Source organism: Rhodococcus sp. NPDC057529, assembly GCF_042802055.1.
Lineage (GTDB): Bacteria > Actinomycetota > Actinomycetes > Mycobacteriales > Mycobacteriaceae > Rhodococcus_F.
On the sequence record NZ_JBHVEY010000005.1, the window covers coordinates 124,473 to 355,158 of the forward strand.

Genomic DNA, 230,686 nt, shown 5'->3' on the forward strand with positions numbered 1-230,686 from the left:
CCAAATCGGGAGGAAGGGGGTGTTTTTTAGGTTGGACGAGAGGATCTTCTTTTTTTTTCTGGCTGGGGTGGCGGGGGGGGGGGTCCCCGGGAGGCGCCGGGGGGGGACTGCGCGGGGGCGTCGCCCGCCCACTAGGGTAAGAACCACATCGACCGATGAACCCCGCGCCGACCGCCCGCCGGTGGTGTCGTAGCGGCGCGGGAGCAGAGCTGCACAACCAGAATCATGCGCAAAGGAGCAGATTGTGACTGTCCGGGTAGGCGTAAACGGTTTCGGCCGTATCGGACGTAACTTCTTCAGGGCGGTGGATGCGCAGAAGGCGCTCGGAACCACCGACATCGAGATTGTGGCGGTCAACGACCTCACGGACAACGCTTCGCTGGCGCATCTCCTGAAGTACGACTCCATCCTGGGTCGTCTCCCGCACGACGTCTCGCTCGAAGGTGAAGACACCATCGTCGTCGGAAGCCAGAAGATCAAGGCGCTCGCCATCAAGGAAGGCCCCGCGGCGCTTCCCTGGGGCGACCTGGGTGTCGACGTCGTCGTCGAGTCCACCGGCATCTTCACCGACGCAGCCAAGGCGAAGGGCCACCTCGAGGCCGGCGCCAAGAAGGTCATCATCTCCGCCCCGGCCAAGGGCGAGGACATCACCATCGTGATGGGCGTCAACGACGACAAGTACGACGGCAGCCAGAACATCATCTCCAACGCCTCGTGCACCACCAACTGCCTCGGCCCCATCGCCAAGGTGCTCGACGACGAGTTCGGCATCGTCAAGGGCCTCATGACGACGGTGCACGCCTACACCCAGGACCAGAACCTGCAGGACGGCCCGCACAGCGACCTGCGTCGCGCCCGTGCCGCCGCACTGAACGTGGTTCCCACCGGAACCGGTGCCGCCAAGGCCATCGGCCTGGTCCTCCCGCAGCTGCTCGGCAAGCTGGACGGCTACGCGCTGCGCGTCCCGATCCCCACGGGTTCGGTCACCGACCTCACCGCGAACCTGCGGAAGTCGGCCAGCGTCGAGGACATCAACGCCGCGATGAAGGCTGCCGCCGAGGGCCCGCTCAAGGGCATCCTGAAGTACACGGACGCCCCCATCGTGTCGTCCGACATCGTCACCGACCCGCACAGCTCGATCTTCGACTCCGGCCTCACCAAGGTCATCGAGGATCAGGCCAAGATCGTGTCCTGGTACGACAACGAGTGGGGTTACTCCAACCGTCTGGCAGACCTCATCGGTCTCGTCGCCAAGTCTCTCTGAGCGAAGGTCCGGTAACAGTGGCAGTTCAGACTCTCGACGATCTACTGAACGCTGGGGTCGAGGGGCGTGCCGTGCTGGTGCGCTCCGACCTCAACGTTCCGCTCGACGGCGACCGGATCACCGATCCCGGGCGCATCCTCGCTTCCGCACCGACGCTGAAGGCGTTGGCGGAGGCGGGCGCCAAGGTCATCGTCACCGCCCATCTGGGTCGCCCCAAGGGTGAGCCCGACCCGCAGTACTCGCTCGCGCCGGTGGCGGTGAAGCTCGCCGAGGTGCTGGGACGCAACGTCCAGCTCGCCGGCGACGTCGTCGGCCAGGACGCGCTGGCCCGCGCGGAGGGGCTCACCGACGGCGACGTCCTCCTGCTGGAGAACATCCGCTTCGACCCGCGGGAGACCAGCAAGGACGAGGCCGAGCGGACGAAGCTCGCCAACGCCCTGGTCGAACTGGTCGGCGACGACGGTGCGTTCGTGTCCGACGGGTTCGGTGTCGTGCACCGCGCGCAGGCGTCGGTGTACGAGGTCGCGAAGTTGCTCCCGCACTACGCGGGCACGCTCGTCGACGCCGAGATCGAGGTGCTCGGCAAGCTCACCCAGGAGCCCGAGCGGCCGTACGCGGTCGTCCTCGGTGGATCCAAGGTGTCGGACAAGCTCGCGGTGATCGAGGCGCTGGCCCCCAAGGTCGACACCCTCGTCATCGGCGGCGGCATGTACTACACGTTCCTCGCGGCGCAGGGCGTCTCGGTCGGAAACTCGCTGTGCGAGGAGTCGATGATCGACACGTGCAAGGCGCTGCTCGAGCAGTACGCCGACGTCATCCACATCCCGCAGGACGTGGTCATCGCCGATTCGTTCTCCGCCGACGCCGAGTCGAAGATCGTCTCCGTGCTCGAGATCCCGGACGGCTGGATGGGACTCGACATCGGACCGCAGTCGGTTCGCCGGTTCGCGGCGATCCTGACCAGCGCGAAGACCGTGTTCTGGAACGGCCCGATGGGTGTGTTCGAGTTCGAGAAGTTCGCCGCGGGCACCAAGGGTGTCGCCGAGGCGATCATCGAGGCCACCGGCAAGGGCGCGTACAGCGTCGTCGGTGGCGGTGATTCCGCCGCGGCGGTGCGCCAGCTCGGTCTGCCCGAGGACGGGTTCTCGCACATCTCCACCGGTGGCGGCGCCTCCCTCGAGTACCTCGAGGGCAAGGAACTCCCCGGCATCGCAGTTCTGGAGGGCTGACCCATGGCACGGAAGCCGCTGATCGCCGGCAACTGGAAGATGAATCTGAACCACCTCGAGGCCATCGCGCTGGTTCAGAAGATCGCCTTCTCGCTCCCGGCGAAGTACTTCGACAAGGTCGACGTGACGGTGATCCCGCCGTTCACCGACATCCGCAGCGTGCAGACCCTCGTCGAGGGCGACAAGCTCCTGCTCACCTACGGTGCGCAGGACGTGTCGGCCCAGGATTCGGGAGCGTACACCGGCGAGATCAGCGGCTCCATGCTGGCCAAGCTGGGCTGCACGTTCGTCGTCGTCGGGCACTCGGAGCGCCGGACCCTGCACGGCGAGGACAACGACACCGTGCTGGCCAAGACCAAGGCCGCGCTGAAGAACGGGCTCACCCCGATCGTCTGCATCGGTGAGGGCCTCGACATCCGCGAGGCCGGCGACCACGTGTCCTACAACGTCGAGCAGCTGCGGGGTTCGCTCGCCGGGCTGTCCGCCGAGGACATCGGCAAGGTCGTCATCGCGTACGAGCCGGTGTGGGCCATCGGCACCGGCCGGGTGGCCAGTGCCGCGGACGCGCAGGAAGTCTGCGCCGCGATCCGCGCCACGCTCGGCGAGCTGGCCTCGCCGGACGTCGCGTCCGGTGTCCGCGTGCTGTACGGCGGCAGCGTCAACGCGAAGAACGTCGGCGAGATCGTCGGACAGACGGATGTGGACGGCGCCCTCGTGGGCGGCGCCTCGCTGAAGGCCGACGAGTTCGCCACCCTGTCGGCGATCGCCGCGGGCGGACCTCTGCCGTAAGGCGCCTTCGGCGCTCGTGCGCCTTTCCGGTAGCGGTGGGTACCGGAAAGGCGCACGAGCGCGGAGCGCCTGTAGGGTGTACGAGGTCGTAGTTGTTCCTACTGGATGGGTGGACGTAGACAGACATGGAACTGTTCCTGGATATCTTGCTGGTGATCACCAGCTTGCTGCTGATTCTGCTGGTGCTGCTGCACCGCGGTAAGGGCGGCGGCCTGTCCAGCCTGTTCGGCGGCGGCGTCCAGTCCAGCCTGTCCGGTTCCACCGTGGTCGAGAAGAACCTCGACCGGCTCACCGTCTTCACCGGTCTGATCTGGTTCATCGCCATCATCGGCATCGGCCTGGAGATCAAGTTCGGCTGATCGGCTTCATCATGCGGACGGGCCGTCACCGGTCGATACTGGATGCATGATCGAAACCCCACGTGAGGCCACTGAACCACTCCGCGAAGACATTCGGCTCCTGGGCGGCATCCTCGGTCAGATAGTGCGCGAACAGGCCGGAGACGCCGTCTTCGACCTCGTCGAGAAGGCCAGGGTCGAATCGTTCCGGGTCCGTCGTTCCGAGATCGACCGCGCCGATCTGGCCGGCATGTTCACCGAGGTGTCCACGAGCGACGCCATTCCCGTCATCCGGGCCTTCAGCCACTTCGCCCTGCTGGCCAACCTCGCTGAGGACAACCACCGCGAACGCCGGCGCGCCGTCCACGTCGCCGCCGGTGAACCCGCCCCCGACAGCACCCTGACCGCCACGTTCGCCAAGCTCGACGCCGCTCACCTGAGCAGCGACGTCGTCGCGGACGCGTTGCGGGGGGCGCTCGTGTCACCGGTCATCACCGCGCATCCCACCGAGACCCGTCGCCGCACGGTGTTCGAGACCCAGACGCGGATCACCGAACTGATGCGGTACCGCGAACGCACCGCCCTGACCGAATCCGAGACGGCCGACGTCGACGTCCGGCTGCGGCGGCAGATCCTCACCCTGTGGCAGACCGCGCTGATCCGGTTGTCGCGGTTGCGGATCCAGGACGAGATCGAGGTCGGGCTGCGGTACTACGACGCGGCACTGTTCGAGGTCGTCCCGAAGATCAACGCCGAACTGCGCAGTGCCCTGCGGTCGCGGTGGCCGGACGCGGACCTGGGCCGGGAACCGATTCTGCGCCCCGGATCGTGGATCGGCGGGGACCGCGACGGCAATCCCTACGTCACCGACGAGGTGGTCCGCCAGGCCACGACCCGGGCCGCGGCCACCGCGATCGAGCACCATCTCGGGCAACTCGAGACGCTCGAGCGGGAACTGTCCATGTCGGCCCGTCTCGTCACCGTCACACCTGCCCTCGACCTCCTGGCCGCGGCGTCCCAGGACGATTCACCGTTCCGGGCCGACGAGCCGTACCGCCGTGCGGTGCGGGGCATCCGGGGGCGTCTCACGGCCACCGCGCACCGCATCCTCGGGGAGGCGCCCGATCACGGGCTCGACCTCGGGCTCGCACCCTACGACACGCCGCGGCAGATGCTCGACGAACTCGACGTCGTCGACGACTCCCTGCGGCGCGGCGGCGACGGCACGATCGCCGACGACGGACTGGCGATCCTGCGGGACTCCGTGGAGGTGTTCGGTTTCCACCTCTCCGGACTCGACATGCGGCAGAACTCGGACGTGCACGAGACCGTCGTCGCCGAACTGCTGGCATGGGCGGGCGTGCACGCCGACTACCCGTCGCTGTCCGAGGACGAGCGGGTGGAGTTGCTGTCGGCGGAGCTGTCCACCCGGCGCCCCCTGACCACGACGAACGCCGAGTTCAGCGAGCTGACGGCGAAGGAACTCGCCATTCTCCAGGCCGGCGCCGACGCCGTGCGGACACTCGGCGCGGGCGCGGTGCCCAACTACATCATCAGCATGTGCACGTCCGTCAGCGACATGCTCGAGGCCGCCGTCCTGCTGAAGGAGGTGGGCATCCTCGATCCCGGGTCGGGGGAGGCGCCGACCTGCCCGGTGGGCATCGTGCCGCTGTTCGAGACGATCGAGGACCTGCAGCAGGGGGCCGCCACTCTCGAGGCCACTCTGGAGGTCCCGATCTACCGGGCCCTGGTGTCGTCGCGTGGCGACGCCCAGGAAGTGATGCTCGGGTACTCCGACTCCAACAAGGACGGCGGCTACCTGGCGGCCAACTGGGCGCTGTACCGTGCCGAGCTGGACCTGGTCGACGCGGCCCGCAAGACGGGAATCCGGTTGCGGCTCTTCCACGGTCGCGGCGGCACCGTGGGCCGCGGCGGCGGACCCAGCTACGAGGCGATCCTCGCGCAGCCGCCCGGAGCGGTGGCCGGATCGCTGCGGATCACCGAACAGGGTGAGGTGATCGCCGCCAAGTACGCGGAACCCCGCCTCGCGCAACGCAATCTCGAAACGCTGCTCGCCGCGACCCTGGAGGCCACCCTGCTCGACGTCGAGGGCCTCGGTGACGACGCCGAACCGGCGTACCGCATCCTCGACGAACTCGCCGCGCTGGCCCGCCGCGCCTACGGCGAATTGGTGCACGAGACACCCGGATTCGTGGAGTACTTCGAGATGTCGACCCCGGTCGCGGAGATCGGGGCGCTCAACATCGGCAGCCGTCCGGCCTCCCGCAAGCAGACCACGTCCATCTCCGACCTGCGGGCCATCCCGTGGGTGTTGTCGTGGAGTCAGTCCCGGGTGATGCTGCCCGGGTGGTACGGCACCGGCGCCGCGTTCGAGGAATGGACGCAGGGCGACCCCGAACGGGTGGCGACGCTGTCCCGTCTCTACGCGACGTGGCCGTTCTTCCGGACCGTGCTGTCGAACCTGGCGATGGTGATGTCGAAGTCCGACATGGGTCTCGCGGCCCGCTACGCGGAACTCGTCCCCGACGAGGAACTGCGGCAACGGGTGTTCGGCAAGATCGCGGAGGAGCACGAGCGGACCATCCGGATGTACAAGGCGATCACCGGGAACGACACACTGTTCGCCGACAATCCCGGTCTGGAGCGGTCGGTGCACAACCGGTTCCCGTACCTCGAGCCGCTCAACCACCTGCAGGTGGAACTGCTGCGCCGCTACCGGGCAGGGGACGACAGCGATCAGACGCGCCGCGGCATCCAGCTCACGATGAACGGGCTGGCGACCGCACTGCGCAACAGCGGGTAGCAGGGCCGGTTCCCGCGCCTCCGCGAGAAAGCGGTGAACTTTCTCGCGGGGCGGGGGAACCGAACCGCCCGTCCCTGCGTCAAAACGGGAAAGAGCACAACGTTTCCGAGACGAAGTGGGGCGACGAATGAGGCGATGCGCGGGTGACCCGGTCTATTGGCGCGGAGGAATCGGGCGGGGGTCGGCGCGGACGGCGAGCCCGCTTCGGGCCGGCCGCATCGTCACAGAGTGCCGGGTCACCCGGACACCGGTCGAACGGGACCCCCGGTCGCCGGCCGGGTTACCGGCGGACGACGACGAGGACCCCGTCGGATGAGAGCCCCGGTTCGGGACGCGTCAGTTCGGCAGCCGGGACGCGGCCGACGTGTCGAGAAGCCACCGGGTGGCCGAGAGTCCGCGGGCCCCGGACGCCGGGATCTCGACGGGCGGTGCGCCCGCGATCGCGGCGGCCACCGCCTCGGCCTTGGCGTCACCGGACACGACGAGCCACACCTCGTCGGCGTGCCGGACTGCGGGCAGGGTCAGCGTGACCCGCACCGGCGGCGGCTTGGGGGAGTCCGTCACCGCGACGACGAACCGGTGCTCCTCGCGGACCGCGTCGGTGTCCGGGAACAGCGAATTGACGTGTCCCTCACCGCCCATGCCGAGCAGGTGGACGTCGAAGACCGGGACCTGCCTGCCGTCGGCGTGCGCCCCGAGCACCTGCGCGTACGCGACGGCGGCCGCCTCCGGGTCGTTCTCGTAGATCCCGTCCGCGACGGGCATGGTGTGCACGCGGTCGGGATCGACGTCGACGTGGTCGAGCAGCGCGGCCCGCGCCTGCACGTCGTTGCGTTCCGGATCGCCGGCGGGCAGGAAACGCTCGTCACCCCAGAAGATGTCGATCGCGCGCCAGTCGATGTCGCCCGGGTTCTCCCGGACCTTCTCGAGCAGCCCGATCCCGGTGCCGCCGCCGGTGAGGACCACCGACGCCGACCCGCGGTCCTTCTGGGCGGCGACGACGGTGGCGACGAACCGCTCCGCGGCCTTCGTCACCAGCGTGGCGGTGTCGGGGTGCACTTCTACGTGGATGTCACTCATACGTCACCTTCGTCAGCCCGGCGAGTGCGGCCTCGTAGGCCTCGTCGGGGTCCAGTCTGCGTAGTTCTTCGGCCAGGCAGTCGCGGGTCTCCCGCCTGCCCAGCGCCACCAGCGCATCCGGTTTGCCGGTCCGCGACAACGTGGCGGTGGTGCCGGTCTGCGGGCGGCTGATGGTCAGCGTGCCACCGTCCGCGAACTCGAGGGTCACGAACAGCGGTCCGACCCTGCGGGTGACGGGCGCATCGAGACGGCCCGCCAGCCAACCGGCGATCATGTCGACGGCGGGCTCGTCCACGAGGCCCGAGACGACCGCCGATTCGATGCGCGAGTGTGGTGGCTGATCGACGGCCGAGGTGATGAGCCCCCGCCAGAACGTGATTCGGCTCCACGCCAGATCCGTGTCACCGGACGTGTAGGAGGCGAGGCGACCCTTGATCTCGGCGGCGGGATCCGCACGGTCCGTCGCGTCGGTGATCCGCCGGATCGCGAGCTTGCCGACCGGGTCCTTCGCGGGGACGGCGGGAGCGGTCTCGGGCCACCACACGACGACCGGGGTGTCGGGGAGCAGGAACGGCACCACCACACTGCTCTCGTGATCGGCGAGTTCGCCGAACAGGCGGAGCACCACCACCTCCGAGGCGCCGGCGTCACCACCGACCCTGATCTGGGCGTCCAGCCGCGGTTCGGCGTCGCGGGAACCGCGCGCGACGACGATGACACGGCAGGGATGTTCCCGGCTCGCCTCGTTGGCGGCGTCGATGATGTCCTCGGAGTTCTCACTGTCCCGGGTGCACACCACCAGGGTGAGGACCCGTCCCAGCGTCACCGCCCCGCCGGTCTTCCGGAGCTCCACCAGTTTCTTGTTGACCTGGCCGGTGGTGGTCGAGGGGATGTCGATGATCATCTACGGCCTTCTCCATTCGCGACCGGTGCGGTGCATCATTTCGTCCGCGGACGGGGGACCCCACGTGCCTGCCTCGTACGGTTCCGGTTTGCCCTCCGCGGCCCAGGCGGCCAGCGCCGGATCGAGAATCTCCCACGACAATTCGACCTCGGCGTTGACGGGGAACAGGGAAGGTTCCCCGAGCAGCATGTCGAGGATGAGGCGTTCGTACGCCTCCGGGGACGACTCCGTGAACGCCTGACCGTAGCTGAAGTCCATGCTGACGTCGCGGACCTCCATGCTCGATCCCGGGACCTTGGACCCGAAGCGCATCGTCACACCCTCGTCCGGCTGCACCCGGATGACGAGCGCGTTCTGCCCGAGTTCCTCGGTCATCGTTCGATCGAACGGCAGGTGCGGCGCGCGCTTGAAGATCACGGCGATCTCGGTGACCCGGCGGCCGAGCCGCTTCCCGGTGCGGAGATAGAACGGCACACCCGCCCAGCGGCGGGTGTCGACCTCGAGGGTGATCGCGGCGAACGTCTCCGTGGTGGAGTCCTGCGAGAAGCCGTCCTCCTCCAGCAGACCGACCACCCGGGTGCCACCCTGCCAGCCGCCCGCGTACTGGCCGCGCGCGGTGGTCTCGTCGAGCGGCTGCGCGAGTGTGGTGGCGGAGAGCACCTTGATCTTCTCCGCCTGCAACTCCGACGGTTCGAAGCTGATCGGCTCCTCCATCGCGGTGAACGCGAGGAGTTGCAGCAGGTGATTCTGGATGACGTCCCGCGCCGCCCCGATGCCGTCGTAATACCCGGCCCTGCCACCGAGACCGATGTCCTCGGCCATGGTGATCTGCACGTGATCCACGTAGTGGGCGTTCCAGATCGGATCGAACAACTGGTTGGCGAAGCGCAGCGCCAGGATGTTCTGAACGGTTTCCTTGCCGAGGTAGTGGTCGATCCGGAAGACGGTGTCCTCGGGGAAGACCTCGTTCACGACCGCGTTGAGCTCACGTGCGCTCGCGAGGTCGTGACCGAACGGCTTCTCGATGACCACCCGGCGCCACTGGTTGTCGTTCGACCGGGCGAGCCCGGCCTCGGACAGCTGCTTGAGGACCACCGGGAACGCGTCCGGCGGAATCGCGAGATAGAACCCGTGATTGCCGCCGGTCCCCCGTTCGCGTTCGAGCGTGGCGAGGGTGCTCGCCAGCTCCTGGAAGGACGCCGGGTCGTCGAAGCTGCCCTGGACGAAACGCAGGCCCTCCGACAGCCGCTCCCACACGTCCTCCCGGAACGGGGTCCGGGAATGGTCGCGCACCGCGTCGTGAACGATCTTGCCGAAATCCTCGTCCGACCAATCCCTTCGGGCGAACCCGACGAGAGCGAACCCGGGCGGCAGAAGACCACGATTGGCCAGATCGTAGATGGCGGGCATCAACTTGCGCCGGGCCAGGTCGCCGGTGACACCGAAGATCACCAGCGCACACGGCCCGGCGATGCGTGGTAGGCGCTTGTCCCTACTGTCGCGAAGTGGATTGACCCATTCGTCTGACGCTGCGGGCTCGCTCACGTATCAGCTCTTCTGCCCTGCTGCGCGCAGCTGCTCCGCCGTGGCCTCCAGGAGTTCGTTCCAGGACACCTCGAATTTGTCGACGCCCTCGTCCTCGAGGACCTTGAACACGTCGGGCAGGTCGATGCCGACGGCGGTGAGCTGGTCGAAGATCTCCTGCGACGCGACGGCGGTGCCGGAGACGGTGTCGCCGGCGACCTCGCCGTGGTCGGCGAACGCGTCGAGAGTCTTTTCCGGCATCGTGTTCACGGTGTTCGGGGCCACCAGGTCGGCGACGTACAGGGTGTCCGGGTAGTCGGGGTTCTTGACGCCCGTCGACGCCCACAGTGCGCGCTGCGGGCGGGCACCGGCCGCGAGCAGACCCTGGAACCGCGGCTGCACCTCGAAGACCTGCTGGTACGCGGCGTACGCGAGGCGGGCGTTCGCGACGCCGGCCTTGCCGCGCAGCGCGAGGGCGTCGGGGGTGCCGATCTTGTCGAGCCGCTTGTCGATTTCGGTGTCGACGCGGGAGACGAAGAACGAGGCGACCGAGTGGATGCGGGAGACGTCGTGGCCGGCGGCCTTCGCGGCCTCGAGACCGTCGAGGTAGGCACCCATGACGAGTTCGTACCGTTCCACCGAGAAGATCAGCGTGACGTTGACGCTGATGCCCTCACCCAGCACCTTGGCGATGGCCGGGATGCCGGCCTCGGTGGCCGGGATCTTGATGAACAGGTTTGGGCGGTCGACGATCTTCCACAGTTCGACGGCCTGCGCGACGGTCTTGTCGGCGTCGTGGGCCAGGCGCGGGTCGACCTCGATGGACACCCGGCCGTCGACGCCGCGGCTGGCCTCGAACTGCGGGGCGAGGACGTCGCAGGCGGCGCGGACGTCGTCGGTGGTCACGGTGCGGATGGTGGCTTCGACGTCGGCGCCGCGTTCGGCGAGTTCGCGGACCTGGGCGTCGTAGACGTGGCCCTTGCTGAGCGCGGCCTGGAAGATCGACGGGTTGGTGGTGACACCGACGATGCTCTTGGTGGCGATGAGCTCGGCGAGGTTGCCGGACTCGATGCGGTCACGGGAGAGGTCGTCGAGCCACACCGAGACGCCGGCTTCGGAGAGCTTGCGGAGGTTGGGGTTCTGAGTCATGGCGTTATCCCTTCACGCGTGCGAGCGAGCGCTGAGCGGCGGCGGTGACGGCCTCGGCGGTGAAGCCGAACTCGCGGAACAGGGTCTTGTAGTCGGCGGAGGCACCGAAGTGCTCGATGGAGATGATTTCGCCTGCGTCACCGACGAAGCGGTACCACGGCATCGAGACGCCGGCCTCGACGGAGACCCGCGCCTTGACCGTCGGGGGGAGCACCCCGTCGCGGTAGGCCTGGTCCTGGGCGTCGAACCACTCGACGCACGGCATGGACACGACCCGGGTGGGGATGCCCTCGGCCTCGAGGGCCTCGCGGGCGGCGACGGCCAGCTGCAGCTCGGAGCCGGTGCCGATGAGCACGACCTCCGGTGCCCCGGTGGACGCGTCGGCGAGGACGTAACCGCCACGGGAAACACCCTCGTAGCTGGTGCCCTCGAGGACCGGCAGATCCTGGCGGGTCAGGGCGAGACCCGCGGGAGCTCGGGTGGCCTCGTCGGCGCCCTTCTCGAGAACGGCGCGCCACGCGTGCGCGGTCTCGTTCGCGTCGCCGGGCCGCACGACGTACAGGCCGGGGATGGCGCGCAGCGCCGCGAGGTGCTCGATCGGCTGGTGCGTGGGACCGTCCTCGCCGAGTCCGATGGAGTCGTGCGTCCACACGTAGGTGACCGCGGTCTTCATGATCGCGGCGAGCCGGACGGCGGGACGCATGTAGTCGCTGAAGACGAGGAACGTGCCGCCGTAGGGGCGGGTCGGCCCGTGCAGGGCGATGCCGTTGAGGATCGAGCCCATCGCGTGCTCGCGGACACCGAAGTGCAGGGTGCGACCGTAGGGCTCCGCATTCCACATGCTGGTGGAAATGGACGTGGGACCGAACGAGTCGGCACCCTTGATGGTGGTGTTGTTGCTCTCCGCGAGGTCGGCGGAGCCGCCCCACAGCTCGGGCAGCACCGGTCCGACCACGTTCAGGACGGCGGCGGACGCCTTCCGGGTGGCGAGACCCTTCGCGTCGGGCTCCCACGTCGGGAGGACGTCGGCCCAGCCGGCGGGCAGGTCGCGTCCGATCAGGCGGTCGAGCAGCTTCTTGCCCTCGGGGGCGCGCTGCGTCCACTCGTCGTATTGGGCCTGCCACTCCTTGTGCGCCTGCGCGCCGCGCTCGACGACCTTGCGGGTGTGCGCGATGACGTCGTCGGCGACCTCGAACGTCTTGTCCGGATCGAAGCCGAGCGCCTTCTTCACGGCGGCGACCTCGTCGGCACCGAGGGCGGCGCCGTGCGCCGCGCCCGTGTTCATCTTGGTCGGGGCGGGGAAGCCGATGATCGTGCGGAGCAGGATCAGGGACGGCTTGTCGGTGACCTCGCGGGCCTTGTTCAGGGCCTCTTCGATGGCGACGACGTTCTCGCCACCCTCGACGATCTGCACGTGCCAGCCGTACGCCTCGTAGCGGGCGGCGGTGTCCTCGGACAGCGCGATGGCGGTGTCGTCCTCGATGGAGATCTTGTTGTCGTCGTAGATCAGCGTCAGGTTGCCGAGCTGCTGCACACCGGCGATGGACGACGCCTCGGACGTGACGCCTTCCTCGATGTCGCCGTCGGAGGCGATCACGTAGATGTGGTGATCGAACGGGCTGTCGCCGAGCGCGGGCTCGGGGTCGAACAGGCCGCGCTCACGGCGGGCGGCCATGGCCATGCCGACGGCGGAAGCCAGTCCCTGGCCCAGCGGACCGGTGGTGATCTCGACGCCGCGGGTGTGGCCGTGCTCGGGGTGGCCGGGGGTCTTCGAGCCCCAGGTGCGCAGCGCTTCCAGGTCGCCCAGTTCGAGCCCGTAGCCGGAGAGGTACAGCTGGATGTAGAGGGTGAGGCTGGAGTGTCCACAGGACAGCACGAACCGGTCGCGGCCGATCCAGTCGGCATCGGTGGGGTCGTGGCGCATGACGCGCTGGAAGAGGGTGTAGGCGAGGGGGGCGAGGCTCATGGCCGTGCCAGGGTGGCCGTTGCCCACCTTCTGCACTGCATCGGCGGCGAGCACCCGGATGGTGTCGACGGCCTTGGTGTCCAGTTCGGTCCAGTCGGCGGGATGAACCGGTTGCGTGAGGACGTGGATGTCGTCTGTGATCGACACGGGCAGAAGTCTCCTGACATGGGTGAACGTGGAGCCTGAGGATGCGTGGGCCTCTTGTGCGACTCCAGCCTAGTGTGCGGTCGTATCCGGGTCGATTCGGTTCGCGCATTACGGCGGTCTACCATCGTTTGTAGTAGACGGCCGGCCGTCGCGAAGGACTTCGGGAGCAGTCGCCGGCATTCGGATGTGGAATACAGCGTGGTGCGAGGAGAAAACGTGCGGACAGGGCATCAGCCGAGCGGACACGGCTTCGGCAGCCCCAGCCCCGCCCCCCGCGCGACCGGCACCGACACGGTGCTGGGTCGCGTCACGGGCAAGGTCCTGGCCTACATCGCGTTGACCAAGCCGCGGGTGATCGAACTGCTGCTGGTCGCGACCATCCCGGCGATGCTGCTGGCCGACCGCGGCAACGTCGACATCCTGCTGATCCTCAGCACGCTGTTCGGCGGCTGGATGGGTGCGGCGAGCGCGAACTCCCTCAACTGCGTCGTCGACGCCGACATCGACAAGGTCATGAAGCGGACCGCGCGCCGGCCGCTGGCCCGCGACGCGGTGCCGACGTCGCACGCGTTCGTGTTCGGCATGACCCTCGGGATCGCGTCGTTCCTGTGGTTGTGGTGGCGGGCCAATCTGCTCGCCGGGTGCCTGGTCGTCCTGACCATCGCGTTCTACGTTCTCGTGTACACGATGGTGCTCAAGCGCCGGACCTGGCAGAACGTCGTCTGGGGCGGTGCCGCGGGCTGCATGCCCGTCATGGTCGGCTGGTCGGCGGTCACCGGATCGCTGAGCTGGCAGCCCATCGTGCTGTTCCTCGTCATCTTCTTCTGGACGCCGCCGCACACCTGGGCGCTCGCGATGCGCTACAAGGAGGACTACAAGGCGGCCGGTGTCCCGATGCTGCCGGTGATCGCCACCGAGGAGCACGTCACCAAGCAGATCCTGCTGTACAGCTGGGCGATGGTGATCACGTCGCTGGTGCTCGTCCCCGCCGCCGGGGTGGTCTACGCCGCCGTCACCCTCGTCGCCGGCGCCTGGTTCCTGCTCATGGCTCACCAGCTGTACCGCAGCGTGCGAGGCGGAGCGGCCGTCAAACCGCTCCGCCTCTTCCTGCAGTCCAACAACTATCTGGCGATCGTCTTCGTCGGGCTCGCCGTCGACTCGGTGCTGGGACTGCAGACCATCGGCAGCCTGCTGAGCTGACCGCGGGCCCGACGATGCGCGTCAGGGCACCAGGACGATCGAGCCCGTCGTGGCCCGCGCCTCTAGATCGCGGTGCGCCTCCTCCGCCCGCTCGAGCGGGTACTCGGCTCCCACCCGGACCGTGAGTGCACCGTCGGCGAGGGCGGAGAACACGTCTCCCGCCCGCCACGTCAGTTCCTCCCGGTTGCGGACGTGGTGCGCGAGCGTCGGCCGGGTGAGGAACAGCGAACCTGCCGGGTTCAGTCGCTGCGGATCGAACGGCGGCACCGGCCCGCTCGCGGCGCCGAACAGCGCGACCGTTCCCCGGATCCGCACCGACGCCAGACTGGCTTCGAACGTGGACGCACCGACACCGTCGTAGGCGGCTGCGACGCCCTCGCCGTCGGTCAGTTCCCGCACCCGGGCCGCGATGTCGTCGTCGTACCGCAGCACCTCGTGCGCGCCGGCGTCCCGGGACAACTGCTCCTTCGCGTCGGAGGACACGGTGGTGATCACCCGGGCGCCCAGCGTCGTCGCCATCTGGGTGAGGATCAGCCCGACGCCGCCCGCCCCGGCGTGGACGAGGACGGTGTCGCCGGGTCGGATCGGGTACGTGGAGTGGGCCAGGTAGTGGGCGGTCATGCCCTGCAGCAGCGCGGACGCGGCCTGCGGGGCGGGCACGGAGCCGGGGACGGCGATCGCGGCCGCCGCGGGGACGGCCACCTTCGCCGCGTAGCTGCCGGGAGCGGCGCACCAGGCCACCCGGTCGCCGGGTGCGAAATCCGACACGTCGCCGCCGACGGCCTCCACCACGCCGGAGCCCTCGTCTCCGGGTATGTACGGCAGCGGCCGCGGGTACAGACCCGTCCGGAAGTACGTGTCGATGTAGTTGATGCCGATGGCGTCGGTGCGAACGAGCAGATCCGTCGCTCCGATCTCGGGTTCAGGAACCTCTACCGGTTCGAGGACGTCGGGACCACCGAGACGGGAAACCTGTATAGCGCGCATGGTTTCAGTTCTACACGGCGCGGCCCGCCGCACGGAGCCTGGCGGACACGGCACGTCTACCGCCCAGTATTCTCGGAGCATGAGTACCGACACCCATGCGGAACAGGCCCCCTCGAGCCCGGCACCCTCGCTGCCGTCCCACACGGTCGACGCGATCGAGAAGTTCGTGGCCGAGCACGGCGGTTCGGCCAGCGCCGTCATCCAGCCCATCGGGCTCGCCGGCGTCCGGATCACCCTCGTCGGAGCCGACGGCATCCTCGGTGACCAGGTGGTCGACGATCTCGCCACCGCGAACGCCGTCGTCGCCTCGCTCGACGACGTCACCGTCTCCGAGTGGGACCGCGCGATCACCAGCATCGTCACGCCCCGCAAGGGCCACTTCCAGAAGATGGCCGGCTGGGTCGCGCGGCAGACCCGCTTCCCGAAGGCCCGCAACGAGCGCTAGACGCTCGCGGTGTCGGGCTGCGTGACGTACTCGCGGGTGCGCCCCGCGGCCCACACCGCCGCGGTGGCCGCGGTGCACAGCCCGGCCCCCGCCACGTGGAACGCCACCAGGGCGGCGGGAACGTCCGTGAAGAACTGGACCAGCCCGATCAGCGCCTGCGCCACCACCAGCGCGAGGAGAACCTGCACCCGGACCTTCACCGCGCGGCCGGCGCCGACGGCGTACAGGCCGAAGCACAGGCCGACCAGCAACGCCAGATAACCCACCAGCAGTTGCGCATGCAGGTGCACGAGCGTGACGATCTCCACCTCGAGGCGCGGAACCACGCGGTCGAGACTCTTGTCTCCCGCGTGCGGGCCCGCACCCGTGACGAGTGTTCCGGCGGCGAGGACGCCGGCCAGCGCGACCGCCGACAGCGCGGTGAGCCAGCGCAGCGGTGCCGGGATCACGTCGATCGCCGGGGCGTCGTCGGGTTCGCAGATCTTCGCGTACATCACGGTCGCCAGCCACACCATCGCCATCGACGCGAGCAGGTGCACCGCGACCGTCCACCACAGCAGTCCGGTGAGCACCGTGACACCGCCGATGACCGCCTGCACGACGGTGCCGAGCGGCATCATCCACGCGTAGACGAGGACCTTCTTGCGGCGGCGCGCGCGCGTGACCGCGAGGACGATCAGGGCCGCGGCCACGACGACGACGAACGTCAGCAGCCGGTTGCCGAATTCGACCGCCTGGTGGACGACGGCGACCTCGCCGTGCCCGACCGGCACGAAGCTGCCGGGGAAGCACTGCGGCCACGTGGGGCAGCCGAGGCCGGAGGCCGTCACCCGGACGACGGCCCCGGTGACGGCGATGCCGCCCTGCGTGAGGATCACCGCGAACGCGATGACACGCTGCACGGTCAGCGACGGAAGGGGGAGACGGTCTACCAGGCTCAGAAACCCGCGATACAGCACGGCATCGATGGTAGAGGGCGGTCAACTACAGCGTGTCGTTGGGCCGGTGGCGGCGCGGCCGACTCCGTGCTACTCGCCGCGAATGCGCAGGATGCCGGTCACCGTCCCCTGCCAGAAGTCGCCGGTGTCGGTGACGAGTCCGGACATCTGCAGGGTGTCGTTGACGGCGGTGCCGGGGAGTGGGCTGGTGTGCTCGACGGAGCCGTCGGACGGATCGATCACCGCGAACGCGAAACCGTCCAGGGGTGTCGTGACGTCGAACCCCTGGCGGATCACGGTGTACAGCAGGCCGTCGCCGGTCGACAGGTGCGGGACCGCGGCGCTGCGCACGTCGTTGCTCCACACCTGGTGGCAGCCGATCGGGTCGATGTCCACCCGCGTCATGCCGCCGGTGAAGGGCGCGTGCGTCGGAACGGCCGGTCCCGCCCCGTCCGGGACGGCGGGATACGGATAGCCGTACGTCCCGGCGACGTACACCGAGTTGCCGATGCCGATCGGCGAGTTCTCGCTGCCGCCCGGGTTGGCGAGCACCGGGAGGGAGCAGATCTCGTCGCCGGAATCGGCGCGGAAGACCCGGAGATTCACCTGCGGGTCGGCGTTGTCGACGATCGCGACGAAATCGCTGCCGGTGGACGGTCCGAAGTAGGTGGGGGTGGAGCCGGTGCCGTGGCTCAGCTGCCCCGGCTTCCGGTCCGGTCCGCGGTCGTACTCGCGGCGCCAATCCAGACGGACCTCACCGTCGCGGAGCGCGAACTGGTACAGGGCGTGCGTGGTCGCGACCGCGGCGCCTGCAGGCGAGGTGGAGATGCTGTTCTGCACCTGTTCGCCCGCGGCCGGCGGCAGGGTGTGCGCGACACCGCCGCGGTCCACGGCTCCGACGACACCGCCGCCCGTCGCGAACCAGACGTTGCCCTGCCAGTCCGGCGTCAGCCCGGTCACGTTGTCGCCCTGCGGAACGGTGCCGGACAGGTCGACGTGCGAGTCGACGGTGATCCGCCACCGGCCTGCGGGGTCCGTCGAATGTCCGAGGCGCAGCAGCTGACGGTTGCCGTCGACGACGACCAGGCGGTTGTCGTTGTCGAGGAACGCGTACACGCCGCCGAGCAGGCTGCCCTTCGCCAGCGCGAACGTGGCGAGCGAGCCGCCGAACGGCGCCGCCGGGGCCGCTGGGTCGATCAGGTGCACGGTGGGAACCTGGCCGGCCACGGACGTGCACAGGGCGACGACGAGCCGGTCGGAACCCTGCAGGAGGGTCGGGCACGCGGATACGAGCGGGTACGCGGACAGCGTGACGGGGCCGGTGCCGGGCCCGGGCAGCGGCGTCACGTCGGTGGACCCGGCGTCGCCGTGCATCGTGGACGTGCCCGCGGGTCCGAGGAACGGATTCGGCGACGCAGGCGGACCCCACTGCGGTGCGGCGCCCGCGGGCAGCGCGCCACCGCAGACGACGGCGAGCAGAACAGCGAGAACGGTGCCTGCGCGGCGGACCGTGAGTCGACGGATCACGTGAATCGGAACGTCCTTGCCGCCAGGGCCCCCGCGGCCGCGCCCCAGACGGCGAGGACCACGACGCTGAGCACGTCGACCGATCCCGACAGTGCGGCGTCCAGGGCGTGCGCGAGCGCACCGGAGGGAATCAGCCGGGCCCCGGTGTGGAGGAGCCAGGGCAGGTCGCCGGTGGCGAACACCACACTGCCGACGCCGACCATCACGAACCACAGAATGTTGGCGAGGGCGAGGACGATGTCGGCGCGGAGGGTGCCGCCGAGCAGTAGGCCCATCGCCGCGAACGTCACGGTGCCCAGCGCGATGATCACGGCGCCGAGGACGAGTCCCCACGCACTCGGACGCCAGCCGAGGGCCAGTCCGATCGCACCGAGCAGCACGGATTGCAGGGCGACGACGATGACCACCGCGGCGCTCTTCCCGGCGATGATTCCCCACGTCGGAAGGGGGGTGGCGCCGAGCCGTTTGAGGGCACCGTACCGGCGGTCGAACCCGACCGCGATCGCCTGCCCGGTGAACGCCGTGGACATCACGGCCACCATCATCACGGCGGGCACCACCTTGTCGACCCGCGACGTTCCGAGGTCGCCGATGGGCAGCAGGCACAGCCCGATCAGCAGCGTGATCGGGATGAACATCGTCAGCAGCAGTTGTTCGCCGTTGCGCAGGAGCAGTTTCAGCTCGAGCGCGGTCTGCGCCCGCAGCATGACCGCAGCGCCGCTCGGGCGGGGATCGGGTGTGAACGTGCCCGGGGCGAAACGGTTCTCCGTCAGACGGTCACTGGTGCTCATCGTCATCCCCTCAGTTCCCGGCCGGTGAGTTCGAGGAAGACATCCTCGAGGCTGCGCTGGTCGACGCGGATGTCGCTGATCAGGGCGTCCAGGTCGGCGCACCACGACGCGACGGAGGCCACCACCGTCGGGTCGATCGGCCCTTCGACGAGGTAGGTGCCCGGTCCGGACTCGGCCACCCGGAAGCCGTCGGGAAGGGTCCGTGCGAGCGGCCCGGTGTCCAGACCGGCGGGCGCGGTGAGCCGCAACTGGCCTTCGGCGCCGCGGCTGGTGACCTCGGCGGGCGTTCCGGCGGCGACGATCGACCCGTGGTCGATGATGACGAGCCGGTCCGCGAGTTCCTCGGCCTCGTCCATGAGGTGCGTCGTCAGCAGCACGCTGACGCCGTCGCGGCGCAGTGCGTCGATCAGTTCCCACACCAGCAGGCGGGCCTGGGCGTCGAGCCCGGCGGTGGGTTCGTCGAGGAAGACCAGCTCGGGGCGGCCGACCAGTGCGCAGGCCAGGGACAGGCGTTGCTGCTGCCCGCCGGACAGCCGGCGGTACGGGGTGCGCCGCGAATCCTCGAGCCCGAGGCTCCGCAGCAACCACTCGGGGTCGAGGGGATCGGCGGAGTAGGCGGCGACCAGGTCGAGCATCTCGCCGGCGCGGGAACCGGGGTACGCGCCGCCGCCCTGCAGCATCACACCGATCCGGGCCCGGACGGCGCCGGCATCCGCGACGGGATCGAGTCCGAGGACGCGGACGGTGCCGCTGTCGGGGCGGACGAAACCCTCACACATTTCGACGGTGGTGGTCTTACCCGCGCCGTTGGGACCGAGCAACGCCACGACCTGTGCCGGTTCGACGGTGAGATCGAGCCCGTCGACGGCCCTCACACCGTCGAAGGTCTTCACCACGCCTTCCAGGCGTACAGCAGGTTGCGCCGATCCGGGCGTTCGCGAGGTCACGGGGAATCAGCGTAAGCCCTGGCCGGGTGTGACCCGGCCGGTGCCCCGGCTTTCCGCGCCGGCGTCGTCCCGGGGCGGATCCTGCGGTTCCTGCACGGCCGGCTGCTGCCCCGGACCGACCCGCCACGGCAGGCGGTTGCGGGTGATCACGATGAGCGTTCCCGCCGTGAAGATGGTGGCGATGGCGGCCTGGACGATGACGAAGGGCTGGTACTCGCCGCCGTTCGGCATGAGGATGACGCTGACGATGGACGAGAAGACGATCGCGGGTACCCGGAACGCGGGTGCGGTGGCCCAGGCGGCGAGCGGCAGCACCGCCCACAGCAGATACCAGGGCTGCACCACGGGGAACAGCAGGACGACCGCGCCGAGGGACAGTCCGAGCGCGCCGACCGCGTGGATGCGGCCGACGAGGGTGGCGACGAGCATCCGGAGTGTGATGAACGCCGCAGCGACGGCGGCGATCGGCCGGGTCAGGCTCAGCACCGCCGTCGTGTGATCGCCGAGGCCCAGCAGAACCCCGGCCAGTCCGGTGCCCAGCCCGAGGAGCGTGGGAATCGACATCCAGCTGCGGACCGCGTTCGCCGTGCCGAGCGTGTGCACCCAGCCGATTCCGAGCCCGCTGGACGTGCTGATGACGAGGGTGACCACCAGGGCCACCCCGCCGAGCAGGGCGGCCGCGGTGAGCACCGCTTTCGGGGTTCCGCCCCATCGCCTGGCCAGCGCCATCCCGACGAATCCCAGCGCGAGCAGGGAGGGGATCTTGATCGTCGACGACAGGGCGATGAGCGCCGCCCCCGACAGCAGCAGGAGAAGGGACTGCCCGCGGATCGGATCCGCCCGTTCGACGGCCCGCAGCGCCAGTTCGATCCCGGCCAGCATGAGGCCGAGCATCAGCGCCTCGTTGTGGATCCCGGCGACCAGGTGGAACAGCAGCAGGGGGTTGGCGGCGCCCAGCCAGAGGGCGCTGACCTCGGCGACGCCGCAGCGACGCGCCAGGCGGGGGAGCGCCCACACGATCATCGCCACACCGGCGAGCGCGAGCAGCCGGTGCAGGAAGATTCCCGCGACGATGTTCTCGCCGGTCAGCCAGCTGATCCCGCGCCCCATCCAGAGGAACAGCGGGCCGTACGGCGCGGGTGTGTCCCGCCAGATCGTCGGCACGGTGCGGGTCAGGACGTGATCGACGCCGAGAGCGCCCGCGGGGCCGATGGCGTAGGGGTCGAGCCCGCGGGCCGCGATCTCGCTCTGCGCGAGGTACGAGTACACGTCCTTGCTGAACATCGGCGGCGCGACGGACAGCGGGATGATCCACAGCAACAGGGTGCGGTCGAGCTGGGACCGGTTGAGGCGGCGCACGGCCCCGGACTGCAGGCTGCCGATCGCGAACCGGCCGAGCAGCAGCCACGCGAGCACGATCATCACGGTGCCGGTCATGGCGAGGGTCAGCGCCACGCTGGGGATCCGGGCGGGAAGTCCGATGATGCGCAGACCCTGGACGGGGTTCTGCAGTACCGGCTGGGCGCCGGCGCCCAGTGCGCCGACGGCCATCAGGACGGCGCCGGTCGCGCCGAACCGGCGGATACCGCGGAGCTGCGCGGTCTCCTGCCCGTTCAGGCCTGCGGTCTCCGGTTCGTCGCCGTGCAGCGCGGCCGCCACCGACGAGCGGGGAGAGGGTCCGTCGATGCCCAGCGCCCGCCGGACGAGCTCGGCCGGATGTCGGAGAGCGGCGCGAGCCGTCAAGGTCGGCTCCGCGCGGGTCGGCTCCGGGTTCTCGGGGGTCTGCGGCACACAGGCAGCGTAGCGGTGCGCCGCACACGGCCGGTTCGGCCAGTATTCCCGCGCACGGGCCGCACATAATCACAGGTGTAAGGCAGGGCACCCTTAGTAGACCTGCGATCGGAATTCCGTCACACTGGTGTTGTGAAAACGGATACGACACCACGTGCAACGAAGGAAAGCGCAGTTCACGCGCCTTCTTCGGCGGCGGCTGTCGCAACCGCGTCACCCGTCGCCGTGGGCCACGAAGGGCACACCCGCGCGGCCGTCGTGAAGCTCCTCCTCGAGGAGGGGCCCATCACCGCGTCGGAAATCGGAACCCGCCTGGGCCTGAGTGCCGCCGGAGTCCGTCGTCATCTCGACGCACTCCTCGAATCCGGCGAGGCGCGCGAGGCGTCCTCCGTCGCCGTGCGTCACCGCGGACGGGGACGGCCCGCCAAATACTTCCAGATCACCGCCAAGGGTCGCGGCAGGCTCGGTCACGCGTACGACGACCTCGCGGGCGCGGCCATGCGCCAACTGCGGGAGGTCGGGGGAGACGCCGCGATCACCGAATTCGCGCGCCGCCGCGTGCAGGCGATCGTCGGCGACGTCACCCCGGCCGCGGATCACAGCGCCGAGGGCCTCGAAACCACCGCCGACGCCATCGCCGACGCATTCACCACCGCCGGATTCGCGGCCTCGACCCGCCCGGTCGGCAACGGCGTGCAGATCTGCCAGCACCACTGCCCGGTCTCGCACGTCGCCGAGGAATTCCCGGAACTGTGCGAAGCCGAGCAGGCCGCGTTCGCCCAACTGCTCGGCACCCATGTCCAGCGGCTCGCGACCATCGCGAACGGCGACTGCGCCTGCACCACCCACGTTCCACTCGTCCCACCGTCCGGTCCCAAATAGCAACGCTATCCCGATAGATCCCCTAGTCAGCAACCTGTTTTCCACCGGCGACCAGCCCTCGCCGGTCTCGTAACAAGACTCCGGAAGGAGCTCGCATGACCGTCACATCAGACCAGGTGACATCCACTGCGTCGGCCAACGCCGAGCCGCTCACGCAGGAAGAGACCATCGCGTCACTCGGGCATTACGGGTACGGCTGGTCCGATTCCGACGAGGCCGGTGCCAGTGCGCAGCGCGGTCTGTCCGAAGACGTCGTGCGCGACATCTCGGCGAAGAAGAGCGAACCGGACTGGATGCTCGACATCCGTCTGCGCGCGCTGAAGACCTTCGACAAGAAGCCGATGCCGAACTGGGGATCGGACCTCGAAGGCATCCACTTCGACAACATCAAATACTTCGTGCGCTCGAGCGAGAAGCAGGCCGAGAGCTGGGAAGACCTGCCCGAGGACATCAAGAACACGTACGACAAGCTGGGCATCCCCGAGGCCGAGAAGCAGCGCCTCGTCGCCGGTGTCGCGGCGCAGTACGAGTCCGAGGTCGTCTACCACTCGATCCGTGAGGACCTCGAGTCGCAGGGCGTCATCTTCCTCGACACCGACACGGGCCTGAAGCAGCACCCCGAACTGTTCCGGGAGTACTTCGGCACGGTCATCCCGGCCGGCGACAACAAGTTCTCCGCGCTGAACACCGCGGTGTGGTCGGGTGGCTCGTTCATCTACGTCCCGCCGGGCGTGCACGTCGACATCCCGCTGCAGGCCTACTTCCGCATCAACACGGAGAACATGGGCCAGTTCGAGCGGACCCTGATCATCGTCGACGAGGGCGCCTCGGTGCACTACGTCGAGGGCTGCACGGCGCCGATCTACAAGTCCGACTCCCTGCACTCCGCGGTGGTCGAGATCATCGTGAAGAAGGGCGGCCACTGCCGCTACACGACCATCCAGAACTGGTCGAACAACGTCTACAACCTGGTCACCAAGCGCACCAAGGTGGAGGCCGGCGGATCCATGGAGTGGATCGACGGCAACATCGGGTCCAAGGTCACCATGAAGTACCCGGCCGTCTGGATGATGGGTGAGCACGCCCGCGGCGAGGTTCTCTCCGTGGCATTCGCCGGTGAGGGCCAGCACCAGGACACCGGCGCGAAGATGCTGCACCTCGCGCCGCACACGTCGTCGACGATCATCAGCAAGTCGGTGGCCCGCGGCGGTGGCCGCGCGTCCTACCGCGGACTCGTCCAGGTCAACAAGGGCGCCCACGGCTCCAAGTCGACGGTCAAGTGTGACGCGCTGCTGGTCGATCAGATCAGCCGCTCGGACACCTACCCCTACGTCGACATCCGGGAGGACGACGTGACCATGGGTCACGAGGCCACCGTGTCGAAGGTGAGCGACGACCAGCTGTTCTACCTGATGAGCCGCGGGCTCACCGAGGACGAGGCCATGGCCACGGTCGTGCGCGGCTTCGTCGAGCCGATCGCCAAGGAACTCCCGATGGAGTACGCCCTGGAACTGAACCGCCTGATCGAACTGCAGATGGAAGGGGCGGTGGGTTAGTGACCACGCCAGAAACTGGTGTCCAGAATCTCGGAGTCACGGGAGCCGTCGCCGGCGAGAATCCGCGGATAGCGCGGACGTCCACCGGCTCGCCGATCGCCAACAAGGGCGAGGTCTTCACGTCGTTCGACGTCAACGCGTTCGAGATCCCGGGTGGTCGCGACGAGGTCTGGCGGTTCACCCCGCTGCGCCGTCTGCGCGGACTGCACGACGGATCGGCCGTGGCGAGCGGCACGGCCACCGTCGACGTCGCCGGCCCGGACGCCGTGACGGTCGAGACCGTCGGACGTGACGACGACCGGCTGGGCAAGGCCGGCGTTCCCGCCGACCGTGTGGCCGCACAGGCGTACTCGGGTTTCGAGACGGCGACCGTCGTGACCGTCGGCCGTGAGGTCGAGGTCGCGGAGACGATCAACATCACGATCACGGGTCCGGGCGAGGGCAAGGTCGCCTTCGGGCACCTGCAGATCCGGCTCGACGCGTTCGCGAAGGCGACCGTCGTCATCGACCAGCGCGGCAGCGGCACGTTCGCCGAGAACGTCGAATTCGTGCTCGGCGACAGCGCCCACCTCACCGTCGTCGCCGTCCAGGACTGGGCGGACGACACCGTGCACGTGGCATCGCATCACGCGCGCCTCGGCCGGGACGCGGTCCTGCGGCACAACGCCGTCAGCCTCGGCGGCGACCTCGTCCGCCTGTCCGCGACCGTCAAGTACGACGGCCCCGGCGGCGACGCCGAACTGCTCGGTCTGTACTTCGCCGACGCGGGACAGCACTTCGAGCAGCGACTGCTGGTGGATCACTCGCAGCCGCACTGCAAGTCCAACGTGGTCTACAAGGGCGCCCTGCAGGGTGATCCGGAGTCGGGGAAGCCCGACGCCCACACCGTGTGGGTCGGCGACGTGCTGATCCGTGCGGCGGCCGAAGGCACCGACACGTTCGAGCTGAACCGCAACCTCGTCCTCACGGACGGTGCCCGCGCGGACTCGGTCCCCAACCTGGAGATCGAGACCGGCGAGATCGTGGGTGCCGGCCACGCCAGCGCCACGGGTCGATTCGACGACGAGCAGTTGTTCTACCTGCGCGCCCGCGGAATCCCCGAGGACGCGGCACGGCGACTCGTCGTGCGCGGGTTCTTCCACGAGATCATCAACAAGATCGCCGTCGCCGAGATCCGCGAGCGTCTCGAGGCTGCCGTCGAGGCCGAACTCGCCGCAGTCGGCGTCTGAGCCGCGCCGCCGGACCATTACTTCCCATTTCTTCGAAGGATCACAATGTCTACCCCTGACGCTTCCACCCCCGAAACCTCGGTCCTGGAAATCAAGGACCTGCACGTCGACGTCGCGAACACCGACGAGAACGCCGAGCCGATCAACATCCTCAAGGGTGTGAACCTGACGGTGCGCTCCGGCGAGACGCACGCCATCATGGGACCGAACGGTTCCGGCAAGTCGACGCTGTCATACGCCATCGCGGGTCACCCCAAGTACCAGATCACCTCGGGGTCCATCACCCTCAACGGTGAGGACGTCCTCGAGATGACCGTCGACGAGCGGGCCCGCGCGGGACTGTTCCTCGCGATGCAGTACCCCGTCGAGGTCCCCGGCGTCTCGATGTCGAACTTCCTGCGCACCGCGGCCACCGCCGTCCGGGGCGAGGCCCCGAAGCTCCGCCACTGGGTGAAGGAGGTCAAGGAGGCGCTGACCGAACTCGACATCGACCCCTCGTTCGGCGAGCGCAGCGTCAACGAAGGTTTCTCCGGCGGTGAGAAGAAGCGCCACGAGATCCTGCAGCTCGGCCTGCTGAAGCCGAAGATCGCGATCCTCGACGAGACCGACTCCGGACTCGACGTCGACGCCCTGCGCGTCGTCTCCGAGGGCGTGAACCGTTACAAGGAGCGCGAGCACGGCGGAATCCTGCTGATCACGCACTACACGCGCATCCTCCGGTACATCAAGCCGGAGTACGTCCACGTGTTCGTCGGCGGTCGCGTCGTCGAGTCGGGCGGGCCGGAACTGGCCGACGAGCTCGAGGCGAACGGCTACGAGCGCTTCACCCAGGCTGCAGCAACGCAAGGAGCATAAACGCAGATGACCACCTCGGTGCGCGTATTCGACGTCACCCGGATCCGGGAGGACTTCCCGATCCTGGCGCGTACGGTCCGCGACGGAAAACCGCTGGTGTACCTCGATTCGGGTGCCACATCGCAGCGCCCGAACCAGGTGCTCGACGCCGAGAGGGAGTTTCTCACCACCTGTAACGCCGCCGTGCACCGAGGCGCTCACCAGCTCGCCGAAGAGGCCACGGACGCGTACGAGAACGCGCGTGCGGCGATCGCCGAGTTCGTCGGCGTCGACAGCGACGAACTCGTGTTCACCAAGAACGCGACGGAGTCCCTCAACCTCGTCACCCACGTCCTCGGCGACGATCGCTTCGAACGGCACCTCGGTCCCGGCGACGAGATCGTCATCACCGAGCTCGAGCATCACGCCAATCTGGTGCCGTGGCAGGAGCTTGCGCGCAGCACCGGTGCCACGTTGCGCTGGTACGGCGTCACCGACGACGGCCGCATCGACGTCGACTCGCTCGAGCTGACCGATGCCGTCAAGGTCGTGTCGTTCACCCACCAGTCCAACGTGACCGGGGCGGTGGCACCGGTCGAGGAACTGGTCCGCCGCGCCCGCGCGGTCGGCGCACTGGTGGTGCTCGACGCCTGCCAGTCCGTCCCGCACATGGCGGTGGACTTCCACGCGCTGGGAGTCGACTTCGCGGCGTTCTCCGGGCACAAGATGCTCGGCCCGTCCGGCGTGGGTGTCCTGTACGGGCGCCGCGAACTCCTGAACGCGATGCCGCCGTTCATCACCGGCGGCTCGATGATCGAGACCGTCACGATGGAACGCACCACGTACGCGCCGCCGCCGCAGCGGTTCGAGGCCGGTGTTCCGATGACATCGCAGGTCGTCGGTCTCGGCGCCGCGGTCCGGTATCTCGACGAGATCGGGATGGACGCGGTCGCCGCGCACGAACACACCCTGGTCGAGGCGGCACTGGCAGCGCTCGGCGCCATCGACGGCGTGCGCATCATCGGACCCACGACTGCCGAGAACCGAGGCGGGGCAGTGTCGTTCGTGGTCGACGGGATCCATGCCCACGATCTCGGCCAGATCCTCGACGACGAGGGCGTCGCCATCCGCGTGGGCCACCACTGCGCCTGGCCCCTGCACCGGCGTTTCGGTGTCGCGGCCACGGCGAGGGCGTCGTTCGCGCTGTACAACACGGTCGACGAGGTCGCCGCTCTTGCGGCGGCGGTGCGGCGTGCCCAGGAGTTCTTCGGGGAGGTTCCTGCATGAGAATGGAACAGATGTACCAGGAAGTGATCCTGGACCACTACAAGCATCCCCACGGCCGCGGCCTTCGTGAACCGTTCGGCGCCGAAGTCCATCACGTCAACCCGACGTGCGGCGACGAGGTGACGCTGCGCGTGCAGCTCGCCGACGACGGCACGGTGGTGGATGTGTCGTACGACGGCCAGGGGTGTTCCATCAGCCAGGCGTCGACGTCGGTGCTCACCGATCAGGTGGTGGGGATGCCCGTCGAGCAGGCGCTGCAGACCGTTGCCGCGTTCAACGAAATGGTCAGCAGCCGCGGTACCGTCGAGGGGGACGAGGACGTCCTCGGGGACGGCATCGCCTTCGTCGGTGTCTCGAAGTACCCGGCCCGCGTGAAGTGCGCGTTGCTGGGATGGATGGCATTCAAGGACGCGGTTGTTCAGATAGTGGACGACCGGGTCGTGGACGAACAGGATTCGGCCGTCCCGACAGTGGACGGCGAACCAGCTCGAATCGGAGGACAGGCATCATGAGCGAGACGCAGACGCCGCAGGCGGACGCCACAGCCGCACCGGAGCAGGCGCCGGCGGACCAGGGCAGCGAATCCGCGCCCGCCGCATCGGGTGCGATCACCGACCCGAAGCGCCTGGAGGAGCTGGAGGAGGCGATGCGTGACGTCGTCGACCCCGAACTCGGCATCAACGTCGTCGACCTCGGCCTGGTGTACGGAATCACCGAGGACGAGGACGCCGTGACCCTCGACATGACCCTCACGTCGGCGGCGTGCCCGCTGACCGATGTCATCGAGGACCAATCCCGCGGCGCACTCGTGCGCAGCGGTCTGTGCAACGAATTGAAGATCAACTGGGTGTGGCTCCCGCCGTGGGGCCCCGACAAGATCACCGAGGACGGCCGCGAGCAGTTGCGGGCCCTCGGCTTCACGGTCTGACCACCCACTGCCGTTGACACGGGGAGGGGCTCGGCGAGAATCATCTCGCCGAGCCCCTCCCCGTCGGTTCAGGCGCGTTTGCGTTCCGAGGTGGACGACTTCGCTGTGGCCTTCTTCGCCGCGGTCTTGGCCGGGGCTTTCTTCGCCGGTTTCTTCTTGGCGGGTGCGGCCTTCTTTCCGGCGGCATCGACGCTGCGCTGCAGTGCGGCCACCAGATCGACCACTTCGGCGTCCTCGCCGCTCTTCTCGACCTCGGCGACGGGAATGACCTTCTTGCCGCCCGACTCGATCATCTCGTCGAGCAGTTCACGCAACTGCACCTGGTAATCGTCGGTGAACTCGGTGGGGTCGAAGTCGTCGGCCATGCTGTCGACGAGGGTCTCGGCCATCGCGAGTTCCTTCGCCTTCGGCTTGTCGACGTCGTCGAGTGAGGGGAACTCGGCCGCGCGGACCTCGTCCGGCCACAGCAGCGTCTGGATCACCAGTACGCCTTCCCGCGAGCGCATCGCGGCCAGTCGGGTGCGCTGGCGCAGCGTGAAGTGGACGAGGGCGGTGCGGTCGCTGTTCTCGAGGGCGGTCGCAAGGAGGACGTAGGCCTTCGGAGAGCTGGAATCCGGTTCGAGGAAGTAACTCTTCTCGAACAGAATGGGGTCGATTTGTTCGGTCGGCACGAACTGAAGAACGGGTATCTCGTGTTTCTCGGCGGCGGGCAACTTGCCGAAATCGTCGTCGGTCAACACCACGCGGACGCCGTCGTCGGAGTCGTAGGCCTTGTCGATATCGGCGTATTGAACGACGTTGCCGCATTCGGAGCACACGCGGTTGTATTTGATCCGGCCGCCGTCCTTGGCATGGACCTGGTGAAATCTGATGTCGTGATCTTCGGTTGCCGAATAGACCTTGACCGGCACGTTCACGAGTCCGAACGCTATCGAGCCCTTCCATATCGACCGCATGCGTTCCATGATGGTCTCCTTTTCGCGTTCGCGCGACAGTTCATCGAACTTCCCGGCGAAGCGTGGAACGGAGAATCACACCTCGGATATCGCCGGAGGAAGCGAGAAACATCCGGCCCATTGCCGACAGCGTTCCGCGCGGATTCGACCGTTCGGACAGATATGCGGCCTGCAGTCGTGGCGGTAGATCGAAGAAATGCTCGAAGAATTCGGGGACCTGTTCCGGCCCCAGATCCAACAGGACGCGCAGACCGACCGATCGCAGGGACGCGACGGTGCGCGCCTTCCACGGCCACAGTCGCCCGTTCGAGCCGTCACGAAGGTCCCGCGCCAGAGCATCTGCGTACTGAAGGGACGCGGCGACGCTGTAGCCGGTGCCGGGGTGCATCAAGCCGTCACGGGCTCCGAAGCGCACCTGGTCCGAGCTGTGAGACCGACCGGCCTGGGGTGGCGGCTCCACAGCGAATCTGACCCGCTCGACGTCCGAATGGGACGGAACGGTGGTGCCGCGCGCGCGGAGACGGTGGTGGAGTCTGGTGGCGAGTTCGGAGATCGCGAGTGGGGGCCGGCCGACGAGGCAGGTCTCCTCGAGCAGGAACCGGTCCCGGGTGAGCGGGACCCCGTAGAGGAAGGACGGCGTGTCCGTCGGTGACGTGCCGTTGTCGCGGCGCCAATCCATGAACACCGCGGCCTCGCCTCCCAGCGCGTGCGCGGCCGTCCCGGGATCCACTACGACCCCGTATGCCGTCTGCTGGGCGAGGTCGGGGCTGTCGCCCGTACCGCGGGCATCGACGACGACGTGAGCGTTCAGCGTCGAGCCGTCGTCCAATCGGACCGAGGTGGGGGACAGAGCCACCGCTCTACCTGCGATGACAGTTCCGCAATGGTCGCCGAGTATTGATTGCAGCCTTGATGTATTCAAAACGCAGTACGTGCGATCGATCACGTGGCGACGGGTCGTCCACGCGGCCGGGCGGTCGGTTCTCGTCGCGACGGCATCCCGCGGGAGCCAGTCGGGGAGTTCGCCTTCCCAGGCGGCGTACGTTGCGGTCCACGATCTGCGGGGGAGCGGATCGACCGATACGACCGCCGAACCGAGGGCAGAAGCCCTATGGGCGAGGGCGCGGCCCGCGGGGCCGAGGCCGACGACCGCGACGTCCCAGATCGGTGGACGGGGAGTGGCTGTCACGCGGCCAGCCTGTCACTTCAGGTCAGCCTTCGTCGACAGAACTGTGTTCCACGATCCGACCCAGACGGAACGCTGGTATTTCTGGAACTGGACGCAACGACGCTCGGCTGGCTCGCGGGGTAGCGGACATTTTCCATGTCGAGTCCCGACCTGCAGGAACTCATCACTGCGCAGCCCCGATAAGGGAGGAGTGGATGGAGGGGAGCGGGCGACGCGGTCGGGCCGGGATCGCACGCGGGGAGGTGGGGTGTGGTTCGTCACTCGGCTCGGGGTGGGGAGTTGCCTGCGGCCGGCGGTCGCCGAACAGATGTGCGCCGCCGCCCGCCGGTTCGAACTCCGCCGGCTCGCGGCGCGATCAGGCAGCTTAAGAGTCGGACTGTGACGGAACACAATGATTTCACGAATATCACTCGCTCGGCTCTGCCTCGCACCAACGGCACTCACCACCGTCCGCACATCCAGACCACACCATCCACGTCTCATTCAGCGAAGAAGACGGGGCGGAGATCGGGCCCGGCGGCGAACGTTAGCGGGATCACGGGCGTGCGTGGTCCGAGTGGGTGGCGGTCGGGTAAAATTGCTGGTTCGTGTGCTCTTTGCGCAGGTTTTCTCATTCAGCGCCTTCGTCATTTTCCTAGGAGTTCTTGTTGATCACCGCTACCGACCTGGAAGTTCGAGCTGGAGTGCGGACGCTGCTGTCCGCTCCCGGGCCGGCTTTGCGGGTACAGCCCGGCGACCGCATCGGGCTGGTCGGCCGTAACGGTGCCGGCAAGACGACCACACTCCGCATCCTCGCGGGGGAGGGGGAACCGTACGCGGGCGCCGTGGTCCGCACCGGCGACCTCGGGTACCTCCCGCAGGACCCGAAGGAAGGCGACCTCGACGTCCTCGCGAAGGACCGCGTGTTGTCCGCGCGCGGTCTCGATTCGCTACTGCGGGACATGGAGAAGCAGCAGATCCTGATGTCGGAGGTCGTCGACGACGCCGAACGCGACAAGGCCGTCCGCAAGTACGGCAACCTCGAGGACCGGTTCTCCGCCCTCGGCGGGTACGAGGCCGAGAGCGAGGCGGCACGCATCTGCAACAGCCTCGGACTGGCCGACCGCATCCTCGGTCAGCAACTGCACACCCTGTCCGGTGGTCAGCGCCGCCGAGTCGAACTGGCGCGGATCCTGTTCGCCGCGTCGGACGGCAGCGGCGGACGGTCGGACACGACCCTGCTTCTCGACGAGCCCACCAACCACCTCGACGCCGACTCGATCACGTGGCTGCGGGGATTTCTGCAGAACCACGAGGGCGGTCTGATCGTGATCAGCCACGACGTCGATCTGCTCAACGACGTCGTGAACCGGGTGTGGTTCCTCGACGCCGTGCGCGGCGAAGCCGACGTGTACAACATGAGCTGGAAGAAGTACCTCGACGCCCGCGCGACCGACGAGCAGCGTCGCCGCCGTGAGCGCGCGAACGCGGAGAAGAAGGCCGGAGCGCTCCGCGCGCAGGCCGCGAAGCTCGGCGCGAAGGCCACCAAGGCCGTGGCGGCGCAGAACATGGCGAAGCGCGCCGACAAGCTGATGTCGGACCTCGACGCGGAACGCGTGTCCGACAAGGTGGCCCGGATCCGGTTCCCCGAGCCGGCCGCGTGCGGCAAGACGCCACTGATGGCGGAGAACCTGACCAAGGTCTACGGGTCGCTCGAGATCTTCACCGGAGTGGACCTCGCGATCGACCGTGGGTCACGCGTCGTCGTGCTCGGTCTCAACGGTGCGGGTAAGACGACGCTGCTGCGCATCCTCGGCGGCGTCGAGACCCCCGACGCCGGAGGACTCGTCCCCGGCCACGGACTGAAGATCGGCTACTTCGCGCAGGAACACGACACCCTCGACGACAACGCGTCGGTGTGGGAGAACATTCGCCACGCGGCGCCGGACACGGGGGAGCAGGAGCTGCGTTCGCTGCTCGGTGCGTTCATGTTCACCGGCCCGCAGCTCGAGCAGCCGGCGGGCACCCTGTCCGGTGGTGAGAAGACCCGCCTCGCGCTCGCGGGGCTCGTGTCGTCGGCGGCGAACGTCCTGCTGCTCGACGAGCCGACGAACAACCTCGACCCCGTTTCCCGCGAACAGGTGCTCGACGCGCTCCGCAGCTACACCGGGGCCGTCGTGCTGGTGACCCACGACCCGGGTGCCGCCGAGGCGCTCGACCCGGAGCGGGTCATCCTCCTGCCCGACGGCACCGAGGACCACTGGTCGCAGGACTACCTGGAACTGATTCAGCTCGCCTGAGCCGGCGCGTAGATATCGCCGTCGCTCCGCTCTACCGTGGAAACCACCGTCGCTCGCCGACTGGAGGAGTTCATGGCTGACATCGGGGTCTTCGCCAAGAGCGCTCGGATCACGGGACCGTCGCGTGCCGATCTGCAGGCGGAGCTGAAACAGCGCTATCAGGCCGGGGCGAGTATTCGTTCCCTCGCCCGGGAAATGGGGCGATCGTACGGGTTCGTCCGCAACATTCTCGCGGAGTCCGAGGTGGAGCTCCGCGGACGAGGCGGAGCTCACCGTCGTAAGACCTGACCGGTGTCGGTGGGGGAGTGCGGTGTCAGTCGCGGCGTCGGACGGATTCCTCGACGAGATCGAGCACGGCCGACAGATTGTCACCGGCGTGCCCGGAGGCGATGCGCGCGACGAGGCCGTCGAGCACCAGGTCCAGGTAGCCGATGAGGACGTCGGTCGGCACGTCGTCGCGGAGGCGGCCCGCCGACTTCTGCCGCGCGAGGCGTGCCATGGTCGCCTCGGTCAGTTCCGCCGACCGTTGCGACCAGCTTCTGCGGAAGTCGGGATCGTTCCGCAGCCGCCGGGCGATTTCGAGTCGGGTTCCCAGCCAGTCGAACTGGTCGGGCTGGGCGAGCATGTCCCGCATCACCTGGACGAGACCCTCGTGGGCGACCACGTCGGCCATCCTGGTCGCGTCCTCGTGGGCGAGCGCCAGGAACAACCCGTCCTTGTCCTTGAAGTGATGGAAGATCGCCCCGCGTGACAGTCCGGTCACTTCCTCGAGCCGGCGGACGGTGGCGCCGTCGTAACCGTATTCGGCAAAGCATCGGCGGGCGCCGTCCAGGATCTGACTGCGCCGGGCCGCGAGATGGTCTTCACTGACCTTGGGCAAAGTGCCTCCTTCGTCGGCCTGTGCACTGTTCTCGGCCCTTCGCGAGAAAGGTGACCTCAAGCACCGAGCGCGCACGACCAGTCATTCGGGACGGTGAGTTCCGCTCGAAGTGGTCGTGCGCGCTCGGTGCCGGTTCGGGCCGGAAACACGCACAGGCGCGGAGCGCCTAGAGCGCCTAGCCCTTGATCATGTTGCGGAGCACGTACTGCAGGATGCCGCCGTTGCGGTAGTAATCCGCTTCACCGGGGGTATCGATGCGTACGACTGCGTCGAACACGACCTTCTCGCCGTTCTCACGCGTCGCCGTGACCTTCATGGTCTTCGGGGTGACGCCCTCGTTGAGCTTCTCGACGCCTTCGATGTCGAAGGTCTCGGTGCCGTCGAGTTTCAGCGACGCAGCCGACTCGCCGGCCGGGAACTGCAGTGGAACGACGCCCATGCCGATGAGGTTGGAGCGGTGGATGCGCTCGAACGACTCGGTGATGACGGCCTTGACGCCGAGGAGGCTGGTGCCCTTGGCGGCCCAGTCGCGCGACGATCCGGAGCCGTACTCCTTGCCGCCCAGGACGACCAGCGGGATGCCGGCCTTCTGGTAGTTCTGCGACGCGTCGTAGATGAAGGCCTGCGGGCCGCCGTCCTGGGTGAAGTCGCGGGTGTAGCCACCGGAGACGTCGTCGAGGAGCTGGTTGCGCAGACGGATGTTCGCGAACGTTCCGCGGATCATCACCTCGTGGTTGCCGCGACGCGAGCCGAGCGAGTTGTAGTCCTTGCGCTCGACGCCGTGGGAATCGAGATACTGCGCGGCGGGGGTGCCGGACTTGATCGGGCCTGCCGGGCTGATGTGGTCGGTGGTGACCGAGTCGCCGAGCAGGGCGAGGACGCGAGCGCCCTTGATGTCCTTGACCGGAGCCGGATCCTTCGGCATGCCGTCGAAGTACGGAGCCTTGCGGACGTAGGTCGAGTTCTCGTCCCACTCGAAGGTGTCACCCTCGGGGGTGGAGAGGTTCTGCCAGCGGCTGTCGCCCGCGAAGATCGTGGCGTAGGACTTGCGGAACATGTCCTGGCTGATCGCCGTCTTGATGGTCTCTTCGATCTCCTGCGTGGACGGCCAGATGTCCTTCAGGTACACGGGGTTGCCCTCGCTGTCGTCGCCGAGCGAGTCGGTTTCGAAGTCGAAGTCCATGGTTCCCGCAAGGCCGTAGGCGATGACGAGCGGCGGGGAGGCCAGGTAGTTCATCTTGACGTCGGGGGAGATGCGTCCCTCGAAGTTGCGGTTGCCCGAGAGCACCGCGGTGACCGACAGGTCGTTGTCGTTGATGGCCTTGGACACTGCCTCGGGCAGCGGGCCGGTGTTGCCGATGCACGTGGTGCATCCGTAGCCGCCGAGGTAGTAGCCGAGCTTCTCGAGGTACGGCCAGAGGCCGGCCTTCTCGTAGTAGTCGGTGACAACCTGTGAACCGGGTGCCATGTTGGTCTTGACCCACGGCTTGGTGGCGAGGCCCTTCTCGACGGCATTCCGCGCGAGCAGCGCCGCGCCGAGCATGACCGACGGGTTGGACGTGTTGGTGCAGGACGTGATGCCGGCGACGACGACGGCGCCGTGATCGAGAACGAACTCGCCTGCGTCGGACTTGACGACAACCGGCTTGCTCGGGCGGCCTTCTGCGCCGTTGGCGGCGGAGAGAACGTCGACTGCTCCGTCATCGGCAAACGACAGAACCGCGGGGTCGGACGCCGGGAAAGATTCCTCGACGGCCTCGTCGAGCTGAGTGTGCTCGGTCGGATAGTTCTCTTCCACGTAGTTGTGGATGTCCTTGCGGAACGCGGTCTTCGACTCCGACAACAGGATTCGGTCCTGCGGACGCTTCGGGCCGGCGATCGAGGGAACAACGGTTCCCAGATCGAGCTCGATGTACTCGGAGAAGACGGGCTCGTTGTCGGGATCGTGCCACAGGCCCTGTTCCTTGGCGTAGGCCTCGACGAGGGCGAGCTGCTCGTCGCTGCGGCCGGTGAGGCGCAGGTAGTCGATCGTCTCGCTGTCGATCGGGAAGATCGCTGCGGTGGAACCGAATTCGGGGCTCATGTTGCCCAGGGTCGCGCGGTTCGCGAGCGGAACCTCGGCAACACCCTTGCCGTAGAACTCGACGAACTTGCCGACCACGCCGTGCTTGCGGAGCATCTCGGTGGCGGTGAGCACGACGTCGGTCGCGGTGACGCCGGGCTTGATCTCCCCGGAGAGCTTGAAGCCGACGACGCGGGGGATGAGCATGGAGACCGGCTGGCCGAGCATGGCTGCCTCGGCTTCGATGCCGCCGACGCCCCAGCCCAGCACGCCCAGGCCGTTGACCATGGTGGTGTGCGAGTCGGTGCCGACGCAGGTGTCGGGGTAGGCCTGGCCGTTGCGTGCCATGACGGTCGGTGCCAGGTATTCGATGTTGACCTGGTGAACGATGCCCATTCCCGGGGGGACGACCTTGAAGTCGTCGAATGCGCCCTGGCCCCAGCGGAGGAACTGGTAACGCTCGCCGTTGCGCTCGTATTCGAGGTCCACGTTGCGCTCGAGTGCATCGGCCTGGCCGAAGATGTCGAGAATGACCGAGTGGTCGATGACCATGTCGGCGGGGGAGAGCGGGTTGACCTTGTTGGGGTCGCCGCCGAGGGTGGTGACAGCCTCACGCATGGTGGCGAGGTCGACGACGCAGGGAACGCCGGTGAAGTCCTGCATGATCACGCGAGCCGGCGTGAACTGGATTTCGATGCTCGGCTGAGCCGAGGGATCCCAGCCTGCAATTGCGCGGATGTGATCCGCGGTGATGTTGGCTCCGTCTTCGGTGCGGAGAAGGTTCTCGGCGAGAACCTTCAGGGAGTAAGGCAACTTCTCGGTGCCGGGGACGGCCGCGAGTCGGAAGATCTCGTAGGAGTTCTCACCGACCTCGAGGGTTCCCTTTGCTCCGAATGAATCAATACTGGTGCTCACGTCAGCTCCACTCGTCTATGTGAGGGTCGCCACCGACGGGGCTGTGTCGACGGCTGCAGGCACTGCGGGCACGACTGATCCGTGTGCGCTGTCGTGCTAGCGATGACGGAATCGGCCCCTACCGCGGTACCTCCGATAGTCTAACAGTACGCTTGTCCTGTGAGAATTCGGGGCGGAAACGGGCCCGTACTCCCGGCGATTCTCCACTACCGCGGCAGGGACGCACCCGCGCGGAACGGAACTTCGGGGACTCCTCACGTAGTGTTCACGCGAGGCTTACGTTCCTACAGCACACCCGGATGAGAGATGCCTGCCCCTATCGCCACCGCACTTCCTGCCCGTGTCACGGTTCCCGTCCATTCGGCCCTCCCGTTGTCGACGGACCTTCCGGAAGACATCGACGTCTCCGACGTGGTCGCGGACGTGTCCGACGACGGAGTGTCGGCACCGTCCGACGAGACCGGTGAACTCGCCGCCGTCGTCGACCGCGCGGCCGAGCACGGCATCAAGCTGAGCATCGTGGTGCTGGACGAGGATCCCGGCCGCGACTCGCAGTTGCGTGACCTCGCGACCGAGGTCGGCGCGGAGGAGGGCGGCACCGTTCTGGTGCTGAGCCCCAGCTGGGTCGGCACGTACAGCGATTCGATCAGCCGGGTGCTGCTCGAGTCGGGGCAGGACCGCACGTACACCGGCGACGCGGTGGTCTCCGCGAATCACTTCGTCGACGAGGTGATCGAGCCGGGGCCGCCGTGGGCCCTGTTCACCGCCGTCATCGTGGCGATCGTCGTCATCGCGTCGGCGGCGACGTTCTTCGCGAAGTCGCGCCGGGTGTCCGGCTCGAAGGACGGCGACGCCGCGAAAAAGGGCAATGGTGCCGCGGGCGCCGGCACGACGTACGAGCGACAGAAGCCCTGACGCCGTCCGAATTCCCGGGATAACTCGGCGGCAATTTCACGATTCGCCCGTGTGCGGCCGCTGCCTGCGTCGATGCGCGTAAATGGCGCCGACGATTCACAGTTCGACATTTCCGCTGGTCAAATTACTCATGTGTTATTTGTGACTAAAGTTTCCATAGAGTCCGGAAGTGTCGTACGGTGCATTTGGCGCTCTTGGGGAAGAAGTGTCGCAGGCTGGTGATTGACGTCCAGAGTGACGGCGTTCCGGCGTATGTCGGTGTCGCCGGAACACGGAAGGTGTGGCTGCCGCAAATTTCTCCCCACGACGAGCACGGCGCGGCCTGCGCGATCGGTGCAGAACCGAGGGAGAGAGTTGTGAAGCGACAAGCACGAGCTGGAGTGGGGCACCGCAGCTTCTCCCGCAGGCGCGCTCGCGCCGTGCGCCTCCTGATCGGACTGGGCATCGTCGGGGCGCTGGTCGGCAGCACACCCGGCCTGGCCGCCGCGGTGCCGCCCCCGCCGCCGAACCCGTCCGACTCCGACATCGCGCAGGCGCAGACCCAGGTGTCGGCGGGTCTCGGGCAGGTCAGCGAACTGATCAACCAGGTCGCCGCCGCGGATCAGCAACTCGCCCAGCTCGACAACGAGGTCGCCATCAAACGCGAGGACGTGAACCGCGCGCTGGTCGATCTGCAGAACGCCCGCAGCGCCGCCGATCTGGCCGCCAGCGTGGTCGGGGCCTCCCAGCAGGCGTTGCGCGACGCCGGAGCGCAGATCGAGCTGGCGCAGAAGGACTTCGACAAGTACGCCCGGTCGAGCTACACGCAGGGCACCAACGTGTCCGCGATCTCGACGTACCTGGGCGCCCAGGGCCCCGGTGACGTCCTCGACCGCGCGCAGGTGCTGAAACTCCTCGCCACCAGCCAGAACGCGGTGCTCGAGGGCCTGCAGCGCGCCCGGACCGCCCAGGCCAACAAGGATTCCGCGGCGCGCGAGGCGAAGCAGCAGGCGGACGTGGCCGCCGACCAGGCCGCGTCGAAGAAGTCGCTGGCCGAGCAGGCGATCGCGATCGCCCGCTCGGCGTTGCAGGACCAGGCGGCGAAGAAGGCGCAGATCGAGAGCAACCGGGCGGCCGCGCAGGCCCAGCTCGACGCCGCCCGCGGGAACGTCGCGGGGCTGCAGGGGCAGCGTGAGGCGTACGCGACGTGGGAGGAGCAGAAGCGCGCCGAGGACGCGCAGAAGGCTGCCATCGCCGCCGCGGCCCGGGAGGCCGCGACGCAGGCCGCCGCGCGGGTCGCCGCCAACGAGGCGGCACGCCAGCGCGCGGCGGAACTCGCCGCGGGGCAGCGGGCGCACACCACGATCGAGGACGATTCGGAGGACGAGGACTCCGCCGCGACCACGCCGAAGTCGACCCCCAAGTCGAAACCGTCGACCAGCGGTGAGGAACTGACGGGCAGTGAGGCGATCGAGACCGTCATCGACCGCGGCCTGTCCCAGATCGGTGTGGAGTACGCGTGGGGCGGCGGCGACGAGGAAGGCCCCACCCTGGGTATCCGCGACGGCGGTGTCGCCGACAGTTACGGCGACTTCAACAAGGTCGGTTTCGACTGCTCCGGTCTGATGATCTACGCGTTCGCCGGGATCGGCATCTCGCTGCCGCATTACACCGGTTATCAGTACACCGCGGGCGAGCAGGTTCCCTCGGAGGAGATGCAGCGCGGCGACATGATCTTCTGGGGTCCCAACGCCAGCCAGCACGTCGCCCTGTACCTCGGGGACGACCAGATGCTGGAGGCGCCGCAGTCGGGAGACGTCGTCAAGATCTCCCCGGTGCGATGGGACGGCATGACCCCTTACGCTGTCCGTATGGTGTCGTGATCCATGATGTCGATGAAGTAGTCCGCAGTGCGGATCGTGCTTGGTTGCGGCGGGGGTTGCTTGCACCTGGAATAGTTGAGCAAGTACGTGAACGGGCGGAACGATCTAGGTGAAAGCGGTGGATTCTTGGTGACCTCACGTGATGATGCGGTATCGGAGGGTGCAGCCCGGAAGGAGTCGCCCGCGAAGGCCGCTCCCGAAGGTGTGAAGAACGGGGGTGCGGCCAACGGATCGGGTCCCCAGAACGCCACCGCACCGACGGCACCCTCACAGGATGCGGGCACGCAGACCGTGCTCACGAAGCCGGTCGCACCCAGTCTCGCCGCCGACGTCCAGACGCTGGAACGCGCGATCTACGAGGTCAAGCGGGTGATCGTCGGGCAGGACCGGCTGGTGGAGCGGATCCTGGTCGGTCTCCTCGCGAAGGGGCACGTGCTGCTCGAGGGTGTGCCGGGTGTGGCGAAGACCCTGGCCGTCGAGACGTTCGCGAAGGTGGTCGGCGGGTCGTTCTCCCGCGTCCAGTTCACCCCGGACCTGGTGCCCACCGACCTGATCGGTACGCGCATCTACCGGCAGGGGCGGGAGGAGTTCGACACCGAACTCGGCCCCGTCGTCGCGAACTTCGTGCTCGCCGACGAGATCAACCGCGCACCGGCGAAGGTGCAGTCGGCGCTGCTCGAGGTGATGGCCGAGCGCCACGTCTCGATCGGCGGCAAGCGGTACCACATGCCCGACCCGTTCCTGGTGATGGCGACGCAGAACCCGATCGAGAACGAGGGTGTGTACCCGCTGCCGGAGGCGCAGCGCGACCGCTTCCTGTTCAAGATCCTCGTCGACTATCCGACGGTGGAGGAGGAACGCGAGATCGTCTACCGGATGGGTGTCGACGCGCCGGAACCGCATCAGGTTCTCGACCCCGAGGAACTGGTCCGCCTGCAGAAGGTCGCGAGCGGTGTGTTCGTGCACCATGCGCTCGTCGACTACGTGGTGCGGGTCATCGCGGCCACCCGCACGCCGGCGGAGTTCGGTCTCCCCGACGTCGACGGCTGGATCGCGTACGGCGCGTCTCCGCGTGCGACGCTGGGCATCATCTCCTCGGCGCGGGCGCTGGCGTTGCTCCGCGGGCGTGACTACGTGGTGCCGCAGGACGTGCTCGAGGTGATCCCGGACGTGCTGCGGCACCGGCTCGTGCTGTCCTACGACGCGCTCGCCGACGAGGTGAGCCCGGACGACGTGATCTCCCGTGTGCTGCAGACGGTGGGTCTGCCGCAGATCGCCGCACAGCCGACGGCGGTCCCGGCCGCTCCCGCCGGTCACAACGGACCTCCCGTCCCGTCCACGTCGGTGCCCGGACCGACGGCGATGAGCCAGCCACGGTGAGTGCGCGTACCGCCGGTGCGCAGAGTGCCGGCCCGCCGCCGTCGTTTCGCTCCGGCGAACTTCGTGATCCCAAACTGTCCGCGGCGTTGCGGACGCTGGAACTGACCGTCCGCCGCCGTCTCGACGGTGTGCTGCACGGCGACCATCTGGGCCTGATCCCGGGGCCGGGCTCGGAGCCGGGTGATGCGCGCGAGTACCAGCCGGGCGACGACGTCCGTCAGATGGACTGGTCGGTGACCGCCCGCACGACGCACCCGCACGTCCGGCAGTCGGTCGCGGACCGGGAGCTGGAGACGTGGCTCGTCGTCGACCTGTCGTCGAGCCTGGACTTCGGTACCGCCGGGTGCGAGAAGCGGGACCTGGTGGTGGCCGCGGCCGCCGCCGTCACGCATCTGACCAGCGGCGGCGGCAACCGGATCGGGGCGATCGTCTCGACCGGCGCCCAGACCACGCGGATCCCGGCCCGCGGTGGCCGGATCCACGCGCAGGCGATGTTGCGTCGGATCGCGACCACCCCGCACGCCCCGGACGGGGTGCGGGGCGATCTGCAGGGGGCGGTGGAGTCGCTGCGCCGACCGCAGCGCCGCCGCGGTCTGGCCGTCGTCATCAGTGACTTCCTGGGTCCGATCGACTGGGAAAGGTCGCTGCGGGCCATCTCGGGGCGCCACGACGTACTCGGTGTCGAGGTGCTCGACCCGCGAGATCTGGAATTACCCGACCTGGGGGATGTAGTGCTGCACGATCCGGAGTCCGGCAGGACCCGCGAGTTCACGACCACACCGCAACTGCGCGCCGACTTCGCGCGCGCCGCGGACGAGCACCGCCTGCAGGTGGAGCAGTCGTTGCGGCGGTGCGGGGCCCCGCTGCTCAGCCTGCGGACCGACCGGGACTGGATCTCGGACGTGGTGCGGTTCGTGTCCGCCCGGAAACACAGCTACGGGACCGCGACGAACCAGAGGTCCCGCCGGTGAGTCTTTCGCAGTTCACCTCACCGTGGTGGTTGCTGTTCCTGCTGGTGGTCGGGGCGTTGGTCGCGGGATACGTGTGGGTGCAGCGGCAGCGGCAGAAGCACACCCTCCGGTTCACGAACTACGCGCTGCTCGAGAAGGTCGCGCCGTCGCGGCCGGGCCGGTCCCGGCACATTCCGGCGCTGCTGATGGTGCTGGCTCTGGTGTTCTTCAGCGTGGCGCTGGCCGGCCCGACGGAGGACAAGCGGGTTCCGCGGAACCGGGCCACCGTGATCCTCGTCATCGACGTGTCGTTGTCGATGAAGGCGACCGACGTGGAACCGACCCGGCTGGCCGCCGCACAGGACGCCGCGAAGTCGTTCGCCGACGGGCTCACCCCCGGCATCAACCTCGGTCTCGTCGCGTTCGCAGGCACCGCGTCGGTGCTGGTGTCGCCGACCACCAACCGGGAGGCCACGAAGGTCGCGATCGACAATCTGCAGTTGAGCGAGCGGACCGCCACCGGCGAGGCGATCTTCACGTCGCTGCAGTCGATCGACACGCTGGCCGCGGTGCTCGGCGGCAGTGACCAGGCGCCGCCGGCCCGCATCGTGCTGCTCTCGGACGGCAAGCAGACGGTTCCCGAGAACCCGGACGATCCGCGCGGCGGGTTCACCGCGGCCCGGCAGGCGAAGGACAAGGACGTTCCCATCTCGACGATCTCGTTCGGCACGAGCTACGGCAAGGTCGAGATCGAGGACGAACGCATCCCGGTTCCGGTCGACGACCCGTCGCTGCGGGAGATCGCGAATCTCTCCGGTGGCAGTTTCTTCACGGCGTCGAGCCTGGAGGAACTGCGGGACGTCTACGACACCCTCGAGGAGCAGATCGGGTTCGAGACCACCCGCGGCGACGCCAGCCGCCCGTGGCTCGTGCTGGGTGTCCTCTCCGCCACGGCGGGGCTGATCCTCGCGCTGGTCCTGCGCCAGCGGCTGCCGTGATCTGCGTTCCACCGCCGCCCCGCGCTTCCACTCCTGCACATCTGAACAGATAGGTTTATCCGCATGTCTACCCCAGAAACTACTGACGCGTCGGTGCGGACGGTGTCCACTCCCCGGTCGGTGCTCGTCACCGGCGGCAACCGTGGGATCGGCCTCGCTGTCGCGCAGCGCCTCGCGGCGGACGGGCACAAGGTCGCGGTCACGCATCGCGGCTCGGGTGCACCCGACGGCCTGTTCGGCGTCCAGTGCGACGTCACCGACACCGAGTCGATCGACCGCGCCTTCAAGGAAGTGGAGGCGCACCAGGGGCCGGTCGAGGTCCTCGTCGCGAATGCCGGCATCACCGACGACACGCTGATCATGCGGATGACCGAGGAGCAGTTCACCTCCGTCGTCGACGCCAACCTGACCGGCGCGTTCCGCGTCGCGAAGCGCGCCACCCGCTCGATGCTGCGGTCGCGGTTCGGCCGGTTCGTGTTCCTCGGTTCGGTCGTCGGGCTCGCCGGCGGTCCCGGCCAGGTCAATTACGCGGCGTCGAAGGCCGGTGTGGTCGGCATCGCGCGGTCACTGACCCGCGAACTCGGCTCCCGGTCGATCACCGCGAACGTGGTGGCCCCGGGATTCATCGACACCGACATGACGGCGGTCCTCGACGACAAGTACAAGGACATGATCACCGGCGCCGTCCCGCTGCAGCGGCAGGGGAAGCCCGAGGAGGTCGCCGCGGTGGTGAGCTTCCTGGCCTCCGACGATTCCGCGTACGTCTCCGGCGCGGTGATCCCCGTCGACGGCGGCCTCGGCATGGGCCACTAGAACACCACACCACTTCCCGGACTTTTCTTCACAGGAGGACACCTCATGGGCGGATTGCTCGAAGGTAAGACCATTCTCGTCACCGGCATCATCACGGACGCGTCCATCGCGTTCCACGTCGCCAAGGTCGCCCAGGAACAGGGCGCCAAGGTGATCATCACCGGATTCGACCGTCTGCGGTTGATCGACCGGATCGCGCAGCGGCTGCCGCAGCCGGTGCCGCCGGCGCTCGAACTCGACGTGCAGAACCCCGAGCACCTCGCGAGCCTCGCCGACCGGATCCGGGAGATCGCGCCGGAGGGTGTCGACGGCGTCGTGCATTCCATCGCGTTCGCGCCGCGGTCCTGCCTGGGCAGCCCGTTCTTCGACGCACCGTGGTCCGACGTCGGGGTGGCGTTCGAGGTGTCGGCGTACTCGTACGCGTCCCTGTCGAAGGCGCTGCTGCCGGTGCTGAACGACAACGCGTCGATCGTCGGCATGGACTTCGACCCGGCGCGGGCGGTGCCGTTCTACAACTGGATGGGTGTCGCCAAGGCCACCCTCGAGTCGGTGAACCGATATGTCGCCAAGGAGGTCGGCGAACGCGGTATCCGCTCCAACCTCGTCGCGGCGGGTCCGATCAAGACCCTCGCCGCCAAGGCCATCGCCGGCACCGCCACCGACGACGCCAAGCAGATGAACGAGCTGAACACGGCGTGGGACGAGCGCGCACCCATCGGCTGGAACGTCGACGACCCGGAGCCGGTCGCGAAGACCGTGTGCACCGTGCTGTCCGACTGGCTGCCCGGCACCACCGCGTCGATCATCTACGTCGACGGCGGCGCCCACGCGATGGCCGGCTAGGGCACTACCCGGGGAGTGCGCCCCGAACGGCAGCACGGAAGATGGGGATCATGATCGCTGTGAATTCGACGGACGGTTCCGGTTCCCGGTTCGACGCCCTTCTTCTGTTGTCGTTCGGGGGTCCGGAGAAGCCCGACGACGTGCGCCCGTTCCTGGAGAACGTCACCCGGGGCCGGGGGGTGCCGCCCGAACGTCTGGACGCGGTCGCCGAGCACTACCTGCATTTCGGGGGTGTGTCGCCGATCAACGCCCTCAACCGCGACATCATCTCCCGTGTCGAATCCGAATTGGCAAGCGCCGGAATCGATCTGCCCGTGTATTTCGGTAACCGGAACTGGCATCCGATGGTCGAGGACACGGTCGCCCGGATGGGTTCGGACGGTGTCCGCTCGGCCCTGGTGTTCCCGACGTCGGCGTGGGGCGGGTACTCGGGGTGCCGGCAGTACCACGAGGACGTCTCCCGGGCGCGGGCCGCGGCCGGCGACGGGGCGCCGCACCTGCTGAAGCTGCGGCAGTACTACGATCACCCGCTGCTGGTCGGGGCGTTCGCCGACGCCGTCCGCGCGGCCGCCGCGCAACTCCCCGCCGAGCACCGGGCGGACGCGCGGCTCGTGTTCACCGCCCACTCGGTGCCCGTCTCCGCGGACGTGAACGCCGGACCGCCCGCGGAGGGCGGTCGCCTCTACAGCCGGCAGGTGGCCGAGGCCGCGAGGCTCACCGCCCGCGCCGCCGGCTTCGACGACTTCGATCTGGTGTGGCAGTCCCGGTCCGGGCCACCCCAGGTGCCGTGGCTCGAACCGGACATCTGCGACCACCTCGACGCCCTCGCCGGCGACGGTGTGCGCGCGGTGATCGTGTGCCCGGTGGGTTTCGTCTCCGATCACCTCGAGGTGGTGTGGGACCTGGACACCGAGGCGCGGGACAAGGCCGCCGAACTCGGCATCGACTTCGTGCGCGCGGCCACACCCGGGACGGATCGGCGGTTCGCGGAACTCGTCGTCGCACTCGTCACCGAGCAGCTGACCGGCGCGTCCGCCGCGCGGCTCGGATCCGAGCCGCTGCTCGGGTCCACCCTGGACGGCGCGTCCTGCGCGGTCGAGTGCTGCAAGGCCGTCGTCAGGCCGTCAGGCCGTCCCGCGCACACGCATTGACGGCGGCGGTGCGCGCCGAGCGCACCGCCGACCGCAGCGGCCGCAGCAGGTCCTCGAGGGTGGCCGCGCCCGACGCGGACACGGTGCGGGCGGGGGCCATCTGCTCGGCGACGGTGAGGATCGCGGCCACCTGATCGGCCGAGTCCAGGATCCGCAGCGCCCGCGGCGCGATCGTCGTCGGATACCGGTGCAGCGCGGACTTCGCCAGCGCATCGGCGATCAGCGCCCGCGGATCGGCGCCGAAACCGGAATCGAGCATGTGCAGGGCCTCGAGCGCGGCCGCGGCGTCGCGCACCGCCTCCCGCATCGTGAACTCGGCCTCACCCAGACCGGTGTGGTGCGCGTCGAGGGGGAGTCGCTCGATCGTCGACACCGTCCACCGCAGCACGTCGGGACCCTCGACGTGCGGGACGAGCCCCGTCCCGGACCGGCCGGGCGGCCCGACGAGGACACCCTCGCCGGTGCCGATCGCGGCGGACGCGAACCCGGTGCCGGCGGGCAGCCCGCGCACATCCCCCGGCCCGGGCAGGACCAGCCGGATCTCGGTCTCGGGTTGCGACACGGAACGGCGCATCGTCTGCAGCAACGCCGTCACCCCGGCGTCCTGCGGGTCGGGCCACGGCAGTCCGGTGCGCCGCGCCGTGTCCTGATCCTCCGCGCAGGCGAGATGCATCGGCGCCCACGCGTGGAGGGCGTCGATGACGTCGTCGGGTGCACTGTTCCCGGCGAGCCAGGAACTGGCCCACACGGTGAGAGTGGCGCTGGGTGAAGTCACGATAAACGAGCATATGTCGGCGTGGCGGCGTGTGTGTAACGGCGCCGCTGGCATAGCGTCAGCGCCCGTGAGCGGAGGCGACAGATACGGCGACATCTTTTCCGGACACCCACGCGCGAGGAAGCCCGTGACACCGACGGTTCCGGCCGAACGGGACCTCGTCGTCGAGGACGCGGGCACCGGGTTCTGCGGGGCGGTGGTGGGGTTCGAACGCACCTACGACGGCGACTTCGTCCGGCTCGAGGACGGGGCGCGGCGCACCCGGTTGTTCGCGATGCGGGAGGCGGCGTTCCTGATCGACGGAAAACCCGTCACCCTGGTGCGCCCCGCGGCGAAGCCCGCCGGTCCGCCGGCCACCCGGTCGGCGTCGGGGTCGACGAAGGTCGAGGGGCTGCGGGCCCGGACCGCGCTGGCCAGCCGGATCTGGGTAGAGGGTGTGCACGACGCCGCCCTGGTGGAACGGGTGTGGGGGCACGACCTGCGCGTCGAAGGGGTCGTCGTCGAGCACCTGGAGGGTCTCGACAACCTCGGGGAGCGGCTCGCCGAATTCCGCCCCGGACCGGGACGACGCGTCGGCGTGCTCGTCGACCACCTCGTCACCGGGTCCAAGGAAACCCAGCTCACCCAGGGGCTCGGGCCGAACGTGCTCGTCACCGGGCACCCGTTCATCGACGTGTGGGAGGCGGTCCGGCCGTCAGCGGTGGGCATCGCGGCCTGGCCGAAGATTCCGCGCGGTGAGGACTGGAAGACCGGGGTGTGCCGCGAGTTGGGCTGGGGGACACCGCGCGACGGGTGGCGCCGGGTGTACTCGGCTGTCGACACGTTCCGCGACCTGGAGGCGCCGCTGATCGGGGCGGTCGAACAGCTGGTCGACTTCGTCACCGTCGGTTCCGGAGATTCTGGTTAGATGGTGTTGTGGCTGCATTGATTTGGCTGGTAGCGGGGGTGCTGCTCGCCGCCGCCGAAGCGTTGACGGGGGACTTCTTCCTCCTCATGCTGGCGGGCGGTGCGCTGGCCACGGCCGGGGTCACCGCGATCACCGACTTCCCGGTCTGGGTCGACGCGGTGATCTTCGGGGTGCTGTCCCTCGCGCTGATCCTCGGGGTGCGCCCGGTGTTGTTGCGCAAGTTCGAGACACCGCCGCCGACCCCGACGGGGATCGAGGCGCTCACCGGCAAGCAGGCCCTGGTGCTCGAGGAGGTCGCCGAGCACGCGGGGCAGATCAAACTCGGCGGGGACGTGTGGACGGCCCGCCCACTCGACAGCACCGAAGTGTATCCACCGGGAACGACCGTGACGGTAATGCAAATTGACGGCGCGACCGCCGTCGTATGGAGGGGACCGTAGATGGCAGCACTCATCGTGTTGATCGTGCTCGTGTTGTTCGTTGCGCTGGTGGTGGCCAAATCGGTGGCGCTGGTCCCGCAGGCGGAGGCCGCGGTGATCGAGCGACTCGGCCGGTACTCGCGGACCGTGTCGGGGCAGCTGACGTTCCTGATCCCGTTCGCGGACCGGATCCGGGCCAAGGTGGATCTGCGCGAACGGGTGGTGTCGTTCCCGCCGCAGCCGGTGATCACCCAGGACAACCTGACGCTGAACATCGACACCGTGGTGTACTTCCAGGTCACCAACCCGCAGGCCGCGGTGTACGAGATCAGCAACTACATCGTCGGTGTGGAGCAGTTGACCACCACCACGCTGCGCAACGTCGTCGGCGGCATGACGCTGGAGGAGACGCTCACCTCGCGTGACTCCATCAACGGGCAGCTGCGCGGGGTGCTGGACGAGGCCACCGGCCGCTGGGGTCTGCGCGTCGCCCGGGTCGAACTCAAGAGCATCGATCCGCCGCCGTCGATCCAGGAGTCGATGGAGAAGCAGATGAAGGCGGACCGCGAGAAGCGGGCCACCATCCTCACCGCCGAGGGGCACCGGGAATCGGCGATCAAGACGGCGGAGGGCGACAAGCAGTCCCGCATCCTCGCCGCGGAGGGCGCGAAGCAGGCGTCGATCCTCACCGCGGAGGGTGAGCGGCAGTCCCGGATCCTGCGGGCGCAGGGCGACCGGGCCGCCAAGTACCTGCAGGCGCAGGGTCAGGCGAAGGCGATCGAAAAGGTGTTCGCCGCAATCAAGTCCGGCAAACCCACCCCCGAGCTTCTCGCGTACCAGTACCTACAGACGTTGCCGCAGATGGCGCAGGGCGACGCGAACAAGGTGTGGCTGGTGCCCAGCGACTTCGGCGACGCCCTCAAGGGGTTCGCGAAGACGCTCGGCGCGCAGGGGCAGGACGGGGTGTTCCGGTACGAGCCCTCCACCACGGACGAGGATCTGCCCAAGCCCGAGGACGATTCGGAGGAGGTCGCCGACTGGTTCGAGACCAAGTCCGATCCGGCCATCGCGCAGGCCGTCCGCGCCGCGGAGGTCGAGGCGCGACAACCCGTCGACGGTCCGCTCACCAAGCCCGGCGGCGCCGACGAGCACGCGCCGCTGTACCCGGGAGGAGCACCCGGGCAGCTGCCGCCGCCCGTTCCCCCGCACGGCGGCTGACCGCCCGCCTACACGGTCGCGGCGAGTTCCTCGGCGAGAGCCGCCACGGTGGACCGGATCTGCTCCTCGGTGTGGCAGGAGGTGACGAAGAACCGCAACCGGGCGAGGTTCTCCGGCACCGCCGGGTAGAGGATCGGGTTGACGTTGATGCCGCGCCGGAGTAGCGCCCCCGACAGCGCGAGGGTGCGGAGTGAATCCCCGACGATGCAGGGGATGACCGGGGTGTCCCGACTGTCGCCGGTGTCGATTCCTGCGTCCGCGGCGAGCTGCAGGAAGAGCCGGGAGTTGCGACGCAACCGGTGGAGGGCGTCGGGTTCGGCACGCATCTGCCGGATCGCCGCGAGGGACGCCGCGGCATTCATGGGGGTCATCCCGACGCTGTAGACGAAGCCGGGCGTCGTGTACTTCAGGAACCGGATCAGTTCGGCGCTGCCCGCGACGTAGCCGCCGCAGCCGGCGAGCGCCTTCGACGTCGTGCCCGACCACAGTTCCACGTCGTCGCGGTCGACGCCGAAGTACTCGCCGATGCCGCCGCCGGTGGCGCCGAGCACCCCGATGCTGTGCGCCTCGTCGATCATCATCATCGCCTGGTGCTTCTTCTTCACCGCGATCATCGCGGGCAGGTCGGGAATGTCACCGTCCTGGCTGTACACGCCCTCGATGAGAACGAGGACCCGCCGGTACCGGGAGCGGATCGCGGTGAGCAGGTCGTCGAGCGCCGCGTGGTCGTTGTGCGGGAACGGGCGCCGGGTGGCGCCGGAGAGTGCGCAGCCCTGCAGGATGCTGTCGTGCGCGAGGCTGTCGTGGACGACCAGGTCACCCTCCCCGAGAAGGTGGCCGATGACCGTGACGTTGGTGGCGTGCCCGCTGACGAGGGCGATGGCGTCCTCGGTTCCCAGCAGCCCGGCCAGTGCGGCCTCGAGTTCGCGGTGGACCGGTTTCTCCCCGGACAGCACGCGGCTGGCCGAGCAGGAGCTGCCGTAGCGGGCGACGGCGTCCTGGACCGCGGACACGACGGCCGGGTGGCCGGACATGCCGAGGTAGTTGTAGCTGGAGAAGTTGAGGACCTCCGCGCCGCCGATCGTCGACGTGTCCCGGGTGACACCGTCGTTGACGAGGAAGTACGGGTTGGTGACGCCGAGCCCCTCGGCGGCGGTCAGCCGGGCGGCGAGCGCCTGCACCTCCGGGAACTCGGCGATGCGGAACTCGGGTGCCACCAACGGTTCCGGGTCCGGGACGGGCGTCGCGGTGCGCGGCGATCCGGGCCGACGGTGTGTCGCCACGTGGTCGATCACCTCGCCGATCGTGCGGCACGGCGTGAACCAGTCCGCTTCGACGGCGAGACCGGGGAAGGCGCGGCGCAATCCGCCGAACAGGTCGGTGATCATGATCGAGTCGAATCCGAGGTCGCCGGTGATCGTCTGCGCCGCCGTCAGCGTGGCCGCGGGGAATCCGCTGACCCGTGCGACCTCCGCGCGCACCCGGGTTGCGGTGTCGCCGCTCGCCGCCGCGGGATCCGGCCCGGTGTCCGGTGCCGCCGCCGGGACCGGCAGGGCCGTCCCGGGAACCGCGGCGGCGGCAGCGAGCACGGCGGCCTGCTCCCGGAAGAGGGCGATCAGTTGGTCCATGGTGCTGTCCTCGGGTTCGGCGGTGACGGTGGGTGGTGCGGGTGCGGCGGGCTGCGCCACGTCTGCGGGTGCGGCGGGCTGCGCCACGTCTGCGGGTGCGTTCTCGGGTGTCCAGAAGCGGGCGGTGGTCGCGAACGGGTAGCCGCGCAGTCGCCGGCGGACCCGGGCTCCCGGCTCGTACAGCGCGTCCCACGCCGGGTCGTGGCCGTCCCGGTACAGGGCGGCGACGGTCGCGGGAAGTTCGTCGCCGGTGGCGGCCGGGCCGGGGCACGGCGCCAGGTGCCGCGCCGGCGAGCCGGGATGGGCGCGGGCGGTCAGCGACAACAGGATTCGTGCGGGACCCACCTCGATCAGGTGGGTCGGATCGCAGGTCAGGGCGGCCGCGGCGGCGTCCGCGAACCGCACGGTCGCCGCGAGGTGGTCGGTCCAGTAGGTCGCGTCCATCGGTTCGTCGACGTCGAGCAGCCGCCCCCGGGTGGTCGAGAAGATCGGGATCTCGGGCGGCCCGTACGTGCAGTCGGCGGCGACCTCCGCGAACGCGTCCCGGATCGGCGCCATCGAGGGGGAGTGGAAGGCGTGCGAGACGGTGAGCCGGCGGACGGAGACTCCGGCGGCGGTGAGCGCGGCACCGATCCGGTCGACGGCGTCTGCCGCCCCCGACAGCACCACGTCCCGCGGCCCGTTCACGGCCGCCAGTGCGGCCGCGGGTTCGCCGGCGAGCAGGCCGGAGACGTCGTCCGGGGTGGCCCGCACCGCCAGCATCGTGCCGCCGGCGGGCAGTTGCTGCATGAGCCGTCCCCGCGCGACGATCAGCCGGCACGCGTCGTCCAGGCCGAACACGCCGGCGTGCGCGGCGGCCGCGTATTCGCCGACGCTGTGCCCGATCAGCCACGCCGGTTCGATGCCCAGTTCACCGAGCGTCCGGGCCAGCGCGTACTCGACCGCGAACAGGGCGGGCTGCGCGAACTCGGTCCGGTGAATGTCCTCGCCGGCGCCGAACAGCACCTCCTGGACCGAGCGGCCCAGGTGCGGCGTCATCCGCTCGTCGACGTCGGACAGCGCCCGCCGGTACGTGCCGTGCTTCTCGTGCAGGGTGCGGGACATTCCCGGGTACTGCGCGCCCTGCCCGGTGAAGAACCAGCCGACGCTGACGGGGCGGGCCGTCCCGGACAGCGACGCGAGCAGGTGTTCGTCGCGGGCCGCCGCGCGCAGCGCCGCGACGGCGTCCTCCCGGTCGTGGGCGGGGAGCGCCAGCCGGTGGCGCCCGGATGCCTTGACGGTGTTCGTACTCCAGCACACCCGGCCCAGCTCGGTGTGGGGGTGGGCGAGCAGATCGTCGGCCAGGGCGGCGGCGGTGCGGGCGAGGCCGTCCGGGTCGTTCGACGACAGGGTGAGCACGCCGCCGCCCGGACTCGCCGCGTGCGAATCGCCGGCGGGCGCCGCGGCCAGCAGCAGGTGGGCGTTGGTGCCGCCCAGCCCGAAACTGCTCACGGCGCCGTGCACGTCGCCGCCGGGCAACGGCATCGGCTCCGACAGGAGCGCAAGACCGTTGTCCGCCAACCGGAGCCGCGGGTTGACGTCCGCCGCGCCGCGGCTGGGCGGCACCACCCGGTGGTGCAGCGCGAGAGCGACCTTGATCAGTCCGGCCACCCCGGCGGCGCCCTCGGTGTGACCGAGATTGCCCTTGATCGACCCGATCGCGCACGGCCGCGGGCGGGGCACCGCGTGGACGTGACCGAGCGCCTTGATCTCGATCATGTCGCCGAGCACCGTCCCGGTGCCGTGCGCTTCGACGAACGCGACCTGTGCGGGCGTGACACCCGCCCGCCGGTACGCCTTCTCGACGACCTGCTGCTGGGCCCAGCGGTTGGGGGCGGTGATCCCGTTGCTGCGGCCGTCGTTGTTGACGGCGCTGCCCTTGATGACGGCGTAGATCGGCAGGCCCTCCGCCCGCGCATCCGCGAGCCGGCGCAACACCAGTACCGCGACCCCCTCGCCGCGGCCGATTCCGTCGGCCGCCCCGCTGAACGGTTTGCACCGGCCGTCCGGCGCGGACAGCCCGGCCTGCGTGTAGAAGACGTTCACCGTAGGGGTCAGGGTGAGATTGACGCCCCCGGCGAGGGCCTGGTCGCAGTCCCCGGACCGCAGCGCTGCGCAGGCCAGGTGGACCGCGACGAGCGACGACGAGCAGGCGGTGTCGATCGCCATGCTCGGGCCCTGCAGGTTCAGCTGGTACGACATCCGGTTGGCGGTCATGAAATAGCCGTTGCCGCTGCCGAGTTGGGCGGTGATGCGCGACAGGTCGCGCATCTGGAGATTCCACTCGTTGGCCATGACGCCGACGTACACGCCGGTGTTCGAACCGGCCTGGGCCCGCGGATCGAGTGCGGCGTCCTCGAACGCCCGCCACGCCGACTGCAGCAGCAGCCGCTGTTGCGGGTCCATCGCCGCGGCCTCGCGGGGTGCGATGCCGAAGAAGTCGTGGTCGAAGGCGTCCGCGTCGGCGACGAATCCGCCGCTGCGGTTGTTGACCGAGCCGGCGCCACCGGCGGCGTCGAACACGGTGTCCGCGTTCCAGCGTCCGGTGGGGACGTCGGTGATGCCGTCGCCGCTCCCCATCAGCAGGCTCCACAAGGCGGCGGCGTCGGGGGCCTGCGGGAAGCGGCAGTCGAGGCCGACGATCGCGACGTCGGTCATGACGCCTTCCGGTGCCGCGGTGCGGTTTCGCCGACGACGAAGACGGCCAGCTCGGCGATCGTCGGATAGTCGAACACCACGGTGGGATCGAGTTCGAGGTCCCAGCGGTCCTCGATCTCGCCGCACAGGCTCACCGCGGACACCGATTCGATTCCCAGTTCGGCGAGCGGAAGGTGCGGGTCGATGTCGTGCACCGGCCGTTCGGTGTGGTCGGCGACCCGGCCGGCGAGCCAGTCGATGACGGGGGCGAGGTCGCGGCGGGTGAACTGCTCGGGGGCGGGCATCGGATTCTCCTGGTCGGTGAGCGGGGGGGTCAGGCGGGCACAGTGGTGGTGGTCCGGAGGCGCTGCACCGCCGGGTCGATCTCCTCGTGCAGGACGGCGTCGACGCGGGACCGGAGGAACGAGGCGCGCATCGAGCTGCGCTGGACCTTTCCGCTGGTGGTGCGGTGCACGCCGCGGCGGTCGACCAGCACCACGCTCGGCGCGGGGACGTCGAAGGCCCGGGCGACGCAGACCCTGATCCGGCGGGCGAGTGCGGGCAGTGTCAGGTCGTCGATCAGTGCGGTCCTGACCTCGTGGATCACCAGCAGCCGCTCGTGCTGCCCGGTGTCGAGCGCGAACACCACCCCGGCGGACCCGGTGAGCGCCGGATGCACGTCCCGCACGGCCTCCTCGACGTCCTGCGGGTACAGGTTGCGGCCGTTGACGATCAGCAGGTCCTTCAGGCGGCCGGTGACGTAGAGGTGCCCGTCGTCGAACACCCCGAGGTCGCCGGTGCGCAGGTACGGTCCGTCGCCGTCGAGGGTGGCGTGGAACTTCTCCGCGGTCTCGCCGGGCCGTCGCCAGTAGCCGGCGGCGACGCTGCCGCCGGAGATCCAGATCTCCCCGACCCGGCCGGGCGGCTGCTCGCGGCCGGTGTGCGGGTCGACGATGCGGATGTCGCACCCGAAGGGCCTGCCGCTGCCGACCAGTCGGGCGCCGCCGGCCTGCGGTGTCAGTTCGTGGCGCTCCAGCGCGGCCGCATCGACGTCGAGATATTTTGGGGCGCAGCCGACCTCGCCGGCGGTGGCGAGCAGGGTCGCCTCGGCCATGCCGTATGCGGTCAGGAAGGCGCCCGCCCGGAAACCGACGGGCCCGAGCCGGTCGATCACGGCGTCGAGGGTGCGGGGCCGGATGGGTTCGGCCCCGTTCAGGGCCACCCGCACCGAGGACAGGTCCAGTCCGGCCAGTTGGTCGTCGGGGATCCGGCGGGCGAGGAGGTCGTACGCGAAGTTCGGGCCGAGGGTCATGTCGGCGCGGTACCGGTCGATCAGCTGCAACCAGCGCACCGGCCGTTTGAGGAAGGCCGTCGGCGACATGAACGCGAGGTTGCCGCCGGCGTAGAGCGGCGACAGCAGCATGCCGATCAGCCCCATGTCGTGGAAGTGCGGGAGCCAGCCGGCGACGGTCACCGTGTCGTCGCCACCGATTGCGTCGGTGATGGCCGCCGCGTTGTGCAGCAGGTTGCCGTGGGTCACCATCACGCCCTTCGGTTCGCTGGTGGAACCGGACGTGTACTGGAGGAAGGCCAGGGTGCCGGTGTCGAGGACGGGCAGCCGCCAGCGGTCGGGGTGACCGAGTGCGGCGGTGTCGGTGGCGGCGACGGAGACCGGGGCGGCGAGCCCGGACTCGCGGATCCAGCTGTCGAGCGGTTCGGCGACCGCGGACGTGGTGAGCACGAGGCGCACGTCGGCGTCCGCGAACATCGTCGCGACCCGCTGCATGCTGCGCCCGTCGTGCGGGACGGGTGCGGGTACGGCGACCACCCCGGCGTAGAGGCATCCGAGAAACGCGCGGAGGAAGTCGATCCCGTCGACGTACAGCAGCATCACCGGGTGCGCGGCCTCGGGCCGCGTCGACAGCCACACCGCCAGCGCGCGGGCGTCCCGGTCCAGTTGGCGGTAGGTCACCGTCTCGGCGACGAGTTCCCGGCCGACCTCGCGGTGGTAGACGTAGGACCGGTCGTCGCCGTACACGGCGACCTGGGTGCGGACGTGTGACACGAAATCGGTAGGCACGGATGCTCTCTCCCTCGGACTGGACGAGTACGACTCTCGTCCGCGCCGAGGCGGAAACCCATCACCCCCAGGGCTGGTTTCGCGCACCCCCGGGGTGAATGTCCCACACCGGGGGAGGTCCCGGGAGGGCCTCTACGTGATGAGGGCGCGTCCCGTTCCGCACACCGCGACCGCCCAGAGCACGCTGGTGAACGTGCCGATGATGAATTGTTCCGACGCGTGCGCCTCCCGCAGTTCGGGGTAGCGGGCCAGTCCCTTGACCGCCAGGACGACGGCGATGCCCTCCGGCCAGGCAGCGAGGATCGAGACGGCGACGGCGGCACGCTCGAGGAGGCCGATGATCCGTCCGCCGCGCAGCGGCCCGGCGTCGGGTCGTGGGTCGGATCCGGCGTCGGGCTGGCGGCGCGCGATGCGGAACGCGGCCAGCACGAGCGGCGCCCCGCCAGTAGTTGCGGCCGCCACGCACAGGACGAGGGTCGCGGCGAGGGCGAATCCGGTGACCGGTGTGGTGGCGGACGCGGCGACCGCCGCGACGGTCAGGGCGAGCACGACCACGATCGGCGCAGCCCACTGCGACATCCAGCGGGGGCCGCGGGGCGCCGCGAGCACCAGGGGTGCGAGCGCGGCGACGGCGAGGGCGATGAGGGCCAGGGTGCTCACGTGTCCGCCTTGCGTAGGAGTCGTTCGGCCAGTCGTCGTCCCGCGGTCTCGACGTGCCAGCCCGCGGTGGAGAGTCGTTGGGAGACGGCCTGCTTGCTGATCCCCAGCGCGCGGGCCGCCTCGGTCTGGGTGGAGCCGCGCCGCATCTGCTCGACGGCCTCACGGCCCTCCTCGGTGCGGCGCGCGACGAGGACCGCGACGAGGGCGAGCGCGGTGTCCGCGTCGGCGGCGCCGTCCGGGTCCGGACCCTCGACGGCCACCCGGCCGGGGGCGCTCTTGGCGCGGTCGACGGCGATCCGCGCGGATTCGAACGCGGGGCCGCGCCCGGCCCGGGTCTCGGTGGGGAGGGGTTCCTCGACGGGTCCGGCGCCGATGCCGATGCTCCAGTGTTCGCGGGCGACGAGGTCGAGGGCGAGGTCGACGACGGTGGCCGGGTCAGCGACGACGGCCTGGACCTCGTCGCCGGCGGTCCGCTGGAACGGGCGGACGAGGTCGCGGTGCGCGAATTCGGCGAGGAGTGGGGCGACACGGTCGATGTCGCGGCGGCTGCCGCGCTGGTCGACCGTCAACACGAACACAGGTCAAGGTTAGAAACTGGAAACTGCGATGTCAAGACTCAAAGCTTGACTTCGAGGTTTCAAGGTTGCGGGATTGACTCGTCTCGGCGGGGTGGTCGACGACCGGGTCCGGCACCGCGTCACCGGACCCGTCCAGCGGCCGCCGGGAATCCACCACCAGCCCGGCAATTCCGACGGCGATACACACCGCGGACAGCACCAGGAGTCCCGGCTTCGTCTCCCCGGTGAGCGCGTCGCCGAGCACGACGATGCCGACGGTCCCCGGCAGCACACCGATCACCGTGGCCAGCACGTAGGGGACCAGCCGGATCGAGGACACGCCGGCGCAGTAGTTCACCACCGAGAACGGAACGAACGCGATCAGCCGCAACGACCCCACCGCGAGCCAGCCGCGCCGGGCGATCCGCTCGTCCACCCGCCGGATCGTCGGGTTGGAGATGCGCTGCCACACCACGTCCCGGCCGACGGCGCGCACCAGGTAGAGGGCGAGCACCGCACTCAGCGTCGACGCCAGCACCGCGATCGCGATGCCCAGCCACGCGCCGAACAGCAATCCGGCACTGAGCGTGAACACCGTGCGGGGGAACGGGAACACCGTCACCACCGCGTGCACGGCGAAGAAGACGAGGGGAAACGCCGGACCGACGGAGTGCGCCCATTCCCGCACCTGCAGCACGGACGGATGCGGGGCCAGCAGCGCCACGACGACCAGCGCGACTACCAGCACTGCGACGCCGATCACCCTGCGGTCCCCGAGGCGTCTCTTCACAGGGCACCAGGCTACCCGGGAGACCGGTCCGGGGCGCCGCGAGCGCCGGTCAGGGCAGCCGGCGGCGCCCGGTCACCGTCGCCTCGACGCAGACCCGCCCGCCCGACGTCCCGGCCACCCGGGTCGTCGCCACCGCGCGGCCGGCCCGGATCACGTCCGCGGTGAACGTCGTGTCGCAGTCCAGGGGAACCGGGCGGAAATAGTTGATCCGCACGGACGCGGTGTCCATGTCCGCGCCCCGACCGGTCAGGGCCGCGCTCGCGGCCAGGTCCGTCGCACAGGCCTGGACGCCGCCGTGCACGAATCCGAGCTTGTTCGCGATCAGCGGGTTCGCCGGCACCACCACCCGCGTACCGGCGTCCTCGACCCGCCCGCCGATCCAATCGAGCGGCGCGACCCCCGGTTGCGGGAACTCGGGGAGGGCGGCGCCGCCCGGCGCCGCCGCCGGCAGGTCCACGAAGTTGCCCCACAGGGTGCCGGTGGCGATCAGGGTGCCCGCCGCATCGTGGACGCGGGCGGTGGAGGTGCCGCCGTCGGCGGTGACCGCGAGGAGCCGGCTCTCCGCCCACAGCGTCGGGCCCCGCCACCGCCGGGGCGTGACGACGTCCATCGACAACTCGGCCGTGACCAGGCCGTCGCGTGTTCCGCGCCGGTCCCACACCGTGAATCCGAGGAGGTCGTCGAGCAGCACGGCGAGGACGCCGCCGTACGAGATGTCGGCGGTCTTCGCGGCGAGCGCCGCGATGTCCATGCTCATACGATTGAGTGGTTCGCCGCGGTCGTCGATGTCCCGGGTCGGCGCACCGAGCCCGAACAGCCGCTGGGTGTTCGTGCGACCGGTCACCGCCGGTTCGTGCGCAATGCTCATGACCTGAGGTTATTCATCGTGTGGTGATCCTCACGATAGGGGGCGCCGAACTGCGGCTAGCATCACAGTCACACAACGTATTGATCGATCGCTCATCAGGGAGAGGAAGCCGACACCGTGTCACTAGCTTCAGAAACCGAGGAAGCTGCGCGGGCGTACGCCGACTGGCAGCAGTCCGTGGCCGGAGTCCTCGCGAAGTCGCGTCGGATCGACGCCGCGGAACTCGGTCCGGAACCCCAGAAGCTCCTCGAGACCGTCACCTACGACGGTGTCACCGTCGCACCGCTCTACAGCCCCCGCGACGAGCGCCCGGAGCAGCCCCTGCCCGGCACCTTCCCCTACGTGCGCGGCGCCGACGCCACCCGCGACGTCAACGCCGGCTGGCTGGTCAGTGCCCGTTTCGGTGACGGCGCGGAGGCCGCGGACGTCAACCGCTCCGTCCTGGACTCCCTGGAGAACGGGGTCAGCGCCCTGTGGCTCGCCGTCGGCGGCGCCGACCTCCCCGTCCGGTCCCTGGAGACGGCCCTCGACGGGGTGCTCCTCGACCTCGCCCCGCTGACCCTCGACGCCGGCACCGACGCACCGCTCGCGGCGCGGGCGCTGTTCGCGCTGCTCGACGCGCGTGCCGCCGCCGGCGACGGGGTCACCGACCGCACCGCGGTCCGTGTCGACCTCGGGGCCGCACCGCTGACGAGTGCGTTCGCCGGTGCCGCCGACGTGGAACTCGGCGACGCGGTGACCCTCGCCACCGAGTCCGCGGCCCGGTCCGAGAGCGTGCGGGCGATCGCGGTGGACGGCACCGCATTTCACGACGCCGGTGCCTCCGACGCCGAGGAACTCGGCGCGTCGATCGCGGCGGGGCTCGAGTACTTGCGGGTGCTCACCGCGAGCGGGCTGACCATCGGGCAGGCGCTCGGGCAGCTCGGCTTCCGGTTCTCGGCCACCGACGACCAGTTCCAGACCATCGCCAAGTTCCGTGCCGCGCGGCTGGTGTGGGCGCGGATCGCCCAGGTGTGCGGCGCCTCCGACTTCGGTGGCGCCCCGCAGCACGCCGTCACGTCCGCCGCCATGATGGCGCAGCGCGACCCGTGGGTGAACATGCTCCGCACCACCCTCGCCGCGTTCGGTGCCGGCGTCGGCGGCGCGGACGCCGTCACGGTGCTGCCGTTCGATTCCGCGCTGCCCGCCGGGGCGCTGGGGGTGTCGAAGACCTTCGCCGCGCGCATCGCCCGCAACACCCAGCTGCTGCTGCTCGAGGAGTCGCACCTCGGCCGGGTGCTCGATCCGGCGGCCGGGTCCTGGTACGTCGAGGACCTCACCCAGCAGGTCGCGGCGAAGGCGTGGGAGTTCTTCCAGCAGATCGAGGCGGCCGGCGGCTACCTCGCCGCACTCGACGCCGGCCTGATCGGTGGACGGATCGCCTCCACTCGCGCGCAACGTGATTCGGACATCGCGCACCGCAAGACCACCGTCACCGGCGTCAACGAGTTCCCGAACCTCGGCGAGGCTCCGCTGCCCGCGGGCGCCGCCGGCACCGGCCGGGTCGCCCGGTACGCCGCCGCGTTCGAGGCGCTGCGGGACCGCTCCGACGCCTACCTGGCGGCCCACGGTGCGCGACCCACCGTGTTCCTGGCCCCGCTCGGACCCGTCGCCGAGCACAACGTGCGGACCACGTTCAGCGCGAACCTGCTGGCGTCGGGCGGCATCGAGGCCCTCAACCCGGGCCCCCTCGCGGTCGGTGACGGCAGCATCGCCGCCGCCGCGCAGGATTCCGGCGCCGGCATCGCCGTGATCTGCGGCACCGACAAGCGGTACGCCGCCGAGGCCACGGCCGCGGTGGAGGAACTGCGCGCCGCCGGAATCGGCACCGTGCTGCTCGCCGGCCCGGAGAAGGTCGTCGCCGACGCGGACGGCGCCGCCCGGCCCGACGGATTCGTCACCGCCCGCATCGACGCAGTCTCGGTCCTGTCCGGCCTGCTCGACACCATCGAGAGCCCGAGCGACTCCTCGGGCGACACAGGGAGCAAGAAGTGACTACTCGCGAGGTCAAGCACGCGATCGGCAGCTTCGCCGAAGTGCCACTGGAGGATCCGCAGTCTCCGCAGCCGTCCGCTCCGACCCCGGAGCAGACCGAGGAGCTGATCGCGTCCGCCGCGGCGGCGAACCACTACAGCCCGGAACAGGTGGTGTGGTCCACCCCCGAGGGCATCGACGTCAAACCGGTCTACACCAAGGCCGACCGGGACGCCGCCGAGGCCGAGGGCTACCCGGTCGGCAGTTTCCCGGGCGCCGCGCCGTTCGTGCGCGGGCCGTACCCCACCATGTACGTGAACCAGCCGTGGACGATCCGCCAGTACGCGGGCTTCTCCACCGCCGCCGAATCCAACGCCTTCTACCGCCGCAACCTCGCGGCCGGGCAGAAGGGTCTGTCGGTGGCGTTCGACCTGGCGACGCACCGCGGCTACGACTCCGACCATCCGCGGGTGCAGGGCGACGTCGGTATGGCCGGGGTGGCGATCGACTCGATCCTGGACATGCGTCAGCTGTTCGACCACATCCCGCTCGACAGTGTCAGCGTGTCGATGACGATGAACGGTGCGGTGCTGCCGATCCTCGCGCTGTACGTCGTGGCCGCCGAGGAGCAGGGTGTCGCCCCGGAGCAGCTGGCCGGAACCATTCAGAACGACATTCTGAAGGAGTTCATGGTCCGCAACACCTACATCTACCCGCCGAAGCCGTCGATGCGGATCATCTCCGACATCTTCGCGTACACCAGCGCGAAGATGCCGAAGTTCAACTCGATCTCCATCTCCGGCTACCACATTCAGGAGGCCGGGGCCACCGCCGACCTGGAGTTGGCGTATACCCTCGCCGACGGTGTCGAATACATCCGCGCCGGCCTCGACGCGGGCATGGAGATCGACAAGTTCGCGCCGCGGCTGTCGTTCTTCTGGGCGATCGGCATGAACTTCTTCATGGAGGTCGCGAAGCTGCGCGCCGGCCGCCTGCTGTGGAGTGAACTGGTCGCGAAGTTCGAACCGAAGTCCGCGAAATCGCTGTCGCTGCGCACCCACTCGCAGACGTCGGGCTGGTCGCTGACCGCGCAGGACGTGTACAACAACGTGGCCCGCACGTGTGTCGAGGCGATGGCGGCGACCCAGGGGCACACCCAGTCGCTGCACACCAACGCACTCGACGAGGCCCTCGCCCTGCCGACGGACTTCTCCGCCCGCATCGCCCGCAACACCCAGCTGCTGCTGCAGCAGGAGTCGGGGACCGTCCGGCCCATCGACCCCTGGGGCGGTTCGCATTACGTCGAGTGGCTCACCCACCAGCTGGCCAACCGGGCGCGCGCACACATCGCCGAGGTCGAAGAGGCCGGCGGCATGGCGCAGGCGATCAGCGAGGGCATCCCGAAGCTGCGCATCGAGGAGGCCGCGGCCCGCACCCAGGCCCGCATCGACTCCGGCCGGCAGCCGCTGATCGGCGTCAACAAGTACGTGCCGGACGAGGCCGACGAGATCGAGGTCCTCAAGGTCGAGAACTCGCGGGTCCGCAAGGAACAGCTCGAGAAGCTGGACCGGCTGCGCGCCGACCGGGACTCGGGAGCCGTCGAGGCGGCGCTCGCGGAACTGAGTCGCGCCGCCGCGGCCACCGAGGGCGGCATGGAGAACAACCTGCTGGCGCTGGCGATCGACGCGGCCCGGGCGAAGGCCACGGTCGGGGAGATCTCCGAGGCGCTGGAGAAGGTGTACGGGCGTCACCAGGCCGAGATCCGCACCATCAGCGGGGTGTACCGGGACGAGGCCGGGAAGGTCGACAACATCAACAAGGCAACCGAACTCGTCGAGAAGTTCGCCGAGGAGGAGGGCCGGCGTCCCCGTGTCCTCATCGCGAAGATGGGGCAGGACGGTCACGACCGCGGCCAGAAGGTGATCGCCACGGCCTTCGCGGACATCGGATTCGACGTGGACGTCGGACCGCTGTTCCAGACCCCGGAAGAGGTCGCCAACCAGGCGGCCGACAACGACGTCCACGTGGTCGGTGTGTCGTCGTTGGCCGCAGGTCACCTCACGCTGGTGCCTGCGCTCCGGGAAGCACTCGCGGCGGTGGGACGTCCCGACATCATGATCGTGGTCGGTGGCGTCATCCCGCCCGGCGACTTCGCCGAACTGTACGAGGCCGGTGCCGCGGCGATCTTCCCGCCGGGGACGGTCATCGCGGACGCCGCCAGCGGTCTGCTCGAGAAGCTGGCCGCGCAGCTCGGCCACGACCTGACGGGCACCCCGGAATAGCATGGGGCGCCCTCCAGTCGACATCGATGCCCTCGCCCAGGCCGTGCGCGCCAATCAGCGCGCCGGCCTGGCGAAGGCCATCACCCTGGTCGAGTCCACCCGCACCGATCACCGGGAGGCGGCGCAGCGGCTGCTGCTCGAATTGCTGCCGGAGTCGGGGAAGGCGCACCGGGTCGGGATCACCGGGGTGCCCGGCGTCGGGAAGTCCACGTTCATCGACGCGCTCGGGATGCACCTGATCGGGCAGGGGCACCGGGTGGCGGTGCTGGCCGTCGACCCGTCGTCGACGCGCACCGGCGGGTCGATCCTGGGTGACAAGACACGGATGGCGCGGCTGACCGTCGAGAAGGACGCCTACATCCGGCCGTCCCCGACGTCGGGGACCCTCGGCGGGGTCGCGAAGGCGACCCGCGAGACGATCGTGCTGCTCGAGGCGGCCGGTTTCGACGTGATCCTCGTCGAGACGGTCGGTGTCGGGCAGTCCGAGGTGACGGTCGCGAACATGGTGGACTGCTTCTGCTTCCTGACCCTGGCCCGCACCGGCGACCAGTTGCAGGGCATCAAGAAGGGGGTCCTCGAACTCGCCGACCTCGTCGCGGTGAACAAGGCGGACGGCAAGCACGAGCGGGAGGCGAAGGGCGCCGCCCGGGAACTCGCCGGGGCGCTGCGTCTGATCTACCCGCACGACGCCGTGTGGACGCCGCCGGTGATCACGATGAGCGGTCTCGAGGGTGTCGGTCTCGAGGACTTCTGGAACACCGTCTGCAAGCACCGGGAGGTGCTGACCGCGGCGGGGCAGTTCGAGGAGAACCGGCGCCGCCAGCAGGTGGACTGGACGTGGACGATGGTCAACGACCAGTTGCTGCGCCGCCTCGCGTCGAACACGAGGGTCAAGGCGATCCGCGGCGACGTCGAACAGCGGGTGCGGGAGGGTTCCCTGACGGCGGCGCTGGCCGCCGCCGAGATCCTCGACGCGTTCGACGGCGCGGACTCCTCAGCCGACTGATTTCGCGAAGCGCCCGACCCGGTCGACGAGATCGTCGAAGAACGCGGCCGGGTCGGTGCTCACCGCGACGTCGACGTTGGGTTCCCGGTTCCAGTGCCCCACCCAGTCGGCGACCGTGGTGCCCCGGGTGAGCCGGCCGTGCAGTTCGACGTCGACGGTCGCCGGCCGGGTCCGTGCGATCGCCGGGTTCAACGCCACCGCCGCCGCGAACGGGTCGTGCATGTGCGCCAGGAACCCCTGGTCGTGGGTGCGGTGGAAGTCCATGTAGAACCGGATGGCGTCGGACAGGTGCCGGATCACCGCGTTGCTCGCGGTCGAACGCACGTGCGGGCCGTCGTCGGGGGAGATGATCTCGGCGGGCGTGCTGCCCGCCGCCTCCGCCAGCCGCCGCACGTGGTCCGGTGTCATCTCGATCGTCTCGGTGACGTCCAGCCCGCACAGGATGGGACGGCTGCCCTCCGGCAGACCGGAGAAGGCGTCGAACACCTCCTTGGCCGCCTCCGGATCCACCGACACGTTCCATTCACTGGTGGGGGTGGTGTTGCCGGGGTGGTTGAACGCCCCGCCCATCACGACCAGGCGCCGCAGCAGCCGGGGCAGTTCCGGTTCCTCGCGGATCGCGAGGGCCAGGTTCGTCAGCGGCCCGGTCACCAGCCCCGTCAGTTCCCCGGGAGCGTCCCGGACCAGGTCCACCCACAGGGTGGTCGCGTCCCGCGCGGACAGCGACCGGCCGGACGGCGGGAGGACGGCGTACCCGATGCCCTGCGGGCCGTGCGTGTCCTCGGTGGTGCGCAGCGGGCAGTACAGCGGCACCCGGGCGCCGAGCGCCACCTCGACGTCCGGTGCCCCGCACAGTTCGAGCCAGTTCAGGTTGTTCGCCGCGACCTGCTCGACGGGCACGTTGCCGGCGGTGCTGGCGATGCCGGCGATCTCGGCCTCCGGGCTGGCCAGCAGGTACAGCAGGGCGAGGGAGTCGTCGATGCCGGTGTCGACGTCGACGATCAGCCGCTGCCTGCTCACACCGTCACCACCGTCGGCCGGTGGTGCACGGGGAACGCGACCGACCGGGCGATGAAGCACTTCGCGTGCGCCCGGGCGTGCAGCGACTCGGCGCGCGCGGCCATCGCCGCATCGGCGACGGTCACCGTGGGATGCAGCACGACCTCGGTGAATTCGCCTGCCCCGTCCGGGTGTTCGGACATCGTGCCCGTCGGGTGGTCCCGGTAGTCGACGACGACCACACCGGCCGCGGCGGCCAGACCCAGATACCAGAGCATGTGGCACTGCGACAGCGACGCGACGAGCAGTTCCTCCGGATTCCAGCGTGCAGCGTCGCCGCGGAACGACGGGTCCGCGCTGCCCGGCAGATCGGGTTTCCCGGCCGCCGCGATCACGTGGTCCCGGTCGTAGGTGTCCGGGCCCGACGTTCCCGCGCCGCGGTTGCCGGTCCAGCTGACCGTCAGCGTGTAGTCGTGTGTGCTCACCAGACCATTCTTCACGGCCCCGCGATGAGTTTCGCCGGCGGGCACGGTCTGCCTTCGTAGAGCACGACACGGCGACCGGAGGAGACGGACATGGCACCAGACACGGCACCGGACTGGGTCGCCGGGGAGCGGCGCGACCTGGCGTCGATGCTGGCGGGACTGACGCCGGAGCAATGGGACGCGGCCTCGCTGTGCGCGGGGTGGCGCACGAGGGAGGTGATCGCGCACATCACCATGCCGTACCGCCTGTCGACGCCGCGGATCCTGCTGAAGATGGTGAAGGCGCGCGGCAACTTCAACCGGATGTCGGACGCGCAAGCCCGCGAGGACGCACGGACCCTGACCGCCGACGCGCTGCTGCACACGCTGGAGGAGAACGTCGCGCACTCGTGGACGCCGCCGGGCGGCGGCTTCGAGGGGGCACTGTCCCACGACGTGATCCACGGTCTCGACGTGTCGGTGGCGCTCGGCCTGGGCAGGAGAGTCCCGGACGACCGCCTCGACCGGGTCCTCGGCGGCGTCGGCCCGAAGCACGTGAAGTACTTCGGCATCGACCTGACGGGAGTGCAGCTGACCGCGGACGATCGCCCCTGGACCTTCGGTGCGGGTGCGCCGCTGCGCGGTTCCGCCCAGGACCTGCTCCTCGTGCTGTGCGGTCGCAAGCTGACGCCGGGACATCTGAGCGGGGAACCGAGCGCACGGTTCACGGCGACGGGATGAGCCCGGGCCAGGCGGGGGCGTCGCCGCCCCAGGGCCGGGCCGGGAACGGGTAGTCGTCGAATTCGGCCAGGGCGGGGCGCGCCGTCACCAGGTCGCCGTGCACGGTGAGGCAGCGGGGTCCGGGCACCGGGGGCGGCGGCGGATCTTCGGATCGGCCGTCCGCGGTCAGCAGCCACGCCGCGGTGCGGGCCAGGGACACGTCGACGGACCGGCCGCGCCCGTCGGTGTACCCGGTCGCGAGGGCGTCGACGATGCCGGCGGCGAGCAGATACCCGGTCGCGTGATCGAGTGCCTGCGCGGGCAGCGCGCCCGGAATGCCGCCGCCGCCCTCGATCGTCGCGATCCCCGACGCCGCCTGGACGATGCTGTCGAATCCCCGCCGGTCCGCCCAGGGACCGGAGCCGCCCCACGCGCACACCCGCCCCCGCACCAGATGCGGTGGGGCGTGGTCGAACAGCCCGTCCAGCGCGCCCGGACGGTAACCGGTGACGACCACGTCCGCCTCGGCGAGCAGGCGGTCCCACACCGCGCGACCGGCCGCGGACCGCACGTCGAGCAGCGCGGACCACTTGCCCTGCCCGGTGTCGCGGTGCTGCACGACGATCTCGGGGAGCGACGGCGGATCGATCCGCAGCACCTCCGCGCCGAGCAGCGCCAGTGTGCGGGTGGCGACGGGACCGGCGATCACCCGGGTCAGGTCCAGAACCTGCACCCCCGCCAACGGTCCCGCGCCGGAAGCCCGGCGGACCCGCTGCCCGGCGGCGTGCACCACGGTGGTCACGAGGTCGCCGGACGCGGCGGAGGCCCCTTGCGGGCTCGCCGCCCACTCCGCGGCCGTCCGCACCCGCACCGCGACGGCCCGCGCGGCGGCGGCCCGGTCCTCGACGCCTGCGGCGGTGAGCCGCCCGATCCGGGCGGCCACCGCGTCCCGGCCGGCGTCGGCGGACAGGTCGAGCGCCGACAGCAGTCTCGCGCGGTGGTGCGGGTAGTTGGCGTGGGTCCGCACCCAACCGTCCGACGCCGGGAAGAACCCCGACAGCTCCGCGAAACCGGGCACCGGGGCGCCCGACACTCGCAGCAGACGGTCGCTCGCGAACGACGCGGCGATCCGCTCGGCGTCGAGCCGCCACCGCCGCGGGTCGCGGCCGTGCGCGCGGTCGAACCGGTCGACGGCGCCGGTGAGGGCGGTCAGCGAACCGGCCGCCACCGCGAACACGGGGAGGCGGGCCGCCAGGTAGTCCCCGGGCACCGGGGGAGTCACGGCCCCACGTCGGCGAGCAACCGGCGGCACCGGTCGTGCAACTCGGCACGCAGCGGGGCGGCGCGGGCGGCGAGCGCCGCCTGCTCCCGGACGTATTCGGCGCGGCCGTGCGGGGTCTCGATCGGGATCGGGGTGTAGCCGTACCCGCTGAGGTCGTACGGGCTGGCCCGCATGTCGAGTTCTCGTGCGGCGAGGGCCAATTCGAAGCAGTCGACGGTCAGGTCCGAGTCGATCATCGGGGCCAGCTTGTAGCAGTACTTGTACAGATCCATCGACGCGTGCAGGCACCCGGGCTGCTCCCGGCCGAGCTGGTCGGCCCGGGTCAGCGGGACGCTGTTCCGCGGCTCGGCGGCCGGGGTGAAGAAGCGGTACGCGTCGTAATGGGTGCAGCGCAGTTGCAGTGACTCCACCACGGAGTCGGTGCCGCCCGGCCCGAGCCGCAGCGGCACGCCGCCGTGCCGCACGTCCTCGGACCGGTACACCATCGCCCACTCGTGCAGGCCGAAGCAGGACAGGTGCGTGGGCCGCCCGGTGGTCGCCTCCATCAGTCGTGCGGTGAACGCGACCGTGTCCGCGCGGCGCCGCAGGAACTCCGGGTCGACGGTGACACCGGCGTCGGTGCGGTGATACCCGCGCAGGTCGGCGTACTCGTCCGCGCCGGCGAGGACGGTGCCCCACCCGGCGTGCCAGCGGAGCAGCTGGTTCGGCCGGTGGCTGTAATAGGTGAACAGGAAGTCGTTCACCGGGTGGCTCTCCCCGCGGTCGCGCCGCTCCAGGTGCGGCCCGATCAGCGCGGACACCCGCGCCCGGTGCCGGTCGCGGCGAGGGATCCATTCCGACGCGTCCAGAACGTTCATCCGATCAGCTCGTTCGCTGTCCCGGATTGACACCGTTGTTGCGGTGGGTGCCGTCGCGGACGGTGCCCACGTATTCCTCGACGAGGTCCTCGAGGGCGACGATGCCGACGATCTGCCCCGACGGGTCCGCCGCCGCCCCCAGGTGGGAGCTGGCGCGGCGCAGACTGGCCAGTGCCTCCGCGAGCGGGGTGGTGGTCGACATCCGCGGCAGCGGGCGGATGTCCGACCGCGGGATCAGGGTGTCGGGTCCGGCCTCCTCGTCGAGGATGTCGTCGAGCACGTCCTTCAGGTGCAGATACCCGACCAGCGACCCGTCCTCGGCGCGCACCGGGTACCGGGAGTAGCCGGTCTCGACGACGGCCTGCTCGATGGCGCCGAGCCGGGTGCCGCCCTCCGTGAGGGGGATGGTCCGCGCCTCGCTCAGCGGGATCATCACCTCGGTGACCGTGCGGTCCGTCGTCTCCAGCGCCTGGGTGAGCCGGCGGTGCTCCTCCGCGTCGATCAGCCCCTCGGACCGGGATTCGCCGATCATCTCGGACAGTTCCACCGCCGACACGGTGACGTCGAGTTCGTCCTTCGGCTCCACCCGCAGCATCCGCAGCGTCAGGTTGGCGCACAAGTTGTAGAACGAGATCAGCGGCCGGGCCAGCTTGATGAACAGCAGGTGCACCGGGACCAGCAGCATCGCCGTCCGCTCCGGGCCCGCCAGGGCGATATTCTTCGGCACCATCTCACCGAGCAGGATGTGCAGCACCACGACCAGCGCCAGCGCGATCGTGAACGCGATCGGATGCAGCAGCCCGGCGGGCAGCCCGACCGCGTGCAGCGGGACCTCGAGCAGATGCGCGATCGCCGGTTCGGCGACCTTGCCGAGAAGGATCGAGCAGATGGTGATGCCGAGCTGCGCGGCGGCCAGCATCAGCGACAGGTTCTCGCCCGCGAGGATCACGGTGCGGGCACGTTTCTTACCCTGCGCCTCGAGGGCCTCGAGCCGGTCGCGGCGGGCCGAGATCAGCGCGAACTCGGCGCCGACGAAGAACGCGTTGCCGGCGAGCAGCACGAACGTGAGCAGCACACCGAAGAGGTCACTCATCGTCGGCCTCCTCGCTGCCGGTGTTCTCGACGGGTTTCGGGGTGAGCAGCACCCGGTCGATGCGCCGGCCGTCCATGTGGGTCACGGTGGCCACCCACCGGCCGCCGGGGTCGTGCGCGCCCTCGGGCAGCGGCAGGTGCACCTCGTCGCCCTCGTCGGGAATCCGCCCGAGTTCGGTGAGCACGAGACCGCCCAGGGTTTCGTATTCCCCCTCGGGTGCGGTGTAGCCGGTGGTCTCGGAGACCTCGTCGACGCGCAGCAGCCCGGAGCAGGACCAGCCGTCGCCGATCCGCTGGACGTCGATCTCCGGTTCGTCGTGCTCGTCGCGGACGTCGCCGACGATTTCCTCGATCAGGTCTTCCATCGTCACCATTCCGGCGGTGCCGCCGTATTCGTCGACGACGAACGCGACCTGCATGCCGTCGGACCGGATCCGTTCCATCAGGGTGTCGCCGTCCAGGCTGGACGGCACCACCGGCACCTTCTGGGCCAGTGTGTGGAGGCGGGTGGTGCGGCGGCGTTGCGCCGTCACCGCGAACGCGTGCTTGATGTGGACGATGCCGACGGCGTCGTCCAGGTCGCCGTCGACGACGGGGAAGCGGGAGAACCCGGTGCGGGCCGCGGTGTCGATCAGGTCGGCCACCGTGTCCGTGGTGGACAGGGTCTCGATCTTCACGCGCGGGGTCATCAGTTCCTCCGCGGTCCGTTCGCCGAAGCGCAGCGAGCGGTTGACCAGCAGCGCCGTGCCCTTGTCGATGGCGCCGCGCTGCGCGGACGTCCGCACGAGGGAACCGAGTTCCTGCGGGGACCGCGCGGACCGCAACTCCTCGGCCGGTTCGATGCCGAGGCGTCGCACCAGCCAGTTCGCGCTGCCGTTGAGCCCGTTGATGGCCCATTTGAAGATCAGCGAGAACGCGGCCTGCATTCCCGCCGTGGCCCGCGCCGTGGGCAGGGGGTGCGCGATGGCGAGGTTCTTCGGCACGAGTTCGCCGAACACCATCGAGAACGACGTCGCGAGAATCAGGGCGATCACCAAAGACGTTGCCGCGGCGGCGGATTCACTGAACCCGATCGCGGACAGCGCCGGGGTGATGAAGCGGGCGAGGACCGGCTCGGACAGGTAGCCGGTGATCAGCGTGGTGATGGTGATGCCGAGCTGGGCCCCCGACAACTGGAACGACAGGGTGCGATGCGCGTGCTGCACCTGCCGGGACCGCCGGTCACCGGTGCGGGCGTGCGCGTCGACGGTGCTGCGTTCGAGGGCGGTGAGGGAGAACTCGGCCGCCACGAACAACGCGGTACCCGCGGTCAGGGCGAGAAAGCCGAGCAGGGCGAGAATGCTGAGCGCGATGTCCATGGATCATCGCCGCCGAGCGGAGGAACGGGGGTCGCCGGGTTTGTCACCCGGCTCGATAGAGGAGCCCTCCGAACCGGCGGAATCGGAGTCCGATTCCACGGAGCAGGAGGGCACGACACTCCCGGAGACGGCGGGTGGGGCGCTTGCTGCGTAGGTGGGTGCCGCGGGCACCGGAGTCCTCTCGTTCGGCCTCGACGGCCCGGACGGGTCCGGCGCCGAGAACTGGTGTGGTTGAGCGACCCATGATACCGGGGGATGTCCGGCTCCGTGGAACAGGACACCCTCCGGCACTTCAGGATGCGGTCGTCACCAGCCGGCAGGCAGCGGGCGGCCCTCGGCGAACCCGGCGGCCGACTGCACACCGAGAACGGCCCGCTCGTGCAGTTCCGCCAGCGTCCGGGCGCCCGCGTACGTGCAGGAGGAGAGCTTCGGGATGGCCTCCAAGCGTGCGGTCGCGGCGCGCACCGCCACCGACACCGCGTTCGACCGGGCCCGGAAAGGGCTGTTCGAGGATGTACGCGTTGCCGGACTGGTCCACGCGCAGGTCGCCGGGCGACTCGTAGGTGCCGGCGAACCACGACCCGATCATCACGTTCGACGCGCCCGCGGCCAGGGCGAGCGCCACGTCGCGGGGGTGACGGACACCTCCGTCCGCCCACACGTGCGCACCCATCGCGCGGGCCTGCGCGGCGCATTCCTCGACGGCGGAGAACTGCGGCCTGCCCACCCCCGTCATCATGCGGGTGGTGCACATCGCGCCCGGCCCGACCCCGACCTTCACGATGTCGGCGCCCGCGTCGATCAGGTCCCGGGTGCCGGCGGCGGACACCACGTTTCCTGCGACCAGCGGCACCCCGAGATCGGCCTTCCTCAGTGCGCCGAGGACGTCGATCATCTTCTGCTGGTGGCCGTGCGCGGTGTCGACGACCAGCAGGTCGGCCCCGGCGTCGACGAGGGCGCGCGCCTTCGCGGCGACGTCACCGTTGACGCCGACGGCCGCGGCCACCCGCAGCTTCCCGTTGCCGTCGACGGCGGGCTGGTAGATGCCGTCCCGGATGGCGCCGGTGCGGGTGAGGACACCGGCGAGGGTGCCGTCCGGGTGCACGATCACGGCGAGCGAGTCGTGCGTGCCGTCGAGGAGTTCGAACACCTCCCGCGGCGACGCCGAGACGGGGGCGGTGACGAAGTCGGTCAACGCCACCGCGCGCAGTCGCGCGAACCGGTCGACGTCCGTGCAGGAGGCCTCGGTGACGACACCGACGGGGCGGTCCTCCTCGACGACGACGACGGCGCCGTGCGCCCGCTTCGGCAGCAACGCCAGCGCGTCGGACACGGCGGCGTCGGGGCCGAGCGTCACCGGAGTGTCGGCGACCAGGTGCCTGCTCTTGACGAAGGACACGGTCTCCGCGACGGCGCGGGCGGGAAGGTCCTGGGGGAGGACCACCAGACCGCCACGGCGGGCGACGGTTTCGGCCATGCGGCGCCCGGACACCGCCGTCATGTTCGCGACGACGATCGGGATGGTGGTGCCCGACCCGTCCGCGGTGGCCAGGTCCACGTCGAATCGCGACGTCACCTCGGTGCGGTTCGGCACCAGGAACACGTCGTCGTACGTCAGGTCATAAGGAGGGCGATGCCCGTCGAGGAACTGCACATGTCAGGACGATACCGGGGAAATTGCGGCGGTGTCGGATGTCTGCTGGGCCTGCGACCTGGACAGTCCGATCGTGGCGACCAGCATCACGGCGACCGAGCAGCCGACCACCACGAGTCCGGGGCCCGCGACGCGCAGGCGTTCGTCGAGGACGGTCATGCCGAGGAACACGGCGGCGAGCGGTTCGGCGATGGTCAGGGCGGGCAGTGACGCGGACAGCGGACCCACCTGGAAGCCGCGTTGCTGCAGATACACCCCCACCAGTCCGGCGGCGACCAGCGCCCACGCCTGCCAGCTGCTCAGCACCGCCCCCAACCCGCGGGGCACGAGTTCAACGACGTACTTGGTGAACGCGACCGCCACCCCGTACAGGATGCCGCCCGCCCCGCCGAGCAGCAGGGCCCGCCACCCGGGGTCGATCTTCGTCATCCCCGCCGCGGCCGCGGCCGCCACCACGGCCAGCAGGATGCCGAGGGGCAGCACCCATTCCCGGAACGGGGCGTCGACGTTCCCCTCGGTGGGGTCGCCGACCACCAGGAAGATCGCGAGCGCGACGGCCAGCGCGACGGCGAGAGCCCACGTGGTGCGGCTCAGCCGGTACCCCGAGAACTTCGCCGACAGCGGCAACGCGAACAGCAGCGCCGTCACCAGCAGCGGCTGCACCACCAGCACCGACCCCAGCGCCAGCGCCACGGCCTGCATCACGTACCCGCCGCCGTCCCCGATGAAGCCGGCCCACCAGCGGGGACTGCGCAGCAGCGTCGTCATCAGTGCGGCGTCCTCGGGGACGGCGGACGCCGCACGCTGCTGCGCCACCGACGCGCACGCGAACAGCAGAGCCGCGATCAGCGCGCACACGATCGACGCGAACGGCAGGGACATGCCTCTCAGTGTGCCCCGCGGTTGCGGTGTCCGTGGGGAGTTGACGCAGGTCCGGGTTTCCGTCCGCGCCGCGCACCCGACCGGGCCGCTCCACCGTCGCCGGGCGTTCCGCGACGGGCGGTGCGGCCCCCGGGATCGTGCGCTTGCCTGCCCTTCTTGGGGGTGTCCTGCGCCGGCGCCCGGGTGTCCGGCGCGGGGACCGCCTTCCCGGTGGGGCGGCGTGCGCCGGTGATCTCGGCGAGCACCCGGTCGCCGGGCCGCACCGGCGTGCCGGTGACGTCGAGACCGGCCTTGCGGGTCAGCTTCTCGACCGCAGCCCGTTCGTCCTCGGTGACGAGGGTGACGACCACGCCGGATTCGCCCGCGCGGGCGGTGCGCCCAGCCCGGTGCAGGTAGTCCTTGGCCTCGGTGGGCGGATCCACGTGCACGACGAGCGTGATGCCGTCCACGTGGATGCCGCGGGCCGCCACGTCGGTGGCCACCAGGACCGGGGTGGTGCCGTCGGCGAACGACGCCAGGGTGCGGGTGCGGTTGTTCTGGGCCTTGCCGCCGTGCAGGGCCCCGGCCGCGACGCCGGCGGCGTGCAGTTCCTGCGCCACCCGGTCCACCCCGAACTTGGTGCGCACGAACATCAACGTCCGCCCGGATCGTGAACCGATATGTGCCACAACGGAATACTTGTCCTGCCGGTCGACGTACAGCAGGTGGTGCCGCATCGTCGGCACCGTCGCCGCGACCGGCGCCGTCGAATGCGTCACCGGGTCGTGCAGGTACCGGCTTACGAGGGTGTCGACCTCGCCGTCGAGGGTCGCCGAGAACAGCAGTCGCTGGCCCCCGGCCGGCGTCTTGTCGAGGATCGCCGTGACCTGCGGCAGGAACCCCAGGTCGGCCATGTGGTCGGCCTCGTCGAGGGCCAGCACCGTCACGTCGTCCAGGGACACCGAGCCCTGCGCCAGATGGTCGGCGAGGCGCCCCGGCGTCGCGATCAGCAGGTCGACGCCCCGCGACAACGTCTCGACCTGCCGTTTGATCGGAACCCCGCCCACGACGTTCGCCACCCGCAACCCCACCGACAGGGCGGGCTCGTCCAGTGCGCGTTCGATCTGCAGCGCCAGTTCGCGGGTGGGCACCAGCACGATGCCGCGCGGGTACCCGCGCCTGCCGGCCGCGCCCGTGAGCCGCACGAGCATCGGCAGCCCGAACGCGAGGGTCTTCCCGGACCCGGTCGGTGCCCGGCCCAGCACGTCCCGGCCGGCGAGGACGTCGGGAATGGTGGCCGCCTGGATCGGGAACGGCGCGGCGATGCCGCCGCGGTCGAGGGCGTGGGTCATCACCGCGGGGAGACCGAGCGCGAGGAACGTCTCACCCACCGGTGCGGGCGAGGCGAACTCGTCGTCGGGCATATCCAGAAGGCTACCGCCCGCGAAGGCGGTGTCCGACGCCGCGGCCGTGACGCACCTGCGGTACGCCACGGCCGGGGACGGTCGATCGGGGAGGGTCAGGCCTGCACTTCGCTGCGGTCACCGCTCCACAGGGTGTGGAACTTGCCCTCGGCGTCGACCCGCTCGTAGGTGTGGGCGCCGAAGAAGTCCCGCTGCCCCTGCGTCAGGGCGGCGGGCAGCCGCTCGGCGCGCAGGGCGTCGTAGTAGGACAGCGACGACGCGAACGCCGGCACCGGGATCCCCAGCAGGGTGGCGGTGGACACCACGCGGCGCCAGCTGTCGATGGCCGTCTCGATGGCGTCCCGGAAATACGGGGCCAGGATCAGGCTCGGCAGCGCCGGGTTCTCGTCGTACGCGTCCTTGATGCGGTTGAGGAACCGGGCGCGGATGATGCAGCCGCCACGCCAGATGGTCGCGAGGTCGGCCGGATGCAGATCCCAGTCGTATTCGGCGCTGCCCGCCGCGATCTGGTCGAATCCCTGCGCGTACGCCACGACCTTCGACGCGTACAGCGCCTGCCGGATGTCCTCGGTGAACTGGGCGGCGTCGGCAGGCTTGTCGGCGAGCTGACCGGACGCGAGACCGACCGCGGCCTTGCGCTGCTCGCGGGACCCGGACAGGGCGCGGGCGAACACGGCCTCGGCGATGCCGGTGACGGGGACACCGAGGTCGAGGGCGGACTTGACGGTCCACCGGCCGGTGCCCTTCTGCTCCGCGGCGTCGACGATCACGTCGACGAGGGCCTTGCCGGTCTTCGCGTCCTTCTGCTTCAGCACCTCGGCGGTGATCTCGACGAGGTAGCTCTCGAGGTCGCCGGAGTTCCATTCGGTGAACACGTCCGCGATCTGGTCCGCGTCGTAGCCGAGGGCGGCGCGGAACAGGTTGTACGCCTCGCCGATCAGCTGCATGTCGGCGTACTCGATGCCGTTGTGCACCATCTTCACGAAGTGCCCGGACCCGTCGGGGCCGATGTGCGTGCAGCAGGGGGTTCCGTCGACCTGCGCGGCGATCGACTCGAGCAGCGGTCCGAGGGCCTCGTAGGACTCCTTCGGCCCGCCCGGCATGATCGACGGACCGTTGAGGGCGCCCTCCTCGCCACCGGAGATGCCGGCGCCGACGAAGTGCAGACCACGGTCCCGGAGGGAGGCCTCACGGCGGATCGTGTCCGTGTACAGGGCGTTGCCGCCGTCGATGATGATGTCACCGGGCTCCATCGCCGAGGCGAGTTCCTCGATGACGGCGTCGGTGGGGTCGCCGGCCTTGACCATGATCAGCACGCGGCGCGGCTTCTGCAGCGCTGCCACGAACTCCTCGATGGTCTCCGTGCGGACGAAGTCGCCCTCGCTGCCGTGCTCCGCGATGAGGGCGTCGGTCTTGGCGATGCTGCGGTTGTGCAGCGCGACCGTGTGACCGTGCCGGGCGAAGTTGCGGGCGATGTTCGAGCCCATGACGGCCAGGCCTGTGACGCCGATCTGCGCGCGGGCACCCTCAGTGTTGTCGATAGTCATGGATACAGCATTCCCTCTCGCTCGGCGGTAGTGAAATCGGCGGCTACGAAAAACTCGACCGGCTAAGCCAAACACACGAAGGCCGGCCGTCGCACATGCGACGGCCGGCCTTCGTGTCACGGCATCGTCCGATCAGCTGCGGCGCTCACGGCGCGGGCCGTCGAAGCCGTCGTACGAGCGACGGTCGGTGCGGCTGCGGAACCCGCCGCCGGTCGACGCGGGACGCCGCTCCGACGTGGCCGCGGGGCGGCGGTCGTCCCGCCGGTCGTCCCGCCGGTCGTCGCGGCGGAACCCGCCTGCGGCGCCGCGGTTGTCGCCGAAGTCGCGGCGCGGTGCGCTGCGGTCGAAGCTGCGCTCGCCGGAACCGCGGTGGCTGTCGCCGCGGTCGCCGTAGTCGCGCCGGGGCGCGCGGTCGCCGTAGTCGCGCCGGGGCGCGCTGTCGCCGAAGTCGCGGCGCGGCGCGCGATCGGAGAACGTCCGGCTGTCGCGGTCACCGCGGTACCCACCGCGGTTGTCGCCGTCACGCTGCGGGCGGTCGCCGCGGTAGCCGCCGGACCGGTTGTCGGTCTGCTCGCGGCGCGGGCCGCGCCCTTCGTAACCCCGTCCCTCGTTGCCGCGGCCTTCGAAGCTACGGCCCTCGAAGTTGCGGCCACCCGACGGGCGGTCACCGTAGCTGCGCTCACCGGAGTCGCGGCGCGGGCCACCCCGGTCGGAGGAGCCGCGACCGTCGAAGCCGCGGTTGCCGCGGTACCCGCCGCCGTCGCGTCCGGCGTATCCGCCTTCGCGGCGCGGTCCGCGGTCACCGAACTTGCGGTCGCCGCGCTCGCCGCGGGAGTAGGTGTCGCGCACCGGTTCTCCGCTGGGCGCCTTGGCTCCGGTGATGCTGGCCAGCTTCTCGGAGCCGGGGGTGACGGGCACGGCGGTGGCGTCGACGCCCGCCATGCCGGTCAGGCGGCGGAACGTGCGCTTCTGGTTGGGGAGCACGATCGCGACGACGGTGCCCTTCTCGCCTGCGCGGGCGGTCCGGCCTGCGCGGTGCAGGTAGTCCTTGTGGTCTGCGGGCGGATCGACGTGCACGACCAGGTCGATGCCGTCGACGTGGATGCCGCGGGCCGCGACGTCGGTGGCGACGAGCACGGGGGTGCGGCCGTTCTTGAAGCGTTCGAGGACCCGGGTGCGCTGGTTCTGTGCCTTGCCGCCGTGCAGGGCCTCCGCGGCGATGCCCACCGCGCGGAGGCGGTCGGTGATGCCCTCGCAGCCGAGCTTGGTGCGGGCGAACATGATCGTGCGGCCTTCGCGGGCACCGATTTCGGCGAGAACGTTGTCCTTCTGTCCGCGGTCGACGAGCAGCACGTAGTGCTCCATCGTGTCGACGCTGGCGCGACCGTCCTCGGTGGAGTGCTGCACGTGATCGGGCAGGAACTGGCGAACCAGCGACTGCACCTCACGGTCGAGGGTGGCGGAGAACAGCAGACGCTGGCCGTCCGCCGGGGTCTCGCCGAGGATGGACCGCACCTCGGGCAGGAAACCCATGTCGGCCATCTGGTCGGCCTCGTCGAGGGCGGTGATCTCGACGGAGTCGAGGATGCAGGTGCCCTGACGGAGGTGGTCGCCGAGGCGGCCGGGGGTGGCGACGAGGATGTCGACGCCGCGGCGCAACTGGTCGACCTGCTTGGTGAACGGGGTGCCGCCGACGGCGGGGCGGACGGTCAGCCCCATCGCCCCGGCGTACGAGTTGAGGGAGTCGACCACCTGGAAGGCGAGCTCCCGGGTGGGCACCAGGACCAGTGCGCGGGGCCGCTTGGCGGCGGGCCGGTCGTCGTGGCGGGCGAGCCGGGCGAGCATCGGCAGGCCGAACGCGAGGGTCTTGCCCGAACCGGTCTGTGCGCGGCCGAGGACGTTGGTGCCGGCCAGCGCGTCGGGGACGGACAGCGCCTGGATCGGCGACGGGACGGTGATGGAGTTGCGGGCGAGGGCCTGCACCAGGGGTGCGGGCAGGCCGATCTCGGCGAACGTCACGGTGGCCGTCTCGGCGTCGGTGGCGTTCTGGTCAGGGGTGTCGGTCTCGGTCTGCTCGAGTGGGGCAGACGTCGTCTGGACAGCGTTGGTCACGCGGGTACCTCTCCGGGCATAGGGCGCGTCGCGGAGCGGGGGCTGTCGTGCAGCACGCACAAAGGGACGAGCCAGGGCACATGTCACCTGGTCAATCCATTCGCGGAAGTGCGGGGAATTGGGCTGTGTGCCGTTTCAGTGTTGATGGGCCGCAGTGGCGACCGCCGACCAGTGTACGCGACGGGGCACCCGGTTATCGAACCCGGCGGACTGTGAGCTGGGCGACTATACGGCGCTGAACAACCGGCTCAGTTCGGTGAGCCAGGGGACGGCGACGGCGATGGTCGGCACCACGAGGATGGCCACGGACGCCGCGTACGCGGCGAGCGCGACCCGGGTGCCCTGTTCGGTGGACGCCAGGCGCTGCACCCGCAGCAGGGTGCTGGGACCGCCGGCGGCCATGGCGCCCTTCGGGGCGATCGACCCCGAGCAGGCCACGAGTGCCCGTGCCAGTGCGGTCGGCCCGGTGGCGCGGACGGCGGAGTCGTCGGCGAGCATCTCCACCAGCAGCTGCACCGATCCCAGCGCGGACTTGCTGCGCACCACGGTGGGGAAGGCGGCGTTGACGGCGGTGAACGCCTCGAGGACGAGGTCGTGCCGGGCCCGCAGGTGGGACCGCTCGTGGGTGAGGATCGCGGTGATCTCCGCGTCGTCGAGGTTGGTGAACGTGCCCTGACTGAGCACCACCCGCTGCCGGAGCCCGGGCAGGCAGTAGGCGATGGGCTCGGTGACGTCGAGGACCCGCAGGTCGGGGGTGCGGGCGAGGGGGGACGAGGAGTCGCAGCGGTCGAGGAGGTCGACGAGCATGCGGTGCCGGGCGCGGCGGCGCCGGGTGCGGACACCGACCTGCACGATCGCGAAGATCAGTTTGGCCCCGACGAGGAGGGTCAGCGCGAACACCACCACGTACAGCAGCCACAAGGGCAGGCCGAGGGCGTCGATCTCGGCGACCGGTGCGGTGGTGGGGCGGCCGTCCGGTCCGGGGACCAGGAGCTGGCTGGCGATCGCGAGTCCCGAACTGAACGCGGACAGGACCGCGGCGAGGGCGATTGCCTGCCACAGCACGAGTGCTGCTCGGGGGGCGTGATGCGGCCATCGGGCTCGACTCAGCAGCGCAGGGACAGGCCCTGCGAGAAGAAGTGCGAGTACTCCGAAGACCAGCGCGGTGGTGGCGTCCATGTCCTACTCATCATGCATGACGAACGTCAGCCGGCGCGAACGGTTCCCGACTGATTGTCTCCGGTGGTGCGTTCCTTGGCCTCGAGCGCGGCGAGGGCCTCGCGGAGCGCGTCGGCCTCGTCGGCGCCGACCTGGCCGACGAAGTGCACGAGTGCGGCGGCGCGGCTACCGGACTTGTCGGCCTGCTGGAGCGCGTCCACCATGAGGCTGGCGACGAGTTCCTCACGCTGATGCACCGGCAGGTACCGGTGGGCGCGGTCGTCGCGTTGCTGGATGACGAGGTGCTTCTTCGCCAACCGCTGGAGCACCGTCATGACGGTGGTATATGCGAGTTCACGGCGTGCCGCCAGTGCCTCGTGCACCTGCCGCACCGTCTGCGGTTCCGAAGTGGACCACAGGTGATCCATCACTGCGCGTTCGAGTTCGCCGAGTCCAGCCATACACCGATTCTACGGATACGACGACGCAGATACGTACTACTGGTAGTAGTAAAACTGCGTCGCGGCGTGTGGTATTGGCCATACTCCGAACGGGTGGATTACGGTCGGGTTGGCTAGCGGCCGACCCGCCGGGCAAGCTTTCGTTCTCGACATCGCGGAGAGTGGGGACCTGGCGGATGAAGACCGACGACAGCGCGGCAACCGCACACGGTACGGCAGCGAGGGTCAGGGGTCGGACGGGGCGGGCCGCGGACAGGGTCCGGGGTGCGGTGCGGGGCGCGCCGGTCAGCATCTCGCTGCTGGCCGCGATCTGGATCCTGGCGATCGCCACGTCCAGCGTGATCGGCGGGCCGTCCCACGACCTGTCCCAGCACGTCGCGATCGGGATCCGGGCGTTCCAGAACGGCTGGGTGTGGACGCTGCTCACCGCAGGACTGTGGGGCGACGACGTCCTGGCGTACCTGTCGACGACCGTCCTCGTCCTGCTGGTGGCCGCACCGCTGGAACGGCGGATGGGGTCGGGACGGTTCACCCTCGCCGCGGTCGCCACCCAGGTGCTCGGCGGGCTGCTGGCGCTGTCGGTGGCCGCGGTCGCGAAGGTTGTCGACGCGAACTGGGGTTTCCGGCTGCACGTGGGCATGGCCGTCGGCCCGAGCACCTGGATCGTCGGCGCCGCGATGGTGGCCAGTTCCAACATGGGCACCCTGTGGCGGCGGCGGATCCGGGTCGGCGTCCTCGTGTTCACGATCACCCTGGCGCTGTTCAGCGGTTCGCTGCAGGACGTGGTCCGGCTGGCCGCCGCCGTGGTGGGGCTGGTGATCGGCCGCTGGATCGTGGGCCGCTCCGCCCGCGGCGAGCGGATCGCGGGCACCCAGCGGGAGGGCCGGGTGCTCGTCGCGATCGTGGTGGCGGCCAGCGCGATCGGCCCGATGATCGCCGCCCTGTCGGCGGAGGCGGTCGGGCCGCTCGCCGTGCTGCGCGACCTGTTCCGCGGCGTGCCCTACACGGCGGGCGAGGTCCGCGACCTGTGCGAGGTGTCGGCGGCGGACCCCGAGTGCCGGCGCGGGCTGCTCGAACTGCGCCTGTCCGGGGTCGGGCCGACCCTGCTGAGTCTGATGCCGTCCCTGTTCCTGCTCACCCTCAGCGACGGCCTCCGGCGGGGCCGTCGTTTCGCGTGGGTGGCGTCGGTGATCGCCCAGATGATCCTGCTGGTGCTGTCGCTGCTGAACTTCGCGGTCCGGTTCGTCGACTCCCTCGACGAGGACTCCCTGTTCTACGGTCTCGCCGACCCGAACCTGTACCGGACGCTGGTGCCGTTCCTGACCCCGCTGGCGATCCTGATCGTGCTGCTCGCGACCCGGCGGTTCTTCGACGTCTCCGCCCCGGCCGGAACGTACCGGCGGCTGGCCGGTGTCCTGGTGGCGCTCGTCGCCGGTCTCGCCGTCCTCTACCTCCTGGGCGGATTGTGGGCGCGGCACGGGTTCGACCCCCGTCCGGGAACGACGACGCTGCTGGCCGACTTCCCGGAGCGGCTGATCCCGCCGGTGTACCTGCAATGGCTCGACCCGCGGCTGCTGCCGGAGAGCATCCCCGCGACGCTGCTCTACGAGTGGACCGGGGTGGTGTTCTGGGTCGCCCTCTGCGCGCTGGTCGCCGCGACGTTCCTGAGCCCCGCCATCGGCTCGGACTCGAAGTCCACCGAACGGGCCCGCGCCCTCCTGAAGTCGGGGAGCGGGAGCCCGCTGTCCTGGATGACGACGTGGCGTGGCAACAACTACTGGTTCTCCGCCGACGGCACCAGCTATGTCGCGTACCGGGTCATCGCCGGTGTCGCGCTGACCACCGGCGACCCGGTCGGCCCACCGGACCGGTTACGGGACACCGTCGAACACTTCGCCGAGTTCGCCGCCGCCAACGGCTGGATTCCGTGCTTCTACTCGGTGACCGGCGAGGTCCGCGACATCACCGACGCCCTCGGCTGGAGCGGCATCCAGGTGGCGGAGGAGACGGTGCTGGATCTGGGGCAGATCGCGTTCACCGGCAAACGGTTCCAGGACGTCCGCACCGCCCTGAACAAGGCGAAGAAGTCGGGGATCACCGCCGAATGGGTCAGCTTCCCCAGTGCCCCGCGGGCGATCACCGATCAGATCACCGCGATCTCCGAGGAATGGGTGGCCGACAAGGGCATGCCCGAAATGGGTTTCACGCTCGGCGGACTCGACGAGGTCGACGACCCGGAGGTGCGCTGCCTGATCGCCGTCGACGAGGACCGCACCGTCCACGGCATCACGTCCTGGCTGCCGGTGTACCAGGACGGGCGGGTGGTCGGCTGGACCCTCGATTTCATGCGGCGGCGGGCCGAAGGGTTCCGGCCGGCGATGGAGTTCCTCATCGCGTCCGCGGCACTGAAACTGGAGGAGGAGGGCGCCCAGTTCCTGAGCCTGTCCGGCGCCCCGCTCGCCAAGGTCGAGCAACCGGACGGCGACGCCGGCGAGCGGGAACGGTCGGAGTCGTCGAGCCTGTCGGCGGTGATGGACAGTGTGCTCGATCTGCTCGGCCGCACCCTGGAACCGGTGTACGGGTTCCGGTCGCTGCTGGCGTTCAAGTCGAAGTTCCAGCCCCGGTACGTGGCCATGCACATGACATTCGCCGACCCGGCCGCGCTCCCCAGCATCGGCAACGCCGTCGGCAGGGCGTACCTGCCGACGGTGTCGCTGGGGCAGAGTTACCGGCTGGTGCGGACGATGATCGGCGGCCGCCGCTGACGGCCGCTACTTCTCGTCCGGTCCGCCGATCGCGCCGTACACGTGGCGGGTGCCGATCGGCACGACCAGCGGGCGGTCGGACACCGGGTCGGCGATGACCGCGGCCTCCAGGCCGAACACCTCGAGCAGCAGTTCGGCGGAGATGATGTCCTTCGGCGCGCCGGACGCGACGATGGTGCCGTCCCGCATGACGATCAGCTGGTCGCTGTAGCGGATCGCGAGGTTCAGGTCGTGCAGCACCATCACCACGGTGCGGCCCAGTTCCTCGTGCATCCGGTCCACCAGGTCGAGGACCTCGACGGAGTGCGCCAGGTCCAGGTAGGTGGTGGGCTCGTCGAGCAGCAGGATGTCGGTTCCCTGCGCGAGGGCCATCGAGATCCACGCCCGCTGACGCTGACCACCCGACAGTTGGTCGACGGGGCGGTCCGCGAGGTCGGACACCCCGGTCAGGGCGAGCGCCTCGGCGACCTCGCCCTCGTCGTCGGACGACCACTGCCGCAGCCACGACTGGTGCGGGTGCCGGCCGCGGGCCACCAGGTCGGCGACGGTGAGGCCCTCGGGCGCCACCGGCGCCTGCGGGAGCATGCCGAGGGTGCGGGCGACGTCCTTGGTGCGCATCGACCCGATGGCCTTGCCGTCGAGCAGCACGGAACCGTTGCGCGGCTTCAAGAGTCGCCCCAGCGCGCGCAGCAGCGTGGACTTGCCGCAGCCGTTCGGCCCGATCACGGTGGTGATCACCCCGGTCCGCACCTCGAGGTTCAGGTGGTCGACGATGATCCGGTCGCCGTACCCGAGGCTCAGGTCGTCGGCGATCAGTCGAGAGTCAGTCTGCACGGTCATGCCGAGACCTTCCGATTGTTGCGAACCAGCAGATACAGCAGGAATGGGCCACCCAGTGCCGAGGTGACGATACCCACCGGCAGCTCGACGGGCAGGATGGTGCGGGCCACGACGTCGCTGCCCACCACCAGCACGGCGCCGGTCAGCGCCGACGCGATCAGCGGCGGGCCGGCGGACCGCACCAGCCGCAGCGCCACCTGCGGTGCGGCGAGCGCGACGAACCCGACCGGGCCTGCCGCGGCGGTGGCGATGCCGGCGAGGGCGACGGACATGAGCAGCAGCCGGGCCTGCGACCACTGCAGCCGCACCCCCAGCGACACCGCGTTGTCGTCGCCGAGACGCAGCGCGCCCATCGTGAACGAGGAGATCACCGCGTAGCCGCCGACGAGGACGACGGCGATCGTGACGGGCCACACCTGACTCCAGGAGGCGCCGTTGAGGGACCCGTTGAGCCACACCTGCGCCCGCGACGCGTCGTTGATGTCCGCCGAGATCAGCAGCCACCCGGTGACCGCGATGAGCATGGCGTTGACACCGATGCCGATCAGGATCAGCCGGTACCCCTCCACCCCGCCGCGCCACGCGAGCAGGTAGATGACCAGGGCGGTGAGGAGTCCGCCGACCAGGGCGGCGAGCGGGATCCCCAGGGTGGCGAGGATGCCGACGAAGCTGCCGCCGCCACCGAGGACGATCAGCGCGACCGCGGCGGCGCTGGCACCGGACGTGATGCCGAGGATGTCGGGGCTGGCGAGGGCGTTGCGGGCGATCGACTGGGTGATGGCGCCTGCCAGGCCGAGGGCCATGCCGATGAACACCCCGGTCAGCGACCGCGGCAGCCGGAGGTCCATGACGATGAAGTTCTGGGCCTTCGTGCCGCCGCCGAACAGCACCCGCGTGACCTCGGGGATCGACAGCGGGTAGTCGCCGCGGCCGATGTTGAGGCACAGCACCAGGAACAGGGCCGCCAGCAGGGCGACGTTGACGGCGATGCCGAGGGGGCGCAGGACCAAGGAGACCGGTCCGAGGCGGAATGCGGGGCGTGCCGGTACCCGGGCCGTCGGGGCGGCGCCGAGGTCGGGGCGCACGTCGTCTCGAGTGCTCACAGGCTTGCCAACTTTCTGCGCCGAACCAACGCGATGAAGAACGGTGCCCCGAACACGGCGAGCACGATTCCCACCTGCAACTCACCCGGCCGGACCACGACCCGTCCGATGACGTCGGCGGTCACGAGCATCACGCCGCCGAGGAGCCCGGCGTAGGGGACCAGCCACCGGTAGTCGGGGCCGGTGATGGCCCGCGCGACGTGGGGGACGACGAGACCGATGAATGCGATCGGACCGCACGCCGCGGTGGCCGCACCGGTGAGGAGGGTGATCGCGACGATGCCGAGCGCACGGCTGGCCGCGATGTTGGTGCCCAGCGACCGGGCCACGTCCTCGCCGAGGCTGAGGACGTTCAGGCCCGGCGTGCTGACGAGGGCGAGGATCAGCCCGAGGACCAGGAACGGCAGCACCTGCCACAGCACGTCGAAGCCGCGGCCGGCCACCGACCCGACCACCCAGAACCGGTAGGAGTCGAGGCTGGACTGGTCGACGATGATGATCGCGTTGGTCATCGCCTGCAGGAAGAAGGCGACGGCGGCGCCGGCCAGCGCCAGGCTCAGTGGGCTCGCCGCCCCGTTGCCGATCGACGACAGCCCGAACACGATCACGCTCGCCGCGAAGGATCCGGCGAACGCGAACCACAGGTATTCGCTGGGGGCGCTGAACCCGAACAGGTACATCGACAGCACCACGAGGAACGCGGCGCCGGCGTTGAGGCCGAGGAGTCCGGCGTCGGCGAGCGGGTTGCGGGTGTGCCCCTGGATGAGGGCGCCCGCGACACCGAGCGCCATTCCGACGACCAGACCCAGCACGGTGCGCGGGCCGCGCAGCGTGCGCACGATGATGTCGGTCTGCGAGCCGTCCGGATCGAACAGTGCGTGGAAGATCTCCGCGAACGACAGCGGCCGCGCCCCGACCGCGACGCTGGCGAGCAGGACCAGTCCCAGCAGGATGACGAGGACGCCCAGCCCGATCAGCCGGCGGCGCCGGATCGCGGCGACGCCGACGTCCTTCTCGCGGACGGCGAATCCCTCGTCGGTGGCGGTGCTTTCCCGGACGACCTCGGTGCCGGTGCGCCGGAACGCCCGCAGCAGCGACCGTTTCGGGCCGATCGCGTCGCCGGTGTCGGTGTCGCGGGTGACGAGGCCGACCCAGCCCTTGCCCGAACTCTGCCCGGTGTTGCCTTCGCGGAATCCGCGGTTCCACAGGGCGAGCCCCAGCGCGATCGCGACGGCGGCGCCGCCGAACACGACCCGGTCGGCCTCCCCGCCGCCGTTGTCGTCGCGGAGGGAGTCGACGATGTACCACCCGAGAACGAGCGGGATGGCCACTGTCCCGATGTCGAGCAGTCCCGCGAGTGCCCGGAGGTACAGCGGGGCGGGACCGCGCGGAACGTCGCGCTTTCCGTAGGGCTCGTCGGTCGGCAGGTGCGGGATGTCGCTGCCGAACTGTCGCGTCGTCGTCACTGGCGGGGGAAGCTCCTGACGTGTGTGCCGGTGCACGGGATCTGCACTGATTCAACTACTTAGGTTACGGAACCCTATCCCCGTTGCCACATCCGGCGGGGCGTGCCGCGTGCGGCGGTTCGCGGGGGTGCCTCACATCACATGATGTCAAGTCTTGATATTTGGTTAGGCTCACCTATGTTTGGTGGTGTTCCATCCCGACCGATTGGAGTGCACGGTGACTTCGACCCTGTCCGCCCCCGCGACCGCACTGGACGTGTCCTGCACACGACTTCGCGCGCTGAACGCCGAATATCCGCGCATGTACGCGGTCGCGACGATGGCGGACGAGGGTAAACGCCGGTGGTGGTCGCTCGCCGACGACCTCGACGGCGACCGGGTGCCCCGGATGTGGGCGCGTTCGCTCGAGGACGTCCCCGATCCGGACGTCGCCGCGATGCAGGTGGCCACGGCGCTGATCCACGCGGTCGTCGGGCGTGTCACCGCCCTCGTCGTGCTGGAGGGGCGGGCCTGGGACCCGGGGCTCGAGAACCTGTGGATCCACATGGACAGTGACGAGGGAATCGACTGGGCGGGTGTCGTCGACGACACCATGCGTGTCCTGCCGGACGACCCCTACGCCGGCGCCCCCCGGACGGTCACCGTGCCGTGCGAGCGGGCACTGCTGCTCTGGACGGTGCACCGCAGTCTCACGTCGCTGCACGCGGTGTTCGACGCGATTGCCCGGCTGACGCCGATCGACGCGTCCCGATTCTGGGGGCTCGTGGGGGAGTCGGTGCTCGGCGCCGCGACGTACGTGCCGATCCTCGCCGGTGGCGGCGAGGCCGCCGCGCAGCGCCGCGGTCAGGGCATCCTGGACGCCTTCGTCGCGGCCGGCGTGCCGGTCCGCTCGAAGAGCCGGATCACGCGCCCGCACTGCGGTCGGCTGGGGCAGGCACGGAAGCGCTTGCTTAATTAGGGAAGCCTTGCCTATACTCGTGGCAGACGCCGAGCCGAAACGCCGGCGCCGAGAACCGAACTACCGGACCGCGCAGGAGTCCTGAGGGCTGCAGTGACTCCCAGGTCCATCCCACGGCGGGCCTCACGCTGACCAAGCGTGAGGCCCGCCGATCCGTTTGCCCCACCTGCTTCCCCCGCCGCCCGTCCCGTCGTGTAGGCAGGAGTCCGGGTGCGCCGCGAGAGCGCACAGCGATCCGATGGAGAGTGCGATGGTGGATTCCGGGCAGCAGCAGGCTTCGAACGGCGACGGGCACGGCGACACCGCCGCGCTGGCCGATCAACTCGGCAAGGGATTCGACGCCCTCATCGGACTCGAATACCTCGAACTCGGACCCGACCGCGTGCGAGCGCGGTGGACGGTCACCCCCGACCTGCAGCAACCGGCCGGAATCCAGCACGGCGGCGTCTACTGCTCCGTCATCGAATCGGTCGCCAGCACGGCGGGCACGGTCTGGCTCGGCGGCCGCGGCCACGTGGTCGGCGTCAACAACAACACCGACTTCCTCCGCGCCACGCGGGAGGGAACGCTGACCGCCGAGGCCAGCCCCGTCCACCGCGGCCGCACCCAGCAGTTGTGGGAGGTCCGGATCACCGACGAGCAGGACCGGCTGGTCTCCAAGGGGCAGGTCCGGCTCGCGAACATCACCGACACCGGACGCCTCGGCAACTGACAACCCCCGGACAACGGAGGAGGGGACGGACCCGATGGTCCGTCCCCTCCGCCACGTTCAGCTCAGGGGGATGACTGCGTCACCCGGCGGCCTTGCGCTGCTCGCCGCCCGACGACTTCTCCGCCGACTCCTTCTCCCGCTCGTGCCGCTCCAACTGCTCCATCGCGTTGCGGGCGAACACCCACTGCTCGGTAGACGCCATCTGCGCGCGTCCGCGACCGAGGAACGTCACCGTCCACGACAGCAGTGTCGACAGCCGGCTGCGGAACCCGACCAGGTACATCAGGTGGATCGCCAGCCACGCCACCCAGCCGATGAATCCGCTGATCTCGAGCTTGCCGACCTTCGCCACCGCACTGAACCGCGAGATGGTGGCCATGCTGCCCTTGTCGAAGTACTTGAACGGCGGGCGGTCCTGCGGCTTCTGCCCGCTCAGGCCGGCCTTGATCTGATGGGCCGCGTACTTGCCGCCCTGCATCGCGACCTGAGCCAGGCCCGGCAGCTTGTCGAGCGACATCATGTCGCCGATCACGAACACGTCCGGGTGCCCCGGCACCGACAGGTCCGGGTTGACCAGGACGCGTCCGGCGCGGTCGATCTCGGCGTCGGACTGGTCCGCGATCTGCTTGCCCAGCGGGCTCGCCTGCACACCGGCCGACCACACCTTGCACTGCGACTCGATCCGGCGCTGCGTGCCGTCCTTGTCCTTGACGACGAGGCCGTCCACGTCGACGTCGACGACCATCGCGCCGAGCTGGATCTCGATTCCGAGCTTCTCCAGCTGCTGGCGGGCCTTGCGGCTGAGCTTGCCGCCGTAGACGGGCAGGACGTCGTCCGCGCCGTCCAGCAGGATCACGCGGGCCTCGCGGGGGTCGATGTTGCGGAACGCCCCCGACAGGGTGCGCCGCGACAGTTCCGCGATCTGGCCGGCGAGCTCGACACCGGTCGGGCCTGCGCCGACGACGACGAACGTCAGCAGCCGGGCCCGCTCGGCGGGATCGCTCGACAATTCGGCCTGCTCGAACGCGCCGAGGATCCGGCCGCGCAGCTCCAGTGCGTCGTCGATCGTCTTCATGCCGGGTGCGAACTCGGAGAAGTGATCGTTGCCGAAGTACGACTGTCCCGCGCCGGCGGCGACGATCAGGCTGTCGTACGGGGTGACGGTGGTCCGGTCCAGGAACCGGGAGGTGATCGTCTTCGCCTCGAGATCGATCTTCTCGACATCGCCGAGCAGCACCTGCGTGTTCTTCTGCTTCCGCAGCACGAGCCGGGTGGCGGGGGCGATGTCGCCGACGGAGAGGATGCCGGTCGCCACCTGGTACAGCAACGGCTGGAACAGGTGGTGAGTGGTGCGCGCGATCATGGTGATGTCGACGTCGGCATTCTTCAGCGCCTGTGTGCCGAACAACCCTCCGAAGCCGGATCCAATGACCACGACGCGATGGCGGCGTGACTCAACCGACTGGATACTCATTCCGTGCTCCTCGAAAAATAGGCGACTCCTGTCACGGTAGTCGCCTTGTCCTCGAGCGTCTCAGTAAGGCGTGCTTCCCTGCGCCCGCGGCCGGAATCGATCCAGAAGACCCGCCGCCCCCCCCGGCCACGTACGAAGGCGGGCAGCCCCTCCCTGAGGGACTGCCCGCCTGCCGGTGCTCGACGCGGCTATTCCGCCCGGCCGATCCGCTTCCTGCCCGAGGGAGTTCCGGTGGAGTCCGGGGGGATGAAATCCGATTTGATCGAGAACACGAACAGGGCCGTCACCCCGACCACGACGACAAGAATGGTGAGGACTACGACCACGTAGCCGAAACCGACACCAATTGCTGTCAAGTCCATCAGACCTACCTCCTCAGTCGCTGCTCACGCTACTGCGGAGGGTAGCCGCTGTCACCGCGTCGGCGGGGAAGAACGATTACAGTGCCCCCGCGAGGGCGCCGCCCGGCGCGGTGGCCGGTTCCGCGACCGTCACGTCAGGTGATCGAACTCCCCGGTCACCCAGGCGCAGTGCCGGGTCGCCGAATACTCGAGCGCCTCCCGGCCGTCGTGGTCGATGACGTTGTCGAAGTTGCCGATGATGCGGTCGAACTCCAGGTGCGCCAACTGGTCCGCGATGCGCCGCACCACCGCCGCGGACAGCGGCAGCCGGTTGGGGTACGACCGCAGGAACGACACGGTGCGGCGGTCCGGGTTGGGGAACACGCCGTCGCCGGTGAGCAGCACACCCCGGCCGTCACCGCCGCCGCGCCAGTGCGCGACGGCGCTGCCCGGGAAGTGCCCGCCGATCTGGTGCAGGGTCAGCCCCGGCGCCACCTCGTGGGTGCCGGACCAGAACACGATCGGCCCGTCGGACCGCGCCAGCCACGAGCGGTCCGCCTCCGCCACCAGGATGGGCACGTCACCGAGCGCCTTCGACCACTGCGTCTGCGCACCGAACATGTGCGGGTGACTGCCCGCGACGGCGATGACCGGGCCGTGCGCGGCGACGGCGTCGACCGCCGCGGCATCGACGAATCCGATCGGATCCCACAGCAGCGACCCGGCGGGGGTGCTGATCACCAGGGACTGCTGACCGATCGCGGTCTTCGGGTCCACGTACAGGCCGTGCAGTCCCGGCTCGACCTCGTGCTCGACGGCGCGATACCCGGCGCCGGCCAGCGCCTCGACGGTGGTCCACTCCTGCCCGCCGAGCGGAATGTACTGGCGTTCGTCGGCGCAGATCGCGCACTCGTCGGGGAGCGGGGTGTTCGGGTCCTGTTCGACACCGCACGTGGCACAGAGATGAAATAACACCCCTCGATGATGCATCCTCACGGCACGCCGAGGAGCCGCAATCCGGCAGCCGTCGCGGCAGCGGACAGCACGATGACGACGAAAGGCGCCTTCCGCCAGACGAGTAGGCCCGCGACGACGACCCCGGTGGGACGCGCCACTCCGGCGAGGTCGTGGCCCTCGGTGAGCGCCGCCGTGCCCACCAGGGCGGTGAGCAGGACCACGGCGGCCGACGCCATGGTCCGCTCCACCCGGGGCCGGATCGCGATCCGAGGCCGCAGCACCGGCCCGGCGAACCGGAACGCGAACGTGCCCGCCGCGAGCACCCCGACCGACCCGATCAGCACGAGGTGCCCGGTCACCGCAGCACCGTCCGCCGCACACCAGCGAGCAGACCCGTCAGCGCCGCGAGCACCGGCAGCCCGGCGGGCAGGACCGGCGTGGCCGCCAGGGCGACGACGGCGCCGACCAGGGCAGGCACCCACACGTCCCGATCGCGCAGCGCCGGCAGCACCAGGGCCAGCAGCACCGCCGGGAACATCGCGTCCAGGCCCAGCGCGGCGGGGTCGCCGATCGCGTTGCCCGCCACCGCGCCGAGCAGGGCCCCGAGCGGCCAGCACACCGCGATCCCCACCCCACACGCCCAGTACGCGGCGCGCCTGCGGTCCGGGTCCGTCTCCCCGAGCGCGAACACCACCGACTCGTCGTTCATCAGGTGACTGCCCACGACGCGCCGGAGACCCCGCCCGAGCACGTCACCGACCGCCAGACCGAACGGCAGGTGCCGGGCGTTCACCAGCAGTCCGGCGATCGTCGCCGCGATCGGGCTGCCGCCTGCCGCGACGATCCCGACGAACAGGAACTCCGCGGAACCGGCGAGAACCAGCATCGACAACGCGACGGGCAGCCATGCGTCGAGTCCGGAGCCCACCGCGATCGCGCCATACGACATGCCGACCAGTCCGTCGGCCAGGCACACGAGCGCGATGCTGCGGAGGGCCCGCGAGCCGAGTGTTCGCTTCATCGAACGCATGACTTATATACTGAACAGGTGGCGCTGCGTTCGTCAAGTCGAACAAGACGACTGAAATAATGAACAGTCTCGGGAAGGGAACCATGGACGGGCAATCCCCGCTGGGATACATCGGGCCTTCGCTGCGCCGCGAGCGCGAACGGTCGGGCATGTCCCTGACCGAGGTCGCCCGGCGGGCTGGTGTTGCGAAATCCACTCTGTCCCAACTGGAATCGGGAGGCGGGAACCCGAGCGTCGAAACCCTGTGGGCCCTCTGCGTGGCGCTGGACGTGCCGATGTCGCAACTCCTCGACCCGCCGCGCCCGCGCGTCCAGGTCATCCGCGCCGACGAGGGACCCGAACTGACCTCCGACCGGGCCGACTACCGCGCCACGCTCGTCGCGTCCTGCCCGCCGTCCGCGCGCCGGGACCTCTACCGCCTCGCCGTCGAACCCGGACCGGCCCGCGGATCCGACCCGCACATGCCCGGCGTGATCGAGCACGTCGTACTCAGTGCCGGTCGCGCGCTCGTCGGCCCGGCGGGCGCCCCCGTCGAACTCGGGCCCGGCGACTACATCGCCTACCCCGGCGATGTCGCACACGTGTTCGAGGCGCTGGAGCCGGGAACCCGCGCCGTGCTGGTGTCCGAACACCACTGACCACACCCGGGACATTTCCTCGTGCACAAAGTTCTTTCGTGCACAGTGTCGATTCGCGGGGCCGGCGTTCGTATAGGAGGTGACGGCCGGCCACAGCACATCCCGAGGCGCCGACCGTCCGATCCGAGGAGGAACCCGACATGACCCAGTACCTGTTGAGCGTGTACCAGCCCGACGGTCCCGCTCCCGAACCCGACGTCCTCGCGAAGATCGCCGACGACCTCGACGCCCTCAACCAGGAGATGGTGTCCGCAGGCGCGTGGGTGTTCAGCGGGGGACTGTGCGCCCCCACCACCGCGACCGTGCTGCGGGCCCGCGGCGGCGACGTGCTCGTCACCGACGGCCCGTACACCGAAGGAAAGGAACACCTCGGCGGATTCACCATCGTCGATGCCCCCGACCTGGACGCCGCGCTCGATTGGGGTCGCAAGCTCACCCGGGCGACGACGCTGCCCATCGAGGTCCGGCCGTTCGCCCACCACGCCGGGGACGGAAGCCACTGACGTGATCGACACCGCCGACATCGAACACGTGTTCCGCACCGAACACGGTCGCGCGGTCTCCGTCCTGGTCGGCGTGTTCGGCGACATCGACCTCGCCGAAGACGCCGTCCAGGACGCCTTCGCAGAGGCGGTGCAGCGCTGGCCGTCGGCCGGGCTGCCACCGAGCCCCGCCGGGTGGATCATCACCACCGCCCGGCACCGCACGATCGACCGGCTGCGGCGGGAGGCGTCCCGGCACGACCGGCACGCGCAGGCCGCGCTGCTGCTCGCCCGCGACGAACCGACGGAGGAGGGCGCCGTGCACGACGACCGGCTACGCCTCATCTTCACCTGCTGCCACCCGGCGCTGGCACCCACCGCCCAGGTCGCGCTGACCCTGCGCCTCCTCGGCGGGCTCGGCACCGCGGAGATCGCCCGCGCCTTCCTGGTGCCCGAGCCGACCATGGCGCAGCGCCTCGTCCGGGCCAAGGGGAAGATCCGGGACGCCCGGATCCCGTACCGGGTGCCGGACGAGACCGATCTCCCGGACCGTCTCCGCACCGTCCTGGCCGTCGTCTACCTGATCTTCAACGAGGGATACACGGCAAGTGCGGGGGACCGGCTGACACGGGCGGATCTGTGCGCCGAGGCCCTCCGTCTCGGCCGGGTCCTGGCCGCGCTGATGCCGGCGGGCGACTCGTGCTCCTGCCCGACCAGGACCGCAGCCGGTGGGATCGCGACCTCGTCACCGAGGGGCAGTCGCTGGTGCGGGACTGCCTGCGACGCAACCGACCGGGCCCGTATCAGATCCAGGCCGCGATCAACGCCGTCCACAGCGACGCCGAGACGGCCGCCGACACCGACTGGTGGCAGATCCTGCAGCTGTACGACCAGCTGATGTCGCTGGCGCCGAGCCCGGTGGTCGCGTTGAACCGGGCCGTCGCCGTGGCGGAGATACGGGGTCCGGCGGAGGGGCTGGCGCTCGTCGACCGGCTCGACCTCGACGACTATCACCTGTACCACGCGGTGCGGGCCGATCTTCTCCGCCGCCTCGGGCGCCCCGTCGAGGCCGCCCGCGCCTACGACGCGGCACACGACCGCACCGAGAACGCGGCCGAGCGGGAATTCCTTCGGACACAGCGCGATTCGATCCGCTGACGCGTGTTCAGAGACCCAGCCCCGGCGGCAGGCACAACGATCCGACACACGCCTGCGTCCGCACGGTGACCGGGAGCGGTTCCGCCGTCGCCGGCTTCGCGTACGCGGTCTCCGGAAGCGGCGCCGAACCCCACACCTCGTCACCGGGACCGGCGTTCTCGCTGCAGATCCAGTGGATCAGATAGTCGCCGTCGGGTACCGCCTCGAACACGAACTCCCGCGGTCCCGGCCCGATCGCCACGTTCGATCGGTGAAACACCGCCACGGACTCGGGGTTCACGATGTCGTCCGCCGCCCGCAGTCCACCGAGCCCGCACACGATGTCGGCACCGGTGTCGTTGGTCAGCGTGGTCGTGACGGTGCTCCCGGCCACGGCGGCGGCCAGGGTCACGTCCGGCGGGTCCGCGGCGGCGGGCGCGGCCAGGAACAGGGCGAGGGGGCCCGCGGCGATCAGCGCGACCGCGACCCGGGGCACGAGTGTCATCAGCGGAACCTTCGTTCTCGGCGGTCTCACTCCGGACGTCACGACATTGATACCCGCCGCGCGGGCCGGTAAACGGCGCGAGGGGACGGACACCGAATCCCGCTCGCCGGACCGGCGCCGCGGCCTACGATTGAATTTCGAGGCCCTGCGGCCGAAGCCCCCCTCGACGTCGCCCAGCCGAACAAACCCTGGGACTCCGACAGTCGGTCTCGCCAGGAGCGAGCACGCGGCGTGTGAAGCATCGGAGGGATGACATGAGCGGAACACCCGCACTGAAGAAGGCACTGAGCCAGCGGCAGCTGACGATGATCGCCGTCGGCGGGGTGATCGGTGCGGGACTGTTCGTCGGCTCCGGTGTCGTCATCGGCGACACCGGGCCGGCGGCGTTCGTCACCTACGGCCTCGCTGGGGTCCTGATCATCATGGTCATGCGCATGCTGGCCGAGATGGCCGTGGCCAACCCGTCGACCGGGTCGTTCGCCGACTATGCCCGCCGGGCGCTGGGCAACTGGGCCGGCTTCTCCGTCGGCTGGCTGTACTGGTACTTCTGGGTGATCGTCGTCGGCTTCGAGGCCATCGCCGGCGCCACGATCATCCAGTACTGGATCGACATCCCGCTGTGGCTGTCCGCGCTGATTCTGATGATCCTGATGACGGCGACGAACCTGTTCTCCGTGTCGTCGTTCGGCGAGTTCGAATTCTGGTTCGCCGGCATCAAGGTCGCCGCGATCGTCGTGTTCATCGCGCTGGGCGCGCTGTTCGTGCTCGGTGTGTGGCCGAACAAGGCGCTGGACTTCTCCAACCTGTGGAGCCACGGCGGGTTCCTCCCGTTCGGCGCCATGGCCGTCACCGTCGGCGTGGTCACGGTGATCTTCTCCATGGTCGGCGCCGAAATCGCGACGATCGCCGCCGCGGAGTCGGCGGATCCGGAGCGGGCGGTGACCAAGGCCGCCAACTCGGTGATCGTGCGGATCGCCGTGTTCTTCGTCGGCTCGACGTTCCTGCTGGCCACCATCCTGCCGTGGGACGACGAGCAGATGGCCGCGTCCCCGTTCGTCGCCGCGTTCACCGAGATGGGGATCCCGTACGCCGACGACATCATGAACGCCGTCGTGCTGACGGCGGTACTGAGCTGCCTCAACTCGGGCATGTACACCGCCTCCCGCATGCTGTTCGTCCTCGCCGCGCGCCGGGAGGCACCCGCGCAGTTGGTCGGGGTGACCCGTCGCGGGGTGCCGGCCATCGCGATCCTCGCCTCCTCGGTCGTCGGATTCCTGTGCGTGATCGCCGCGGCCGTCTCCCCGGACACCGTCTTCGCGTTCCTGCTGAACTCCAGCGGTGCGATCATCCTGTTCGTCTACCTGCTCATCGCCGTCTCGCAGATCGTGCTGCGGTACCGCACCCCGGCCTCGGAACTGCGGGTCAAGATGTGGCTGTTCCCGGTGTTGTCGATCGTCACCGCCGCCGCGATCGTCGCGATCCTGGTGCAGATGTATCTGCAGGAGGACGTGCGGTCGCAACTCGTGCTGAGCCTGGTGTCGTGGGCGGTCGTGATCGTGCTGTTCCTCGCCAACACCTGGTTCGTGCGGCGGCGGCCCGAGGTCGAGGGGGCCGCCGCGACCGCCCGGCCTCACCGGGTCCTGGTGCTGGCCAACCAGACCGTCGAGTCGAAGGAGATGCTCGACGAACTCCGCCGCATCGGCGCGGACCGGGAAGCCGTCTACTTCGTGGTCGTGCCCGCCAGCCCGATCGAGACCGGAACCGCCGCCACCCACGGCCCGCTCGACGTCGCGGAAGCGACCCGGGAGGTCGCCCGGCAGCGACTCGCCGACACCCTGACGACGCTCCGCTCCGAGGACCTCGACGCGGACGGCGAGGTGGGGGACTACCGGCCGTTGCGCGCACTGGCCACCGGCGTCGAGTCGTTCCATCCGGATCAGATCGTCATCTCCACACTGCCACCCGAGGAGTCGGTGTGGCACCGGTTCGACGTCGTGGACCGCGCCCGCGCCGAGCACGGTGTGCCGGTCACCCACGTCGTCGCGCACCCGGTCGGCGCAGGGAAACCCGCTCGATGACGATCATCGCCGGATTCAGCTCGAGCCGTCAGGGGACCGCGCCGCTGCACCTGGCGGCACGGATCGCACGCTGGACCGGGGAGACTGTCGTGGCCGCGGCGATCGTGGAACAGCCGTGGCCGGGGAAGGACGACCCCATCGACCGCGAATACCTGCGCTACGTCACCGCGGAGGCGTTACGGGCACTCGACGGGGTGGTCGGCGGTCTGCCGGGCGAGCTGGACATCCCCACCGTCGTCCACCGATCGACGTCGATTCCCACCGGGCTGATCGAACTCGTCACCGCCCACGACGCCACCCTCGTCGTCGTCGGATCGTCGTCGTCCGGTCTGCTGGGCCGGGTGGCGCTGGGCAGCGTCACCGAACGGCTCGTGCACACCGCGGCGGTGCCCGTCGCGATCGCGCCGCGCGGCTACCCACCGGTGCCCGGACCGATCCGCAGGCTCACCGCCGCCTACGGCGGCGAAGCCGACGTCAACGGACTCATCGCCGCCACCGCGGAAATGGCCGCACGGTGGCCCGCGACAGTGCGGATCGTGTCGTTCACGGTGCGGCCCATGTCCAGGTTCGGTGGCGCGATCGAGCAATCGACCGAGGATCTCGTCGTCCGGCAGTGGACGCGCCGGACCACCGACGACATCGCCCGGCAACTCGACGCGGTTCGCGCCCGCATCCCGGTCCCCGACGTGGACGTGGAGATCGGCAGCGGCACCGACTGGCGCGGGGCGGTCGAAGCCGTGTCCTGGGAGCCCGACGACATGCTGGTGCTGGGTTCGGGAGCCGCCGGACCCGCCGCGCACGTGTTCCTCGGCTCGGCCGCCGCGAAAATTCTGCGGCACGCTCCCGTCCCCGTGATGATCGTGCCGAGGCACGCGCCGGCGGGATAACCGTCAGCGGTCGGCCGCCACCGCCGGGGACGTGGATGCCCGGCGACGCCGGGACGCGGTGATCCGGCGACCGATCACGCCCTGCCGCGGCGCGAACAGATAGACCAACGCGAAGGCAACGCCCTGGGACAGCACCACCATCCCGCCGCTGGCGGTGTCGAGGTGATAGCTCAGATACAGGCCGACGACGGCGCAGGACGCCGAGATTGCCGGGGCGATGATCAGCATCCGATGGAAACTGTCGGTCAGCAGGTACGCCGTCGCCCCGGGGATGATCAGCATGGCCACGACCAGGATGACACCGACGGCCTGCAGGGCCACCACCGCCGTCAGGGCCAGCAGCCCCAGTAGCGCCGCCCCGAGCAGCCGCGGGTTCAGGCCGATGGCGTGCGCATGGGTGGGGTCGAAGGCGTACAGCGTGAAGTCGCGGCGCTTGACGATCAGGGCGGTGAACACGAACGCCCCGAGGATCGCGATCTGGACCAGGTCGGACCGGCTGACACCCAGCAGGTTGCCGAAGATGATGTGATTCAGGTCGGTTTGGCTGGGGGTGACCGAGACCAGCACCAGGCCGAGGGCGAACAGTGTGGAGAACACGATGCCGATCGCGGCGTCCTCCTTCACCCGGCTGGTGTCGCGGACCACACCGATCAGTGCCACGGCCAGGAATCCGAAGATCACCGCGCCGATCGCGAACGGGGCGCCGACGATGTAGGCCAGGACCACGCCGGGCAGGACGGCGTGCGAGACCGCATCACCCATCAGCGACCAGCCGATCAGCACCAGCCAGCACGACAGCACCGCACACACCACCGCGGCGATCAGGGTGGTGATCAGCGCGCGGACCATGAAGTCGTAGCGCAGGGGGTCGACGACGAAGTCGATGACGTCCATTGATTCTCAGGTCCTTGTCATCACGTCGAGGCCGAACGCGGCCGCCAGATTCTCCGGTTGCAGCACGACCGCCGGGTCGCCGTGCCTCAGCACCGTGCGCAGCAGCAGGATCGCCTCGTCGGCGAGGTCGGGTAGCGCATGCAGGTCGTGGGTGGAGACCAGGATCGCCGAACCCGCGTCGGCGAGTTCCCGCAGCAGCGCGGTGATGGTGGCCTCGGATCTTTTGTCGACCCCGGCGAACGGTTCGTCGAGGAGAAGGATGGTGGCGCCCTGCGCGATTCCCCGGGCCACGAACGTGCGCTTCTTCTGGCCACCGGACAGTTGCCCGATCTGCCGGTCCGCCAGGTCCGTCAGCTCGACGCGATCGAGAGCGTGGTCGACGGCCTCGCGGTCGGCCTTACCGGGCCGCCGGGTCGGTCCCATGCGCCCGTACCGGCCGGTCATCACCACGTCCCGCACCGAGAGCGGGAACGTCCAGTCGACGTCCTCGCTCTGCGGAACGTAACCCAGCACCCCGGCCTTGCGCGCCGCGGCCGGCGCCGCGCCGTTGATGCGGACCGTGCCGGTGTCGGGTTTGACCGTGCCCATGATCGTCTTGAACAGGGTGGACTTGCCCGAGCCGTTCATGCCGACGAGTCCACAGACGCGTCCGGGGCGAAGGGCGAGGGAGACCCGGTCGAGCGCGAGCACATCGCCGTAGTGGACGGTGACGTCCTCGACCTCGACGGCCGGCTGCGCGGTCACGACCGCGGCCCGTTCAGTGCGGAGGTGAGGGCGTCGGCGTCGTGCCGGATCAGGTCGAGATACGTCGGCACGGGCCCGTCCGCCTCGGACAGGGAGTCGACGTACAGGGTGCCACCGAACGCGGCGCCGGACGCTTCGACGACCCGTTGCATCGGCGCATCCGACACCGTGGACTCGCAGAACACCGCCGGAACCCGGTTCTGCTTCACGAACTCGATCGTCGACGCGATCTGCTGGGGAGTGGCCTGCTGTTCGGCATTGACCGGCCAGATGTACTTCTCCGTCAGCCCCGCGTCGCGGGCCAGGTACGAGAACGCTCCCTCGCACGTGACCAGTGCGCGTTCGTTGACCGGCAGCGCGCCCAGTTCGGCGACCAACTCGTCCTGCACGGCCTGCAACTGCGCCTTGTACGCGTCGCCGTTGCTGCGGTAGTCGGCGGCATGAGCGGAATCGAGTTCGCTGAACGCGGCGACCATGTTGTCGACGTAGATCTGCACGTTCAGCGGTGACATCCAGGCGTGCGGATTCGGTTTCCCCGCATACGCGTCTTCACCGATGGCGATCGGTTCGACGCCCTCACTGACGACCACGTGCTCGACGTCCACCCCGTCGACGAACTGGCCGAACCAGGCCTCCAGGTTCATGCCGTTGTCGAGGATCAGGTCGGCCTGCGCGGCCTTCTTGATATCGCCCGGGGTGGGCTCGTATCCGTGAATTTCCGCGCCCGCCTTGGTGATCGACTCGACGGTCAGGTGCTCGCCGCCGACATTCGCGGCGATGTCGGCGAGCACGGTGAACGTGGTCAGCACCACCGGTGTGTCGTCGGCGGGCCCGTCGCCCTTGCCGCACCCGGACAGCATCAGCGTCGCGGCCAGCGCTGTCAGTACCGCGGCAGCGGTCGCCGGCCGTCGTCGCGCACCCACCTTGAAGGACGTTGTTTTCACGTGGCGAATCATAATGTTAGGTTCACCGAAACCACAAGTGCGGAACGTCGAGCCGCGGGTGTTCGCCGACGTCCGCGACCGTCAGCTCGCCCGCGCGACAGGGGCGTCCGCATCCTCGATCCGCCGCTCGAGGCTGTGCAGCTGCGCGATCGCATTGCGAGCAGTGATCTGCTGATGCGTGTTGGTCAATTGCCCGCGCCAGGTGCCGAGAAAGGTCCAGGCCCACGACAGCAGGGTGGCGACACGGCTCCGGAACCCGACGACGTAGACCACGTGCACGGCCAGCCACATGATCCACGCGAGGAAACCGGTCAGCTCGACACCGCCGATCTTCGCGACCGCGTTGAAACGGGAGATGGTGGCCATCGAACCCTTGTCTCGGTACCGGAACGGCGGGCGTTCCGGCGCCGGGCGTCGCTTGGCTGCCGCGGCGACCTCGGCGGCGATCCGCTTCGCGGCGTAGCGGCCACCCTGGATCGCGACCTGGGCGACGCCGGGCAGACGGTCGCGGGACATCATGTCACCGACGACGAACACGTCGGGATGGCCCGGCAGGGTCAGGTCCTCCTCGACGGCGACGCGGCCGGCGCGGTCGAGGTCGGCACCCGACTGGGCGGCGAGTTGCGCACCGAGTGGGCTCGCCGCCACTCCCGCGGACCAGACCTTGCAGGCGGACGCGATGCGATGCTCGGCGCCCTCCGCATCCCGGACGGTGAGTCCGCCGGCGTCGACGTCGGTCACCGATGTGCCCAGCCGGACCTCGACCCCGAGCTTCTCGAGCGTTTCGGCCGCCTCCGACCCCAGGTTGTCACCGAACGGCGGCAGTACCGCGGACGCCGCGTCGAGCAGGATGATCCGCGCGTCGCGGGGGTCGAAGTTGGTGTAGGCCCCGGCGAGCGTTCGATGGGCGAGTTCGGCGATCTGACCGGCCATCTCGACGCCGGTGGGCCCGGCGCCGACCACGACGAACGTGAGCAGGCGTGCCCGCTCCCGCGGGTCGGCGGTCACCTCGGCCTGCTCGAACGCGCCCAGGATGCGGCCCCGGAGCTCGAGGGCGTCGTCGATGGACTTCATCCCCGGGGCGTGTTCGGCGAAGTGGTCGTTGCCGAAGTACGACTGCTGCGCCCCGGCGGAGACGATGAGGCTGTCGTACCCGGTGACGGTGGACTGCCCGAGGTGTTCGGACGTCACCGTGCGTTCGGTCAGGTCGATGCCGGTGACGTCACCGAGGCGGACGGCGGCGTTGGCCTGGTCCTTGAGGATCATCCGCGTCGACGGGGCGATCTCGCCCTCGGAGAGGATGCCGGTCGCCACCTGGTACAGCAGGGGCTGGAAGAGGTGGTGTGTGGTGCGGTCGATTACCGTGACGTCCACGTCCGCGCGGCGGAGGGCCTTGGTCGCGAACAACCCACCGAAGCCGGATCCGATCACCACAACGCGGTGGCGTGCGGGCGGGGACTGGGGGTTGCTCATGGTGAGCCTTTCCGATCACGCTGGGAGGCGACGATCTCGGTGTCGGGGCATTGTGCAGCCGTGGACCAGGGGAGTGGGGCGGTGCTCGTGGTTCGTGATGGGCCGGCCGGGGAATTCGGCCGACAGGCACCAATGGTGAACAATCAGCGCACCGAATCCAAGGCGGAAGAAGAAAATTCTCTAGACTGGGCCGATGAAGAAGAATGTTCCGGCCACGCCGTATGTCGACGGGCCGCGGTCGAATGATGTTCGAGCGGGGGCGGCGCCGATCGACGACATCGACCGAATCCTCCTCGACCAGCTCTCGCGGGACGCCCGTACCCCCAACAACGCGCTCGCCGCGCTCGCGGGCATCGCGCCGTCGACCTGCCTGGGCCGGGTGCGCTCCCTGATCGACCGCGGCGTGATCCGCGGATTCCATGCCGACATCGATCCCGCCACCCTCGGCAGGGATCTACAGGCGATGATCGCAGTTCGCGTGCAGGCCAATGCACGACAGCACCTCGGGCAGCTCGCCGAGCAGCTCGCCACCCTCGACGAGGTGCTGAACGTGTACTTCATCGCGGGCGCCGACGACTACCTCATCCACGTCGCCACCGGCAGCAGCGAGGAGCTGAGACGATTCGTCCTCGACCACCTCAGCGCGCACCCTGCGGTCGCCTCGACCGAGACCATCCTGATCTTCGAGCACGTTCGCCCGCGACTCCGGGCGCCACAGGCCGAGCCACCTTCGGGTCGCTGAGAGGCCGGTCAGCTGGCGGGGTCGTACCCGAACGCGCGCACCTCCTGCGCGCACCGGCAGGCAACCGCGAGTTTCGCGGCCCATTCCAGTGCCGCCTCGCGGGACGGCAGTTCCAGTACCGCGTAGCCGCCGTCGAGCTGCGTCGTCTGCGGGTAGGTGCCCGGAGTCACCGTTCCGTCCCCGTCGACCAGGACGGGCGGAACGCTGTCGTCGATGCCACCGCCGAACACCCACACGCCGGCGTCCTTCGCCTCCTGAACCACCGCGTGCGACGCATCCGACACCGCCTGCAGATCCCCGTCGGGAACGACCATGGCAGCACTGGGAAACGAAATCAGATACTTCGTCATCGCGTCGATTCCTTCTTCGTGTCGGATGAGTGGACTCGGGACGAACACGACTTTAGGGGACCACGACGACAAGCGGCGTCGGTCGAACACAAGTTCGATCATCTGCTACGGTGACGGTTCGGCGCCGGTGACGAGGTAGGGAAGACTTCGTCACCGGCGCCGTCTGCACCTCGGCCCACGGGAGGACGGGCAGGTCGCTCGAGTCGGTCGATCGCGGTAGCTGACGTCATTTCTTCCCGGCGATCCCGTGCGAGCCGGATCCTCCGATGGTCGGCCCGGGTGGTGCTGCGCCGCGCGGTGGTGGTGCGGGTGGCGTCGGCAACGCGGCGGGTGGGGGTCCGCCGACCGGACCGATGGGTGGGTGCACGAATGCCCGGGGGTGGGCCCTCAGGTCCGCTAGTTGACATAATGTCGATTATCGGCAAGAAGTGGCGTTTCATCGCCGCAGGTCGGAGGCCCGAATTCGGCCTGCCTGTATACACGCGGCCGGTTCTGCGCCGACCGGTCTGCCCGATCCGCCGACGCCCGATTCGGTGCGTCACGACTCGCCGCGGCGTTGCCGTACCGTCGCGTCGCGATCCGTTCGTTCGCGGGTTCTGAATAATATTCACGCCGGCGGATGTGCGGCGCAAGGCCGGTAAGGCCAATTCGGCCGCCGACGCCGCGGTGGCCCGGACACCCGCCGTTTCCGAATGAACGTTCGGGTGCCGGGTGGTCCCCCGGCACCCGAATGGGACACCTTGTTTCGTCACTGTGACGAAATGGATGGTCGCAGGGCGACTCGAATCCCCGCCCGGCGGTGACCATCGGCCCTAATCTCGCGCCGACGGACGGCGAACACTGGGATACAGGCACCGGCGTTCCGCGCCGGCCGGCGCGGAACGCGATTCACCGAGGAGGCGATCGTGAACAGCACCATCCCCGACGACAACGTTGTGCGCATCGCCGTGGACCTCGCCTGCCGGGCGCCGTCGGTACACAACAGCCAGCCGTGGCAGTGGACGTACGCCGACGGTCAACTCGACCTCTACACCGAACGCGGCCGTGTCCTGGCCTCGACCGATCCGTCGGGCCGGCAGTTGGTCGTCAGTTGCGGTGCCGCGCTGAATCATCTCCAGACGGCGCTGACCGCGCTCAAATGGGCGGCGGACGTCCAGCGTGTCCCGGAGGGGCCTCACTCCGGTCACCTGGCGACGATCCGGTTCCGTCACGACGCCCGGCCGCAGTCGCACGACTTCGACCTGCTCGCGGCGATCCGGCACCGGCATTCCGACCGCAGGCCCTTCGGTCCCGTCAGCGTGAAGGCGCCGCTGCCCGCCGCGTTGGACGACGTGGTGCGACGCCAGGACGTCCACCTGACCGTGCTGCGGCAGGAGGCGCGTCCGGCGCTCGCCAGGGCAACCGAAGCGACCGCGGCCGCCAGGAAATACGACTCCGCCTATCAGGCCGAACTACACTGGTGGGCCGGTCATTCCATCGCACAGGGCGGAATCCCCCCCGAGGCGCTCGCCACCGCGGACAGTCGGGACCGCGTCGACATCGGGCGCCGCTTCCCCGCCGGCCGGGACGCCGACGTCACCACGGAGACGGACCGTTCGACGGTGCTGGTGCTGAGCACCGCCACCGACGGTCGCGGTGAGTGGCTCCGCGCCGGTGAGGCCCTGTCCGCCGTGCTGCTGGAGGCCACCGTCGGCGGTTTGTCGACGTGTCCGCTGACCCACATGACGGAACTCCGTCAGGGCCGGGAGATCATCCGCGAACTGCTCCCCGACCGCGGATTCCCGCAGGCGCTGATCAGGGTGGGCACCACCGAGAAGAAGTCGGCGCCGCGGCAGACTCCGAGACGGCCCGTCGAAGCGGTCTTCTCGGTCGGCCGGCGTGGCATCCGCCGGTGACGGGTCCGTCGGTGCGGGCGATCACCCGGTGAGATGGACGCGGCTGTGCGTGGCCGTTTCCACGTCGGCCGCGGTGGCCTCGATCAGTTGGTGCGCGAGGTCGGACAACGCGCGTGCGGTGGCCAATTCCTCTCCGATCTCGGGTATTTCGGTGTCGTCCGGGTTTCGGCGCGCGAGTCCGGACCCGACGAACGTGCGGGTGTCGCGGGTTCGGAGCCGGGCCTGTGCGCGGGTTCTGGAGCCGCCTTCTTCCGAGTCGTGTTCGTCGATGACGATCTCCACCAACCATGTCGTCGCGTTCATGTCCGGTGGCCTCCGTTCGGTGTGAGTGCGGGACCGAGGTGGTCCTAGTACCCAGTGTCCTACGGTGCCGGAGATCAATGAACAGTGAGAATGACGGGACGGCATAGGAAAAGGCAGGGAGTCGTCCACTCCGTGCCCCTTTCAACGTATAGCGCACCGGGGGTCTTGCGGCAAGACCCGGGTCGTGCCGCAGAATTTCCCGGTCGAAGCGCGAAGCGTGTCGAAAGAGGGGGTTTCATGATCGACGTGATCGTTGCCGGCGGCGGACCGACCGGCCTGATGCTGGCCGCCGAATTGCGGCTGCACGGCGTGGACGTGCTCGTGCTGGACAAGGAACCGGAGCCGACGAAGGTGGTCCGCTCGCTCGGGCTGCACGTGCGCAGCATCGAACTGATGGATCAGCGCGGCCTGCTGGACCGGTTCCTCGTGGAGGGCACACGGTACGAGGTCGGCGGCTTCTTCGCCGGCATCGACGCACCGTGGCCCGACCGGATGGACACCGCACACGGGTACGTCCTCGGCATCCCGCAGACCGTCACCGAGCGCCTCCTGGCCGAGCACGCCACCGAACTGGGCGCCGAGATCCGGCGCGGCTGCGAACTGGTCGGGCTGAGTCAGGACGAGGACGGGGTGAGCGTCGAGCTGACCGAGTCCGGCGGCTCCCGGCTGCGCGCCGGGTACCTCGTCGGCTGCGACGGCGGCCGCAGCACGGTCCGCAAGCTGCTCGGCGTCGGCTTCCCCGGCGAACCGTCCAGGGTGGAGACGCTGCTGGCCGAGGTGGAGCTGACGGCGCCGCCGGAGGAACTGGCCGCCGTGGTGGCCGAGGTCCGCAAGACGCAGAAGCGGTTCGGCGCCATGCCCCTCGGGGACGGGGTGTACCGTCTCGTCGCGCCCGCCGACGGGGTCGCCGAAGACCGGATGGTCCCGCCGACCCTGGACGAGTTCACGCGGCAGGTGCGGGCTCTCGCCGGCACCGACTTCGGTGTGCACTCGGCGCGCTGGCTGTCCCGCTTCGGCGACGCGACCCGGCTGGCGGACCGTTACCGGATCGGTCGTGTGCTGCTGGCGGGCGACGCGGCGCACGTCCACCCGCCGACCGGCGGTCAGGGCCTCAACCTCGGCCTCCAGGACGCGTTCAACCTCGGCTGGAAGCTGGCCGCGGAGGTCGGCGGCTGGGCCTCGGACGGCCTGCTGGACAGCTACCAGACCGAACGGCGCCCGGTGGCAGCCGACGTGCTCGACAACACCCGCGCGCAGATGGAGTTGATGTCCACCGAGCCGGGTCCCGGGGCGGTGCGCAGGCTGCTGGCGGAACTGATGGACTTCGAGGAGGTGAACCGGTATCTGATCGAGAAGATCACCGCGGTCGGCGTCCGCTACGACTTCGGCGCCGGCCACGACCTGCTCGGCCGGCGGCTGCGGGACGTCGCATTGAAGCGCGGCCGCCTGTACGGGCTGATGCACGACGGACGAGGGCTACTGCTCGATCAGACGGGCCGGCTGTCCGTGGCGGGCTGGGCGGATCGGATCGACCACGTCGTCGACGTCAGCGAGGAACTGGACGTGCCGGCGGCGTTGCTGCGGCCGGACGGTCACGTGGCGTGGGTCGGTGACGATCAGCGGGATCTGCGCGGGGTGCTGCCCACATGGTTCGGCCCCGCCGATGCCTGAGGACGGACGTGTGACCTTCGGCCCTGTCATTGTGCTCGCCGTTATCGCACCGTTGTACGTGGGCCGGCGCACGACATCGGAGCCGGTGAAGGAACGAGGAAACCATGTTCGAACACTCCACCGCATCGCCGCGCGAGGATCGTCACCGGTGGGAGGACGAGCCCGGCGAGTTCCTGTACGTGCATCCCGCGGGGTTCGCGCTTGCGGTGGTGTCCGGAGCGGTGACCGCGGGCCTGGTAGTGCTGCTCGGTGCGTGGCTCGCGACTCCCCTCGTCGGAGTCGGCGCCGCGGCGACGCTCGTCGCGACCGTGGGGTTGGCGGCGGCGATGTTGATGCCGCACCGGCCGCGGCGTCGCGGATCCGGGCCGTTTCGTCCGGCCGCGCGCTGACCGGCCCTGTGCTCGCCGGCGTAATCTGAATTCTCCGAGGGTAACGCGGCCAGGTCTGGAGGGTGCCCATGATCAGGGTTTTCCTGGTGGACGACCATGAGGTCGTCCGACGAGGGATCGCGGATCTCCTCACCTCCGATCCCGCGCTGACGGTGGTCGGTGAGGCCGCCTCCTACGCGCAGGCGATGGCGCGGGTGCCCGCCCTGAAACCGGATGTCGCTGTCCTGGACGTGCGTTTGCCCGACGGCAACGGAATCGAGCTGTGCCGGGAGCTGCACTCGCTGATGCCGGAGTTGCATTGCCTCATCCTGACGTCGTTCACGGACGAGCAGGCGATGCTCGACGCGATTCTCGCCGGGGCCAGCGGATACGTCGTGAAGGACATCCGGGGTATGGAGCTGGCTCAGGCGGTCCACGACGTGGGTGCGGGCAAATCGTTGCTCGACAGTCGTGCCGCCGGCGTCCTGATGGACAAGGTGCGCGCCGACGCCGATGGGAAGGACGGCATCTTCGCGCACCTGACCAATCAGGAGCGAACCTTGCTCGCCTTGCTCGGAGAGGGGCTGACCAACCGGCAGATCGCCGCACGCATGTTCCTCGCGGAGAAGACGGTCAAGAATTACGTGTCCCGGCTGCTGACCAAACTGGGTGTGGAGCGCAGGACGCAGGCGGCGGTGCTGGCCGCGAAGATGCCGTCGAAGCCGTCCGGCACCTGACGGCCCGATGACCGTTCCGGCTCCGGGTGAGGTCACCGGGTGGGACAATGCGTCGTGTGACCCGTCAACCGGACGAGCGCGACCGAGGCACCCTGCTCGGTAGCCTGTCCGAGCTGAGGCTGCGCGAACTCCTGACCGAGGTGCAGGACCGCATCGCGCAGATCGTCGACGTGCGCGATCACGTCGACGGCCTCCTCGAGGCGATGCTGGCCGTCACGTCGGGACTCGACCTCGACAACACGCTCCGCACGATCGTGCACGCGGCGATCGATCTCGTCGACGCCCGGTACGGTGCGCTGGGGGTGCTCGCCCCGACCGAGGGGCTGAGCGAGTTCGTCTACGAGGGCATCGACGAGGAGACACGGGAGCGGATCGGTGACCTGCCCCGTGGTCGCGGCGTCCTCGGTTTCCTCATCACCGATCCGAAGCCGGTCCGGCTGGAGGATTTGTCGCGGCACCCGGTGTCGGTGGGATTCCCGCCGCACCATCCGCCGATGAAAACCTTTCTGGGAGTTCCCATTCAGGTGCGTGAGGAGGTGTTCGGCAATCTGTATCTCACGGAGAAGGCCAACGGTGCGCAGTTCACCGAGGACGACGAGGTGCTTCTCCGCGCGCTGGCGGCGGCCGCCGGTATCGCGATCGAGAACGCCCGCCTGTACGAGGAGTCCCGGACGCGGCAGGCGTGGCTGGAGGCGACACGGGAGATCGCGACCGAGTTGCTCGCCGGCAGCGACACCGCGGAGGTGCTGCAGGTGATCGCCGACGACGCGCTGGCCCTGACCGCCGCCGACAGTGCCTTCCTCGCGGTGCCGGACGATCCCGACATCCCGTCGGACGAGGTGACCGAGCTCGTGGTGACGGCGTCGGCGGGAACGGTGTCGGATCGGATCATCGGCCGGGCGATCCCGGTGGACAGGTCCACGTCCGGTGAGGCGTTCCGGGAGCGGACACCGTTACGCGTCATGGCGCTGGCCTTCGATCCCGGGTTCGAGACGGGGGCCCGGTTCGGTCCGGCGCTGGCGCTGCCCCTGCGTGCCGCGCAATCGGTGTCCGGGGTGCTGGTGACGCTCCGCCATGTCGATGCGGCGCCGTTCACGGACGACCAGCTGGCGTTGATGTCGGGTTTCGCGGATCAGGCGGCGGTCGCGTTGCAGCTGGCCAACAGTCAGCGCCGGATGCGTGAGCTCGACGTCCTGTCCGATCGCGACCGGATCGCGCGTGACCTGCACGACCACGTCATCCAGCGGCTGTTCGCGGTCGGTCTGTCGTTGCAGAGCACCCTGCAGCGGGCGAAGGCTCCCGTCGTCAAGGACCGGCTCGAACAGTCGATCGACGACCTGCACGACATCGTGCGGGACATCCGCACCGCCATCTTCGATCTGCACGGTGGTTCGGGTGGGATGACCCAGTTCCGGCGGCGGCTGCACGAGATCGTGGCCGAGACGACCGCGGATTCCGGGTTGCGCACGACGGTGCACATGTCGGGGCCACTGTCCGTCATCGACTCTGCGCTCGCCGAGCATGCCGAGGCGGTTCTGCGTGAGGCGTTGAGCAACGCGGTGCGGCACGCGGGGGCCGACACGGTGACGGTGAGCATCTCGGTCTACGACGATCTCGCGATCGAGGTCGCGGACGACGGCAAGGGATTCGAGGGGCACGTCGCCACCAGTGGGCTGGACAATCTGGCCGCCCGGGCGCGGGACGTGAACGGGCACTGCGCCGTCGACTCGACTCTCGGCGGTGGAACCACGCTCCGGTGGTCCGCTCCCCTTCCGTGAGTGCTGAGCGCCGCGGCGGCTTCGAGGGGCGCACCGCCCCCGGGCCCGGTGTCAGGACACGGCGGCGGGCACCTGACGGGCGGGGTCGATGCTGTCCGGGCGTACGTTCTCGCCGAGGGCGAAACCCACCCCGCGCACGGTGTGGACGACATACGGAGATCCGACGGCCACCAGTTTCCGCCGGAGGGAGCAGATGTAGGCGTTGAGGACGTTCGTCTTCGATTCGACGGTCACACCCCACACCATCAGCATGAGGTCGCGTCGGGTGACGACCCTGCCGACGTTCTGCGCGAGCACGGTGAAGAGGATGAATTCCGTCCGGGTCAGGGTGGTCCGCAACCCGTCGTGGTCGGTGTCGTGCCGCTCCTCGCACAGGCAGAGATCCTGGCTGTCGTCGGGGGCCGGCGCGGGCACCGCGGGTTTCACACGGCGGAGGATCGCGCGGAGTCGGGCGACGAGTTCGTCCGCACCGACCGGCATCTCCAGCACGTCGTCGGCGCCGGCCTCGAGGAGGTCGCTGCGGCGGTTGCCGGAACGGAAGGTGCCGATCACGACGATGGCGAGCGCGAATCGCATCGTCTTCAACCCCCGGACCGTGGCGTCGGCGTCGAGGTGGGGTGATCGTGCGTCGACGATCACCACGTCGGGGGGTTCGATCCGCGACCGCACCGGTTCCGCGTAGGTGCGCGTGACGAAGAATCCTCCGTCCCGGAGGCGTTCGACGAGGGAGCTTTCCACGTCGGCGTCGATGAGCAGGACACGCGGCCGGGCGGCGGCCGGGCTCGACACAGAGTTCATGCGGATTCCTCCTGTTTTCGAGCCTCACGTCGGTGTGCCGATAGATCAACCCGGCGCCGAAGATCAAGTTCCCACGCCGCAGTTGATGACGATATCGAGAGGAACTCCCCTATCGTTACCGTGAGACCGCTGCATCACCCGATCGGGAGGTCGCTGTATGTCGGAACTGCGACACATCGCATTGCACGGGGACGACGTCGCCTACCGCCTGTGTGGTGAGGGCGAGACGCTTCTGCTCGTCCACGGGATGGCCGGAAGTTCGGCGACGTGGCGTGCGGTCCTCCCGCAGTTGGCGCAGCGCTACCGGGTGCTGGCCCCGGACCTGCCCGGTCACGGCCGTTCGGCCAAACCGCGCGGCGACTACTCGCTGGGAGCGTTCGCCGCGTGGTTGCGTGACCTGTTGCACGAGCTGGACATCGAACGGGTGACCGTGGTGGGGCAATCCCTCGGCGGCGGGGTGGCGATGCAGTTCAGCTATCAGCATCCCGAACTGTGTGAGCGCCTGGTCCTCATCGGCAGCGGTGGACTGGGACCGGACGTGAACTGGACGCTGCGGTTGCTGGCGGCGCCCGGATCCGAGTTCCTGCTTCCGCTGATGGCGCCCGTCGCGGTACGCGACGCCGGCAACAAGGTTCGCAGCTGGCTGGCGGCGATCGGGGTTCGGTCTGTGCGCGGCGACGAGATGTGGCACGCCTATTCGTCGCTGTCCGATCCGGAGACCCGGCAGGCGTTCCTGCGGACGCTCCGCGCGGTCGTCGACCATCGCGGGCAGGCGGTGAGCGCGCTGAGCCGGCTGTATCTGAACGCGGGTCTCCCCACCCAACTGATCTGGGGCGATTCCGACGGCATCATCCCGGTCTCGCACGGTTACGCGGCGCACGAGGCGATGCCCGGCAGCCGGCTTGCCGTCCTCGCCGGTATCGGTCACTACCCGCACCTCGAGGATCCGGCCGCGGTGGTCGGCATCATCGACGACTTCGTCTCCATCATGCCCGCACGCAGGTGACCTCGATCGACGCCACCCGGCGACGTCGTCGCCCCGATCACCGCGTTCACGGTGACTCGGATCGGGCGGCGCGGATGCGTCGTCCGGTGACGAGGATGTAGATGCTGACCAGCAGCACCCAGGCGGGGAACGCCAGCGTCGTCCACAGGCTGAAGCTGACGACCAATAGCAGGGCCAGGGCGAGCACATACGTGGTCACGACGAGGAATCGCGGCATAAGTCCGGTCCGGAGCCAGATCGTTCCCAGCGAAATCATGAACACCGCTGCCATGCGCAGCGCGTAGACGTGGTTGATCTGCAGCATGATCTCGCGGCCGAAGTAGACGATCTCGTCCGCGGAGCTGCCCGAGTGCCGGGCGATCGCGAGGACGCCGCCCGCCACACCCATCGAGACGAAGCCCATCGCGAGGAACAGCAGCCCACTGCCCAGGAATACCGTCGCGAAGAAGCGATCCTCGAGGTCGCCGAGACGGTCGCGGATGACGCCGATGAACCAGAGGAACGCGATACCCGCGAACGGGGCGAGCACGAGGGCCGTCTTGATCCGCGTCTCACCGCTTCCCACCCAGGGTGTTTCGTCGAACGGGTCGGCAGGCAGCGCGGTGTGCAGGAGGACCAGGCTGGCGGAGAAGAACGCGGCGAACACGATTCCCGCGACGGCCGCCGAGCGCGGAGTTCTCAGCCGGCGGAACTGCTTCTCGCGCTGCATGGCGGCCATGGGTCAATCCTCGCTCGAGCGGTGAGCGGGAATCACCGATTCGCGTCAACCGCCCCCGGGATCGGGTGCAGAAACCGACCGCCGCGTCTGCTACCACCGATTCGGTGGCGCGACCTGGCCTTTCCCTCTGTGCCGGTGCAGACGGGGCGTGTCGGTCTCCCGCTGGGCGGAACGCCGCATGGCGTGCCGCATTCCCGAGAACTGTGATGTCAATTACACATTCGCGAGACTTCGACCACCGAATGTGACCACCCACCCCTACCGCCCGGCTCGGACGCGCCGCAGTGCCGCGGCACCGCCACGAGTTCCCGTGCAGGTATTCGAAAGGACCCGATGATGGTCACCCATGCGCCAGACGGCGGACCGGCTCGGACGCGACAGCAGGACGCGGCCGACGAGCGATGGACGCCCCGACTGATCTTCTCGCTCGCCTCGATCGTGTTGCTGCTGGAGATGCTCGCGGTCAGCTACATGATGATCTCGATCGCCTTGCCGCAGATCGTCACCCACTACCGGACGACGCAGGGTGCATGGTTGCTCACGTCGTTCCTGCTGGTGGGGGCAATCACCTGCCCGCTGATCGGCAAGCTCGCCGACACCCACGGCAAGCGCAAACTGCTGTTGACGGCCGTCGGTCTGTCGGCGCTCGGGTCGCTGATCTCCGCGATCGCACCGACGTACGCGGTGCTGATCGCCGGCCGCGCCCTGACCGGGCTGCTCGTGCCGTGCCTGTTCCTGAGCTATTCGCTGATCCGCGACGTGTTCCCCGCCCGGACGGTGGCGCTGGCGGTCAGCATCGCCACCAGCGGCATGGGGCTCATCGCGATCCCCGCGCCGTTCTTCACCGGGTGGCTGATCGACAATTTCGGCTTCCGGAGCATCTTCTGGTTCTTCCTGGCCGGTCTCGTGGTCCTCGGCGTCCTGATCCGGGCGACGACCGGCGAGTCGACCGTCCGCCTGCGGTCGCGCATCGACCTGATCGGTGCCGCGCTGCTCGGCGCGGGACTCGCCGGCATCCTCGTCGGCGTGAGCTTCGGTCCGTCGTGGGGCTGGACGTCGGGATCGACCCTCGGGTTCGTCGCCGGCGGTGTCGCCCTGCTGGTGGCGTGGATCGGGTCCGCACTCGTGATCGCGGATCCGCTGATCGACATCCGGTTCTTCGGTAAGCGGCCCGTGTTCCTGACGGCACTCGGCGCCGGATTCTGTTACGGCACGTCCGCGGTGTTCACGATCATGCTGCCGATGATGTGCATGACCCCGGCGATCCTCGGGCTCGGCTACGGATTCGGCATCAGCGCAGAGGGATTCGCGATCTTCCAGGCGCCGTTGGGTGGTGCGGTGGTGATCGGTGGACTGATCGTCGGAACCCTGGTACCCCGTAACGTGCGGCCGCGGATCCTGATGGTCGTGGGCATGCTGGTGATGGCCGCGGCCTGCCTGCTCACCGCGACGATCCACGACGACAAGGCACTGTTGATCGGCTTCGCCGCCCTCCTGGGAATGGGAATGGGAATGGGGTACGCCTCCGTCCCGAACCTGCTCATCGCCGCGGTGCCGCCGCAGTTGCAGGCGACGACGGCGAGCATGGTGGCGGTGTTCCAGAGCATTCTGCCCGCCATCCTCCCGGTCATCGCGTTCACCGTGTTGAACTCGCACATCGCGACCGTCATGCAGGGCGCCGTCTTCTACACGGACACCGGCATCACCATCGCATTCGTGATCGGCGCGATCTCGGCGCTGCTGGGCGCGGTCGTCGCCGTCGCGCTGCCCCGCAGGATGTCGCAGCTGAGTGCACCCGGTGCCGAGTCCACGACGACGACCGACGCCGTCCTCGCCCACTGAGCCCCTGACCCACCCACGGTCGTCGCCACGTCCCCGCGCCGGGCGCGGCGGCGACCGCCGGGCGGGCGCTCCGTCGAAACCGCTCACCGGTCGTCGGCCGGGTGGGAGGCTGAAGCGAGGAAACAGCTCTCTGGTTCGACTCGCACGACAGGAGACCACCATGCGACTGACCACACTCGGCGACCTTCCCGGACGCATCGCGACCGGGACGTTCATCCTCCATTCGGGGATGCAGAAATGGTCGGCGGACGAGCAGACCGCCCAGGGCATTCACGGTATGGCGGCGGGTGCGTTCCCGTTCCTGAACGCGATCCCACCGGAGCGATTCGTCAAGTTGCTGTCCGTCGCCGAAATAGGCACGGGCGCAGCATTACTCGCACCGTTCGTGCCCACCGCCGTCGCCGGGGCCGCGCTCGCCGGGTTCTCCGGTGGCCTCGTGGCCATGTACGCGAGGACCCCCGGTCTGCGGAATCCGGGCAGCATCTGGCCGAACGAGAACGGCATCGCCATCGCGAAGGACACCTGGATGCTCGGGATGGGACTCGGCTATGTGCTCGACGGATGGACGCGGTTGCGCAACCGCTGATCGTCCGGCGACGTCGATGTGCGCGTCACTGTTCCGGGACGGCGCAGAAGTCGCTGTCGGAGAACCCCGACGGTCGCACACCGAGCGCCTGGTTGAGACGTCCGCGGTGATTCTCCCAGGCGATGGCCGCGGCCAGCTCGGTCACCTGGGACTCGGAGAAGGCGGCGAGCAGCGAACGCCGCAGGTCGTCGCCGATGTGGGCGGGGGTGCGTGTCATCGCGTCGGCGAACTCCAGGACCAGCTTCTCGGTGTCGTCGAACGCGGGGCTCTCACGGAAAGCCGGCAGGGCGCGCAACTGGGCGTCGCTCACCCCGAGCGCACGGCTGAACGCCGATCCGATGTCGAGGCAGTACTCGCAGTTGGTCAGCGCCGCCGCCTTGATCTCGGCGAGCGCCTTCAACCGCGGATCGACCCGGGCGCTCGCCGCCAGCGCGACCTCGTGGAATCCGACGGCCGCGAGCAGTTGCGGCCGGCGTCGCAACCAGCGAAACAGGTCGGCCCGGTTGCGGCGGGCGGTGGGAAAGACGCGGCGAAACGAGTCCATCTGACCGAGGACGCTCATGCTGTCGGTTTACACCCGCCGCCGGACCGAGACAACCCCCGGGCCGTTCGGCAATCGCCGTGTCCCGGCGGCGGCAGTGTTCTACGTTCGGAGTCGAGGCCGACCCCGCCGCACCCCGAGGAGTCACCATGAAGGCAGTCGTCTGCACCGAGACTCGCCTGGAGGTCGGTGACGTCCCGGCTCCGGTCCCGGCCAGGGGGCAGGTGCTGATCGACGTCTCCCGGTGCGGGATCTGCGGCTCGGACCTGCACGCCCGCATACACGCCGACGAGATGGCGGAACTGGCCGCCGCGACCGGCTACCGCGACTTCATGCGTTCACACCAGCGGGTGGTGCTGGGTCACGAGTTCAGTGGCACCGTTGCCGATTACGGGCCCGGCTGCCGGAAGCGGTGGCCGGTGGGTACCGCGGTGGTGGCCTTGCCGGTCGTCCGCACCGGAGCCGGGGTTCACCTGACCGGCCTGTCGGCGTCGGCGCCCGGCGGCTACGCCGAACAGGTGGTGGTGCAGGAGTCGATGACGCTGCCGGTCCCGAACGGCCTGACGGCGGAGAAGGCGGCCCTGACCGAGCCGATGGCGGTGGCGTGGCACGCGGTGCGCAAGGGTGACGTCGGCAAGCGCCGGAACGCGATCGTCATCGGGTGCGGCCCGATCGGTCTCGCGGTGATCACCATGCTGAAGGCGACCGGTGTCCGTACCGTGGTGGCCGCCGACTTCTCCACCCGCCGCCGCGAACTCGCCCGGCAGTGCGGTGCCGACGTCGTCGTCGACCCTGCCGGGGCGTCGCCCTGGACGTCGTATCCGCGACGTCGGGAAACGACCTCGATCACCGACGTGCTCGGTCTCGGGCTGGACACCATGGAGAAACTTCGCCGAATCCCGAGGCTGCCGTGGTGGCATGCGTTCGCCCTCGCCGACACGGTGGGCGCGACACCGTCCGGGCCGGTCGTCTTCGAATGCGTCGGCATGCCCGGCGTCATCGACGGCATCCTGGCCGGAGCCCCGCTGCGGTCCCGCGTCGTCGTGGTCGGGGTGTGCATGGAGACCGACACGTTCCGGCCGGCGCTCGCGGTCAACAAGGAGATCGAACTCCGCTTCGCCGTCGCCTACGACCCCCGCGAATTCCGCGACACCCTCCACATGCTCGCCGACGGAAAGGTCGATCCGACACCGCTGATCACCGGCACGGTCGGCCTGCCCGGGGTCGAATCCGCGTTCGCCGCGCTGGGTGATCCCGAGGTGCACGCGAAGATCCTGATCGACCCCGAGATCAGCACCGCTTCCCTGTGATCCGCCGCCGATCATGAACTCTCACCATCCCCGCCTCCGATGGGTCGCCCCGGCGCTGCTCCTCGCGTTGATCTACGCGGCGTCGCTCACCGTGTACGGGTTGAGCAGCCGCACCGGCGAGGACGAGGGGCCGTTCGAGGGCAGTCACGACGAGGTCGTGGTCCTGGTGACGGCGAAATCGCTGCAGCCGACGACCGATCGGGTGCAGGCAGAGGTGACGATCGCCGTCGGCGAGGAGTACCTGCACGCCAACGGCGACACCCTGAATCGGGACATCACCCTGCTGCTCTTCCCGAGCACCAGTCACGAGGAGATCGTGTTCCGGGCGGGCGCCGCTCCGACGACGTTCGACACCGAGTTCATCGCCACCGGCAACGCGGCGTATTGGCCGTTCGACCGGTTCGAGGTGAACCCGATGGTCGTGGAGGCGTACGAGGGCGCCGGTGCCGACCGTGCACTGCTGCCCACGGGTCTCCTCGTGGACGGCAGAGTCGACGGGTGGAAGGCGCGGGCCGAAGCGGTGACCGTCGACACGGACCTCTCGCGGAACGGTACCGGCGCCGCGCTGTTGTTCGCGCGCACGGGCGGGAACCTGATCTACGCCGGCATCCTCCTGCTGATGATGACGATCCTCGCGGGGCTCGCCGCGTTCGTCGCGCTGCAGACGTTCCGGCGGAAGCGGGCCGTCAACACGGACATGCTCGGCTGGATGGCGGCGATGCTGTTCGCGGTCGTGCCGTTGCGCGGAATCCTGCCGGGAAGCCCGCCGATCGGGTCGTGGGTCGACATCGCCCTCACGGTGTGGGTGGTGTCCACCCTCGTCGCGTCACTGGCGTTGTTCGTCTTCTGCTGGTGGCGGGACAGCGAGCAGCCCGATCGGCCCGAGGTGGTTGCCACGAGCGCGACGGATTCGGAATAGTCGAGCACATGGTGCGCCGGACGGGACGAGTGTTGCCGCCGTGGTATCTCGGCCACGTCAACAGGGTGATCGTCGGCCTGCATCGGCTGGGGGTTCCGATGCCGATGCCGGCGCTCACCGTGCCGGGCCGGAGGACGGGGGTGCCGCGGTCGACGCCGGTCTCGCCGTACGAGGTGGACGGCGAGCGCTATATCGTCGCCGGGTACGCGGAATCGGATTGGGCGAAGAACGCCCGCGCGGCCGGGCGCGGCCAACTGACCCGCGGGCGCCACCGCCAGCGTGTTCGGCTGGTCCCTCTGCCGATGTCGGAGCGGGCCCGGATCCTCCGCGAGTTCCCGATCCGGGTGCCGCACGGGGTCACCATGTTCCTGAAAGCCGGGACGGTCGCGAACTCCTCTCCGGAGGCGTTCGCGGCCGCGGCCGACCGGTGCGACGTGTTCCGCATCGAGCCGCTGGACTGACCATCACCGCACTTCGAGCGTCCCCACCATGTTCGGGTGGTAGGTGCAGTGGAAGGCGAAGGTGCCCGGCTGGCCGGGCACCGTGAACGTCGCGGTCGCGCCCGGTTCGACCTCCACGTCGAACAGGTCGCCGGTGTCTGCGGTCACGGTGTGTTCGGCGGTGTCGTCGTTGCGGACGGTGACCTGCTCTCCCGGTGCGAACGTGCCGGGCAGGGTGTATTTGAAGTCGCTGATCACGATCTCCCGCGCACCCGCAGGCATGGACATCGGCATCGACATCGACATCGACGGCATGTCGGTCATCATGTGGTCCCCGCCGTGCTCCGATTCGGAGGAAGCGGACGAGTCGTCGCTGCCGCTACCGCATGCAACCAGCGCGAACGCGGACAGCAGGATCGGCAGGACAAGTGTCAGTACGCGTTTCATGGTGGTCGCCTCCGGGGTGCCGGTGGGAACGGATGCCCGACGCCCCGTTCCTCGCGGGAGTAGTACCCGTTTTCCCGGCAGACACCCCTCGATGTGGGTGGTGGCTCGTCAGCCGCCGTTCAACGCCTCCTGCGTCTCGAGGTTCGCGACCGGGGTGCGGAGCGAGGCGACGGCGTCGGCGTAGAGGGAGGACTTGATCTCGCCGAGCGTGCGGCCACGCGTCGCGACGAGTCCCTGCGCGTGTGCGACGGCATGCGCGAGCACCTGCTGTTCGGGAGCGACCTCGTCGACGAATCCGACTTCCTTCGCCGCGACGCCGCCGTACCGGCGGCCGGTCACCAGGGCGGTGTGCACCGCCCGGGCGGGCAGGCGGGCCGCGAGCAGTGCGATGCTGCCGGGTGCGTAGCTCGCCCCGATGGTGATCCCCGGCAAGCAGAAGTAGCCGCGGTCCTCCCGCATCACGCGGTGGTCGTGCGCGGCCGCGAGGATGGCCCCGCCGCCGAAGGTGTGCCCGGTCAGCGCGGCCACGGTGGGGAGCGGGAAGGTGAGAATCCGCGCGAACAGCGCCTGCACACGGTCGATGTAGGAGTTCAGCTTGTCGGTGTTGGCGAGGACCCAGGCGGTGTCGAGACCGGTGGAGTAGAACTTTCCGATTGCGGTCGTCACCAGCGCGGCGGGGCCGTCGTGCTGCTCGACCCGGTCGAGGAGGCCGTCGACACTCGCGATCCAGTCCGGGTGGAAGGCGTTCTCGCTGTCCCGTTCCCCCTCCTCCCCGAAATGCAGGACGAACACATCACCCGAGCGTTCCAAGTACGGCATGCGGCGAGGTTACCCGCAGACCGTCGGGCTGCGCCCCTCGAACACCCACCGGTGGGTGAAGTTTCAACTGTCGCGGGGCCGGGTATGTCGATCGACACACAGCTGAGGGGTGGACCATGAAGAGCGGAACAGGCATTGCCGACACCCGCACCGTTCGGGACTACATCCACACGGTGGCCAGGAGCGTTCACGCCGATTCCATCGACTGGTGGGACTGCGACGGATTCGACGCCGTCCTCGTGCTGCCGTTCCGGTTGCACTACCTGCCCGGCCGCAACGCGGTGCTGGCGTGGAACCGGACCTTCGGCTGGTCGCTCGGAGTCGAGGGACTGGGCCGCCGCAGCGTCGTCGTGATCGACGGTCTCGGCCTCGGCCGGATGCCGTCGCCCGCCGTGTGCGCGGAACGTGCGGTGGAGTTGATCGACGACTACTGCCGCTCCACACCGGCACTGCCGGGCGGGCACGGTGCAGGCCCCGCCGGGCCGGCCGCCGCGGATCGCTGTCCCCGCATCGGCAACGCCGCCGCCGGTGGCGGACGGCGGGACAGAGTCGTCAAACGACCGTGACCGGTGGCGCCGAAGGCCACGACGACAATGTGGCCCAACCGCATTCCTCCGCGCAGGAGCAGCCGATCGTCGCCGCCGAGCAGGGCGCGGCGCGCATCAGCACGGCCGCGCATCCGCTGGGCACACCCGGCCCGCGGTTCGACCGCCGGTCCCCGTTCTTCATCGGCATGGCCGGGGCCGCCGGTGTCGCCGTCACGTACGCGCTGATCGAGGTCGTTCTCGCGGCCCGCGGGGTGCTGGTGCTCATCGCCGTCGCCGCCTTCCTCGCGATCGGTCTCGAACCGGCCGTGTCCTGGCTGGTGCGACACGGGTTGCCCCGATGGGCGGCTGTCGCAACGGTTTTCGTTGTCGCGTTCGCGATACTGGCCGGGTTCCTCGCCGCGGCGATCCCGCCGATGGTGAACCAGGGCGGCGCTCTCGTGCACAACGCCCCCGACTACCTGGGCCACCTCGAGCAGCGTTACCCGGTCCTGCAGGAACTGAGCACCCGCTTCCACCTGCAGGACGAACTGCGCCGGGCGCTCGACGCGGACAATGCGCCGGTGGTGCTCGGCGGGATCGTCGGCGCGGGCAAGTTCGTGTTCAGCGCCATCAGCGGCACGGTGATCGTGGTCGTGCTCACCGCGTACTTCCTGGCCGACTTCGGGCACATCCGGGCCTCCCTGTACCGCCTGGCCCCGAACACGCGGCGACCGCGGACGATTCTGATCGGCGACGAGATCTTCGCGAAGGTCGGCGGCTACGTGCTCGGGAACCTCCTGATCTCGCTGATCACCGCCGTCCTCACGTTCGTGTGGCTGGTCGCCTTCGACGTCCCCTACCCGCTGTTGCTGGCCGTCCTCGTCGCCGTGCTGGACCTGATTCCGGTGGTCGGTTCCACCCTCGCCGGTGTCGTGGTGGCGCTGGTCGCCCTGACCGTGTCGCTGCCGGTGTCGCTGGCGACCATCGTCTTCTTCATCGCCCTCCGCCTGTTCGAGGACTATCTCCTCGTTCCCCGCATCATCGGCAGAACCGTCAAGGTGCCTCCGATGGTCACCGTCGTCGCCGTCCTGATCGGCGGGGCCCTGCTGGGTATCGTCGGGGCGCTCCTCGCGATTCCGGTGGCCGCCGCCGTGCTGCTCCTCGCCCGCGAGACGGTGTTTCCGCAGCTCGATCGAGGGTGAGCAGGCGCGGCGCGAAAACGGCCCTGTGGAAGAAGTTTCCATGTTCTGCTTACCCTGGAGACGTGGGATGCGCCGGGGCATGCTCGGGGTCGTGTCCCGAGCATGAGAAAGAGGCGCTGCATGTCGGTGATGAGTCCCACCGAGGCGATGTTCGTGCTGTTCGAGACACCCTCGCACCCCATGCACATGGGTGCGCTCGAACTGTTCGAGCCGCCGCGCGAATCGGGACCCGATCACGCCCGGGTGATGTACGAGGCGCTGATCTCGCAGGAGGGTGCGTCCGACACGTTCCGCCGGCGCGCCGTCCGCCCGCTGCGGGGCGCCAGTTACCCGTGGTGGTCGTTCGACGACCGTATCGATCTCGGCTACCACGTGCGGCACACCGCGGTGCCGGGGCGGGGACGCATGGAGGACCTGCTGTCGCTGGTGTCCCAGATGCACGGCATGCCGCTCGATCCGCAACACCCGATGTGGGAGATCCACGTCATCGAGGGACTCGCGGACGGGCGGACGGCCGTGTTCTCGAAGATCCACCTGTCGCTGATGGACGGCCCGGCGGGGCTGCGGCTCCTCCACCACGCGCTGTCGACCGACCCCGACGCCCGCGACTGCCCTGCACCGTGGACGCCCGGGGTGTCCGGCACGGCGCGGCGCGAATCCGCGCTGCCTGTCGCCGCGGTCCGGGCCGGGGTGCGGGCGGCCACCAGCATCGTCGGGGTGCTGCCCGCGCTCGCGAAAGTCGCGTACGACGGTGTCCGCGACCAGCATCTGACGCTTCCGCTGCAGTCGCCGCCCACGATGCTCAACGTTCCCGTCGGCCGGGCCCGGAAACTGGCGGCGCGGTCCTGGCCGATCCGCCGCCTGGTGTCGGTGGCCGCCGCCGCCCGCACCACGATCAACGCGGTGGTACTCGCGATGTGCTCGGGGGCACTGCGCCACTATCTCGTCGAGCAGTACGCCCTCCCCGAGGCGCCGTTGACGGCGATGCTGCCGGTCCCGCTCGACCTCGGCGGCACCATGATCGGACCGCGCGGCCGCGACCACGGCGTCGGCGCGATGGTCGTCGGGCTGGCCACCGACGAAGCGGACCCGGCCGCCCGCCTCGCCCGCATCAGCGAGTCGGTTGAGCACACCAATCGGGTGTTCGGGGCGCTGAGCCACACCCAGTTCCAGGTGATGAGCGCACTGGCGATCAGCCCGATCCTGCTCGAACCGGTCCGCCGGTTCGTCGACGACACTCCCCCGCCGTTCAACGTCATGATCTCCTACATGCCGGGCCCGTCGCGGCCGCGGTACTGGAACGGCGCCCGTCTGGACGCGGTGTACCCGGCGCCGACAGTCCTCGGCGGGCAGGCGCTGAGCATCACCCTCACCAGCCGGTCCGGTCAGCTCGACGTCGGCGTCGTCGGCGATCGGCACGCCGTCCCGCACCTCCAGCGGATCATCACGCACCTGGAGACGTCGCTGACCGATCTGGAGAACGCGGTCGCCGCGTCCGGCACCTGACCGCTACCCGGCCGGTTCCCGCAGGGAGGTGCGATTGCGGTCCCAGCACCGGGTGACGTGGTCGCCGACCAGGTCGTCGAACGCGAGACACGCCGCGGCCCCCAGCAGGACGTCGTCGGCCGCCGCGGGCCGGGCGGCGACCAGCCCGCCGGCGAGGTCCCGGCACACGATCTGTTCGTGCACGGAGTCGGCCTCCACGTGCTCGTCGAAGAACCGGGTGGCCGCCGTCCCGAACCCGAGCCGGCGCAGTCCGGCGGCGTACTTCTTGCTCGGCAACGCGGACGTGGTCTCCACCGCGCACAGGTGCCCCACCAGGGCCCCGAGACGACTGCGGTGGAGACCGAACAGGGACAGCGCGTTCAGCGACGCCAGCGTGACGGCGGGCACCGCGTCGACGTAGTGCGCGTACGCGTCGGACAGTCCGAGTTCGCGCATCGTCGTCGCGAACAACGCCGAATGCATGCGTTCGGGTCGGCCACCACCGTATTCGTCGGACTGCACCTCCACCAGCGCCGCCTTCGGCGCGCCCGCGAGCCGCGGAATGCCGAGCGTGTGCACGTCCGCCTCTCGCAACTGGTTGAGGGAGCGGTGGATCAGCAGTTCCCGGAACTGGGTGAGATCCGCGTCGTGGGCCATGTGCCCGGACAGCCCCGGCGCGGTGCTGGGTGCGGTCATCTCCCACAGCGCCGCCACCACGTCGTCGACGCCCGTCGGTGGATCCGCGAGCGCGCCGATCGCAGCGTCGAACGGCACCTCCAGCGCCGACCGGGCGGCGATCAGGTCGCTGTCCCACTCCCACCGGTCGTCGACCCCGGCGATCCCCTGCAGGTGCAGTTCGTACAGGGCAGTCAGGCAGATCTGCGCGTCCTCGTCGAACAGGAACGCACGCGGGTCGCTCCGTTCCGCCGCGGCGAGAGCACGCGCCGCCCCCACGAACGGCTCGGCATCGGCGGCGTCTCCGCGCAGAATGGGGAACAGGACGCCGCTGACGGGACCGCGCGGCGCCGGACAGGGCATGGACGTTCCCGACTGCGGCACCGTGCCCGATACCGACCGAGAGTGCAAGGTGGTCATATGAACTCCATTCCCACATCCGGGGCCGGCGAATCCGACGTGACCATCACCGTCTGCCCCGACGGCCCGCTCCTGGTGCGTGGTGCGGCGCGGATCCTCGACACCGACGGTAACCCGATCGGCGGCGGGCGGGCCACCGTGGCGCTGTGCCGGTGCGGGGGGACGAGCATCGCCCCGTTCTGCGACAGTTCGCACAAGAAGCGGCGTCGCCGCACCTAGAGCCCCCCGCTCCCTGACGAGAAGTGCTGTGGCGCAGTCGAAAGCAGAAGCGGCGTGGTGCGGAGGCAATCCGATGCCGAAAAGCCTCCTGCCACCGTCGGCAGAATGAGGTAACGTCGGAGACCTGCACGGTTGAGCCCCCAGCCGCAATGGACGGGCACGGTCACCGCGCCTCCCCTCGTGCCTGTCTCCTTCGTCGCTCGACCGTGAGGAAACGACATGAAATCCGTTCTCAGTGCGCTGCCGACACCCCACGACCCCGCCACGAGTATGCCGCTGTTCAGCTGGGCGGCCGAACCGGAACACGGGCGACTCGTCGTCGACAGCGCGCCCGGCGCCGGGGGGATCCTGGTCGTCCGGATCTCCGGCGACATCGACGTCACCACTCTCCCGTCCTTCGGAAGTCACCTCGAGGAAGCGATCGACGATCGGTTGCCGTTCGTGCTCGACCTCTCCGACGTCCAGTTTCTGTGCGCGTCGGCGCTGCCGATTCTGGAGATCATGGCCGCCCGCGCGCACCGGCTCACCGTGCCGTGGGCGGTGACCGGGAACAATGCTCTCCGCAGGCCGGTGACGGCGATGAACCTGGCGGCGGTCATCCCGTTCTGCGCCGACCTCGAGGACGCGTTCCGGCTGGTTGCCGGTGGAATGCGGCGGGGTGGGCGCTCGGCGTGACCGATTCCGCTCCGCACGGCACGTCCGACTTCGTGGTGGTCGCCAACCGGCTGCCCGTGGACATGGAGACACTCGACGACGGAACGACACGCTGGAAGCGCAGCCCCGGAGGTCTCGTCACCGCCCTGGAGCCGATCCTGCTCGACCGGGAGCGCGGTTCCTGGGTGGGCTGGCCGGGGGTGCCCGACACGAAGGTCGAACCGATCGTCTCCGGTGGGATCGATCTGTACCCGGTGGAGTTGAGTTCGGACGCGGTGTCGCGGTACTACGAGGGCTTCTCGAACGCGACGCTGTGGCCGCTGTACCACGACGTGCTGGAGGCCCCGGTCTTCGACCGGGATTGGTGGCACACCTACCTGGACGTGAATCGCCACTTCGCGGAGGAGACCGCGCGCACCGCGGCCGAGGGCGCCACCGTGTGGGTGCAGGACTATCAACTCCAGCTGGTGCCGCGCCTGCTCCGGGAGATGCGGCCCGATCTGACCATCGGATTCTTTCTGCACATCCCGTTCCCGCCGGTCGAGCTGTTCATGCAGCTGCCGTGGCGGAAGGAGATCGTGGAGGGACTTCTCGGGGCCGACCTCGTCGGCTTCCATCTGCCCGGGGGCGCCCACAACTTCCTGTTCCTGGCCCGCAGGCTACTCGGGCTCGACGCCACCCCGGCAGGCGCCGGCGTGCGCGGCGCGCTCGGCCGGGTGACGCTCGACGACCGTGTCGTCCAGGTCGGTGCGTTCCCCATCTCCGTCGACACCCGGCAACTCGTCGAACAGGCCGCCGACCCCGCGGTCGTCGAACGGGCCGCGGAGATCCGCCGGGAGCTCGGGAACCCCCGGAAGGTCCTTCTCGGCGTCGACCGGCTCGACTACACGAAGGGCATCGACCTGCGGCTGTCGGCGCTCGGCGAACTGCTCGACGAGGGTCGTCTCGACCCGTCCGACACCGTGATGGTGCAGCTCGCCACCCCGAGCCGTGAACGCGTCGAGCACTACATGAGGATGCGCAGTTCCATCGAGGAACAGGTCAGCCACATCAACGGCGATCACGGGCAGATCGGCCGGCCGGTGGTGCACTACCTCTACCAGCCGGTCGATCGCCGCGAGCTGATCGCGCTGTTCCTCGCCGCCGACGTCATGCTCGTCACCCCGATGCGCGACGGTATGAATCTCGTCGCGAAGGAATACGTCGCCTGCCGGGCCGACCTGGGCGGTGCGCTGGTGCTCAGCGAATTCGCGGGTGCCGCCGCCGAACTCCGGGGCGCCTACCTGGTGAACCCGCACGACCTCGACGGCGTGAAGAACACGATCGTGTCCGCACTCGATCAGGAGCGGGACCACGGACGACGCCGCATGTCGCGGCTGCACCGGCAGGTGCTCGACCACGACGTGCACCGGTGGGCGCAGTCCTTCCTCGGCGCCCTGGCCCCGATCACCACCGACTGATCGCCGTCCGCCACACAGGCCTCACTCCGGATTCGTCGTCACCGATTCGACGATGCGGCGCGCCACCTCCGCCAACTTCACGTGCTCCTGCTGCGACTGTGCGACGAGGATCTCGAACGCCTGGTCCGCGGACACACCCCGCAGCGCCATCACGATCCCCTTGGCCTGCTCGATGACGGCGCGGCTCTTCATGGCCCGCGTGAGGCCCGTCACCTCGTTCCTGGCCAACTCCACGCTGCGGGCGCTCCTGAGCAACCCCTCGATCGCCGTGGTGTAGACGAGCAGCACCACGGCGTCGAGTTCACTGAAACCGTGATCGCCCTGCCCGTAGATGTTGAGGGTCCCGGCGAGGGCCTCGTCGACGGCGAGCGGCGCGGACAGGAAACTGCGCATGCCGGCCTGGTCGAGGTTGTCGGCGAGGGACGGCCACCGTGTCGCGGCCTCCCCGAGTCTCGCCTTGACGACCTTCCGTGTGCCCGCGACACCGAAGTAGTCGCCGTCGATGGCCTGGAAGTTCTCGATGTCGATCTGCCGGACCGCCTGGTCGGTGAAGGCGACGGTCTCCACGTGTCCGTCGCGGAGCAACGAAATTCCGGCCATGTCGGCGCCGGCGATCGCGTCCACCACCTGCTCACAGACCCGTTGCAGCAGCTGGCCCATCTCCACTTGTGAGCCGGAGTTCCGATTGAACTCGTCCAACGCGGTTGCCAAGGAGCCCAATTGGGCGGCTATCGTCGCCCCGTCGAGATCAGGGGACATCGACTCAGGGCGTTCACCCGCAGTCTCGGCCATTCTCGGATACACCTCGGATTCCGGGTGTAACCGACAGGACACCCACTGAACGAACGCAGCAGTTGTCTCTACCGTCGAGAAGACTTTACTCGACCCGGGAACCGACTTCGTCCACCGATCCCGTCGCCGGGCGCGGCCCCCGTTCGTCGGACGCGGTTCGAACGAGCCGATACGGTCGGCTCAGCCGCCGCCCAACTGCTCTCGCAGCCCGGACAGGGTGCGTGCCAGGATCCGCGAGACCTGCATCTGCGAGACGCCCACGCGCTGGGCGATTTCCGTCTGGGTCATCGACCCGAAGAAGCGCAACATCAGCACTCGCCGTTCGAGCGGCGGAAGTTTCTCCAGCGCCGGCCGCACCGAGGCGTGACTCTCCACGTTCGCCAGCTCCGGGTCCTCCTCGCCGAGTGTCTCGGCGAGGGGAAGGTCGTCGGGGTCATCTCCCATGGCCGCATCCATCGACAAGGTTTGGTAGGCATTCTTCGCGAGCAGGCCCTCGGACACTTCCCGGACGTCGAGTTCGAGTTCCGCGGCGATCTCACTGGCCGACGGTGATCGCCCCAGTTCCTGCGACAGCTCGTCGACGGCCTTGGCGATCAACGCGTGGAGTTCCTGCATGCGCCGGGGCACCCGCATCGACCACCCGGTGTCGCGGAAGTACCGGCGAACCTCACCCATGATCGTGGGCACCGCGTAGGACACGAAGTCGAAGCCCCGCTCCGGATCGAAGCGGTCGACCGCCTTCACCAGCCCGAGCCGGGCGACCTGCAGCAGGTCCTCGTGTGCCTCGCCGCGACCACCGAACCGGCGGGCGATGTGATCGGCCAGCGGAAGGCAGCGTGTGATGATCTCGTCGCGCAGCGCGGACGCCTCCCCCGACGCCTCCTCCAGGGTTCGCAGGCGCGCCACCGCGGGCGCCACGTCCTTGTAGTCGTCTCTGCCGGGACGGTGCCGTTCGCTGCGTTCCGAAACCGGTGACACTAGATGGTGCCCCGGTATTTGACCAGTTCCACCGCCACGGTCCGCTCGACGGACCCGTTACCGACGGGCCCCTCCGACACCGACACCCCATTCATCAACGTCTCGAGCACGTGCCAACCGAAACTCTCCCGGTTGGGCACCCCGCGTCGGCTCAGCGGTGCACTGATGCTCACGTGCAACCCGGTTTCCGTCACGGCGAAGGAGCACGTCAGTTCGGCACTTCCCGGCGTCGCCGCGATCAGTTCCGAACACACCTCGTCCACGGCAAGTTTGATATCGGCGACGTCGTCGAGCGTGAAGTCTCCCAGAACGGCGAGCGTTTCCGCCACGGCGCGCACCACGGGCAATTGTTCGAACTCCGCCGCCACACGAAGTTCCACGGGCACACCGGATCTCGTTTTCATTCGTCTAACCTCGTCGACCTCGGCCATCTGCACTCCACGTCTGTGTCGTCGGTTTCTGCGACTCTCGGCAGCGTACCCAGCTGCCGCGGCCCTCAACCCGCCGGCGAACGAAAGCGCGAACGTGTCCCGAATGTGTCCCTGACGTGTGGTTCGACGAACCCGATTCGGTGGGTCTCAGGCGATCCGGACGTCGCGTGCCTGATTGCCGGTGTCGGTGCGGCAGACGGTGAAGCTGACACGCTGCCCGTCCACGAGGACGCGGTGACCGTCTCCCGCGATTTCGGAGACGTGGACGAAGACGTCGTCGGAACCGTCGGCCGGGGCGAGGAACCCGAAACCCTGATCGGCGTTGAACCATCGCACCGTGCCGGTCTGCAGGTCCGTCGACGGGCGGGCAGGCAGTGTGTCGCCTGCGCTCATCGTGCCGCCCTCCGATCGGTGAGGCCGCGGAGCGCGGCGCCGCCTCCCAGGCTCGCAACGAGCAGAACCACGAGCAGAACCACGTTGAGCATTGCGCCTCCTCGGCGTGCACACTTTCGGCCCCCTGGCCGAATCAACCCGAAACTAGTGGGTCTCTGTCGAGTACGGGCCGGTTCGGGCCGAGCGTTTGCGCAATCGAGATCTGGCGGACACAACGCATCCGTGTCACTCGCCACAGAAGATCTGATTTGCCAGACATAGATTTTGTAGTACGGTCGAAGTGTCGGAACTTCAGCGATCGAGTCGAGAACGCGTGGCGACACGAACAGAAGCCGCCGGCGAGGTCAGGGCCCGTGATTCGAGACCTTCCGTCACGGGTACGCGGTGAGTTCACCGGGCGCCGCCCCGACACGCAGGCGACCGAACGGGGCATCCACGCCCCGGGGTTCCGCAGGCAGTCAGCAAGCGATAGAGAGGACCGAGAATGTCGAAGTTCACCGTGCCAGGTCTTTCCGACGATCAGGGAGCGCGAGTCGCCGACATCCTGCAGAAGCGGCTCAGCGCATACAACGATCTTCATCTGACGCTCAAGCACATTCACTGGAATGTGGTGGGTCCGAACTTCATCGGCGTGCACGAGATGATCGACCCGCAGGTCGAACTGGTGCGCGGCTACGCAGACGCGGTCGCCGAACGCATCGCCGCCCTGGGGAAATCGCCCGACGGCACACCGGCCGCCATCACCCGTGACCGCACGTGGGACGACTACTCGGTGAACCGTGACACGGCGCAGGCGCACCTCGGTGCCCTCGACCTCGTGTACAGCGGCGTCGTCGAGGACAACCGCAGAGCGATCGCCGAAACAGGCGAACTCGACCCGATCACCGAGGACCTCCTCATCGGCCAGACCGGCGAACTCGAGAAGTTCCAGTGGTTCGTGCGCGCCCACCTGGAGAACTCCGGCGGCAGCCTCTCCAACAATGGTGCGCACTCCGAGAAGCAGGCCGCCTCGCAAGCGCGCTGAGCACGGACCGACCATTCCCCTATCGAAAGGTGACGAACATGGCTGAGAACGACAGCGGACCGGCAGAGGCCGTCAAGGGCGTCGTCGAAGACGTCAAGGGCAAAGCGAAGGAAGCCGTGGGTGCGGTGTCCGGCCAGGACGACCTCACCCGCGAGGGCAAGGCGCAGCAGGACAAAGCCGCCGCTCAGCGCGAGGCGGCCGCGAAGGAAGCCGAAGCGGAGAAGGCTCGCGGCAAGGCCGAGGCGCAGGAAGCACGCCAGCGCGCCGAACAGTGACACCGGCGACCGCCGGATGACACTCACCCCTGAAAGGACTGATACGTGCTAGGACTGGGAATTCTGGGCTGGATCATCATCGGCGGCCTCGCCGGGTGGATCGGCAGCAAGATCATGAAGACCGACGCCCAGATGGGGATCATCCTCAACATCGTCGTCGGAGTCGTCGGTGGACTCCTCGGCGGATTCATCCTCAGCCTCTTCGGCACCGACGTCGAAGGCGGCGGCCTCTGGTTCAGCTTCTTCACCTGTCTCCTCGGCGCGGTGATACTCCTGTTCCTGGTCAAGCTCGTGACCGGGCGTCGATAGACGCCCGCATCCCGGAACCGGGCCCGCCCATCACACGATGGGCGGGCCCGGTCTCTTCGGCGTCCGCCACGTCCTCGAACCGCGCATCGACGGCAACGGATTTCGCGCGAATCAGTGGTCTCGCACCCGCAATGGGGTATTCGTAAGGGATGGACAGTCGAGGGTCGGATCGCGACGATGCCGACTGGAACTTCCGCGCCCGCCACGAGACCGGGACTCAACGGCTCGACCGGAACTGGAGTGGTCTTCTCCAGGAACTGCGCGTCGTGCAGACCGGTGTGCAGCTGCTCACCGGATTCCTGCTGACGCTGCCGTTCCAGCAACGTTTCGAGGACCTCACAGACAGCGAGGTGGGCATCTATCTGGCGACGGTCGCCCTGTCGGTGACGTCGACGATGCTGCTCGTCGCGCCAGTCGGTCTGCACCGCATGCTCTTCCGCAGGCACGCACTCCCCGAGCTCGTCGCGGCCTCGCATCGTCTCGCGATCTGCGGTATCGCCACCCTCGGCCTGGCACTGATCGGTGTGGTGGCGTTGATCTTCAGCTTCGTGATCTCACCTCTCGCGGGAGGCGTCGCCGCCGCTGTCGCGCTGGTGATGTTCTGCGGACTCTGGGGTTTCGCCGCAGTCCTGCAGTCGCGGCATCGGTGAGCCCCGCGTTTCGGTCTCACGGCTTCCGGGTAGGCGAAGCGGGGGCAGCGGAAGGAGAGAGTGATCGTGTCCGAGAGCACACACGACGAGAGGGACGAGCCCAAAGGCGGGCGCCCGGGCCCAGCCGATCACGGCAAGGACGGTGGCATGGCCACGAGAGAGAACGCGCCCGAGTTGACGGACGACTCCGCAGACGCCGACACCGACTGACCACACCCGATCGCCGCTCGAGCACAGAAGGAATGCCGTGACGGACCAGGAAGCGCATTGACCGATCCGAAGGCGGACCTCCACGACTACCTCCAGACCGCCCGCGATGCTCTGCTGTGGAAGCTGGGCGGGTTGTCCGAGTACGACATCCGCCGACCGATGACCGCGACCGGCACGAACCTACTGGGGCTGGTCAAACACCTGACCGGCGTCGAGATCGGCTATTTCGGTGAGCCCTTCGGCCGATCCGCGGACTTCCCACCGTGGGTGACCGACGACGCCGAAGACAACGTGGACATGTGGGCGACGGCCGACGAGTCCCGCGACTACGTCGTCGGCCTGTACCGCCGGGCGTGGGAGCACGCCGATGCCACCGTCCGGGCGTTGCCGCTCGACGCGCCCGGGCGGATACCGCACTGGCCGGAAGACCGCCGCGACGTCACACTGCATCGGATTCTCGTACACGTGATCGCCGAGACTCACCGGCACGCGGGCCACGCCGACATCGTCCGCGAACTCGTCGACGGAACCGCTGGGCTGAGGGCGGACAACGACAACCTGCCCACAGTCGAGCGCACGTGGTGGGAGAGCTACCGAGCCCGCGTCGAACGGGCGGCACGCGAAGCCGGCCCAGGCTGAGCGCTTCACCCCGCAGGTTGCGCAGTCGTCGTGGTGACGACCGGCGTGATGGTGGTCACCGACTCCGCAGCGGTGGTCGTCGTCGGTTCGGCCGTGATGGTCGCGGCTGCGGAGGATTCCGAGACGGCCTGCGGCACAGACGGCGGCGTCGTGGTTACTGCGGCCACCTCCACGGCGGTCGTGGGTTCCGGCGATGTCGTGGAGGCGACCGTCGTGGGTGCCGCTGAGCGGGTGGTCGTCGTGGTTGCACCCACCGTGCTGCCGGCCGGCGAGGGCTGCTTCTCGGCGGCTGTTGTGGTGGGTGCGACCTGCGCCGCTTCCGCGTCCGTCGTCGAGGCGGCGGCGAGTGTCGCTGTCGACTGCGCAGTCGCGGCCGTGCGCGCCTCGCCCTTTTCCGCTTCCTGCGCCAGGTGCGTCAGCCAGGCCGCTGCGTACTGGGCAGACGTCAGCGGTTTTCCGTTCCCGGCATTCGCGTCACGCCAATAGTCGAAGTGGTGGCCGGTCCCCTCCCCCAACGTCTGCTGGTACGGATCGCTCATCGCCACCTGGATCGTGTTCTGGTTGTCCGCGATGAACCCGATGATTTCGTTCCGCACCTTCGCGGGCAGGTAGACCAGGTCGACCGCCTGATTGGACGAGATCGGACCGGCCGACGTGTCGGACTGCACCGCAACGGGTTCGGTGGGCTTGTACGCCGGATCCGACACCTTGACCAACACGTCGAGGAACGTCTCGTCGGACTGCATCCAATTGTCCTGCGACTGGATGTCCGCGAACGCGGCGAGAGCGATCTGCCCGATCACCACCGCGAGATCCTGTCCCGTCGCCGGCGTCAGACCCTCCTTCTGCAACGCGTCGACGTTCAACTGGCGTCCCACGTTGATTGCGAGTTGCAGCAGCGCAATGTTCTCGGGAGCGGAGCAGGTCAGATCTCCTTCCGAGCAGAACGATGCCACCTTGCCGTCCAACGCGCCGAAACTGCCGGACGTCCCGGGCAGTGCACCTCGTCCGGGTGTGCCGGTCTGACCGGACTGGTAGACGAGATCGAAGCCGTCGGGATTGCGGAATTCGTTCTCGGCGCCCGGAAATGCTCCTTCACCGAGAGTGCGGCCGGCGTCCGCCAGGATGACGACGCCGACGACGGAAGCGGGATCCAGAATGTCGTACGAGCCGTCCTCGCCGTCCTGGTTCCCGACTTCCATCGCAACGCGTCTCGCGACGTCGGCGCCTTCGCTGTAGCCGACGATCGAGAACTTCGTGTCCGGGCACGACGCGTGAATGGAGCGCATGACGGTTTCGGTGTTGTCGACGCCGGCGTTCACCGCGTCCTCGTAGGAGTTCATGTTCGCCGGGTACTCGATGTACACCGCGGCGTAGGACCCACCGCCGACGGATTGCTGCGGCGCGTTCACCACCTCATCGATCCAGGGGCTGGTGTAGTTGCTCGAGTACGACGCAGGAAGCGGCGTGCCGTCCGGTGCCACGAGCATCTGGTGCGTCCCCGGCCTCGGACTGTCGCCGCGGCCGGCCACGGCGATGCTGACCATGTCGTAGCACGCATTCGAGGCCGCTGCCGTCAACGCTGTCGCCGCCGTGGCGGGTGAGCCGGGGTTCGACCATGGCGTCGCGAGCAGTGCCGCCAGTCCCAGGGCGCCAGGGGCGACCAGACTGCCTGCGATCCTCCGTCGATGCGCGACCTTGCGTGCTGAAACGCGACGTTCCATGGTCTACCCCATCCGTTCGTGGCGCGTGCCGAACACCCGAGTAGGTGTCAACGCGTTAACAGACAAGTCGCGCAACGCCGCAGCGGTGTTACACGGTGCTCCGGCAGAGTGGCCTCACGACGCTCGCGGATGCGCGAACCCCAGATGCCGGCCGCCGCGGTTCGAAGACTCCCTGCGCACCAACGCAATACCCCGATCCCACTCGGACCGCGGAAGTTTCCGAGCCCTGCGGTCCGCACGGATACTCGCGACATCGGCGAAGACCGCTCGCACCCGAGACCCCCCGAGGTTGTTCGAAACTTTGTTCGATAGCCCCCATTGGTCGCAGCGACGGCAGTGGTCGAGCCACCGGCGGTTGTCGCCGTTCTGGCAGAATTGTGCGGACGTCGCGGGAACCGCGGCGCCCGGTTCACGTCGCGTTGTCGCACCTCGGGAGGCGAGTCATGTCGGATGATCCTTCGGGGACGGCACGTATGGGAGACGACGGTCCCGGCGCTGTCTTCGCGAAGTTGGCAGAGATGGTGTACAACGGCGACGACTTCGATCACGTCTACCGGGCCATCTGCGATGCCGCGGCCACTCTTGTCCCCGGGTGTGCGCATGCCAGCCTCATGCTGAAGCAGAATGATCGCCACATCACCGTGGCGGCGAGCGACGAGGTCGCAGCGCACGTCGACGCCCTCGAGCGAGCCGAGCAGGAAGGGCCCTGCCTCGATGCGATCGAGAATGACGCACCGCAGGTAGAAACCGAACTCGCGCGTTCGACGCAATGGCCGCGGCTCGCCCGGCGGACTATCGCCGAGACGCCCGTCCGAGGTGCCGCAGGGTTCCGGCTCCTCATCCGTGGGCGGAAGGTCGGCGCACTCAACCTGTTCGCGGACAACCCCGGAGAACTCACCGACGAATCGATCGACCAAGCGATTCTGATCACGGCGTTCGCGGCGGTGACGTTGACAGCGCTCCACGAACACCAGGAAGCGCAGACGCTTCGCGACGGCCTCGCGAGCAACCGCGAGATCGGGAAAGCCATCGGGCTGTTGATGGCGTTCCACGACATCTCGGAGGACCGGGCTTTCGACCTGTTGCGCAAGACGTCGCAGGACATGAACATCAAGCTCACCGGCGTCGCACGGGAAGTCATCGCGCATCACAATTCGAAGTTCGACTGAGTGTAGGGTCTCCAGAACCGTGGCACGACCATCAGTCGGAATCTCACGGTGAGTGGCGGGCCGGTGGCGGATCAGCCACCGTTGTGAGACGCGCCCACTTTCAGAATCGGGGGTCAACTGACCGCCGTTGACCGCCCCGAATGCGCGGCTCCAGATCGTTCGGGTGTCCCGATTGACGCCCCGAAAGCAAAATCATCACCGGACGGGTCAAACGGGAACGCGCAGCTCAGGGAGTCTCGATCAACGACCCGCTTCCGGAGACGTGCCGATCAACGTTCCGCTTCCGGACGGGCGATGATCGCCGGATTCTGTCCGGCCGGGGACTCTACAGTGGTCAGCAAATGACTACAGCAGAAGTGTTGTTGGCCGGCCCACGTGGGCGTCGGATGCTGCTCGCCTACGCGAGGGACGCCGAACAAACTCTGCAACCCGAGTCCTGCAGTGACTCGTTCGATTACGCGGTATCCCTGGCGTCGTATCACCTCGAGTCCGGTCAGGAAGGCGCACGCGTGTTGTTCGGGCCCGGCGCCGAGGAGGCTCGGCGGACCGTCCTCACTGCAGACGATGTGGCGCACCGCCTGTCCCAGGTTCCGCTTCCCGAGGTGACGGCGGCTGCACTCCGTTCGACCCTCGCCGACACGGTGGACACGGCGCGCTACTGGCAGGACCCGGACGGTGAAGACATCCTCGTCGCCGCCGAGCCGGTGCGCCGTGAGCTTCGACGGGTCGCCGAGCACATCGCACGATCGGCGCATGCGCAGTGGTGGACGACGCCCGTTGCGGCTGAGCAGTGGTCGGTGGGCTGGAGCGAGAGCGCGGGCTGGAGTGATGACGGCACGGATTCCGCTGGTTCAACTACCGCGGAAATGTTGCGTGACTACCGTGATCGGACTGCCGCGGAAGAAGTGCGAGCCGAACGCGATCGTCCGGCGGATCCGTCGGCGAACTGGTCCGGCTGGTGGTGGTCGACTCCACCTACACGGTGTTCGTCCCGGCGGCTGTTCGACCGGACCCCGGCCGGCTTGTGGTTCGTCGAGGACAGCATGGGATGGGAGCGCGCCATCACGCGACGAGTGAACATCCCCGCCGGCGCTCGCGTGTACGAGGTCGACGGTGCGCAGGCGTGGGCAGAACTGTGCAGACAGTTCCCCGTCGAGGTCACCGCGCAGAAACGACACGATTGGTACCGCACCACCGGACGATCAGGACGATGGGTCATTCCCGACTGGCCGCGGCTCTCCGAACGATACGAGGGCGTGCACCTGACCGTGGCGGGATACCTCGCCGCAGCGGGCACCGCGATCGCCGTCGACGCCGACACCGCGAGTGTCATCGCGGGATGGGCGCCCGACCACACCTACTGGCTCACCGACACCGTCAACCTCGGTAGCGATGATCCTCGGACCTGGGTGTGCGACACCAGTGGGATGCATCCTTCCTGGATCGAAGAGGCGCACCACTGAGAAACGATCGGTATGAGGATCCGCTTGTAGGACGGTCGGGGACTTTACGTTCGGACGATCCCTCCCGGTCACCGTTCGGCTCGACCATGCCGGAGCGCGGATGGATCGCGTTGGCCGTTCATGAGGAGATACTCGGAAGATGGGTAAACGGTGGAACGTACTCGAACGGCCGACACTCGAGCTGGCGGACCAACTACGATCGGCTGATCACTCCGAGCTCGCGGCCGGACTGCGAAACGCCGTTCCCGCGAACCTTGATCAAGGCCCATCCGATGCCCACTTCCCGGAGCTCAGGGCGCGATTGGTCCAGGTCGTCGACACAACCGGTGTCGACGAGGGGCTGAGCCGATCCGCACAGAAGCTGATCGAGGTCATCGACGATCTCCCAACGGCGCTGGGCCGATGCGGAACCGTCCATATCACCTGGCAAGAAACGAACAACCCCCGAATCGTCGATCCGGACCCACCCCACTACAGCGGTCACTGGAACGGATCACTCGGTCGTCGCGATCCGGAACCCGACCATGTGATCTATCAGAACGCCCCGCAATTCGACCATCTCAGCGACGCCCTCGATTGGGCTCGCCGCCGCTCGTCCCAGGTCTTCGTTCGACCCGCCTGGGATCCGGGAACCACGTACTGGGCTGGTGACGATTCAGCAGGAAATACATGGCCGCGACTGGAGGAACCCTCGTGATCTCAGCACTGAAACAGCGACGGCAGCCGTGCGGCTTCCGGGGTTCGTTGTTCGAGTGGTCCGACGAGAAAGTGAGGCTCAGCAGCCTCGAAGACTGAGACAGATAAGCCGAACGATGACTGGGAGGGATCGTCGAACGACGAGTCCCCACGCGTCCCGGGAGCCGATCGGCCAGCGGACGCACGTCTGTTGTCGACTGAATCCGTTACATGTAACATTGCCGCATGGCGAGCATACGGGAGCGGGTACGCGAGCATCGCCGGCGTTTGCGCGAGCAGGGCCTGCGGCCCGTTCAGATCTGGGTGCCCGACGTACGGGCTCCGGAGTTCGTCGCGGAAGCGCACCGCCAGTCGGCTGCCGTCGCGGCGAGCGAGCATGAAGCCGATGACCAGGCATTCGTTGATGCCATCTCAGTCGATTGGGACGAGGCGGAGCCCGGCGAGTGAGGCGGGGCGACATCTACATCGCTGCTGCGCGTGGCGCATACACCGGCAAGCCGAGACCCGTGGTCATCGTCCAGGACGATCGGTTCGACTCGACCGCTTCGGTAACGGTGTGCCCGTTGACGACCAATCCCGTCGAGGCGCCACTTGTCCGGATCGCCGTGCAGCCGACCGACACCACCGGAATCGAAAAGCCAAGTCAAATCATGGTCGACAAGGTCACGACGATGCCGCGGGCAAATGTACGCGACCGCCTCGGCCAACTCACCGATGCCGATCTGGTTCGGCTGGACCGCGCACTTGTGGTATTTCTCGGGCTTGCCGATTGAGCCGGCTCGCTCGGCGGAGCGATGTCGCAAGCGGATCGCTGACCGGTGTCCCGATCGATCAGGGCACCGAGGAGACGCCAAGTCTCAGACGGGCACACTCGATTCCGTTCAACTCATCGCGTCTAGGTGACACCCTGAAACGATGGGCTCCTTAGACCCTCGCGATGAGCAGGTGCTGACGGCCACCTGGACAGCGGGGCAGGGCGTGCACCTGGTGTCGTCGGACCTGCCGGATGCGTGGGTCAATGCGCTGGGTCGTATTGGCCGCGATCTGAACGTGCGGCAGTACGGCGGTGTGATCGAGCAGATCGACTGGGTCGCTGAGTACGAACCGGACAGCGGTTACGTGTTCCTTCTGAGCGACGTGACGGTGCTCGGTCGCGGGCCCAGCGGGCTAGGTATGAGCGGAAGTGGCGCCCAAATCGACGACGAAGAGGAGTCCGTCGTCGTCTGCATTGCCGACCTCGTGCAAGACCAGGTGGCCCGCGCTCATGTCGCGTGGCCGTGGGGCGATACCGGTGGATTCATGACCCCTCGACTCGTCGACGCCGTCGCGATCTGGTCCGACAAAGGCCGCCAAAGAGTGATCGGCAGCCTTTGACAGCAATCCGGAACCAGGACGACGAACGGGTCAGTGTTTGACTGCTTGAGGGCACGTCGAGGCACCAGCGTCGACCGAACGCCGCCTCGCTGACCGGTCATCGATCCGCTTCCGTCCGGCCGCCGACGCTGCCGGCTGGTCTGTCCGGCTGACGGTTCCTCCATCGGAGCCGGATTGTCGGGACTGAGACACGGAATGGATCGCGGCGCCATGCCAGAGACGGTCTGCCTCACACGCGTCCTCGACGCCACGTCCAGACGCACCAGACGATGCCCGCCACGGCTACCACCGGGAGCACCTGCCTCGCCTTCCCCATGGTGACCGCCCGGTGGTACTGCTCACTCGACAGGAATTGCCTTCCGTGTGCGGTGTCCGGGGTGGACAGATCCCACCAGAAACTTCTCATGCCGCTCACTGCATGGGGCCAGGCAGTGAAAGCACCAATCGCGGCGGCGACCGCGAGGCACGTAACGGGCAATGCCACCCAGAACCAAGGGAACCCAGGGGCCCGCTCGAGTCGTGTACGCCTCGGCAAGATCACACGCGCGACCAATGCCACGAGTCCGAGGGCAAGAAATAGCAACCACGCCACGACATAACGGTAGTGCTTTCTCTCCCTGCCCAAGCCTCGAATACCTTGGAGAACTCGAGCCGGCAGTTCGGAACGAACACGCGGTGCGGGATTGCCGATCAGCGATCGGGCAACGGCGGTGGATGGATGCCATCGGATGGCACGTATGTCGATCAAGGGCTTGCGGCCTTCACGAATCTACGCTTGCGTGATGATCAGCCACGACGACGGAACGGACGGGTCCGACCTTCCCCACGTTCCCCTTGAGTACGAGGTGTCTTTCGATACGTGGGGCATTCGCTGCGCAAATGCGCTGCTGCGAGGGCTGATCTCAGGTCAGCTACGCGGTGGAATTGCCGTGTCGTCATTTTCGGTTCTCCCAGACGACGACACGATCGAAGTGATCGTCGACTACTACATGAACAGTCGGGAACTCCAAGCGAGGGTGGGATACCGCTTCGTCATCTCGGCATTGCGATCAATAGCGCAGGACGATGATCCCGGATCCGCCGCGGGAGTGTACGTCGACGATCTATTTCTCCTACCCGCTTCTCTACCGGGTGATCCAGTGAATGGGATTCACTGGATCACCCGGCCAGGGTTTGCTTGAGGGGCGTGGGTTCAGCACCGCCAAGCCGACCCACGCGATCACAGGTCGACGCGCCGGCGAAGCGTGCTGGGTCCGCCGCCGCAATAAGTGCTGTGCCGTCATCCCGTTCGCGGATCGGTGAGCGGTCACCTATCCGCAGTGGAACTATCTGTCCGTGGGCGCGGCCTGGCACGGGCTCCCTCATCTGGAGCGGTAGATTTGCGCTCTGTTCTTAGGTTCGGGCTTGCGCAGCAATCTATGCAGGGCCGCATGAGCGACGTTTCCGATGACCGATCGCGGTCCTATGCCCTGCGTCTTGATGTCGGGCACCAGTGGGCGTGACGTCCAGTTCGCGGGCGACGGTGCGGCCGTAAACGCCGTAGGTGCGTCGAGATTCTGGACCGTGCCGCCTCCGGCTTTGAAGGATGTGCGCACCGCGGAGTGGTCGGCTGCAACGTCAACTTCGAGGGAACCGTCGACGACAGATAGCACCCACATGTCCATGTCCTCGAGCAGGTCAGCGGACCCGCTATCGCACCCGTCGCATGCGCAGTCAGGAATCGATGCCAACCTCACTGCCGGGTCGCCCGCGGCGATCGTGACGTTGACGGGATGGTCGCTATCGACCGGTGTGTGCGTCGTCAACACCAGTGGAACCGCGCCGTCGGCGGCCGGCGCGAGGACGGTGTCGGCCCCGCCGGGTTCCATGGGGCGAAGCGCCCAGTCCACATGCGATGCTTCTCGCGCCCAGCCTCGGTCGAGGAGAACCTTTGTCCACGCTCGCGCTCTGGCCACCACGATCAGGAACTTCTCGGGGTTGGTGGAACGCTCGTACGCTTCCTCGTCCGGCTCGGGGCCATCCTTGTACGGGTTCGGCCACCCGAGAGTGTCCGCGCTGGTGACCGCGAATGCCGCGTCGACGTCGTCGAGTAGTTCGCACATCTCTCGCGAGAGCAACGGTTCGTTCTCTCCCCAGGCGGTTTCGCGCGCACGGAGAATATCGTCGTTGTAGCCTTCCCACCACGATCGCGCCGGATCTGTCACCACCACAGGGACGTTACCCGTCGCCCGCTCACGAAAATCTGGATCGCATGTGGCCTGGTAAGTGATCGCCATCCGAGCAGTTTCGCCGCGCCCCGGATTGGTGTCCGGTAGTCGATCGCCATCCGGTGCCGAGAGGCGTTCCTCTCCACAACGCTTGGTTCTCGGAGACTTGATTTCGGAGTTTCTGGATCGAGGACACTCATGCGGACAGTTTCAGGTCAATCGAGCTGACGGAGATAACCATGTCTGGCGCTGATAAAGATGTCGCAGAACCTCGTCGTTACCTGGTGCGGGACGTCCGGCGGGTCGCACAGATAGTTTGCGGCGTCACTTTGAGCGTCGCATTTTGGTGGGGTTCGGCTTGGGTGGTTCCGTCGGAACTCGGACTGCATTGGTCTATTACCGGGGTGGTGCTGCCGCTGATTGCAGCGTTTCTGGTTGCAGGTGTTGTGTACGTGACGCTCAGGCAGTTGAGGATGGCGGTGGTGGCCTTCCTCGCCGGGACCATGGTAGTTGGCTTTCTTGCCCTGGTTTTCAACGTGACGATGGGTACGCAGTAATACAGAGTGTGCCGGTCGGTCCAGAGTGTCCTGAATGGCGATCGGTGATCGGTCACAGACCGGACCATTGTTAATGGATGGTCGGCGGGCGGGTTGTAGTCTCGTTCGCACGGTGACCCGATGCCCGTAGGCTTCGTCCTACGGTTTCCCTAGTGCGTCGGGATCGACATGACGGTAGACGACTTCGAAGCCAACCAGATCGACACGCTGCTCCGCTCCATCACCTTTGCTGAAGCCGACGCCCTCCGGCGGCCGTGTCCGACGGCACGCAACTTCCTCGACTCGATGCTTCACGATCTGTGCATGCAGCCGCTCGGCGAAGCAACCGAACGGCGAGCGCTGCTTGCGTTTCGTCGGTTCGCCGAACTTTTCGATCACGATCCCGACGGCTTCCGTGAGCACATTCCTGTCGCTATCACGCCGGTGCTCGAGGCCGCGGTCTCCGGGTGGACGGAGGACAACGTCGGCGACCGGGTCCGTAGCATCCTCACCGCACTCGGCGGGCCCTCGTCCACCGAGCGCGAGCACGCGCTCACGCTGTACGCCCGGGTCATCGCGGCCCGGGTCCGGGACGGCTATGTTCACCCCTACCTCGCCGCCACTCACCTGGCATGGCCGGACATCCACGATTGGGACAACCTCGCCAAACCCGAGATCGCCGCGATGCGCGTCGGTGCCCGAGTTAAGTACCAATGGCCGCAGTTCCGCCCAAACCGCGGTGTGCTTGAACAGGATCTTCTCTCCGCCCTCGAGGGCATCACGTGGCCCTCACCCCACACCGCGCCGCAGCCTGCCCAGCCGATCGAGTGGGCCGACGACGAGTACACGACGGCACTGGGCCGCGCCGTATACGCGGTCGCCGCGCTGGAGTCATACATCCTGTTCGAGCTGCTCCACCTACCCGGCGCACCGATCGACGTCACCGAACTCGGAGGTCGGCCCAGCCGGCCCACCGCCGAAATCGGCGAAGTCCTTGCCCAGCCGGAGCTCCTCGACACTGTTAGCGATGTGCATGTACGTTATTGGCTCAGTGCCGCCGGTGCAGCGTTGAAGGAAACAGCAATGGCCCGTGACGAACTCCTGCACTCACGGCCGGCTGTCGAGAAAGGTGTGCGGATGCTGCACGGCTATGCCTTCAGCCCCTCGGGAAAGGCATACCTGAATCCCCTTCCCCAACACCGGGTCGAGCGGTTGGCCACCACCGCGGTAGCCCACCGCACGCACCTCGCCCGGCTTCGCACCCACGTGGCCGACGTCAGTACCTCGTGAGTTGCTAGCCCCACGTTGTTTCGTAGCCGGATCGGCAATCGGTGCCTGGTCGATCACCACGATGTCGCACAAGTCGATGACTAGCATCAGCACGATGACGCAGTGGAGCACTGTCGAGGCGAATCATCATCAATTCGTGATCGGCGAGCGTCAGGCCGATACCCTGGCTGTCACTGTCGAAAGCAGTCTCTTCGACGCAGGTAGGGACTTCCTGACGGTACATACGGGTGTCGCGAATGGTCCGGTCTCGATCGGCATTGAAATACTTGGCGACCAGCCTGAAAGCACGTTGTTCGAGGACTGGGAGAACGTTGCTGAATGCACCATCAGCACCTCCGCGCTGTGTGTGATGACCCTGCAGGGCGAACCAGTGGAGGACTTCACCGATCTGGCAGTCGTCGACGTGGGTAGGTACCGGGTTCGGGTACATGCTCGGGGCCGTGATGTGAATTGGGACATGGACGTAGCCGAGCCGACCGAAGACTACTTGGTGCAGCTGTGGCCAGTCGCTCGCGTACAGGGTTTTGTGCGGCTGAAGAAGACCGACACCGCTTGGAGCGAGGTCGACCCGGAGCTCCCGATTGCTGCGCCGGCCGTGGCTCGCGAGTCGGTGCAGGCACCGAATCCGCAGGCGCTGGGACGGCCGAAGCTCAAACGCCTGGTGAACCGCAAAAGTGTGTCCCGATTCCAATTGCGAAATTTCAACGCGTTCAAGGACGTGGCGCAGGTCGATCGACTTCTTGCCGAGAAACTTCTGGCCCTCAGCGACGACGAACTTCGGTCGGTTGCCCAGTGGCTTCCCAGGCGAGCCCTGACAAGGGTCGGACTCTTCGGCATCGAGTGGGTGTCGAGCGGTGTCACGGTCCTCGAGGCCGGGCTGTGGGAACGACCGAAGGATGTCTACGCCGCGGCGGTGCGGGCGAGGACCGGCGGCGATCCCGACGTGCCGGTCACTCAGATCGTGTCCGTTTTCGATGGACAGCTTGTCGACCCCGCACACGGCGCACTGGACGCGCTCATCTTTGGCTTCGACCCCGACCCAGCAGTCGCCGCGTTCCTCGGCCTCCATGGCACGTTGCTCGCGTACGGATCGCATTGGAAGGAGCTGGTCAACGATCTCGAAGCGGCCTTCCCGAGAATCGCCAACTGGACCATGGAAGGGTTCGAATGAGGACACACCGCGACCCTGCTTGACGAAATCCTCAACGTCGTATGGCGTGCAGTCCGCACCGATCGGTTACATCGGCGGATTCCACGCCAGGTGTTCTTCTACGATGTACGAGGACACTGTCTGGAGGGTCCATGAGCATCCGAATATCGTCGAACACACCGGATGACGAACCGGGAAGCGCGTTGTTGCCGGTTCGCGACAGAATCGACGAGGACCTACGCACCCACCCGGCGGTGAGGCTTGCGGTCGAAGCGGTCCCCTTGATGCACCGCACCACGGCCGGCGAGCGCTTCGGTCCAGTCCGGCTCATCCAGCGCGACTCCGATGTCGCCGTCGTATTCGCCGCAGATACGACCCGTTGGGCGGTTCTTGTTCAGCCAGGCGGCGATTCACCGAAGGCATCCGTCATCATCGGGGTACCCAATCCCCGCGCCAACTTCGGTCGCTCATTTCGGGCTTCGTACTTGGAGCGGTTGAACGTCCATCAATCCGGCGACCCGTCCGTCGCGAAGGAACAACCAGAGGCCGGATGGATGGCACTGACCGGAATTGCTGCCGAAGGCGTGTCTCAGTTCGAAGTGAGGTCGTCGCTCGATACAGACACCGGAGGTGTCGGAGCCGACGACGGAGTCGTCTTTGCGGTGCTCCGCGCGCGGTGGAGAGAAAAACTGCAGGTCGCCGTAACCCTTGCCAGCGGCGAGACAGTCCCCATCAATCATCCAAGCGTGCGTCCACCAAGTTGAGACACATCGTGGTGGCCATATCGTGAGACCCAAAGATGAATGCGCAGGTCGCAAGAAGATCGGCAACGGTCACCGATGTGAATAGACCGGTTGCGCGTGCCGGGCGAAGCCTCAGCCGCAGACTTGTGGTGCGGCGAGAAACAATCCGCCGCAGACGAAGACACGGGATAACTTCCACTCGTTGTCGGAACGCACGAAGGGGATTGGCCCCACAGGGTAAGGGGCCATGCGTTCGAGGTGGCCCTGGCCAGTCGCGTTGATCATGTCCGGGCCGACGGGTTCCACGGCGGTGAACTGGATGTACTGGGGTGAGGGTTGCGCACCCCAGGCCCGCGCGATCGGCAGGGTCTGGTCGCTGGGACCATCCAGGAGTCGCGCGCGGTCCTCCTCGCGTATCGAGTAGTTGGTGGTGGCGTTGTACAGGGCGGTCAGTTGCTCGGCGGTGGGCACGAGATCGGTGACTGGCGCCGGCGGCGGGGCGAACTGGGTGGATTGGACGAAGACGGTCTGATCGCGCGATTCGGTGTTATCGACGGACGAGCAGGCGCCGGCGGCGGTTGCGATCGCGACAAGAGCGCTGGCACCTATCGCGGCTTTCCTCACCCTCATGATCTGGGTATCGCCCCAAGTCGACGTTGCGTGACAAGCCCGTGCCGCAGCGCCCGTCCCGAAGACGGAAGGGCGATCGGCACGGCCGTCGGATCGCCCGCGCCTTTCCATTAGCGGAATCGGTGAGTGGGAATCGATGCGTCCGACAGTTCACCTACCGAAGCTGACATAGTGGGTCAGTACAACCGACCAGCAACCTCTCGCGTGCAAAGGATTCCGATGACGTCTCGGTTCGTTCCGGTGCTACTCGCGGGAGCCGCGGTTACCGCAGGTCTGATATCTGCTTGCGGTTCGGACAACGGTGACGACGATTCATCCGCATCAGCAACGGGCGTGCAGGCAACCTCCTTCGCGGCAGCTGCCCCCGAGGTTCCGGCTACCGCGGACCCGACACCGGCGGAGTTGACTGCCCTCGTCGAGACCGCCCTCGATTACGACGTGCGGTTGGCCGATCGTGTGAAGCTATTCCAGGGGGTGAGCGAGAGCGATCCGGCTCTCGCCCAACGCTTCGTCCAGGAGAAACTGACGGTCGAGTTCACCTCGGTTACCAGCACCGGTGAGGGCGAAGTATCCGCCCACGGGCAGGTCGCCATCGGCGAAAATCCGCCTGGTGACGTGGGCCCGGTGACGTTCGTCGCCGAGGACGGTACCTGGAAGATCGCCCGCAGTTGGGCATACCCGATCACCGGAGCCTGTTAGCGAATCCGGTCTGCTTGGTGACCGGTCAGCGATCGTCATCCGGTGCCGATAGGCGTTCGGCTAACCAACGGTGAGGCTCGAGATCCTTCAAGCTGTGCCGAACTCAGGGAAATAGATTGGCCGTCAGTCAGCTTCAATCGGATTCGGTGGGCAAAGAATCAACGCAAGCAGGTACGCCACAATCATTGCAGCGAAACAGGAACCCAGGGGTCCCCATGACGCGGCGGTGGTAGAGGAAGCGGTCAACCACGCGCCCACGAGGCCGACAGAGATTCCGACCGCAGCAGAGGTACAGATTGCGAATCGGTGCTGCCACCAGCGGTTACTGCCCGGCCGCCATACGGGGACAGTCCGGAGAGCGAACGTACCGCCGACGACTGCCACACCCCCGACAGCCGCTCCGAGGACAAGACCTGTCATAGCAGCGATGACCATCCCTGCGACATCGCCACCGAACAGCAACGCGACGACCACCCCCGCAACAAAGCCGAGAACGGCGGAGATACTCATCTCCCACCCGACCCAGCTCCTCATGTCATCGATACAACCAGACCGATACCGATTGCACGAAGAGAGCAGGGTGCTGGGCGCAGGGACTGGTTGTTCGCTGCGCAGAGCATTCAGTGACCTTGTCGGCGATCGGGCTTCGGGACGACATCGAGGAGCACCGAGTCAGTGCGGACGCTCGAGCCCGCGAGCGCGCTCAGGGGGTGGGCCGTCACCGGCCCAGTACTCGGTTCCATTGTCCCACCACGGGCGCACAATCACCGAGGGCGCTCGGACGCGTGCCCACGTGAGCGCTTCGTCGAGCGAGGTGAACTCCGGAGACATCTCGTACGATTCCTCGCCGCCCCAGGAGCCTTGGTAGATGCCCTCGTCCTCGGCAAGAACAGGTCGAGCCCACTGCACCGGCCCGGGCTCGCCGGTCGGGATCCGCCGCCAAGTCATGTGCACCACTCCACACCGCCCGATCGCACCGAGTAGATCGTCACCAACGGCGATGAGCCGTCTCGCCTCGTTCTTGTCACGTTCGGCGACCTGTGGATCGTTCAGAAGCTCGACCAGTCGATCCTGAACCTCGCCGACGTGATCGTCGGTGAGTGGATCATCCCGAAGAGCCTCGACGATGCGGTGGTGCAGGTCTGGGCGCCCGACGCTCTGAAGGTCGTTCGCGAGCGCGAGCGCAGGCTTGTCGAACACAGAGCGGCGGCCCATCTATCGATGGTATGTCCGGATCCGGATAACCATCCCCGCCTGGGGACCGGGCTGCGGCTCATCCCACACACGTTAGATCGACAACGAGGAACTCTTCACGGTAATCCCCGTCGTCACCTTCAGCCGTTGGATAGGTGTACACGCCCATTGGACTGCGGCGAAGTTCATACTCGCGCGCAGTTCCCGGCAGATACTGGCTCGCGATCCACCCGTCGGGAGCGTCGGCAGGAATTCCAGTCGCGAGGGAAATCATCCGGATGCGGTCCACCCTGCCAATGGTCGGAAGCACGCGAGCCTGGATATGCCGGCCATCGGTCCGATCGGCAGGTTCCAACACATTGAGAGCTCCGGACAGCTCGATACGACGCAAGGCCGGCAGCGGCAGATCAACATGCGTCGCAACGCTGACGCCCGCCAACTCCGCTACCACGTCAACGGCGACAGGTGTCCCTCCCTGCGTGATGTACGCGTCGCGGGCGCTTGCTGAGATTTCCGACTGCAAGCGAATCGGCATGGTGAGGTGCCATCCCTCCGCAAGATTGCGCCACCACCGTCCCAGCGTGGGCGTCCAGGACAGGTGGACCGCGAGCTGGCTATCCAGGTGGAAAGGCGCGGTGTAGGGCAGCACGTCGGACTTGAGCACAATCGGCACTGTCAGCAGAGGTGGTGTCATAACTCCATCACACGATCGGTGGGCGGTGCTACTTGGTCAGGGCATTGCGGTGACGTCGAGTCGTGGACGGCCGGTGTCGGTGGTGTAGCCGAGCGCTATCAGCGCGGGGTGCTCGAACGTGGTCGTGATCTCGTGGGCGCCGGCATCGGCGAGGGCGTGGGTGACCGCCCGGATCAGCTGTTCGTTCACGCTGTCCGGGGTGCCCGGCACGGTCTCGAGGACGTCGAAGGCTGCGACCTCAGGCGCGGTCCACCGGGCTGAGGCGTGCCCGACGAACGGCCGGCCCTGCTGGTTGTTCTCGTACGCCTGCATCCAGACGGCGAGCGTGCCGGTGCTCTTCGCGCCCACCGCGTCGTCGATGTGCAGACCCTCGTCTGCGAGCCTGGCACCCGACGTGTCATGCAGGGGTACCGCGCCGAGCCCGTAGTCGGACCGTGCCGGGCCGCTTGATGGGGCAGGCGCCGAAATGTGCAGCACACCGTCCGCGCGGCGCCGAGTCCCGCGCACGATCAACCCGGTGTCGAGTTCCTCCATCCAGTCCAGCAGGACGGTCGAGACCACCCCCGCCGGGGTGTCCATGGGTGGGCCGCGGAAGTCGTCGGCGGTAGTGGGGAGGCGGAAGGTCATCGCGAACAGGTTGGGGTTCATCGCCCACCGGAAGTAGACGCGGACAAGGTCACCGTCGAGTTCGATCCTCACCGTGCGGAAGCGGCTCGACACGGCGCCGCGGATGCGCAGGGATCGGCACGCGCGGGTGAAGGTTTCCCGTGCGACATCGCTCAGCGCCTCTGGTGGGTCGCCGACGATCTCGATCTTCCAACCACCGTCGGGCTCGGTCCGCGAGTCCCGGATGGACTCCGTGGCCGCGAACGGACCGCACCGCGTCAACCGGTCGATCAGCGCGGCGTTCTCCGGGTCTGGATCGAGCTTGCGCGGTTGCACGTGGCTGATCCAGATGCTGTCCCAGCGGGTGTTGTCCGGCGCCAGGACCGGAACGCCGGCGGCGTCGACGAACACCACGTAGACGTCATGGTGCGGTAGATGCGGAAGGCGGGGATCCGGTTCCACCACGACGAGTTGGTACGCATAGCCGCTCCACCCTTGACCCAGGACGGCCCGCGCCCATCCTTCGCTTTCCGTTCGCGGCAATGGTGTTCGTTCCGACTGTGCGGAGCGAAGATTGGTGAATGTACTCGGGTAGCCCTGCACATGGATCCGGAAGCACAGGGGACGAACGGTGGCGGCGAAGGAGCCCAGATTGTCGGCGTCTTGGAAACTGTGACTGGCAGCCACACGTGTAGCGGGAACCGTGACGGACTCACCATCGATTTCGTAGGTGCGACGAGGCCAGCGGATCTCGTCGAGATTCGAGTGCCCTCTGCTGTGCACGTGGTGGTCGAGGACGTTGCGGAGTATCCGCAGTTGCGATGCGAAGCGCGTGGAGACGATGTGGGTGATCTGCGCGGTGGAGGGGCTGGGCCCTCGGCGGTCATCCGGGCGAGTCATTCTTTCGACGTGTTGTGGAGTGCATAGGACGAAGGTACTCCGCGAGGACAATGAGCACGACCGACTTCAAGCCTGCGCGACTGAACGATGACCAATCGTCGAACCTCTACCGGTATCCGTCACTGTCTGCCCTCGACGGCACCCCTCCCGTTGGCGGATCCCCCACCGGTCGGTCGACAGTTGGTGCTGCCCCTGACGTCAGTCGGCGCTGCCCACGACAAAGGTCGAAGCGGAGAAGAACCCGGGCGTGATCTGCGCGCCGGTATAGTTCGCCGCCATTGCGAACGACGCCTCGATCACATGGAATCTGCCGTCAGCCAGGGGCCCATCCCCCTTGGGGTCGATGCCAACTGCACGCATTCGAGGTTCCCAGTCCGCTGGCATGGGTTCTAGTCCGAACCCCCTACGCGCCAGGGGATCGAAGGACACCATGCGTTCCCCGTCCTTCCACACGAAGAATGAGGACAGCGCGTCAATATTTTTGGAGTGCGTTAACACTTCACGCCCCGTGGACAGTGGCCGCATCAACTCCTCAGACACGCCCGCGGTGGCTGCGGGTGCGATCGCAATCGTCCATTCACCCAGAACGGCGGCTCCGACTACTGAGATCTCCTCCCATCCGCGCTCATTGACACCGCTCAACCCGTTCGCCTCCCCGAGATCCCGAACGGTCATCGCTTCGATCACTGTTGTCGGGTCCGCATCTCGCACGTAGGTCACGAAGAGACTGTTCTCGACCCATGGGTAGTCGCGGACCACCCATTGGAAGTCGCGGTAGGTTGTCACCTTCGCACTCAGGTCCTTTCTGGATTGGCCAGGCACTCCGTAGGAAATTCTCTCGTTGATCGAGGGCCAGCCTGGGCAAACGGCCGGTGACACGACGAATTGTCACCCGAACGGGATCGTTGCCCGGTCATCGATCGGCAAACGGGACACCTGCTGAGGTGTCTCATCGCGCCTTGTCCGGGGAAGGATCCGGTACCGGGCGTCCTATGTGCCGCAACCACACCCGCGGGTGTCAGACGGTCACGGCACGGACCCGGCGCCGGCGCCGGGTAGGAGGGCGAGTATTCGGGTTCCCGACCCGTCGGGCACCGTGATCGCAGCAACCACCGTCCCGGAACCGGTTCGAATTTGTGTGCCGCCGGGGTTGTCGAGGTACGTGATGCCGCCCTCGCCGGTCGAGATGTTTCGCCAGTGGGCGAAGACTCCGGTGTAGGGCCCCACGAGGGTGATCCCCGGTGTGTCCGGGTCTGTGGTGGCGGTCATGTAGAAGTGGCCCGCGCTGAGAAGTCCGGTCACGCCAACGCTGATCCCGGCGATCGGAATGGGGAAGACGGTCTCGGTCGGCACCGCGGCGGCCCGCGGCGCCCCGAACAGCAACGCGCCCGCGACTGCGACGGCGGCTCCGGCGGCGAGCGAGGTGTCGCGGAGTCGGTGGTGTGGTCGCATTGACGGACCTCCGCGTCTGTGGTTCGAAAGGGAATGCGGGAACCAACTGCCAGGGTGCTCTGGCGGCATCGCGAAGTAAAGGCCCCGGGGGTGCCGTTGGCGGTCTCGCCCCGGATTTGCGGGCCGAGCAGTGAGTCGCACCGTCCGAACCGTGAGCCTTCCGCGGCGCCGGAAGCGGATGCGCCAACGGCAATGCACTACGGCACTGGTCCATCGCGGGTGGGTCTAGTCTGCCTCGTCGTGTTATCTGACCGTTGAGTCCCAAGCACCGCGCCGCCGGCGTTGTGCGTTCGAGAGATGGGAATCAGCGATGTACATCGGGTATGCACGAGTGTCCACCGATCAGCAAGACCTGACCGCGCAGCAGCACGCTCTGCTCGGGTTCGGGGTGTCACCGGAACGGATCTACGTCGATCACGGCTTGACCGGTACCAATCGTTTACGGCCCGGTCTGCAGAACGCCCTTGCAGCGTGCCGGAGCACCGACACCCTCGTGGTGACCAAGTTGGATCGCCTGGCCCGTTCATTGCCCGATGCCCGGGACATCGTCGACGAGCTCACGTCCCGGAACGCGTGCCTGCAGATCGGAGCCTCGTTGCACGATCCGACCGACCCCATCGGCCGCCTGTTGTTCAACGTCCTGGCGATGGTCGCCGAGTTCGAGGGCGACCTGATCCGGGCACGAACGAGGGAGGGGATGCGGATCGCGAAGGCGAAGGGACACCTGAAGGGCAAGAAGCCGAAGCTCAACCCACGCCAGGAACGGCACTTGGTCGAACTTCACGCGTCAGGCGAGTACTCGACTGCCGAACTGGCCGACTTGTTCTCGGTGGGCCGGTCGACGGTGTACCGGGCCATCGAACGCGCCCGCCGACCTCAACACGACGGTTACTCAGTCTCCAGTTCCTAGCGATTTCAGTCCTTTCGAACGTTCGCCGGGCCGGCCGCACCGGCGGACGTTCCTGATGAAGGCGAACGGTCCATCGAGGAAGGAACTTCGACCGGATTGCGCCTAACAACACCCGGGTCTCCTCATCGTCGACTACCGCGTAGTAGGTCGCGTCCAGGGCCGCCCGCGCTGGATCGGCGGCCCCAGCGCTGGTGAGTGCACTGACGGCGAATACTTGCCGCCCGAGTTGCTGGTTTCTGAGAGCTGGCTCCGTGCGAGCACGGAGCCGCCGAAGGGCGGGGTCGGTCTCGCCCCGCTGCCGCGCATTGAAGAGGCCGTCGAACGGCGCAGGAAGCGCAAAGTGTCTCTCGAGCGCGTCAAGTCCGTCCTGGGCCCACTGCGTGTTGCTCAGGTCCCTTCGCTCGATCGCTGTCCGGGCAGCCCACCGGGCAATCGAACGTTGAGTGGGGGGCGATGACGAGGCGATCGCTTCCGCGACGGTCCGGTCCAGGAGACAGAGGTTCGGCGCCATCGACCCGGCTGCGAGAAGCTCGGCTGTCGGGGGTCTACCTCCCCAGATCGCAAAATCGTCATCCGGCGATAGCTCGGGGCTGTGGGTTGTCGTCCGAGAAGCCGATGCAGGCGTCGATTCCGGCCGCGGTCAGAATCGATTGCGGGCTGGGTCGGGTGTTCTCTCGTTCAGAATCTGTTTGGCGTGCACAACGAATCGGTCGGTCATGGGGTGCCTGTTGTGGCGCGGCCAGGTGAGGTAGACCGGGACCGGACTCGTGTTCGGGAGCGGCAGATACGTGACCCCCGGATGGGGGTGGCTGTACTCGGTGGCATCGCTCGTCACACCGATCGCGGCACCCGTGGCGATCGTCGTCAGCCACTCGTCGACGTTCGCCACGACAACTGTCTTCTCCGGGCGGCTGCTCTTCGGCCACAGCTGCAGGTCTGCCGTTCCTGCATTGGAACACAAGGCGATTCGATGCGAAACCAGATCATCGAGCGACAGGGCGCCCTTGCGGTTCAGCGGATCGTCGTCGGCGAGGGCGAGCATTCGGTTCTCGTGGCCGAGCAGTGCGTGCTCGAAGGCGGGTGGTCCTGGTTTCGCGCGGAAGAACGCCATGTCGATCTCGCCTTTCCGCAACGCCAGGGCGGGGTCGTCGACGCGGCGGACCACCAGTTCGGTCCCGGTGTCGTCCTTCCAGGTCCGCAGCAACGCCACCGTATGACGACCGAGGGCCGACCACGCGAAGCCGACGCGCAGCGGCGCCGGGCCCGCTTGCACCTCGGCGACGGCCTCGTCCACGCTCTGCAGGATCCGATGTGCACGCTCCCAGAGCAGCTGCCCCTGCGCGGTCAGCTCCAGGTGCCGGGTGCTGCGGTCGACGAGTTTCGTCCCGATCCGTTCCTCGAGTTGCCCGAGTGTGCGTGAGAGCGCGGGCTGCGCCACATGCAGCACCGCGGCCGCACCGGTGATGCTGCCCTCGTCGCCGATGGCGGCGAGGGCACGCAGATGCCGCAACTCGATATTCATTACTGTCGAGCATAACACCACATGAAATAGCATTTCTCAACGCTGAGTGGCGTGGTTAGCGTTGCCCTCATGAACATTCTGCTGATCGGATCGTCCGGCCGCCTCGGCTCCGCCGTCCACACCGCCCTCGCCGACCGCGGCCACAAGGTCCTCACCGCCGGCCGCACCTCCGGGGACTTCCGTGTCGACCTGACCGACCCCTCCTCCGTCGCCGCGCTCTACGAGAGCATCGGCGCCGTCGACGCCGTTGCCAGCGCCGCCGGCACCGTGCCCTACAAGACCATTCGGGAGATGACGGCCGACGACTACGCTGCCGCCTACGACGGCAAGGTCCGCAGTCAGGTCGAACTGGTCCGGCAGGGCATCCACCGCATCGCCCCGACCGGGTCGTTCACCCTCATCACCGGGATCCTCGCCCGCACCCCCATCGCCACCGGAACCGCCGCGTCCCTGGCCAACGGCGCCGTGGAGGCGTTCGTGCGCGCCGCTGCCGTCGAGATCGCCCCGCAGCGCGTCAACGCGATCAGCCCGACCGTGTTCACCGAGGCCCTCGACGCCTACGGCGACCACTTTCCCGGCTTTCCTGCCGTCGACCTCGCGGATGTCGCTCAGGCGTACGTGCGCTCCATCGAGGGCGTCCAGACCGGTCAGATCTTCGCCCTCGACTGACCTACGTCGAGCTCCCAAGTCCATCCACACAGTCGCCGAGACCTTCCTCTCGGCATGGAAGCGGCCCGAAACCATGAACAGCACACCATTTCCCGCCACACCCACACACTCCGCGTACGACGTCGTCGTCATCGGCGGCGCCACCAGCGGCTCCGCGGTCGCCTGGTACCTGGCTACCAACCCCGACTTCACCGGCTCCGTCCTCGTGGTCGAACGCGACCCGTCGCTGAAGAATTCGGCCACCATGGCGAGCAACAACTGCATGCGCCAGCAGTTCGCCACCGAGATCAATATCGAGATCGCGCAGTACGCCGCCGAGTTCGTGAAGAATTTCCGCGAGAACCTCGGCGGTGGCTCCGAGATCCCGCACCTGCCGATCCGGAACTTCGGCTACCTCTACCTCGCCGACAACGACGAGTTCGCCGAAACCCTGCGCCAGGACAAGCGTCTCCAGGCCTCCGCTGGGGCAGGGACGACGATCCTCTCGCGTGAGGAGATCGCCGCGAAGTATCCTTTCTACCGCGTCGACGACATCGTCGCCGGCAGCCTCAACACCGTCGACGAGGGCGCCTTCGACGCCCTGGTGATGGTCGACTGGTATCGACGCAAAGCCCGCGAGCACGGCGTCGACTACATCGAGAACGAGGTCGTGTCGATCAGTCGGACCGGGGATCGCATCGACACGCTCACCCTCGCCAGCGGCGAAGTGATCGCCGCCGGGACGGTCGTCGACGCCGCCGGTACCCGCGCCGCGCACGTGGCGCGGATGGCCGGGGTGGACCTCCCCATCGAGGCACGCCGCCGCTACACCTACATCTTCTCCGCGGAAAGGCCTCTTGCTCAGGACCTTCCCCTGACCATCGACCCGACCGGGGTGCACATGCGCTCCTACGGCGCGTACGACTACCTGGTCGGCTGCCCACCCAGCCACGACGACCCAGCGGTCGACGTCGACGACTTCGACTACCCGGAGGACATCTGGGAGAACAAGATGCTGCCTGTGATCACCAAGCGTCTACCCGAGCTCGGCGCCGTCACCGTGACCGACTCCTGGGTCGGCCACTACGAGTTCAACACCTTCGATCACAACGCCATCATCGGCCCACATACCGAAGTGCCGAACCTGTTCATGTGCAACGGCTTCTCCGGCCACGGCAGCCAGCAGGCACCGGCCTGCGGCCGCGGGGTCGCCGAACTGATCACATACGGCGAATTCCGCACCCTGGACCTTTCCGCACTCTCGCACCGGCGGATCGCCGAGAACCGGCCACTGGTCGAACGCGCGGTCATCTAGCACGATTCCGTCGTCGACACCGTGGGGTGATCCCTGAAGCCAGTCCATTAGGGATCACCCCGCACGGATCTCGGCTGCACCCCTTGGCCGCGACATGCCTCTCCGTTCATGAACATGGTTTGGCAGCACCCTTACGGCGCCTGTATTCCACCCAGAAGATGGCCGGTGACCGATCCCCTTGTGCTGTCTCACGGCTCCGGCTCCCGAGAACGGCGGTTTCTGATCCATGGCCGATCTATCATCGAAACAACCCAACGGATCCGATGAGTTCGTCGCCCGCGGCCGGTCCACACTCGTAACACCCGAGGAAAGGACACTGCCATGTCAGAACTTCTCGTCGACTTCATCACTTCCCTTGACGGCAACGCATCGGGAGAGGGCTGGCCCGGGTTCTGGGGCCTCGAGGGCCCTGAGTACCTCGCTTGGCTCGGCGAGCAGCCCGAGGTCACCTACCTCATGGGAGCGAACACCTACCGACTTATGTCAGGCTTCGCCGCCGGCGAGGTCCCGAATGGCCAAGACGAGTTCAGGGCCGAAGAAGAGGCGTCCGTCGACGAGCTCACGCAAGCGTCCAAGGTGGTGTTCTCCTCCTCACTCGAGGAGCCACTGACGTGGGCCAACTCCACGCTCGTCCGCGACGACGCCGCCGAGACGGTCCGCGCCATGAAGTCGAGTGGCTCGGGGCTCCTCAGCACGATCGGCAGCCTCAGCCTGTGCCGGTCCCTCCTGCGGGCCGGACTCGTCGACCGCTTCCGAGTCGTGATGTTCCCGGTGATCACCGGGGCTACGGGCGCAGAACGCATCTACGACGGCTACCCGGACGTCGCCCTCGAGATGATCGAGCACCGGACCTTCGACGGCCGCATCCAGCTGGTCGAGTACAAGCCACGCGTGCTCGAGCACCCGCCGCTCGGCACCCCCGCGTGACGTCGCCCGTCCACCAGGTGCGCGATGAGTGGCTTCGCACCGAGAGTCGATTGCCGTTGCGATCCCGGGTGGTGGACATGCGAAGGGTTAGGCTGCGGCCGTGTCGAGAGCAGTGTGGTGGGTCTTAGCTGTGGCCGCGTTGGCGTTCACCGCGGATGTCGGGACCTCGTCCACAATGGCTGAGGTGTCGTTGTCGTGCTCGAAGATCGGCGAGAGCCAATCCTCTTTTCGGTGCGATGACCGTATCGTCCACGTCCTGGGGGTATGGCCGCTGGTCGGTCTGGCGCTGTTGCTCTCGGCACCGCCTATGGTGGCGGCATTGGCGATGCGAAAGCGGGTTTCCTGGTTGGCCGTCGCGGCACTCGTTGGTTTGTCGATCGTCGGGCTGGAGAATTGGGCGTACCCCTCTTACTGGGGATTTCTTCTGTTCGCTGTTCCCTTGGCGGTCCTTGGATCAATCACCGCGACGTTCCAGCGAACTGTCCCGCGCTCCGACACGTCAGGGCGGGGTTCTGCCGCAGCGGCGTAAGCGCGGCGCTGAAGACGCTCTGGGGCGACACATTTTTCAGATTGCGGGTAGTCATGCCGTGAGACAACCGCGCACGTCCGCGGGTCGCAGCGTCTCGAAATGCCACCGGCAGCGAGACCCTACACTGAGGTCGGAATGTGTTGACAATCGGTTGATGCCCACCTGGTGGAGCCGTAGTGTTGATCGCGGGTGGTTGAGAACACAGCCGCAGATTGTTTGGAGGCCGCAGCTGTGCGCGGTGGACGGATTGCGCGCACTCCCATGCCGCTGTGATTCTCCTGCCAGTGCGCTCCTTCCGCCGATAGCGCACTGAGACCGACAGGGTGCACGCGATCGGAGGGTCATGAAGACATCACGCTCGTCGTTCCACGCCACTCCCCCGTCGGCGTCTCCGGCCACCCGTTGCGCACAGGATGTGCCCACCCACGACCGCGGTCTGCGCATGACCGTCGAATTCGCACCGTACGCAAACGCCACCGTGGGACGAATCTCGGGCGACATCGATGTGCTCGCCGCACCGTCGTTCGCGCTTGCTCTCGCACATCTGATCGACGGAGGCTCGTTCTCGCGCGTCGTCGTCGACATGACCGCGGTCGACTTCGTCGGGACGTCGGGACTGTCGATTCTGTCCGAGTTCGCGGAATCGGCGCGGCGGCAGCACATTACGTGGGCGCTGGCGGGTAATCGGGCGGTCCTGCGCCCCATCGAGGCCATCGGGCTGAGCGCGACCATTCCCACGTGCAGCACCGTTCACGACGCGTTCGACAAGGTGGAGAAGATCTCGCACAGTTGATCGGAGCCGCCGACGCCGCGGAAGCGGCCCACCCGAAGGGCCGGGTTCGCGAGACTGGCAGCCGCCCTACTCCGCCCGAACTGCGATCGACTCGCGCTCGTCGTCCTCGCGGAACATCGCTTCGATGCGGTTCTTGATCTCCGCCGTGCTCATCGAACCACGGGAAGGGGTGAAGCCACGATTGCGAGCCGAGGTGGGCGTGAAGGTGTTCATTGCCAGTGCTTTCTGTCTTCCGCGTCGGCGAGAGCCGCGGGGTGGTCGAAGGGTGCGTCCGCGATGCGGACGACGGTCAGATCAAGAGCGCGGCGAGTGCTACGGCAGCGAGCACAGACACGGAAGTAGCCACCGCGACGAGAACGGAGCCCGTCACGACGATGGCGGGCGCGGTCGCAGTCGCGGCCGAGACGGAAGCGATGTACACGGTCGGGCGTAGCGTGTGCCGGGTCGACGGCTCCTCGGCGGAGAGCGGCGACGTCGTGCGCTGATCGTGCTGTTGCACCGTGGTGCGGGTCATGTGCTGGTGTACCCCGTAATAGCGGTCGAGTGACCTGAGTCACAAACTTACGAGTACGTTGTACATCACAATCGGCCCCTCGCGCCAGTGGCCGCCGGCGCCAATCCCCTCGCCGGCGCTCCCCCGTCGCCATTGGCGTCCCTCCAGTCACACAACCGACCCGCTGACGCGTCGTGGACCCAGGCGCGGTCCCGACGGCCATCCGAGCTGTACCCCAACCTCCAGTTGTCGATGCTTGATGGGGGGTGATTGATCGGATTCGGAAGTTCTGGTGGGTGGTTACTACGAGTGTGCCGATGTGACGGGACAACCGAGGTTCGGTAAAACCAGCAATTCCGTCACGGTCCGACTCTTTACCAGCCGTGCGAGCGGATACGCCTGAGCGTCGAGGCGCCGGCGATCCCGGAATCGCGCACGAGCTCGCTGCCCGCCCGGCAGTGGACCCGGACGCCTCACTCCCCTTTCGCGCCATGCCGACCAAGCGGCGTCCCGCTCCCCCGGTTCCCCTCCGGGCGCCAACGGCCCCGCTCTCGATGCGATTTGTGTGGCCACCCTCGGTTTCGTGAGTATTCTTGTCGGCCCACTCCCCTGGGTTGTGCGCGACGACGCGAACCAATTCGGACTATTTCGGGTTTCCGTCCGGGTCAGACGTTGGCGCCTCGTAGCACGAGATCCCTCCCCGAGAATCCACTGCCTTGCAGAAAAGCGGTCACCCGCTCGCGTCAGAACCAGCCTTTGCGCTTCGCCCAGAGGAGCAGTGCCCCGGACATGGCAAGCATGACGAGCACGATCACGGCGACGGAGGACCACTGCGTCCGTTCGTTCACGATCACGTTCATGCCGATGATGGACGACAGGGCGGTGATCGGCAGCGTGACAGCCGCGATGACGGCGAGGCGCTCGGCGGCGACGGTCATCTTGGTGTTGGTGCGCGCCTGGTAGAACTCGATCGTGCCCTGCAGGTAATCCTTTTGTCCCCTGGCCATTACCGTCAGGTGCTGGAACTGATCGACCGCGTCGAGAAGAAGGTCCTGCCCCTTGCCGGCGCCGAATGCCTCGATGGTGACCATCCTGCCGTACACCTCACCGCTCAGCGCTGCCATGGTGCCGACCGTGAGCAGACCGTGCCGGACCCGGAACATCTCGTCGAGAAACGTTTCGGGATCACCGAGGTGCCCACCGGTGACCTGCTGTTCGAGCTTCCACACGTCCTTGGTCAACTCGGCGGTGTAGGCCCGCATTCGTGCTGTCAACGCCGCGAGCAGCGCGAACGACAACTCGAAAGCCGTGCCGGGCCGCAACTTGCCCGACTCCAGACGGCCCAGCACCGCATTCACCTCGACCATCGCCGTCGAGGGATCGATCGCCGGATTCACGGGGCCGTGCACTGTCACCAGGTAGCGGGTACCGATGAACTGGTCCAGTTCGACGTAATGGACGTGCCCGTGCGCGCCCGACTGCGGCGCGTGCAGGACCACGAAGAAATGGTCCACATACCTGTGCACCTTCGGAACCTGATTGCGGTGCTCCGAATCCCGCACGGCGAGAGGATGAAACCCGAAGACTGTGGTCAACGCGTCGTGCGCGTGTTCGTCCCAGGTCGGGATGTCCACCCAGACCACTCCGTCGGGCCGGTCGAGCAACTCCGTCAATTCGGTCGCCGCACACGAACGCACCCCGTCGCCGGAGATGAAGCGGACGTCCATTTCGGTCTCCTCGCCCTGACGCACCGTCATCACTGTCATAGCACCCACAGCTGCCCGATTCGGAAGACTTGTCGTATTCGGTGTTCGGAGCGGGGAAACTGTGGAAATGACTGACGACAGGACTGCTCTGATCGTGGTGGACGCGGCGAACGTCGTCGGCGCGCGGCCCGACGGCTGGTGGCGTGATCGTGCGGGTGCGGCCCGGCGACTCCTCGTCCAACTGGGCGCTCTGGAACGACATCTGGCCCAGCCGTCCGAGGTGGTGGTCGTGATCGAGGGTGCGGCGAAGGCGGCGGTTGCCGGGGAGCAGGAGCGGGAATTCGGCGGTCTGCGGGTGGTGTCGGCGGACGGTTCGGGCGACGACGCGATCGTCGACGTGGTGGCCGTAGAAAAGGACGGTGACCGGCCGATCACCGTCGTCACCGCCGATCGTGGCCTTCGGGCCCGGGTCGAGGCACTCGGTGCCGTCACGGTCGGCCCGCGGTGGCTCCTTGCCCTCGTCGCCGCCGAAAGTAGGTGACCGTCAGCCCCGCTCCCCCCGCGATCGCGCCGCCCGGTTCCGATGTCAGGCTTTGGTGTTTCGCTCGGCGAGGAACGACAGTCGGCGCAGGCATTCGAGATTGCGTGGGAGCACCGCCAGGTCCTGCGCGATCCGCGGAACCCAGCTCAACGGTGCGGAAGCCGCGACCTCCGACATCTGGAGGTGACACCCGGATCCACGCGGTTCCATGCGCAGGCGCACGATCGCCTTCGTGGGGGTAACCTGCGCGAGCAGCCGGAGTTCACGGTTCTCCTCGGCGACGAGAACCTCGGTGGAGTCGTCGATCAGTGCGGGCCAGGCGCCGACGGAATGGTGCAGTCGGCTTCCCACCGCGGGCCAGTCGTCGGAGACGGCACGCATCCGGGACGCGCCGACCACCCACGACGGGTACAGCCACCCGTTGGCGAGGACGGACCACACATCCGAAGCCGACGCCGACGTGTCGCGATGTGCCTCGATGACGACCACTCCCTCGAATCGGTACCTGACGACTTTCCGCGCTTACCCTCCCCGACCGCATCGGAAACGTGAGCCGCGTCGCGTAGGCGGTGCTCGCGTTCAGGTCTGCGCTCCGATTTCCTCGCCGGCGGCGAACCGTGATTCGGCGTCGGTGACCAGCCCGATCGACACGAGTGGACGCGGAAAGATCAGGTCGGTGAGATAGGCGAGCGCCACCGCCCAGCGATTGGCGGCGTTCGGCATGGCGTAGAGGTGATATGCCCGCGTGACCACCTTCGCGAGAAACCCCGACAGCCGGATCCCGAGGGGGTTGGCGACGGCGAACCCGGGGCCAAGATCCACCACGAGACCCATGTCGCGATGGGTGTACGGTTTCGCGTTGCCGACGCCGAGGCTCGCCGCCACGTTGCGGGCAAGGGCCCGCCCCTGCCGGACGGCGTGCTGCGCGGTGGGCGGGGTGATCGACCCGCTGTTCTTCGGATCGGCAACGGCCGCGGCGTCGCCACCCGCGAAGACGTCGGGATGCCCGTCGACCGAGAGGTCGGGGCGCACCGTCACTCTCCCCTTCTCGGTGGGCAATCCGAGCGTGTCGACGAGGGGGCCGGCGGTGACACCCGTCACCCAGGCGACCGTGCGGGTGGGAACGACGGTTCCGTCGTCGAGAGTGACGTGTTCGGGTCCGAGTTCCGTCAGGGTGGTGCCCAGTCGCACCTCGATGCCGCGCGAGCGGAGCACCTCCAGCACCTTGCCGCCCAGCTTCTCCCCTACCTCGGGCATCACCTTGTCGGCGGCGTCGAGCAGCAGGAACCGGATCTTCGCGGGGTCGAGGTTGCGACGGGACGCTGCTTCGTCGGCCAGGGCGCGGAGTTGGGCCGTGAGTTCCGTGCCCGCGTAGGACGCACCGACCACGACGACCGTCCGGCGGGCGTCGGCGACGCGGGGGTCGGTGTCCCGCTCGGAAAGTTCGATCTGGGTGAGGAGCTGGTCACGGAAGTACAGTGCCTCGGCCGGCGTCTTCAGTCCCCGGGCGTGCTCGGCGAGTCCGGGAATGTCGAACAGCCGGGTCACCGATCCGGGGGTGAGCACCACCCGGTCCCAACCGACCTGCTCGACACCCTCCTCGCAATCGGTGACGTGCACCGTGCGGGCCTCGAAGTCGACGGCGTCGACTCTGCCCCGCACGAGTTCGACGTCCGGCAGCGCCTCGGACAGTGGAACGGTGACGAACCGGGCATCCAGGATTCCGCCCGCCACCTCGGGCAGGAGTGGTGTGTAGAGCATGTAGTCGTGGGGCGAGATCATGATGACGCGGGCGTCGGCCTCCGGGAGGCGACGCGCTAGCGCGCGTGCGCACTCGAATCCGGCGAAGCCGCTGCCCACGACGACGATGCGAGTCGGCTCTCCAGTTGATTCGTGGGTCATACGGAACGCTTTCCCCAGCTACGCGTCGAACGAAACAATCCCCCGGTCACGACCGCGGCGGTGTGAGGACGCGCGAATCCGGGTACTCGACCGGCGGAGGACGATCGACGGGATCGAATGCGAAGGGCGGGTACATGAGCGCGGCATCGAAGGCGATGTACACACCGTTGGCGCTGGCGGCGAGTGTCGCCGGTGGAATCGCGGCGAGCGCCGTGTTCGGTCAGGTGTGGAAGCGCGTCGCAGGCGAATCCGAGGCTCCCGACCCGAAGGATCTGTCCCGCAGCACCCGCGAGGTGCTGATCGCGGCCGCCGTGCAGGGCACCGTTTTCGGCCTGGTCAAGGCGGCAGTCGACCGGGTGGGTGCCCAGGGGTACCGGAAGCTGGCGCACGCCGACCCCCGGTAGAGCGAGGCACCTGTCCCGGAAACCCCTAGGCTGAGCCGATGCGTACTCGTTTCGCGGAGAATCTCGACAGTCTGTCGGGCGATCTCGCCGCGATGTGCCGGCTGTCCGTCACCGCGATGTCGGAGGCGAGCGACGCGCTGCTGCAGGCAGACCTCGAGCTCGCCGAGCATGTCATCGGCGTGAGCGGCGAGCTCGACGATGCGGCGGCGCACTGGGAGAAACGTGCGTTCGCGCTCCTCGCGTTGCAGGCGCCGGTGGCTCACGATCTCCGATTCATGGTCGGTGGCCTCCACATCTCCGCGGATCTGCACAGGATGGGTGGTCTCGCGGTGCACATCGCGAAGATCGCCCGCCGGCGGCATCCCGACCACGTGGTCCCCGACGAGGTGCGGGACGTGTTCACCGAGATGGGCACCGTCGCCGTCGCGCAGGCGAGGGAGACCGAGCAGGTGCTGCAGCACCGCGACCCCGAGCGCGCCCGCGGATTGCTGACGGCGGACGAGGCGATGGACGACCTCCACCGCAGCCTGTTCACGATCACCCAGGCGGAGGACTGGCCGCACGGTGTCCAGTCGGCCGTCGACATCACCCTGCTCGGCCGCTTCTACGAGCGGTTCTGCGACCACACGGTAGAAATCGGCAGGCGTGTCATCTTCCTGGAGACCGGCAGCCTGCCCGAACAGTGAGAGAGCCGACCGGTCAGCTCAGCCCTTCCGCCGCGGCGACCGAGGGCGTTGCACCCCGCGTGTAGACGTCGAGACGGAAGTCCGCGTCGCGGTACGACCCGGCACTGTGGAGGCCGTCGAGCGCCGCGACCGCGTCGTGCACCGCGCGGCCGGTCTGCGGATACTCGGGCACCGGATGCTGCCAGTGCACGGCCACGAGGGTGCCGCCCTCCTCCAGCGAGTCGACGGCCAGCCCCAGGACGGTGCCCAGGTCTGCGGGCGGCAGGTAGTACAGCACCTCGCTGAGCACCACGAGGTCGAAGGTACCGTCCGGCCACGGGTCGAGCAGCGATGCCCGGCCCAGGTCCACGCGGTCGGCCAGTCCCGCACGGCGTATGCGGTCGCGTGCGCTCGCCAGGGCACGGGGCACCACGTCCGTGGCGACGACCCGGTCGCAGCGTCTCGCCAACTGCGCCGTCAGTACCCCGATCGAGCATCCCGGTTCGTACGCCCGCCGATAGTGCCGACGGGGCAGGGCGGCGAGCGTGAGCGCGTACTTGCGGTGTTCGTACCACCGTTCGTCGAATCCCCACGGGTCCGCCGATTCCGCGTACATCGACTCGAAGTAGCCGGGATCCATCGCGCTCACCACAGCACCCGTTCCGTCGTCCGCATCAGTCGCGCCAGTACCCACGGCGGGAGGATCGCGGCGTCCCGGGGGTCCTCGGACAGCGGGAGGATCTGGGTGCGGAATTCGTCGACGGCCCGGCGTTTGCGCGCCAGGATGTCGTCGGCGGGCGCGAATTCTCGCATCCGGTTCCACGGCACCGACGGGTCGGCGGGCCGCGCCCAGTGCCACATCCAGACCGGATACTCCATCACTCGATGGCCGGTGACCGAACATGCCGCCGCGGCGGCCCGTCCGGTGGCGTCGTGATCGGGGTGGCCGTCGGCTCGCCAGGTGGCGAGAACCCAGACTCTCTCGAAGGGCTGGCAGGTCGCGGTGAGCACGTCGACGAGGCGTGCCGCGAGGTCCTGCTCGTGTCCGCTCACATCGCCGTCCGGCAATCCGAGACGGAGCGGTTCATCGACGCCCAACAGCGCTGTCGCCCGGGTGGATTCGGCGATCCGCGCGGCCGCCAGCGTGTCGGGTGTCAGGGTCGGCGAGCCGGGATGCGACGCTCCGCCGTCGGTGACCGCCACTACGTGGACGGGAACACCGGCGGTCGCCGCGGTAGCCATCAGCGCTCCCACGCCGAGCACCTCGTCGTCGGGATGCGGTGCGACGACGACCATGCGGTCGCATTCCGTGAGCGGTATCGGCGTCCACCGGACGGAGGTCAGCCACGGCTGCCACACGTCCTCCGGGGTGCCCCGGCCGGCCACGGGTGTCTCCCGGAATCGGGTGGCGTTGTCCACGGTCAGTCCTCCCCTGCGACGAGTTCGCCGAGTGTCGCGAGATCGCGTTCGGCGTGGGATTGCCGGATGTAGACCAGCAGGTCCGCGACATTGCGGGCGTGGTCCGCGTCGCTCGCGAGCGGCGCGGCGCCCAGTGCGCGGCCGACGCGGTCGATCACCTCGCCGGCGGTGCGCTCGACGAGGCCCCGCACCCGGAACGCCCGCACCTGCGCGGAGCCCCGATCGAGGGGACCCGCGTCCACCTCCGTGGCCGCGGACGCGAGTGCCCATCGCATGGCGCTGACGGCGACGTCGATCGCGCCGAGGTGCGCGAGTTGGTGACTGTCCGCCCGGCCGCCGCGTGCGCGGGCCCGCAGCGGTTCCGCGACGGCGAGCGCGCCACCGAACCAGCAGGCCGCCACCCCGATGCCGCCGTGCCAGAACCCCGCCCGGTCGAGGTACCGGTCCGCGGCGCCGACAGCTCTCGCGGGAACGCCGTCGAACGTCACCGCCTCGGTGTCGGTCGCCGCCATCCCCGGATTGCGCCAGCCCCCGCGTCCCGGAGTGACCCCGGGCTCCCGCAGATCGACGGCGAACAGCCGGGGGTGCCCGTCGACGCGCGCCGTGACCAGGGCGTGCGTGCACATCGACGCTCCGGAACACCACGGCTTCGTCCCTCGCAGTCGCCACCCGCCGGCGTCGTGGGCGGCGTCCAGGACCGGGTGTGGTGGCTCGCTGGCCCAGACTCCCCACCACTCGTTCCGGCCGGCCCGGGTGCCGTCGATCTCGGCGAGGATCGCATCCGCGTCGGCGTGTGCCTCGAGCAGCCGGCCGGTCGAGAGGTCGCGGCGGCACCATTCCGTGAGTTGCGCCCACCGGGCGGCGGTGAACCCGTCGCCGGGCAACGGCAGTTCCGCGTCGCCCGAGCGGATGATCGCGCGCACGGCGGCGTGGGTGCGGCTGCTGCCCTCGGTCACGTCGGTGCTCATCGGTCCTGCAGTCCCTCCAGGTAGGTGGCGAAGCCCTGCGGCACGCGGGCGTCGGCCCGCGCCGACGTCTCCACCGGCGCGTCGATACTCCACACCACGTGAGCTCCGTCTTCGACCATCCGCTGCACCAGATCCACGTCCTCGTGCGCGGGCAGGTCGGCGAACCCGCCCACCGCCCGGTACAGCTCCGCGGAGAATCCGAGGGACGCGCCGTGCACGTGCCCGTGGGCGGTCCCGGAGCGGTAGACACTGCCGTACCGCGACCGGACGTGGTCGGGCCACCCCGACCAGTCGGTGACCGTCACCGTTCCCGCCACCAATTGCGCGCCGCGACTCGCGTGCCGCAGGTGGGAGAACAGCCAGTGTGCGGGGACGAGCGAGTCCGCGTCCGTGGTGGCGAACCACTCGTGCGGGCGCACGGCGACCGAGTCGAAACCCGCACGCCGGGCGGCGCCGACGTTCCGCGCGCCCAGCTTCACGACGTCGACGTCCGCCGCGCGGGCGACGGCCTCGCTGCCGTCGGTGCACCCGTCGAGTACCACGACGATCGTCACCGGCACCGACACTTCCCGCGCGGCGGTTCGCACCCCGTCGAGGCATCGCGGCAGCAGCGCCTCCTCGTCGTGGGCGGGCACGACCACCGTGATGTGTTCGACGCGCATGACGTCCCTTCCCGATCATCCACTGTGTCCGGGTTCAGCAAGTACCCAGTCCTTCGTCGGCGGAACCACCGCGGGCACCGATTCGGGACCGCGCACCGCGGGTAACCTCCCGCCATGAATGCCCCGGACAGTCCCCGCTACCGTAAGATCGTGCTCACCGTGGACGGCGAAGAACGGACCCTCGACGTGGACACCCGCACCACTCTGCTCGACGCGCTCCGCGACCACCTCGGGGTCATCGCGCCGAAGAAAGGCTGCGACCACGGCCAGTGCGGTTCCTGCACCGTCCTCCTCGACGGCCGGCGCGCCACGTCCTGCCTGACGTTCGCCGTCGCCCACGACGGTGCCCGCGTCGTCACCGCGCACGGACTGGCCGACGGCGACGTGCTGCATTCCGTTCAGCAGGCGTTCGTCGAGCAGGACGGGCTGCAGTGCGGCTACTGCACGCCCGGTCAGATCTGTTCGGCGATCGGCATGTTCGACGAGTTCCTGGCCCTGCAGCCGAGTGCCGTCACCGAGAATCTGACCGCTCCGCCCGAACTCACCGACGACGAGATCCGGGAACGGATGAGCGGCAACCTCTGCCGGTGCGGCGCCTATCCGAACATCCTCGCGGCGATCCGGCAGGCGGCGGAGGCGTGATTCCCTTCGACTACGAGCGTGCCACCGACGTCGACAGCGCCGTCGCCACGGTCACGGCCGATCCGCGGGCGGCGTTCCTCGCCGGTGGCACCAACCTCGTCGATCACATGAAACTCGGGGTGGTGGCGCCGCATCTCCTCGTCGATGTGAGCCGTCTCCCCCTCGACGGTGTCGACGCACTTCCCGGCGGCGGGGTCCGGATCGGGGCGGCCGTCCGCAACAGCGACCTCGCCGCGCACGACGTGGTGCGGGCCCGGTACCCGATGCTGTCACGCGCGCTCCTGTCCGGTGCGTCGGGACAGCTGCGCAACCTCGCGACGACCGCGGGAAACCTGCTGCAGCGGACCCGCTGCGTGTACTTCCAGGACGTCACGACGCCGTGCAACAAACGCGAGCCCGGCACCGGGTGTTCCGCGCTCGGTGGTTACGCCCGCTATCACGCCATTCTCGGTGCGTCGGAGCACTGCGTCGCGGTGCATCCGTCCGACATGGCCGTCGCGATGACGGCCCTCGACGCGGTCGTGGTGGTGCGCGACACCGGCGGGGAACAGCGGATCCCGCTGCGCGAGTTCCACCGGCTTCCCGGGGACCGGCCCGACCGCGACACCGTCCTGCGGCACGGCGACCTCGTGACGGCCGTGGAGTTGCCCGCGCCGCCCGCCGGGAACCGGTCCGCGTACCGGAAGGTGCGGGACCGGGCGTCGTTCGCGTTCGCGGTGGTGTCGGTGGCCGCCGAGCTGACGATCGACGACGCGTCGATCACGTCGGCGCGGATCGCGCTCGGTGGTGTCGCGCACCGGCCGTGGCGCGCCACACGCGCCGAGGAGGTCCTGCTCGGGTCGCCGCCCACGGAGGACGCGTTCACCGCGGCGGCCGAGTCGGAACTCGCCGCCGCACAGCCGCTTCCGGGGAACGAGTTCAAGGTCGTGCTGACCCGCCGGGTACTCGTGTCGGTACTCCGGTCACTCGTTGAGGAGGCGCGCCGATGACACTCGTCGAGCCGAAGGTGATCGGAACTCCCGCCGAGCGCCTCGACGCCCACGACAAGGTGACCGGGACGGCGGCGTATGCGTTCGAGCACCCCGTGGACGACCCGGCGTACCTGTACCCGATCCTGTCGACGATCGGCCGCGGCCGGGTCACCGCGATGCACACGGCGGACGCGGAAGCCCTGGGCGGGGTGCTCGCGGTCCTGACGGTGTTCGACGCGCCCCGTCTCGCGGACACCTCGGACGGGGAACTCACGATCCTGCAGGACCCCGAGGTCCACTTCCGCGGCCAGTTCGTCGGCGCGGTGGTCGCGGAATCACCGGAAGTTGCCCGGCACGGCGCCGGCCTCGTCCGCGTCGACTACGACGAGGCAGCCCACGACACCGACTTCCGTTCCGACCGGGACGATCTGTACGCGCCCGACGACGTCAACGCCGGGTTCCCGACCGACACCGACGACGGCGACGTGGACGCCGCGCTCGCCGCCTCGGCGGTCACGGTCGATCGGGTGTACTCGTCCGCGATGGAGCACAACAATCCGATGGAACCACACGCCACCATTGCCCGGTGGACGCCGGGCGGCAGCGGACCGGTTCTGACGCTGCACGATTCGACGCAGGGCGTCCATTCCGTGCGGCAGACCCTGGCGCCGCTGTTCGGACTCGAAGTCGAGCAGGTGCGAGTGATCGCCCCGTATGTCGGCGGCGGGTTCGGGTCCAAGGGACTGCCGCACGCGCACAACGTGCTCGCGGTGCTCGCCGCGCAGCGGTCGGCCGGACGGCCGGTGAAATTCGCGCTGACCCGGCAGCAGATGTTCGCCCTCTCCGCGTATCGCACCGCGACGGTGCAGCACATCCGGCTCGGCGCGGACGCCGACGGCCGCCTGACCGCGCTCTCCCACGAGGCGATCGAACAGTCCGCGAAGATCAAGGAGTTCGCCGAACAGTCGGCGGTCCCGTCACGGATGATGTACTCCGCACCGAACCGGCACACCACCCACCGGCTCGCGGCCCTCGACGTGCCCGCCCCCTCCTGGATGCGTGCCCCCGGCGAGACGCCGGGGATGTTCGCGGCCGAGGTGGCGATGGACGAGCTGGCCGCGGCCTGCGGACTCGACCCGATCGAACTGCGGATCCGCAACGAACCCGACGTCGACCCGAGCACGGGCCGCCCGTGGTCGGGGCGACGCCTCACCGACTGTCTGCGGGAGGGCGCCCGACGGTTCGGGTGGGCGGAGCGCGACGCGACGGCGCGGTCACGGTCGGACACGGAATGGCAGGTGGGATTGGGCGTCGCGTCCGCGACATACCCCGCGAACACCATGCCGGGATCGGTGGCCCGGATCGTGTACCAGTCCGACGGCACCTACTCCGTGCAGATCGGCTCGGTCGACATCGGCACCGGTGCGTGGACGGCGCTCACCCAGATCGCCGCCGACGCACTGGGGTGCCCCCTGGATTCGGTCGTCCTGCAGATCGGTGACACGAACCTTCCGCCGGCGACCGTCGCCGGGGGCTCCACGGGAACGACGTCCTGGGGCAGCGCGATCGTCGCGGCGGCCCGCGCGTTCCGGGACGAGCACGGCAGCACCCCGGTTCCGGGGGCAGAGGCGAGTGCGGGAACCCTCGACAATCCGGACGCCGGGAAGTTCGCGCTCCATTCGTTCGGCGCCCATTTCGCGGAGGCGCACGTCCGCCGCGACTCCTGCGAGATCCGAGTCGAACGCATGCTCGGCGTGTTCGCGATCGGCCGGGTCGTGAACACCCGGACGGTGCGGTCGCAGCTCATCGGCGGCATGACGATGGGGGTGTCGATGGCGTTGCACGAGAGCAGCGTGAACGACCCCCGATTCGGTCACGTCGTGACGCAGGACCTGGCCTCCTATCACGTCAGCACGCACGCCGACATCAGGTATCTGGACGCGGTGTGCCTCGACGACGTCGACGCGCACGCCGGCCCGGTGGGGTCGAAGGGTGCAGGCGAGATCGGCATCGTCGGGGCCGCGGCCGCGGTGGCGAACGCGGTGCATCACGCCACCGGGGTCCGGGTGCGGAAGGTGCCGATCCACCTGGACGATCTGCTGCCGGAATGACCGGCCGGGCCTACTGCACGACCCACGCCTGCGCGAGGGAGGTCCGCAGCTGACCCTTCATCGCTCGGATCTTCTGGATGTCGGTGGCCTTCGGCGCGAGTCCGTCGAGGACGAGTTCCATGAAACGCCGGCGGTTGACGCCGAAGGTTTCCAGCAGTTCCGCGGCGCTCGCACCGCCGAACGGCGCCCACTGGATCGCGAAGCTGATCATCCAGCGCGCATCCGAGCTCACCGAGTGCATCTGCGCGAGCAACTCGCACCGGCGCAGCGCCACGCGCAGCCATTCGGTGCCGAACGCTTCGTCCGGTTCGCCGTCGGTCTCGGCCACGGCGGTCATCGCGGATCACCGGAGCGGACGGCGAACACCGGCAGTTGTTCCGCCGTCGACGCGGGACGGAACTCGACCCGGACCGGGCAGTCGGAGGGTGCCGGGACGTCGCCGTCGATCCAGGTGTACACCCACGGACCCTCGTCGAGTTCGACGATCGCGATGGTGCAGGGGCCGCGGCCACGGTCGACGCCGCTCAGATCGCGGTCGACCACCTTCGAGGACACGATCGACCCGACACCGCACGACGGGACCCGTTCGAGGTTCGACCCCTGACACGCGGAGCACGTGGCCATCAACGGGGCGAGCAGGGTCGTGCAGTTGAGGCACCGCTGGATCATCAGTTCGCACTTCTGTGCGATTCCCTGCCAGCGGGTCATACCGTCCGTGGTCACGCCGCCACCCCCACGAGATCCCGCCCCACCGCGTCGCATGCCACGTGCTGTCCCCCGGTCCACACACGACACCGGTCGACGGTGCGCACCCGGCGGAGAAGCGGGGGCAGTGGAAGTTGGGGGTCGGGCTTTCGGTGCATTCGGGGATCAGTGGACATCGGGGGCCTCGGTCTGGAGCCGGAGTGGGGGACGTGTACGAGCATCCCGTCCGCAGCGCGGAAGTACAGCGGCTGAACGACCCGGAGGCATACCTATTTCGCCCCGCGCGGGTGCCCGGTCAGGGGTGCGGGTCCTGCGCGTGTTCGACGATCCACGCCGCGATCTGGGTGCGCGAGGTGAAACCCAATTTGGCGAGAATGTGTTCGACATGCCCCTGCGCCGTGCGCTGCGAGATCACCAGCCGTGCCGCGATCGCCTTGTTGGTCAGCCCGTCCGCGACCAGTTCGGCCACCTGCCACTCGCGTCGGGTCAGGTGCGTCGTCTCGTTCGGCGACGCCGCGGCGTCAGGGCGCCGCTCGTCGAGTGCGAGCGCGACCGCGTCGTCGAAGGATGTGTGCATGCCGTGGTCGAATGCGGCGTCGAACGCACGGTCCCCGATCACGGCGCGCGCCTGCTGCTCACATTCCGCGTGGTGGACGAGCAGGTTCGGGTACACGGTGCTCGGGTTGCCGACGGCCTGTGCGACGGCCTCCGCCGCACCCATCAGCTCGGCGGCATTCTGGGCCCTGCCTGAGCCCACGGCCACCCAGGCCAGCACCTCGAGCGCCCCGCACGCGCTGATCCGGTCGTCCACCAGGTGCGACAGCCGCAGGCCCTGTTTGACGTAGTCGTCGGCGAGGGCGAGGTGCCCGCGCTGCCACGCCGCCATGCCCGCCGCCCACAGCGACCAGCCGCGATACACGGATTCGCCGTGGGCCCCGGTGAGCGCGAAGATCTCGGATCCGCACATCTTCGCCACCGCCCCGTCGCCCTGCATGCCGCTGACCAGTGCCACCCCGAGCAGTCCCCACGTCAGTTGGAGCAGGCTCCCCCGGTCGCGGAACACGGGAAGGGCCTCCTCGAAGCATGCCCGCGCACGCGGCAGGTCGCCGGCGAACATGGCGCAGCACCCGGCGGCGTGAACCACCAGTGCGCCGAGCAGCGTGTCACCGTTCCGCTCGGCGAGGACGGCCCCCTCGTCGACCAGCGCCTTCGCGGCCTCCCGGTCGCCGTGCATGCCCGCGAGGACACTGTCGACGTACAGCGCCTCGATCCGTTCCCTGCTTGCGCCGCCCGGGTGCCGCCCCAGCAGCTGCCCGAGCCATCGGCGGCCCTCGCGGAGCAGTCCCCGGGCGCGCCAGTACGGATACAGTGCGGCGGCGATCCGCAGCCCCGGTTCCGCTTCCCCGGGCTCGGTCAGACAGAAATGCAGAGCGGCCCGCACGTTCAGCTTCTCCGCGTCGAGCCTGCCGATCCACATCACCTGCCGGGGTCCGATCCATTCGGCCTCGCACCGCACCACCAACTGCTCGTACCAGTCGCGGTGCCGCCGCCGCAGCGACACGAGTTCGCCGGTCTCCTGCAGTTTCTCCCGGCCGTAGTCGCGCACCGTCTCGAGCAGGTGATACCGCACCGAGGGCCCGACCTCTTCCCGGATCAGGATCGACTTGTCGATCAACGACGCCACCACGTCGAGGACGTTCTCGACGGGCAGGTCGCCGGCGCAGATCCCCTCCACCGCGTCCAGTTCGAAGCCGCCCGCGAACACCGACAGTCGCGCCCACAGTTCGCGTTCCTCGTCGGTGCACAGTTCGTGACTCCAGTCGACGCACAGGCGCAGCGTCTGCTGGCGGCTCGGCGCGCCCCGCGACCCCACCGTCAGCAACCGGTAGCGGTCGGTCAGCCGCTGCAGGATCTGCTCCGCCGACATCACCCGCAGCCGCACGGCCGCCAGCTCGATCGCCAGCGGCAGCCCGTCCAGCTGGCGGCAGATGCGGGCCACCGCCACGTGGTTGTCCTCGGTGAGTTCGAACTCCGGCACCGCCGTCGCTGCCCGTTCGACGAACAACGTCACCGCCTCGTACTGCGGCAGGCCCTGGAGGGAGGTGCGTTCGGGTTCCGGCACCGTCAGCGGCGGAACCCGGAGCACCGCCTCCCCGCCGATCGCGAGCGGTTCGCGGGTCGTTGCGAGGATCCGCAACTCCGGGCAGCTCCGCAGCAACGACTCCGACAGCGCGGCGGCCGCGGCGACCACGTGCTCGCAGTTGTCGAGCACCAGCAGCAATTGCCGGTCGGCGAGGTACTCGGTCAGGAGCACTTCCGGGTTCCCGGCGCGCTGCTCCCGCAGTCGCAGCGCCGACGAGACGGCGTCGACGAGGGTGGTGTCGTCGTCGAGTTCCCCCAACTCGACCAGCCACACCCCGTCCTCGAAGGCACGGCTCGCATCGGCGGCCACCCGCAACGCCAGCCGCGTCTTCCCGACACCCCCGATCCCGGCGAGTGTCACGAGACGGGACACGGACAGCAGTCGTCGCGCCTCGGTCACCTCACGGCGACGGCCGACGAAACTCGTCAGTTCGTGGGGCAGGTTTCCCACTGTGCCCTTCACTGCCGCCGGCATCACACCGTCACTCTCGACTCGCAGCCCCCTGCGCACACGGTACTCCCGGCGCGAGGGGGCAACGACGCTTTCGACGGCGCGTCCGTGTTTTCGGCTGCGCGTCCGCGGGTTTCGAAGGGACCCGCGGACGAAATCACCGCGTCCAGCGGGTGGGCGCCCAGCGGCCGGTGTAGGACCGGATGCGGCCTGCCCGGCGGGGCGGACGCAACGCACCGGCCTCGGTCAGGCTGTGCGGGATCATCGCGATCCTCGTGCCGTCGACCACGTACGCGGCACCGGTCACGAACATTCCGGCCGGCGCACACAGATACGACGCCACGCCGGCGACTTCCCGATCGTCGGGGCCGGGCGCCGCGAAGTCCGGTTCGACCGCGGGCACCACCACCGAATTGACGGTGATCGAGTACCGCGCCAGTTCGGCGGCGAGCAGACCCGTCAGCCCGCCGAGACCGGACGCGGAGGTGGTGACGTTGACGATCCGTCCGCCCCCGCCACCGGCGATCATGTACCGCACGGCGCGCTGGATGCACTCGACGGCGGTGCTGCCGGGGCAGCTGACGAGGACGCCGATTCCGCCCAGGTCCCGGGCGAACTCGTCGACGGCGGCAGCGGAGCCGGGCAGGTCGGCCAGGTCCATACGCTGCACGGCCGCGCGCACCGATCTGGATTCGACGTCGGCGGCCGTGGCTTCGGCGCTCTCCCGGTCCGCGGCATAGGCGAGGCCCACGTCGAAACCGTCTCCCGCGAGTGCCAGGGCGACGGCGCGGCCCATCGGCGAATCAGATCCCGTCACGACTGCGGTGCGTGTGCTGGGGTGCATGGCTTCGGGATACCCCCTGGTAGATCTGCTCAAACGCTCAACATTTCGGACTGCGCACGGGCAGAACACAATCCGGCGACGAGCCTGGGGGCCCGCCGCCGATCGGCACCTACCGGGTCAGCAGTTGGACGGCGCCGGGTCGCCGCGGAAGCGAGCGTCCAGGTAGTCCAGGGCGGTCGGCAGACCCAGAACGGCCGTGGTCAGGTGATCGGGACTCGGGAACAGGTCCGACTGCACCGTGGCGCCCGCGGCGCAGTACCGGGCGATGGTCGCCTCGATCGAATCGACCGGGATGAGCACATCGGTCGGGCTGTGCCATTCGAAGATCGGTGCGGTCGGAACTCCCGGGTACAGCTCGACGCTGTTCTCGTTCAGCACCTCCCAGGCCTGCGGACTGCTCATCAGGTCGGTGGTCTTGGCGACCTCCGTGGCGCTGCGGCCTGCGCCGGCCGCGAGAATGCCGTTGGTGCAGGCGTTGACCATCTCGTCGCGCATCGCCAGTCCGCGGTCGTTGAGCTGCTCGCTGATCGGCAGCTTGTCCGGGTACTCCCGCTCCAGTCCGAGCGCCGCCGCCATCGCGAGACCGAACGCCGGATGCGGTTGCATGCCGAGACCGTTGGCCATCTTGCCGATGTTCATAGGCACCCCGCCCTCGGCGACGCCGACGATGTTCAGTTCCGGGGCGTAGGTCGGTGCGAGTGCCGCGGCCCACGCCGAGGCCATGCCGCCGCCGGAGTACCCGGCCAGCGCGACCGGGCTCTCCGCGACCGCCAGTTCCGGCACCCGCTGCACCGCGCGGATGCCGTCGAGCGTGATGGTTCCGCCGAGCCGGGCGGCGCCGTAGGCGCTGTTCGGGCCGAGGTGGTCGGGCAGAGCGACGGTCCAGCCGCGCTGCAGCGCGAGGTTCAGTGCCGGCGCCTCCTTGATCTGGAGGTCCGGGTCGTTCGAGTACAGCGTCCGCGACGGCGCGCACCGCGGCCCGAGCGCGTTGATGATGTGCTGATACGACAGCAACGGCCCGTTCACCTGCCGGTTGCGGGGTACCAGAACGGTGGTGACCGACGAGATCGGGTGGTCCTCCGAGTTGGTGGTGCGGTACTTCACCTGCCAGACGTCGGTGTCGGGGAACGCCAGCAGCGGCGGCATGGGGCGGACCGCGAGCGGCTCGCCGACCGCGGCCTCCGCCAGACCCTGCGGCTGCCCGTAGAAGGGATCGGGGTCGGAGGCGGGATAGATCGGCAGGGCGGAGGCGACCCCGGCGTTCGCGACCGCGGTGCAGGCGACGAATGCGGCACACAGAGCGCTCGCGGTGAGGCTCGTGATACGTGAGCGCTTCATGTCGCCTCCTGTTGTGGGTAGAGATCGATTGTCACCGAGTTCGCAGGAGATATCGGTATTCGGGCCCGCCCGTTACTGCACTGCAATAGAGGGCGGGCCCACCCGCGGAAAACGCGGGTCAGTGCGTGCCCAGATAGTCCTCGAGGACGGGCCCGACCACGGCCAGGACCTCGGGTTCGATCATCTGGTTGTGCTCGCACTCGATCTTGACTTCCCGGATGCCGCCGGTGACCGAATCGCGCCATTCCTCCGGTGAATGCTCGCCCGTCGCCGCCGACCCGGCTGCGGTGAAGAACAGCAGGTTCCCGTCGAACACCTGGGGCCGGAAGTTGTTCATGATCCGCGAGGAGTTCGTGAACCCGGCGCTGATCCGCTCGAGGTGCCGAGGGGTCAGTCCGGTCTTCTGCCCGAACGCGTCGTCGAGCAACTCGACCGCCCGCTCGTACGTGAGTTCCTCCCCGGACACGGACTCGAGATCCAGGCCGAGACCGTGCAGCAATTCGGGCACCGTGAGGCTCTCCGGACCCTGATCGGTCCCGTTCGCCACGTAGCTGTCCATGAGCGCGAGGGTGTCGACGGCCTCCCCCTCCCGCCGCAGTTCGACGGCCATGGCGTGCGCGATGACGCCGCCGAGCGACCAGCCCAGCAGGTGGTACGGCCCGTGCGCCTGAACCTTGCGCATCTCCAGCACGTACTGGTGGGCCAGCTGCTCGATCGAGTCGACGGCCGGGCCGCCGCTGATGATCGGCAACTGCAGGCCGAACGCCGGACGGTCCTGCGAGAGGTGCTGCAGCAGACCCGCATACCCCCACGACAGTCCGATCCCGGGATGGATGCAGAACAGCGGCGACTTCTCCCCCGTCGGGCGCAGCGGGATGACGACGCCGAGCGCCTCGTCCACCGGCGACCCGGCGGCGTTCTCGGTGTCGATCCGCAGCGCCAGCCCCGCGGGCGTCGGATCCAGGAACATCGACTGCAACGGGATCTGCCGTCCAAGGCGCTCCTGCAGCACCGTGACGACCCGGGTGGCGACGATCGAGTTACCGCCGAGTTCGAAGAAGCTGTCGGCGGTACCGACCCGGTCCACGCCCAGCACCTCTGCGAAGGCCTCGACGATGATCCGTTCGGTCGCCGTCGTCGGGGCCCGGAAGGCCGCGCCGGTGGTGCCGAACTCGGGCGCCGGCAGCGCCTTGCGGTCGAGTTTGCCGACCGGGGTCATCGGGATCTGGTCGAGGACCACCACGGCCGACGGGACCATGTGCGCGGGCAGGCGGTCGGACGCGTGGGTGCGCAGTTCCGCCGGCTCGAGGTCGTGGCCGTCGGCGGCCCGCACGTACGACGCGAGGAGCGTGTCGCCGGACGGACCGGTGTGACCGATGGTGGCCGCGAACGCGACCGCGGGGTGGCGGGCGAGGACGGCGTCGATCTCACCGAGTTCGATGCGGAAGCCGCGGACCTTCACCTGGAAGTCGGTGCGGCCGATGTACTCGATGGTGTGGTCGCCGCGCCAGCGCACGACGTCGCCGGTGCGGTACATCCGGCGGCCGGGCTCTCCGTACGGGCAGGCGACGAACCGTTCCGAGGTGAGCGCCGACCGGTTGTGGTACCCGCGTGCCAGTCCGGGGCCGGTGATGTACAGCTCGCCGGGCACGCCGGCCGGGACGGGCTGCAGGCGTTCGTCGAGGACCAGCGAACCGAAGCCCAGCGCGGGGGCGCCGATGTTCACGACCCCGCCCGGACGCATCGGGGCGCTGACGCTCGCCTGAATGGTGGTTTCGGTGGGCCCGTACCCGTTGTGCATGTTGCGGTGCTTGCCCCAGATCTCCACCAGTTCCGGCGGGCAGGCCTCGCCGGCCACCGCGAGGACCCGCAGCGACTCGAGCCCCACGTCCTCGATGGACGACAGCGCGGTCGGCGTGATGAACGCGTGCGTGACCTCGTTGCGCCGGAACAGATCGGCCAACTCGGCGCCACCGAAGACGGTGGGCGGCACGATCACGACCCGGGCCGAGGCGCCGAACGCCATCATCAGCTCGAAGATCGACGCGTCGAAGCTCGGGGACGCCAGATGCGAGACCCGGGACTCGTGCGTGACCTGGAACCGTTCGTGTTCCTCCGCGGTGAGGTTGGCCATGCCGCGGTGAGTGACGATGACCCCCTTCGGTTTTCCGGTCGACCCCGACGTGTAGATCAGGTACGCCGGGTGCGCCAGATGCAGCGGCATCCTGCGGTCGGCGTCGGTGACCGGCGCCGAGGACACACCCGCGACCTGCTCGGCGAACGTCTCGTCGTCGAGCACCAGCCACGGCACCGTGTCCGGCAGGTTGTCACGCCTGCCGGCGACGGTCAGGCCGACCGACGCCCGGCAGTCGGTGAGCATGTAGTCGATGCGGTCCCGCGGGTACGTCGGATCGACGGGCACGAACGCGGCACCCGACTTGGCCACCGACCAGATCGACACCACTTCCTCGATCGACCGCGGCATACCGATGGCCACGAACGTCTCCGGTCCGACACCGTGGGCGCACAGCACCCGCGCCAGCCGGTTGGACCATTCGTCGAGTTCGCGGTACGTGACCTGCCGGTCCTCGAACGACAACGCCACCGAGTCGGGGTCGAGGGCCGCGGCGGCGGTCAGCAGGTCCGGCCACACCTCGGGCCGCACGTCGGGCTTGCCGCGGGCCGGGACCATCTCGTCGATCTCCGCGTCGTCGAGCAGCGGGACGGTGCCGATGGGCCGGTCCGGGTCGGCGACGACGGCCGCGAGGATCCGCACGAACCGGTCCGCGATCGAACGCGCCGTGTCGGGGTCGAACAGCGAGACGGCGAAGTCGAGGCCGCCGGCGACACCCGCGGGCGCGCCGTCCTGGTCGAAGCGCTCGGCCAGGATCACCTCGAGGTCCTCCTTCACCACCCGGGTCTCGAGGTCCACGTTCTCGACCCGCAGGTCCGGCAGTTCCAGCGTCGGGTTCTCGTTGTTCTGGAACTCGAGGGCCACCTGGAACAGCGGTGAGTACGACGTGGACCGGGTCGGGTTCAGTTCCTCGACGAGCCGCTCGAACGGCAGATCCGCGTGCTGGAACGCGGCCAGGTCGGATTCCCGGATCTGCTGCACCAGTTCGGTGAACGTCGCAGACGGATCGATCCGGTTCCGCAGGACCAGCGTGTTGACGAACATGCCGACCATCTCGTCGAGCGCCTCTTCACCGCGCCCGGCGACCGGGGTGCCGATGACCACGTCGTCGGTGCTGCCGAGCCGCGACAGCAGCACGGCCAGCGCGGCGTGGACGGCCATGAACATGGTGGCGTTGTTGGCCCGGGCGAACGCCGTCAGCCGCTGATGGAGGTCGGCGTCGATCGCGAACTCGACCCGATCACCCTCGAACGTCTGCTGGATGGGGCGCGGCCGGTCGGTCGGCAACTGGATGACGTCCGGCAACCCGGCCAGGGTCTCCGACCAGAACCGCAACTGCCGGTTGATCATCGACTCGGGATCGTTCTCCGAGCCCAGTCCGGCGTGCTGCCACAGGGTGTAGTCGGCGTACTGCACGTGCAGCGGAGCCCACTGCGGGCCTGCGCCGCCCAGCCGCGACGTGTAGGCCACCATGACGTCGCGGGCGAGCGGCGCCAGGGAGAATCCGTCCGCGCAGATGTGGTGCACCACGATCGTCAGCACGTGATGGTCGGGCGCCGACCGGAACAGGGCAGCCCGGACCGGGACGTCGGTGCTGACGTCGAATCCGCGGGAGACCAGATCCATGATGTGCCGCGGCAGGTCCGCCGCGTCCACCTCGACCGTGTCGACGTCCGGCTGTGCGTCGGCGGCGGCCAGGATCCGCTGGGTCGGTTCGTTGCCGACCGTCGGGAAGACGGTGCGCAGCGTCTCGTGCCGTTCGAGGACATCCGCCATCGCCAGGCGCAGGGCGTCCTCGTCCAGGGTTCCGGTCAGCCGCACCGCCAGCGGGATGTTGTAGGCGGGTGAGGACGTGTCGAACTGGTTGAGGAACCACATCCGCTTCTGCGCCAGCGACAGCGGAATCCGGTCCGGGCGTTCGACCGGGGCGAGCGCCGGGCGGGCGCCGCCGCTCACGCTGTCGGCGACGCGTTCGGCCAGTGACCGGGCGTCGGGGGCCTCGAACAGCGCCCGCACACCGATGTCGGTGTCCAGTGCATCCCGCAGTCGCGCGGTGACGCGCGTCGCGACCAGCGAGTTGCCGCCGAGATCGAAGAAGTTGTCGTCGATGCCGATCCGTTCGAGACCGAGGACGTCGGTGAAGATGTCCACGATCTTGCGTTCGAGATCGTTGGTCGGCGGCGCGAACTCCGTGGTGGCGACGTGGAACTCCGGCGCGGGCAGCGCCGACCGGTCCAGTTTGCCCACCGGGGTCAACGGGATCTCGTCGAGGAACATGATGCTCGTCGGCACCATGTGCGCGGGCAGTCGCGTCGACAGGTGTGCGGTCAGCTCGGCGGGGTCGACGCCTCCTTCCGTGACGGGCAGCAGGTACGTCACCAGCACCGTGTCACCGGACGGGCCGGGGGCACCGAGGGTCGCGGCGAAGCCGACCCCGGGGAACGTGGCGATCTCGTTGTCGATCTCGCCGAGTTCGATGCGGAACCCGCGGATCTTCACCTGGAAGTCGCTGCGGCCCACGTATTCGACGGTGTGGTCGGCGCGCCACCGGACGATGTCGCCGGTGCGGTACATCCGCTCCCCCGCCTCCCCGAACGGGTTGGCGACGAACCGCTGGCTGCTCAGTTCCGGGCGACGGTGGTAGCCGCGGGCGAGACCCGCGCCGGTGATGTAGAGCTCGCCGGGGACGCCGACGGGCACCGGCTGGAGACGCGCATCGAGCACGAGTTCGCCGACGCCGCGGATCGGGCCGCCGAGGGTGATCGGGTCGCCCACCGTCATCGGGTCGCTGATGTTGGCCATCACCGTGGTCTCGGTGGGCCCGTACGCGTTGGACAACTGCCTGCCCGGCGCCCAGCGTGTCACCAGTTCGGGCGGGCACGCCTCGCCGCCGAACACCACGTGCTGGAACTCGTCGAGGCCCTCCGGGTCCACCGTGGACAGCGCCGCGGTGGTGACGAACGCGTGGGTGACGTGTTCCGACCTGATCAGTTCGGCCAGTTCCGCTCCGCCGTACACCGTCGGCGGCGCGATGACCATGGTGGCGCCGACCCCGAACGCCTGCAGGTACTCGAAGACCGACCCGTCGAAGCTCGGTGTCGAGAAGTGCAGTGTGCGGGACGTCTGCGCGGCCGCGAAGCGCTGCCGCTGGTCCTCGGCGAAGTTGTCGAGGCCCTCGTGGGTGACGACGACGCCCTTCGGCTTGCCCGTCGACCCGGAGGTGTAGACGATGTACGCCGCATTGTCGAGGCTGATCGGCGACCTACGGTCCGAATCAGCCACCGGCAGAGCCGGTTTCGCCTGGCACGCCTTCTCGAACTTGGGCGAGTCGAGCTGCAGCCACGGCACCGAATCGGGCAGCGACTTCTCGTACGCGGCCATGGTCAGCCCGATGGTGGCCCCCGAATCGGTGAGCATGTGCTCGATCCGGTCCATCGGGTAGTTCGGGTCGACCGGGACGAACGCGGCGCCCGTCTTGGCCACCGCCCACACCGCGAGCACCGACTCGATCGACCGCGGAATGCCGAGCGCCACGAACGTCTCCGGGCCGGCGCCGCGGGAGATGAGAACCCGGGCGAGCTGGTTGGAGCGCTCGTTGAGTTCGCGGTAGGAGACGTTGCGGCCCTCGAACGTCAGCGCCGTGCGGTTCGGATCCAGGACGGCCGCGTCCTCGAAGATCTGCGGCAGCGTCCGGACGGAGAACCCGGGGCGGCCGCGCACCGGCGCGAACTCGGCGAGTTCGGCCTCGGTGAGCAGTTGCATGTGGGCCAGGGGGATCTCGGGCCGGTCGGCAAGGGCGTCGAGCACCCGCCGCAGCCGGTCCGCGATCTCGTCGACCGCGCTTTCATCGAGGACCTCGGGGAGGTACTCGAACTTGAAGTTCAGCCGGGCGTCGCCGGAGGCGACCACCGCGAGCGGGTAGTGCGCGGAGTCCTTGCCGTCGATGCCGAGGACGAACATCCCGGCGATGTCGGTCTGCTCGGTCAGTCCCGCCTCGTCGACCGGGTACGACTCGAACACGGTCAGCGTGTCGAACGTGCCGCCGCCGCCGACCGCCGACTGGATGTCGGTCAGCCCGACGTAGTGGTGATCGAGCAGCGTGGCCTGTTCGCGCTGCACGCGTTCGAGCAACTCGCCCAGCGACTCCCACGGGTCGAGGGTGACCCGCACCGGCAGGGTGTTGATGAACAGACCGACCATCGACTCGATGCCCGCGATCTGCGGCGGCCTGCCGGACACCGTCCCGCCGAACACCACGTCGGAGCGGCCGACCAGGCCGCCCAGGACGATTCCCCACGCCGTCTGGACGACGGTGTTGAGGGTGAGCCCGCGTTCGCGGCTCAGGTCCCGCAGCCGGGTGGTGTGCTCCTCGGACAACGTGAACGCGGTTTCCTCCGCGACGGCGGAGTGCGCCTCACCCCGCTCCAGCGGGGCCAGCAGCGTCGGCTCCTCGACACCGTCGAGCGCGGCGCGCCAGGCGTCGAGGGAGTCCGTGGTGTCGTGGCGCTTCATCCACGCCAGGTAGTCGCGGTAGGAGTGGACCCGCGGCAGCAGGCTGCCGTCGGCGTCCAGGGCGTACAGCGTCAGCAGGTCGCGGATGACCAGCGGTGTCGACCAGCCGTCGAGCAGGATGTGATGGTTGGTCAGGATCAGCCGGTACTCGTCGTCGGTGAGCCGCACCAGGGCGAGGCGCAGCAGCGGCGCCTCCGCCATGTCGAACTTCACCGACCGGTCCCGTGCCACGATCCGCTCGTATTCGCGGGTGGTCTCCTCGGGACCCAGCGCCGACAGGTCGAACTCCGACCACGGCAGTTCCACGTGCTGCTGGATGATCTGCGCGGAGGCGCCGGCACTGTCGTGGACGAACGCGGCCCGCAGGTTGGGGTGCCGGTCCAGCAGGGCCTGCCCCGCCCGGCGGAACCGGTCCGCGTTCACGTCGCCGCGCAGCTTCAGCGCCAACTGCACCAGGTACGGGTCGACCGACGCGTCCGAGAACTGGGCGTGGAACAACAGTCCCGACTGCAGCGGTGACAGCGACCAGATGTCCGACAGAGCCGGGAACCGGGACTCGAGCCGGTCGATGGCGTCCTGGTCGAGCGTCACCAGGTCCAGGTCGGACGGTGTCACACCGCCGGCGTCGGGCCGCGCGACGTGCTCGGTCAGCGCGGTCAGCGCCTGCACCCACAGGTCGGCGAGCGCACGCACCTCGGACGGGGTGAGGACGCCGGTCGGGAACGCCCACGTGGCACGCAGCCGGTTGCCGTCGACCCCGGTGCCGGTGACGGCGTTGATGTCGAGCGCCGACGCCACCGGGATGTCCGAGGCGGGGATGTCGTCGAGCTTGGTGTCCGTCACCGGAACCCAGGCGTGCCCGTGGATGTCGGTGGACGTCGCGCCGCCCAACCGGCCCAGGTAGTTGAACGTGACCTGCGGCTTCGCGAGGGCCCGCAACCGGTCGGCGCTCTCCGGGTCGAGGTAGCGGAGCATGCCGTACCCGATGCCGTGGTCCGGGATGGCCAGCAACTGTTCCTTGACCGCCTTGATCGCCGACCCGGCCGCCCGGCCACCGGCGAACGCGTCGTCGAGGTCGATGCCCGACAGGTCCAGGCGCACCGGGAACATCGCCGTGAACCAGCCGACCGTGCGGCCCAGATCGGCGCCCGGCAGCACCTGGTCCTCGCGGCCGTGACCCTCGAGGCTCACCAGCGACTCACGCGTGAAGTCGCCGTGGGTGCGCCGCCACTGCGCCAGGGCCAGCGCCAGCGCGGTCAGCAGCCCGTCGTTGACGCCGCCGTGGAACGCCTCGGGAACACGGGTCAGCAGAGCGTCCGTGACGTCGGCGGGCACCTCCACGGTGACCTTCTCGACGGTCCCCGCCACGTCGATCGCGGCGTCGAGCGGACGCGATCCGATCAGCGGGTCGTCGGCCTCGAGCACCCGGCGCCACAGTTCGATCTCGGCGCCGCGGTCGAGGGTCGCGTCGACGAGCCCGTGCGACCAGCGCCGCATCGACGTGCCGACCGGCTCGAGTGCCGGTTCCTGCCCCGCGGAGACCTGCGCCCACGCCGTCGCCAGGTCGGGCACCAGGATCCGCCACGACACGCCGTCGACCACCAGGTGGTGGGCCACGACCAGCAGCCGTCCCCCCTCGGCGCCGGCGTCGAACCACACCATCTGCAGCATGACCCCGGCCTCGGGGTCCAATCGCCCTGCGGCGGCGTCGAGTTCGTGGGTGGCGATCTCCGCGAACGCGGCACCGACCACCGAAGCGACCTCGACGCGGTGCAGCACGTCGTCCACGTCGACGGCGCCCGTGGCCTGCACCTCGATCCGCCACTGCGGTGCGGCCCCGATCAGACGCGCCCGCAGCATGTCGTGGCGGTCGACGACGGCCGCGATCGTGCGCTTCAGCAGCGTCTCGTCGGCCGCGGCGGGCAGCGACAGCAGCGCGGTCTGGGTGTAGCGGCGGAAATCGCCGCCGCGTTCGAGCAACCACGCCGTGATCGGGGTGACCGGCATCTCGCCGATCCCGCCGCCGGGCAGTTCGTCGAGGACCACGACGTCGGCGGCGCCCGCCCAGGACGCGGCCTCGGCGAGGGCGGCCACGGTCTTGGCCTCGAACACGTCCCGCGGGGTGAGGACCACCCCGGCGGCCTTCGCGCGGGCCACCAACTGGATCGACATGATGCTGTCGCCGCCGAGCGCGAAGAACGAATCGTCCACGCCCACCGATTCCAGACCGAGCACCTCGGCGAACAGTCCGGCGAGGACGGTCTCCATCTCCGTCGCCGGGGCGCGGCCCGCCGACACCCGGGCCCCGAAATCGGGTTCGGGCAGTGCGCGGCGGTCGAGTTTGCCGTTGCTCGTCAACGGCAGCGCGTCGAGCACCACCAGGGTGGCGGGCACCATGTACGAGGTGAGCTGGGTGCCGACGAATTCGAGAGCCGAGGACACCTCGACGGTGGCGCCGGATTCCGGCACCACGTAGCCGATCAGCCGGTGGCCGCCGTGCCCGTCGTCGCGGGTGAGGACGACGGCCTGCGCGATGCCGCGGTACCGGAGCAGCGCGGACTCGATCTCGCCGAGTTCGATGCGGAACCCGCGGATCTTCACCTGGAAGTCGCTGCGGCCCAGGTACTCCAGCTGGCCGGCGGTGTTCCAGCGGGCCAGGTCGCCGGTGCGGTACATCCGCGCCCCGGGACGGAGCGGGTCGGCCACGAACCGGGTGGAACTGAGCCCGGCCCGGCCCAGGTAGCCGCGGGTGACCTGGTCACCGGAGACGTACATCTCGCCGATGGTGCCCGGGGGCACCGGGTGCAGGCGCCGGTCCAGGACGTGCACGTGCAGCCCGGCGATGCCGCGGCCGATCACGCTGGCCGAGGCCGACTCCGCGAACGCACGGTCCAGCGCGAGGTAGCTGACGTGGACCGTCGTCTCGGTGATGCCGTACATGTTCACCAGGGTCGGGGCGGAGTCGTCGTGCCGGGCGTACCAGCGGCCGAGCTGACCGAGGTCGAGGGCCTCACCGCCGAAGATCACGTACCGCAGCGCCAGTGCCGCCGCGTTCACGTCGATCTCCGAGACGATGCGGTCGGTCTCGGCGAGCTGGTAGAACGCGGTCGGGGTCTGGTTGAGGACGGTGACCTGTTCGTTGCGCAGCAGTTCGTGGAACATCTCCGGCGACCGTGCCGTGTAGTAGTCGACGACGACGAGCCGGCCGCCGTGCAGCAGCGGACCCCACAGCTCCCACACCGAGAAGTCGAACGCGTACGAGTGGAACATCGTCCACACGTCGTTCTCGTCGAACCCGTACAGCGGCTGGGTGTTCGCGAACAGGGTCAGCACGTTGCGGTGCGAGACGACGACGCCCTTGGGGCGGCCCGTGGACCCGGACGTGTAGATCACGTACGCCACCGACGCGGCGTCGAGCGGGCTCACCCGGTCGGCGTCGGTGATCGTCGCCGGCGACTGCTGCGCGAGGTCCGTCGTCGTTTCCGGGTCGTCCAGCAGGATCGCCGGCGTCTCCGAGTCGGGCAGGGCGGAGACGTCACCCGTGGTGGTGATCACGCAGTTCGGTGCGGCGTCCTCGAACACGAACGCCAGCCGGTCCGCCGGGTAGGTGATGTCGACGGGCAGGTAGCCGCCGCCGGTCTTGATCACGGCCAGCAGGGCGATGATCAGATCGCAGGTGCGTGGCAGTGCCACGGCCACCAGCGTTTCCGGGCCCACCCCCTGGGCGATGAGCAGCCGGGCCAGCCGGTTCGCCCGGGCGTCGAGTTCCGCGTACGTCAGCGCCACGTCCTCCGACGTCACGGCCGTGGCGTCGGGGAACCGGGCCACGCTCTGCGCGAACCGGTCCGCGAGGGTGTCGGTGCCCGCCTCGACACCGGCGGTGTTCCACACGGTCGCCATCGCCGACCGCTCGGCGGCGTCGGTGATCACGATGTCCCCGACCGGGGCCTGAGGGTCGGCGGTGACGGCGGTCAGGATTCGCAGGAACCGGTCGGCGAACGTCCGCACGGTGCCGGCGTCGAACAGGTCGGTGGCGTAGATGAACGACGCGGTGATCCCCGACGCCACCCCGTCGGCGTCGAATCCTTCCTCGACGCTGAGCTGCAGGTCGAATTTGGCGACCTCGAGGTCGAAATCGACGGCGGCCGCGGTGAGTTCGGGCAGTTCGAGGCGCGGTGTCTCGTTGTTCCGGAACTCGAGCAGCGCCTGGAACAGCGGCGAGTGCGCGGTGGAACGCTCCGGCGCGAGGACGTCGACGAGCCGCTCGAACGGCAGGTCCGAATGGTGGAACGCGGCGAGGTCGGTGGCCCGCACTTGATCGATCAGGGTGCCGAAACCCGCCGCCGGGTCGACGGCGCTGCGCAGCACCAGGGTGTTGACGAACATGCCGACCATGTCGTCGAGTGCGGCGTCACCGCGACCCGCGATGGGGGTGCCGACCGCGATGTCCTCGGTGGACGACAGCGCGGACAGCAGCACCGACAGGGCCGCGTGCACGGCCATGAACATGGTGGAGTTGTGCTTGCGCGCCAGCGCGGACAGCGCCCGGTGCACGTCCGCCGGAATCGTGAAGTCGACCTGCGCACCCCGGAACGACTGCTGGACCGGGCGCGCCCGGTCGGTCGGCAGCTGCAGGAGTTCGGGCAGGTCGGCCAGCTGGTCCGTCCAGTACCGGAGCTGCTGGGAGATCAGCGACTCCGTGTCGCTCTCGTCACCCAGCAGTTGCAGCTGCCACAGCGTGTAGTCGGCGTACTGCACCGACAGCGGGTTCCACTGCGGTGCGCTTCCCGCGATGCGGGCGGCGTATGCGGTCATGACGTCGCGGGCGAGCGGGGTGAGCGAGAACCCGTCCGCGCAGATGTGGTGCACCACGATGACGAGCACGTGATCGTCGGGGGCGAGGGCGAACAGCGCCGACCGCATCGGCACGTCGGCCGTGACGTCGAACCCGGCGGTCGCGAGGACGGCGATGTGTTCCCGGAGTTCGGCCTCGGACACCTCGGTGATCTCGAGGTTCGGTGTCCACTGGCCGGGTGAGAGCACCACCTGGGTGGGTTCACCGTCGTGGGACGGGAAGACGGTCCGCAACGATTCGTGCCGGACGAACACGTCCGTCACCGCCGCGCGCAGCGATTCGACGTCGAGGTGACCGGTGAGGCGCACGGCCAGCGGGATGTTGTAGGCCGCCGAGGACGTGTCGAACTGGTTGAGGAACCACATCCGCTTCTGCGCCAGCGACACCGGCACGTGCGCGGGCTGCGCCATCGGTCCGAGCGGCAGCCGGACGTGGTCGCCGTCGTGCGCCGGGGCGAAGGCCGTCGACTCGATCAGGCGGGCCAGCTGATGGATCGTCGGTGCCTCGAACAGGGTGCGGACGCCGATGTCGGTGTCGAGTTCCGCGGTCAGGCGTGCGGCGACCCGGGTCGCGATCAGCGAGTTGCCGCCGATGTCGAAGAAGTTGTCGTCGATGCCGACCCGTTCGATGCCCAGGACGGTGGTGATGACGTCGGCGATCGTGTGTTCGAGGACCGTCGACGGCGGCCGGAAGGCGTCGGAGGTGGGCAGGAACTGCGGTTCGGGCAGCCCCGCCCGATCGAGCTTGCCGACCGGGGTCAGCGGGATCTCGTCGAGGATCATGATGCTCGACGGGACCATGTGCGCGGGCAGCAGATTCGCCGTCCACTCCTTCAGCTCCGGCGGTTCGAGCACCGACTCGGCTTCGGGCAGCACATACGACACGAGCACGGTGTCGCCGGCGGGGCCGGGGCGGCCGAGGGTGACGGCGAACGCGACGGACGGGTGCCCGGCGAGTGCGCTGTCGATGTCGCCGAGTTCGATGCGGAATCCGCGGATCTTGACCTGGAAGTCGGTGCGGCCCAAGTATTCGACCGTGCGGTCGGGCCGCCACCGCGCGAGGTCGCCGGTGCGGTACATCCGGTCGCCCGGGTCCCCGTAGGGGTTGGCGACGAACCGCTCGCTGGTCAGCCCGGCGCGGGCATGGTAGCCGCGGGCCAGGCCCTCACCGGAGATGTAGAGTTCGCCGGCGACGCCGACGGAGACCGGTTGCAGCCGGGAGTCGAGGATCACCTCGGACACGCCGCGGACGGGGCCGCCGATGGTGACGGTCTCCCCCACCTGCAGGTGATCGCTCAGGTTGCTCATGATGGTGGTCTCGGTGGGGCCGTAGCCGTTGTACAGGGTGCGGCCCGGTGCCCAGCGGGTCACCAGTTCCGGTGGGACGGCCTCGCCGCCGGCCACCACGTTCTGGAACACGTCCAGACCCTCGGGGTCCACGGAGGCCAGCGCCGCCGGGGTGACGAACCCGTGGGTGACGCCCTCGGCCCGGATCAGCTCCGCGAGTTCCTCACCGCCGTACACGGACGGGGGCACGATCACCATGGTCGCGCCGACGGCGAACGACAGCAGGTATTCGAGGACCGAGGCGTCGAAACTCGGCGAGGAGAAGTGCAGGGCCCGCGACGCCGAGTCCGTCGCGTAGCGGGTGCGCTGCTCCTCGGCGAAGTTGTCGAGACCGCGGTGGCTGACCACCACACCCTTCGGCTTGCCGGTGGACCCGGACGTGTAGATGACGTACGCCGGGTGCGCGAAGCGCAGCGGCACGACCCGTTCGTCGTCGGTCACGGTGTCGGTGGACATCGCCGCGACGGCGGCTTCGGTCTCCGCATCGTCGAGGGTCAGCCACGTGACCGCGGCAGGCAGCCGGTCGCGGTCGGCGGCCACCCGCACACCGAACGTGCACCCCGAGTCGGTGACCATGTGCTCGACCCGCTCCCGCGGGTACGTCGGGTCGACCGGGACGAACGCCGCACCGGTCTTGGTGATCGACCAGACGGCGAGCACCGATTCGATGGACCGTGAGATGCCCAGGGCCACGATGTCTTCCGGGCCGACGCCGCGGCCGATGAGCAGCCGCGCGAGCTGGTTGGACCGTTCGTCGAGTTCCCGGTAGGACATCCGGCGGTCGCCGAACACGAGCGCGGTCGCGTCGCCCGACGCGGCGGCCGTCTCGGCGAACATCTGCGGCAGTGTGCGCACGGACCGGCCGGGCCTGCCGCGGGCCGGAACCAGTTCCGCTTCCTCGGCGTCGGTGAGCAGGCGCAGCTGCGCCAGCTTCATCCCCGGGTGCTCGGCGAGGGCGATCAGCGCCCGCACGATCCGGTCGCCGATCCGCTCGACGGCGGCCCGGTCGAACAGATCGTCGACGTATTCGAGCTTCAGTTGCAGATTGTCGTGCGCCGAGGCGATCAGGGCGAGCGGGTAGTGCGCGGCGTTCGCGCTGTCGTGCACGTCGAGGACGTGCATGCCGGCGATGTCGGTCTGCTCGGTCAGCCCTTCCCGGTCGACGGGGTAGGACTCGAACACGGTCAGAGTGTCGAATCCGGCGCCGGGACCGGCCACCGACTGGATGTCGGTCAGCCCGACGTAGTGGTGGTCGAGCAGTGCGGCCTGCTCGCCCTGGATGCGTTCGAGCAACTCCCCCAGCGTTTCCCGCGGGTCGAGGGTGACCCGCACCGGCAGGGTGTTGATGAACAGACCGACCATCGACTCGATGCCCGCGATCTGCGGGGGCCGACCGGACACCGTCCCGCCGAACACCACGTCGGAGCGGCCGACGAGGCCGCCCAGCACGATTCCCCACGCGGTGCGGATCAGGGTGCTGAGGGTCAGGCCGTGTTCGCGTGCGACCACACTGAGCTGATCGGTGCGGTCGACGTCGAGTTCGACGACCAGTTCGCTGGACTGCGTGTCGCTCTGGGCCGACGCGTCGGCCGGCGCGAGCAGCGTCGGCTCCTCCGCCCCGGCGAGGGCGCGCTGCCACACCCCGAGGGAGTCCTCGGTGCTGCGGTGCGACATCCACGCCAGGTAGTCGCGGTACGGGTGCACCCGCGGCAGCGCCGTGGCGTCCCCCTCCGTGGCGTACAGGGTCAGCAGGTCGCGGATCAGCAGCGGCATCGACCAGCCGTCGAGCAGGATGTGGTGATTGGTGATGATCAGGCGCTGCTCGTCCGCACCGACCTGGATCAGCATGAACCGCAGCAGCGGCGGGGTAGCCATGTCGAACCCGCGGCGGCGGTCGGTGTCGAGGAGTTCCCGGACCTCGGCCTCACGGCTCTCCTCGTCGAGCGCGGACAGGTCGATCTCCGTCCACGGCAGTTCCGCGTATCCGTGGACCGCCTGGACGGGGGTGCCGCCCTCGTCGTAGACGAACGACGCCCGCAGGTTCGCGTGCCGGTCGAGCAGGGCCTGCCCGGCCACCCGCAGGCGAGACGACACGGCGCCGCGCAGTTCGAGTGTCACCTGCACCGTGTACGAATCGATCGACTCGTCGGCCAGCAACGCGTGGAACAGCAGTCCGGACTGCAGCGGCGACAGCGACCAGATGTCGGACAGCGCCGGGAAGCGCGACTCGATGCGGTCGATGGCGTCCTGGTCGAGGCTGACCAGTTCGAGGTCGGACGGGGTCACACCGCCGGCGTCGGGGCGGGCCGCGTACGTCGTGAGCGCGGTCAGTGCCCGGACCCACAGTTCGGCGAGTGCGCGCACCTCGGCGACGGTGAGGACACCTGCCGCGTACGCCCAGGTGGCGCGCAGCTGAGGCCGGTCGTCGACCTCGGTGGTGACGGCGTTGACGTCGATGGCCGAGGTGACCGGGGTGTCGAGGTCCTGCGCCCGGTCCATGTCGACTTCACCGGTCGGCGTCCAGCCGGCGCGGGTGGCCGCCTCGGACAGGTCGGCGGCGAAGCGTCCCAGGTAGTTGAAGCTGATCTGCGGCAGCGACCGGGCCGCGAGCAGCGGTGCGGTGTCGGCGTTGAGGTATCGCAGCATGCCGTAACCCATGCCGTGGTCCGGGATGGCCAGCAACTGTTCCTTGATCGCCTTGATCGCCGACCCGGCGGCCCGGCCGCCGTCGAACGCGTCGTCGAGGTCGATGCCCGACAGGTCCAGGCGCACCGGGAACATGGCCGTGAACCAGCCGACCGTGCGGCCCAGATCGGCGCCCGGCACGACCTGGTCCTCACGGCCGTGCCCCTCGAGGCTCACCAGGGTTCCGTCGACGGACCGTCCGTGGAGGGTGTGGCCGCGGGTGCGCCGCCACTGGGTGACCGCCATCGCCAGCGCGGTGAGCAGTCCGTCGTTGACGCTGCCGTGGATTGATTCCGGCAGGGCCGTGAGGACGGCCTCGCTGACCTCGGCGGGCAACTGCACCGTGACCCGGCCGACGGTCGCATTGACGTCGACGTCGGGATCGAGCGGACGGCTGCCGACGAGCGGGTCCTCGCAGTCGAGGATGCGCTGCCACAGATCCAGTTCGCCCGCCCGGTTCGCCGCCTCGTCGACCAGCCCGTGCGCCCACCGGCGCATAGACGTGCCGACCTGCTCGAGGACGGGTTCCTGGCCTGCCGAGATCTGCGCCCACGCGGTCGCGAGGTCGGGGACGAGGATGCGCCACGACACACCGTCGACGACGAGGTGGTGCGCGACCACGAGCAGGCGGCCGCCGGACTCCCCGGCGTCGAACCACACCACCTGCATCATGACGCCGGCCGCCGGATCGAGCCGGTCCAGCGCGGCGTCGAGGTCCGCGATCACGGCGGCCGCGAACGCCGGTGTTCCCGGGGCGGCGGACACCGTGACCCGGCGGATCAGGTCCTGCGCGTCCACGGCACCGACCGGGCGGACGGCGAGATGCGATTCGTCGGCGGAGACCATCAGCTGCGCCCGCAGCATGTCGTGCCGGTCGAGGACGGCCTGGAACGTGCTGATCAGCGGTTCGAGGTCGCGCAGATTCGGCGGCGCGGTCAGCAGCGCGGACTGCGACATCCGGTTGAACTCGCCGCCCCGTTCGAGCAGCCACTTCGTGATCGGGGTGGTCGGCATGTCGCCGACACCGCCGCCGGGCAGTTCGTCGAGGACGACGACGTCGGCGGCGCCCACCCACGACGCCACCGACGCGAGACCGGCGACGGTCTTGGCCTCGAACACGTCCCGCGGGGTCAGCACCACGCCCGCGGCCTTCGCGCGGGCCACCAGCTGGATCGACATGATGCTGTCGCCGCCGAGCGCGAAGAACGAGTCCTCGACTCCGGCGGATTCCAGACCGAGCACCTCGGCGAACAGTCCGGCGAGCACCTCTTCCATCTCCGACACCGGCGCGCGGCCGGTCGACACCCGGGCGCCGAAGTCGGGTTCGGGCAGCGCGCGGCGATCCAGCTTGCCTGCCGGGGTGAGCGGCAACTCGTCGAGGACGATCAGCGCGGACGGCACCATGTACGGGGCGAGGAATCCGCCGACGAAATCGAGGACGGCCTCGGGGTCGAGTTCCGCGCCCGCCGTGGGGACGAGGTAGCCGACGAGCCGGTTGGCGCCGGTGCTGCCCTTGTGCGCGGACACCACCGAGCGGGCGACGCCCGGGTATCGGGTGAGGGCGTTCTCGATCTCGCCGAGTTCGATGCGGAACCCGCGGATCTTCACCTGGAAGTCGCTGCGGCCCAGGTACTCCAGCTGGCCGTCGGTGTTCCAGCGCGCCAGGTCGCCGGTCCGGTACATGCGGGCGCCGAGGCCACCGTACGGGTTGGCGACGAACCGTTCCGCCGTGGTGCCCGCCCGGTCCTTGTAGCCGCGGGCCAGACCGGAACCGGTGACGTACAGTTCGCCGGTCACCCCGTTGGGCACCGGGTGCAGGCGGGAATCGAGCACCATCTCACCGGTGCCCATCGGCGGACGGCCGATGGTGACGCCCTCACCGGGCAGCATGGGTCCGGTCACGCTCGACACGACCGTCGCCTCGGTCGGTCCGTAGGCGTTGAACATCCGCCTGCCGCCGGTCACCCACTGCGCCACCAGCTCCGGCGGGCACACGTCACCACCGGTGGCGACGCACTCGAGCCGGTCGAGGCCCACGGGGTCCACGGACGCCATCGCCGCCGGGGTGATGAACGCGTGCGTGACCCGTCCCTCCCGGAGCACGTCGGCGAGTTCGGTGCCGCCGATGACGGAGGCCGGGGCGATCACCATGGTCGCGCCGGACCCGACCGCCAGCAGCAGTTCCAGGATGGACGCGTCGAAGCTCGGCGACGAGAAGTGCAGCGTCCGCGACCGCGGGGTGACCCCGAACCGGACACGTTCGTCGGTGGCGAAGTTCGCCAGACCGCGGTGGGTGACGACGACGCCCTTCGGGGTGCCGGTGGACCCGGACGTGTAGATCAGGTAGGCCGGGTTCTCCAGTGCAAGCGGGTGTGTCCGGTCGGCGTCGGTGACGACGGCGGCGGAGTGTGTGCTCACCTGGTCGTCGAAGCCGGGTGCGTCGACCACGACGTAGGAGGTGCAGTCCGGCAGGGTGGGGCGGAACTCGGCGACGGTGAGCGCGAGCGCCGCGCCGGAGTCGCTGAGCATGTGGACGATCCGGTCGGTCGGGTAGTTCGGGTCGACCGGAACGAACGCGGCACCGGTCTTGGCGACCGCCCACAGCGACAGCACCGACTCGGGCGAACGTGCCATCGCCAGCGCGACCACCGATTCCGGGCCGATGCCCCGTCCGATCAGCAGGCGGGCGAGACGGTTCGACCGCTCGTCGAGCTCCCGGTACGTCACCTCGTTGCCCTCGTAGGACAGCGCGGCCGCCTTCGGGTCCACGGACGCCGCGGACGCGAGCAGCTCGGGCAGAGTCCGCGGTTCGGCGTCCGGCCCGTCCATCACGGGGGTGAGCGCCGCACGTTCGGACGCCACCATCAGGTCGATGTCGCCGACGGCCATGTCCGGCTCGGACGTCACGGCGTCGAAGATCCGCTGCAGGTAGTCGGCGAAACCGGCGATCGTGGACGCGTCGAACAGGCTCGCCGCGTACGTGAACGCCGCGGAGATCCCCGCCGGCTCCCCCGACACCCCGAATTCCTCGGTCAGGGTGAGCTGGAGGTCGAAGTTGGAGATGTCGGTGGCCAGGTCGAGGCCGGTGACGGTCAACCCGGGCAGCTCCAGCCGTGGCCGCTCGTTGTTGCGGAACTCGAGCACCACCTGGAACAGCGGCGAATGCGACGTCGCGCGTTCCGGCGAGATCGCGTCGACCAGCCGCTCGAACGGCAGATCCGCGTGGTGGAACGCATTCAGGTCGGTGTCGCGGACCGTGGACAGCAGGTCGGTGAACGTGCCGGACGGCTCGACCGGGGTGCGCAGCACCAGGGTGTTGACGAACATGCCGACCATGTCGTCCAGGGCGGCGTCGCCGCGGCCGGCGATCGGGGTGCCCACCGTCACGTCGTCCGTGTCGCCCAACCGGGCCAGCAACACGGCCAGGGCGGCGTGGACGGCCATGAACACACTCGAATTGTGTTCGCGGGCGGTCGTGATCAACCGGCTGTGTATCTGCGGGTCGATGCCGAACGAGTGGATGCCGCCGCGCATCGACTGCTGCGTCGGGCGCGGGTGGTCCGTCGGCAGCGCGAGCAGTTCCGGAAGCCCGGCGAGCGTGTGCGTCCAGTAGTCGAGCTGGGCGGCGAGCAGGCTGTCCGGGTCGTCGGCGTTGCCGAGCACCCGGTGCTGCCACAGCGCGAAGTCGGCGTACTGCACCGGCAGCGGTGTCCAGTCCGGTGCCTGCCCCCCGGTGCGGGCCGCGTAGGCGGTCATCACGTCCCGGGCGAGCGGGGCCATGGAGAAGCCGTCCGCGCTGATGTGGTGGACGACGATGACGAGCACGTGCTCGCCGGGATCGGTGCGGAACAGGGCGGCGCGCACCGGCACCGACACGGTGACGTCGAACCCGTCGCCCGCCAGCCGCGAAATATGCTCGGGCAGTTGTTCTTCCGTCGAATCGATCGGCGACAGATCCGGCACCACGTCCTCGGTCGGCAGGATCACCTGGAGGGGTTCGCCCTCCACCATCGGGAACCGGGTGCGCAGCGACTCGTGCCGGTCCATCACGTCGGCGACGGCGTCCTGCATCGCGTCCTCGTCGAGGTCGCCGGTCAGCCGCACCGCGAGCGCGATGTTGTAGGCCGGGGAATCGAGGTCGAACTGGTTGATGAACCACATGCGCTTCTGCGCCAGAGAGACCGGCAGGTGGTCGGGGCGCACCCCGGCCACCAGCGGCGGACGTTCGGCGCCCTGCACGGCCTCGGACTCGATCCGGGTGGCCAGCGTCGCGACGGTCGGGGCGTCGAAGATCTCCCGGACGCCGATCCGGCTGCCGAGGGCGGCGTTGACCCGCGCCACCAGCCGGGTGGCCACCAGCGAGTTGCCGCCGAGGTCGAAGAAGCTGTCGTACACGCCGATGCGGGGTGCCTCCAGCAGGTCCGCGAAGATCGACGCGAGGATCTCCTCGATCGGGTTGCGCGGGGTGACGAATTCCGCGGACGGGCTGAGGAACTCGGGCTCGGGCAGCGCGCCCCGATCCAGCTTTCCGGTGGCGCCGAGCGGGAACCGGTCGAGCACGATGATGCGGGTCGGCACCATGTAGGCGGGCAGCGCCTCCGCCGCCGCGTCGCGGACGACCGCGGTGTCGATGTCGGCGCCCGCCACGGGGATCACGTAGCCGACGAGGCTCTCGCCGGTGGCCTCGCTGCGGTGCACCGTGACGACGGCCTGCGCCACCGACGGGTGCGCCAGCACGGCGGCCTCCACCTCGCCGAGTTCGATGCGCTGTCCGCGGAGCTTGACCTGGAAGTCGCGGCGGCCAATGTATTCGACGTTGCCGTCGGCGCGCCAGCGGACCACGTCGCCGGTGCGGTACATCCGCTGTCCCGGTGCGCCGAACGGGTTCGCCACGAACCGGTCCGACGTCAGGTCGCTGCGACCGACGTAGCCGCGGGCCAGCTGGACGCCGGCCAGGTACAGCTCGCCGTGCACCCCGACCGGCACCGGGTGCAGCCGGGAGTCGAGGACGTACAGCTGCGTGTTCCACACGGGTGCGCCGATCGGGACCGAGGCGCGGTCGCCTTCCGTGCATTCCCAGAAGGTGACGTCGACGGCGGCCTCGGTGGGGCCGTACAGGTTGTGCAGCGCCGCGGATCCGAATTCGCGGAAACTGTCCGCAGTGGCGGGCGGGAGGGCCTCACCACTGCAGAACACCTGGCGCAGCGAACCGCACAGTTCGGGTTCGGCGCCCGCCGTGAACACGGCGAGCATCGACGGCACGAAGTGCATGGTGGTGACCTGGTGGTCGGCGATGATGTGGGACAGGTACGTCGGGTCCCGGTGACCGTCCGGCGCGGCGAGGACGAGTCGCGCACCGACCTCGAGGGGCCAGAACAGTTCCCACACGGACACGTCGAATGTGACCGGCGTCTTCTGCAGCACCACGTCCGTGTGATCCATCCGGTACGTGTCCTGCATCCACAGCAGCCGGTTCGCGATCGCCCGGTGACTGACGGCGACGCCCTTCGGCCTGCCCGTCGACCCCGACGTGTAGATCACGTAGGCGGTCGAATCGGGGTGGATCGGACCGCCGCGCTCGGCGTCGGTGATCGGGGTGCTGGGCCGCCGGGACAGGTTCAGGGCGTCGATCTCGATCACGGCGGCGTCCGCGCCGTCGACGCCCTCGCACCGATCGCGGGAGGCGGTGAGAACGCACGCGGGTTCGGCACTCTCGATCACGTACGCGATCCGCGACGCCGGATGGTCGGGGTCGAGCGGCACGTACGCGGCCCCGGTCTTCTCCACCGCATAGATCGCGATCATCAGTTCCAGGGAACGGCGCAGCGCGACGGCGACCCGGGATTCGGGTCCGACGCCGCGGGCGAGGAGTTCACGGGCCAGCCGGTTGGCGCGGGCGTCGAACTCCGCGTAGAGCAGTTCCTCTTCGGCGAACACCACGGCCACGGCGTCCGGGGTGCGGGCCACCTGCGACTCGAACAGGCTGACCAGGGTCGCCGAGTCCGGGACGGGAACGTCGGTGGCGATCCACTGCTCGAGCATCCGGTGCGTCTCGTCCGCGCCGATCAGGTCGAGGTCGCCGACCTTTGCGTCCGATCCGGCGGTGACGGTCTCGAGCAGGGTGACGAATCGCGCGGCCAGCGCCGTCATCGTCGGCGGGTCGAACAGTTCCGACGCGTAGGAGAACTGGACGTCGATCGCGCCCGGGGCGCCGGAGTCCTCGATGTGCTCGGTGAGGATCACCTGGAGGTCGAACTTCGCGGCGCCGGTCTCGAGGGCCTCGACCTCCACGTCGAGTCCGGGCAGTTCGAGCCGCGTGTTCGCGAATCCCTGCAGCACCAGCATCACCTGGAACAGCGGTGAATGCGCTTCGGAGCGAGTCGGTTTCAGTTCGTCGACGAGCCGCTCGTACGGCAGGTCGGTGTTGCTGAACGCCTCCAGATCCACGGAACGGGTGTGCGAGAGGATCTCGGGGAAGCTGCGATCGGGGTCGACGGTGGTGCGCAGGACCACCGTGTTGACGAACATGCCGACGACGTCGTCGAGTTGCCGTTCCCCGCGGCCGGAGACCGGGGATCCGATCGACACGTCGGCCGACCCGCTCGACCGGGACAGCAGGACCGCCAGAGCCGCGTGCACCACCATGAACAGGCTGGCGTCGTTCGCGCCCGCGATGTCGAGCAGCGCGGTGTGGATGCGTGCCGGAATCGTGAAGTCGGCGGTCGCGCCGATCATCGACTGCCGGGCCGGGCGCGGGCGATCGGTCGGCAGATCCATGACCTCGGGGGCACCGTCGAGAGTGCGGGCCCAGAACGCCAGCTGGCGGGACAGCAGACTCGTCGGATCGTCGGAGGAACCGAGCAGTTCGCGCTGCCACACCGCGAAATCGGCGTACTGCACCTCCAGCGGCGCCCACTGCGGGGCCTCGCCGGCGGCGCGGGCGTGGTAGGCCACCATCACGTCCCGGGTCAGCGGTGTCATCGACAGGCCGTCGGCGGCGATGTGGTGCACCACGAACACCAGCACGTGGTGGTCGGTCGCGGTCCGGTACAGCTCCGCCCGGATCGGCGGTTCCACCGTGACGTCGAAACCGGTTGCGGCGTCGTCGATCAGGCGGGATTCGAGTTCGCTCTCGGCGACCTCGACCACGTCGAGCCGGGGGCTCACCTCCGCGACCGGCAGCACCACCTGGATCGGGCCGTTGGGGGTGTTCGGGAACACCGTCCGCAACGACTCGTGGCGGGTGAGGACGTCGCTCACCGCGGTCCGCAACGCCTCCACGTCGAGGGTACCGCGCAACCGGATGCCGACGGGAATGTTGTACGCGGGCGATGCGGTGTCCAACTGGTTGATGAACCACATCCGCTGCTGCGCCAGCGACACCTGCACCGGGCCGGAGCCGGCCCGCGGGGCGAGCACGGGGCGGGCGGAGGTGCGGGGCCCGGCGGCGTCGACGCGCGCACTGAGCAACGCGACGCTGGGCGCCTCGAACAAATCCAGCACCCCGATCTCCGTCCCGAGGGCAGTGTTGACCCGGGACACCACGCGGGTCGCGACGAGGGAGTCGCCGCCGAGGTCGAAGAAGCTGTCGTCGACGCCGATGCGCTCGACTCCGAGCAGCGTCGCGAACACCTCCGCGATCTGCATCTCGGTGGGGGTCACCGGTGCCCGGTAGACGGTGGACGTCGCCTCGAACTGCGGTTCCGGCAACGCCTTCCGGTCGAGCTTGCCCGCCGGGGTCAACGGGACCTCGGCGAGTTCCATCACCCTGGCGGGCACCATGTGCGCGGGCAGCGCGGCGGCGGCGTGTTCGAGGAGGTCGCCGACGACGATCTGCGCGCCGTCCTCGGGCAGCACGTACGTCACCAGTGCCGTGTCGCCGGACGGTGCGGTGCGGCCGACGGTGGTCGCGAACGCCACGCTCGGATGCGAGCGGACGACGGCGTCGATCTCGCCGAGTTCGATGCGGAATCCGCGGATCTTCACCTGGAAGTCGGTGCGGCCCAGGTATTCCAGCTGTCCGGCGGCGTTCCACCGGGCCAGGTCGCCGGTGCGGTACATCCGCTCACCGGGTGTCCCGTGCGGGTCGGCGACGAACCGTTCGGCCGTGGGGACCGATCGGTTGTGGTACCCGCGTGCCACACCGTCGCCGGTGATGTACAACTCGCCGGGCACCCCGGCGGGGACGGGGTGCAACCGCGAATCGAGCACCAGCAGACCGCAACCGCGGGACGGGCGGCCGATCGTCACCGGTTCGCCGACCGTCAACGGGCCCGCGACGCTCGCGACGACGGTGGCTTCGGTGGGGCCGTAGGCGTTGAACATGACGCGTCCCGGCGCCCACTGCTGCACCAGCGCAGGAGGACAGCTCTCACCACCGGTGACGACGCACCGGATGTGGTCGAGGCCGGTGGGATCGACGGATGCCAGCGCGGCCGGCGTCACGAACGCGTGCGTCACCCGTTCGCGGCGCAGCAGGTCCGCGAGTTCGGTACCGCCGTACACCGTCGACGGTGCCACCACCATCGTGGCGCCCGCGCCCACGGCGAGAAGCAGTTCCAGGATCGACGCGTCGAAACTCGGGGACGAGAAGTGCAGGGTGCGCGACCCGGCGGTGACGTCGAACCGCTGCCGCTCGTCCTCGGCGAAGTTCGCCAGGCCGACATGGGTGACGACCACACCCTTGGGTGTGCCGGTGGAACCGGACGTGTAGATCAGGTAGGCCGGATCCGCCGTCCGCAACGGACGGAGGCGGTCGGCGTCGGTGATCGCGCCGGCGGTGTGCAGCTCCAACTCCCGCCCGAACGACGCGTCGTCCATCACCAGCCACGGCGTGATCGCCGGCAGCGACGCGCGGTGCGCCGCGGCGGTGAGACCGACGACCGCACCGGAATCCGTGAGCATGTGCTCGATGCGGTCGGCCGGGTAGTTCGGGTCGACCGGGACGAACGCGGCCCCGGACTTCGCGACCGCCCACGTGGCCAGCACCGACTCGATCGAGCGCGCGATCGCCAGCGCCACAACCGAACCCGGCCCCACGCCGTGCCCGATCAACATGCGGGCCAGCCGGTTCGACTGCTCGTCGAGTTCGGCGTAGGTCAGGGCGCGCCCCTCGTAGACGAGGGCGTCCCCGTCACCGCCCGCCGCCACGGCACCGGAGAGCAGTGCGGGCAGCGTCCGGGGCTCCACCGCGGGCTCGTCGCGGACCGGCGCGAGCTCCGCGTACTCGGCCGGTTCGAGGACGTCGACGTCCCCGATCGGCGAGGTCGGATCCGCCGTCACCGACTGCAGGATGCGGACGAAGCGGGCGGCGATCGCCTCCGCGCTGTCGCGGTCCCACACATCCGTCGCGAACCGCAGCCGGCCGTTGATGCCGCCGGTCTCCGATTCGGTGAGGGAGAATACGAGATCCAGCCCCAGGGCTCGGTGTTCCCGCTGGATCGGGCTGATCGTCACGGTCCCCGAGGAGTCGTGCGGATGGCCGCCGTCGGTGAACTCGAGCATCACCTGGAACAGCGGCGTGTGCGACGGGTCCGGTTCGGCCACCACGGCGGCGACGAGATCGTCGAACGGCAGGGCCGCGTGCGAGAACGCGGCCCGGTCGGCGTCCCGGACCCGGCTCAGGTGGTCGACGAACGACGACGCCCCGTCCACCTGCGACCGCAGGACCGCCTTGTTGAAGAACGCCCCGGCGTCCGGGTCTTCGGAGTCGCTCGTGTCGCGCCCGACGATCGGTGTTCCGACCACGACGTCGTCGGTGTCACCCAGCCGGCCCAGCAGCACGGCCAGCGCGGCGTGCAGCGCGGTGAAGATCCCGGTGCCCGCCTCCTCTGCCAGCAGTGCCGCGCGGTGCTGCACGTCGGCGTCGACGGCGAACCCGACGACCTCACCCGCGCCGGCCCGCTCGGCCGGGCGCGGCCGGTCCAGCGGCAACGCCGTCACCTCGGGCAGGCCCGCCAGCTCCCGCTTCCAGAACTCGAGCTGGGACTCCCGTTCGAGGAACCGCGCACCGAGGCGCGCGCTCTCGGCGTGGATGTCGGCGGTCCGCGCCTGCGGCTCCGCGGTGACGAACTCCTCGATCAACTCCACGAATCGGCGGTGGTGCGCACGCAGCTCCTCCGCCCCGTACCGGTTGGGGTTGCCGCGGAAATCGAGCAGTGTCTGGCCGTCGCCGCTCTGATAGATGTTGACCAGCAGATCGTCCACCGGGCCCGACGTCACGATGTGATACTCGCCGTCGACGGTGCCCAGCGTGAACGCCTGGTGGAACAGCATGACGTTCACCATCGGGCCGGCAAGCCCCTCCGCGGTCCCCGCGAGTCCGGCGTCGCGGCGGATGTCCTCGAGGCTGCACCGCTGATGACGCAGCGCACCCATCAGTTCGAGCTGCGTCCGCTGCACGAGTTCGGCCACCGTGTCCTCGGGGCGGACCGTGATCCGCAGCGGGGCGACGTTGACGAGCATGCCGCCGGACCGCTGCAGCGGCGCCGTGGTGCGCGCCGACACCGGCAGGTTGATGAGCACGTCCCGCTTGCCCGTCATGCGGGACAAATAGCAGGCGAACCCGGCGAGCAGGACGGCCGCCGACGTGGCACCGACCCGCTGATCCGACTCGCCGAGGAAACCCAGCGCGGATTCGGAGATCTTCGCGCTCTCGAGCCTGCTCTTCGCGGCCGCGGGGGCGTCGTGGGTGGCGAGCGTCGACCCGTGCTCGATGCCGACTATCCGTTCGGCCCAATACAACCGGTCGTTCTCGAACCTGCTCGACTTCCGGTACTTCTGGTCGAGTGCGTACAGCTCGCGCAGGTCCAGCGCACGATTCGGTTCCGGTTCGGTGCCCTCGATCGCCGCGGTGTACAGCGCCGCGATCCGGTTCACCATGGTCATGCCGCTGTACCCGTCGAGCGCGACGTGGTGAATCCTGGTGTACCACAGGTAGTGCTGCTCACCGACCTGCAGGACGTTCATCTCGACGAGCCGGTCCCGGGTCAACCGCAGAGGTGTCGCGTAGTCCTCGTCGATCCACACCTGCGCGGCCGACATGGGGTCGTCCTCGCCGCGGAAGTCGAGGAACCCGATCGACGGGTCGATCGTGAAATCGACCGCCTGATAGGGCTCCCCGTCGACGTCGAGCAGACGCAGGAACGGCGACTGGAACTCCTGACCGGCCTGCACGGCCGCATCGCTCAGCAAGTCCAGGTCGATCTCGCCCCGCAACTCGATGTACTGGGCGATGAACTTGGGGACCGTCGGGCTCAGTTGTTGGGCAAACCACATGCTCCGTTGCACCGAGGAGAGCGGGAAGGCCCCTTCGGGAACGTTCACATCTTCGGCGCCGTTAGTCGGCTGCGGCGAATTCACACTCGTCATCTCGTTCCCCCAGCGGGTAGAAGACCTTGGATGCGCAAGTCCTGCGCGTGAGACGGACCAACCGACGCCGGTCTCCCACGCTGTACTGATCGTGCTGTACGTGTGGGCCCGGTGTGCGTCGATTCGTGATGTTCGTTTCGGAATCGCCATCGATCGGCGACGGTCGGACCGGTCGAGCAGAGTGCGTCCCACGCTCCCCCGCCTCGGTCGGAGGCTCAGCGGAAGCGTTCGGCCTCACGTGCGAGTTGCACGAGATCGGCGCACAGGGACTCCACCTCATGGGCCGCCGCACCTTCGGCAACGGCTGTCGCCACGTCCTCGGCGGCACATCGAACCTGGAAAACCCGGTCGACCATGGCGGAGGCTTCCTCCGAGGTGAGCACCACCGCATCGGCGGGGATGCTGGTGCCCTTGACCTGGTTGCGCTGCTCGTACGCGCGTTGCCGGCACGATTGACGGCAGTACCGGCGACGCCGGCCCATTCCCGTCTCGGCCACTTCGCGTCCGCACCACACACAGGAATCCGGTCTGCGGGAGGCGCTGGTCATGATCGACCACCTTACTGCGCGGCGCCCCCGAGCCCGCCCGGTAAGATGTCGAGGTTGCATCTGCGCGGCGTGCGGGAACCAATCGGGAGGCCGTGGCGTTGTAGATGAGTGTGAACGCTTGGTGCTGGTCCAGGCGTGCTCGCGCGGAGACGAACGAGGAGAGGACACAACCATGGCAGATCGCGTACTTCGAGGGAGTCGACTCGGAGCGGTGAGCTACGAGACCGACCGTGACCACGACCTCGCGCCCCGTCGGATGGCCAAGTACCGGTGCGACAACGGTGAGATCTTCGACATCCCCTTCGCCGACGATGCCGAGATCCCCGGCACGTGGCTGTGCCGCAACGGCCTCGAAGGGACCCTGGTCGAGGGCACCGCGCCCGAGGCCAAGAAGGTCAAGCCGCCGCGTACCCACTGGGACATGCTGCTCGAACGCCGCTCCAAGGAGGAACTGGAAGAGCTGCTGAAGGAGCGCCTCGACCTTTTGAAGGCGAAGCGCCGCGGAGCCTGACACAGGCCACCGAACCGTACGAACGCCGTCTCGGCTCAGCCGGGGCGGCGTTCGCCGCGTCCGGAGCGTCGGCGACCCCGCCTCCGGCGTGGTCCGGGGTTCCGGCGACCCCATCGCCGGCGGGGACGGGATGTTGGACACGGACAAGCTTCTGTAGGTCACTGGGCTGGTCACCGTCTCGACAGGACTCATCCAAGTACTCCGATCTGCTGAACGCGGGCGCGTTACATTCCGAGCACACCAAGCACCGAGCGTCACGCCCCGAACACGCAGTCGAAGAAACCACGTATGACCGACCTCCCGGGCTTCCGTACCGTATGAGAGGTAGGTCACATGACCGCTCTCAATCTACTATTCGGTACCGCGGAGTCAAGGGTTTGGTCTTCTCTTCGGTCAGATCTCACACCTGGGGTATGAAACCGGCACCCTGAAGCCACGGCAGGTCCGGCGTCCGCGATGTTCGGGGTGGTCAACCGCTCATTTCCGCTACAACCGCTCACATTTCGTGGTATTCCCCCTTCACCGCCCAAACCAAACCTCGCGGTCGGTTGAGCGGCGGCGGGGTGTGGTCAGCGCACCGAATGCGGCCGGTTCTCGCTGTCGTCGGGGTCGGCGTCCCTGCCGGTGTCGGGCGCGGCGTGCCGCGGCCGGCGCCGCGCACGCTCGAGGTGCGGTGCGATCGCGGCGAGAGCGTCCGGTGTCGTCATCGTCCAGTGCGTCGCGTCCACCGGGTGTTCGTCGATCCTTCCACGCACGAACGGGCTCCAGCAGGTCACCGGGTCGATGTGGAAGCCGTCGTCGAGGGCGGCGGTGAAGAACACCAGTTCGCCGTCGAACACCCTCGGCCGGTGTCCGTCGATCAGGTCGGGTGCCCGCAGTGCGTTCCCGTAGATCCGGTCGAGTTCCGGGGCGGTGAGCGCCGCCAGCGGACCGCCGACCACCCGGAGCAGCGCGGCCGCCCGCTCGGCGTCGAACTGCCCGCCGGGCGCGAGTTCGTCGAGAACCCCGTCGTCGGGCAGGTCCAGGCCGGCACCGCCGAGAAGGTCCGCCGTGGTCGCGGTGTTCTCCACGCTGCGGTCGAGTCCGACGTAGCTGTCGAGGAGTCCGAGCAGACGCACCTCTTCGCCCGCCGCCTGCAACTGCACCGCCATCTCGTGCGCGATGACCCCGCCCAGCGACCAGCCCACCAGGTGATACGGGCCGTGCGGCTGGATCGAGCGGATCTCCCGGACGTAGCGATCCGCGTAGTCGGTGATCGTCTCCGGGTGCGGCCCGTCCTCGGTCAGAGCCGGCGACTGCAGCCCGTAAATCGGCCGGTCCTCGGTCAGTTCCCGGCTCAGCCCGGCGTAGCTCCATGCGAGCCCGATGAACGGGTGGACGCAGAACAGCGGCTCCGCCGTCCCTCGGGTGCGGATCGGGAGCAGCACGTCGAGCGCGGCACCGGCGTCGTGCTTGCCGTCGGTCGCCGCGTTCTGGATGCGCTGCCCCAGCGACCGCGGTGTCGGGTCGGTGAACATCCACTGCAGCGGGAAGTCGATGCCCAGTTCGGACCCGAGCGCGGACGCGACGCGGGTGGCGATCAGGGAGTTGCCGCCGAGGTCGAAGAAGCTGTCCGTGGCGCCGACCCCGTCGATGCCGAGGACCTCGCCGAACACGGTGGCGACGGCCCGTTCGGCCGCCGTTCGTGGCGGCTGGTACTCGGCGGCGGCCGAGCGGACCTCCGGTGCGGGCAGGGCCTTGCGGTCGAGTTTGCCGTTCACCGACAACGGCAGCGTGTCCAGGTGCACGACCTGCGCCGGGATCATGTACGACGGAACCCGGGTCGACAGGTGTGCGCGCACGTCCAACCACTCCGCCGCGCGCCGTCCCACCAGATAGGCGACGAGGGCCTCCTCGCCGCGCTCGTCCCGGTGCACCACCGCCACCGCCTGCACCACATCCGGATGCGTCTCCAGGGCCGACTCGATCTCCCCCAACTCGATCCGCTGACCCCGCAACTTCACCTGGAAGTCCGTACGCCCCAGGTACTCCAGAGCCCCATCACCCCGGCGTCGCACCAGATCGCCCGTCCGGTACATCCGCCCACCTGCGACGTAGGGGTTCGCCACGAACCGATCCGAGGTGAGATCGACGCGGCCGAGGTACCCCCGCGCCAACTGGTCGCCCGCGAGGTACAGCTCCCCCGCCACCCCGTTCGGCACCGGATGCAACCGGGCATCGAGCACATGCAGCTCGGTGTTCCACACCGGACGACCGATCGGGACAGACTGCGTGTCCGACGCACTGGTTTCCCAGTGCGTCACGTCGACCGCGGCCTCCGTCGGCCCGTACAGATTGTGCAGACCCGCACCACTGACCGCCCGGAACCGTGACACCTGTTCCGGCGTCAGCGACTCCCCCGAACAGAACACCAGACGCAACGAATCACACTGCGCCGCAGCCGGTTCATCCATGAACACCGACAGCATTGACGGCACGAAATGCATGGTCGTCACGTGACGTTCCTGTACCAGCCCTGTCAGATACCGCGGATCGCGATGTCCGTCGGGTGCGGCGATCACCAGGGACGCCCCCACCTGCAGCGGCCAGAACAGCTCCCACACCGACACATCGAACGTCACCGGCGTCTTCTGCAGAACAACGTCCGCGCTGGTCAGGGCGTATTCGTGCTGCATCCACAGCAGCCGGTTCACGATCGCTCCGTGCGTGACCGCGACCCCCTTCGGACGACCCGTCGACCCGGACGTGAAGATCACGTACGCCGTGTTCGCCACGGACAGCGGCCGGAGCCGGTCCCGATCGGTGACGGGCGCGCTGCCGTACCGGGAGAGGTCCTCGGAGGCGACGTCGATGACGGGGACCGCGCCGCTGTCGGCGAGTCCGGGACCGCTGACCAGCACACATGCCGGCTGTGCGGTGTCGAGCACGTACGCGGTGCGCTCGACCGGATGGTCGGGATCGACCGGCAGGTAGGCGCCGCCCGCCTTGACCACGGCATGGATTCCGACGAGCAGATCGATCGAACGGCGCATCGCCACCGCCACCACCGACTCAGGGCCGACGCCCTGCTCGATCAGTCGGCGCGCCAGCCTGTTCACGCGGGCGTCGAAATTCGCGTAGGTCAACTCGTCCCGCTCGAAGACCACCGCGATCCGGTCGGGGTCCGCCGCCACCGCCGCGTCGAGCAGCGATGCGAGGGTGCCGGCGGGCACGGGGTGCGAGGTGTCGTTGGTGCCGGCGATCTGCTTCCGTTCGCCGCTGCCGAGGATGTCGAGGTCGCCGACCGCGGTGTCCGGACCGTCGACCGCCGCCCGCAGCACCTGCAGGAACCGCTGCCCGAACACGTGCGCGGACGGCTCGTCGAACAGGTCGGCGGCGTACGTGAGGCGGGCGGCGATCCCGGCCGGGACTCCCTCGGAGTCGAACTGCTCCATCAGGGTGAGTTGCAGGTCGAATTTGGCGATGTCCACGTCGAAGTCGACACCGCTCACCGACAGGTCGCCGAGTTCCAGGGTCGCCTGGTCGAGGTTCTGGAACGTGAGCATCACCTGGAACAGGGGGTGCCGCCCGGTGGACCGCGACGGATTGACGACCTCGACGAGGCGCTCGAACGGGACGTCCGCGTGCGAGAACGCGGCGAGATCGGTCTCGCGCACATCGGCGAGGAGTTCGGCGAATGTGCGCCCGCCGTCGACGTGCTGTCGCAGGACCAGCGTGTTGACGAACATGCCGATCAGGTCGTCGAGTTCGCGTTCACCGCGTCCCGCGACGGGGGTTCCGATGGCGATGTCCGCGGAACCGGCGAGCCGGCTCAGCAGCACCGCGAGCGCCGAGTGCACCACCATGAACACGGAGGCGTTCGCGTCCCGCGCCGCACCCAGCAGGGAGCCGTGCAGATCGGACGGCACGGTGAAGTCGACGGTACCGCCCCGGTACGACGCGACCGCGGGACGCGGCCGGTCGGTGGGCAGATCCAGCTGATCCGCGGCTCCCGCGAGGGTCTGCGTCCAGAACGCGAGCTGCCGCGCCGACACCGAGTCGGGATCGGTGTCGTCGCCGAGGAGGGCCCGCTGCCACAGGGCGTAGTCGGCGTACTGCACCGGCAGCGGCGCCCAGTCCGGGCTCGCGCCCGCCGCCCGCGCCGCGTACGCCGCCATCACGTCCCGCACCATCGGCGCCATCGACCAGCCGTCGCCGGAGATGTGGTGCACGACCACGGCGAGGACGTGCTCCGTCGCGGAGATCCGGAAGATCCGCACCCGGACCGGGACCTCCGCGGTGACGTCGAACCCGGTGGTCACCAGGTCGGCGATCAGAGCGGGCAGTGCGGTCTCGTCGGTCGCGACGACGGACGCTGTGTCACCGACCCGGTCGGCGGGCAGGATCACCTGGTGCGGGCCGTCGGCGGAGTCCGGGTAGATCGTCCGCAGCGACTCGTGGCGGTGGAGGACGTCGGTGACCGCGTGCTGCAGTGCGTCGACGTCCAGGACGCCCGACAGCCGGACCGCGACGGGGATGTTGTGCACGGCGGAGTTCGGGTCGAACCGGTTGAGGAACCACATCCGTTGCTGCGCCGAGGACAGCGGGAGCCGTTCGGGGCGCACTGTCGGGGTCAGCACCGGGCGGGCGGATCCGGTCGCGTCCGTCGAGTCCAGCAGCGACGCAAGGGCACCGACGGCAGGCGCCTCGAACAGGGACCGAATCTCGACGCGGCGACCGAGCGTCTCGGACAGCCGGGCGACCACCCGGGTCGCGACGAGGGAGTTGCCACCGAGGTCGAAGAAGTTCGCGCCGGTCCCGACCTCCTCGACGCCGAGCACGTCGGCGTACACGGCGGCGACGACCTCCTCGGTGGGTGTTGCGGGCGCGCGGTATTCGACTGCCGTCGAGGCCAAGTCGGGTGCGGGGAGCGCCTTGCGATCGAGTTTCCCGTTCGCGGTCAGCGGCAGTTCCGCGAGCACGACGAGGGCGGCGGGCACCATGTAGCTCGGCACCGCGGCGCCGACGTCGGCGAGCACCGCGGCGGAGTCGATGGTCGAGCCGTCCTCGGGGACGACGTAGCCGACGAGGGCGGTCCCGGTGTGCGGGTTCCGGTGGGCGACCACGACGGCCTGCCCCACCCCGGCGGACCGCACCAGCGCCGATTCGATCTCGCCGAGTTCGATGCGGAATCCGCGGACCTTCACCTGGAAGTCGGAGCGCTCGAGGTATTCGAGGACCCCCTTCCCGTCCCGGATGCGCCACCGGACCACGTCACCGGTGCGGTAGAGCCGTGAACCGGGTGCGCCGAACGGGTTGGCAATGAAGCGCTCGGCCGTCAGATCGGTGCGGGCCACGTAGCCGCGGGCCAGCTGGTCACCGGCCAGGTACAGCTCCCCCGCCACCCCGACGGGAACCGGGTTCAGCCGGGCGTCCAGCACGAACGCCTGCGTGTTCCATTCCGGTCCGCCGATGGGGACGGTGTCGGTGTCGCCGTCGGTGTGAGCCCAGGCGGTCACGGACACGGCCGCCTCGGTGGGGCCGTACAGGTTGTGCAGGGAGACGGAACCGAACCGGCTGCGGAAACGGGCGGCCGCGTCGGCGGGCAGCGCCTCACCGATGCACAGAACCCGGCGCAGGGCCGGCTGCTCCCCCGCACCCGGGGTGAATGCCTCCAGCAGGGACGGTACGAAATGTGCTGTCGTGACGCGGTGCTGACGCATCAGGTCCGCCAGGTAGGCCGGATCGCGGTGGCCGTCCGGGCGGGCGATGACGAGCCGGGCACCCGCCGTCAGCGGCCAGAACAGCTCCCACACCGACAGGTCGAACGTGACCGGCGTCTTCTGCACGACCGCGTCGGTGGTATCGAGCGGGTATTCGTGCTGCTTCCAGCGGAGTTGGTTCGCGATGGCGGCGTGCGGCACCGCGACTCCCTTGGGTCGGCCGGTGGACCCGGACGTGAAGATCAGGTACGCCGTGTTCTCCGGTCGCAGCGGGGCGCGGCGGTGCGCGGCGGTCACGGGTCCGCGCGGGGCGAGGTCGAGGGTGTCGACCTCGAGTACGGGGACGTTCTCGGTGGTGAACCCGTCCGCGGACGTGGTGAGGATGCACACCGGGCGTGCCGTCTCCAGCACGTATGCCAGCCGGTCTGCCGGATGTCCGAGATCGATCGGCAGGTACGCGCCACCGGCCCGCAGCACCGCGTACATCCCGGTGAGCAGTTCGATCGACCGGTTCATCGCCAGCCCCACCACCGCTTCCGGCCCCACGCCGGCATCGATCAGCCGGTGGGCGAGCGCGTCGACGCGCCGGTCGAACTCGGCGTACGTCAGTTCGGTGCCCTCGAAGAACACCGCGGGGTCGTCGGGTGTCCGCGCCACCTGGGCGGAGAACAGGTCGGGGAGGGTCGTCTGCGGCAGATCGACAGCGGTGTCGTTGAATTCGGCGATCACCGACTGCCGTTCGACGTCGTCGAGAAGGTCGATGGCACCGACCGCGAGGTTCGGGTCCCGCACGACCGACCCGAGGATGCGTAGGAAGCGTTCCGCGAACGCCCGGACCGTCGTGTCGTCGAAGAGGTCGGTGGCGTAGGTGAACTGGGCCTCGATCACGTCCGGGGCGCCGTCGGCGTCGTGCTTCTCCGACAGCGTCAGGTGCAGGTCGAAGTTGGAGATCGTGTTCGGCACGTCGAGTCCCTCGACATGCAGGCCGGGAAGTTCGAGTGTGGCGGTGGCGAGGTTCTGGAACGAGAACGCCACCTGGAACAGCGGGTGGTGCGCGCGGGAACGGGCCGGATTCAGCACGTCGACGAGGCGCTCGAACGGGATGTCCGAGTGCGCGAACGCGCCCAGGTCGGTGGACCGTGCGACGTTCAGGCTGTCCGCGAACGAAGTCCCGAGGTCGACGTGGGTGCGCAGGACCAGGGTGTTCACGAACATGCCGACGAGTTCGTCGAGGGACTCCTCGCCGCGTCCGGCGATGGGCGCGCCGACGGCGATGTCGGATTCGTTGCTCAGTCGCGCGAGGAGGACCGCGAGCGCGGTGTGCATCACCATGAACAGCGAGGCGTTCCGGCCGCGCGCGAGCGTCAGCAGTGCGCGGTGGGTGTCGGCGTCGATGGTGAACGGCACGTGCGCGCCCCGATGGGAGGCGACCGCGGGCCGGGGGCGGTCGGTCGGCAGCGACAGCCGGTCCGGCAGACCGTCCAGGGTGCGGGTCCAGTACGTGATCTGTTCGGCAGCAACCGATTCGGGGTCGGCCTCGTCGCCGAGGAGTTCCCGCTGCCACAGGCTGTAGTCGGCGTACTGCACCGGCAGCGGCGTCCAGAGGGGGACGTGCCCCTCGGTGCGGGCGGTGTAGGCGAGCATGACGTCGCGGGCCAGTGGGGCGAGCGACCAGCCGTCCCCCGAGATGTGGTGGGCGACCATGACGAGCACGTAGTCGTCGGTGCCGACGCGGTACATCCGTGCCCGCAGCGGCACGTCCGAGGTCACGTCGAAGCCCGTCGTCACGAGTGCGAGCACCCGTTCGAGGACGTCGTCGGGGTGCGCAGGCACCGGGGTCAGGTCGGGCACCGCGTCGGTGGCGGGCAGGATCACCTGGTGCGGGCCGTCGGCGGAATCGGGGTACACGGTGCGCAGCGCCTCGTGCCGTCCGACGAGATCGGCGATCGCGATCTGCATGGCACGCAGGTCCACCTCACCCGACAGACGGAGTGCGACCGGCAGGTTGTAGGCCGGTGACGCGGTGTCGAACTGGTTGATGAACCACATCCGCTGCTGCGCGAGCGACAGCGGAATGTGTTCGGGGCGCACCCTCGCCGTCAGTGCGGGCCGCCGCGCACCGTGGGTGGTGGTCTCGGTGATCCGCGCCGCGAGTGCGGCGACGGTGGGCGATTCGAACACCTCACGGACCCCGACGTGGACGTCGAGGGCGGCGTTGATCCGCGACACCACCTGGGTTGCGAGCAGCGAGTTGCCGCCGAGGTCGAAGAAGCTGTCGTGGATGCCGATCTCGGGGAGGGCGAGGATGTCCGCGAAGATGCCGGCGACGATCACCTCCATCGGGTTCCGCGGCGCCTCGAACGTCGTGGCCGCGGCGGCGAAGATCGGTTCGGGCAGCGCGGCCCGGTCCAGTTTGCCCGCCGGGGTGAGCGGCAGGACGTCGAGGAGGGTGACGGACGCGGGGACCATGTACGCGGGCAGGGTGCGGCCGACGAAATTCGCGACCTCGACGCGGTCGACGTCCTCACCGGTGAACGGCAGCACGTACGCGACGAGGGAGGTCTCCCCGTTCGGGTGCTCGTAGCCGATCGTGGTGGCGTACTCGATCTGCGGGTGCGCGGTGAGGGCGGCGTCGATCTCGCCGAGTTCGATCCGGAATCCGCGGATCTTCACCTGGTGGTCGGTGCGGCCGACGAAATCGAGGACGCGGTTCTCCCGCCAGCGGACGAGGTCGCCGGTGCGGTACAGGAGGTCGCCGGGCTCGCCGTACGGGTCGGCGACGAAGCGTTCGGCGGTCAGTCCGGGCCGTCCGAGGTAGCCGCGGGCCAGACTCGGTCCCCCGACGTACAGTTCGCCCGGCACCCCCACCGGCACCGGACGCAGTCGCCCGTCCAGCACGAGCGCCCGCACCCCGCGGCTCGGGCCGCCGATGGTGACCGGTTCGCCGGCGCGGAGCGGTTCGGTGATGGACGACATGATCGTCGCCTCGCTGGGGCCGTACGCGTTGACCATGCGGCGTCCGGGCGCCCAGCGGGCGACCAGTTCCGGCGGGCACACATCACCGGCGACGACGACCACGGCGAGGTCACCCAGCCCGCGGTGGTCCACCGACGCCAGCGCCGCCGGGGTCGAGAACGCATGGGTGATGCGTTCGGCCGCGAGCAGTTCCGCGAGTTCCGATCCGCCGTACATCGTGGGCGGCGCGATGATCATCGTGGCTCCCGCGCCGAGTGCCATCAGCATCTCGAACACGGAGGCGTCGAAGCTCGGCGACGCGAAATGCAGTGTCCGCGAACGGGACGTGACGCCGAGCAGCTCACGTTCGTCGGTCACCAGGTTCATCAGGCCGCGGTGCGTCACCGCGACACCCTTGGGTCTGCCGGTCGATCCCGACGTGTAGATGACGTACGCCACCTGGTCGGACAGGATCGGCCGCATGCGGTCGCGGTTGGTGAGCGGCAACCGGGACTCGTGGGTGCAGTGCACCTCGAGTGCCGGGTCGTCGAGGAGCATCCACCGGATCGAGTCCGGCAGCAGTTCCCGCTTCCCGGACACGGTGATCCCGACCATCGCCCCGGAGTCCTGCACCATGTGCAGGATGCGGTCCGCGGGGTAGCCGGGGTCGACGGGCACGAAGGCGGCACCCGTCTTGGCCACCGCCCAGACGGCCACCACCGATTCGAAGGACCGGGGCAGCGCCAGCGCGACCCGGGTTTCGGGTCCCACTCCCCTGTCCACCAGCAACCGGGCCAGCTGGTTCGACCGTTCGTCGAGGTCCCGGTACGTCAGTCCGGTGCCGTCGAAGACGACGGCGAGGCCGTCGGGTGCTGCGGCGACGGCGTCGGCGAGGATCTCGGGCAGCATCTGCACCGGCCGCGGGTCGGCGCCGCGGACCGGGGTGAGCGCCGCGTATTCGTCTTCGCCGAGAACGGGGATGTCGCCGATCGGCCGCTGCGGGTCGGCGACGACCGCCTCGAAGATCCGGCGCAGCCGGGTCGCGTATCCGGCGGCGGTGTTCTCGTCGAAAATGTCGGTCGCGTAGATGAGTTCGGCGTCGATGCCCGCCGGCTCGGTCGTGTCGTCGAGCCGCTCGGTGAGCGTGAAGTGCAGGTCGAACTTGGCGATGCTCGCGTCGAGGGTGAGCGGTTCGACCGACAGTCCGTCCAGCTCCAGTCCGCCGCCGGACACGGCCTGCACACCGAGCGCCACCTGGAACAGCGGGTGGTGCGAGGTGGAGCGGACCGGGCTCAGGACCTCCACCAGCCGCTCGAAGGGCAGGTCGGCGTGGGCGAACGCCTCGAGGTCGACGTCCCGCGCCTGCTCGAGCAGCGACACGAACGACGCTCCCGGATCCAGCGTCGTCCGCAGGACGAGGGTGTTGACGAACATGCCGATGATGTCGTCGAGTTCGGCCCGGCCGCGGCCCGCGACGGCGGTGCCGACGGCGATGTCGGCGGTGGTGCTGAGGCGCCCCAGCAGGACGCTGAGCGCGGCGTGGGCGACCATGAAGATGCTGGCGCCGTGCGCCCGTGCCAGCTCGGCCAGGGCCCGGTGCGTGGCGGCGTCCAGGGTGAACCGGGTCGCCGCACCCCGATGCGACGGCACCGCGGGCCTGCCCCGGTCGCCGGGCAGGTACAGCTGGTCCGGGACACCGGCGAGCGTGCGGGTCCAGTAGTCCAGTTGGGCGGCGGCGAGGCTGCCCGGCTCGGACTCGGAGCCGACGACCTCCCGCTGCCACAGCGCGTAATCGGCGTACTGCACCGGCAGCGGCGCCCAGGCGGGCGGGTGGCCTGCGGCACGGCTCGCGTAGGCGATCATCACGTCGCGGATCAGCGGTTCCATGGAGACGCCGTCGGCGGAGATGTGGTGGACGACGAGCGCGAGCACGTGCTCGATGTCGCCGAGCGAATACACCTTCACCCGCAGCGGCACGGCCTGGGACACGTCGAAGCCGGCCAGGAGGAATTCCTGGAGGTCGGCGCGCAACCCGTCCTCGCTCACGTGGACCGGTGCGATGTCGGGGGTGAAGTCTCCGGGCTCGAGGATCACCTGGTGCGGGCCACCCCGCGAATCGGGAAAGACGGTCCGCAGCGATTCGTGCCGGGCGATCAGGTCACCGATCGCCGCGGCCAGCGCCGCCGTGTCCAGCAGGCCGGTCAGCCGGACCGCGGCGGGCATGTTGTAGGCGGGCGAGGACGTTTCGAACTGGTTGAGGAACCACATCCGCTGCTGCGCGAGCGACAGCGGGATCCGGTCGGGGCGCGGCGGCGGCACCAGCGCTGGTCCGGCGGAAGCGCCGTCGCCGAGCCCGGACATCCGCGGCGCCAGCGACTCCGCCAACGCGAGGACGGTGGGGGCTTCGAACAGGTCACGCACCGTGACCCGGATGTCGAGCATGGCGCCGACCCGGGCGGTCACCCGGGTCGCGGAGAGCGAGTTGCCGCCTGCATCGAAGAAATCCGTGTCGAGGCCGATGTCCGTGCCGCCCAGCACGTCGGTGAACGCATCCGCGATCGACCGCTCCAGATGGTTCCGCGGCGCCCGGTACACGATCTCCTTGGCTGCCGCGCCGAAGTCGGGCGCGGGCAGGGCGGCCCGGTCGAGTTTGCCGTTCGGGGTCAGCGGAATCGTGTCCAGAAACACGAGCGCCGACGGAATCATGTACCCCGGCAATGCCTGACGCAGGAACGCGAGCAGAGCCGCCGGATCACGGTCGGCGCCCGCAACGACCAGCACGTGCGATGCCAGTCGTGTTTCCGAGGGCGACTCGTAGCCCAGGGTGGCAGCGAATTCGACATCGGGATGTGCGCCCAAGGCGGCATCGATCTCGCCGAGTTCGATACGAAGTCCACGAACCTTGACCTGATGGTCGGAGCGGCCGAGGTATTCGATCGCATGCCCGGGAAGGGTGCCGTCGGTCATACTGCCGGTAACGCCGGAATGTACTGCGCGCCAGCGCACTAGGTCACCGGTGCGGTACATCCGGGCACCGGCGGCCTCGAACGGACTCGCCACGAATCGGTCTGCCGTGAGCGCGGCACGGTCGTGGTATCCGCGTGCCAGAGCCGGTCCCAGCAGGTACAGCTCTCCCACGACACCGACCGGCACGGGCCGCAACCTCGAATCGAGAACCACGGCGGCGACCCCGGGCAGCGGCCCGCCGATGGTGATGTCCCGGCCCTGGCCGAGTACCGAGGTGAACGTGGCGCCCACCGTCACTTCGGTGGGACCGTACCCGTTGACGAGGTCGAGTCGGTCGGCCCATCGCGCCACCGTCTCCGGCGGGCAGGCGTCGCCGCCGACGACGATCGAGCGCAGATCGTCCAGTCCCTCCGGATCGACGGACGCCAGTGCGGCATTCGTGATGGTCATGTGCGTTACGCGTTCGGACTGCAACACCTCGTGTAGCTCGACGCCGCCGTACACACCGGGCGGACAGACCACCAGCGCGGCCCCGGACGTGTGGGCCAGAAGCAGTTCGAGGACGGATAGGTCGAACGTCGGGGCCGCGAGGTGCGCGACCCGGGACTTCTCGGTGGCCCGCACTGCGGCGGTATACGCGCCGGCGAGATTCGCGAGACCGCGGTGGGACACCACCACGCCCTTGGGCAGTCCCGTCGAACCCGACGTGTAGATGAGATAAGCGGGATGATCGACATGTAGAGCGCAGGTGCGATCCGCATCCCCGATCGGCGCCGTGCTCGCCGAGGACAATTCGCGGCGCACCTCCGGGTCGTCGAGTACGAGCCAGTCGGTCACCCCCGGGAGGTGTTCGGCGAACTCCGCACCGGTGACACCGACGATCACTCCCGAATCCCGCAGAATGTGCGCGATGCGGTCCACCGGATGCCCGGGGTCGATCGGAACATAGGCCGCACCGGTCTTGGCAACGGCCCACACGCACAGCACGGATTCGACAGAGCGCGGCAAGGCGATCGCGACGTAGGTTTCCGGGCCGACACCCATTCCGACGAGTGCACGTGCCAGCTGCGTCGATCGCCGGTCCAGCTCACGGTAATCGATCGAGACACCGTCGAAGACGACCGCAGTCGAGCCCGGATACCGTTCCGCCGTCGCGACGAGCAGCTCGGGCAGGGTGGCATTCGCGAGCAGCGGCCCGCCCCACACCGGGGCGAGGGACTGTTGCTCGGCCGCACCCAGGATGGCGATATCGCCGACGGCGATATCGTCGCCGGTAGCGACCGCCTCGAGGATCCGCAGGAATCGCTCCGCGAATCCCGCGACAGTGGCCCGTTCGAAGAGTTCCGACGCGAAGGTGAAGGCACCGGAGATCCCGTGGTGGTCTCCGGCGTCGTCCACGATCTCGGCGAGCCCCAGATCCAGATCGAACTTCGCGATGTGGGGATCGAAGTCGACGGCCTCCACCACCAACTGCGGCAGTTCCAGCGTCACCGGTCGCAGGTTCTGGAAGGCGAACATCACCTGAAACAGCGGGTGCCGATCGGACGACCGGGTGGGACGCAGGATCTCGACGAGCCTGTCGAAGGGTACCTCCGTGTCCTGGAACGCCGTGAGATCGACATCGCGCACCTGTTCCAGGAGTGCGTCGACACGCTCGCCGGGGTGAATCCGTGTGCGCAAGGCCAGGGTGTTCACGAACATTCCGACGAGCGGATCGAGCCCCTCGTCGCCACGGCCGGCGACGGGTGTGCCGATCACGATGTCGGTACTGCCGCTGAGCCTGTGCAAGAGCGTCGCGAACGCGGCATGAACAACCATGAACAGCGTGGTGCCGCTCTTCTGGGCGCGCTCGACCAGCCCCCGGTGGGTGCCGGCATCGATCTCGAAGTCCACGCGTTCGCCGCGGTGCGACGCTACCGCGGGGCGAGGGTGGTCCGTAGGCAGATCGAGCGCCTCGGGCGCACCGTCCAGAGCCGCACGCCAACGCTCGATCTGCTTGGCGGACAGACTGTCCGGATCGTCCTCGGCGCCGAGCAGTTCCCGCTGCCACACACTGTAGTCGGCGTATTGGACGGGCAGCGACTTCCAGGACGGCGCCAGCCCTTCCGCTCGGGATGCATATGCGGCCATCACGTCGGCCGCGAGCGGACCGAACGACCATCCGTCTGCGGCGATGTGGTGCGCGACGAGCAGCAGCACGTGTTCCGAACGGTTCTCCCGGAACAGGTGGATTCGGAACGGGATCTCCCGGGTCACATCGAATCCGGCGACGGCGTACTCGGCGATCCGGAGCATCAACTGGTCCGGCGCGGTTCGGATCGGCGTGAGATCGAATCCTACCTCGGCGGCAGGCCGGATCTCCTGGTGCGCACCGTCCGCAGAACCTGGGTACACGGTCCGCAACGACTCGTGACGTTCCAGAACGTCACCGAGCGCTGCACGCAGGGCCGGGACGTCGATCCTGCCCGACATCCGCAGGGCCAGCGGGATGTTGTACGCAGACGACGAAGGATCGTATTGGTTGAGGAACCAGATCCGCTGCTGCGCCAGCGACAACGGGATCCGTCCGGGATGTTCGCGGCGCGTCAGCGCGGGCCGGTCCGAGGACCCGTCCGCCCGCGACGTGGCCATTGCGGAGACGAGTTGACGCACGGTGGGGTTGTCGAACAGCGTGCGAACGGAGACACGGGTGCCGAACGCCGAACCGACCCGGGACACCACCTGGGTGGCGGACAACGAGTTGCCGCCGAGAGCGAAGAAGTTGTCGTCCACACCGATGCGTGATTCGCCCAGCACATCCGCGAACGCTGCCGCGACTGCGCGCTCGTCCGCCGTGTCGGGTGCGGTGAATCGGGTATGGCTCACGAACACGGGCTCGGGGAGGGCGCGGCGGTCGAGCTTGCCCGCCGGTGTCAGCGGGATCGAGTCGAGAACCATGATCGAACCGGGCACCATGTGCGCCGGCAACGCCCCGCCGACGAACGCTGTCAGGTCGTCGACGTCGACGACGCTCCCCGGCGCAGCGCACACATAGGTGACCAGTGCTGTGACGCCGGATTCGGTCTCGTGCGCGACGGTCGCGGCAAATCCGACCGCAGAATGCGCTCGGAACACGGAATCGATCTCACCGAGTTCCACACGGAATCCACGAATCTTCACCTGGAAGTCGCTGCGCCCGAAGTATTCGATGACGTATGTCCCAGTGCGGGACTCGACCCACCGGACGACGTCGCCGGTACGGTACATCCGCCGACCGGGTGCACCGTGGGGGTTCGCGACGAAACGCTCCGCGGTGAGACCGAGTCGCTGGTGGTAGCCACGGGCAAGCGCCGGCCCCGATACGTACAGCTCCCCCGGCACACCGGGGGGCACGGGATGCAGCCGCGCATCGAGAACGAGAGCCTCGACGCCGCGCACAGGAGCGCCGATGGTCATCCGCTCGCCGAGCATCAGCGGTCCGCTCTGCGTCACCATCATCGAGGACTCGGTCGGCCCGTATCCGTTGAACAGTGCCCGTCCCGGTACCCAGCGCTCGGCGAGGTCGGCACCCCAGGCCTCTCCGCCGACGACGATGACGGCGAGTGCGTCGAGTCCCGTGGGGTCGACGGACGCCAACGCGGCCGGTGTGATGAAGGCGTGTGTGACTCTCTGCTCGCCCAGGAGTTCGGCGAGCTCCGTACCGCCGTACACCGAGTGAGGAACGACAACCATCGTCGCACCCCCGCAGAAGGCCATCAGATACTCGAACACGGAGGCATCGAAACTGGGTGAGGCGAAGTGCAGGACACGGGCGTCGGCGGTGAGCTCGTATTCGTCGGCCAGCTCGGTCAGAAGGTTCGCGAGCCCCGAGTGGGTGACGGCGACGCCCTTGGGCAGTCCGGTGGATCCGGACGTGTAAATGAGGTAGGCGAGTTGGTCCGTGTGCATCCGCCCGAGGCGATCGGCCGCTGTCACCGCGGCCGAGGACTGGGCCGCCACCAGCGCAGTGTGGTGGGGATCGTCCATCACGAGCCACTGTGTCGAGTCGGGTAGTCCGCCTCGGAACTCGATCGTCGTCAGGCCGAGCGCCGCCCCCGAATCGCCGAGCATGTGTGCGATCCGTTCGGCCGGGTAGTTCGGATCCACCGGCACGAACGCGGCACCGGTCTTGGCAACGGCCCAGACGGCGAGCACCGATTCGATCGACCGGGCGAGTGCGACGGCCACGAATGTCTCGGGGCCCGCTCCGGCCTCGATCAGTTGGCGCGCCCAGAGGTTGGATCGCCGGTCCAGTTCTCCGTAGGTCATCGAACGGTCGCCGAAGACGAGCGCGGTCGCGGACGGGTCGGCCGCCGACGCGGCGAGAACTTCGGGCAGTAGTCGAGTGGGTCGACTCGCAGGCCCGCGAACCGGTGCCAGGCGGGCGCTCTCGGCATCGTCGAGGAGATTCACGTCGCCGACCACCGTGGTCGGGTCGGCAATCACCGTTTCGAGGATTCGCACGAGCTGCACCGCGTACCGCCGCACTGTAGCGTGATCGAACAAGTCTGCGGCGTAGGTGAACTCGGCGCGAATACCCGACGGAACGCCCGCGGGATCGATGTCCTCGCCCAATGTCAGCTGCAGGTCGAACTTCGCGACACGCGCGTCGATGTCCTCGACACGCACCCGGAGTCCGGGGAGCTCGATGTCGCCGATTGCCGTCGGCTGCATCGACAGCGCAGTCTGGACGACCGGGTGATGCGCGGACGTCCGCACGGGGTCGAGAACGTCGACGAGACGCTCGAAGGGGAGGTCCGCGTGGCCGAATGCCCCGATGTCGCCGTCGCGTACCCGCGTCAGCAACTCCGCGAACGTCTCGGTGCTCTCGATGCGCGTGCGGAGCACGAGCGTATTGACGAACATTCCGACCAGGTTGTCGAGAGCGCGTTCGCCACGGCCCGCGATCGGAGCGCCGACGGCGATATCGTCCGACGCGGACAGGCGGGCCAACAGGAGCGCGAAGGCAGCGTGCGCCACCATGAAGACAGTGGCTCCGTGTTCACGCGCCAACCGCTCGATGCCGCGGTGGATCTCGGGGGTGACGGTGAAGCCCACGGATCCCGCGGCGTAGGACTGCTCGGTCCGGCGCGGGCGGTCGAAGGGGAGTTTCAGCTCGTCCGGGAGAGCGTCGAGCGTCCGCGTCCAGTACTCGAGTTGGCGTCGGGCGAGGGACTCCGGCTCGTCCTCGCTGCCGAGAACCGCCCTGTGCCACACACTGTAGTCGGCATACTGGACCGCGAGCGGAATCCACTCCGGACTTCGGGACTCTGCTCGGGCCGCGTACGCGGTCATGACATCCCCGCCGAGAGGTCCGAACGACCAACCGTCGGCGGCGATGTGATGCAGCGTGATCGCCAGAACGTGTTCGCCGGGACCGGTACGGAACAGTGTTGCCCGTACCGGCAAGTCCTCGGACACGTCGAACCCGCGCGAGGAGAACGCGATCATCCGGGAATCGAGCTCGCCTTCCGGCACGTCCACGACCTCGAGGGGCATCGAGAGATCTGCCGCGGCCACGACGACCTGAGCGGGTCCGTCCTCCGTGTCGGGGAAAACCGTACGAAGCGCCTCGTGGCGTCCGACTACGTCGTCGAGTGCCTGAGACAGCGCTGCCACATCGAGAGCACCGGACATGCGGATCGCGAGCGGCAGGTTGTACGCGGGCGAGGCCGGGTCGAACTGGTTGATGAACCACATCCGCTGCTGCGCCGGTGACAGCGGTATCCGGGCCGGTCTCTGCATCCCGGACAGCACCGGGCGCGCGCCTCCTGCAGCCGTGGGCTCGGCGAGACGGAGCGCCAATTCCGCGACGGTGGGCGCGGTGAACACATCGCGCACAGACAGTCCGATGCCAGACAACTCACCGAGCCGCGCCGCCACTCGGGTGACGGAGAGCGAGTTGCCGCCGAGATCGAAGAAGTTGTCGTGCGCGCCGATCCGGCCCGAAGAACCGAGCACGTCGGCGAACACTGCCGCGACGGTGCGCTCGGCCTCGTTTCGAGGTGCGATGTACTCCGTTGCGCTCCCGTGGAATTCGGGAGCGGGCAACGCTTGACGATCGAGTTTTCCGCTGGTGTTCAGCGGGAACTCGTCGAGCACGGTGATCGCGGACGGCACCATGTACGACGGTAGGGATTCCGACGCCTGCCGGCGAAGCTCCGCAACGTCCACGTCGCCGGGTGTGCCGACGACATACGCGACCAGATGATCGCCGACGGTGGTGTCCGAGTACACCGACACGACGGCGCCGGTGACTGCCGGGTGCGACCGGAGCACTGTCTCGATCTCGCCGAGTTCGATGCGCTGACCACGGAACTTCACCTGGAAGTCGGTACGTCCGATGTAGACGAGCGCTCCCGCCGACGTCCATCGCACGAGGTCTCCGGTGCGGTACATGCGCTCACCCGTGCGTCCGAACGGGTTCGCGACGAATCGATCGGACGTGAGATCGACGCGGCCGAGGTATCCGCGTGCGAGCTGGGCACCGCCCAGGTAGAGCTCTCCCGGAACGCCGACGGGAACCGGGTGCAGCCGGGAATCGAGCACGTAGGCCTGTGTGTTCCATTCCGGCACACCGATCGGCACGTTCGTGGTGTCGGCGTCACCGGTCTCCCAGTACGTCACCGACACTGCGGCCTCGGTGGGCCCGTACAGGTTGTGCAGTCGGGCCGCGGAGAGTTCCCGGAAACGCAGGACAGTCGCGGGCGGCAGCGCTTCGCCGATGACGAACACGTGCCGCAGCGAACGGCACGACCCCTCCGCGGCGGCCGCGACGAACACGTCGAGCATGGACGGCACGAAATCGGTGACCGTCACCGCGTGCTCGTCGATGACCCGAGTCAGATAGGCAGGCTCTCGATGCCCGTCCGGGGTGGCCAGCACCATGGTGGCACCCACCTGCAGGGGCCAGAAGTAGCCCCACACCGACACGTCGAACGTGGTTGCGGTCTTCTGCAACCACACATCCCGATCGGTGAGTGTGTACTCCGACTGCATCCAGTGCAGTTGATTCACGATGGCCGCATGCGGTACCGCGACACCCTTGGGTTTGCCGGTGGAGCCGGAGGTGTAGATGACGTACGCGGGGTGTGCAGGGCGCAACGGTTCGATGCGCTCGGCGTCGGTCAGCGGCACCGCAGCGACACCCGAGAGGTCGAGAGTGTCGAGGGCCGACACGGGGATCCGGTTCGGCAGGTTCGGCCGGTCGGCCGAGGTGGTCAGCACGCACACCGGCTGCGCCGACGCGAGCACGTAACTCGTTCGCTCCGCGGGGTGATCGGGATCGACCGGCACGTATGCACCACCGGCCTTGAGGACGGCATAGATTCCGACGACCAGTTCCAGCGACCGCCGCATCACCACGGCCACGCGGGTTTCGGGGGCCACACCCTGAGCGATCAGATGCCGGGCCAGCTGGTTCGCGCGCGCATCGAGGGCTGCGTACGTCAGCACGTCCCCGTCGAACTCGACAGCGACGGCATCGGGTGTACGCGCCGCCTGCGCCTCGAACAGCGTCAGCAGCGTCGACTCCGGCACAGGGTGGTCGGTGGCGTTCCAGTCGTGCATCATCCGCGCATACTCGACCGGGATGAATCCGGTGACCTGGGCTACCGCGGCGGAGGGCTCTGCGATCAACGCACGGATCACCGAATCGAGCCGCGCCGCAATCAACTTCGCTTCGTCGCGCTCGAAGGTGTCCGGCAGGTAGGCCACCGCGAGCCGCAGGGTGTCGTCGACCTGGGCCATCAGGCTCAATGGGTAGTGGGTGACACTGTGCACCCGGACCGAATCCACGCGCATACCTGCGATGTCGGTCTGCGCCTGCAGCGCCGCCTGATCCATGGGGTACGACTCGAAGACGGTGAGCGTGTCGAACAGCACCCCGACCCCCGCCTCGGCCTGGATTTCCGTCAGGCCGAGATAGTGGTGATCGAGCAAATCGGCCTGCTCCCCCTGCACCCGCACCAGCAACGCGGCCACCGACTCGTCGGCGTCGATTCGTACCCGGACGGGGACGGTGTTGATGAAGAGCCCGACCATCGACTCGATCCCGGGGATGTGCGGGGGGCGCCCCGAGACGGTGGCGCCGAATACGACGTCGTCCCGACCGGTGAGTCGCCTGAGCAGCAGAGCCCACGCAGTCTGGATCACCGTGTTCGGCGTGACGCCGTGCTGTCGTGCGAAGGCCAGCAGCTCGGCGGTGTCCGCCGCGGAAAAGTGGACCGGAACTTCCTCCGGGTCCGCCGTCGCGCGGCCGCCGGTGCGGGCAGGCGCGAGCAGAGTCGGCTCGTCGAAACCTTCCAACGCGTGCGCCCACGCGGCCCGTGAGGCGGAGGGGTCTCGGCGCGCCAGCCAGTCGAGATATTCGCGGTACGGCCGCACCGCAGGCAGCGCGGACTGATCGCCCGCGGTCGCGTAGAGCACCAGCAGGTCCTGGACGATCAGCGGGATGGACCATCCGTCGAGGAGGATGTGGTGGTTGGTCATCGCCAACTCGTATTGCTCGGCGCCCGTGCGCACGAGCAGCAAACGCAGCAGCGGCGCCTCGGCCAAGTCGAACGGCGCGGTCCGGTTCTCGGCGACCAGTGCCTCGAGTTCCCTTTCCCCGGAATCGCTCTCACGGCCCGAGAGGTCGACCACCGTCAGTGGGACCTCCACCCCACGGAGGGGGATCTGCACCGTGACGTCGCCGTCCTGCACGAACACCACCCGCAGGTTCGAATACCGGTCCAGGAGCGCAGCGGCAGCGGCCCGCATCCGATCCGCCGACACGTCGCCGAGCAGCGTCATCCGCAGCTGGGAATGGTAGACGTCGACACTGTGCTCGGCGGCCAACAGCGAATGGAAGTGGAAACCGGCCTGCAGTGGCGACAGCGCCCACACATCCTCGAGGGCCGGGTAGGTCCGTTCCCAGGTCTCGATCTGGGACTGGGTGAGCGCCACCGTGCCGATGTCCGACGGGGTCAGTCCCCCACCGGATCCGGCGACGACGTGCTCGATCTGTGAGACGAGCGCCTGCTGCCACAGATCGACGAGTTCGCGAACGTCGTCGGCTGCGAGCAGTTCACCGGCGAACCGCACCGAAGCTCCGAGTCGCGGTCCGGCATCGGTATCCGTCACTCCGACATTGATCTCGATCGCGGCGGAAGCGCTCATGTCCTGATCGGTTGCACCCGAGAAGACGCGCGACGACGCGAGATCCGGCACCCAGCCGATCTCACGCATCTCCGGGGACAGATCGCCCATCCCGGTCTTTCCGAGGTAGTTGAAGACGACCTGGGGCGGGTCGAAGCCCGCGAGTACGGTGGCCGTCGCCGGATTGAGGTATCGCAGCAGTCCGTACCCGACGCCCCGATCGGGGACCGCCAGGAGTTGCTCTTTCACCGCCTTGATCGCGGCGCCGGCCGACGCACCGCCGACGAGTGCGTCCGGTGTGTCCACTCCCTCCAGGGCGAGCCGCACCGGATAAACGCTGGTGAACCAGCCCACGGTACGAGACAGATCGGCGCCCGGCACGACCGACTCCTCGCGGCCGTGACCCTCGAGGGTGACGTACGCAGAAGCGGAGGACACCCCGCGCGCACGGCGCCACTCGGTGAGGGCCACCGCGAAGCCGGCAAGCAGGGAATCACCGATGGAGCACCCGAATGCCTCCGGAACGCGGGCCAGCAGCGTGCCCGTGATCGCGGTGGACAGCTCGACGTGCAGCTCCTGCGTGGTCGAGGTCCGGTCCCGCACCGGATCGAGAGCCCGGTCGCCGAGGAGCGGGTCCGGAGCGTCGACGACACCTCGCCAGTAGTCGAACTGCGCGAGGGTGGACGGCTGACGGGCAGCCTCCGACAACCCGTGCGACCAACGCCGCAACGAGGTACCGACCTCCGGCAGGTTCGGAGTGTGACCGGCTGCGACGGCACTTCCCGCCGCGACGAGGTCCGGCACGATGATTCGCCAGGACACACCGTCGACGACCAGGTGATGAGCAACCACGAGGAGCCGCCCGGGCCTGGTCGCACCACGGTCCAACCAGACGAACTGCGTGAGCACCGGGGTCTCGAAGTCGAACCGGTCGGCCGCGGCGGAGAGTTCGCGGTCGATCACCGCATCGAAGGCTGCGTCACCGACGTCGGGATTCACCGGCACCGTCGTGACCAGTCGATCGGCGTCGACGGCACCGGCGGGCAACACCGAGTGACGCACGACCGCACCGTCGCGAACCAGCCGGGACCGCAGCGCGTCGTGCCTGTCGAGCACCGCCTGCACCGTCGCCACGATGTCCGATCGCTCGATCCCGGTCGGCAGCGTGAGGAGCACGGACTGTGAATACCGGCCCACCGAACCCGAACGGTCGAGCAGCGATCGGACAACCGGGGTCAACTCGACGTTTCCTACGCCGCCACCCGCCAGTTCGGCGAGCGCGAGTCGATCCGCCGAAGCGGCGGTAGCCACTTCGGCGAGCGCGGCAATGCTCTTGCGCTCGAACACGTCCCGTGGGGTGAATACGATCCCCGCGGCCTTCGCTCGCGACACCAGCTGGATCGACACGATGCTGTCGCCGCCGAGAGCGAAGAACGAGTCGTTCACCCCCAGGTCGTCGACGCCGAGTGCCTCCCGGAACAGGGCCGCGAGTGTTTCCTCCATCGGAGTACGTGGCTCCACTCGATCGACCGCGACGTCAGCGACGGCCGGGGCAGGCAATGCCGCTCGATCCAGTTTGCCGCTCGCGTTGATCGGGAGGGCGTCGAGCGTGACGAACCCGTCCGGAACCATGTATTCGGGCAGCCGACTCTCGGCATACGCCGTCAGTGCCTCGATGTCGACCGTCGTGCCCGTGCGTGCGACGAGATAGGCCACCAGTTGTTCGCTCGCCGCTCCGGAATACACGGTCACGACCGCCTGGGCAACCGAGTCCGCCGACTCGAGTACCACCTCGATCTCACCGAGTTCGATCCGCAGTCCCCGCAGCTTCACCTGGAAATCGTTGCGGCCGAGGTATTCCAATTCGCCCCGGCCGGTCCAGCGAAGACGGTCACCGGTCCGGTACATCCGGGTGCCCGGCGCGTCGAAGGGGTTTGCCACGAACCGTTCGGCGGTGAGGTCGGGGCGTCCCGCGTATCCGCGAGACACCTGTGTGCCGGCCAGGTACAACTCACCGGTCACTCCGGCAGGAGTGGGGTGGAGTCGCGGGTCCAACACGTAGGCGCGGGTGTTCCACACCGGTGTGCCCACGGTGACGATGCCCGAGTTCGAGGTGTCCACCCATGAGGTGGTGGAAGTGGGTGCGACCTCCGCGGGACCGTACGCGTTGAGGACGGCAGCGTCGGAGACCGCTGCGAACCGCCGCGCCACAGTGACGGACAGTGCCTCGCCGCCGACGAACACGGTACGCAGCGACGAGAACCGGGACGGCGCGATCACGTCGGTGAAGACGGCGAGCATCGACGGGACGAAATGTATCGCCGTGATCTGCTCGGTCTCGATCAGTTCTGCGAGGTAGTCGGGATCCTTGTGTCCGTCCGGTTCCGCGATCACCACCCGTGCGCCCACAGCCAGGGGCCACAACAATTCCCAGAGTGATGCGTCGAACGACTGTGGTGTCTTGACGGCAACCCGATCGGTCTCGTCCAGCGCACCGAGGGACACCAGGAACTCGAAGTGGCTTCCGAGACCGGCGTGCGAGACGGCCACTCCCTTGGGCCGGCCGGTCGAACCCGAGGTGAAGATGACGTAGGCGAGGTTGTCGGCCAGAAGGGGCCGCAGCCGGTCGCGGTCCGTCACCGGGGCATCGTCGAACCGGTCGAGTTCGAGACCGTCCATCGGGAGAACCCGGACTCCGGAGTCCGACTCGAACTCGCCGCGGACCGCGGTCAGAACGAGCACGGGGTGGGCTGCCTCGATGACGTGGGCCACTCGCTCCGCCGGAAGGTCGACGTCGAGGGGCACGTACGCCGCACCACTGCGCAACACGGCGTGCAGGGCGATCAGAAATTCGATCGACCGGCGGGCCGCGACCGCGACGGTAGTGTCGGTTCCGGCGCCTTCGGCGATGAGTTTGCGGGCCAACCGGTTGACCCGCGCGTTGAATTCCCGGTACGTCACAGACACGTCGCGGTACACCACCGCCACCGCGTCAGGCGTCCGGGCCGCCTGCTCGTCGTAGCGGGCGAGGTAGGGCCGCTCGCTCACCTCCACGTCCGTGGCGTTCCATTCGCGCAGTACGCGAACCAGTTCCCGCTGATCCAGCACCGGCAGGTCCCCCACCGCCGTGCCCGGATCGGCCAGCGCCGTCGCCACGATCCGCGCGAAACGGTCGACGAACGACTCCACCGTGTCGCGGTCGAACAGATCGACCGCATACGTGAACGCACCGGTGAGACCGGACACGGTACCGCGCTCGTCTCGGATCTCCGTGAGCGTCACGTTCAGATCGAATTTCGCGATCTCCGGATTCATCTCGACGGCGCTCACCGTCAGACCCGGTAGTTCCAGCACTCCCGGTTCGAAGTTCTCGTATGACAGACCCACCTGGAAAAGCGGGTGACGGGCTGTGGACCGGGCGGGTTCGAGTACCTCCACGAGACGCTCGAACGGCAGATCGGCGTGCACGAACGCGGCGAGGTCGAACTCGCGGACCTGCGCGAGCAGGTCCGCGAATGACAGGTCACCGGATACTCGCGCGCGCAGGGTGAGGGTGTTGACGAACATGCCGACGAGGTCCTGCAGAGAGGGTTCGCCGCGGCCGGCGACGGGAGTGCCCACGGTGACGTCCACCGCGTTCGACAGCCGTGAGAGCAGCACCGACAGCGCGGCGTGCCACACCATGAACGGCGTGGCAGCGGAGCGGGCCGCGAGGTCGGCGACGGCTGTCACCGTGGCGGCGTCGACCGAGAACGGGACCGTCGCACCAGAATTCGTCGGCACGGCCGGTCGGGGCCGATCGGCGGGCAACTCCAGCAGGTCGGGGATGCCGTCGAGCGCTGCGGACCAGAATTCGATCTGCTCGGCGGCCTGCGACCGACCGTCGGTCTCGTCGCCGAGAAACTCCGCCTGCCAATAGCTGTAGTCCGCGTACTGCACGTCCAACGGCACCCACGACGGTGCCCGGCCGGTCGTACGCGCCGTGTAGGCGAGCAGGATGTCACGGGCGAGCGGGGCCATCGACGATCCGTCGGCGGAGATGTGGTGCACCACCACGGCCAGCACGTACTCGTCCTCATCGACGGACGGTCGCAGCAATGCCGTGCGCAGCGGCACCGCCGCCGTGACGTCGAAGCCCTCGGTGGCGAGCTTCACGAGTCGCGCCGGCAGCTCGGCCTCGGTGATCGGATGCACGTCGAGATCGAGGAACACCTCGTCGGCGCCGACGATCACCTGATGCGGGCCGTCGTTCGAGTCCGGATACAGGGTGCGCAGGGACTCGTGACGCTCGAGGACGTCGCGAATCGCCGAACGCAGGCCGTCGCCGTCGAGAAAGCCGGACAGCCGCAAAGCGAACGGCATGTTGTAGGCCGCGGATGCGGTATCGAACTGGTTGAGGAACCACATGCGACGCTGTGCCGGGGACAGCGGAATCCGTCCGGCACGCACGGCGGCGACCAGTGGGGCACGTGGTGCCGTCGGTACTGTTCCCTCGATACGCTCCGCGAGCGCCCCGACGGTGGGGACATCGAACAGGTCACGCAGGGCGAGCGATGCACCCAACTCGGCCCGAATACGCGAGGTGACCCGCGTGGCGACGAGCGAGTTACCGCCGACGTCGAAGAAGTTGTCCCGGAGGCCGATACGGTCGAGACCGAGGACTTCGGCGAAGATCACCGCGAGGTGGGCCTCGACGGGCGTGCGCGGGGCCACGTACTCCGTGGCGGAACCACCGAATTCGGGTGCGGGCAGCGCCCGACGATCGAGCTTTCCACTGGTATTGAGCGGGAATTCGTCGACGACCATCAGGGCCGCCGGAATCATGTACGCAGGCAGGGACGCGGCGATGCACTCGCGAAGTCGCGTGGTATCGAGGTCGTGTCCCGGCTCGGGCACCACGTACGCGACGAGATGATCGCCCGTGCCGGGATCGGAGTGGACCAGCACGGCGGCGCTGGTGACCGACGGTTGCGCCCGCAGCACGAATTCGATCTCGCCGAGCTCGATGCGCTGCCCTCGGAACTTGACCTGGAAGTCGGTGCGCCCGATGTATTCGAGTGCACCCGCCGACGTCCATCGCACGAGGTCGCCGGTGCGATACATACGCACGCCGGCGGTAAACGGATTGGCCACGAACCGGTCCGTGGTGAGATCGACGCGGCCGAGGTATCCCCGGGCCAGCTGCTCGCCCGCCAGGTAGAGCTCACCGGCAACGCCGGGGGGAACCGGATGCAGACGCGAATCGAGAACGTACACCTGGGTGTTCCACTCGGGCACGCCGATCGGCACCGTGCCGGTGACCGTGGTCGCGGTGTCCCAGTACGTGACCGAGACTGCCGCCTCGGTGGGCCCGTACAGGTTGTGCAGTCCGGCATCGGACAGCGCCCGGAATCGCGTGACGGTCTCCGGGGGCAGCGCCTCGCCGATCACGAAGACGTTCCGCAGAGTGGCGCACGAGGTGGTCGGCACGGACGCGACGAAGGCGTCGAGCATCGAGGGCACGAAGTCCGTGACCGTGACACCCTGCTCGTCGATGACCCGAGCGAGGTACTCGGGGTCGCGGTGACCGTCCGGGGTGGCCAGCACCATCGTGGCGCCCGTGTGCAGCGGCCAGAAGTAACCCCACAGCGATACGTCGAAAGTGGTTGCGGTCTTCTGCAGTAGCACGTCCCGTTCGGTGAGCGCGTACTCCGACTGCATCCACAGGAGCTGATTGACGATCCCGCGGTGCGGCACCGACACCCCCTTGGGCCGGCCGGTGGAGCCCGAGGTGTAGATGACGTACGCGGGGTTGTCGGGGCGGAGCGGTGCCAGTCGGTCGGAGTCGGTGACGCGTTCGCCGGAACAGGAATCCAGCACGATCCGATCGATCTCGACGAACGACGAACCCGCGGGGAGTGCGCTGCGGTCGGCCGAGGTCGTGAGGACGCAGACGGGCTGTGCGGAGTCGAGCACATACCCGATCCGGTCCGTCGGGTGATCGGGATCGACCGGCACGTAGGCACCGCCGGCCTTGACGATCGCGTACATGCCCACCACCAGATCCGGTGAGCGCCGCATTGCCAGCCCGACACGGGTTTCGGGTCCCACCCCGCGGTCGATCAGATAGCGCGCCAGACTGTTCGCGCGGCAATCGAGTTGGGAATACGACAGCGTGACGTCGCCGAACACCACCGCCACCGCATCCGGGGTGCGAGCCACCTGCGCGTCGAACAGTTCGGGCAGACACATCGCAGGCACGTGGTGCCCGGTGTCGTTCCACGTGCCGAGAAGACGGTCGCGTTCGGCGGCGTGGAGCAGGGGCAGATCACCGACCGCCGTCGCGGAGGATGTCGCGACCGAGCGCAACAGGTTCACGAATCGCTCGGCCATCGACGCGACGGTCGACTCGTCGAACAGATCGGTGGCGTAATCGAAACCGGCCGCGAGACCATCCGGCGTGCCCGCTTCGACGAACCGTTCGGTGACGGTCAACTGGAGGTCGAATTTCGCAACGTGGACGTCGATTTCTGTCGCCGCGACCTCGAGGCCGGACAGCGCTACGGCGGTCGGCGCGGTGTTCTGAAACGAGAGCATGACCTGGAACAGCGGATGGTGCGCGGACGACCGGGTGGGGCTGAGCACCTCCACGAGGCGCTCGAAGGGGACGTCGCCGTGCTGGAATGCGGCGAGGTCGGCGTCGCGGACGCGGTCGAGAACCTCCTCGAACGTGTCGCCCGGCTCGGCGGTCGCGCGAAGCACCAGGGTGTTGACGAACATGCCGACGAGGTGGTCGAGCGCTTCCTCGCCGCGTCCGGCGACCGGGGTCCCGATGACGATGTCCGGTCCGGCGCCGAGCCGGTGGAACAGCACCACGAGGGCTGCGTGGGTGACCATGAACAGCGTGGTGCCGGTGCTCTGCGCCAGATCCGCAAGACCCCGGTGGACGTCCGCGGGGATCGTGAACTCGACGCGGCCACCTCGGTGCGACATCTCGGCGGGCCGGGTCCGGTCGGTGGGCAGTTCGATCACCTGGGGCGCTCCGGCGAGCACCGACCGCCAATGGTCGATCTGCCTGGCGGACAGGCTGTTCGGGTCGTCCTCCGACCCGAGGAGTTCACGCTGCCAGAGGCTGTAGTCGGCGTACTGCACCGGGAGGGGCGCCCAGGCGGGCGCGTGACCGGCCGCACGTGCCGCGTACGCGAGCATCACGTCGGAAGCCAGCGGCGTCATGGACCAGCCGTCGGCGGCGATGTGATGAACCACGAGGACGAGAACGTGCCGGTCGGGCGCCTCCCGGAACAGCCCGGCGCGTAGCGGCGTGTCGGTGGTGAGGTCGAATCCTGCACCGCCGAGGGCCGTCACCGCGGCGGTGAGTGACTCCGCGTCGACGTCGATCGGATCCGTCTCGGCCAGCACGCTCAGAACGGGCACGACCAACTGGTGGGGACCGTCCGCAGTGTCGGGGAAGATGGTGCGCAGCGCCTCGTGCCGTTCCTGGACATCGCCGAGTGCCGATCGCAGGGCGTCCCGGTCGAGTGCGCCGGTGAGACGCAGGGCGATCGGCAGGTTGTACGCGGGCGACGCCGTGTCGAACTGGTTGAGGAACCACATGCGTTGCTGCGCAACGGAAAGGGGCACGCGGTCGGGTCGTTCCCGCGGCTCCAGCACCGGACGCGAGTCGGCCCGCGGGCCGGTGTTCGCCGCCGCGACCGCCAGTTGCGACACCGATTGCGACTGGAAGAGGTCCCGGACCCCGATCCGCACGCCGAGGGCGGCATTCACCCGGGACACGACCTGGGTGGCCGTCAACGAGTTGCCGCCGAGGTCGAAGAAGCTGGTGTCGACGCTCAGGTCGGGCACGCCGAGGACGTCGCGGAAGATTCCGAGAAGGATCTCCTCGGTGACCGTTCTCGGGCGCACGATGTCGGCCGAGCGTGCGGCGAATACCGGTGCAGGCAGGGCGTTGCGGTCGAGTTTGCCCGCCGGGGTCAGCGGCAGCGAATCCAGCACCATGATCGACGACGGCACCATGTACCCGGGAAGACGCTCTCCGGCGAACTCCGACAACACCCGGGTCTCGAGATCTGTTGCCGGCGTCGGCAGCACGTAGGAAACCAGGCGACTGCTCCCGCTCCCGTCGTCATAGCCGACCGTGTGCGCGAACTCCACC

The 230,686-nt window shown here is 68.9% G+C and carries 171 protein-coding genes and 4 pseudogenes (1 of these 175 running past the window's edge); 87 read left to right on the plus strand and 88 right to left on the minus strand.

Translation table 11 applies throughout. The features are described from left to right. Nucleotides 1-244 precede the first annotated feature (244 nt). From gap to ppc, 5 genes are all read left to right on the plus strand, one after another. Nucleotides 245-1,264: a type I glyceraldehyde-3-phosphate dehydrogenase gene (gene gap / locus ACFU5V_RS11540; protein WP_015890630.1), complete on the plus strand. Its 1,020-nt coding sequence runs from the start codon at nucleotides 245-247 to the stop codon at nucleotides 1,262-1,264. Nucleotides 1,265-1,281: 17 nt separating this feature from the next. Further along, nucleotides 1,282-2,493 carry a phosphoglycerate kinase gene (locus tag ACFU5V_RS11545; RefSeq protein WP_378699232.1) on the plus strand — a complete coding sequence of 404 codons (1,212 nt, stop codon included), beginning with the start codon at nucleotides 1,282-1,284 and terminating at the stop codon, nucleotides 2,491-2,493. Between the two features lie 3 nt (nucleotides 2,494-2,496). Continuing rightward, complete coding sequence (gene tpiA / locus ACFU5V_RS11550; RefSeq protein WP_378442219.1) at nucleotides 2,497-3,282, plus strand: triose-phosphate isomerase; 786 nt, start codon at nucleotides 2,497-2,499, stop codon at nucleotides 3,280-3,282. A 125-nt stretch (nucleotides 3,283-3,407) separates the two neighbouring features. Further along, on the plus strand, nucleotides 3,408-3,641 hold the full coding sequence (secG, locus tag ACFU5V_RS11555) for a preprotein translocase subunit SecG (protein WP_015890633.1): 234 nt from the start codon (nucleotides 3,408-3,410) through the stop codon (nucleotides 3,639-3,641). A 46-nt stretch (nucleotides 3,642-3,687) separates the two neighbouring features. Next, nucleotides 3,688-6,444 carry a phosphoenolpyruvate carboxylase gene (gene ppc, locus ACFU5V_RS11560; protein WP_378699234.1) on the plus strand — a complete coding sequence of 919 codons (2,757 nt, stop codon included), beginning with the start codon at nucleotides 3,688-3,690 and terminating at the stop codon, nucleotides 6,442-6,444. A gap of 336 nt (nucleotides 6,445-6,780) precedes the next feature. Here the strand turns inward: ppc and pgl are convergent, their stop codons facing one another. Genes pgl through tkt form a run of 5 tightly spaced genes read right to left on the minus strand, consistent with a single transcriptional unit; the run spans nucleotide 6,781 to nucleotide 13,214 of the window. Then, on the minus strand, nucleotides 6,781-7,524 hold the full coding sequence (pgl, locus tag ACFU5V_RS11565; protein ID WP_095860617.1) for a 6-phosphogluconolactonase: 744 nt from the start codon (nucleotides 7,522-7,524) through the stop codon (nucleotides 6,781-6,783). Further along, nucleotides 7,517-8,428: a glucose-6-phosphate dehydrogenase assembly protein OpcA gene (gene opcA / locus ACFU5V_RS11570; RefSeq protein ID WP_378439528.1), complete on the minus strand. Its 912-nt coding sequence runs from the start codon at nucleotides 8,426-8,428 to the stop codon at nucleotides 7,517-7,519. Before opcA ends, pgl begins: the two co-directional genes overlap by 8 nt. After that, entirely contained in the window at nucleotides 8,429-9,973 is a 1,545-nt protein-coding gene (gene zwf / locus ACFU5V_RS11575; protein WP_378439530.1) for a glucose-6-phosphate dehydrogenase, read from the minus strand. Nucleotides 9,974-9,976: 3 nt separating this feature from the next. After that, on the minus strand, nucleotides 9,977-11,101 hold the full coding sequence (gene tal, locus ACFU5V_RS11580; protein ID WP_378699237.1) for a transaldolase: 1,125 nt from the start codon (nucleotides 11,099-11,101) through the stop codon (nucleotides 9,977-9,979). A 4-nt stretch (nucleotides 11,102-11,105) separates the two neighbouring features. After that, nucleotides 11,106-13,214 carry a transketolase gene (tkt, locus tag ACFU5V_RS11585; RefSeq protein ID WP_378699239.1) on the minus strand — a complete coding sequence of 703 codons (2,109 nt, stop codon included), beginning with the start codon at nucleotides 13,212-13,214 and terminating at the stop codon, nucleotides 11,106-11,108. Between the two features lie 216 nt (nucleotides 13,215-13,430). On the opposite strand from tkt, the gene ACFU5V_RS11590 reads away from it, so the two are divergent. Continuing rightward, entirely contained in the window at nucleotides 13,431-14,414 is a 984-nt protein-coding gene (locus ACFU5V_RS11590; protein WP_378699241.1) for a heme o synthase, read from the plus strand. A gap of 21 nt (nucleotides 14,415-14,435) precedes the next feature. Here the strand turns inward: ACFU5V_RS11590 and ACFU5V_RS11595 are convergent, their stop codons facing one another. Continuing rightward, complete coding sequence (locus tag ACFU5V_RS11595; protein WP_378438245.1) at nucleotides 14,436-15,401, minus strand: quinone oxidoreductase family protein; 966 nt, start codon at nucleotides 15,399-15,401, stop codon at nucleotides 14,436-14,438. Between the two features lie 79 nt (nucleotides 15,402-15,480). Between ACFU5V_RS11595 and ACFU5V_RS11600 the strand changes: the two genes are divergently transcribed. Next, nucleotides 15,481-15,846, plus strand: coding sequence for a hypothetical protein (locus tag ACFU5V_RS11600; RefSeq protein WP_378438243.1), 366 nt, complete (start codon nucleotides 15,481-15,483; stop codon nucleotides 15,844-15,846). Here ACFU5V_RS11600 and ACFU5V_RS11605 read toward each other — a convergent pair. The 5 genes from ACFU5V_RS11605 to mptB all read right to left on the minus strand — a co-directional run bounded on the left by ACFU5V_RS11605 (nucleotide 15,843) and on the right by mptB (nucleotide 21,840). Then, the gene (locus ACFU5V_RS11605; RefSeq protein WP_378699243.1) at nucleotides 15,843-16,805 is read right to left on the minus strand and encodes a heme A synthase; all 963 of its coding nucleotides are present in this window, start codon (nucleotides 16,803-16,805) and stop codon (nucleotides 15,843-15,845) included. The two genes, ACFU5V_RS11600 and ACFU5V_RS11605, sit on opposite strands and share 4 nt — an antisense overlap. A gap of 69 nt (nucleotides 16,806-16,874) precedes the next feature. Further along, nucleotides 16,875-18,311, minus strand: a complete 1,437-nt coding sequence (locus tag ACFU5V_RS11610) for a hypothetical protein (protein ID WP_378699245.1) — start codon at nucleotides 18,309-18,311, stop codon at nucleotides 16,875-16,877. Further along, complete coding sequence (locus tag ACFU5V_RS11615; protein ID WP_378438238.1) at nucleotides 18,308-19,108, minus strand: ABC transporter permease; 801 nt, start codon at nucleotides 19,106-19,108, stop codon at nucleotides 18,308-18,310. Before ACFU5V_RS11615 ends, ACFU5V_RS11610 begins: the two co-directional genes overlap by 4 nt. Beyond that, nucleotides 19,105-20,049 carry an ABC transporter ATP-binding protein gene (locus tag ACFU5V_RS11620; RefSeq protein ID WP_378699247.1) on the minus strand — a complete coding sequence of 315 codons (945 nt, stop codon included), beginning with the start codon at nucleotides 20,047-20,049 and terminating at the stop codon, nucleotides 19,105-19,107. Before ACFU5V_RS11620 ends, ACFU5V_RS11615 begins: the two co-directional genes overlap by 4 nt. Nucleotides 20,050-20,055: 6 nt before the next feature. After that, entirely contained in the window at nucleotides 20,056-21,840 is a 1,785-nt protein-coding gene (gene mptB, locus ACFU5V_RS11625) for a polyprenol phosphomannose-dependent alpha 1,6 mannosyltransferase MptB (RefSeq protein ID WP_378438234.1), read from the minus strand. A 132-nt stretch (nucleotides 21,841-21,972) separates the two neighbouring features. Between mptB and ACFU5V_RS11630 the strand changes: the two genes are divergently transcribed. The 7 genes from ACFU5V_RS11630 (at nucleotide 21,973) to ACFU5V_RS11660 (ending at nucleotide 28,556) form a co-directional block, all read left to right on the plus strand. After that, a complete protein-coding gene (locus tag ACFU5V_RS11630) occupies nucleotides 21,973-22,722 on the plus strand; it encodes a helix-turn-helix transcriptional regulator (protein ID WP_378699249.1) in 750 nt (249 codons plus the stop codon). A 95-nt stretch (nucleotides 22,723-22,817) separates the two neighbouring features. Continuing rightward, entirely contained in the window at nucleotides 22,818-24,278 is a 1,461-nt protein-coding gene (sufB, locus tag ACFU5V_RS11635) for a Fe-S cluster assembly protein SufB (protein ID WP_072942082.1), read from the plus strand. Next, entirely contained in the window at nucleotides 24,278-25,507 is a 1,230-nt protein-coding gene (sufD, locus tag ACFU5V_RS11640) for a Fe-S cluster assembly protein SufD (RefSeq protein ID WP_378699251.1), read from the plus strand. The genes sufB and sufD overlap by 1 nt, the downstream gene beginning before the upstream one ends. A 45-nt stretch (nucleotides 25,508-25,552) precedes the next feature. Further along, complete coding sequence (gene sufC / locus ACFU5V_RS11645) at nucleotides 25,553-26,362, plus strand: Fe-S cluster assembly ATPase SufC (protein WP_276139833.1); 810 nt, start codon at nucleotides 25,553-25,555, stop codon at nucleotides 26,360-26,362. A gap of 6 nt (nucleotides 26,363-26,368) precedes the next feature. Further along, nucleotides 26,369-27,628: a cysteine desulfurase gene (locus ACFU5V_RS11650; RefSeq protein ID WP_378438227.1), complete on the plus strand. Its 1,260-nt coding sequence runs from the start codon at nucleotides 26,369-26,371 to the stop codon at nucleotides 27,626-27,628. Continuing rightward, nucleotides 27,625-28,140: a Fe-S cluster assembly sulfur transfer protein SufU gene (gene sufU, locus ACFU5V_RS11655; protein ID WP_378438225.1), complete on the plus strand. Its 516-nt coding sequence runs from the start codon at nucleotides 27,625-27,627 to the stop codon at nucleotides 28,138-28,140. Before ACFU5V_RS11650 ends, sufU begins: the two co-directional genes overlap by 4 nt. Next, the gene (locus tag ACFU5V_RS11660; RefSeq protein WP_378438223.1) at nucleotides 28,137-28,556 is read left to right on the plus strand and encodes a metal-sulfur cluster assembly factor; all 420 of its coding nucleotides are present in this window, start codon (nucleotides 28,137-28,139) and stop codon (nucleotides 28,554-28,556) included. Before sufU ends, ACFU5V_RS11660 begins: the two co-directional genes overlap by 4 nt. Nucleotides 28,557-28,624: 68 nt before the next feature. Here ACFU5V_RS11660 and ACFU5V_RS11665 read toward each other — a convergent pair whose 3' ends face one another. Continuing rightward, nucleotides 28,625-29,521 (minus strand): Ku protein, encoded by an 897-nt coding sequence (locus tag ACFU5V_RS11665; RefSeq protein WP_378699253.1) that lies wholly within the window; start codon nucleotides 29,519-29,521, stop codon nucleotides 28,625-28,627. 31 nt (nucleotides 29,522-29,552) lie between these two features. Beyond that, nucleotides 29,553-30,701 carry a lycopene cyclase family protein gene (locus ACFU5V_RS11670; protein ID WP_378699255.1) on the minus strand — a complete coding sequence of 383 codons (1,149 nt, stop codon included), beginning with the start codon at nucleotides 30,699-30,701 and terminating at the stop codon, nucleotides 29,553-29,555. 647 nt (nucleotides 30,702-31,348) lie between these two features. Between ACFU5V_RS11670 and ACFU5V_RS11675 the strand changes: the two genes are divergently transcribed. Then, entirely contained in the window at nucleotides 31,349-32,980 is a 1,632-nt protein-coding gene (locus ACFU5V_RS11675) for an ABC-F family ATP-binding cassette domain-containing protein (RefSeq protein WP_072942064.1), read from the plus strand. Nucleotides 32,981-33,052: 72 nt separating this feature from the next. Continuing rightward, nucleotides 33,053-33,268, plus strand: coding sequence for a helix-turn-helix domain-containing protein (locus ACFU5V_RS11680; protein ID WP_043825986.1), 216 nt, complete (start codon nucleotides 33,053-33,055; stop codon nucleotides 33,266-33,268). A gap of 25 nt (nucleotides 33,269-33,293) precedes the next feature. Here the strand turns inward: ACFU5V_RS11680 and ACFU5V_RS11685 are convergent, their stop codons facing one another. Beyond that, nucleotides 33,294-33,860, minus strand: a complete 567-nt coding sequence (locus tag ACFU5V_RS11685; protein ID WP_072942061.1) for a TetR/AcrR family transcriptional regulator — start codon at nucleotides 33,858-33,860, stop codon at nucleotides 33,294-33,296. Between the two features lie 175 nt (nucleotides 33,861-34,035). Then, nucleotides 34,036-36,837: an aconitate hydratase AcnA gene (gene acnA, locus ACFU5V_RS11690; protein WP_378441597.1), complete on the minus strand. Its 2,802-nt coding sequence runs from the start codon at nucleotides 36,835-36,837 to the stop codon at nucleotides 34,036-34,038. Nucleotides 36,838-37,143: 306 nt separating this feature from the next. On the opposite strand from acnA, the gene ACFU5V_RS11695 reads away from it, so the two are divergent. From ACFU5V_RS11695 to ACFU5V_RS11730, 8 genes are all read left to right on the plus strand, one after another. Next, on the plus strand, nucleotides 37,144-37,752 hold the full coding sequence (locus ACFU5V_RS11695; RefSeq protein ID WP_378441599.1) for a DUF6676 family protein: 609 nt from the start codon (nucleotides 37,144-37,146) through the stop codon (nucleotides 37,750-37,752). Nucleotides 37,753-38,132: 380 nt separating this feature from the next. Continuing rightward, nucleotides 38,133-39,614, plus strand: coding sequence for an NlpC/P60 family protein (locus ACFU5V_RS11700; RefSeq protein ID WP_378699627.1), 1,482 nt, complete (start codon nucleotides 38,133-38,135; stop codon nucleotides 39,612-39,614). A 204-nt stretch (nucleotides 39,615-39,818) separates the two neighbouring features. Further along, nucleotides 39,819-40,994, plus strand: a complete 1,176-nt coding sequence (locus ACFU5V_RS11705) for an AAA family ATPase (protein WP_378435861.1) — start codon at nucleotides 39,819-39,821, stop codon at nucleotides 40,992-40,994. Beyond that, entirely contained in the window at nucleotides 40,991-41,965 is a 975-nt protein-coding gene (locus tag ACFU5V_RS11710) for a DUF58 domain-containing protein (RefSeq protein ID WP_378435831.1), read from the plus strand. Before ACFU5V_RS11705 ends, ACFU5V_RS11710 begins: the two co-directional genes overlap by 4 nt. Beyond that, on the plus strand, nucleotides 41,962-42,942 hold the full coding sequence (locus tag ACFU5V_RS11715) for a VWA domain-containing protein (RefSeq protein ID WP_378435833.1): 981 nt from the start codon (nucleotides 41,962-41,964) through the stop codon (nucleotides 42,940-42,942). Before ACFU5V_RS11710 ends, ACFU5V_RS11715 begins: the two co-directional genes overlap by 4 nt. Before the next feature lie 63 nt (nucleotides 42,943-43,005). Continuing rightward, nucleotides 43,006-43,755, plus strand: a complete 750-nt coding sequence (gene fabG1 / locus ACFU5V_RS11720) for a 3-oxoacyl-ACP reductase FabG1 (protein ID WP_378699258.1) — start codon at nucleotides 43,006-43,008, stop codon at nucleotides 43,753-43,755. A gap of 45 nt (nucleotides 43,756-43,800) precedes the next feature. Next, entirely contained in the window at nucleotides 43,801-44,598 is a 798-nt protein-coding gene (gene inhA / locus ACFU5V_RS11725) for an NADH-dependent enoyl-ACP reductase InhA (protein ID WP_005241845.1), read from the plus strand. 41 nt (nucleotides 44,599-44,639) lie between these two features. Continuing rightward, complete coding sequence (locus ACFU5V_RS11730) at nucleotides 44,640-45,749, plus strand: ferrochelatase (RefSeq protein WP_378699260.1); 1,110 nt, start codon at nucleotides 44,640-44,642, stop codon at nucleotides 45,747-45,749. Here ACFU5V_RS11730 and ACFU5V_RS11735 read toward each other — a convergent pair. Then, nucleotides 45,715-46,524 carry a hypothetical protein gene (locus ACFU5V_RS11735; protein WP_378699262.1) on the minus strand — a complete coding sequence of 270 codons (810 nt, stop codon included), beginning with the start codon at nucleotides 46,522-46,524 and terminating at the stop codon, nucleotides 45,715-45,717. The genes ACFU5V_RS11730 and ACFU5V_RS11735 overlap by 35 nt on opposite strands. 67 nt (nucleotides 46,525-46,591) lie before the next feature. On the opposite strand from ACFU5V_RS11735, the gene ACFU5V_RS11740 reads away from it, so the two are divergent. Genes ACFU5V_RS11740 through ACFU5V_RS11750 form a run of 3 tightly spaced genes read left to right on the plus strand, consistent with a single transcriptional unit; the run spans nucleotide 46,592 to nucleotide 49,068 of the window. After that, nucleotides 46,592-47,431 carry a DUF3097 domain-containing protein gene (locus ACFU5V_RS11740; RefSeq protein WP_072942048.1) on the plus strand — a complete coding sequence of 280 codons (840 nt, stop codon included), beginning with the start codon at nucleotides 46,592-46,594 and terminating at the stop codon, nucleotides 47,429-47,431. A gap of 8 nt (nucleotides 47,432-47,439) precedes the next feature. Beyond that, entirely contained in the window at nucleotides 47,440-47,871 is a 432-nt protein-coding gene (locus tag ACFU5V_RS11745; RefSeq protein ID WP_005241863.1) for an NfeD family protein, read from the plus strand. Continuing rightward, complete coding sequence (locus ACFU5V_RS11750) at nucleotides 47,872-49,068, plus strand: SPFH domain-containing protein (protein ID WP_378699264.1); 1,197 nt, start codon at nucleotides 47,872-47,874, stop codon at nucleotides 49,066-49,068. 8 nt (nucleotides 49,069-49,076) lie between these two features. Here the strand turns inward: ACFU5V_RS11750 and ACFU5V_RS11755 are convergent, their stop codons facing one another. The 7 genes from ACFU5V_RS11755 to ACFU5V_RS11785 form a co-directional block, all read right to left on the minus strand. Continuing rightward, nucleotides 49,077-53,393 (minus strand): type I polyketide synthase, encoded by a 4,317-nt coding sequence (locus ACFU5V_RS11755; protein WP_378699265.1) that lies wholly within the window; start codon nucleotides 53,391-53,393, stop codon nucleotides 49,077-49,079. Beyond that, complete coding sequence (locus ACFU5V_RS11760) at nucleotides 53,390-53,677, minus strand: acyl carrier protein (RefSeq protein ID WP_378699267.1); 288 nt, start codon at nucleotides 53,675-53,677, stop codon at nucleotides 53,390-53,392. The genes ACFU5V_RS11755 and ACFU5V_RS11760 overlap by 4 nt, the downstream gene beginning before the upstream one ends. A 29-nt stretch (nucleotides 53,678-53,706) precedes the next feature. Next, entirely contained in the window at nucleotides 53,707-55,452 is a 1,746-nt protein-coding gene (locus ACFU5V_RS11765) for a fatty acyl-AMP ligase (protein ID WP_378699269.1), read from the minus strand. 132 nt (nucleotides 55,453-55,584) lie between these two features. Further along, entirely contained in the window at nucleotides 55,585-56,112 is a 528-nt protein-coding gene (locus tag ACFU5V_RS11770; protein ID WP_378435853.1) for a hypothetical protein, read from the minus strand. Beyond that, on the minus strand, nucleotides 56,109-56,690 hold the full coding sequence (locus ACFU5V_RS11775) for a hypothetical protein (RefSeq protein WP_378435855.1): 582 nt from the start codon (nucleotides 56,688-56,690) through the stop codon (nucleotides 56,109-56,111). Before ACFU5V_RS11775 ends, ACFU5V_RS11770 begins: the two co-directional genes overlap by 4 nt. A 31-nt stretch (nucleotides 56,691-56,721) precedes the next feature. After that, on the minus strand, nucleotides 56,722-57,459 hold the full coding sequence (locus ACFU5V_RS11780; protein ID WP_378435857.1) for a TVP38/TMEM64 family protein: 738 nt from the start codon (nucleotides 57,457-57,459) through the stop codon (nucleotides 56,722-56,724). Between the two features lie 49 nt (nucleotides 57,460-57,508). Then, nucleotides 57,509-58,327 (minus strand): PaaI family thioesterase, encoded by an 819-nt coding sequence (locus ACFU5V_RS11785; protein WP_378699271.1) that lies wholly within the window; start codon nucleotides 58,325-58,327, stop codon nucleotides 57,509-57,511. Between the two features lie 117 nt (nucleotides 58,328-58,444). Between ACFU5V_RS11785 and ACFU5V_RS11790 the strand changes: the two genes are divergently transcribed. From ACFU5V_RS11790 to meaB, 3 genes are read left to right on the plus strand one after another with little or no spacing between them, the layout of a single operon-like run. Further along, nucleotides 58,445-60,361 carry a methylmalonyl-CoA mutase family protein gene (locus tag ACFU5V_RS11790; RefSeq protein WP_378699273.1) on the plus strand — a complete coding sequence of 639 codons (1,917 nt, stop codon included), beginning with the start codon at nucleotides 58,445-58,447 and terminating at the stop codon, nucleotides 60,359-60,361. Continuing rightward, nucleotides 60,358-62,622 (plus strand): methylmalonyl-CoA mutase, encoded by a 2,265-nt coding sequence (scpA, locus tag ACFU5V_RS11795; protein ID WP_378440715.1) that lies wholly within the window; start codon nucleotides 60,358-60,360, stop codon nucleotides 62,620-62,622. Before ACFU5V_RS11790 ends, scpA begins: the two co-directional genes overlap by 4 nt. 1 nt (nucleotide 62,623) lies before the next feature. Then, entirely contained in the window at nucleotides 62,624-63,628 is a 1,005-nt protein-coding gene (meaB, locus tag ACFU5V_RS11800) for a methylmalonyl Co-A mutase-associated GTPase MeaB (protein ID WP_378699276.1), read from the plus strand. Here meaB and ACFU5V_RS11805 read toward each other — a convergent pair. Further along, entirely contained in the window at nucleotides 63,617-64,648 is a 1,032-nt protein-coding gene (locus ACFU5V_RS11805; RefSeq protein ID WP_378699278.1) for a nucleoside hydrolase, read from the minus strand. The genes meaB and ACFU5V_RS11805 overlap by 12 nt on opposite strands. Beyond that, nucleotides 64,645-65,112, minus strand: a complete 468-nt coding sequence (locus ACFU5V_RS11810) for an OsmC family protein (RefSeq protein ID WP_378699280.1) — start codon at nucleotides 65,110-65,112, stop codon at nucleotides 64,645-64,647. Before ACFU5V_RS11810 ends, ACFU5V_RS11805 begins: the two co-directional genes overlap by 4 nt. 90 nt (nucleotides 65,113-65,202) lie before the next feature. Here ACFU5V_RS11810 and ACFU5V_RS11815 point away from each other — a divergent pair, with 90 nt between their 5' ends. After that, nucleotides 65,203-65,832 (plus strand): maleylpyruvate isomerase family mycothiol-dependent enzyme, encoded by a 630-nt coding sequence (locus ACFU5V_RS11815; protein ID WP_378699282.1) that lies wholly within the window; start codon nucleotides 65,203-65,205, stop codon nucleotides 65,830-65,832. On the opposite strand, the gene ACFU5V_RS11820 is transcribed toward ACFU5V_RS11815, so the two are convergent. From ACFU5V_RS11820 to ACFU5V_RS11870, 11 genes and pseudogenes are all read right to left on the minus strand, one after another. Continuing rightward, nucleotides 65,816-67,093 (minus strand): CoA transferase, encoded by a 1,278-nt coding sequence (locus tag ACFU5V_RS11820; protein ID WP_378699284.1) that lies wholly within the window; start codon nucleotides 67,091-67,093, stop codon nucleotides 65,816-65,818. The genes ACFU5V_RS11815 and ACFU5V_RS11820 overlap by 17 nt on opposite strands. After that, nucleotides 67,090-67,950, minus strand: coding sequence for a 3-methyladenine DNA glycosylase (locus ACFU5V_RS11825; RefSeq protein ID WP_378699286.1), 861 nt, complete (start codon nucleotides 67,948-67,950; stop codon nucleotides 67,090-67,092). The genes ACFU5V_RS11820 and ACFU5V_RS11825 overlap by 4 nt, the downstream gene beginning before the upstream one ends. A 4-nt stretch (nucleotides 67,951-67,954) precedes the next feature. Further along, a complete protein-coding gene (locus ACFU5V_RS11830) occupies nucleotides 67,955-69,043 on the minus strand; it encodes a hemolysin family protein (RefSeq protein WP_378699288.1) in 1,089 nt (362 codons plus the stop codon). Further along, nucleotides 69,036-70,400 (minus strand): hemolysin family protein, encoded by a 1,365-nt coding sequence (locus ACFU5V_RS11835; protein WP_378440134.1) that lies wholly within the window; start codon nucleotides 70,398-70,400, stop codon nucleotides 69,036-69,038. Before ACFU5V_RS11835 ends, ACFU5V_RS11830 begins: the two co-directional genes overlap by 8 nt. Before the next feature lie 537 nt (nucleotides 70,401-70,937). Beyond that, nucleotides 70,938-72,054 (minus strand): annotated as a pseudogene (locus tag ACFU5V_RS11840) (GuaB1 family IMP dehydrogenase-related protein); the annotation flags it as partial. 3 nt (nucleotides 72,055-72,057) lie between these two features. Next, nucleotides 72,058-72,936 carry a DMT family transporter gene (locus tag ACFU5V_RS11845; RefSeq protein ID WP_378699294.1) on the minus strand — a complete coding sequence of 293 codons (879 nt, stop codon included), beginning with the start codon at nucleotides 72,934-72,936 and terminating at the stop codon, nucleotides 72,058-72,060. Nucleotides 72,937-72,941: 5 nt separating this feature from the next. Continuing rightward, nucleotides 72,942-74,339: a DEAD/DEAH box helicase gene (locus ACFU5V_RS11850; RefSeq protein ID WP_378699296.1), complete on the minus strand. Its 1,398-nt coding sequence runs from the start codon at nucleotides 74,337-74,339 to the stop codon at nucleotides 72,942-72,944. A gap of 95 nt (nucleotides 74,340-74,434) precedes the next feature. After that, entirely contained in the window at nucleotides 74,435-75,886 is a 1,452-nt protein-coding gene (gndA, locus tag ACFU5V_RS11855; protein ID WP_378440142.1) for an NADP-dependent phosphogluconate dehydrogenase, read from the minus strand. 132 nt (nucleotides 75,887-76,018) lie between these two features. Continuing rightward, nucleotides 76,019-77,998, minus strand: a complete 1,980-nt coding sequence (locus ACFU5V_RS11860; protein ID WP_378699300.1) for a DEAD/DEAH box helicase — start codon at nucleotides 77,996-77,998, stop codon at nucleotides 76,019-76,021. Nucleotides 77,999-78,223: 225 nt separating this feature from the next. Next, a complete protein-coding gene (locus ACFU5V_RS11865) occupies nucleotides 78,224-79,177 on the minus strand; it encodes a M56 family metallopeptidase (protein WP_276139868.1) in 954 nt (317 codons plus the stop codon). Between the two features lie 26 nt (nucleotides 79,178-79,203). Continuing rightward, a complete protein-coding gene (locus tag ACFU5V_RS11870; protein ID WP_015890703.1) occupies nucleotides 79,204-79,617 on the minus strand; it encodes a BlaI/MecI/CopY family transcriptional regulator in 414 nt (137 codons plus the stop codon). Nucleotides 79,618-79,793: 176 nt separating this feature from the next. On the opposite strand from ACFU5V_RS11870, the gene ACFU5V_RS11875 reads away from it, so the two are divergent. Continuing rightward, on the plus strand, nucleotides 79,794-82,382 hold the full coding sequence (locus ACFU5V_RS11875; protein WP_378699302.1) for a bifunctional lysylphosphatidylglycerol flippase/synthetase MprF: 2,589 nt from the start codon (nucleotides 79,794-79,796) through the stop codon (nucleotides 82,380-82,382). A 6-nt stretch (nucleotides 82,383-82,388) separates the two neighbouring features. Here ACFU5V_RS11875 and ACFU5V_RS11880 read toward each other — a convergent pair whose 3' ends face one another. Genes ACFU5V_RS11880 through ACFU5V_RS11890 form a run of 3 tightly spaced genes read right to left on the minus strand, consistent with a single transcriptional unit; the run spans nucleotide 82,389 to nucleotide 85,791 of the window. Then, nucleotides 82,389-83,222, minus strand: a complete 834-nt coding sequence (locus ACFU5V_RS11880) for an ABC transporter ATP-binding protein (protein ID WP_378439643.1) — start codon at nucleotides 83,220-83,222, stop codon at nucleotides 82,389-82,391. Continuing rightward, complete coding sequence (locus ACFU5V_RS11885) at nucleotides 83,219-84,325, minus strand: iron chelate uptake ABC transporter family permease subunit (RefSeq protein ID WP_206005000.1); 1,107 nt, start codon at nucleotides 84,323-84,325, stop codon at nucleotides 83,219-83,221. Before ACFU5V_RS11885 ends, ACFU5V_RS11880 begins: the two co-directional genes overlap by 4 nt. Continuing rightward, nucleotides 84,322-85,791 carry a FecCD family ABC transporter permease gene (locus tag ACFU5V_RS11890; protein ID WP_378699308.1) on the minus strand — a complete coding sequence of 490 codons (1,470 nt, stop codon included), beginning with the start codon at nucleotides 85,789-85,791 and terminating at the stop codon, nucleotides 84,322-84,324. Before ACFU5V_RS11890 ends, ACFU5V_RS11885 begins: the two co-directional genes overlap by 4 nt. 184 nt (nucleotides 85,792-85,975) lie before the next feature. Between ACFU5V_RS11890 and ACFU5V_RS11895 the strand changes: the two genes are divergently transcribed. Continuing rightward, complete coding sequence (locus ACFU5V_RS11895) at nucleotides 85,976-86,749, plus strand: hypothetical protein (protein ID WP_378439649.1); 774 nt, start codon at nucleotides 85,976-85,978, stop codon at nucleotides 86,747-86,749. A gap of 250 nt (nucleotides 86,750-86,999) precedes the next feature. After that, nucleotides 87,000-87,461, plus strand: coding sequence for a PaaI family thioesterase (locus ACFU5V_RS11900; RefSeq protein WP_276139873.1), 462 nt, complete (start codon nucleotides 87,000-87,002; stop codon nucleotides 87,459-87,461). A gap of 79 nt (nucleotides 87,462-87,540) precedes the next feature. On the opposite strand, the gene ACFU5V_RS11905 is transcribed toward ACFU5V_RS11900, so the two are convergent. The 5 genes from ACFU5V_RS11905 to ACFU5V_RS11925 form a co-directional block, all read right to left on the minus strand. Continuing rightward, nucleotides 87,541-88,935: an NAD(P)/FAD-dependent oxidoreductase gene (locus ACFU5V_RS11905; RefSeq protein ID WP_378699311.1), complete on the minus strand. Its 1,395-nt coding sequence runs from the start codon at nucleotides 88,933-88,935 to the stop codon at nucleotides 87,541-87,543. A 188-nt stretch (nucleotides 88,936-89,123) separates the two neighbouring features. Beyond that, a complete protein-coding gene (locus ACFU5V_RS11910) occupies nucleotides 89,124-89,297 on the minus strand; it encodes an adenylate cyclase (RefSeq protein WP_072942004.1) in 174 nt (57 codons plus the stop codon). Between the two features lie 129 nt (nucleotides 89,298-89,426). Continuing rightward, a complete protein-coding gene (locus tag ACFU5V_RS11915; protein WP_378699313.1) occupies nucleotides 89,427-90,251 on the minus strand; it encodes an MBL fold metallo-hydrolase in 825 nt (274 codons plus the stop codon). A 17-nt stretch (nucleotides 90,252-90,268) separates the two neighbouring features. Continuing rightward, a complete protein-coding gene (locus ACFU5V_RS11920) occupies nucleotides 90,269-90,592 on the minus strand; it encodes an AzlD domain-containing protein (protein WP_378699315.1) in 324 nt (107 codons plus the stop codon). Next, nucleotides 90,589-91,263 (minus strand): AzlC family ABC transporter permease, encoded by a 675-nt coding sequence (locus ACFU5V_RS11925; RefSeq protein ID WP_378699316.1) that lies wholly within the window; start codon nucleotides 91,261-91,263, stop codon nucleotides 90,589-90,591. Before ACFU5V_RS11925 ends, ACFU5V_RS11920 begins: the two co-directional genes overlap by 4 nt. 83 nt (nucleotides 91,264-91,346) lie before the next feature. Here ACFU5V_RS11925 and ACFU5V_RS11930 point away from each other — a divergent pair, with 83 nt between their 5' ends. The 3 genes and pseudogenes from ACFU5V_RS11930 to ACFU5V_RS11940 all read left to right on the plus strand — a co-directional run bounded on the left by ACFU5V_RS11930 (nucleotide 91,347) and on the right by ACFU5V_RS11940 (nucleotide 93,541). Then, nucleotides 91,347-91,901 carry a helix-turn-helix domain-containing protein gene (locus ACFU5V_RS11930; RefSeq protein ID WP_378699318.1) on the plus strand — a complete coding sequence of 185 codons (555 nt, stop codon included), beginning with the start codon at nucleotides 91,347-91,349 and terminating at the stop codon, nucleotides 91,899-91,901. Nucleotides 91,902-92,041: 140 nt separating this feature from the next. After that, complete coding sequence (locus ACFU5V_RS11935) at nucleotides 92,042-92,404, plus strand: YciI family protein (protein WP_378699320.1); 363 nt, start codon at nucleotides 92,042-92,044, stop codon at nucleotides 92,402-92,404. A 1-nt stretch (nucleotide 92,405) separates the two neighbouring features. Further along, nucleotides 92,406-93,541 (plus strand): annotated as a pseudogene (locus ACFU5V_RS11940) (RNA polymerase sigma factor). 7 nt (nucleotides 93,542-93,548) lie between these two features. On the opposite strand, the gene ACFU5V_RS11945 reads toward ACFU5V_RS11940, so the two are convergent. Further along, a complete protein-coding gene (locus ACFU5V_RS11945) occupies nucleotides 93,549-94,025 on the minus strand; it encodes a hypothetical protein (RefSeq protein WP_378699322.1) in 477 nt (158 codons plus the stop codon). A 254-nt stretch (nucleotides 94,026-94,279) separates the two neighbouring features. Between ACFU5V_RS11945 and ACFU5V_RS11950 the strand changes: the two genes are divergently transcribed. Together ACFU5V_RS11950 and ACFU5V_RS11955 are read left to right on the plus strand one after the other, a co-directional pair. Further along, nucleotides 94,280-96,103, plus strand: coding sequence for an amino acid permease (locus ACFU5V_RS11950; protein ID WP_378699324.1), 1,824 nt, complete (start codon nucleotides 94,280-94,282; stop codon nucleotides 96,101-96,103). Further along, entirely contained in the window at nucleotides 96,100-96,990 is an 891-nt protein-coding gene (locus tag ACFU5V_RS11955) for a universal stress protein (protein ID WP_378699326.1), read from the plus strand. The genes ACFU5V_RS11950 and ACFU5V_RS11955 overlap by 4 nt, the downstream gene beginning before the upstream one ends. A 3-nt stretch (nucleotides 96,991-96,993) precedes the next feature. On the opposite strand, the gene ACFU5V_RS11960 is transcribed toward ACFU5V_RS11955, so the two are convergent. From ACFU5V_RS11960 to ACFU5V_RS11975, 4 genes are all read right to left on the minus strand, one after another. Continuing rightward, complete coding sequence (locus tag ACFU5V_RS11960; RefSeq protein ID WP_378699328.1) at nucleotides 96,994-97,884, minus strand: metal ABC transporter permease; 891 nt, start codon at nucleotides 97,882-97,884, stop codon at nucleotides 96,994-96,996. A 6-nt stretch (nucleotides 97,885-97,890) separates the two neighbouring features. After that, a complete protein-coding gene (locus ACFU5V_RS11965) occupies nucleotides 97,891-98,628 on the minus strand; it encodes a metal ABC transporter ATP-binding protein (RefSeq protein WP_378699330.1) in 738 nt (245 codons plus the stop codon). After that, complete coding sequence (locus ACFU5V_RS11970) at nucleotides 98,625-99,551, minus strand: metal ABC transporter substrate-binding protein (protein WP_378699629.1); 927 nt, start codon at nucleotides 99,549-99,551, stop codon at nucleotides 98,625-98,627. The genes ACFU5V_RS11965 and ACFU5V_RS11970 overlap by 4 nt, the downstream gene beginning before the upstream one ends. A gap of 102 nt (nucleotides 99,552-99,653) precedes the next feature. After that, entirely contained in the window at nucleotides 99,654-101,045 is a 1,392-nt protein-coding gene (locus ACFU5V_RS11975; protein ID WP_378699332.1) for an NAD(P)/FAD-dependent oxidoreductase, read from the minus strand. A gap of 193 nt (nucleotides 101,046-101,238) precedes the next feature. Between ACFU5V_RS11975 and ACFU5V_RS11980 the strand changes: the two genes are divergently transcribed. Next, nucleotides 101,239-101,787, plus strand: coding sequence for an Lrp/AsnC family transcriptional regulator (locus ACFU5V_RS11980; RefSeq protein ID WP_378699334.1), 549 nt, complete (start codon nucleotides 101,239-101,241; stop codon nucleotides 101,785-101,787). 8 nt (nucleotides 101,788-101,795) lie between these two features. On the opposite strand, the gene ACFU5V_RS11985 is transcribed toward ACFU5V_RS11980, so the two are convergent. Next, the gene (locus ACFU5V_RS11985) at nucleotides 101,796-102,137 is read right to left on the minus strand and encodes a YciI family protein (RefSeq protein WP_378699336.1); all 342 of its coding nucleotides are present in this window, start codon (nucleotides 102,135-102,137) and stop codon (nucleotides 101,796-101,798) included. Between the two features lie 905 nt (nucleotides 102,138-103,042). Between ACFU5V_RS11985 and ACFU5V_RS11990 the strand changes: the two genes are divergently transcribed. Continuing rightward, on the plus strand, nucleotides 103,043-104,032 hold the full coding sequence (locus ACFU5V_RS11990; protein ID WP_378699338.1) for an Acg family FMN-binding oxidoreductase: 990 nt from the start codon (nucleotides 103,043-103,045) through the stop codon (nucleotides 104,030-104,032). 21 nt (nucleotides 104,033-104,053) lie between these two features. Here the strand turns inward: ACFU5V_RS11990 and ACFU5V_RS11995 are convergent, their stop codons facing one another. Beyond that, entirely contained in the window at nucleotides 104,054-104,335 is a 282-nt protein-coding gene (locus ACFU5V_RS11995; RefSeq protein ID WP_378434194.1) for a DUF1876 domain-containing protein, read from the minus strand. A gap of 237 nt (nucleotides 104,336-104,572) precedes the next feature. Between ACFU5V_RS11995 and rox the strand changes: the two genes are divergently transcribed. From rox to ACFU5V_RS12015, 4 genes are all read left to right on the plus strand, one after another. Further along, nucleotides 104,573-106,006, plus strand: coding sequence for a rifampin monooxygenase (gene rox, locus ACFU5V_RS12000; protein WP_378699340.1), 1,434 nt, complete (start codon nucleotides 104,573-104,575; stop codon nucleotides 106,004-106,006). 104 nt (nucleotides 106,007-106,110) lie between these two features. After that, nucleotides 106,111-106,395 carry a hypothetical protein gene (locus ACFU5V_RS12005; RefSeq protein WP_043823996.1) on the plus strand — a complete coding sequence of 95 codons (285 nt, stop codon included), beginning with the start codon at nucleotides 106,111-106,113 and terminating at the stop codon, nucleotides 106,393-106,395. 68 nt (nucleotides 106,396-106,463) lie between these two features. Continuing rightward, nucleotides 106,464-107,111, plus strand: coding sequence for a response regulator (locus tag ACFU5V_RS12010; protein WP_378699343.1), 648 nt, complete (start codon nucleotides 106,464-106,466; stop codon nucleotides 107,109-107,111). 47 nt (nucleotides 107,112-107,158) lie between these two features. Then, a complete protein-coding gene (locus ACFU5V_RS12015; protein ID WP_378699345.1) occupies nucleotides 107,159-108,889 on the plus strand; it encodes a GAF domain-containing sensor histidine kinase in 1,731 nt (576 codons plus the stop codon). Nucleotides 108,890-108,940: 51 nt separating this feature from the next. Here ACFU5V_RS12015 and ACFU5V_RS12020 read toward each other — a convergent pair whose 3' ends face one another. Beyond that, nucleotides 108,941-109,687, minus strand: a complete 747-nt coding sequence (locus tag ACFU5V_RS12020; protein ID WP_378699347.1) for a response regulator transcription factor — start codon at nucleotides 109,685-109,687, stop codon at nucleotides 108,941-108,943. Nucleotides 109,688-109,844: 157 nt separating this feature from the next. On the opposite strand from ACFU5V_RS12020, the gene ACFU5V_RS12025 reads away from it, so the two are divergent. Next, nucleotides 109,845-110,693 (plus strand): alpha/beta fold hydrolase, encoded by an 849-nt coding sequence (locus ACFU5V_RS12025; RefSeq protein WP_378699349.1) that lies wholly within the window; start codon nucleotides 109,845-109,847, stop codon nucleotides 110,691-110,693. Here the strand turns inward: ACFU5V_RS12025 and ACFU5V_RS12030 are convergent. Continuing rightward, nucleotides 110,691-111,411, minus strand: a pseudogene (locus tag ACFU5V_RS12030) (hypothetical protein); the annotation flags it as partial. The gene ACFU5V_RS12025 and the pseudogene ACFU5V_RS12030 overlap by 3 nt on opposite strands. A gap of 336 nt (nucleotides 111,412-111,747) precedes the next feature. Here ACFU5V_RS12030 and ACFU5V_RS12035 point away from each other — a divergent pair. Together ACFU5V_RS12035 and ACFU5V_RS12040 are read left to right on the plus strand one after the other, a co-directional pair. Next, nucleotides 111,748-113,253 carry an MFS transporter gene (locus tag ACFU5V_RS12035; protein ID WP_378699351.1) on the plus strand — a complete coding sequence of 502 codons (1,506 nt, stop codon included), beginning with the start codon at nucleotides 111,748-111,750 and terminating at the stop codon, nucleotides 113,251-113,253. A 160-nt stretch (nucleotides 113,254-113,413) separates the two neighbouring features. Beyond that, nucleotides 113,414-113,839, plus strand: coding sequence for a hypothetical protein (locus tag ACFU5V_RS12040; RefSeq protein WP_378434178.1), 426 nt, complete (start codon nucleotides 113,414-113,416; stop codon nucleotides 113,837-113,839). Nucleotides 113,840-113,864: 25 nt separating this feature from the next. On the opposite strand, the gene ACFU5V_RS12045 is transcribed toward ACFU5V_RS12040, so the two are convergent. Then, nucleotides 113,865-114,401 (minus strand): carboxymuconolactone decarboxylase family protein, encoded by a 537-nt coding sequence (locus ACFU5V_RS12045; protein ID WP_378434176.1) that lies wholly within the window; start codon nucleotides 114,399-114,401, stop codon nucleotides 113,865-113,867. Between the two features lie 128 nt (nucleotides 114,402-114,529). On the opposite strand from ACFU5V_RS12045, the gene ACFU5V_RS12050 reads away from it, so the two are divergent. From ACFU5V_RS12050 to ACFU5V_RS12060, 3 genes are read left to right on the plus strand one after another with little or no spacing between them, the layout of a single operon-like run. Then, nucleotides 114,530-115,690, plus strand: coding sequence for a zinc-binding dehydrogenase (locus tag ACFU5V_RS12050; RefSeq protein WP_378699354.1), 1,161 nt, complete (start codon nucleotides 114,530-114,532; stop codon nucleotides 115,688-115,690). A gap of 13 nt (nucleotides 115,691-115,703) precedes the next feature. Further along, nucleotides 115,704-116,609: a DUF4436 family protein gene (locus ACFU5V_RS12055; protein ID WP_378699356.1), complete on the plus strand. Its 906-nt coding sequence runs from the start codon at nucleotides 115,704-115,706 to the stop codon at nucleotides 116,607-116,609. Between the two features lie 8 nt (nucleotides 116,610-116,617). Next, nucleotides 116,618-117,070, plus strand: a complete 453-nt coding sequence (locus tag ACFU5V_RS12060; RefSeq protein ID WP_378699358.1) for a nitroreductase family deazaflavin-dependent oxidoreductase — start codon at nucleotides 116,618-116,620, stop codon at nucleotides 117,068-117,070. Between the two features lie 3 nt (nucleotides 117,071-117,073). Here ACFU5V_RS12060 and ACFU5V_RS12065 read toward each other — a convergent pair whose 3' ends face one another. Together ACFU5V_RS12065 and ACFU5V_RS12070 are read right to left on the minus strand one after the other, a co-directional pair. After that, nucleotides 117,074-117,496: a cupredoxin domain-containing protein gene (locus ACFU5V_RS12065; RefSeq protein WP_378699360.1), complete on the minus strand. Its 423-nt coding sequence runs from the start codon at nucleotides 117,494-117,496 to the stop codon at nucleotides 117,074-117,076. Nucleotides 117,497-117,604: 108 nt separating this feature from the next. Continuing rightward, entirely contained in the window at nucleotides 117,605-118,315 is a 711-nt protein-coding gene (locus ACFU5V_RS12070) for an enoyl-CoA hydratase/isomerase family protein (RefSeq protein ID WP_378699362.1), read from the minus strand. Between the two features lie 116 nt (nucleotides 118,316-118,431). Between ACFU5V_RS12070 and ACFU5V_RS12075 the strand changes: the two genes are divergently transcribed. From ACFU5V_RS12075 to ACFU5V_RS12085, 3 genes are all read left to right on the plus strand, one after another. Beyond that, nucleotides 118,432-118,881, plus strand: coding sequence for a DUF6292 family protein (locus tag ACFU5V_RS12075; protein WP_378699364.1), 450 nt, complete (start codon nucleotides 118,432-118,434; stop codon nucleotides 118,879-118,881). Continuing rightward, nucleotides 118,878-120,044 (plus strand): AI-2E family transporter, encoded by a 1,167-nt coding sequence (locus ACFU5V_RS12080; RefSeq protein WP_378699365.1) that lies wholly within the window; start codon nucleotides 118,878-118,880, stop codon nucleotides 120,042-120,044. The genes ACFU5V_RS12075 and ACFU5V_RS12080 overlap by 4 nt, the downstream gene beginning before the upstream one ends. Before the next feature lie 120 nt (nucleotides 120,045-120,164). Further along, the gene (locus tag ACFU5V_RS12085; protein WP_378434159.1) at nucleotides 120,165-121,550 is read left to right on the plus strand and encodes a wax ester/triacylglycerol synthase family O-acyltransferase; all 1,386 of its coding nucleotides are present in this window, start codon (nucleotides 120,165-120,167) and stop codon (nucleotides 121,548-121,550) included. A 3-nt stretch (nucleotides 121,551-121,553) separates the two neighbouring features. Here ACFU5V_RS12085 and ACFU5V_RS12090 read toward each other — a convergent pair whose 3' ends face one another. Then, nucleotides 121,554-122,624 (minus strand): iron-containing redox enzyme family protein, encoded by a 1,071-nt coding sequence (locus tag ACFU5V_RS12090; protein WP_378699367.1) that lies wholly within the window; start codon nucleotides 122,622-122,624, stop codon nucleotides 121,554-121,556. On the opposite strand from ACFU5V_RS12090, the gene ACFU5V_RS12095 reads away from it, so the two are divergent. The 3 genes from ACFU5V_RS12095 (at nucleotide 122,625) to ACFU5V_RS12105 (ending at nucleotide 124,957) form a co-directional block, all read left to right on the plus strand. Then, complete coding sequence (locus ACFU5V_RS12095; RefSeq protein ID WP_378434155.1) at nucleotides 122,625-122,843, plus strand: CDGSH iron-sulfur domain-containing protein; 219 nt, start codon at nucleotides 122,625-122,627, stop codon at nucleotides 122,841-122,843. 219 nt (nucleotides 122,844-123,062) lie between these two features. Next, nucleotides 123,063-123,518: an STAS domain-containing protein gene (locus ACFU5V_RS12100; RefSeq protein WP_378699370.1), complete on the plus strand. Its 456-nt coding sequence runs from the start codon at nucleotides 123,063-123,065 to the stop codon at nucleotides 123,516-123,518. Then, a complete protein-coding gene (locus ACFU5V_RS12105; protein ID WP_378699372.1) occupies nucleotides 123,515-124,957 on the plus strand; it encodes a trehalose-6-phosphate synthase in 1,443 nt (480 codons plus the stop codon). Before ACFU5V_RS12100 ends, ACFU5V_RS12105 begins: the two co-directional genes overlap by 4 nt. Before the next feature lie 21 nt (nucleotides 124,958-124,978). Here the strand turns inward: ACFU5V_RS12105 and ACFU5V_RS12110 are convergent, their stop codons facing one another. The 4 genes from ACFU5V_RS12110 to ACFU5V_RS12125 all read right to left on the minus strand — a co-directional run bounded on the left by ACFU5V_RS12110 (nucleotide 124,979) and on the right by ACFU5V_RS12125 (nucleotide 127,551). Then, nucleotides 124,979-125,749 carry a GAF and ANTAR domain-containing protein gene (locus ACFU5V_RS12110; protein WP_378434150.1) on the minus strand — a complete coding sequence of 257 codons (771 nt, stop codon included), beginning with the start codon at nucleotides 125,747-125,749 and terminating at the stop codon, nucleotides 124,979-124,981. Nucleotides 125,750-125,929: 180 nt separating this feature from the next. After that, nucleotides 125,930-126,727, minus strand: a complete 798-nt coding sequence (locus ACFU5V_RS12115; protein ID WP_378434149.1) for a SigB/SigF/SigG family RNA polymerase sigma factor — start codon at nucleotides 126,725-126,727, stop codon at nucleotides 125,930-125,932. Continuing rightward, on the minus strand, nucleotides 126,727-127,158 hold the full coding sequence (locus tag ACFU5V_RS12120; RefSeq protein WP_378699374.1) for an ATP-binding protein: 432 nt from the start codon (nucleotides 127,156-127,158) through the stop codon (nucleotides 126,727-126,729). Before ACFU5V_RS12120 ends, ACFU5V_RS12115 begins: the two co-directional genes overlap by 1 nt. 147 nt (nucleotides 127,159-127,305) lie before the next feature. After that, the gene (locus ACFU5V_RS12125) at nucleotides 127,306-127,551 is read right to left on the minus strand and encodes a cold shock domain-containing protein (RefSeq protein ID WP_378442457.1); all 246 of its coding nucleotides are present in this window, start codon (nucleotides 127,549-127,551) and stop codon (nucleotides 127,306-127,308) included. Between the two features lie 484 nt (nucleotides 127,552-128,035). Here ACFU5V_RS12125 and ACFU5V_RS12130 point away from each other — a divergent pair, with 484 nt between their 5' ends. The 6 genes from ACFU5V_RS12130 (at nucleotide 128,036) to ACFU5V_RS12155 (ending at nucleotide 130,658) form a co-directional block, all read left to right on the plus strand. Then, on the plus strand, nucleotides 128,036-128,575 hold the full coding sequence (locus ACFU5V_RS12130; protein ID WP_378442459.1) for a Dps family protein: 540 nt from the start codon (nucleotides 128,036-128,038) through the stop codon (nucleotides 128,573-128,575). A 38-nt stretch (nucleotides 128,576-128,613) separates the two neighbouring features. Continuing rightward, entirely contained in the window at nucleotides 128,614-128,850 is a 237-nt protein-coding gene (locus ACFU5V_RS12135; RefSeq protein ID WP_378442461.1) for a CsbD family protein, read from the plus strand. A gap of 45 nt (nucleotides 128,851-128,895) precedes the next feature. Then, entirely contained in the window at nucleotides 128,896-129,159 is a 264-nt protein-coding gene (locus tag ACFU5V_RS12140; RefSeq protein ID WP_095864160.1) for a GlsB/YeaQ/YmgE family stress response membrane protein, read from the plus strand. 149 nt (nucleotides 129,160-129,308) lie between these two features. Beyond that, nucleotides 129,309-129,809, plus strand: a complete 501-nt coding sequence (locus ACFU5V_RS12145; RefSeq protein ID WP_378437191.1) for a DUF6328 family protein — start codon at nucleotides 129,309-129,311, stop codon at nucleotides 129,807-129,809. Between the two features lie 66 nt (nucleotides 129,810-129,875). Next, the gene (locus tag ACFU5V_RS12150; protein WP_378437193.1) at nucleotides 129,876-130,019 is read left to right on the plus strand and encodes a hypothetical protein; all 144 of its coding nucleotides are present in this window, start codon (nucleotides 129,876-129,878) and stop codon (nucleotides 130,017-130,019) included. Nucleotides 130,020-130,076: 57 nt separating this feature from the next. After that, entirely contained in the window at nucleotides 130,077-130,658 is a 582-nt protein-coding gene (locus ACFU5V_RS12155; protein WP_378437189.1) for a DinB family protein, read from the plus strand. 5 nt (nucleotides 130,659-130,663) lie between these two features. Here ACFU5V_RS12155 and ACFU5V_RS12160 read toward each other — a convergent pair whose 3' ends face one another. Then, entirely contained in the window at nucleotides 130,664-132,382 is a 1,719-nt protein-coding gene (locus tag ACFU5V_RS12160) for a cutinase family protein (protein WP_378699376.1), read from the minus strand. 132 nt (nucleotides 132,383-132,514) lie between these two features. Further along, a pseudogene (locus ACFU5V_RS12165) lies at nucleotides 132,515-132,655 on the minus strand (HNH endonuclease); the annotation flags it as partial. Nucleotides 132,656-132,825: 170 nt separating this feature from the next. Here ACFU5V_RS12165 and ACFU5V_RS12170 point away from each other — a divergent pair. From ACFU5V_RS12170 to ACFU5V_RS12190, 5 genes are all read left to right on the plus strand, one after another. Next, complete coding sequence (locus tag ACFU5V_RS12170; RefSeq protein ID WP_378437185.1) at nucleotides 132,826-133,551, plus strand: GAF and ANTAR domain-containing protein; 726 nt, start codon at nucleotides 132,826-132,828, stop codon at nucleotides 133,549-133,551. 341 nt (nucleotides 133,552-133,892) lie between these two features. Continuing rightward, nucleotides 133,893-135,014 carry a hypothetical protein gene (locus tag ACFU5V_RS12175; protein WP_378699378.1) on the plus strand — a complete coding sequence of 374 codons (1,122 nt, stop codon included), beginning with the start codon at nucleotides 133,893-133,895 and terminating at the stop codon, nucleotides 135,012-135,014. Between the two features lie 921 nt (nucleotides 135,015-135,935). Continuing rightward, nucleotides 135,936-136,157, plus strand: a complete 222-nt coding sequence (locus ACFU5V_RS12180; RefSeq protein ID WP_378437157.1) for an antitoxin MazE family protein — start codon at nucleotides 135,936-135,938, stop codon at nucleotides 136,155-136,157. Beyond that, complete coding sequence (locus tag ACFU5V_RS12185; RefSeq protein ID WP_378699380.1) at nucleotides 136,154-136,483, plus strand: type II toxin-antitoxin system PemK/MazF family toxin; 330 nt, start codon at nucleotides 136,154-136,156, stop codon at nucleotides 136,481-136,483. Before ACFU5V_RS12180 ends, ACFU5V_RS12185 begins: the two co-directional genes overlap by 4 nt. A gap of 172 nt (nucleotides 136,484-136,655) precedes the next feature. Then, nucleotides 136,656-137,084: a hypothetical protein gene (locus ACFU5V_RS12190; RefSeq protein ID WP_378699382.1), complete on the plus strand. Its 429-nt coding sequence runs from the start codon at nucleotides 136,656-136,658 to the stop codon at nucleotides 137,082-137,084. A 229-nt stretch (nucleotides 137,085-137,313) separates the two neighbouring features. Here the strand turns inward: ACFU5V_RS12190 and ACFU5V_RS12195 are convergent, their stop codons facing one another. Continuing rightward, a complete protein-coding gene (locus tag ACFU5V_RS12195) occupies nucleotides 137,314-137,490 on the minus strand; it encodes a hypothetical protein (protein ID WP_378699384.1) in 177 nt (58 codons plus the stop codon). Between the two features lie 376 nt (nucleotides 137,491-137,866). Here ACFU5V_RS12195 and ACFU5V_RS12200 point away from each other — a divergent pair, with 376 nt between their 5' ends. Beyond that, nucleotides 137,867-138,265, plus strand: coding sequence for a hypothetical protein (locus tag ACFU5V_RS12200; RefSeq protein WP_378699386.1), 399 nt, complete (start codon nucleotides 137,867-137,869; stop codon nucleotides 138,263-138,265). A 180-nt stretch (nucleotides 138,266-138,445) separates the two neighbouring features. Here the strand turns inward: ACFU5V_RS12200 and ACFU5V_RS12205 are convergent, their stop codons facing one another. Beyond that, nucleotides 138,446-139,360: a DUF6226 family protein gene (locus tag ACFU5V_RS12205; RefSeq protein ID WP_378699388.1), complete on the minus strand. Its 915-nt coding sequence runs from the start codon at nucleotides 139,358-139,360 to the stop codon at nucleotides 138,446-138,448. Nucleotides 139,361-139,530: 170 nt separating this feature from the next. Between ACFU5V_RS12205 and ACFU5V_RS12210 the strand changes: the two genes are divergently transcribed. The 4 genes from ACFU5V_RS12210 (at nucleotide 139,531) to ACFU5V_RS12225 (ending at nucleotide 143,031) form a co-directional block, all read left to right on the plus strand. Further along, nucleotides 139,531-139,848: a hypothetical protein gene (locus ACFU5V_RS12210; protein WP_378699390.1), complete on the plus strand. Its 318-nt coding sequence runs from the start codon at nucleotides 139,531-139,533 to the stop codon at nucleotides 139,846-139,848. A 168-nt stretch (nucleotides 139,849-140,016) separates the two neighbouring features. After that, nucleotides 140,017-141,117 carry a hypothetical protein gene (locus tag ACFU5V_RS12215; protein WP_378699392.1) on the plus strand — a complete coding sequence of 367 codons (1,101 nt, stop codon included), beginning with the start codon at nucleotides 140,017-140,019 and terminating at the stop codon, nucleotides 141,115-141,117. A gap of 94 nt (nucleotides 141,118-141,211) precedes the next feature. Beyond that, entirely contained in the window at nucleotides 141,212-142,288 is a 1,077-nt protein-coding gene (locus ACFU5V_RS12220) for a hypothetical protein (RefSeq protein WP_378699394.1), read from the plus strand. Nucleotides 142,289-142,419: 131 nt separating this feature from the next. Then, nucleotides 142,420-143,031, plus strand: a complete 612-nt coding sequence (locus ACFU5V_RS12225) for a hypothetical protein (protein ID WP_378699396.1) — start codon at nucleotides 142,420-142,422, stop codon at nucleotides 143,029-143,031. Between the two features lie 111 nt (nucleotides 143,032-143,142). On the opposite strand, the gene ACFU5V_RS12230 is transcribed toward ACFU5V_RS12225, so the two are convergent. Beyond that, nucleotides 143,143-143,640: a hypothetical protein gene (locus ACFU5V_RS12230; RefSeq protein WP_378699398.1), complete on the minus strand. Its 498-nt coding sequence runs from the start codon at nucleotides 143,638-143,640 to the stop codon at nucleotides 143,143-143,145. 333 nt (nucleotides 143,641-143,973) lie between these two features. Here ACFU5V_RS12230 and ACFU5V_RS12235 point away from each other — a divergent pair, with 333 nt between their 5' ends. After that, a complete protein-coding gene (locus ACFU5V_RS12235; RefSeq protein ID WP_378699399.1) occupies nucleotides 143,974-144,339 on the plus strand; it encodes a hypothetical protein in 366 nt (121 codons plus the stop codon). A 672-nt stretch (nucleotides 144,340-145,011) separates the two neighbouring features. Here the strand turns inward: ACFU5V_RS12235 and ACFU5V_RS12240 are convergent. The 5 genes from ACFU5V_RS12240 to ACFU5V_RS12260 form a co-directional block, all read right to left on the minus strand. Beyond that, nucleotides 145,012-145,554 (minus strand): hypothetical protein, encoded by a 543-nt coding sequence (locus ACFU5V_RS12240; protein ID WP_378699401.1) that lies wholly within the window; start codon nucleotides 145,552-145,554, stop codon nucleotides 145,012-145,014. Nucleotides 145,555-145,612: 58 nt separating this feature from the next. Then, nucleotides 145,613-146,197: a hypothetical protein gene (locus ACFU5V_RS12245; RefSeq protein ID WP_378699403.1), complete on the minus strand. Its 585-nt coding sequence runs from the start codon at nucleotides 146,195-146,197 to the stop codon at nucleotides 145,613-145,615. A 66-nt stretch (nucleotides 146,198-146,263) separates the two neighbouring features. After that, a complete protein-coding gene (locus ACFU5V_RS12250; RefSeq protein ID WP_378699405.1) occupies nucleotides 146,264-147,376 on the minus strand; it encodes a hypothetical protein in 1,113 nt (370 codons plus the stop codon). 555 nt (nucleotides 147,377-147,931) lie between these two features. Next, complete coding sequence (locus ACFU5V_RS12255) at nucleotides 147,932-148,519, minus strand: DUF6461 domain-containing protein (RefSeq protein ID WP_378699407.1); 588 nt, start codon at nucleotides 148,517-148,519, stop codon at nucleotides 147,932-147,934. A gap of 240 nt (nucleotides 148,520-148,759) precedes the next feature. Continuing rightward, nucleotides 148,760-149,185 carry a hypothetical protein gene (locus ACFU5V_RS12260; protein WP_378699409.1) on the minus strand — a complete coding sequence of 142 codons (426 nt, stop codon included), beginning with the start codon at nucleotides 149,183-149,185 and terminating at the stop codon, nucleotides 148,760-148,762. A gap of 310 nt (nucleotides 149,186-149,495) precedes the next feature. On the opposite strand from ACFU5V_RS12260, the gene ACFU5V_RS12265 reads away from it, so the two are divergent. Continuing rightward, complete coding sequence (locus tag ACFU5V_RS12265) at nucleotides 149,496-150,095, plus strand: recombinase family protein (RefSeq protein WP_378434777.1); 600 nt, start codon at nucleotides 149,496-149,498, stop codon at nucleotides 150,093-150,095. 640 nt (nucleotides 150,096-150,735) lie between these two features. On the opposite strand, the gene ACFU5V_RS12270 is transcribed toward ACFU5V_RS12265, so the two are convergent. Then, nucleotides 150,736-151,617, minus strand: coding sequence for a LysR family transcriptional regulator (locus ACFU5V_RS12270; protein ID WP_378699411.1), 882 nt, complete (start codon nucleotides 151,615-151,617; stop codon nucleotides 150,736-150,738). A gap of 69 nt (nucleotides 151,618-151,686) precedes the next feature. Between ACFU5V_RS12270 and ACFU5V_RS12275 the strand changes: the two genes are divergently transcribed. From ACFU5V_RS12275 to ACFU5V_RS12290, 4 genes are all read left to right on the plus strand, one after another. Then, nucleotides 151,687-152,286 carry a short chain dehydrogenase gene (locus ACFU5V_RS12275; protein WP_378699413.1) on the plus strand — a complete coding sequence of 200 codons (600 nt, stop codon included), beginning with the start codon at nucleotides 151,687-151,689 and terminating at the stop codon, nucleotides 152,284-152,286. A gap of 73 nt (nucleotides 152,287-152,359) precedes the next feature. Further along, entirely contained in the window at nucleotides 152,360-153,580 is a 1,221-nt protein-coding gene (locus tag ACFU5V_RS12280; protein WP_378699415.1) for an NAD(P)/FAD-dependent oxidoreductase, read from the plus strand. Between the two features lie 321 nt (nucleotides 153,581-153,901). After that, complete coding sequence (locus tag ACFU5V_RS12285; RefSeq protein ID WP_378434768.1) at nucleotides 153,902-154,507, plus strand: dihydrofolate reductase family protein; 606 nt, start codon at nucleotides 153,902-153,904, stop codon at nucleotides 154,505-154,507. Nucleotides 154,508-155,379: 872 nt separating this feature from the next. Beyond that, the gene (locus tag ACFU5V_RS12290) at nucleotides 155,380-155,829 is read left to right on the plus strand and encodes an STAS domain-containing protein (RefSeq protein ID WP_378434766.1); all 450 of its coding nucleotides are present in this window, start codon (nucleotides 155,380-155,382) and stop codon (nucleotides 155,827-155,829) included. A 66-nt stretch (nucleotides 155,830-155,895) separates the two neighbouring features. Here the strand turns inward: ACFU5V_RS12290 and ACFU5V_RS12295 are convergent, their stop codons facing one another. Continuing rightward, complete coding sequence (locus tag ACFU5V_RS12295; RefSeq protein WP_378434764.1) at nucleotides 155,896-156,042, minus strand: hypothetical protein; 147 nt, start codon at nucleotides 156,040-156,042, stop codon at nucleotides 155,896-155,898. Between the two features lie 5 nt (nucleotides 156,043-156,047). On the opposite strand from ACFU5V_RS12295, the gene ACFU5V_RS12300 reads away from it, so the two are divergent. Beyond that, nucleotides 156,048-156,314, plus strand: coding sequence for a hypothetical protein (locus ACFU5V_RS12300; protein ID WP_378699417.1), 267 nt, complete (start codon nucleotides 156,048-156,050; stop codon nucleotides 156,312-156,314). 751 nt (nucleotides 156,315-157,065) lie between these two features. Here the strand turns inward: ACFU5V_RS12300 and ACFU5V_RS12305 are convergent. Continuing rightward, nucleotides 157,066-158,049: a magnesium transporter CorA family protein gene (locus tag ACFU5V_RS12305; RefSeq protein ID WP_378434782.1), complete on the minus strand. Its 984-nt coding sequence runs from the start codon at nucleotides 158,047-158,049 to the stop codon at nucleotides 157,066-157,068. Nucleotides 158,050-158,155: 106 nt separating this feature from the next. On the opposite strand from ACFU5V_RS12305, the gene ACFU5V_RS12310 reads away from it, so the two are divergent. Beyond that, nucleotides 158,156-158,569 carry an NYN domain-containing protein gene (locus ACFU5V_RS12310; RefSeq protein ID WP_378699419.1) on the plus strand — a complete coding sequence of 138 codons (414 nt, stop codon included), beginning with the start codon at nucleotides 158,156-158,158 and terminating at the stop codon, nucleotides 158,567-158,569. A gap of 45 nt (nucleotides 158,570-158,614) precedes the next feature. Here the strand turns inward: ACFU5V_RS12310 and ACFU5V_RS12315 are convergent, their stop codons facing one another. Together ACFU5V_RS12315 and ACFU5V_RS12320 are read right to left on the minus strand one after the other, a co-directional pair. Beyond that, entirely contained in the window at nucleotides 158,615-159,058 is a 444-nt protein-coding gene (locus ACFU5V_RS12315; protein WP_378699421.1) for an SRPBCC family protein, read from the minus strand. A gap of 90 nt (nucleotides 159,059-159,148) precedes the next feature. Next, on the minus strand, nucleotides 159,149-160,471 hold the full coding sequence (locus ACFU5V_RS12320) for an NAD(P)/FAD-dependent oxidoreductase (protein WP_378699424.1): 1,323 nt from the start codon (nucleotides 160,469-160,471) through the stop codon (nucleotides 159,149-159,151). Between the two features lie 134 nt (nucleotides 160,472-160,605). Between ACFU5V_RS12320 and ACFU5V_RS12325 the strand changes: the two genes are divergently transcribed. Both ACFU5V_RS12325 and phoU read left to right on the plus strand, forming a co-directional pair. Beyond that, the gene (locus ACFU5V_RS12325; RefSeq protein ID WP_378434754.1) at nucleotides 160,606-160,875 is read left to right on the plus strand and encodes a DUF4235 domain-containing protein; all 270 of its coding nucleotides are present in this window, start codon (nucleotides 160,606-160,608) and stop codon (nucleotides 160,873-160,875) included. Nucleotides 160,876-160,913: 38 nt separating this feature from the next. Further along, nucleotides 160,914-161,561 carry a phosphate signaling complex protein PhoU gene (gene phoU / locus ACFU5V_RS12330; protein ID WP_378434752.1) on the plus strand — a complete coding sequence of 216 codons (648 nt, stop codon included), beginning with the start codon at nucleotides 160,914-160,916 and terminating at the stop codon, nucleotides 161,559-161,561. 13 nt (nucleotides 161,562-161,574) lie between these two features. Here phoU and ACFU5V_RS12335 read toward each other — a convergent pair whose 3' ends face one another. From ACFU5V_RS12335 to ACFU5V_RS12350, 4 genes are read right to left on the minus strand one after another with little or no spacing between them, the layout of a single operon-like run. Continuing rightward, complete coding sequence (locus tag ACFU5V_RS12335; RefSeq protein ID WP_378699631.1) at nucleotides 161,575-162,192, minus strand: class I SAM-dependent DNA methyltransferase; 618 nt, start codon at nucleotides 162,190-162,192, stop codon at nucleotides 161,575-161,577. After that, on the minus strand, nucleotides 162,186-162,959 hold the full coding sequence (locus tag ACFU5V_RS12340) for a PIG-L deacetylase family protein (protein ID WP_378699426.1): 774 nt from the start codon (nucleotides 162,957-162,959) through the stop codon (nucleotides 162,186-162,188). Before ACFU5V_RS12340 ends, ACFU5V_RS12335 begins: the two co-directional genes overlap by 7 nt. A gap of 2 nt (nucleotides 162,960-162,961) precedes the next feature. Continuing rightward, nucleotides 162,962-163,927 (minus strand): acyl-CoA dehydrogenase family protein, encoded by a 966-nt coding sequence (locus ACFU5V_RS12345; RefSeq protein ID WP_378699428.1) that lies wholly within the window; start codon nucleotides 163,925-163,927, stop codon nucleotides 162,962-162,964. Then, a complete protein-coding gene (locus ACFU5V_RS12350) occupies nucleotides 163,924-164,589 on the minus strand; it encodes a glycosyltransferase (protein ID WP_378699430.1) in 666 nt (221 codons plus the stop codon). The genes ACFU5V_RS12345 and ACFU5V_RS12350 overlap by 4 nt, the downstream gene beginning before the upstream one ends. 114 nt (nucleotides 164,590-164,703) lie before the next feature. On the opposite strand from ACFU5V_RS12350, the gene ACFU5V_RS12355 reads away from it, so the two are divergent. The 3 genes from ACFU5V_RS12355 to ACFU5V_RS12365 are packed head-to-tail and all read left to right on the plus strand — an operon-like array spanning nucleotide 164,704 to nucleotide 168,313. After that, on the plus strand, nucleotides 164,704-165,231 hold the full coding sequence (locus ACFU5V_RS12355; RefSeq protein WP_378699432.1) for a 2Fe-2S iron-sulfur cluster-binding protein: 528 nt from the start codon (nucleotides 164,704-164,706) through the stop codon (nucleotides 165,229-165,231). Continuing rightward, nucleotides 165,228-166,220: an FAD binding domain-containing protein gene (locus tag ACFU5V_RS12360; RefSeq protein ID WP_378699434.1), complete on the plus strand. Its 993-nt coding sequence runs from the start codon at nucleotides 165,228-165,230 to the stop codon at nucleotides 166,218-166,220. Before ACFU5V_RS12355 ends, ACFU5V_RS12360 begins: the two co-directional genes overlap by 4 nt. Beyond that, complete coding sequence (locus ACFU5V_RS12365; protein WP_378699436.1) at nucleotides 166,217-168,313, plus strand: xanthine dehydrogenase family protein molybdopterin-binding subunit; 2,097 nt, start codon at nucleotides 166,217-166,219, stop codon at nucleotides 168,311-168,313. Before ACFU5V_RS12360 ends, ACFU5V_RS12365 begins: the two co-directional genes overlap by 4 nt. Nucleotides 168,314-168,323: 10 nt before the next feature. Here ACFU5V_RS12365 and ACFU5V_RS12370 read toward each other — a convergent pair whose 3' ends face one another. The 7 genes from ACFU5V_RS12370 to ACFU5V_RS12400 all read right to left on the minus strand — a co-directional run bounded on the left by ACFU5V_RS12370 (nucleotide 168,324) and on the right by ACFU5V_RS12400 (nucleotide 201,243). After that, entirely contained in the window at nucleotides 168,324-168,650 is a 327-nt protein-coding gene (locus tag ACFU5V_RS12370; protein ID WP_378699438.1) for a hypothetical protein, read from the minus strand. Continuing rightward, on the minus strand, nucleotides 168,647-169,036 hold the full coding sequence (locus ACFU5V_RS12375; protein WP_378434733.1) for a Zn-ribbon domain-containing OB-fold protein: 390 nt from the start codon (nucleotides 169,034-169,036) through the stop codon (nucleotides 168,647-168,649). The genes ACFU5V_RS12370 and ACFU5V_RS12375 overlap by 4 nt, the downstream gene beginning before the upstream one ends. A 277-nt stretch (nucleotides 169,037-169,313) precedes the next feature. Next, on the minus strand, nucleotides 169,314-171,671 hold the full coding sequence (locus tag ACFU5V_RS12380) for an ATP-binding protein (protein WP_378699440.1): 2,358 nt from the start codon (nucleotides 171,669-171,671) through the stop codon (nucleotides 169,314-169,316). Between the two features lie 97 nt (nucleotides 171,672-171,768). Further along, nucleotides 171,769-172,455, minus strand: a complete 687-nt coding sequence (locus tag ACFU5V_RS12385) for an SDR family NAD(P)-dependent oxidoreductase (RefSeq protein ID WP_378440880.1) — start codon at nucleotides 172,453-172,455, stop codon at nucleotides 171,769-171,771. A gap of 117 nt (nucleotides 172,456-172,572) precedes the next feature. Then, the gene (locus ACFU5V_RS12390; protein WP_378699443.1) at nucleotides 172,573-173,793 is read right to left on the minus strand and encodes a lipase family protein; all 1,221 of its coding nucleotides are present in this window, start codon (nucleotides 173,791-173,793) and stop codon (nucleotides 172,573-172,575) included. Nucleotides 173,794-173,911: 118 nt separating this feature from the next. Beyond that, the gene (locus ACFU5V_RS12395) at nucleotides 173,912-200,695 is read right to left on the minus strand and encodes a non-ribosomal peptide synthase/polyketide synthase (RefSeq protein WP_378699445.1); all 26,784 of its coding nucleotides are present in this window, start codon (nucleotides 200,693-200,695) and stop codon (nucleotides 173,912-173,914) included. Between the two features lie 215 nt (nucleotides 200,696-200,910). Beyond that, on the minus strand, nucleotides 200,911-201,243 hold the full coding sequence (locus tag ACFU5V_RS12400) for a hypothetical protein (protein WP_124393462.1): 333 nt from the start codon (nucleotides 201,241-201,243) through the stop codon (nucleotides 200,911-200,913). Between the two features lie 172 nt (nucleotides 201,244-201,415). Between ACFU5V_RS12400 and ACFU5V_RS12405 the strand changes: the two genes are divergently transcribed. Then, complete coding sequence (locus ACFU5V_RS12405) at nucleotides 201,416-201,754, plus strand: RNA polymerase-binding protein RbpA (RefSeq protein WP_124393463.1); 339 nt, start codon at nucleotides 201,416-201,418, stop codon at nucleotides 201,752-201,754. A 569-nt stretch (nucleotides 201,755-202,323) separates the two neighbouring features. Here the strand turns inward: ACFU5V_RS12405 and ACFU5V_RS12410 are convergent. After that, nucleotides 202,324-230,686: the 3' portion of a non-ribosomal peptide synthase/polyketide synthase gene (locus ACFU5V_RS12410; RefSeq protein ID WP_378699447.1), read on the minus strand. The gene runs 2,684 nt beyond the window's last position; 28,363 of the gene's 31,047 nt are visible here — the last part of the coding sequence; the start codon falls outside the window, past its right edge; it ends in the stop codon at nucleotides 202,324-202,326.

What these genes read in the sequence shown, in the direction of transcription:
- tpiA (WP_378442219.1), top strand. Translation starts at nt 2,497, where the DNA reads ATGGCACGGAAGCCGCTGATCGCCGGCAACTGGAAGATGAATCTGAAC.
- secG (WP_015890633.1), top strand. Translation starts at nt 3,408, where the DNA reads ATGGAACTGTTCCTGGATATCTTGCTGGTGATCACCAGCTTGCTGCTG.
- ppc (WP_378699234.1), top strand. Translation starts at nt 3,688, where the DNA reads ATGATCGAAACCCCACGTGAGGCCACTGAACCACTCCGCGAAGACATT.
- pgl (WP_095860617.1), bottom strand. Translation starts at nt 7,524, where the DNA reads ATGAGTGACATCCACGTAGAAGTGCACCCCGACACCGCCACGCTGGTG.
- opcA (WP_378439528.1), bottom strand. Translation starts at nt 8,428, where the DNA reads ATGATCATCGACATCCCCTCGACCACCACCGGCCAGGTCAACAAGAAA.
- tal (WP_378699237.1), bottom strand. Translation starts at nt 11,101, where the DNA reads ATGACTCAGAACCCCAACCTCCGCAAGCTCTCCGAAGCCGGCGTCTCG.
- ACFU5V_RS11595 (WP_378438245.1), bottom strand. Translation starts at nt 15,401, where the DNA reads ATGCGCGCTATACAGGTTTCCCGTCTCGGTGGTCCCGACGTCCTCGAA.
- ACFU5V_RS11600 (WP_378438243.1), top strand. Translation starts at nt 15,481, where the DNA reads ATGAGTACCGACACCCATGCGGAACAGGCCCCCTCGAGCCCGGCACCC.
- ACFU5V_RS11615 (WP_378438238.1), bottom strand. Translation starts at nt 19,108, where the DNA reads ATGACGATGAGCACCAGTGACCGTCTGACGGAGAACCGTTTCGCCCCG.
- sufB (WP_072942082.1), top strand. Translation starts at nt 22,818, where the DNA reads ATGACCGTCACATCAGACCAGGTGACATCCACTGCGTCGGCCAACGCC.
- sufC (WP_276139833.1), top strand. Translation starts at nt 25,553, where the DNA reads ATGTCTACCCCTGACGCTTCCACCCCCGAAACCTCGGTCCTGGAAATC.
- ACFU5V_RS11650 (WP_378438227.1), top strand. Translation starts at nt 26,369, where the DNA reads ATGACCACCTCGGTGCGCGTATTCGACGTCACCCGGATCCGGGAGGAC.
- sufU (WP_378438225.1), top strand. Translation starts at nt 27,625, where the DNA reads ATGAGAATGGAACAGATGTACCAGGAAGTGATCCTGGACCACTACAAG.
- ACFU5V_RS11660 (WP_378438223.1), top strand. Translation starts at nt 28,137, where the DNA reads ATGAGCGAGACGCAGACGCCGCAGGCGGACGCCACAGCCGCACCGGAG.
- ACFU5V_RS11665 (WP_378699253.1), bottom strand. Translation starts at nt 29,521, where the DNA reads ATGGAACGCATGCGGTCGATATGGAAGGGCTCGATAGCGTTCGGACTC.
- ACFU5V_RS11680 (WP_043825986.1), top strand. Translation starts at nt 33,053, where the DNA reads ATGGCTGACATCGGGGTCTTCGCCAAGAGCGCTCGGATCACGGGACCG.
- ACFU5V_RS11695 (WP_378441599.1), top strand. Translation starts at nt 37,144, where the DNA reads ATGCCTGCCCCTATCGCCACCGCACTTCCTGCCCGTGTCACGGTTCCC.
- fabG1 (WP_378699258.1), top strand. Translation starts at nt 43,006, where the DNA reads ATGTCTACCCCAGAAACTACTGACGCGTCGGTGCGGACGGTGTCCACT.
- inhA (WP_005241845.1), top strand. Translation starts at nt 43,801, where the DNA reads ATGGGCGGATTGCTCGAAGGTAAGACCATTCTCGTCACCGGCATCATC.
- ACFU5V_RS11730 (WP_378699260.1), top strand. Translation starts at nt 44,640, where the DNA reads ATGGGGATCATGATCGCTGTGAATTCGACGGACGGTTCCGGTTCCCGG.
- ACFU5V_RS11750 (WP_378699264.1), top strand. Translation starts at nt 47,872, where the DNA reads ATGGCAGCACTCATCGTGTTGATCGTGCTCGTGTTGTTCGTTGCGCTG.
- ACFU5V_RS11755 (WP_378699265.1), bottom strand. Translation starts at nt 53,393, where the DNA reads ATGACCGACGTCGCGATCGTCGGCCTCGACTGCCGCTTCCCGCAGGCC.
- ACFU5V_RS11760 (WP_378699267.1), bottom strand. Translation starts at nt 53,677, where the DNA reads ATGCCCGCCCCCGAGCAGTTCACCCGCCGCGACCTCGCCCCCGTCATC.
- ACFU5V_RS11785 (WP_378699271.1), bottom strand. Translation starts at nt 58,327, where the DNA reads ATGAGCATTGCGCACGAACCGGCGGTGACCGGTCGCACGAACACCCAG.
- meaB (WP_378699276.1), top strand. Translation starts at nt 62,624, where the DNA reads ATGGGGCGCCCTCCAGTCGACATCGATGCCCTCGCCCAGGCCGTGCGC.
- ACFU5V_RS11815 (WP_378699282.1), top strand. Translation starts at nt 65,203, where the DNA reads ATGGCACCAGACACGGCACCGGACTGGGTCGCCGGGGAGCGGCGCGAC.
- ACFU5V_RS11825 (WP_378699286.1), bottom strand. Translation starts at nt 67,950, where the DNA reads ATGAACGTTCTGGACGCGTCGGAATGGATCCCTCGCCGCGACCGGCAC.
- ACFU5V_RS11830 (WP_378699288.1), bottom strand. Translation starts at nt 69,043, where the DNA reads ATGAGTGACCTCTTCGGTGTGCTGCTCACGTTCGTGCTGCTCGCCGGC.
- ACFU5V_RS11835 (WP_378440134.1), bottom strand. Translation starts at nt 70,400, where the DNA reads ATGGACATCGCGCTCAGCATTCTCGCCCTGCTCGGCTTTCTCGCCCTG.
- ACFU5V_RS11845 (WP_378699294.1), bottom strand. Translation starts at nt 72,936, where the DNA reads ATGTCCCTGCCGTTCGCGTCGATCGTGTGCGCGCTGATCGCGGCTCTG.
- ACFU5V_RS11850 (WP_378699296.1), bottom strand. Translation starts at nt 74,339, where the DNA reads ATGCCCGACGACGAGTTCGCCTCGCCCGCACCGGTGGGTGAGACGTTC.
- gndA (WP_378440142.1), bottom strand. Translation starts at nt 75,886, where the DNA reads ATGACTATCGACAACACTGAGGGTGCCCGCGCGCAGATCGGCGTCACA.
- ACFU5V_RS11865 (WP_276139868.1), bottom strand. Translation starts at nt 79,177, where the DNA reads ATGGACGCCACCACCGCGCTGGTCTTCGGAGTACTCGCACTTCTTCTC.
- ACFU5V_RS11870 (WP_015890703.1), bottom strand. Translation starts at nt 79,617, where the DNA reads ATGGCTGGACTCGGCGAACTCGAACGCGCAGTGATGGATCACCTGTGG.
- ACFU5V_RS11875 (WP_378699302.1), top strand. Translation starts at nt 79,794, where the DNA reads ATGAAGACCGACGACAGCGCGGCAACCGCACACGGTACGGCAGCGAGG.
- ACFU5V_RS11880 (WP_378439643.1), bottom strand. Translation starts at nt 83,222, where the DNA reads ATGACCGTGCAGACTGACTCTCGACTGATCGCCGACGACCTGAGCCTC.
- ACFU5V_RS11900 (WP_276139873.1), top strand. Translation starts at nt 87,000, where the DNA reads ATGGTGGATTCCGGGCAGCAGCAGGCTTCGAACGGCGACGGGCACGGC.
- ACFU5V_RS11905 (WP_378699311.1), bottom strand. Translation starts at nt 88,935, where the DNA reads ATGAGTATCCAGTCGGTTGAGTCACGCCGCCATCGCGTCGTGGTCATT.
- ACFU5V_RS11910 (WP_072942004.1), bottom strand. Translation starts at nt 89,297, where the DNA reads ATGGACTTGACAGCAATTGGTGTCGGTTTCGGCTACGTGGTCGTAGTC.
- ACFU5V_RS11925 (WP_378699316.1), bottom strand. Translation starts at nt 91,263, where the DNA reads ATGCGTTCGATGAAGCGAACACTCGGCTCGCGGGCCCTCCGCAGCATC.
- ACFU5V_RS11930 (WP_378699318.1), top strand. Translation starts at nt 91,347, where the DNA reads ATGGACGGGCAATCCCCGCTGGGATACATCGGGCCTTCGCTGCGCCGC.
- ACFU5V_RS11935 (WP_378699320.1), top strand. Translation starts at nt 92,042, where the DNA reads ATGACCCAGTACCTGTTGAGCGTGTACCAGCCCGACGGTCCCGCTCCC.
- ACFU5V_RS11945 (WP_378699322.1), bottom strand. Translation starts at nt 94,025, where the DNA reads ATGACACTCGTGCCCCGGGTCGCGGTCGCGCTGATCGCCGCGGGCCCC.
- ACFU5V_RS11950 (WP_378699324.1), top strand. Translation starts at nt 94,280, where the DNA reads ATGAGCGGAACACCCGCACTGAAGAAGGCACTGAGCCAGCGGCAGCTG.
- ACFU5V_RS11955 (WP_378699326.1), top strand. Translation starts at nt 96,100, where the DNA reads ATGACGATCATCGCCGGATTCAGCTCGAGCCGTCAGGGGACCGCGCCG.
- ACFU5V_RS11960 (WP_378699328.1), bottom strand. Translation starts at nt 97,884, where the DNA reads ATGGACGTCATCGACTTCGTCGTCGACCCCCTGCGCTACGACTTCATG.
- ACFU5V_RS11975 (WP_378699332.1), bottom strand. Translation starts at nt 101,045, where the DNA reads ATGAGCAACCCCCAGTCCCCGCCCGCACGCCACCGCGTTGTGGTGATC.
- ACFU5V_RS11980 (WP_378699334.1), top strand. Translation starts at nt 101,239, where the DNA reads ATGAAGAAGAATGTTCCGGCCACGCCGTATGTCGACGGGCCGCGGTCG.
- ACFU5V_RS11985 (WP_378699336.1), bottom strand. Translation starts at nt 102,137, where the DNA reads ATGACGAAGTATCTGATTTCGTTTCCCAGTGCTGCCATGGTCGTTCCC.
- ACFU5V_RS11995 (WP_378434194.1), bottom strand. Translation starts at nt 104,335, where the DNA reads ATGAACGCGACGACATGGTTGGTGGAGATCGTCATCGACGAACACGAC.
- rox (WP_378699340.1), top strand. Translation starts at nt 104,573, where the DNA reads ATGATCGACGTGATCGTTGCCGGCGGCGGACCGACCGGCCTGATGCTG.
- ACFU5V_RS12005 (WP_043823996.1), top strand. Translation starts at nt 106,111, where the DNA reads ATGTTCGAACACTCCACCGCATCGCCGCGCGAGGATCGTCACCGGTGG.
- ACFU5V_RS12010 (WP_378699343.1), top strand. Translation starts at nt 106,464, where the DNA reads ATGATCAGGGTTTTCCTGGTGGACGACCATGAGGTCGTCCGACGAGGG.
- ACFU5V_RS12015 (WP_378699345.1), top strand. Translation starts at nt 107,159, where the DNA reads ATGCGTCGTGTGACCCGTCAACCGGACGAGCGCGACCGAGGCACCCTG.
- ACFU5V_RS12020 (WP_378699347.1), bottom strand. Translation starts at nt 109,687, where the DNA reads ATGAACTCTGTGTCGAGCCCGGCCGCCGCCCGGCCGCGTGTCCTGCTC.
- ACFU5V_RS12025 (WP_378699349.1), top strand. Translation starts at nt 109,845, where the DNA reads ATGTCGGAACTGCGACACATCGCATTGCACGGGGACGACGTCGCCTAC.
- ACFU5V_RS12035 (WP_378699351.1), top strand. Translation starts at nt 111,748, where the DNA reads ATGGTCACCCATGCGCCAGACGGCGGACCGGCTCGGACGCGACAGCAG.
- ACFU5V_RS12040 (WP_378434178.1), top strand. Translation starts at nt 113,414, where the DNA reads ATGCGACTGACCACACTCGGCGACCTTCCCGGACGCATCGCGACCGGG.
- ACFU5V_RS12045 (WP_378434176.1), bottom strand. Translation starts at nt 114,401, where the DNA reads ATGAGCGTCCTCGGTCAGATGGACTCGTTTCGCCGCGTCTTTCCCACC.
- ACFU5V_RS12050 (WP_378699354.1), top strand. Translation starts at nt 114,530, where the DNA reads ATGAAGGCAGTCGTCTGCACCGAGACTCGCCTGGAGGTCGGTGACGTC.
- ACFU5V_RS12055 (WP_378699356.1), top strand. Translation starts at nt 115,704, where the DNA reads ATGAACTCTCACCATCCCCGCCTCCGATGGGTCGCCCCGGCGCTGCTC.
- ACFU5V_RS12060 (WP_378699358.1), top strand. Translation starts at nt 116,618, where the DNA reads ATGGTGCGCCGGACGGGACGAGTGTTGCCGCCGTGGTATCTCGGCCAC.
- ACFU5V_RS12065 (WP_378699360.1), bottom strand. Translation starts at nt 117,496, where the DNA reads ATGAAACGCGTACTGACACTTGTCCTGCCGATCCTGCTGTCCGCGTTC.
- ACFU5V_RS12070 (WP_378699362.1), bottom strand. Translation starts at nt 118,315, where the DNA reads ATGCCGTACTTGGAACGCTCGGGTGATGTGTTCGTCCTGCATTTCGGG.
- ACFU5V_RS12075 (WP_378699364.1), top strand. Translation starts at nt 118,432, where the DNA reads ATGAAGAGCGGAACAGGCATTGCCGACACCCGCACCGTTCGGGACTAC.
- ACFU5V_RS12085 (WP_378434159.1), top strand. Translation starts at nt 120,165, where the DNA reads ATGTCGGTGATGAGTCCCACCGAGGCGATGTTCGTGCTGTTCGAGACA.
- ACFU5V_RS12090 (WP_378699367.1), bottom strand. Translation starts at nt 122,624, where the DNA reads ATGACCACCTTGCACTCTCGGTCGGTATCGGGCACGGTGCCGCAGTCG.
- ACFU5V_RS12095 (WP_378434155.1), top strand. Translation starts at nt 122,625, where the DNA reads ATGAACTCCATTCCCACATCCGGGGCCGGCGAATCCGACGTGACCATC.
- ACFU5V_RS12100 (WP_378699370.1), top strand. Translation starts at nt 123,063, where the DNA reads ATGAAATCCGTTCTCAGTGCGCTGCCGACACCCCACGACCCCGCCACG.
- ACFU5V_RS12110 (WP_378434150.1), bottom strand. Translation starts at nt 125,749, where the DNA reads ATGGCCGAGACTGCGGGTGAACGCCCTGAGTCGATGTCCCCTGATCTC.
- ACFU5V_RS12120 (WP_378699374.1), bottom strand. Translation starts at nt 127,158, where the DNA reads ATGGCCGAGGTCGACGAGGTTAGACGAATGAAAACGAGATCCGGTGTG.
- ACFU5V_RS12125 (WP_378442457.1), bottom strand. Translation starts at nt 127,551, where the DNA reads ATGAGCGCAGGCGACACACTGCCTGCCCGCCCGTCGACGGACCTGCAG.
- ACFU5V_RS12130 (WP_378442459.1), top strand. Translation starts at nt 128,036, where the DNA reads ATGTCGAAGTTCACCGTGCCAGGTCTTTCCGACGATCAGGGAGCGCGA.
- ACFU5V_RS12135 (WP_378442461.1), top strand. Translation starts at nt 128,614, where the DNA reads ATGGCTGAGAACGACAGCGGACCGGCAGAGGCCGTCAAGGGCGTCGTC.
- ACFU5V_RS12145 (WP_378437191.1), top strand. Translation starts at nt 129,309, where the DNA reads ATGGACAGTCGAGGGTCGGATCGCGACGATGCCGACTGGAACTTCCGC.
- ACFU5V_RS12160 (WP_378699376.1), bottom strand. Translation starts at nt 132,382, where the DNA reads ATGGAACGTCGCGTTTCAGCACGCAAGGTCGCGCATCGACGGAGGATC.
- ACFU5V_RS12170 (WP_378437185.1), top strand. Translation starts at nt 132,826, where the DNA reads ATGTCGGATGATCCTTCGGGGACGGCACGTATGGGAGACGACGGTCCC.
- ACFU5V_RS12175 (WP_378699378.1), top strand. Translation starts at nt 133,893, where the DNA reads ATGACTACAGCAGAAGTGTTGTTGGCCGGCCCACGTGGGCGTCGGATG.
- ACFU5V_RS12180 (WP_378437157.1), top strand. Translation starts at nt 135,936, where the DNA reads ATGGCGAGCATACGGGAGCGGGTACGCGAGCATCGCCGGCGTTTGCGC.
- ACFU5V_RS12195 (WP_378699384.1), bottom strand. Translation starts at nt 137,490, where the DNA reads ATGAGAAGTTTCTGGTGGGATCTGTCCACCCCGGACACCGCACACGGA.
- ACFU5V_RS12200 (WP_378699386.1), top strand. Translation starts at nt 137,867, where the DNA reads ATGATCAGCCACGACGACGGAACGGACGGGTCCGACCTTCCCCACGTT.
- ACFU5V_RS12205 (WP_378699388.1), bottom strand. Translation starts at nt 139,360, where the DNA reads ATGGCGATCACTTACCAGGCCACATGCGATCCAGATTTTCGTGAGCGG.
- ACFU5V_RS12210 (WP_378699390.1), top strand. Translation starts at nt 139,531, where the DNA reads ATGTCTGGCGCTGATAAAGATGTCGCAGAACCTCGTCGTTACCTGGTG.
- ACFU5V_RS12215 (WP_378699392.1), top strand. Translation starts at nt 140,017, where the DNA reads ATGACGGTAGACGACTTCGAAGCCAACCAGATCGACACGCTGCTCCGC.
- ACFU5V_RS12220 (WP_378699394.1), top strand. Translation starts at nt 141,212, where the DNA reads ATGACGCAGTGGAGCACTGTCGAGGCGAATCATCATCAATTCGTGATC.
- ACFU5V_RS12225 (WP_378699396.1), top strand. Translation starts at nt 142,420, where the DNA reads ATGAGCATCCGAATATCGTCGAACACACCGGATGACGAACCGGGAAGC.
- ACFU5V_RS12230 (WP_378699398.1), bottom strand. Translation starts at nt 143,640, where the DNA reads ATGAGGGTGAGGAAAGCCGCGATAGGTGCCAGCGCTCTTGTCGCGATC.
- ACFU5V_RS12240 (WP_378699401.1), bottom strand. Translation starts at nt 145,554, where the DNA reads ATGGGCCGCCGCTCTGTGTTCGACAAGCCTGCGCTCGCGCTCGCGAAC.
- ACFU5V_RS12260 (WP_378699409.1), bottom strand. Translation starts at nt 149,185, where the DNA reads ATGCGACCACACCACCGACTCCGCGACACCTCGCTCGCCGCCGGAGCC.
- ACFU5V_RS12265 (WP_378434777.1), top strand. Translation starts at nt 149,496, where the DNA reads ATGTACATCGGGTATGCACGAGTGTCCACCGATCAGCAAGACCTGACC.
- ACFU5V_RS12270 (WP_378699411.1), bottom strand. Translation starts at nt 151,617, where the DNA reads ATGAATATCGAGTTGCGGCATCTGCGTGCCCTCGCCGCCATCGGCGAC.
- ACFU5V_RS12275 (WP_378699413.1), top strand. Translation starts at nt 151,687, where the DNA reads ATGAACATTCTGCTGATCGGATCGTCCGGCCGCCTCGGCTCCGCCGTC.
- ACFU5V_RS12280 (WP_378699415.1), top strand. Translation starts at nt 152,360, where the DNA reads ATGAACAGCACACCATTTCCCGCCACACCCACACACTCCGCGTACGAC.
- ACFU5V_RS12285 (WP_378434768.1), top strand. Translation starts at nt 153,902, where the DNA reads ATGTCAGAACTTCTCGTCGACTTCATCACTTCCCTTGACGGCAACGCA.
- ACFU5V_RS12290 (WP_378434766.1), top strand. Translation starts at nt 155,380, where the DNA reads ATGAAGACATCACGCTCGTCGTTCCACGCCACTCCCCCGTCGGCGTCT.
- ACFU5V_RS12295 (WP_378434764.1), bottom strand. Translation starts at nt 156,042, where the DNA reads ATGAACACCTTCACGCCCACCTCGGCTCGCAATCGTGGCTTCACCCCT.
- ACFU5V_RS12305 (WP_378434782.1), bottom strand. Translation starts at nt 158,049, where the DNA reads ATGGACGTCCGCTTCATCTCCGGCGACGGGGTGCGTTCGTGTGCGGCG.
- ACFU5V_RS12310 (WP_378699419.1), top strand. Translation starts at nt 158,156, where the DNA reads ATGACTGACGACAGGACTGCTCTGATCGTGGTGGACGCGGCGAACGTC.
- ACFU5V_RS12320 (WP_378699424.1), bottom strand. Translation starts at nt 160,471, where the DNA reads ATGACCCACGAATCAACTGGAGAGCCGACTCGCATCGTCGTCGTGGGC.
- ACFU5V_RS12325 (WP_378434754.1), top strand. Translation starts at nt 160,606, where the DNA reads ATGAGCGCGGCATCGAAGGCGATGTACACACCGTTGGCGCTGGCGGCG.
- phoU (WP_378434752.1), top strand. Translation starts at nt 160,914, where the DNA reads ATGCGTACTCGTTTCGCGGAGAATCTCGACAGTCTGTCGGGCGATCTC.
- ACFU5V_RS12345 (WP_378699428.1), bottom strand. Translation starts at nt 163,927, where the DNA reads ATGAGCACCGACGTGACCGAGGGCAGCAGCCGCACCCACGCCGCCGTG.
- ACFU5V_RS12350 (WP_378699430.1), bottom strand. Translation starts at nt 164,589, where the DNA reads ATGCGCGTCGAACACATCACGGTGGTCGTGCCCGCCCACGACGAGGAG.
- ACFU5V_RS12355 (WP_378699432.1), top strand. Translation starts at nt 164,704, where the DNA reads ATGAATGCCCCGGACAGTCCCCGCTACCGTAAGATCGTGCTCACCGTG.
- ACFU5V_RS12365 (WP_378699436.1), top strand. Translation starts at nt 166,217, where the DNA reads ATGACACTCGTCGAGCCGAAGGTGATCGGAACTCCCGCCGAGCGCCTC.
- ACFU5V_RS12370 (WP_378699438.1), bottom strand. Translation starts at nt 168,650, where the DNA reads ATGACCGCCGTGGCCGAGACCGACGGCGAACCGGACGAAGCGTTCGGC.
- ACFU5V_RS12385 (WP_378440880.1), bottom strand. Translation starts at nt 172,455, where the DNA reads ATGCACCCCAGCACACGCACCGCAGTCGTGACGGGATCTGATTCGCCG.
- ACFU5V_RS12390 (WP_378699443.1), bottom strand. Translation starts at nt 173,793, where the DNA reads ATGAAGCGCTCACGTATCACGAGCCTCACCGCGAGCGCTCTGTGTGCC.
- ACFU5V_RS12395 (WP_378699445.1), bottom strand. Translation starts at nt 200,695, where the DNA reads ATGACGAGTGTGAATTCGCCGCAGCCGACTAACGGCGCCGAAGATGTG.
- ACFU5V_RS12400 (WP_124393462.1), bottom strand. Translation starts at nt 201,243, where the DNA reads ATGACCAGCGCCTCCCGCAGACCGGATTCCTGTGTGTGGTGCGGACGC.
- ACFU5V_RS12405 (WP_124393463.1), top strand. Translation starts at nt 201,416, where the DNA reads ATGGCAGATCGCGTACTTCGAGGGAGTCGACTCGGAGCGGTGAGCTAC.